Here is a 172,861-nt window from a genome sequence, read left to right as displayed (position 1 = left end):
TAATGACGTTAAGCTTTCATTGACGGCGCTTTATGACTTAGACGGGTGCAGTATGTTTCGTCCTGGTTTTAAGTATATATATGGTAATCACTGGATTTTTGATATTTACGGAGTGATCCTGGGAGGAGAAGAAACAAGGCCAAGCAGGTATGGGTCCTTAGATTGGGCTAATGAAGTCTTCGGCAGAATAACTTATCAATTCTGAACATAAAAGGAGGATGATTTGCTATGAAAATTTATAAAACAGTTAATTTGGCAATAGTATTAATTGCCTTTATTTTTACACTTCTCTTACCAGGGGCACTTATAGGAGCAGATATACCATCCATAAAGGATGTGGTCGAAGGAAAGGCTGCACTTCCCACAATTGAGGATCTGACCGGCGGAAAGGTGAAGATCGGTGATCTGATTGACAAGAACAATGTGGATTTGGTCAAGGAATATATTACTGCGGCTATGTATGTAAATGTAAAAAGGGGAATGGTTCTGAAAATGGGAACCCAACTGTCGCCTGATAAATTGTATCCAAAAGCCTTCAAGGAGGCAACTGAAAGGAACCGGGGCAAGGCTGTAATGAATAATAATGGAGCAGTTTACTATGAAAAGATAGGTACTCCATGGCCGGGTGGTATCCCCTTTGCCTGGGCAAAGAACGGTTTGGAGGCAATGGGTAATTATCAATACGGACGTGTATGGGATTCGTATATTCATCGTCCGGTTCATATGTGGTATATAAATTCCAAAGGAGAGGTTTATAAGTCAGTCGGACAGGAGCATATGTATGTGAGGTGTAGCGGTAGAACAATAGAACCACCATTGGGGACAATTCCGGGTTATGAGAATATCTTGATCAAAAGGATTACGGTAGCAACTTATCCCAGGGAGATTGCAGGGTTGGGGCAGTTTACCGTGAGGTATTATGACTCTGCGAAGGATTATGACACGGGATTTGCCTATCTTCCTGCCTTCAAAAGGACAATGCGGACAAGCGCCACCACCTGGCAGGATAACATAGCAGGGGCAGATCTGATCTATGGTGATGGCGATGGCTTCCAGGAGCCATATTCAGATTGGGACCTTAAGCTTATAGGTAAAAAGTATTTACTGGTATCAGAATCCACTACTAACAACACGTACGATAATAATGGCAAGCCGAGGATACCAACGTACGATGAAAAAAGAAAGCCCGCTGATGGAATACAGTTTGATGTGGGTAAAAAATTTGCCCGGATAGGTTGGGTCATAATGCCGGTGGACGTTGTAGAGGCTATTCCGAGGTTCAAACATGTTTATGGAAAGAGGGTAGTATATATTCCGATCTGGCCTTATATTTTTAGTGGAGGCGGAATTGCGGCAACGGATATATATGATCGACAGATGAAACTATGGAAAGGACTATTCCATATATACGGACGTCTGGAATATATAAATGGTGATCAACAAAAGCCGGTGACACCATACACCTCTACCTGGTATTATGACCTCCAGGCAGATCATACGACCCAGATGTGGATGCCATGTGCAAAACTATTCGTGGGCTTCAGTCCTGAAGATATCAACTTGACAACCTTACTCAAGAAAGGAAGGTGAGCACTCTGTTCTTAATGAAGATAAGGTGATAGACACTCAGGCTATGGTTAATAAGCTCGGGAAAAAGGGCGAGATCGCATAAGCCATATATTCTCGCCCTCCAATTTGCAGGAGGTGAAAGTGAAGCCGGTTCGAGATTACGATGAACTGAAGGATATGTATATAGGGGATGGTCAGTGGGCTCATAGAGGCTGGGTGGATATCTTTGAATACAATGCCAGGAGGTGGCCGGATGAGGAGGCATTTGTTGATGCCAGAATGAGGGTGTCCTGGGCAAAGATTAAGCAAATAACAGATAGGCTTGCTCTTGGCCTCATTGAGATAGGCTTAAACAGGGATGACGTGGTTATTGGGCAATTGCCAAACTGTATTGAGAATATAGCTCTATGGGTCGCTTGTGAGAAGGCTGGACTGGTGCATCTCTACTCTATGCCTACTAACAGGGAAGCTGAGATAGCTCATTTTATCGAATTCACGAATGCAGTTGCTGCGGTAACCTGCTTTGAGTTTCGACATTTTAACCACTACAAGATGTTTAACGAATTTCGTGCCAGTGGCAAATTCCCCAAGTTTGAGCACATCTTCCTCATAAGCGGTTATGGGCTTGAGAAATTGCCTGAAGACGTAATTTCTGTGGAGGAGATAATAAATACACCCATAGAGGAGAAATATACCCCGGCTTACCTCTATAAAACCAGGGGCGACCCCTTTGAGGTATGGCAGATGGTATCAACGACCGGTACTACAGGCATGCCCAAGATTGGTATGCTCTCCCCGAACTGTAACATATCCACCGGACTGGAGTTCGTAAACCACTGGAGACTGACAAGAGATGATATAGGAATCACCGCTGCATTTTGCTTCTCCGGCCCTTCGGAAGGGGTAATACACGCACTGGTTACTGTTGCAGGTAAAATCATCTTGGTTGACTGGGGGGATCCGGAGGAAGTTCTCAAAGCCATAGAGAGGGAGAGGGGAACATATTATGGTGGTTTTCCTCTCCATTCCATACAGATGGCAAGGCATCACGCTTTTGATAAATATAATCTGAGTTCCCTGCGTTTCGTCGGTCATGCCGGTGCTCCCTTCCCTGCTGGATTATTGGAGGAAGTAGAGGATAGGTTTGGCGTACCTCTAATAACTTATTATGGTGTAAACGAGATCCAGGGGATACTCGGCAGTGATGTGGATATCCCAAGAGAAAAGAGATTTGGCTCTGTTGGCAGGGGCGGACGTAGGGTTCATCCTAAAATAGTTGATGATGAAGGCAATGAATTGCCACGAGGTGAGGTTGGAAAGCTCATTATCAGTGGTGGTGGTGTTGGCGCCGGCTACTACAACGATCCGGAGAAAACGAAACAGGCTTTTGGCGGCACACTGGGCAAGGGGGGCTGGTTCGATACAGAAGATCTTGCGCGAATGGATGAGGATGGAGATATCTGGCTCGCCGGACGTACCAGGGATATGATATTGCGCGCTGGTCAGAACATCTTCCCTGCTGAAATCGAAGGGATGCTTAACGCTCATCCAAAAGTGTCAAATGTGTGCATTGTTTCAATGCCTAGCTCTGATTATGGAGAGAAGGCTTGCGCTTATATCATCCTCAAGAAAGGAGAAACTACTTTCACCTTTCTTGAAATGGTTTCATTTCTCACTGAGAGAAAGCTTGCCAAATATAAGCTGCCGGAGCGGCTTGAGATAGTAGAATCTTTTCCAATGTTAGGTGATAAGATACATAAGATGGCTCTGGGTAAGGATATAGCCAATAAGCTTTTGACTGAAGGCTTAATTACTCAGTCTATGATTGATAAGTTCATAGAACAGGGTAAGATATTATAAAGGTTTAAACAGTGATGAAAATTGTTGATTTTCACTATCATCCGGTCAGTCCGATCTTTGACTTTTTGCCCCAGCCTATGGGATTGTTGAAAAAAAGGAACCCTGCATGGGCCAAACGATTTGCAAGCATCCCCACCGCCAGCGATATACTATCATTTCTTGATGAGGAAGAAATAGACTATGCGGTATTGCTTGCGGAAAGAATCCCAACTGTGACAGGGATAGTGTCTAACGAATTTGTGGCTTCACTGTGCAAGGGAGAACCCAGACTGGTTCCCTTTTGCAGTATAAATCCAGTTCTTGATGTTCATATGGATGTGATGCTGGAAAAACTTGTTAAAGAAGGCTTTAAAGGATTAAAGCTATGGCCAAGCTATCAGCATTTTTACCCGAATCATCAAAATATATATCCCCTATATTCTTCAGCACAGAGATTGGGAATTCCGATACTATATCATATAGGAACTTCTGTTTTCAAGGGGGTTAAGCTGAAGTATTGCGACCCTATTTATTTGGATGAAGTAGCTGTAGACTTCCCGGAGCTCAATATTGTTATGGCCCATGCGGGAAGGGGCTTTTGGTATGATAAGGCATTTACGCTGGCTTCTTTACATAAAAACATATATCTTGAAATATCCGGATTACCTCCTGCTAAACTCCTTGAATATTTTCCACGGATAGGGAGAATCGGACCTAAAATAATTTTCGGATCGGATTATCCAGATATAACATCCATTAAAAAGAATGTCGACCACATAAAGACCCTGCCCCTTGACCCATCAGTTATTGAAGGGATACTTGGTTTAAATGCCAACAAACTGCTCAAGGTGTTTTAATCTCTTTATGAATGCAGGCTAAAATAAGTAAAAACTTCTGACAAGACCATGCTTTTTCGAGGAGAAAGCAAATGGATAATATACTGGCGCAGCTGAGCAAGCAGGAACTACCATCTTGAACACAATTTTGGCCATGGGGATAAATACCTATCTTATAATTTGCTGCTTTTCAATTTTCTTACTTTCTTCACGCACCAGATCATGGAACTATCAGATCCTGGTTATCAAAAGTTTCGGGCCAAGTTCACTTCCTGGAAAGAATACTGGAATCAATTGCGCTGCACAATAAGGATTCTTATATTTCCTTCATTTGAAAGCCTGCTGGAATTTATTATTGACCCTGACAAATGTATCCAATCCTTATATGTATTGTTGAACTTAATGACTTTTGTTAATAACTTTTCCGTCTCTATCACAATGTTTCAGCAAACTTTTCTATATTCCTCAATCCGATAACCAAAAATTACATTCACCAAGATTTGTTGCGTATTGCCGAACGAAATTGACAAAAATAGTCATATTTGGTAACTTAATCAATTATTTTAATAGTCTCTTTTTATCAAATGGTGTTTTGTCGTAAATTCCACGTTATGCTATTAGGAGACTATTTTTTTATCTACACGATAATAAATTATTTTTATACTATGTGTGGAAGTATTTTCTTCTTCTCTTTTACTATATAACGCTATAAGGTTTTTAGGTTTTGCCGATTTTGAATGTAAACAATTGATTCGGACTCAAAAATACTGCAACTGCACCATCTGCTGCATTGCCCAACTTGTCAGTGTAGCAGATGAAACGTTGACCGGCTTGCAGGAACAGCAAAGTTAAAATAAACCGGAGATTTAGATATTCATAAGAAAAGAAACTACTTCAGACATTGAGGCAATTACCCAGGTTACAATAGCTGCCTTCAGTACCCTCCCAATAAGCAATCATACTGAGGCAATATATAATCAAGGCATTACGCGCCGCAGGAGCACTTACTTTGTCGCTTGTGGCGGAAATTGAAGTGTGTATTGCCTATCAATGCTAATTAAAGCGGTTTGCCTGATTAATATAAAAGTCCCCGTTACTTGCAACGGGGACTTTTAATTTCCTATCGGTTTTTGTGATTTATAGAATGGAAATTTCCATAAATCATTTGAATATATTTTTTAAAACATTATTGAGTTCTTTTCCCACTTTCCCGTCAAGCTTTTTTTGAACCTGTTCTTGTACAACCTTTGATGCGGCATTTCCAAGCAGGCGGTTAAGGCTGTTTCCGTCTGCCGCGATTTGTGGAGATGTTACATCACCTTTGATGGTGCAGGGAATTTCCAGTTGCTGATCATTATTTAAAAGGTATTTTAATGTCTTGTCTTTTTGGAAACGCTCGGATGCGGATTTAGTAAGAAGTACTGCCGTATTCAAATCAAGGGATTTATCAAGGCCAATGGAGCCTTTACCGGATAGTATAAAATCATTTGCGGATATTTTCATGGTATCAAGTGCGATTTTTCCTGCCTCGATACTAAATTTTCCTGCAAGGTCTTTAAATGCAGTTTCGTTTAAGCTTTTTTGTTTTTCCGGTGCGATGGCTTGTGCCACCATGTTTAATCCTTTAAATTTTAGAAGACTTTCGGATACGGCATCCAATATATTTACATTGGCGAGTTTCCCGTTGGTAATGTCGGCAGAACCTTTTCCTGCAAGACTTTTTGAAATTATATTCCAGTCTGCTCCTTTTCCCTGAATGCTGAAATTGCTGTTGATGTTTCCAAAAAGAGTATCTTGCATACTGGTAAATTGATTCAGGACTTTATTCACATTGATGTTTTTTGTAGCAAGATCCATATCCCATTTCGGAGATTGCATATCGCTGAGATTTACTTTTGCGTTTGCTTTTATGTTACCATCGAAGCTGTCAAAACTTATATTTTTTAATGTGGCAACCGCGTTTTCGTATTGGATTTCAGCTGAAACATTTTCAAAATCTGATTTATTGTATTTGCATTTTTTAATGGAAATCTTTCCAAGCGCTTTTAAATCCGGGGCTTTTTGCTTTTCGGGTGTTATTGCTATTGTTTTTGATTCGGCCGCTTTTGATTCGCCCGTTTTAGGTTCCTTTTTTTTAGATTTTTGTTTTTCTTTCGCGGATGCGGGCATCAGTGTGTCAATATCGAGATAATTAGAAGCAAGGTTGAATGTAATGTCCGGTTTCATAATGTTTCGTATGGTTGCATTAAGGCTTAGATCAGAAGGCCCGATACGAAGCGATGTATTTTGTATCTTAACGGCATTATCAGCTATATTTACAGCTACCTGAATGCTTTCAAACTTTTTCCCGAGTTCGGCGGATGTGGCGCTTCCGTTTTTCAGGGTTAAACCGGCGGTTACACCGGTAAGATTTTTGAGTTTATCGATTTTTCCTTTGAAACGGACATCGGAAAGCGCCAGGTCTCCTTCGAGTTTATAAGCTTTTAATGAGGGCAGAATCGGAGCCAGCGCATCCAGCGGGGTAGGGGCCATCTTTAAGGTTCCATTAATAGACGGATCGGCAAAATTGGAAATATCGGCTAAGCCGGTAAGTATTATTTTATTTAAGATTAATTCAAGATTGTCAACTTTTAGAATATCTTTTTTATAAAGACCGTTTATATTGAGTGATAGAGGTATTCCCGCTTCCTTTTGGAATAGATTCCCAAACGCAATTTTTCCTTTTGTTGCATCCACGCCGGCTTTAAAGCTTAAATCTTCAGCCAAGCTTTTTGACAGAATATTGGCCTCGATTTTCCATGAGCCGTCCATTAAGAGCTGTGGAGCTGATTCTTTTTTGGTTTTGTCTGCCAGTATTAAGTCCAGCTTGTCCCAGTCAATGCCGAGGCGGCATTGAAGATTATCGCTCAAACGTCCTTTTAAATCCATTTTGACATCAACAGCGCCGGATTTGATATTAAGCCCTTTAACATATTGCATAAGATGGGATAGATTGACATCATCAACAGATAAAGTCAGATCAACGGGAATATTTTCAGGTACCGGCTTTTGGCCGATGGGGCCAATATTACCCGAAAGCAAAACATGTCCTGCCTTTGGACTTGCATAAACATCTGTTTCAAAATCAATGTTGATTTTTTCAGATAATGAAACCGCTTTCATTGTAAGGTTGAATTTATCCAAAGCAATTTCTTTGGCAGTTTTAGTATTGTAAGCGTCAATAAATTTAAAATTTCCATTTGTTATAGAAATTTTGGATACGAAAATATTTTCAAGAGCCGCTTTCGGGTTTTCTGTTTCGTCTTTTTTTTGCGGCTTTGAAGGAGGAGCTTTTTCAGGCGGTTTCGTTGGGGTCATATCGGAAAAATTAAATTTGCCTTTTGCATCTCTTTCAATCAGTATTGAAGGAGTATTGATTGATACGGAAGAAATCAGAAACTTTTTTTTAAGTAGTGGCAGAACTTGTACCGTGGCTTTTAAACTGTCGATACTGACAAAGTCTTGCTGTTTAAAATCCGGGCTGTTGGAGATTTTGACATTTCTGATTTCTGCTCCCACACCGGTAAGTATCGTTAATTTAACATCACCAATAACAACTTTCCGGTTTAACTGTTTTTCGATGGTTGGAATTTGTTTTGCCACAATAGCGTTAATATCAATCACAAACGGCAGAATAATAATGACACAGAGAATAAGAGCCAGAATGATTCCTATGGTAATAAGGGCTTTTTTCATATGGGTATCTCCAATAATAAATTGATGATAAATTTAAAAGGCTTAATTAAATTATCATACTTTTATTTTCCCTGTTTACAAGCTAAATCTGCTTTAGCTTAATTTTCTTGTTAAGATTCTTCCCATCATCAACGAATAAATGAAATAGTAAATGGGAGGCGTGGAATCACTCATAGTACAGCATTAAGACTGGCTAAGGCTTTTGGAATGTCGGCAGACTTTTGGATGTATGTTCAGTTTTTTTATTGAATTAATTGATGCAAAGTGTTAACAAAACCTATGTATTTTTGCTCATTATATAAATTGCGTTATTTTAACATTTTCTGGAATTAATAATCTGATATAATTTTTCTACACGCTCTTAAGGATTTAATATGACCGGATACTAAAAAGCCCCGATCTTCATACAATTGAAGCACGGGGCTTTTGTTTTTTTAATATTTAAAACTATCAAAACTACTAAATATTTAATAAATAGCTTACAGATAAAGGAGAAGTTATGAGCGCAAGTCAATCAGATTTATCAAACTCTCAATATGGATACGACATGGTGCTGGCTGTTACCGAGGCATCTGTAAATGCTGCTATGGAACAGTGGTTATCCGGTTATTCCGGAACCCCTTTTACGCAAGCATATGTTTATGATCAGGAAAATCAAATACCTGTATTGACTGACTATGATGAACTAGTGAACACAGTTGGGTTTGATCCTTTTACAATACCGGATGGTACTGCTACTACAGATCGAAGAATTACAGCTTTAACTGATTTATATTTTTTATTTGCTTTTCAAATTGAAACAGGTATTCCGGATTTTCCTGTTGCCGACATTCCTCCAGTCATAAACATGGACCAGCAAGGATCGAACGTAACTTATAATATGGTGTGCAAACAATTTAAGATTATTGCTGTAGAGCCCGCTGTATATGGACCCTCAATATGGTTGAATAAATCCCAGGACGATAGCACAACACCCTGGTGTTTTAGCTTTACCGTCGATCTTAATTTGCAAAGCGATGACATTAATAACCATTTTAGCAAGTTACCTGAAGAGACCCAGGAGGAAATTAAAAATCTTGGAATAGATCTGTTCAGCGTGCAACAATTATTTTTAGATTTAAATACTGCCGGGTTAAGTAATATACCAACTATATCGGGTATAGACCCGACAAGCCAGACTTATGTGTATATGACGACAGTCTTTATTAATACTTATATTGCAGGTTTGAGCGAAGACGGAGGCATAATGTTAGGGCTTAGTGTAATTTCAAGCCAGCCATTTCCTGATAATGCTTCACTTATCCCAACCGATCTGAATTTTGAAATATCGTCTTATAAAAGCAGCGATGGCAATGGTACATCAGATTATGACGCCTATACTCTTAATTACCTGGTGATGTCTAATGGTGATTCAATGCCGGCGCCGGTGCAATTCACATGGAACTGGATCGATATCGGAGATATTACCCAGTACGCGGGTGTTATGGCGATAAACAGAACGACTTTTGTAAATTTTTTAATCAAATTATTATCATCATCTTTAAGTTCTATTTCAAAAAAGCCTCATGTGCATTTTCATGTAAACCTTACGGAAGCATATTTTGAATGGGGATATGAAAGTGATGATTCGGATTTTAGTTTTGATATCGTTCCGGATGGTGGAACGCATATACTAACCTATCAATATTATAAGTCTGATGAAAGCAAAGATACTTTTGGTAATTGGGGAGAGTTCAAGGTTGAATATACTGCGCAATCAGATGTGTATATTGAAGGAACGTCTATCACGATTGAAACCGACATACATGCCCATTGTTATTTAAATGTTGATGGTGGCACAGCCAGCGGCAATTGGGCCAGTTTCACATCGCAAACAGTATATACAATTGGTGTTGATAGCAATGGGACAATTACGGTGTCAGAATCTGATCCCGTTATCACTGATAACTCAGAAAAACCGGATCCTGACAAGTGGTTAAAACTTATAACTTTAGACCAAATTAACGATGTTGTTGATAAAATTAAAGACACTTACAAAGAATGGATAGGAGATTTTTTGAGAAATGATGCACAAAAAATTTGTGATATGCTCAATGGTTCAAACACATGGGTGTTTCCCGGAGGCAGTACTTTCACATTTTCGAATGCCGCTTTTTCTGAAAACCAGGATTTAGTAGCAAATGTTCTTTACATAGACCCTTCAGACGCTGATAAAAGATGAGTCTTAACTAAGCGAACAAATATCAATTATATATAATGATAGGTGGATAAAATGGGAACAAATTTAAATGTTACATATTCTTCAGAGCTAATGCAAAACTATTTACAAGCAGAAGTCGTATCGCCCCAGAAAAATTTTGAAGCTCTGCAAACTGGTGACGGACTTACTTTGCTGTTTGCAATTGGAACGGATGATGTATTTTATCTAATAGAGCAAAAATCCGCTCACAAGATCGGCTGGGAAAAGATTGACCTTAGCAGCCTTCTTTCTCCCGATTATGGGAATAGCGCAATTATAGCTAAAAACTTTGCGGTGGCTCAGAATGTCAGTACAGGAAATATTGATATTTCTCTTGCAATCACCGTTGATGGTCAGGACTACTTATACTTGTCATTGAACAATGAAAATAATTGTGGGGCAATTACACAAGAAACAATTAATTGGGTGATTATGCCTTATGACGACCAAGAGCATAGCGGTATCGAACTTGATATCGAAGATTTATATATATCCGAAACCTCTGATCAGGAATATGTGGTTGCTGATATTTCTCAATCAACCTTCGATCCAGGTAATAATTATATTTTGCGTTATTATATTGATCCAAATAAAACTAACGGATATATCTGGAACGCGATGGTAGTTGGAGCTGACCTTGATCCTCCCGCAATAAGCTGCCTGGGAAGGAAGGGCGGTGATTCGGTCGATGGGATGTATACGCTTGGAAGTAATAATGGAGAAACCGAACTTACCTATATTCAGTTGTATAACCCATTTGGCGGAGCTCCATTTACAACCCCATTGGTTGCTCCTCAAAGCGCTACAGCGATAAGTACGGTTGATGCCGGAAACAGCCTGACTGATTTATACTTGGCTGCGGACAAAACCCTATACTATTATGATGCAAACAAACAATCAAAGGATTATGCAGGAGAGCTGATCTTTCAAAATGAGCTTTTTGACGGAGTCTCAAAATTATGCTCATGCGCTACTGATGATCAAATTATAGTATGGGGGCTCAATCGTGATAATCAAATATTTTATACAAAATGTGATAAAAGCCGGATAACGGATCAAACTGCCTGGAGCACACCAGTCCCGATCCTTGATGAAGTAGACCAGTTTTCACCCTATATTAATAACAAAGATGACTCTATTGAATTTTTTGCTGCTGCCGGAAATATTCTGACTAAGGCCGTCCAATCGCCACAAACCACCATTTGGAAATCTCAAAGCATAAATTTACAAGCCCCTGCAAATGCCGAATCAACAAAGATCAGCTCCTATACAACAAGAATACAGCTTACTGATGATAATAATAAACCGATCAGGGATCATTTGTTAAATATTAGTACTAGTGCAAGAATATCATTCTATATAAATAATTTATATTATGTATTGGATACCGATCCAATACCTGTAAGAACCGACAATATGGGGAGTATCCTCATTGTCGAAACTGTTGACGATCTTCCGGGCACTAAAATTATTGTTTCGGACGACAACACAGATCCTATAACGATTAATCCAATGGATAATCCCATGAACCAGGTTGCTGCTCTGAATACTGCATCTTTAGTAAAAGCAACAGTAATAACAAATCCTGATGGAAGCACCGAACCGCTTATTGACCAGAACACATCGGACAAGGATTTCTCTCAGGTAGCCACATATAATGTACAATTAGGAGATGCATATTCAGATATAGCTAAAGCAAATATTGATATTGGTTTATCATCGACTAGCTCAGTCCGTCCTCTTGCTACATATGGGGCAGCTAGTTCCATCAGTGCTGACGCAGGCAATTTATTCAAATGGCTGGAAACCGGAATTGAACACGAAATTGATTTAGTAAAAGATGAAACCAGTGGATTATTAAATATTGTTTTGACCATAGCAGATGAAGTATATTCAGCAGTGCTTGATTGTGAAGAAAAAGTTATCGGAGCGGTTAGATGGATTTACAATTCAGTTAAAACAGCTGTTGATGATCTGATAAAGTATCTTGAATTTTTGTTTGAATGGCAGGATATTATTCGCACAAAAAATGTTTTAAAAAACTTGTCAGTACTATACCTTCAAAATGCAATAGATCAAATTAAGGACTTACAAGATGATTTTGACAATGAAATAAAAAAACTGGTCCAGACCATCAATGGTTGGGCTTGCATCAATGACTGGTCCGGATTAGGAGCTGCTGCAACAGCGCCTGCCAACAGCAGTTCGAATCCATCACGTGGACTTAGTGCCCCTGGGACATTATTATCCAACCATTTTCAAAATAATTCAGGGAATATAAAACAGCAAAACCCTCCGCCCGATCCTGATCCTGACCAGTCATTAGTTTCACAATTATTTGATGCAATGAAAAGTGAAGAGACAACATTGGATAATGTCATTGATCAATTTCGGGACCTGGCATTAGAGTACGAAAAATTAAACCTGGAAGTAATTCTTGAAAAAATTACAGCAATCATGGCCGATGGCGTGCTTGAAAGCGCTCAAAATGTTATGGATGTTTTTTTCGATATTATAGTTGATCTTTCCAGTGAATGTTTAGCTGCATTGGATACACCCATAACCATACCTATACTTGGTGATATTCTTGATGAAATTGGTATTTCTTCATTTTCAATTTTAGATCTGTTGTGTTTGATAACTGCTGTACCGGTAACATTAGAATATAAATTGCTAAATGACACTATGCCTTTTGAGGATGACAAGTATACTGATTTTCTGATCAGTGCTTCAACTTTTCAGGATGTAATTGATGCATTTAAAGGCATCGGATCGATAACTATACCGGATAGTGTTGCCAAAACCGTTTTTATAATCGGACATATTTCTTCCGGATTTTTTACTTTAATGTCCTCTATTGTTTCATCTCTTGAGGCGGTTGAAGAGGATGAAGACAACCCCTTTTCAACACCTTCCGGAATAATAGGCATGTTAAACTCCGTTATGCTCGGCATAACTGATACTCTTGTACCAAAAGACCCTGTTAAAAATGAAGTGGTTGGCTGGATCGATAACATAACAACTTTTGCAAATATACTTTCTGCGTTAATTTTTTCAGGTCCTGCGCAGAAAAAATTCGGAGCATCTTCCGGAATATTAAATAATTTAAAGGCTGATGATGGAAGAGCGACAAGTTCAATTGTGGATACAATTCTGCTCATTCCTGCTTTATGTTGCACATGTTGGCATTTATATGAATTAACGGAAGTTGACAATGATACTGCCTGGACAGAAGCAATTATAGAAGAAACATCTAATCTTACATCAGCAATTGCCACAACGAGTTACGCTGTTGCTGTAAATATTGCCGACCCCAGTGTGAAAGAGGTATGTATTGCAGTGATGGCTATATCAGATGTTGCTACTGCCGGCCTGCAAACAGCAGAAGCCATAGTAGAGGCTGAAGATAATTAAAGAGATAAGGAAAGAGAAATAATGTTAGATTTTAAGGTCATATTTTTTTTATTGAGTTAATTAATATAAAGTGTTAGTGAAACCTATGTGTTGTTGCTCATTTAATAAATTGCGTTATTTTAATATTTTCTGGAACTAATAATCCGATATCTCATTTTCTTATTTTTCTATCTCTAAAATGAGACCTTTGAAAAATGTTTGATTTTGCTCAAGTTCAAGAAAGGCGAAAATTTCAACCACAGGAATACATCGAGTATTTCGAGGAGTTGAATTTGAGCCTGCCGAAGGCACGATTAGTGAAGCTTTAGCGCTAATCGGGTAAAAGGGAGCGTTTATCTAAGGTCTTAAAAGGATTTAACATGACTGGATACAATCAAGCCCCGATCTTCAGACAATTGAAGCACGGGGCTTTTGTTTTTTTATTTTCGCAGTAACCATGAAAGGTAAAAGTAATTTCTTCCTAAGAAAGATATTTGTTAAAGTTTGAAATTATGCATTCATAAAAACTAACAAACGAGATTAATCACTTCGATGAATTTAAAAACAATATGAACTCCCACAAAAAATACATAATCATTTGTGCTGTATTCATGGCTACAATAGTCATGTTTATAGATACAAAAGGTCTATATTTGATCTACAAAAGCCAATCCACCAAAATAAGCAAGCTAACAGTCAAAAAAGATGGAAAAGTATCATCCATTAACTTCTATATAGATGAGCCAACTCAAGATATAAACAAAACGATAGAGCCTATTCCAATAGATAATGTCTACAAAATGCTCTATAAAACAGATACGGGTGAGTATCGACAAAAAGTCAATGATGCATCATGGACTGAAGCATGGTTATTCGAGCCATACAATAAAAATAGTAAGAAGATTAATAAAACTCATAACCTCATATTTGTTATCTTTGCTTACTTTCAGCAATATGCAATAATCATTATAGCTTTTTGTGCACTTTTTCATATTTGGGCACATCTTCTTTACTTCGTATTATTCAAAAAACTTCCAGTATCAAAAAGGCTAAAACTAACCATTCGACTTGATCCATATTCCGCACTTCATGAATTCGGTCTTGAAAGGTGGAACCAAGCATTGAATATGATTTATTGGGCACTCTGCCCAGCATTAGTAATCCCAATAATTTCAAAATCGGCTCAGAGCGACATTAATATTTATGATATTGGGCAGTTAATGATTCGGTGGCTAGTTCCATTGCTTTTTTTATCTCCTATGCTGTTCACTCTAATTGCCAGACAAACAAAGGCCATGGAATTATGGGATACTGTTAGAAATGAAAAGAATGAAGAGAATATAGAAAGATATCATAAACAACTTTTGTGGCCTCTTGATAAAAATTGGGCATCTAAGTTGGGGATTATTATTTCGTTTATTTTACTAAGTTATCTTATCGGTGACATTCTTAAAGAACTTGGTGCAGATAAGTTGGTTAAACTGTAACCATTGTTTCAACCCTGACAGCAAAGCATTGGCGGAACGAGGTGTTTCATATCCGATATTAGCAGAATTGCTCCAGGTTATACTTGCTTAAGACTCAAAATATAATATGCGCCAAATAATATACATATCTTTACTATCCTGCTTACTATGCGGATGTTCCATTCCAATTAATGGCCAAAACGGTACAACTCACCACCTTATTGTTGGATTAGGAGTCGTAACAGTAAAGCAGCCCAACGAAAACAATGGTGTTTTAGTCACCAAGACAGAATCAATCGGAGCACAAATTTCAGACCAACCAACCATACATTTTGCGATTGGCTATTCAAAATCTAATGTTGTTTCCATTCCCGAAACCACAAATAATATAGTTTTAGAAATATCTCAAAAGACTTTAGGACCTATCAATATAGTTATTAACCCAACAATTACAGGAGAAACTATAAATGAAAAATCAAAGCAATAGACATAATAACAGCATATTATTCCTAAAATTATTTACTAGTATTGGACTTATTACATTAGGCGTATCTGGATGTACTAGTGGCAGTTCAATAATTGCATCAACTGGCACAGTTATTGGTGTCGAAATATCTCAAAATCCGGCCACCCAGAATCCGACAGCTTCATTAGGCTATAAGCGTGCAGAATTGGCTTATGTACCAACTAATCGTGCAACATCAAACAAAACTGTTAGAACAGAAAACTCTGATGGTACAATAACAACTACTACCAAAGAGGGAATTCCGGATTTAAAAGATGGAGCTCGAGATTCCGCCAATGTTATTATGGAACTAAAATACTTTGGAATTTTCAGCTGGGGTGATGAATCAGGAATATATCAAAGATTAGCTGTTGGAGATAAAGCCGTTTCAGAACCTGGGGCCGCCTTATTGTTCAGTAAAGATTCTTCCGGCAAAGTTGACCAAAATATAGCAAAGTCTGTAGCACGAGCAGAGACCTTAAACGCTGTTGAAGACTACAAAATATCAAAAATATCAGAATATGTTTCTGATGGATCTGGATCCATAAACAACTCAACCCTAAGTGCACTCCTTTTAAAGGCAAAAACTAAATTTCCCACAATTGTTACAACCACTGTCGAGATAACTATCAACAAATGTAAGAAAAATTCTGATCTAACAGAGCTATTATCAGAAGACTTGAATTCAGCTATTAACCCTCTATATATTTCTCTTCCTGCTAATAATTTATAAACATTAAAGGAGTAAAGCAATGGATCACAACAAGATAAAAATAATTGCTACATCGGCCGAACAGTCTGATGTTACCAAAGCGCAGTTAAAACTGAGAGGCTATACCGTTAGCTCAAAGACCTGCTCTAAAGGTATTTTAGATGGCAGCAACCTGACAGGAGGCCATTTGGATATTTTTGAAAATGGCGAAAAAGGTATTACAATACTCATTGCAACTAAATAATTAAGCCTAACAAATGCTTTCACAACCGTCTGGACTATTGCGAGGTTTTTCTAAATGTTTTGTCCAACAAAAGGCCGTTCTTTTTCAAAGTATAGTACTATCAGTAGCCCGGCGGCGAGAAGTAAAATGTTGGATAAAATACTATCTCATCATGCGTATAATAAATTACAAAGAAACAATTGAAGCTCCGGTATCCCGTGTTTTTGACTGGTTTATGAATCTTGATGAAAACTACATCAAGTGGTACCCGGATTCGCATAAGGATTTTAAGTGGTTATCACCAAAGCCGATTATTAAAGGTTCTGTCTTCAAATTAGAAGAAGAGTTTGATGGGCATGTCCATCAAATGATCATGAAAATAACAGAGTTTCAAAAAGATAAACGGCTGTCATTTGCTTCAGAGCATACATTAACTTTCGGAAAGGAAAAAATTTATGTGTACAACAATGATAATTACAAAGGGAGCCACAACAGATGGCTCGATGATTGTGACTCATTCTGATGATGACGAGCTGGGAGATCAAAGAATTATCTCAGTCCCTGCCAATGACACGCCTTATAAACCAAATGAACGCAGGGATATCTTTGCGGAACATTATAAATATCCCAGGATCAATACCAAAAACAGAGGACCAAACTATTATAGGCCGGGTTTTGATCTTACTCAACCTATCGGAACAATCCCGCAGGTAGAAAATACTTATGCCTATTTTGACGGTAATTACGGAATAATGAATGAACATAATCTTATGATAGGAGAATGCACAAACGGCGCTTATTATCAGCCTGATTATGTTACTGCAGACGATGCAAAGAAATACAATAAGCATATACGCCTGTTTTACAGTTCCGAATTGTCCCGTGTAGCCCTGGAACGCTGTACCGGCGCAAGAGAAGCTATTAAATTAATGGGAAGCCTTATTGAAGAATATGGTTTTTATTCCACGGGTGAAACCCTGCTTGTAGCCGATGAGAAGGAAGCCTGGGTTTTTGAGATGTGTGCACTGCCGGATGAAGAATATCATTCAGCCTGGGTTGCACAGCGGGTGCCGGACGGTGAAGTCTTTGTGGCGGCCAATGAATTTCGGATTCGTAATATCATAGAAGATGATCCTGATAATTTTATGTATTCTCAATTATTAAAACCCGGACTTCAAAAAACAGGATGGTGGAAACCGGGAGACGGAGAACTTGATTGGCTAAAAGCAGTCAGCCCCGGAGAATATAATCATCCCTATTATTCGTTAAGAAGGGTCTGGCGGGTATTGGACAGGGTAAATCCCGATCTTTGCCTAAGCCCATGGGTAGAAGACGGATATACTACAGACTATCCGTTTTCGATTAAACCACAGAGAAAACTTTCACTATCCGATATATTCTCTTTATACAGAGACCATTATGAAGGAACACAATTTGACCTGACCAAAGGAGTTGCCGCCGGACCGTATAATGATCCTCACCGGTTTGTGGGTACATATGACGGCAAACAAAACAATATCACCGAAGATAAAAAATTTTATGGAGCCTGGGAACGTTCCATTTCCGTCTTTTATCAGGGATACACCTATGTTAATCAGATCAGACCAAATGCCTCGGAAGCACTCAAAGGAATTGTCTGGTTTGGGCCTGATGTTTCCTACACAACCTGTTTTGCTCCACTGCCTGTTCAGGTAAATAACATTCCGGAGATTTATCAAAAAGGAGATCCGCAAATTTTTTCAAGAGATTCTGCATGGTGGGTATTTAACTTTGTTGCCGGCTGGTCGCGGCTTAACTTTAAACGGATTACATCAAACGATATTATCCCCCTTCAAAAAGAGCTGGAACAAAAAGAATTTACCAAGATCAGTAAATGGGATGAAAAAATCAAAAACAAAACAGCAGATGAAGCAAAAATAATATTAATAGCTCTTAGTAAAAGAAATGCCAAAAAAGTATTCAGCCAATGGTGGAAAATGGCGGATATGCTGGTGGCAAAATATTCCGACGGTTATATGAATCTTCCTGAACTCGAGACTCCAATTAATATCGGGTATTCATCTGAATGGCTTAATGTGACTAACTACAAAGATGGTCCGGATTCTTATGATATGAAGTAATTGCAAAGGAGATAATTGTGAAAAAAATAGATAAATCTTCATGGCCTGTTTTGTTTGTGACCGATCAGATCAATCAAAAAAACGATGAAAGCGCATGGTTAAAAGAACTCCAGGAACAGTTAACAAGGGAGCAGGATTGCTCCTATATACTCTCAACATCCTTTGGCGATGCTCATGATATCGTTTTTTCCAGAGAAGATCTGGGCGCTATCGTTCTTGATTACAATCTTGCTGATGCAGGCCGGCTTCACAGAAAAAATTATTGCAAGGGTATAGCGGGTAATAATGTTTTACTGTCCGGTATTTTAATTGATTTTATACGGACCAGAAATCAGTCAATTCCAATACTTTTATTGGTTAACAGAGGTTCAATCGAAGAGATTCCGGAAAGCATATTGGCCGGTATAAATGGCACAATATGGAAATTGACGGATACGGTAGAGTTTTTATCAGGAAGAATTGAGAGGCATGTGACGGAATATATTAAATCAGTACTGCCGTCTTTTTTTGGTACCATGATAGAATATGTAAATGAATATAAATATGCATGGCATACACCGGGACATATGGGAGGACAAGGATTTCTACGAAGTCCATCGGGTACGGCCTTTCATAAATTTTTCGGCGAAGATGTTTTAAGAGCCGATCTTTCCATATCCGTGCCGGAGTTGGGATCTTTGCTTGATCACAGTGGAGTAACCGGAGAGGCCGAGCAGTTTTCCGCAAAAGTATTTGGAGCGGATAAATGCTATTATGTGCTAAACGGAACATCAACGGCCAACCAGATCATATGGAGAAGTCAGATATCACCGGGGCAAGCGTCACTTGTTGACAGAAACTGCCACAAATCATTGAACTACGCCATGATTATCACAGAAGCAAAACCCGAATATATGTGTCCTGTCAGAAACGGCATGGGCATTATCGGGCCCGTTGACTTTACCAAAATTAAGCCAAAAGAGTATAACATGTCTGCTCTTACAAACTCAACCTACGACGGAGTTTGTTATAATATTGAATATGTAATGAAAAAACTTAATCAGGTAAAAGTCCATCATTTTGATGAAGCATGGTATGCCTACGCAAAATTTCATCCCCTTTATCAAAATCATTACGGTATGGCACTTGCGCCGAATGACCGACTTGTTTTTTGTTCCCAGTCCACTCATAAATTATTGACAGCCTTCTCCCAGGCTTCCATGATCCATGTCAGGTTGACGGAAGATATCCTCAAATCACCTGAAAAAACGGAGATGTTTCAAACTCTGTTTAATGAGTCCTATATGATGCACGGATCAACTTCGCCTCAGTATAATATGGTAGCTTCACTGGAAGTGGCTTCCAAAATGATGCATGACAACGGCCCTGTACTTTTTAATGACATCATTACGGAAGCAATAGAGTTAAGGAAAAAAACAGCCCAAATACAAAAGGATTATTTGGTTAATAATGATTGGTTTTTTGGAATGTGGCAGCCTGATACAATTTGCGAAACTCCGCTGGAAGAATTAATATCAAATCAGGATTACTGGGTCATCAAGCATGGTGATGCCTGGCATGGTTTTGATGTAGCGGAAGATTATGTAATGCTTGATCCAATCAAACTGACTTTTACCTGCCCTGGGATTGATGTAAACGGCAATTATCAGAAAATGGGTATTCCTGCATCCATTGTAACAAATTATTTAATCGATAAGGGCATTGTCTGTGAAAAAAGTGATTACTACTCCTTTTTGCTTTTAAATTCTCCAGGTACAACCAGAGGAAAACAGGGAACGCTGGTAGCGGAACTATTAAAGTTTAAAGAACTTTATGACTTAAATATTTTACTGGGTCAGGTTTTCCCGGAATTGGTCAAACAATATCCTGATAAATATAAAAATATCGGGCTTAAAGACCATTGTCAGATGATGCATGAATATATCCAAAAAAATAATATTCTCAAATTAATGGATGACGCCTTTAAAAACATACCTTTGCAAAAAATGGTTCCTTCCGATGCCTACCGGCAGGTAGTTTGCAACAAGGTAGAGTTTGTTGAGTTGAGAAATATACAACCTGAACAATCAAGGATACAGGGCGTTATGGTAGTTCCCTATCCTCCGGGTATACCTGTAATCATGGGCGGTGAAGTCTATGATTCTGATTCAGACCCGATACTCAGCTACTTATTGGCAAGGCAGGATTTTGAAAATACTTTCCCAGGCTATGAGAGTGATATCCACGGTATAGAAAGGACCGAAGTTGATTTGGAAGGAAAAACTTATTTTAAAACACTGTTAATTAAGGAGTAATCATATAAGAAAAGGAAATAGTATGGCAAAGAATAGAATCATGGTATTAAGCGATATCCATATTGGAATAGATGCGAAAAGCAACTGGTATCAGAGCAAGATTCACCAGGATATGCTGATCGCATCACTTCAATGGGCCCAAAACCCCGCAAATAATGTCAAGGAGCTGGTATTACTGGGGGATCTTGTCGATTTATGGACATACCCTCCCGAAATAATTCCGCCTTCGTTTGAAGTTGTTACTCTTCCAAATGGTGTAAACAAGGCGATTTTCGGATTATACGGTGAACTGGCTAAAACGGTTAATGCTCTGGGTAAAAATAATGTAGTATATGTAAACGGGAACCACGACATGGCCGTTACCGCCGATCAGATTTGCAGTGCAATAAGCCCGGATGTAAAGGTAATGCCGATCAACCTACAGTACTATATGCCTGAGTTGGGACCAAGACCCATTTTTATGACTCATGGACACATCTATTCGCTTTTATGCGCCAGTGACTATATAAATCCGCCTGCAAACTGGAAAAACCTGCCGTTAAGCTATTTCATAACCAGAATGTCGGCGCTGCTTTCAAACATAGAGTGTAAAAAGCTGAATGTAGAAAATGCCGCCTATCTTAAAGGGCTTGGTAATCCGCTTGGTTTCGATGTCGATGAGATGCTCTCAAACCTTTTTAAAATGTGGAAGGCCGGTACTCCATTTAATTTACCGGATATGGTTATAAATGCTTTACAGCCTGATCCGAAAGACCATGATCCGGTTACCTCATTTGTAATGCCGCGATATAACGGGCAGGATGTTACGGCAACTGCTGCTGATGTGGAAGCCACCTATCCGAAACTGCTTTGCGGTACTATAGAAAAGCCCAGCTCAACCTGGTCTAAGGGCTCTCTGGTAGATTCAAAATATTATGCCCACTTAAATAATATAGACGGAGCATTGATGGGATTTGCCGATACGGATGCGTGCGGTGACCTTACTGCCTGGGCGACAGCGCTTGAAGCTGAACTCTTTTCCGGCAAAGGTGAGCCGATAATTGTAATGGGACATACCCATGCTCCGAAAAATGATGACAGATTACTTTTTTATACTAATTCGGGTTTCAACTGCCCTGCCAGGCCCGATATGGAAGACGGCAAAAAGAAACCTACTTTTTCGGTAATAGAATGGAAAGGAAACGATAAGTATACTATATCGGTACATTCCCTTCTTTCTGATGGAACAGTGATAGAAGATGAAAATCCCAAAAAATGCTGAAAAAGAGACATTATGATATGCCATAAAAAAAGATGGTAAACGAGTCATTGTTTTGTAAATAAAAAGTTGTAACGATAAAGAATGCATATGTGAAATGGTGGTGAAATAGTGACGTTGTCAGGTTCTCCGTTTAACAGGAATCATTCAGGCTATAGTCAATAAGACATTTCAAGAAAGGAGTTTATCATGAAGAGGAAATTAACATTGATAATTACCTTGTTTGTATTTTTCGTGGCAACATCGCTCCAGGCCGAGATCAAACGGGTCAAATTCAACCTGGGAAACCAATACCTGGTGGTAGAGGCTCTCGATGATGATCTGATCCACTTCGAACTGTCAGCAGTGGGTTCCGCACCGGACTTGACCAAACCGCTGTATGCCTCCCCCATGGTACTCAAAACAGACTATTCTGGGCCTGCGTCTTTCAGTTCTGCCGGAAACGGTTTCGAGACCGCTGATATCAAGGTAGAGGTGGACACGCAAAATCTCTGTGTTTCTATGTGGGACAAAATCGGGAATCGTTTCCTGACCACGGTTTGCCCGGCCGACCTTGATAATGACTGGAAAGGTATAAATATCATCAAAGGCCAAATGCTGAATGTATACGGTCTTGGTCAGCAATTTAAAAAGCTGGGCTCAGCTGATGGTGACTGGCTACAGCATAAGGTTAGGGAAGAGCAACCCGCGGGTCAGGCCCAGAGCCATGGCAATGGTTTCATGCCTTTTGGCCCGGCAGGAATGGTGGGCAATGTGCAGTTGCCTGTCATGTATGCATTGGGAGACAATAATCTTAACTATGTTTTGTTTCTTGACAATGTCTACAAACAGCGCTGGGATTTTACCGGCGACCCTTGGCAGGTGAGGATGTGGGGTGATCAGATCCGTTTCTATGTAATGACCGGCCCAGATCTTCCCGATCTTCGAAAAGACTACATAGAACTTGTGGGCACACCGCCGGTTCCGCCGCGCAAAGCATTTGGTCTTTGGGTATCGGAATTCGGCTATAAGGATTGGACGCAGATTGATACTCTTTTAAACGGCCTGCGCAGTAACAACTTTCCGGTGGACGGTTTTGTCTTAGATCTGCAATGGTTCGGCGGAGTGGTTAAGGACAGCCCGGACAGCATGATGGGCAAATTGGATTGGGACCGGGACAGTGGAGACGGCAATGGGTATTACTTTCCCGATCCAGACACCAAAATCGCCTCTTACAAAAACGACAATATCGGTTTTGTAACCATCGAGGAGTCATACGTCAACCAGAATACAGATACTTATAGCCAGATGAAAACAGCAGGAAGTCTTTTTGCCTATCAGAAGAAAACCGGACAGTGCGATCCGGAAAACCAGGAACCCGTAATTTTGACAGACTGGTTCGGTAAGGCCGCAATGATAGACTGGTCCAATCCTGATGCAGGCCGGTGGTTACATGAAAACAAGCGCTTTCCTGATATGGTGAGCAAGGGGATTGCTGGTCATTGGACCGATTTGGGGGAACCGGAGAAATATGATCCGAATGCCTGCTATCATGGCGTTGAGATCACTGCGGCCGGTCCCAAAAACCAACACGGTGATATTCACAACCTGTACGCCTTTTTATGGAACAAGTCGATTTACGACGGTTTTGCCGAGAAGAATTCAGTGATAAACCGCAGACCGTTTGTTGTCACGCGCTCCGGAGCTTCGGGTTCCGGGCGCTTCGGTGCGGCAATGTGGTCAGGCGATATTGGCTCAAATCTTGATTTGCTTGCGTCGCATTTAAACAGCCAGCTTCATATGTCATTTTCAGGGATCGATTATTACGGCTCGGATATAGGCGGTTTCCGCCGTGAAGGGATGCCTTATAATAAAGATCATTCCGGAAACCTCCAGTACCAGTATGAACTATATACCCAATGGTTTGCAAACGGTTCATGGTTCGATGTGCCGGTCAGACCCCATACGGATAACAGTTTCCAAACCAGTAAACGCTACGAGACCTCCCCCGACCTTGTAGGTGATATGCAATCCAATCGCGAAAATATCCGTCAGCGTTATGAACTTACGCCTTACTATTACTCGCTGGCCTACAGAGCGTATCTTTATGGAGAACCACTTATCCCGCCGCTTGTATATTACTATCAAAACGATCCGAATGTGCGTACCCTCGGCCATGAAAAGCTCATTGGAAAGGATCTGCTGGTGGGGGTGGTGGCAAATCACGGCGAACATAAACGCAACATCTATCTGCCAAAAGGTACATGGGTGAATTACCATACCCGCGAATGGTTCAATAGTCATGGCGAATGGGTGAGTGATTTCCCTGTATATATAGGGGGCGTATTCCGGTTACCCGTATTTGCCAGGTCAGGAGCTATACTGCCCATTATGTATGTTGATGATCAGACGAAAGATGTGTTCGGTCATCGTAAAAAGGGATCATCACATAATGAATTGATCGTGCAGGTTTATGCAGATGCTACTCCCAGCACATTTACCCTCTATGAAGATGATGGTGAAACGGTCCGATTTACACAGGATAAGCGCCCGGTTTACAGCACCCGAACCACGAAGGTTTCCCAGCAGAAAATTGTTGAGAGCGTATTCGTTGTGATCGAAAATGCTATAGGAAGTTATACCGGGGCAGTGAGAAGCCGCAACAACATCGTACAACTGGTGGTAGATAATGCTCTGGCAGAAGGCGTAAAGCTTAATGGCAAGGCTCTTCCCAGGCGAACATCAATGGCGGATTTCAACAAGAGGGCAAGTGGTTGGTTCAATGCAGGGCGAAATCTGGTTTCCATGAAATCCGGTGTTATTGATGTAGCCAGAAAAAAGGCTTTTTTGATTGCCCTAAAACCCATAACTCCGATTACGTCGGTAAATTTTGTATGTGAAAATGGCTGGACGGCACCGGGAGAAAATATTTATGCCTTCGGAAATGATCCGTTGATAGGTAATTGGGACCCGGCCAAAGGGGTTTTACTCAGTCCAAACATTTATTATGAGTATATTTATAATCCGCCTCCGAACCACAACGGTCCCGGGCCAAATACTCCGAAATGGACCGGTCTTGTAAGCGGGTTTCCGGCCGGGAAAACCCTGGAATGGAAATGTGTAAAGAGGCTCAAGTCAGGTCAGTGGCAATATATGCCCGGAAACAATAAATCCGTAAACTTACCGGAATCGGGTTTTGCAGGAACAAGTGCCGGGGCGTTTTGATTTATCCGAAAGCCGGCAGAAGCCCTTTTTGCCTTAACTCCTGAACCATTTTTAAACAATCTTCTTCATTAGTAAAAGGGCCTGCCATAACTCTGAACCATGTTTTGCCGGGTGATACTGTTATAGGTATAATTTCAATTTCTTTATCAGTAATATTGATCAACCTCTTGTAATTTACAGCTTTTTGCCGGGTTAAAAAAGTTCCAAGATGAGCCTTGATGCTTCCATCAGATGATTTTTTAATCAGATTTGATTCTGTAATTTCGGGCATACGAATTTTACTATTTAAGAAAATCAGATCAGGATTGGGGATTTCCGAGTTGAAAGCTATGACAATATCCATCAGTGTCGTGTTTGCCAGATTATAATTGTTTAAAATTAAGAGGTAAAGAGTATCTCCTTCATTAATAGTAACAATTTTTTCATATCGTAACCCGTTTGTCTCCGGTACATTGGGCGGATCTATCAGATCAGCGGTATCAGCTGTATTAGCAGTATCAGCTGTATCAGAATTATCAGATATATCAGAAGTATTTTGTTCCGGTTGATTTTCCATTAAAGGTATAACCGGTAATGGTTCAGGTACTAAAACCTCCCAGATAACTGTGGCATCGCTTATTACTTCTTTTGTAACGGGGGCTTTTATTTCAACTTTTTTGGGAACTTTTTTACTTACAGTGGTTGGTTTGAAATAAGTTAATGGTTTAGAGATTTCAGGGATGTTGTTCAGATGTTTATTGCCCAGAAATACTGCAACCATTATGCATCCGATAGCAAGGCAAAAATAAAGAGATCTTTTAAGACATACTTTCCGTTTTGCGAATGTGAAGAGTGGCTTTTGTTTATGCCCGGTTACAGCGTCTTTTATTTGTTTATCTTCTAAAAGATAGCCTTTATTGCGTATCTTTCTTATCGTTTTAGCTAAGATTGGTTTTTCGGAGTATTCAAATCCTTTAAATAAGGCATTGTGGCAGAGAAGATTAACTTTTATAGGGATGCCATCTGAATGACTGCAAATTAAAGCAAGTGCTTTTGGTGAAAATATATCGCTACTATCACATCCTGCATGCAGTAATCGATGATTAATATATTTTATCGATTCCGCAGGGCTTAAGCGATTGATACGACCTATAGTGCCGATCCTTTGTTTTAGCTGCCTTAACCCTCTGGTATTAAGTTTGGTTTCGAGTTTTGGCCTGCCCACAAAAATTATTTGTAAAAGCTTTGAGGAGCTGGTTTCCAGATTGGAGGTCAATCGCAGTTCTTCCAATACATCACCGGAAATGTTTTGAGCTTCATCGATAATAAGAATCAGATTTTTTCCCAGAGCCAGATTTTGTATTAAATAATCATTTAACTCAAAAAGCATAGCAGCTTTATTTATTCTTTTAGGCGACAGCTTCAGTTTGATCAGTAGTTCCTTTAATATTTGTTCGTAGGAAAGATTCCCATCCGAAAAATAGACTACATTTTCATTATTATCCAAACTCTTGATCAGGTGGTTTACCAGAATGGTTTTGCCGGCGCCTTCTTCACCTATAAGCAGCATGAATCCTTTACGTTCCTTGACTACGTAAAGCAAAGAGGCTAAAGCTTCCTTATGACTTTCTGAAGGAAAGAAGGATTTTGGATCCGGCGAGATATCGAACGGATTTTCTGAAAGGCCGTAATATTGAATGTAGTCATTCATTCTTACTACCTCATGCATTGTTTTTTTATATTGGCAGATTATTTTGCTTTACTACATTGCGGATTCAATTTCTTCCGCAGTCATAATGGCTGCATCAAGGGGATTTTTTGCATCCCTTACAGGTCTTCCGATTACAAGATAATCGGAGCCGTTTTTAATTGCATCGGCAGGTGTTGTAATACGCTTCTGGTCGTCTTTTTCCGATAAACTCCATGCAGGTCTTATACCGGGTGTTACGGCGATAAATTCTTTACCGAATGATTTTTTTATCATCATAACTTCAAGCCCGGAGCAGACTACCCCTTTACATCCTGCATCTTTTGCCATCTTAGCTTTTTTAAAAACAAGTTTTGAAATATCGGCATAGTATTGTTTTTCAAAACCGGCATCCCGGATGTCCTTGGAAGATATACTGGTTAATAAGGTTACGCCAAGAATAGACACTTTACCTTTGCAGCCTGCTACAGCGGCTTTTAGCATTTCATTTGATTCGGCACAATGAACAGTAGTTAAATCAACATCAAGATCGGCAATGCTTTTAGTAGAGCGTCTTACTGTTTCGGGTATATCATGCAGCTTAAGATCCAGAAAAATACCTGCGGTACTTATATCTTTAATCATTTTCACTACATCAGGTCCTGACCTTATGAAAAGTTCAAGCCCTATTTTAAACATTCCGACATGATTGGAAAGAAGTTTTACATAATGTTTTGCATCTTTTGCCGATGGGACATCGAGAGGAAATATAATGTAATCTTTTGCGCTCTTCAAATTCAGGCCTCTATCATATTGTTACCGGTCTTCGTATTGTTGTTTTATCCATTTTTTGTATTCACCGCTTTTGATCCTTGCCACCCAATTTGTATTATCAATATACCATTTTATGGTTTTTTCAATTCCTGATTCAAATGTTTCTGATGGTACCCATTCAAGCTCATTTTTAAGCTTTGTAAAATCTATTGCGTACCTTAGATCATGCCCCGGTCTGTCTTTTACAAAAGTTATCAAATTCTTTCTTGGTGTTGTATTTTCTAAAGGAATCAATTTATCCACAAGTTCGCAGATGATATTTACTACATCAATATTTCGTTTTTCACAGTCTCCGCCTATATTATATGTATCTCCTCTGCGCCCGTTTTTCATTATCGTCCATATAGCTTTGCAATGATCTATTACATAAAGCCAGTCCCGGATATTAACACCTTGGCCATACACCGGAAGCGGTTCATTTCCAACGGCATTTAAAATTATAAGCGGGATAAGCTTTTCGGGAAATTGATACGGCCCGTAATTATTTGAGCAATTGGATATCGTAACAGGAATCCCGTAGGTTATGGAATAAGCTCTTACAAGGTGGTCTGAGGAAGCTTTGGAAGCGGAATAGGGACTGCTGGGATTATATGGTGTTGTTTCAGTGAAGTATCCTGATTCACCGAGTGAACCAAAGACTTCGTCGGTACTTACATGATGAAAGAGTTCAAGCTTGTCTTTAAATTGCCTTGCAAGCTCCAAAAGGCAAAAAGTACCTTCTATGTTTGTGCGGATAAAATCTCCCGGTTTTGTTATTGATCTGTCAACATGTGATTCTGCGGCAAAATGACATATTGTATCAATATCATATGTCTTAAAAAGACCGGTCAGCTCCGAAAGATCGCAGATATCAGTTTTGGAAAAGAAATAGCGATCAGGAAAAGCTTCTTTGATGCCCGATAGATTTTCCATGTTTCCGGCATATGTAAGCTTGTCTACGTTTACAATACGCCCGTCAAATCCGGTTTCCGATAAAATATATCGTATGAAATTCGATCCGATAAATCCGCATCCGCCTGTAACAAGTATATTTTTCATGTAATCTCCTGCTTTCAAACCCGATAGATAACCTTAAATCTTACATACACTAAATTATGTTTTATATGCAACAGTAAAGAAAAATGTTGAATTAATTGAGTATAAAATGGTATGTAAAAAGTCTGGAAAAAGGCATGAATTATAATAACATTTGTTATATGTAAATAATAATTTAAGGAGAAATAAAGCTTATAACCGGAAACTACGATATGGAATTAAATGAAAAACAGCTAAACCTCTTAAAAATGCTTCCCGGCATAGACTATATTCTTGAACTTTCAAAAACGGAACCTGCCTTTAATGACATGTCAAGATCGGTTCTTCTTTTATCTATAAGAAAAGTTGTGGGAGAATTAAGAAAGGATATTTTAGATGTTAAAAAGCTTCCCGCCGAAACAGATCTGAGCGATTCGCTTATTATGGAAAAAATAAAATTTGCCGTAAATAAGGCAATGACGCCTAATCTTACGCAGGTTATCAATGCAACCGGTGTGGTTATTCATACAAACCTTGGCCGTTCTATCCTTGCAGACGATATCATAAAAAATCTTGGCTTGATTGCAGGAAATTATTCGAACCTTGAATTTGATCTTAATAAAGGTGAGCGCGGTACCAGATACGCAAGTGTTGAAGAAATTTTATGTGAATTAAGCGGCGCAGAAGCTGCTATGGCTGTCAACAATAATGCCGCAGCAGTCTTGTTATGCCTTGAAACAATTGCCAGAAGTAAAACAGTAATAGTATCAAGAGGGGAGCTTGTTGAGATTGGCGGATCGTTTCGGATACCTGATATTATTGCAAAAAGCGGAGCTATATTAAAGGAAGTCGGCACTACGAACAGAACCCGTTCTCAGGATTATGAAAAAGCAATTGAAAGTGATACAGGGCTGTTGCTTAAAGTTCATACCAGTAATTTCAGTGTGGTAGGTTTTACTGAAAGTGCTGATTTGAAGGAGCTTATTTTATTGGGCTCAAAATATAATATTCCTGTTATGGAAGATTTGGGCAGCGGTACTTTTATCGATTTTTCAATGTACGGCCTTACCAAAGAACCGACTGTCCAGGAATCGGTATCGGCAGGAGCAGACATTGTAACTTTTAGCGGTGATAAATTGTTAGGCGGCCCCCAGGCAGGAATCATAGTCGGCAAGAAAGATATCATTGATGTTATTAAGAAGAATCCTTTAACAAGAGCGCTTCGCATTGATAAACTGACGCTTGCTGCTCTTGAAAGCACTCTTAGATTATATAGAGATCCTGAAAAAGCAGTAAAGCTTATTCCAACGCTTTCTATGTTGACAACTCCAATTAATCTAATAAAAAAACGTGCTGCAAAACTTGTTAAACTTTTTTCCGGTATTAATAATTTGGCCCTTTCAATTAAACCTGTTGATATGGATTCCAAAGCAGGCGGAGGATCTTTGCCGCTTGTTAATCTTCCCTCAAAATGTATTGCCATAAAAATTGTCGGTATGTCGGTAAATTCTATTGAGAAAAATATGCGTAATAATACACCGCCAATAATAGGAAGAATTGAGGATGATAATTTTATTATAGATCTAAGAACCGTTAAGGAAGATGAGTTGGTTATTATTAAAGATGCTGTTACCGCAATTTTAAACAGGAATTAATAATGAAAAAAACTGACATCAGTAATAAAGACGATTTATTTCAACACCGAAGCAGTTCAAATGAGTTTTTACTTTCAAAAGCTGATTTAAAACCTTCTCTAAAATCTATACACACGGCTGAGATAAAGGAAAAAGATGATGAAAAAGATATTTTAAATAATCTTTTCCCAGGGATGCAAAGCGGAGAAAATTTTTTGGAGTATGCCATGAAACAGCTTGCTCCATATCTTGCTTTTGGTGCCATGATAATTCGTATTGATGATGTTAAAGAGCCGGATCAAAAGCAAAAAACGGTGGATACGGATAAGGTGCTTTCAGATATAGCCGGAGAAATTAATGAAATTTGTAAAGCTGAAAACGGGTTTTGGGGGCGTTTGTCACGTTTTGAGTTTGCATGCTATTTCCCCGATGTAAAAGCTTCAGAATGCTTAAACTATGCTGTTAAATTCAAAACAAATATTGAAAAATCGGGAACAAATTCGGTGACAACCGGAATTGCAGCTTATCCTGCTTTTATATACAGGAAAAACGACATAATCATAAATGCCAAAAAGGCTCTTGCACATGCAGATTTTTTCGGCCCGGGCAGCATAGTAGCATTTGACGCTGTTAGCCTGAATATAAGCGGAGACAAGCTTTATCAGGATGGAGATATTGACGGAGCTATAAAAGAGTTTAAGACAGCTCTTTTGTTTGATCCTGATAATGTTAATGTTCATAACAGCCTTGGAGTATGTTACGGAGTCCTTGGAGATTTTGTAAAAGCCATTAAGGAGTTTAAGGAAGCGGTCAGATTTGCACCGAAAGAGATAATGCCTCTTTATAATTTAGGCCTTGTTTATCAGTTGGTAGGCAAAAGAGAAAAAGCTTTAAAATATTTTCTTAAGGCTGGTGATCTTGGAGAAGAGTTGTTCGAAATTGATTTTCAGACAGGAAAGCTTTTGCTTGAATTGGGTAAAACCGAAGAAGGGAACAAATGTCTGGAAAAAGCCTCAAACTTAAAGCCGGAATCAAGCGTTGCACTATTTTATCTTGGAGAAAGTTTTGTTGCAACAGGTATGATGGATGAAGCCGAGGATGCTTATAAAAAAGCAATAAAAATTAATCCTGATGATGCGGCTTCTTTGTCTTCTCTTGGCTGGTTATATGAAATGGAAAATAAAAACAGTGATGTTTCTTTTGCTTTTTGCAGTCAGAGTGTTGAGATAGAACCGGATAACGGCCTGTTCAGGCAAAGACTGGGAAGGCTTTATCAAAAGAAGAATCTTGTCAAAGAAGCATTGTCCGAGTTTGTAAAGGCTGAACAGCTTGGCTGTGAATCACGGATGTATATTAAAAGTATAAAAAAAAGTAAGTCAGCAACTATTTCCTGAAGTTTATAATTTGAGGATTCAAGGATTCAAGGATTCAAGGGGTCGAGGGTTCAAGTTAAATACCACTTATATTTAAAGCTTGAACCCTCGAATCCTTGACCCCTTGGCCCCTTTTGACTAAAAACAATTTGAACAAAGTCTTTGCCTTAACTAGTTGTTTATTATCCTAATCATAGAGCAGGACAAAAAATCATGAAAAACATAATTGAAAATATAGTAGAAGAGAGCATAGAACTTAAAAGAACATTTATAAAAAATAATCTGGATCTTATAATCAATGGGGCCGGGAAAATATCGGATTGCATTGTATCAGGTCATAAAGTTTTAATATTTGGAAACGGAGGCAGCGCAGCAGATGCACAGCACATTGCGGCTGAATTTGTAAACCGGTTTAAAATCGAACGGCCACCCTTAGCTGCTATTTCTCTTTCAACCGATACTTCCATACTGACCAGCATAGGAAATGATTATAGTTTCGATGATATCTTTTCAAAGCAGATTCTTGCGCTTGGCAAACAATATGATATTGCCATAGGAATAAGCACAAGCGGCAATTCGAAAAACATTATAAAGGCGGTAGAAGCAGCAAAAAGAATCGGTTTATATACCATTGTGTTTACAGGCCGTGGCGGTAAACTCGCTTCTTTGGCGGATATGGTATTTGCTGTGGAGTCGGATATAACAGCCAGAATTCAGGAAGTTCATATACTGCTTGGGCATATTTTTTGCGAGCTTGTTGACAGAAACCTGTATCCTGAACAATTTATAAATAAAGGGTAGATATGGCGCATTCTTTTAAACCTATAAATACTGACAAACTTAAAACTTATTCGATATCAGGCAGAAAGAGTAAGGTTTCTGTAAATGATTTTGCATCAACTTGGCAAACAGGAGATTCTTTAAAGGGTTTTTTAGATACTCTTCCTGATATACTTGCAGTACAAGATCTTAAGTTTGTTATATCTTCAATAGCAAAAGCTTTTCTTAATCAAAAAACCGTTTTTTTGGGTATGGGTGCGCATGTTATCAAGGTCGGCTTGAATCCGATAATAATTGATCTTGTGCAAAAAAAAATTGTAAATGCTATCGCCATGAACGGAGCAGGTATTATTCATGATTTTGAAATTGCCTTAAACGGAGGAACTTCTGAAGATGTTGAAGCTTCAATAGGAGACGGCTCCTTTGGCATGGCGCAAGAAACCGGAGAATTTTTAAGCAATGCAATAAAGATGGCGCAAAAAGAGTCTCTGGGTTTAGGTGAAGCAGTTGGTAAAGCTATTGTTGAAAACGATCTTCCTTTTAAAGATAAGAGTTTGCTTGCAGCAGGTTTTTTATCGGGTATTCCGGTTACAGTTCATGTTGCAATAGGCACGGATATAATTCATATGCATCCCGGTTTTGATGCGGGTGCAGCGGGGAGTGCGTCCTACAGGGATTTTATGACTTTTGCATCTGTTGTATCGACACTTAATGAAGGCGTATATCTTAATGTAGGATCTTCTGTTATTCTGCCTGAAGTATTTCTTAAAGCTACAACTCTGGTTCGCAATCTTGGCCATAATCTTGAAAACTTTACTACTGTAAATATGGATTTTATAAAACAATACCGCCCCATGACAAATGTTGTAAACAGGCCAACTGCCAAGGGAGGAAAAGGCATAAGCCTTACCGGTCATCATGAAATCATGCTGCCGCTTATCGCAGCAGGTATAATAGAAAAGATAGCTTCAAACAAATGAATATCAAACAATTCCGCTTTTCATCCGACAATCTTGCTTATCTTGTTTATAACAACAAAACTGCTGTTGCCATAGACGGAGGTGCTGTTGATGCAATACTTTCGTTTGCAGAGCAAAACGCATTATGCCTTAAGTTTGTTGTAAATACTCATGCGCATCCTGACCATACCGTAGGCTTGAGATCACTTCTTGATCGTTCAGGTGCTTTGTATATTGATAATGATACGCTTATTGAAAACGGATATATTGAGTTGGAAGACGAAAAATTAAATATAATCCATACTCCCGGACATACCAATGATTCAGTATCTTTTCATGCTGATGATTTTCTTGTTACCGGAGACACCTTGTTTAACGGAACTATAGGCAATTGCTTTACAGGCGATAATTTATTGTTTTTGAATTCAATAAAAAAGCTGATGGCTTTACCAAAAAAAACTGTAATATATGCAGGTCATGATTACTATGAATATGCCATGGAGTTTGCAAGAGTTATTGAACCGGAAAATGGTGATATTAATGTTTTTTTGAAAAAATATAATCCTCTTCATGTTGCCTCAACTCTTGAAGATGAATTCAAGGCTAATCCATATTTGAGATTTGATAATCCTCAATTGATATCTGTTTTAAAAGAAAAAGGTTTTGCTGTTTCAACGGAAGAAGAACGATGGGAAGCTCTTATGAGTTTTGAATAGATTAAAATTGCTATCGGCTGAAGCCTATAGCAGGATTCAAGGATTCGAGGGGTCAAGGGTTCAAGTGAAAATACACTTGCATCTAAGCCTTAAACTCTTGAACCTTTGAACCCCGGAACCCTTTTAGCTAAAATAATATGGATATAAAGAATTACATAAAAACAGAGGCAGAAAAACTTTTTAATGGTGCAAAATCAAGCCATGACTGGGAACATACTTTAAGAGTATGCAGTTTGTGCGAGCGTATAGGTCCTGCTGAAAATGCTGATATGCAAGTATTGATAGCCGCCGCTCTTTTACATGATATTGGAAGATCCGAACAGGATGCAAGTTTAGGAGCAGTATGCCATGCCGAAAAGGGAGCCCAGATGGCATTGCCGATTATAAAAGAGATTTCTATTTCCCAAAGCCGCAAAGAAAATATTATCCATTGTATAAGATCTCATCGTTTCAGGGGAAATTTCATGCCCGAAACCGCCGAGGCTAAAGTGTTGTTTGATGCTGATAAAATTGATGCAATAGGAGCTGTGGGAGTTGCAAGAGCTTTTTTATTTGCAGGAGAAGTTGGAGCCAGACTTTATAATCCGGATATTAAGATTGAGGATACAAAGCCATATACAAAAGAAGACACCGGGTACAGGGAATATAAAGTAAAGCTTTGCAGGATAAAAGAAAGAATATTAACCCGTGAAGGCAAAAAAATCGCAGATGAACGCCATGCTTTCATGGAAGAGTTTTTTAAACGTTTTACGGAAGAATATGATGGAAAGAGGTAGATCTTATGAGTATTAATAAAGTAGATAAAACAGATGACCTGGTCAAAATAAATAATGTACTTGTAAGTGTTTCGGATAAAAATAATCTTGAGACATTTATTCCAAAGCTTGTTGAAATAAATCCTGAAATAAATATTTTTTCTACGGGAGGCACTTTTGCTAAACTGAAAGAAATCCTTGGGGAAAAAGCAACATGTCTTACACAGGTTTCCGATTATACCGGCCAGCCCGAAACACAGGGAGGTCTTGTCAAGACTTTGGATTTTAAAATATATCTTGGGATTCTTACAGAAACTTATAATGAAGCACATAAGGCAGATCTTAAAAGAACAAACGGCGTTCCTATAGATATGGTTGTAGTTAATCTTTACCCTTTTAAAGAAACAATATCAAAGCAGGGCGTTACGGTAGAAGATGCCCGCGGAAACATAGATATCGGAGGACCTTGTATGATAAGGGCTTCTGCCAAGAACTATCTTAGAGTAGCTTCGGTAGTTGATCCCAAAGACTATGTGAGTATAATAACCGAACTGAAAGAAAACAGTAATACAATATCCTTAAAAAGCCGTTTTGAGCTTGCCAAAAAAGCATTTGCTCATACAGCAGAATATGACAAAACAATTGCTGAGTTTCTTTCAGGAAAGACATATGAAGAAATGAGCGGATGCTATAGACTATAGAGCCTATTTAAAATATTAAGGGGGGCACAAATGCCGCAAGATCTGAAAAAAATGTATAAAACCATAATGGATGACCATTTTCCGCCTGCAATGGAAATAAGCTTTATCGATGGCGATAAAAGACAAACTCTGTTTTATGATAAGGTTTCATGGACTATAGATAATATAAGAAAAGGCTTAAGGTATGGTGAGAATCCGGGCCAGGAGGCTGCTCTTTACAAACTTGTAAACGGCAATCTTGTTTTGGGAGAAACCGCTACAATACTTTCCGGAAAATATCTTGTTTCAGATGCCGAACTTCTTCAATCCGGCAAACATCCCGGCAAAACAAACTTAACCGATGCCGACAATGCTTTAAATATTTTAAGATATTTTGTTGATCAGCCGGCTGCCGTAATAGTTAAGCACAATAATCCATGTGGTGTTGCTTTATCCGATAACTTGGTTGATGCATATGTAAAAGCAAACATAGCAGACAGGATCGCGGCTTTTGGTGGTTGCATTGCCTTAAACCGCCCGGTTGATATTGCTACGGCAGAAGCAATCAGCATGCAATATGCTGAGGTAGTTGTAGCTCCTGAGTTTGAAGAAGGTGTTATGGGTATTTTTGCAAAAAAGAAAAACCTAAGAGTGATAAAGATAAAAAATATAGAAAAACTTCATAATTTTGTTGGTGAAAGATTTGTTGAATTTAAAAGTCTTATTGACGGAGGTATTGTAGCCCAGTGGTCTTTTGTGCCAGAGGCGCGTTCAAAGAAAGATCTGCGCCTTGCCGAATGTACTTATAAGGGTGAAAACTACAAAATCAACAGGGAGCCTACCGATAAAGAATACGAGGATATGCTGTTCGGCTGGTTGGTTGAATCAGGCGTTACTTCAAATTCCGTTATTTATGTAAAAGACAGAGTTACTGTCGGGATAGGTACAGGTGAGCAGGATAGAGTAGGGGTTGCAGAGATTGCTAGAGATAAGGCATACAGAAAGCTTGCCGACAGATATTGCTTTGAACAATACGGGGTTTCTTATAATGATTTTAATGATAAGGATAAAAAAACGGAAATTGATCAAAGAGTTGCAAATGAAAAAGGTGGTTTGACAGGAGCCGCTATGGTAAGTGATGCTTTTTTCCCTTTCAGAGACGGAGTTGATATTGGATTAAGGGAAGGAATTTCCTGCGTTATCCAGCCTGGTGGTTCCGAAAACGACTATCAATCCATAGATGCATGCAATGAAGCCGGAGTTGCCATGGTTTATACGGGGCAAAGAAGTTTTAAACACTAAGGGCTTCGTTTAAATCCAATCAAAATAAGACTGGCATATTGATTTATTCCATGTTAATTTATGGCCTTGTTAAAGCAGGAAAGATATATATTGAAAATATTTCAATATATTACTGTAAAGAAAGGTTAGTGTGCTAAATTGAAAACAAAGAAAATCAATTTAAAAATTATTTTAATAGTTTGTTTCGGCCTGGTTTTAATTCCGGCTATGTGGGTTTTAGTTTTCAATATGGAAGGTGAAAGCCCGGCAATAAAATTTGATAGTCCGGCTCAAATAACCTCCTTAGGTGCTTTAAAAGATATTACAGTTTCTTTTTCAGACCAGAAAAGAGGATTGCGTAAAATTAAAATGGAGATTGTAAAAGACGGTAAAGAAACTGTTTTAACTGAAAAAGAATATGCTAAGGCATCTTTTTTCGGGGCAGGTCAAAATAAAGATACTGTAAGTATTACAATCGAGCCTGTAAAGCTTGGACTTAAAGACGGTAAAGCTTTAATGCGAACAAGTGCCTGGGACTATTCATGGCGCAGATGGTGGAACGGAAATATAACCGTTATTGAGAATGAAATTAATATTGATACCAAACGGCCCGAAATAGATGTTTTGGGCGGAACGCAATATATAAATCAGGGTGGGGCAGGTGTCGAAATTTACAGATTATCCGAACCATGCCAAAAAAGCGGGGTTTATGCCGGAGGTAGTTTCTTTCCCGGCTATAGCGGGTTTTTTAAGGATAAAGATATTTATATCTGTTTTTATGCACTTGAACATGACAAAGGGCCGGGCACTGAAATATACGCTTTAGCAGTTGACGAGGCAGGAAACAGCGCAAAAAGAGGTTTTAATGTAAATATCAAGGCGCGAAAATTTAATAAAGATTCAATCCAAATTACTGATTCATTCCTTAATGCGGTTGTACCCCAATTTGATGTGAATGTTGACCAGAATTCAGAAAACCCTCTTTTGGATAAGTATATCAAAATAAACCGTGAGTTAAGAATTGAAAACCATAACAAATTAAAAGAACTTATAAAAAATTCTGATAAGGAAATTTATTGGAAAGGTGCTTTTATAAGTTTTCCAAATGCTGCAAACAAGGCTTCTTATGCCGACAATAGAAGTTATATTTATAATGGCAAGCGTATAGATAGTCAGATCCATCTTGGAATTGATCTGGCCTCACTTTCACGCGCGCCGGTTCCTGCTGCAAATAATGGCAAAATTAAATATGTAGGAGATTTCGGAATTTACGGGAAAATGATTCTTATTGATCATGGTTTCGGCCTTTATAGTTTATACGGCCATCTGAGCAGTGCCGATGTTACCGTAGGCCAGATTGTAGAAAAAAATTATACAATCGGACATTCCGGGAAAACCGGTCTTGCCGGTGGAGACCACCTGCATTTCAGCATGCTTGTAAATGATGTATTTGTAAATCCGATAGAGTGGCTTGATGCTTCCTGGATAAGAAATAACATATCCGGCAAAATTAGTGATGCCAAATCAATTATAGGCACCAATTAGGAAAAAAATGATGAAGGAGTATAAAGTAAATAAAAGCTATAAAGAGATCAATGAGAAAATTAAATCCGGAAAAGTTGTTGTAGTTACGGCCGGGGAAATGATCGATATAGTAAAAAACGATGGGCCGGTTAAAGCTGCAAAGCATGTGGATGTTGTTACTACCGGAACTTTTGCTCCCATGTGTTCTTCAGGTGCTTTCATAAATTTCGGACATTCGGTACCGACAACAAAAGCTTCAAAAGTATGGTTAAACAATGTTCCGGCATATGCCGGGATTGCAGCAGTTGATTGTTATATAGGAGCTACAGAGCCCTGTGAGGATGATCCTTTAAACAAGGTTTATCCCGGTGAATTTAATTATGGCGGCGGACATGTTATCCAGGATCTGGTTGCAGGAAAAAAAGTGTTTCTAAAAGCTACAGGATATGGCACTTCATGCTATCCGGGCCGATTGATTGAAAAAGAAATTTCACTTGCATCTCTTCCAGGTGCAACTCTTTGCAATCCCAGAAACGGTTATCAGAATTATAATTGTGCAATCAATCTGACCAAAAAAACAATTTATACTTATATGGGCACATTAAAACCACGGGGTGCAAATGCAACTTATTGTTGTGCCGGGGAACTAAGCCCTCTTATGAATGACCCTTATTATAAAACAATAGGTCTTGGCACAAGAATATTTTTGGGTGGTGCAACAGGATATGTTACCTGGCAGGGAACTCAGCATAAGCCTTCAGCCAGTAGAAATGAAAAAGGGATTCCGGTTACTCCCGCCGGTACACTTTGGGTAATGGGTGATTTGAAAAACATGACTCCTAAATGGCTTGTTGGTGTAAGCATACAAGGATATGGATGTTCTCTTGCGGTAGGCTTAGGTATTCCCATCCCTATATTAAATGAAGACATTGCATCTTACACCGGTATATCCGATGAAGAGATATTTACTCAGATTGTTGATTATGGAAATGATTACCCGAACGGAGTTTCAAAAAGCTATGGGCAGGTCAGCTATGCACAGCTAAAAAGCGGGTTTATAAATTATGGCAGTGAAAAAATTCCTGCAACCCCGCTTTCAAGCCTTGTTAAGGCCAGAGAAATTACAGAGATACTAAAAGAATGGATTCTGAAGGGAAAGTTTTTTCTGGGGGAACCCCAGTTTACTTTACCTGATAGCTGATAACTTTACTGATATAAACGGATAAGATTTGTTCTTTTAATCCCATGCCTGATACCATAAGAGCTTTTATAGCGTTTGAGCTTCCGGAAAACATTTTATCTTTCATAAAAAATATTCAGAAAGATTTAAAGCAATTTGGTTTTCCTGTAAGATGGGTTAAACCTGATAACATTCATCTTACGCTTCACTTTTTTGGAAATATAGATAAGTCCGATATGGAGCATATTAAGGTTGCTGTGGGTGATTGTGTTAAGAGTTTTTCTCATATAAATCTTTCTGTAAAAGGAATCGGTGTATTTCCGTCAATTACTCGTCCAAGAGTAATTTGGGCTGGTATCTCAGGCGAAATACCGCTATTATTAAGTTTGCACAATACTCTTGAACAAAAATTAAAGCAATTTGGTTTTAAAATAGAAGAAAGGCCGTTTCAAGCGCATCTGACAATGGGGCGCTTTAAAGGTAAAGTTAACAACGGGAAGTTAATTGAAGCAATAAGAAAATATCAAAACTTTGATCCGGAAGTTTTTACAGCTAAAGAGATTGTTCTGTTTAAAAGCGATCTTAAACCACAAGGGGCTGTATATACCGAACTTTTAAATGTGCCTTTGGTTGAAAGGGGAAATTATGAGCAATGCAAGCAATGCAATGGATAAGGAAAAAGCGATTGATGCTGCAATAGGACAGATTGAACGCCAGTTTGGAAAAGGGTCGGTCATGAAGCTTGGCAGCAGACCTGTTGTTAATATTCCTGTAATACCCACGGGTTCTCTTTCACTTGATAGAGCGCTTGGTGTGGGCGGGCTTCCGAGAGGAAGAGTTATAGAAGTATTCGGTCCGGAATCATCGGGCAAGACGACTCTTGCTTTAAGTTGTGTTGCCGAGGCCCAAAAACAAGGAGGGGTGGCCGCATATATTGATGCCGAACATGCCCTTGATACTGCTTACGCAAAAGTAATAGGTGTCAACTGCGATGAGCTTCTCATAGCTCAACCTGATACAGGTGAGCAGGGCCTTGAAATTGCGGATATGCTGGTAAGAAGCGGAGCTATAGATATTATTGTAATCGATTCGGTTGCAGCGTTAGTCCCCAGAGCTGAAATTGAAGGCGATATGGGTGACTCCCATATGGGGCTTCAGGCAAGACTCATGTCCCAGGCATTGAGAAAACTGACCGGAATAATCGGCAAGACAATGACTTCCGTTGTTTTTATCAATCAGATAAGGATGAAGATAGGTGTTGTATTCGGAAATCCTGAAACTACCACAGGAGGCAATGCCCTTAAATTCTATTCTTCCGTAAGGCTTGATATACGTCGAACTGCATCTATCAAAGACGGGCAGGAGGTTATGGGAAACAGGACGAGAGTTCGTGTTGTCAAAAACAAGATGGCTCCGCCTTTTCGGGAAGCCGAATTTGATATCATGTATAACGAAGGGATATCTAAAACAGGCGATATCATTGATATTGGTGTGGATTTGGGAGTAGTTGACAAAAGTGGCGCATGGTACTCATATAATGGAGAAAGAATAGGGCAGGGCCGCGAAAATGTAAAAAATTTCTTAAAGGAAAACCCGGATATTTTTAAGAATATGCAATCAAAGGTAAGAGAAGCTGCCGGTATTGTGCCGGCAAAAGAAGAAGTAAAGGTGGAAGAGTAAGTATTTATATGGAGTTATTAATGACAGGCAGCGATATTCGCAGACAGTTTCTAGAGTTTTTTAAAAAGCATGATCATCAGATAGTAAGAAGTTCATCACTTGTTCCGGTGGAAGATCCTACTTTACTATTTACAAATGCAGGAATGGTTCCATTTAAGCGGACTTTTCTTGGAGAAGAGAAAAGAAGCTACGTAAAGGCGGCAAGCTCCCAGAAATGCGTGCGTGCCGGCGGAAAGCATAATGATCTTGAAAATGTAGGTTATACGGCAAGACACCATACTTTTTTTGAAATGCTTGGAAATTTTTCCTTTGGTGATTATTTTAAAGAAAAGGCTATTGAATTAGCCTGGGATCTTCTTATAAACGGCTATAATCTCCCGGCAGAAAAACTATGGGTTTCGGTTTATCTTGATGATGATGAAGCATATAATATCTGGAATAAGAATATCGGTGTTTCGGAAGATAAAATTGTAAGATTGGATGATAAAGATAATTTCTGGTCAATGGGAGATACCGGTCCCTGCGGTCCATGTTCTGAAATACTTATTGACAGGGGGGAAAAATATAGCTGCGGGAAGCCTGATTGCAGAGTAGGTTGTGAATGTGATCGTTATCTTGAAATATGGAATCTTGTTTTCATGCAGTATGAAAGGGATGCTTCCGGGAAATTAACTTCTCTGCCCAAACCCAGCATTGATACGGGAATGGGGCTTGAACGAATTGCAGCAGTAGTGCAAAATGTCCCTACAAACTATGACACGGATCTTATTCTTCCTATCATAAAGAAAACCGAAGAATTATCACAAAAGAAGTTCGGAAGTTCTTCTGTGTCGGATGTTGCTATGAAGGTTATAGCCGATCACAGCCGGGCCACGGCTTTTCTTATATGCGACGGAGTCCTTCCGTCTAATGAGGGAAGAGGATATGTACTTCGAAGGATAATGAGAAGGGCCATACGCTACGGGCGTAACATCGGCCTGGTAAAACCTTTTTTACATGATACTTCTAATGTTGTTATTGAAAATATGAAAGAGGCCTATTCTGAGTTTGGTGGAGCAGAGGCATTTATTGCAAACGTTATAAAAAATGAGGAAGCAAGGTTTTCGGAAACACTTGATAATGGATTAAGACTTTTAAATGATACACTTTCGGAAATCAAAGCAAAGGGTTTAAATACTATTTCCGGAGATATCATATTTAAGCTTTATGATACCTATGGTTTTCCACCTGATATTGTAAAAGATGTTGTAAGAGATGTTGTAAGGGATGAAAAACTTTTTCTTGATATGGACGGTTTTAATGCGGCCATGAATAGCCAGAAAGAAAAATCAAGATCGGTTGCAAGTTTTACCGGGATAACAGAAGCATATAAAAATCTTTCGGCAAACCGGCTTATCCCTAAGTTTTTAGGCTATGATAAACAAACATGTGATTCCAAAGTTCTTCTAATAGTTGAAGATGGAAAGGAAATATCTGAAGCTGTTTCCGGCAAAAATATAGAAATTGTTACCGAAGAAACTCCTTTTTATGGTGAATCGGGCGGTCAGGCCGGAGATTCTGGCTTAATATCCTCAAATAATCTTGAGATTGAAGTTGCAGATACGATAAAAGATCCGGCCGGAATAATTATTCATAAAGGTAAAATACTTTCCGGCAGCGTTTCAAAAGGCCAAACCGTTACTCTGACCGTTGATAATAACAGGCGAAATGCTACAGCGCTTAATCATACTGCAACACATATTCTCCATAGCATATTAAAGCAGATTTTAGGTGATCATGTAAAACAGGCCGGGTCATTTGTATCTTCCGAAAGACTTCGTTTTGATTTTACCCATTTTTCACAGGTTGATTCTGATACGCTTGATAAAATTGAAATGCTTGTAAATGAAAGAATCAGGGAAAACGCACTGACTTGCATAGAAGAGATGGATGCGGAAAAAGCCTTTAAAACAGGAGCTACCGCTCTGTTCGAAGAAAAATACGGTGATGTTGTAAGGGTAATTTCTCTTGGAGAATTCAGCAAGGAGCTTTGCGGCGGAACACATACTGATAAAACCGGAAATATCGGTCTATTTAAAATTATAACTGAATCAAGCGTTGCATCAGGAGTAAGGCGTATCGAAGCCTTAACCGGCGAAGCCGCCTTAACTTATGTTCAGCACAGCATTAAGACTTTGCATGAAACAGCCCGTATTGTTAAAGAAAAACCTGAAGCATTGCCACAAAAAGTAGAAAAAATGCTTTCCCAGCAAAAAGCTTATGAAAAGGAGCTTGAAAAAACAAAAGCAAAAATCGCCTCCCGTGCAACCGATGAAATCGATACTGAAATTAAATCAATAAACGGGGTAAGTGTTCTTGTTAAAAAAGTATCCGCAGAAAATCCTGCTGTATTAAGAGATCTTGCCGACAAATTCAGGGATAAAATAAAATCCGGTATAGTTGTTCTCGGAAGCGCAGCAGACTCCAAAGTATTTCTTATAGTTGTTGTTACCAAAGATCTTGTAAAAAAATATCATGCCGGAAATATAGTAAAACAGGTTTCGCCTGTAGTCGGAGGCGGCGGAGGCGGAAGACCCGATATGGCCCAGGCCGGAGGAAGTATTCCGGAAAAACTGGATGAAGCTCTGGCCGGAGCTTATGATGTTATCGGTGCAATTGGATAAGATGGTTTGTAAAGTTGGTAAGTACTTCTGACCCGAGGTTAGTCAATTTCCCAGTGTTTTTCATGCTTTTAAAAAAACCATATTGTAAAAAACAAAACCATGATATATTTGGATTGATTAATGGGCAATGACCCATTATTATAAATAGTTAAGATGATGACATCGTTTGACCTGTAACAAGGAGTATGAATATGAAAAAACGTATTTCAATTGATTCCAAAATCTGTCACGGGCAAGCATGTATCAAGGGTACAAGAATTCCTGTTCATCAAATAATTCGCATGCTGGCAAATGGGGATAAAATAGATGACCTTCTCGAAGATTATCCGTCATTAAAAAGGGATGATATATATGCTTGTCTGGATTATGCAGCTTCACTGGCCGAAGAACAAATAACACCTATTGAACACGCTGTATGAGAATATTTGTAGATGAAAATATTCCGTTGGTGACTGTAAGGGAGCTTTGCGAACAGGGTTTTGATGTTATTGATATTCGTGGAACCGAAGATCAGGGAATAACGGATGAAGCTTTATGGAAGAAATCGCAAAAGGGAAAATGTCTTTTAGTTACAACGGATAAAGGTTTTTCAAATTACCGGGAAGAACCGCACCATGGAATTTTGATTATATGCCTTAAACATCCCACACGGGAAAAAATTCACAGAAGTGTTATGCAGGCAATTAAAAGATATGCTGAAAAGGAGTGGCCCGGTCTTATGGTTGTCATTCGAGATGCTGTCCAAAGTACATGGAAGTCTCACAATAGAAAATAAAAGAGCAGGAGCCCTGCTCCGTGAGGAGCTGCGAAAGCCGCTTAGACAGACTCATCCTTCTCTACAAACCGCTTTCTATAAAGAAACCATATAAAGCATCAATTTGCTCTATTATTCCTGAGTAAAAGAAATTAATTATTATTTCAAGAAATTGAAAGGTATTAATGCAAGGAAAATACAACTTCATAAAACTTCAAAAAATAATACTACGGAATTTCTCTTTATATAAAAAGAAAGGAAAGGTATATGAAGTTAATGAAGAAATTAACGAAGGTGTATATTGTCTCGCTGGTGCAAATGGATTGGGTAAAACCACTTTCCTCAATTCAATTAATTTTGGCTTGACAGGAATTGTATTGGAACCTGACAAGGAAGTTTATTCACCTGGCGAAATTATTACCGCTAATAAGCGTTACACCGAAAGATATTTTTTAGGAAGGATAAACAAAAAGGACGAAGAAAAAGCCGAGATAGAAATTCTTTTTAAAATAAACGAAAAATATTTCAGAATAATCAGAGGATTTTTTGAACGTGAAGAACTCCGTCTTTTGGAAATTTTTAGTAAAAATGGTGATAAAAATATCTCACATTTCAAAACTAAAAGTGAAAGTCCCAAAGAACTCAATAAGTATTACCAAAAATTATTAGCATCTGAAATTGGTTTCGCCAATTTTGACTATTTTATTTTTTATCAGCTTTACGTTTTGACTTTCGATGAAAACAGGAGAATGATTTTTTGGGACGACAGAGCTTCTTCCCATGCTTTGGCTATTGCTTTTAATTCTGAACCCGATGATGCAGATAAAATTTTGGACTTAACAAGAAGAATGGAGAAACATGAATCAAATGCAAGAAATTTAAAATGGCAATCTACTCTGGCGAAAAATAAAATTGAAGAACTCATCCAAAAAACAAGAGGCAAAAAAGTATCTGACATTGAGAAACTTGAAAATGAGTTTAGTAAACTTCATAAGGAGTTAGAAAAGATAGAGAGAATATACGGCAATATAGAAATTGAGTATGATACTATGCTGAAAAGGCAAAGCCATCTTAATTCTGAAATAATGCAGTTTAAAAATGAGCATGTACGATTATTTTCTCGTTATTCAAGACCACGTTCACAGTTGCTTGAAAATAGCAATATTCAACTTTCAATTAAAAAACAAGAATGTTGTTTATGTGGCTCTATTGGTACTCACATCGTTGAAAGCATTGAAAGAAGCATTCATAAAGAGAAGTGCCCATTGTGCAACACCACAATAAACGAATCGAACAATGCCGAACAGAATAAACTTTTAAAACTTATTCAAAAGAATGACGAAAAGATATTTTCTAAAAATTCTGAATTAGAAAATCTAATTCTTGAAGTTAATGGGAAAAAAAATGAACTCGACAAAGCTGAAATTGAGTTAAACAAGGCAAAAAAAAAGGTAGAAGATTTTACAGAAGATAATCCGGATATTTCATTCAAAGGAACAGGCAACAAAAACATTGACGCACTTATTGACCAATACAGAAGCCAATATGATTTAGCTGCTAAAGAAGCAAAAAATGAATACGGTAAAAGGGACAAATTGAAACCTGAATACGAAAAGCTTTTAAAAAGAGTTGAAGCATCATACAAAGAAGCTGAAACAGTATTTGTGCCAACTTTCAAGAAACTTGCAAAGAGTTTCATAGGTTTTGATTTGAACATTCAACCCAAACGAAGTAATAAAACAATAAAATTAGTTTTGGAACTTCAGGATACTGCCCGGACAGATTCGTTTCAACTTTCAGAAAGCCAGCGTTTCTTTTTAGATATTGCTTTGCGAATGTCGCTTGCAATCTTTCTTTCGGGAAAAAAGGACGGTGCAACAATGATGGTTGATACGCCGGAAGGTTCACTAGACATTGCTTATGAAAGCAGAGTTGGAAATATGTTTGCTGAATATGTATCTATTTATAATCAAAATTTATTAATGACTGCTAACATAAATGCATCTCAACTATTATTGTCACTTGCAGAAAAGTGTGGAAAAAATAAAATGACATTCAGACAAATGCTGGAATGGACAGACCCTTCGGAAATTCAAAAAGAAGGTGAACATTTATTTAAAAAAGTATACGCTAATATAGAAATTGCCTTAAACAAAAAGAAATAAATTATGACCGACCAAGTAACACCGGAAGCATTTTTTGACAGTTTATCTTTAGCTCACAAACTTGATAATTTTTTAGATGGTTTTAAGCTTGAAGAGATACAGTTATTCTCTTATTTTTCATCATTCCTATATTGTTACTCTGGTAATTCTATAGCAACATGGCCGCATAGATATACCGCCGAAAACGGTTTCCCTTTTTCTGATTCAATTAATACCGCTATTATGCGTCACCTTCAAAATGGGCTATTTGAAAATAAAGGTGAATACTACACAATTTCTGGAAGGGGAACGGATGAATTTAACAAATTCAAAAATCTATTAAATTTCACAAAAAGAGAAGAATTATTAAATGCAGCTTGCACAACTGCCATTCTTATCCCATATACTCAAACCGTAAGGGCGTTATTAAATGAGCCGAACTTGAAAAAGCAAATAGAGTTACAAAATAAGGCATGGCTTGACCAAACGAGTTTTTATCCCCGGTTTAAAGAAATTAGTGAGGCTTTAGGTATTAAAACTCAAGATTTGATAATCCCGGCTGTCACACTGATTAATTCTTTAGAATTAGGGTAACAGTAAATGCAAGATAAAGAAGAAATAATAAGAACTCTCTCAGATCATTATATCGCTAAAGTAATGCGTGCTTTTGGTAATGTTGACCCAGCAAGTAAAGCGCTTGAAGTTGTTGCCAAATCTTTAAACGAGATTTACAGGTACTTTGAACCTAGCTTTTTCAAAGGTGATTTTTTCGTTTGCAAAGATTTAAATGACCAACCATGTTTTGACGAATCAAAGGGGGCACTTCTATATGATAAGAATATACTTTTGAATCGCACTGGTGGCTTATTAATCATTCAAGTTTTTACTGATAGTAGTAAAATGATTATTTGGGAAGATCAAGATCCAGATGAATTATTTAAACAGACCAAAACACTAATCTATCACTTCAATAATAACAAAGAATATTTTTTTGCCAATGGATCAAAAATAGATATCACTATTTATAACAAGGGTAGTAGATTCGCTACTCAGTTCAATGATTTGGTTCAGGCTTTATGCCATTATTCTAAATCTAAAATTCTCAAATCTACTTGTAAACATTTTTCTGATTCGTGGGCAGATACCAAAAGACTTTTCTTTAAAGGAGGGGGTAGCGGGAGCAACATTCCTGAAAAATTTATGCAATTGTCTTTGCATGAATTTCTAAGCACTTTTTTTGCAAGAGGGATTTCAATGGAATCGTCAAGGGAATATAATGTTGTTGGAGATTTAAGTAAACCAAAACCAGTTGATATTAAAATTCAGTGGCGTGAAGCAAACAGAACAGCTCTTATTGAAATAAAATTTATTGGAACAGTTAAAAAAGAAGCTGATGGAGAAATATATACTCATGGTGACCCACGAGCAAATCAGGGAATAGCTCAACTTAAAGAATACTTTGACACTGCATCCTCAGACGCACCAACGACAATTCTGAAATCATATTTAGTCGTTATTGATGGCAGAAGGAATAATTTGACTCCTGACAAAACAACAATAAACACTGCCGATGGTATGTGTTATAAGGATATTGATATTGTTATTAATGAGGATAAAAAATTCCATGAATCAATACTTGGTTTTGAAAAACCAATAAGAATGTTTGCAGAACCAGTGTGCTCATAAATATATTATGCACGAAAAACTAAACGATAATTTTATTCTTAAAAACGGTGGTTATTCAAATTACGAAGATACAACGAATTTACCAAGACATAGGTGGTATTATTACAAAGAGGGCTTTTCACCTACCTTAGTTGAGAAAGCAATTGAGCAAACGGGCGTGGCAAGAGACGATTTAATTATTGATCCGTTTAATGGCAGTGGCACAACAACTTTAACTGCATCGCTTCTTGGACACAAATCAGTAGGAATTGAGGTTAACCCCTTTACTTCATTTCTTTCAGATGCAAAAATCAAGAACGCAGAAATTTCCCAACTGAATAGATTGGAAAACAAATTATTGAAGTCTGTTGAAACAGGAAAACCCTCTCCTCTTTTGGGATTTTCAACCTTTTCTGAGACAGAAAAACTTGACAAATGGCTATTTAATAATGATGTCTTAAATTCTTTTGAAGGTGGTTGGAAACATACATATTCTATTACAGGATCAAATGTTCGCAAGTTGATTCGACTTGCATTAATTTCAGCAGCAATGCAAAATTGTAATGCTAAAAGAGATGGTAAATGCCTTCGCTATCGCGACACTTGGAAAAAAAACAGGTTTGATAAAGAGTCATTTCTTAGGGCATTGATACAAAATCTATCAAACATAAAGTCTGATATTCAAGAGAACCCCATTCACATAAAATCAAAAATTCTCAAAGGTGATTGCAGAAATATCTTGAAGACCTCAAATGAATTAAAGAACTTTAAACTTTGCATTACATCACCACCATATCTTAATACATTTGACTATACAGACATATACAGACCTGAACTGTTCTTAGGTAAGTTTATTAAAAGCAGACAAAAACTGTATGACTTAAGACTTGAAACAGTACGTTCTCATGTTCAGGCAAAGTGGCAGGAACCAATGATTGATGACTTTGGGATACTTTATGAAAAGACAATGATCCACATCAATAAAAATAAAGAAAATCTCATGAGCAAATATATTCCGCTGATGATTCAGGCTTACTTTGAAGACATGTTAAATGTTTTGAATTTATTAAAAGCTAAAGCAACAAAAGATTCTCAGATTTGGTTTGTCGTTTCTAATTCAGCTTATGCAGGGCTTGAATTGCCTGTAGATTTAATTATTGGCGACATTGCTACAAAAGCAGGCTGGTATTTAAAGGAAATTGGTGTTCTAAGATATGTAAAAAAACGTAAAACTAAATATAGTCCCGACATAAAAGAACTCAGAGAAAGCGTAATAATTTTATCTAGTTCTAAATTTTAAATAAGGGGGCAGTAATCATATAGTATTGTGGCTCTTTATGTGTAAGCGTATAATTAACAACAATCATAGAGCAAAGACGATAAGTTTTTTTTGGTCGATTTTCTGGGGCAGCAGCTTTTCATAGTCAGTAGTGGTTTTGGCAAGCGGTAGGTATTTGAATATGTATCGCAAATAACTGTACGGCTCCAATCTGTTTGCTTTTGCTGTTTCTATCAGGCTGAAGAACATTGCACTGGCTTTGGCACCCTCTCGGATGGCCTGAAAACAACCAGTTCTTTGATTGAGAGCATAACTCATAGCTTATCCAAGTAAACCTTTTGGCGGGCATCGATAACTTCTACAAGTTTTCTGCGTACGTGTGACCAGCATCCAACAAGAATTATACCTGTTTTCCGGTCAAGAGCATCATAGCCTGAATACGCATCTGTCTGTACATATCCATTGTAGTTGCCAAGCAAATCGTCCGGGATTTTCCCGCCCCCCCTTTTTTTGGAGGCATCATGGCATAGTCTGAATTGTTTGTGAAGTTAGGGTTAATTAAGCGCTTACGATTGTTTCCACAGTTTCTATCCCTGACTGGTCATTTTAGAAAATACAGCCAGAGCAGAAACGGAATGAAGGCAATGATTCCTTCCATAAGCATACTGTGTCTAGTGTATGGGTATTATTTTCTATAATCTTTGGATAAGGTAAATATATACCGGCATTTGAATGCTATATTTTATTGTGTGAAACTTTCTCTTGATCTCGTTATTATTATATTCACCTAAAAGTGGAGAGAGATAAAGACAGCCGTTGGCAGGACGGTCAGAAATGTTTTCATTTATAAAGTCTTGCATGGAAATTAAATGAGATGCTGGTAGTTGTGACCCTATGATCAAATTTCCGGTAATTTCAATACTGCTGTATTTTCTGTTGATTTCCATCATACGCAAAAAAGCTTTTTTCGAATCATCAGCTTTTACGGGTTTGCCGATTAAATCGAGTGTTGTTTGGTCGAAAGATTCAAAGCCTATATTGATATAAGTGTGAAACGGGGAATCATCCAGTATGCTGAAAATCTTTTCATCAGCGTTAAGTAATGAAAAGATGCTGCCGAACAAATAAAGATAATTATCAAGCATCACGGTGTTCTTTACGAGTTTATAAGATTCGCTTATTGCAAATGCCATAATACTTTCCTTGGCAACCAGAGCATCATGATTGCCGAGAAACACTGAATTATAGTTGATAATATCTTCGCCGTAAAACGCTCTTAATTCATTTATCTGCCGGGCGATATCCGCTTCGCTTCGTATATTGATTTTTTCATTGGATTTGACCGAGCAAAAATCACAGTTGTATATGCATCCGTCTGCGATAATAACAGGGATCACATCGTAATCCGAATGCCTGGTGTCAGGCGGAAGCACAGATATAGGGCTTTTAATGATACTGTGAATATCGGGTTCGGGCAAGCCGGAATTATTATTAATTATTTTATTAAGTAGTAATATATTTTCCGAATAAGCCGGTTCATCGATAATATCCTTTAAATTTCGTACAAAGAATTGGAGGGAGTCAAGGGCATCTATGACATATTGGCTTTCAAATGGCCTGTAGCCGAAAATCGAGTTGGAATTATAATCGGGGCATACTGTATAGTATTCGCCTTCATATGCATAAGCATTGCTATAGCCCATACCTGCAGTATAAAATACCCAGTCATTTCCTTTTGTGCGTTTCAGCCAGTCTTCACGAGACCAATTGCTATGGTGCTTTCCGCTGATTATTTTTGCCTTTCCGTTTAAATCAAAAATATATTCATAATCTTGTGTTCTAATCCTTATATAATTTCCGTAACGGATTGGATGGGTAGCCTTGCAGTATTGATCCAGACCTGACTCTATTGAAACGGAGAAGTTATTTGGCTTTGAAGCACACTTGGCTGGCATAAAAATATATCAGTTTGTTTAAAATTTAAAGTATTTTCGTAAAACACAAAGTTGTAATGCTATCATGATAGATTCTTTTTAACTATCAGTAACTACAGTAAAAGTCAACAAGAACAAAGGGGCAGGACAAGGGTAACCGCATTTGGAAATAATGGTTTTGTGCAAGCATCCTAAACCGTCATACCGGACTTGATAAGCCAGCCCCGGCTGGGGTATCCAGCAATGAAATTGTTAGCGCTTATGCTTCACTACGTGTCACTTCGTGCTCTGCCTTCGAGACTGTATCGTAATTCATTTTTATGTCATTTCGAAGCGAAGTGCGAAATCTTGGTTTATGTAAATTCAGCATTTCAAGATTCCTCACATACGTTAGGAATGGCATTTTTTCTAATTGTGACACAGTCTCTTCGCATGAACTTGTGCAGAAAAGAAAAATGTATTATATATTTGAAAATGATGGAGGGGATAAAATGAAAAAAATAACAATAATATTTGTTTTAATTATATTGTGTGTCTATCCGGTGTTTGCGGATGAAAATGTCTACTCATGGACAGATGATAAAGGCGTCAAACATTTCGGTAACCAAAAACCACATGATGGTATAAAATACGATAAAACCAAAGCCATAAAAAGTTCCACCGAATCCGAAAGAATCCGCCCTGGGTACACAGCTCTGGTAGAAGATGCCAAGAATCTGGTTCGCCAGCATAAGCTTGAGGTCGATCAGGAAAAAATCAGAAGGGCTGAAGAGGAAAAGCAAAAGGCCGAAAAAGAGAAATTAGAGAAAAAAATAGCAGAGCTTTCTGATAAAATTAAAGAAATTGAAAACAGGCCAGTTGTATACTACCCGGTTAAACCCGTCATCGGACGAGGCCATGTGCAAGTCCATAAACAGGGCTATCAACGGAATGCTAATGCTCCAGAAGACAGGCATACTAAACGGCAAAACACAGCGGAGCAAAAAGAACCCAGGAAGTAAAATCGAGCGGGCAGCGTTCCCCGATGTCTGTTCCCTTCAAAGGAGACAGCCTGGGTGAAGACTTATACACTGGTGGTGAAGAATAAAGTGCGGCTCTGGAATCTCTGAGCAGGGAATAGGCAGTACTGGGTTTATACCCATATCGTTTTGCAGTCTCTTCTATTGAATCTCCGTCAATAATAATAGCTCGAATCAACTCATACTGTTTTTGTCTTGGAGAAGCAGGGTTTTTGAAAAAGTCGGTCAGGTCGATTGAGGTATCAATTAGGTTTTTTTTTGTTGTTTAGTCGTCTGTGATTCCAAAGTTAAATAATAATTTTAAAAGCAATAATGGCTCAAATTGCCATTATTTTATAGCTGGAATGGTCGAATATTTAATTGTAAAAATCAATAGCGGATTTTGGGGAAACTCAGATATTGACGGAAGCATATATTCTGTGCATATTAAAGAGCCAGTTTCAAAACGCCCCATTTTGGCCGATCTCAGCGTTGGGCTAAAATTTCAATCCTCGAAATACTATATGTATTCCTGTGGTTGAAATTTTCTCACGCCTTGAGCTTGACCAAACTGAAACGTTTTGAAAGTGGCTCTGAAAAATAAAATATATGCATATGGGAAAATATCCATATTTATAGGGTTCGAATGACTGTTTTAATAATGGCGAGGCAGTTTGTCATTTATTTATTGATAAATGGATGCATGAAATTTCGCTGAAATTACTTCCAAAAACAATATAAAATCCGCTATGAAAGCTCACAATAATAAAAATACCTCTTTGGTTTATTCAACAGAGTTTGGCAAAATGTGTCCTGCCTGCAATAAACCTGTAGCGAATTGTATTTGCCGGAAAAAACAATCCATTCCTAAAAGTGATGGCATAGTAAGGTTAATGAGAGAAACAAAGGGGCGAAAAGGAAAAGGTGTAACCTTGATAACCGGCTTGCCTTTAGATGATGAAAATCTGAAAAATATTGCGAAAGCCCTTAAACAAAAATGCGGTAGCGGGGGCAGTGTAAAGAACGGAGTAATTGAAATTCAGGGAGATCACAGGGATATGCTGGAAAAAGAATTAGGTGCACTTGGCTACAAAGTCAAACTTGCCGGAGGATGACTATGAAAGGAAAAGATATGAAAAAAAACTTCCTTGCTGTTTTTGTTTTGTTTATTTTTTTGTTTGGCTGTGGAACAGTTTTTGCGACCGAACAGCATGAAGAACAAGCGTTAAATTTTGTGGTTATGGGTGATAACCGTCCGGCAAATGAGTTTCGGCCGGAACAACCGTATATATACTACAAGGCGGTTAACAAGGCTGTTGAACTTGATCCTGTACTGATACTTAATACCGGCGATCTTGTTTTGGGTTATGATGCTGACTCAGAAAAAAAGGCAGAGAAAGAATTTGAGGATTTTGAGAAAGTAACTGCGCCGATACGGGAAAAGAATATTCCTTTGTACATTACAATGGGAAACCATTCAGGTTATACTAAACAAGCCAGAAAAGCATTTGTAAAACGATATATAAACAAGGAGACCGGAACGCTTTATTATTCGGTTGATGTAAAGGGTTGTCATTTTATCATATTATGCAGTGAACTTGAGAGTGAAGAGGCCCTGATTACGGGAAAACAACTTGAGTGGCTGAAAGAAGATTTGAAGGGGGCTGAAGGTAAACATATTTTTGTACTGCTGCACAGGCCTTTATATCCGAAGATAAAACATCTGGAGGATTCATTGAACAAATATCCGGAAAAGCGTGATGAACTTGCCGGTCTGCTAAAGCAGTACAATGTTGATATAGTATTTGCCGGGCATGTGCATGTATATAATTTTTCGGTAGTTTCCGGATTGAGCCAGATAATTGCCGGAGGCTCCGGTGCTCCGCTGGCCGGTACTTTAGAAGATGGGGCATTCAGTCACTTTTTTAATGTTATCGTAAACGGAGATGATATTGATTATCGTTTGCTTGTCTTTCAGGATGAAGTTGAGCAGGCCGAACAGCTTTTGAAAGAGGGTAGGGTACAAGGAGCATTAAGCATGGCAGAAAAAGCAATAGAAATTCTTCCTGATCATCCTATGCCGCATATTGTAGCCGCTGTGGGATACAAATCAAACGGGCAGACATTGGAATACAATGCAGAGATTGCAAAACTTCTTTCGATTTTAACAATTGATGAAGAAGTATTGTTCAGGCTTGGAGAATTTTGCTTAAGTGCTAAACAGCTTGATCTTGCAGATTTTTATCTTTCAAATGCTTTGGCTGTGGATAACGGTTCTTTTAAGATATACTATCATTACGCTCAATTGAAAAACGAGCAAAAAAAATATCACGAGGCTCTTGATATGTATAAAAAAGCATTGCCGCTTACTGATAACGATCATCGCATAGATGAAATCAATAAAATAATTAAAGAAATAACACAACTGATATGAAGTAAAAGAGCAGCAAGTTAAATAAAATAATGGAGGTTAACATATGAACGATTTTTCCAAAGCCGATTATTCTTCACTTGACCAGCCGGAGATATTGGCGCTTCTTTTTCATCCAAGGCCGGATTGGGGAGACTCTTTAACATTTTCAAAAGATGTGGAAGATATATTTATTCCTGTTGAAAACGGCATATCTATTGGAGCGAAACTGCACAGCGCTGAAAAATCTGCTCCCGTGATCCTTTATTTTCACGGAAACGGTGAAATCGTTTCAGACTATGATGACTTAGGTCCTGTATATACAAAAATAGGTTTCAACTTTCTTCCTGTGGACTACAGGGGTTACGGTCGCTCAGCAGGAACTCCTACAGTTACAAACATGATGCGCGACTGTCATGTGATATTCGAATACATAATGCAGTGGCTTAAGCAAAAAGACTATTCCGGGCCGATAATTGTTATGGGAAGATCTCTTGGGAGTGCTTCTGCTCTTGAACTTGCCGGACATTATCAAAATGAGATAGACGGTCTTATAATAGAAAGCGGATTTGCCAATGTCCTTCCGCTGTTAAGTCTTATAGGAGTTGATATCCACAGGTTGGGAATCGATGAGAAACACGATCTTCATAATATAGATAATATGCGAAATTTTGCTAAACCGGTACTTATCATACATGCCGAATATGATCATATTATTCCCTTTAGTGCCGGGCAGGCGCTTTTTGATGCAAGCTCTTCACCAAACAAGAAATTTCTTAAAATACCGGATGCAGATCATAATACTATTTTTGCAGTAGGGATGGAGATGTATCTTAAAGAAGTAAAAAGGCTGGCAGACGAAGTTATAAAAAAAAAGGAGTGATAGTATTATGGAATGTAAAGTCGATAAGAATCTCACAACATGTAACTGTAGTTATGAGCCTTGTAAACGAAAAGGCTATTGCTGCGAATGCTTGAAATATCATCTTAAAAGCAGACAACTGCCCGGATGCTGTTTTTCCGCTGATGCGGAAAAAACATATGACAGATCTTTTGAACACTTTGCGCGTTTGGTAAATGAAAAAAAGATATAAAGTATTACATTGCCCAGATGATCACAGAACTGCTGTAAGAGTTTTAAATGGCGTTTTCTTATTTATTATAATCCTATTAATTACTGCCTGCCCTGTTTATTCGGAAGAAGACAAGGCGCAGGAACATATGCTGGAAGAAGTCAGTGTTACTGCTACACGCTTGAAAAGACAAACTCTGGAAATCCCTGCCAGCGTGGAAATTGCCGATGAAAATGAAATAGAAAATACCCGGATGTTCAATATTAAGGAGGTTCTGGAAGGAATGCCAGGAGTACTGATAGAATCTCCGAATCAGGGGTACGACTCCCGGCTAATTATCCGTGGGTCGGGTCTGAAGGCCCGGTACGGTGTCAGGGATATCATGGTGCTTATGGATGGTGTGCCAATAACCGACCCTGACAGTTTTACACGTCTGGATTTCATAGACACACAACTGATCAAGCAGGTCGAGGTGGTCAAAGGCCCGAATTCAACCCTGTGGGGAGCCAATGCGGCAGGCGGTGTGATCAATATCATCACCAAAAGCCCTTTTGAGCGGGAAGGCGGGATTGCTAAACTTGGCGTTGGTGAATCCAATGCCTTTAATGGTCATCTGTCTTTTTCCGGCAATACAGGAGATATGTTCTATTACACTGTCAGTGCCAGCAGGCGTGAAACCGATAACGACTGGCGCAGATGGAATGAGTTTGAGAGCACACAGGGTTCGGTACAGGCATCCCTTATGTTTGAGGACGGATCGACCCTTGAAAATTATTTCGGTTATACGGACGCATCCATTCAATTGCCGGGCAAACTGGATCAGGACATGTTCAAAGAATACTTAAAGACCGGTAAAGCCAGGGAGACCGAAGGGCCTTGGCAGTATTCCGGCCGGTATTCGGAGATCTTTTTCTTTTACTCAAGATGGACCAAGCAGATAGGCAGCGTTGAACTGCAACCGGTTTTTTTTATCAATTCATGGAATCATCGCCATCCTGTGACCGGGAGAATCAACCATGCGGATACTAATACCTACGGCATGGACCTACAGGCCAATCATTCCCATCAACTTGCAGACAGGCCCGGAACCCTGACCTTTGGTGTGACAGGCCGGTTTGATGATCAGGAAACTGATTATTACAAATACGCACAGTATGCCACCGGATTCGGGGGCCGGATTACAGAAGTACTCTCCGATACCCGTGGCGAACTTATTGAAACTCAAGACAGAAAAACGGATCTATACGGTATTTATGCCCAGGAGTCATTTCAACCCACCGACCGGTGTATCATGGATCTGGGCTTACGTTACGATGAGGTGAAATTCGACATTACCGGTTCCAGATCAGAAACCTTTGACTATTCTGCCGGAACTTACATTCTGGCTTCTGATCCGGAAGATATTGATAAATCCTTCAGCGATTTTAGCCCCCGGTTGGGAATTTCCTATAAGCTGATTGAGGGTTTGAACATCTATACTCAGTTTTCCAGGGGCATCCAGACCCCAACCGAGAGCGAGTTGAGCGAGAACCCTGAACTGGATACGGTCAAAATCTATAATTATGAAATAGGCTTAAAGGCGCGTCACCCGCGCTGGTCATTGGATACGGCCTTTTACTTTTCCCCGGTTAAAAATGAAGTTGTTCAGGTAATTGGAACCGGCGGTGAAACGCAGTATGTGAACTCAGGAAAAACGAACAAAAAAGGGTTTGAATTTTCCTGTTACTGGTTTGTCACACCCGCGCTCAAAGTTGGAGGTGCTTATTCTTATACGGATTACACCTTTGATGAATTTTCCGAACCGATCAATGTGAATGGGACGGTAATCAATCTGGACACAAACGGCAACACCTTGCCATTTGTGCCGGAAAATCAATTCTCTTTTTCCGGCTCCTATCGTCATCCGTCCGGTTTTCGATTCAGAATTGAAACCCTTTATTGGGGTTCCTATTATATAGATAATGCCAATTCCGAAAAATACGAAGGCTACGAATTCGTTACCAACGCCATGATTGCCTATGAAATCGGATCAATCGACATAAGTCTTGATGCGCGCAATCTGTTTGATGAATTCTATGCTGTTGAGGTACAAAAAGATACACGGGGTGTTATTCGTTACACACCGGCGTCTCCCCGGACTCTTATGCTCCGCTTAACTTGCAAATTCTAAAGGTTAACAAATGCGATACAAAAAAACCCTGGTGTTTATACTTTCTGCCGGGCTTTCACTTTTTGCCGCCGTTTACCGGTGGGGCGATTCCGGCCATGCCATAGGGCTGATTTCCGAACGGGGAGGAAAAGCCCGGCACCCATCCTACTATACAGGCGGTAAAAAGCGTTATACACAGATTGTTACGGCAAAAATTCTGCCTCCTTATCATGGAGATGCACGGGTGGTTCTGGAAGGGAGTTTGCCCATGAATTATGAACTTTTTTCGGCGGAACCAATTGTGGATATGGGTTTTCGCGATAAACCAAGATTTCAGGATAATATCTTCTATGATCTTAAACCTGGAGATCGCATTTCCCTTTGGCTTGTTATGAGACCTGTATCCGGCAAAAACAAATTAACGGACCCAAACCATAAAACAGTTGGCAAAAAATATTCATTGGCATTCTACGATACCGGGTCCGGTAATTCCCTGTTGCGCGTCCCAATTATCTTTAAGGAAAAGGAAAACACAGATGAAACCGTTTACCCGCACTGAAAAGGGTTTTATGACAAGGTATAGGTTTGCGATTATGCTTCTGTCTCTTTTCTTGTTTTTGCCGCCCTTATCCTTTGTTTTCCAATTTACAGCAGACAGCAATTTTTGCGGCACATGGTGTCCCCGTATGTTTTTTGTCTGGCGCAATGGTATATCAGCAAGTGCCTATTTTGCAGGATATCTGAGAAGTTATATGGGAGTTGCCCTGGTGTTTGGGGTTCTGATATCCACCTTATTTTGGGGGCGTTACTGGTGCAGCCACTTATGCCCGGTGGGCGGGGCTATGGAGTTGGGAAGCCGCCTAGTTCCACGGTTTCTTAAAATCGATTTTTCCAGGATTCCGGCACCGGCCTTCCGGTACGGGTATTTGTCCGTATATTTTTTAGCGGCGGCATTTGGAATCGGCAGTCTTTGCTGTAACTACTGTAATTTTGCCACAATTCCCCGAATGTTTGGTGCGGCCTTTTCCCCTGCGGATCTTGCCTACTTTTTCAGGACGGCAGGAATCATCAATCTTGGTTTAGTGGTTTTACTTGGATTTCTGGCAAAAGGAGGAAGGGGATACTGCAATTTGCTATGCCCCATTGGAGCGCTGGATGCCCTTTCAAACCGGTTTGGCCAACGGTTTGGCAAAAGATTTTTTATATCTGCCGAAAAATGTAATGGCTGCGGCAAATGCAAAGAAGTATGTCCAGTCTGGGCCGTTGAGATCAATGATACGGCACGTATCGACCATCTTTCGTGTATGCCCTGCGGGAACTGCTTAACGGCCTGTCCTCAGGGCGCTATTACCTTTGGAAAGGTGGAGCCAGGATTGTTGAGCCGCGTGCCGGGGGGGCAAACACATAAGCGTTAAGTCAATTAAACTATAGCAATTATATGAAAGTAATTTGAATATCGAATTTAGAACAAGGAATAATGAATGTCGAAGGAAGATAAACGGTATGATATCGAGGATCGTTTTTATTGATGAACTTAATAAACTAACTTAGCGCTTATGTGGGTTACACAGCCGCCCTCCATTTTACAGGATAAACAGATGAACGCGGATAAACATGAATTTAAAGCTTTAACCCGGAAGAAGATCAAGGAAACGTTCCTGTTCGGAGTGCTCGGCGCTTCAAGCGGTTTGGCCGGTCTGGCGGCTTTGTCTAAGTGCAATGGCGGGAATTGCTCATCCTGTTTAGGATGCGGCGGCATAGGTCTGGCTGTTTTGCTTGTTACCGTTGGTTGCAGATGGTTTAAAAAAAAGGAGTGAAAGCGAATGTATAACCTCCGATCTGTTGATAAACAGAAACATCTGGAGGTGGAAATGTGTGCCAATTTTCCAAAGAACCAAAATGGGTAACCTGGCCATTTAGCAAAATATGTTTTACCGCATCGCTTAATCCGGTATTGGCATAAAGGGCTTTTTCTATGGCTGTTTCAATTATCTTGGTGTCATGGTCCTTGTTACAGCATTAATACGGAGATAAAATCTTTAACACCTTTTGTAGCTCCCTGCTTTTTTATGAAAAGTTCTAAAAGCCGTTCCAGACAGTTCGGCCAACTGCTGCGCCATTGCCGGATAGGACGTGCCGAGAAAAAGGCCTGGGGCCTTTGTTGGATCAACTCCAGATAATGGTCCGGCTTAAGGCTCCACTGAAGACGATGAAGGCAAACAGTTTATCGCCCCTTTTCCTGAAGGTGTTACAAAAGCAGTTCAATATGGGATGGGTCTCAAACACATTCTGTCTATATGTCACAGTTTCAGCTTATCCCGTATAACAGAATACTATACTATTTTGCCGATCAGCTGAATATACCGAGTGCAACGCCCATAATTTAATCAGAAAATGGGCGGAGTTTTTCTTGTAACAGGGCTAAATGATTCGATACCTCTGGGTGGAGCTTTCTTTATGGTGTTTATACGTTATTTATTTTATAATAATCCGTTGAAGGGGGTGCTTCATACTAAATCATTCTTTATCCAGTTTAAATATATCATCAAATATATTAAGCAGTTGCAGCGTTTGCTCGCTTATTTTCAGACAGGCATTATTGATACCGTAAAACAGTATGCTAAGCCTGGTTTTTGATTCGTTACAGCAAATTCTTTCCACTTGTTTGTGGTCAATATCTTCAAGAAATTGTTTAAGCGCCACATAATGAGCCGCAATTTCTCGATAGCGAAACGTTTCACGGTTAAGCAGAATACGGGAGGTATCGTCAAGCAGCAACTCAACAAATTTTTGTACCTGTTGAAGTTCTTTTTTCTGTTCAGGCAAGAGACCTGAATGCTGGTTTGAAGTATGCACATGGCATCTAAGTATCATATCGCGCAGACTCTCGGCAATTTCCTGCAATGCGGAGACAACATAGGAATACTTAGCGGCGTTTTCGTTTTTAGCTTCATCTTGCTGCAATAGCCGCAGCGTCTTAAATATGTTAGCCACTATAATATTGGACCATGTCTGAATTTTGCTTGTTCCACTACGCAATTCCTTCAATTGCTTACGATCCTGGGTAAGAATGCCGTCAAAACATAAGGTCAGATTTTTCCGGACTATTTTCAAATAACGCCCGGTATGCTCAAAACAAGTCCGCTCGGCAAAATTGGCATCGGTCACTCTCTTCAAATCCAACAATTCCAGCTCTTCAACCGCTTTTTCCCTGTGGCCATGAATCTTGAAATTTCTGAAGATTATAAGTCCAACCACAGACAATAATAGAACAATAGCTGCCCATTTGTTAGTGTAAGAAAGCACAAAGGCAAAAATTAATGATATAGTAAATGCACTAAAGGCGGTAAAAAACCATCCGCCAATAACGGTCAAAACTCCTGTAACCCGATAGACGGCACTTTCAGAACCCCAGGCCTGATCTGCCAGAGATGCGCCCATGGCGACCATAAACGTAACATAAGTAGTTGAAAGGGGAAGTTTCATGCTGGTTGCCAATGAGACAAGGGCGCTTGCTACTACAAGGTTGACACTTGCACGGAGTAAATCAAATTCAGGAATAGCACCATTATATCCAGCAACGGGCTGAACATTGCTTGCATCAAATCTTTTACTGCACCATAAGCGCATAGATTCCGGGCAAATTTTGTTTGAAGTATTTATTACCCAGATTACCGTTCGCACCATAATGCGGGATAATCGGGATGTATCAAATCTTTCAAGCCCTTCATCCTGCCGGCTTAAGTTAACCATGGTTTTGGTAACTGAACGTGCTTTGCGGGATAACCATAGCGTAAGCACCATAATACCCCCGGCGCCCAGAAGAAAAAAAGTATTGGTATGAATTTGATTTTGCATTGCTGCCATAGGAATGGTTAAGGGATCGGTGCTGGCTTTGGCCAGTGTAAATGCATGATATCCGGCTAAAGGAACGCCGATAAAATTGACAAGGTCATTTGCGGCAAAGGCCATGGCAAGAGCAAAAGTGCCGGCAAGAACAATGAACTTTAGAATATTAAATTTTGTAAATAAAGTTAAAAATTGGGCCAGTAATGCAAAACCTATAAAACCATAACCCAATATATTCCAGGTATGGGTTTTAATCCACACAACCATATCGGGACTCATGAAAGATGCCCCTTTTGCGCCCTTGATTAAGATAAAATATATTATCATCGTAAGGGCAAGACCGCACCATACTCCACCATAGCGGCGCAACCTTTTTTCATAATCAAAGGTAAAAGCCAGTCGTGTAACAAACTGGGCTAACGCTCCACAAATAAATGCTATAAACACAGAAAGCAGTATACCCGATATTATGCTCAATGCCTTTGCTGTATTTATATATTCCAAAAGTGCCATCAAGCTCTGGTCATTGTGTGTGATCTTTACAATAGATACGGCAATGGCCGCTCCAAGCAGCTCGAAAACAATGGAAACTGTTGTGGATGTGGGTAAGCCGAATGTGTTGAAAATATCAAGAAGCAGTATATCGGTTATCATAACAGCAAGGAAAATTGTTATTAACTCAGGCATAATAAAGTATTTGGGATGAAATATCCCTTTTCGGACTACCTCCATCATACCGCCTGAAAAAGTAACACCAGCAAGTATGCCAAGACTTGCCACAATCATAATTATATGCCTGGGAGCCACACGGGAGCCAACTGATGAATTAAGAAAATTAACTGCATCATTGCTGACACCAAAAATTAGATCCATACTTGCCACGGCAAACAATATGCCTACCGCAAATACATAGATTTCCATATAATTATCCGTATAATATTTATAATATATTTTTAATTACAATAGGTTGTATAGTGAAAAATCAATTTGATCAGCTAAAGCAAAAAGAAAATGATCTACAAATCACATTTATAATTTTTTGGGTATTGTTAGGGAAATATTAGAATAAAGTAAAGAATAAAATTTATTTATTGGAAAGAAAAAAACGAGTTTATAAAAGGTTTTTTTAAATATATAAGATAACTTGTAAATATAGAAATCAAATATGACATCATCCCTGAAATTTGAATTAAACTGGCAGAACAATGATATTCTTCATAACGATATTTTTTATGTCGATCTTAAAAAAAATGTGACCTTCTTTGCCGTCGGACGTAAATCATTTTAAAACGATAATTTGTATTATCATTTATTTTTATTCCGGGAGTGAAAATTAAGTAAAAAAACAAATCTAATTTTAACAAAAAGGAGGAGAGTCATGTCAATTTGGCGTAAGTCAACAATTTTAGTATTGGTTGTTCTGTTCTGTAGTGCAAGTATTGTTATTGCCGGGGATCAGGATCGTGATCGTACCAAAGGTCAGGATCGTTTAAAGGACGGCTCCTGTCAGACAGATTTAACAGATAATTATATCGGAAAACTTTATGCTGCCGACAGAACCCGTGATCGTGACAAAGACCAGGATCGTTTAAAGGACGGCTCCTGTCAGACAGATTTAACAGATAATCATATCGGAGAACTCTATGCTGCCGACAGAATCGGTGATCGTACCAAAGACCAGGATCGTTTAATGGATGATTCCTGCCAGGATTTCACAGATCGCAATGCCGGTAATTTGTTTGCTGCCACGAGAACCCAAAATCGTACAAGAAGTCAGGATCGTTTAAGAGACCAGGATCGTTTAAAAGACGGCTCATGCAAGGGATGATTTCATAATACACCAAGAATTTAGGGTGTTGTCTTTTAATTTGACATGCGGGTTCGCAATCTTTTTGGAGCCCGCTTTTTTATTATCAGTACAGCTCGTATTTAACCAGCCTGCCGTCAAGGCCGCCGGCTTTGACCGGTTTTTTCCATGATGCTTCCAGCCCGATGTTTTTGATATACTTTCTATCTCCAAAAAAAATAAAAGCATTCGAGCCTTTGCATTTTTGTTTTAAAAAATCACCAAGATCTTTATAAAATATTTTAAGGTTCTCGTCTTTTCCCATTCGGATGCCGTAAGGTGGATTGGCAACAATGACATGATTCTCAAGGGATGGCAGTTTTCTAAAGTCTGATCTTTCAATGCTTACATTCTTTCCGTAATGAAGCCCCATAAGGTTTGTTTGCGACATGCTGACAGCTTCCGCAGACACATCACTTCCCGCAATCAGTCCTTTCGGCAATTCTATGATGTGACCGTCTGCCTCATTTTTTACCTGCTTCCAGACAGAGTTGTCAAAATCGGGCAAAAATTCAAAACCGAATCGAGTCCTGAAAATACCGGCAGGAATTTTACTATAATGCATGAGCGCTTCACACAAAAGAGTTCCCGAACCGCACATAGGATCATATAAAGGATAAGAACCATCCCATTTACTAAGCCGGATAATTGCGGCAGCCACAGTTTCCTGCATAGGAGCCGAAACGGTTTCTTCTCTGTATCCTCTTCTGTGAAGCGCACTGCCTGAAGTATCGAATCTTATTACTGCTTCATTGTTTCTGATATTAAGGTTAAGCTGGATATCCGGATTACTTACCGACACATTCGGGCGCATGCCGGTTTTTTCTTTGAAATAATCTGCAATTGCATCTTTAAGGCGCAGGGCCGCGTACTTTGAATGTGAAATGGCGCTATTGGATACATTGGCTGATACGGCAAAGGTATTGCCGGAAGATATAAAATCTTCCCAATCTATCTGTTTGGCTTTCTGATATAGCGTATCGGTATCATTACAAGCATATGATATTAAAGGAGCGAGGCAGCGTGAAATAAGCCTTGTCTGATAATTAATTCGATAAAGTATTGATTTATCAGCTTTAAAATAAACTCCGCTGTAATCAGGACTGATATCTTCGGCGCCGAGTTCGGATAGTTCCTCCGCGCCGGCTTCTTTTAAGCCATCGGCTATCTGGGCAAGATAACGGCAATTCTTTTGATACTGATATACCGTTGTTGATTGCCGCTTTTTTCTTCTGATGCATTTGATCCGATTGGCTGGTACCATTTTCACTGCTTTCGTATCATACGAATTTGGATGCAACCTGGTATCAGTTGGGTACGAAAAGAATGATCGAGATATTTCTTGCTCATTTCAAACCTTTTGCAGTATTAGTTGTTATATGTATGGATAAAACATTTCCTTGGCGCATTAAAATACATTGCAAGACTTTAAGTGTAAAATCAACTTAAATTATAGACATAAAGAATCAGGTCTGCAAAATGGATACGGAATATAAAAGCAGAACACAGAAAAAAAATGAAGACCGTGCATTACAGAGTCTTGGCGAACAGTTGGTAGCTCTGCCTTTCAGCCAGATTGAGAAAATGGATCTACCGGAAGAGCTTCTTGCTGCTATTAAATCGGTACGCAAAATAAAAAGCCATGGTGCCCGGCGTAGACAGATTCAGTATATCGGAGTTCTTATGCGGCAAATTGATCCTCAGCCCATCGAGAAAGCCATAGATCGCATTCGGTCTGGCATACATAAGTAACCTGGTATTGGAAGCACACTTCTTCCTCGATAAGTCATCGGAATAGTATTTCCCCGCTATTATTGGATAATTTATCTGCAAGATGCTCCAACAAAAAGATAGTCAGTCTGAAAAACCCTGTGAATAAAGCCGATTTATTAATATATTAAAAAATAATAATAATTTAGCTTGCTATTATATGTAAACATGCTTATTATACAGTATCAATTAAATCCTGTCGCAAATTAGTGAGAGGGTTTCTCTCTGTGGGAATTATCCGTTTTTGAAACGCTATTATCCTTCAGCTTGTAACGTTGAAATTTTTGGAAAGGAGGATAATATTATGACAAACGGAATTGTTAAGTGGTTTAACGACCAAAAAGGTTTTGGATTCATCGAACAGGAAAACGGACCGGATGTATTTGTGCATCATAGCGCAATCAATGCTACCGGTTTTAAGTCTCTCAGTGAAGGTTCGCATGTGACTTTTGACATCGAGCAAGGAGCAAAAGGTCCGGCTGCTGCAAATGTAACCATCGCCTAACCTGTATTTAAGACAATTAAAGGCATCTCCTGTGAATCGGGGGATGCCTTTTTTTTAATGGTTGCTTAACAGCTATAATGCTTTACACTATCATCAATAATATTATTGATTTGGCAAGCGACCGGAAAGGAAATGCCATGGCAAGATCTAATTACAAGTTTCAGAAATATCAGAAAGAAATAGATAAGAAAAAAAAGAAAGAGGAGAAAAAACAGAGCAAGCTGGATAAAAAGATGGTTGAAACCGATCAAGTTGAAGGCGATGAAACTGAACAAGACCTGACTCCTTCTATGGACGACCTGCAAGAATAGTGGCCTATCAGCACTGTTTATCGACAAATTGAGGGGGCTATGAAACGCTCCTGAAAAACTCATTTTTAGTCAAGAACTTCTGCGGATTGATTCCGTTAAAAAAGCCGCATACTTTACCGGTTATTCTCCAATGTTTGTTGAAAAAGGCCGTTGAATACATTAGGCTTTTTACCAATGTTTAATACCTTCAAGAAATCCTTCAATCCCTTTTTTCAGGGGGATGAGGCGTATATTCCCCATCTCAAACGTATGGCAATCCCACGGCATTAAGAAAAACTCAGAATATGAGAAAGATATTTCACTGGATCAGTATAAGAACAAGCATTTGCAATTTTATCTGCGAAAAAGGCACTCAGTTAAAAGAGCTGAACTGTTATATTCATCTATAATATAGGTTCATCCTCCCGCAAAACTATTAAAGGGCAAAACGGAGGATGAACCTATGAGTGATCGCAAAAATTTATCCTATCTCAAATTGATTACTCAGCTTTAAAAATTACCATTCATATCCAAATGTTACTGATGCCTCAGTAGTTGATATGCCATCAGAAAAGGCGTAACTGGCATCATCGTCTCCAACAAAGGCTTGTAACCTTAAGGTGGTATAAAATTGGGATGTAATGCTCCACTTAATTGCAAATCTAGTCATACCGGTTCCACCTTCTCCGTGCTTTCCCGGATTGTATGCCACTAAAATAGCAGGAACCAATTTTGATGCCCACCAGGATGTCCTCATCCGAAACATAAAGACATCTTGCTCTCTTACGTTTCTGCGGTCGTATCTACGTGAGCTGCTATATGTATTTGGTATAAGAGTGTTGCCTTCAAAATGGGAAACTAGATGCTCCTCGCTGAACTTGCTGTCCCACTCATTTATTGTCTTATGCAACCATTCAAATGAAGCTTGCGATAAATCTCTGGAAAGCCATTTCAAACGGAGATCCTTGTCTATCGCAATTAAGGCCTTTGTAACCGGCCTATATTCAAACGTCATTGTCCCTGTTCCTTCTGGATTTAAATGGTATTCAGATCTTGGAAGGTTTATAGGATAAGCAGTATAACGTGAAATTTCTCCTCTGACAATCGCTTCAAAGCGGCCTAGTAGCAATTGATAACTGAAATAACCGCCGTAAACATGCTGTTTATTGTGTGTTAAGATTGCCGTTGGTGTATTATCTTTATTAACTAACAAAATGCCAGGTTCATTGACCACATCCCTGAAATAAACAAGAGAAAGTGTAAGCCTGTCGCTGATATCCGCCCTTACCCTGGCGCCGTATTCATTATTATTGGTGGGCACATCCTCGCGGATATTGAAAATTCCTTTAAAATCGGAAAAAGCTGTTATACTCACATAAGGAGATTCCAGACCAACTTGCGGATTACCGGCTTCACTGTCAAGAGGTCCGAACTGGGTAGGCCTGATATCAGGAATCCATAATAAATCAAAATTGATGCTAGTACTGGCAAAACGCGGCAGATCGTAGTTTATACGTCCCATCCAGAGTGGAGTCTTAACGTCATCAGGCTTTTGAAAAAAAAGATTGTAAGACATATCCGGTGGATTGATAACATCGAGAAGGGTTTCAAGACTGCCCTCACCCCAGGAAACAATTTGTCTTCCAGGTCTGAAAAAGCCGCCGCCATAATCGCCTGTGTAGACAAAATCGATAAATGCTTCTCTTAAATCACTTTCATATTTGATATCATCTTCTCCGTAATCAAACCTCGAAGCCCCCATATTACCTGTGATATCATAATCTTCTGAACGAAGATCAAAGATCGAATCATAAGCTCCCCTGAAGGTCAGGTGAACTTTTCCTACAATAAAAGATCCAAAATTTATATCTGGCTCAATATCAATATCAAATTTTAATGTATTTCTTTGTTGTACTCCATAAGCTTCATCAAAAAAACCATACTGAATACCATCTGCATCACGCAAAACAAAATTGGACTCTATATATCCGTGAAAGCTGGTAGTCATTTTCGCTGTAGCATTTGCAGAGAAAATTGCCAGCATTATCATAATAACAAACATGCATAAGCATGTTTCAAACAAAATTCTTTTCCTCATTTCTTTTCTCCCTATTTTAAGCTTCAATGCAATTAAATTCTTCCCGATTCTGCAAAAAGCAGTATGCATAAAGCATCTTTAACAATATAATTCAAATTAGTTAGAGTTCCTTCATTTTGACAATTGCAAAAAATTACTAATTGTAAAATATTTGCGCCCTAGTTCTGAAGCAGGCATAAAGACAAATGATTCAGGGTCCGCCGATAAGTTGGTAGATGTAGCATGATGTTCTCTCTCATTAATATAAAGAGAAGCATCGCGATCTCCGATGTTATTTATTCCGCTAGGGCATTCACTATAGTGTGTAAAAAACGTAGCCCAGGTAGTAAACTTTCCTGCCGGATCAGATACTTCTTTGTACCAAATTATGAAATTTTCCTGATCAATATAATTTATGTGCAAACCCCAATTATAATAAGGATCTTTTGGCATTTGTTCCACAATCCATACTTTTCTAGGGACATAGGTAATATTTAAAGGCGACCATGATGCACCTTTCCATTTTGTGTCTTCATAACCATATTTGAAGTGACGACCTGTATAAGGAAATGTCCTTGCCATACTTCCATTGGGCATTTCCTGTGCCGGAACTATATCCGGACTAGTAAAAGAAACAAGAATTGTTCTTTCTCCTACATACTTCCATGTCATAGAGCTGTCTTTTCCTGACCACATATGATTTGCGTCCCACCATGAATCGGAACCCATGTAAGGATCTGACCTTGATGTTGAAGAAGCTTTACGTATCCTTCGAATAATAGGCACATAGGAATAATTGCTGTCTTCCTTTTCCCCTAGATATACTATGGCCATTGTATTTGTTCCGCTTACACTCATTGGCTCAAGAACTCTTTGCATATCATAAGTCTTAACGTTGTCGGGATTTTCTATCTGATGAGCGGGTGGCCTGCCGTTTACATAAAGACGTTGATCCAATCCACCCACATAACGTTCTTCACCGGATTTATCAAACCACATAACCCTGATTTGACCTCTTGATCCCATAAGACGATATCTCTGGTAATTGAAGTTTTGTATAATCTTTGCTCCTGCCTTGAGATCTTTTAGATCTATATTAGGAAAAGGAAATCCATATAGATTTATCGGATATTTCCCAGTAGCTTTATCGATTAAAAAACCCTCTGAACTAATGTCGAATTTACCTTCATTCTTTGCGCTTGCAGATAGAAAATCTTCATTATGTTTGAACATAAAATTTAGATTCCCCGGCGTAATAACATAATCACCTCTTTCAACCGCATTATACATAGCAGGAAACAATAGATTTTTATACTGACCACAGTTGGTCTTATCAATCACCTCAGGTAAATCCATAGCAAGAACATGAATAGCACTACTACACAGCAACAGAACGAACAATAAACACAGTGGCAAACCAAAACACTTTGAAAATTTCATTTGTTTCCTTTCCAATTTAACATTTCCCTCCTTTTCATTTATCTTTTCGGTTGTTATATTATAGCTTCATCCAGCGTAAAATAGCCCTTTTAATGATCATATCAAAGTTTATACACTATTTAGAAAGACATGAAACATAAAGAGGACTAATGCATGCCGGACAAAGATATCTCCATAAACATGATTATTAACAAAAATCGCTAATCAATAATTATATGTGTCCTGCTAATTTCCGAAAGGTTATATCTATCGAAGAAAATAATAGCGGGTAAAATACTGTCTTATAATATTAAATATTGTAAGATAGTATTTTAAGAAACAGGAACAGATAAGATCATGTTTCTATTTATACTTATCAACTTATTAATTTGCTAAAATCAATCCCCAGATCCTCCATAACTACCTGGATACCGGCTCTTGCACCGCCAAATACGCCGAATCCGGGATGCGTGCATGATCCAATCATATATATAAACTCCTTTACTTTGAGCCGATTATGAATATAATTCATTTAAATATGAGGTTTTATACGTTTAAAAAAAATCTATATTTTATTATTATATATTTATATCTTATCAAGGCCAGAATATGTCCTAAAAAAGTTTTATGCCTTACAAATCACTTGTTCAGTAAAAAGCAAGCTTCAGGCAATTGCGAAGATTGCAGGCTGCGCTCTCTTAAAATTACTGATTTTTTTAACACTTGGTAAAGGAGTTGTTCTTGATTATTCTATATTTACGAAAGGTTTAAGCATTGCACATCCAATGATGGATAGAAATCTGAAATATTTTTCTAATATAATTTGATATGAAATTAGATGAGCTGGGAAATAAGATTAATAGCTATATATTCCCACAAGCGTTGATATACCCATAAGCGTTGATGCCTTGAGGTGCTATTTATTACAAATGCTTTTCGGGCATATATACTCGATTTGGTCTCTTTTTTATTATATTTGCGAAGGTTTAGAGTATTTAAGGCAGGACATATAAACGTTTTGCTTTCAGGATGAAATACAAACTGCTGTCCTGTTTCATGTGACGTAAATTCAAAAGGATTGAAAAGCAGCATCGACAGGCTGTTACAGAATGCTGATTTTACCCATTTTTGAGTTTGTATCTTATTGATTTTATTGATTCTCAATTTTGAAAAATGTAGTTCTGTAACAACCTGTCGAAGTCTTAAAAACAATGAGAGAGGTTGAAATTAACAAATCTAAAGGATAATAATAATGCAATTAAACGAATATATCTCAGTATCTCCGGAGATGTTTGAGAAAATAGTAATTTCTCTTGTTGTTCTGATTGTTTTTAGCATAGGCAGAATCGTCTTGAATCTTGTTGTAAAAAGAAAATTTACGGATGCAAGGCGGGCATACCATTATCGCCGTTTTATCTTATACACATATACCGTACTATTGGTGCTGATTATAGGACGTATATGGGTAAAAGGAATAGATTCAATAACGACTTTTTTAGGTTTAGCAACAGCCGGTATCGCAATAGCTATGCATGATACCATTGCGAATCTTGCGGGATGGCTATTTATAATCTGGCGTAAACCTTTTTCCGTTGGAGATCGTATTGAAATTGGCGGTGTAGCTGGCGATGTGATTGATATCAGGATTTTTCAGTTCAGCCTGATTGAAATCGGGAACTGGGTAGATGCCGATCAAAGCACAGGCAGAATTATTCATATTCCAAACAGTAAAGCATTAAGAGAACCTTTGGCTAATTACCAAATTGGGTTTGAACATATCTGGAATGAAATTCCTGTACTTATAACTTTTGAAAGTAATTGGAAAAAGGCGAAGGAAATACTAAATAATATTGTCTTAGACAAAACCATGCACCTTTCCAAAGGCGCACAGGACCAGATACGAAACGCTGCAAAAAAGTATTTTATATTTTATGACAAGCTTACCCCTATAGTATACACATCAGTCAAAGACAGCGGTGTTTTACTGACTCTTCGTTATCTTGTTAAACCTCGTGAAAGAAGAATAACAGAGCAACAGATATGGGAAGCAATTCTGGATGCTTTCGGAAAAGATAAAGAAATTGATCTGGCATATCCTACTACCAGGTTTTATAGTGATAATAGTGAGTGCCAAAAAGGGATCAAGGGGTCAAGGATGCAAGGGTTCGAGTGAAAGGCTTAAAATATAATGAATAATCCTATCAGTTATGTTTTAACGTTTGTAAAATTAATAAACAACCACTTGAACCCTCGAATCCTGGTACCCTTTTTAATTTACTGTACGTGTGATAGATTAAAATGCGTCCGTTATAAAAAAGTATCAACTAAATGCATCCCTCACATTTCTTTCAATTGCCTGAAAAAACTCAGGGCTTAATGCATATGCTACTACCTCAAATTTCCATATGGTTTCGTCAGAGTTTTCCTTAAGATTAATTTGCGGCTCTTTTTTAATACTTGCACCTGATGAAAGCATAATAGCATTTTTTATCATGTTTTTTGCTTCTTCTATCGAAGCTTTCTTTTTTATTTCAATATCAAACCGGTGCAAAGTTGTCTTGTCCCGTGGCTGAATCTTATAATGGATAGCAGAACTTATTTTGCTGTAGGGAATTTTGGCAACAGCTCCGTCTTCACATGATAAAATTAAATTCAGATAATCGGCTTTAACAATTACACCCTCAATTTCATTTAGCATGATATGCTGGCCCGGCTGATAATTATCGCCCAGCTTGAGCACAAAACCTGCGATAAAGTCTTTTGCCATAAACCAGCCAAGCCAGATTACTATAACGGCAGTTACACTTATTACAGCCAAGAAATAATAATCACTGTCTTTTAATGTTATATGAAGACCCCAAAATCCGAAAACACTCCATATCAGTATTTCAGCAATCTGGAAAAATTGTTTTGTCCGGTTCTTTTGGATCTTGGGTATAATTGTTTTGTTTATAATTTTTAATGCAAAGGAAAGTAATATCCCAAGCATAATAACTATCAGTAATGATAATCCCGAAAACTCAATATTTAAGAACTCATTCATAAGAGATCCATTTCTTCTAAACAATTAGTAATTAAAGGTTGGATATAAGGACTAATTTGCATGACCCCCGGACGTATTTCCTTTATAATCCCGCTTCTCTTAAGGGCTTGAACCATGAGATCTGTTTTTTCTTCGTCACCGCCAAGAAGCTGTTTAAGCCGGATATCACTAAGATGTTTGTGCAGCATAAATTGCTGAAGAGTAATCAACCAGTCCATATTCAATTTTTTCAGAGCCTGATTGTTGGCAGCAATTGGAGTTCTGATATCTATGGTAAGCGGATTTACCTTCACAATATTACTGATCCAGTAATGTATGGCCTGACCTACGTTGCCATTTGAAATATCGAAATATTTATTAAATAATCCGGCAAGACGAAAATTTGAAATGGAATCTTCATTTAGCCTGCCCAGTTGAAATTTTAAGCCTGTGGAACGATGTCGAAGCAGTATCGCCTCCTGCAGCTCTTCAGAATCAAACGGCTGGCATTCAATCGCGCTGATAAAAGCATTTTCAATCGGTTTTAGCCTGTTAATAAATTTAAAACTGTGCCTCCCTGTATTTACTATAAAAAAGCATTTATCACCATATTTGTATATCAGATTCATCATTTCTTCTATTACGGCAAATCCTTTACTGCTGCGTTCCCACCAAAGTTCCATGTCATGAAAGATAATAGCACTGTTTTGTTCAAGATTATTGAACGCCTTTTCATAATCACCGTTTTGTTTCAGCATGTCTGTTAAGCGATTTTTAAATTCATTCGGATCTATACTTCCACCATCAGGTGGAAATACATTAAAGATTTTGTTGCGTTCAAAATACTTGCCAGTTATAGATCTGCAAAGAGTCGATTTGCCGGAGTGCCTGTCTCCTATAATAAGCAATGCTCCATTGTATCCCTGGCGATATAAATCGATAGCTTTTTTTGCACAATCCATTTCATATTTTCTATCAATTATAAATTCTTTGCCGATTATCTGGTTGCCCAAAAATAATTGTTTGTAATAAAAAGGCAGTATACGGTTTATTTCATTATCCGGTGTCAGCAATTTTACCATTGCAAGCAGGTGGCCTGTTTCGGTCTGATAAGTTGCGGAAACTCTGCTTATTTTTTTTGCAAACAAAATCCCTTCGCTTTTTTGGTAGATAAGCCTGACCACAAGATCTTTGCTCTGTGTTTTCAGCCATTCGGATATTTTTACTGCTTGTGTAAATATTTTGCGGCTTTCTCTTGTGCGGATAGTTTGCTTTAATTCTCCGGCAGTTTTTGATATTAGATAAGGACTCATTTTTTCAAATGTTGCGCCAAGCAGGCGTTTAAATTCTGCCTGGAGATTTTGCTGAAGTTTTTCAATATTGTTTTTTTCAGCGCTTATCCTGTCAAGGCCGCTTTTTACAATAACTGACAAATCGGGAACTTCCTTTTCATTGGAATCGGCATTGTTGGCATCAGATAAAAGCGAGAGATTATGATTTGTAAATCTGACTACATCCTGAGCTATATCGTTTGTTTTTTTAAGACTGCCGGAAAGCTCGGATATATGTTGCCGAAGCGGATCAATAAGTTCCGTTTCGATCAGGAAACCTGCATAGCGAAGTAAATTGATATTTAACATTAAGACATCACAGAACTGTTCCTGCTCAATTTTTTCACATGATTCTTCCGTCATTAGTTCAATGGTATCAGGCAATTCTTCTTCCGCTGCTTGTATATCTTTAAGCAGTTCATTAAATAAGGATTCCGGATTAATTATTCCCTGTAAAAAAACTGGCCAGTTTATATCCTCTTTTTCTTCTGAATTAATCGATTTCAAGTCTGTCTCTAATTTATATAGCCTGCTTGAAAAATTATTTCCTATACTTAATTTTATTCCATTGATGAATCGATCAAGAATAGTATTTATGCGGTTTTGAAAATTTTTAATGGTTAAATCTTCAATCAATGAATTCACGATTAATCTTTGATGATTAAACCATGTATCGGGAATTTCCTGCAATTGTATATCAGATAACCGTATTTTATTAAGTTGTTTATTTTTCTTTTTTATGATGCGGTTTACATTAGCACTTTCCAGATCAATAGACATCATCTGCATAATCTGATAAAGGTTTTGTCGCAGCTCATCCGATGAGTTCCGGTAGTCTTTCTGACAATTATCGAGAACCGATTGTAATTTCACTTTTATTTTTGTTATTTCCTGATCAAATATTGTTTCATCTATACTATCTTTTTCAAGTTCCAGCCCAATATTAATAAGACTGTCTGATACGAAAATAAATAATTTTTGTAAATCCGATATCAGGTTGTAGTTTTGCAATCCAAAAGCCTGTAGATGCTTATAAACTACATCCTGTTCAATTTGTTTTATTAAGGTATTAGCAAATAACCGCATCCGGATTTTACGCCGGATTGCCATATCCCCACTTTTTATCTTAATTTTTTCCCAAATTGAAGTCCTGTTTGCAATTTCATGAGTTTGGGCAGACTCAATAAATATATTTAATTCGGATGGGCTATCGTTATGTATTTTTTGTAATTCCACAAGGAGCGCCTGAAGGCCTGCTGACAAACTATCTTTTTGCTCTAACAGTGTAGTATCCTGAAAACTCTGAACAATCCGGTTTGAGTTAAAGAGATAGTTACTGAATGTATGCGACAAAGCTTTTTTGATAGATAGCACTTCAAAATGACTTTTATCGGGAAAAGCTTCTTTAAGTTCATTGATGTTTCTTTCAATCAGCTTTTCGATTTCTTTTAACAATAAAAGGTTTTCAGCATGGATGATTTTTACTGAACCCTGTTGATATCTGGCAAATGCTTCTTCTGTTTTTGTATTAATATCAGCCATACTGTCTGCAAGCACTTTATTCTTAGGCAAAACAAGCGATGGCGGAATATAATCATAACCAATATTATTGTCTGGCATAATTCTGGTTTGTTTAATTTCCTTCGCCCTTTCAAGCCCGGTATGAATAGGTTTAAAAAAGGAAGATGCTTGAATTAATAAGACTGTGCCCAATGTTTTAAGGATATTATCCGTATCCGATATGTACTGGGCAACGTTTTCCTTTTCTACATCTGTTAATCCTAGTATTACAAGATCCGAATCCTGAGACTCTTGGGCAATAATTTCATTAACGGAACTTCGATCGATGTTGTTGTTGATTATTTTTATACCGGCTTCAATTCTGTATTCTTCAATTACATTATTTATGTTTCTGTATATTATATCGTTTAATGTAGAATCTTCATTTATAATAAAAATTCTGGCATTTGTGTCTTCCCATTCTTCGGTCATTTTCAAAAACTTTATCAATGTCAGCCCTAAAGACACCGAATTGCTGCCGCCGCCCCACCATAGATCTATTGTTTTATGAGAACCAAACCCTTTTTCAAAATGGTAGTCGAGCAGAAAAATATTATAATCAAGATTTTTGAAACTTTTTATCACCTGGGCAAATTTTTCGGGTTGCTTACTAGTTCGCGCCCAGCCGAGCATAACCGAATTAGGCTCGATACCGGAAAAGCCATATACTTTAGTTATGGTTTCCATTCCTTCATAAATATCGTTTACTTCCATATGCCTTGTAAAGATACCGGAAAATTCGAAATCATTTTCATTAAGCGTTTGCTGAACTTTGGGGATAATATGACTGACATTCTTGTTTTCGACCAAATTAAAATTAGAAATAATTCCGCGCTTATGTACAAGCCAGCGGCCAAATTCCAGCAAATGGGGGCGAGCTACTGTCCCACCGCTGAAAAGAACAATATTAGGGCGCCAGTTTCTCTGTTGTTTAACAGTACGATCAAGATGGTTTAGTCCGTATCTTAATATGGAAGACCAGACACCTTCCCATGTATCGCCTGAATCCAGTGTCAGTTCTTTTTTCTTAAGAAAAAGAAATATGGAACTCATAATAATAACCGCACCTATCAGAGCTATAAAATCCAGTTCAAGCATTAAGATAAAACATACTACTGCTCCGATAATGCTTACCCAGGCCGGGATTTTAAAGGAAGGCAGAAAATCCGTACTTGCCCATTTTTCTATGGCACAGCTTAAATTTAAAAAGCCGTATGTGGTGATAAAAAACATTGACACTACTCTTGCTATCAGATTCAACTCCCCTATAAGAATGCCTGCTTCCGCTATTATAAAAGACAGTATAAGGGCATTTCGCGGTTCATTTGTCTTACCGTAGCCTTTGGCAAAAATACGGGGTGTAATTCCGTCTGATGATGTTGCCTGTAGAATACGGGGCGCTCCTAATATACTGCCTATAGCAGAAGATAATGTTGCTCCCCAAATGCCGGCTACAAGCAGAGGTGAATAAAATGATAATTCAAGTAAAATATTCGGATTGTTCACCAACTGGTCGGAATTAATCCGGAAAGAAAAAAATGCTGCAAGACCAATATAAACAAGCAAACCTAAGGCAATGGCGCTTATTGTTCCAATGGGAATAGATTTTTTTGGATCTTTAAGGTCTCCTGACATTGATACCCCAGCCTCAAAGCCTGTTACAGCCGGGAAATAAATAGCAAACAGCATGATAAGTGGAACAGAAGTTGTCACTGGATTAATAAGAGGTTTTGCCGGTGCAAAATCGCCTTTTCCGAAAAGAATGGTAAGAAGGGACAAGACAATCGTAGTCATAATAATATATTGCGTTTTTATTGCCAGAGAAGTACTGATCATAACCAAAGTGCCTACAAGGATAATAGCTATAGTTCCGGTAAACCGGATTGTATCTTTTGTAATCGGCAGACCCCAAAACCCTAAAAAACTTTCGGAAAAGCCTATTAAATACAAACTAATGCTTAATGACATTCCAAAAAAAAGTGCAATACCAAGCGTTCCGCCGATAGAGAGACCTATACTTCGGGAAATTATATAGTAGGTTCCGCCGGCCTTTACTTTTTTATCGGTTGCTATGGATGAAACACTGAGACCTGTGCATATGGAAACAATATGTGCCACCAGTATAATGCCAAGCGTAAGAACAAATCCGGCCTGTCCTACAATCCAGGGCAGGCGCATATACATTATAACGCCAAGAATAGTTAAGATTGAAGGCGTGAATACTCCACCGAAAGTTCCGAGTTTTTTATCCTGTGCCATATTTTACTTACTCATTTCTGATAATTTTTTGGTTAATTATATGGGTAACATAACATACTTTAATAAATTTCACTATCATGCCAAACAACTCTTAGATATTATTGATCTTAGTCTATTCGGTTATTTCCTGTATCTGATAATTAACCATACAGCTAAGCTCATAACAAGCAAAGCAAATACATTCAACGTATATGTAAACAACATATTTCCTGAAAAATAAGGCCAGACCCGTTCTATGGCATATTTTTCTATCTTGTCTTCAATATCAACTGATGCATTCACAGGAAGAATCCACTCAGACTCCTCATCCTTGTCAATAGTGATTACAATGGCATGATTAAATTGCTTATGTTTATCCTCATGCAGATGTGCTCCACCGCCACCGGTTATGATATAATTTGTTTGCCCGGTATTTATTCGCGCATAGCCGTGGTAGTCACCCGCCAATACATAATCAATTCTCTTTTTTTTAAAAAGTGAGATCAATTCATCACTTTTATCAAACATTTTAGAAGAAAAGACGCTGCTGACCGGAGGAGGGATATGCATAAAAACAAATCGTTTCTTAAATTTTAAAATATGTTCTTCCGGCATTTTATTAAGAAAATCTATACTTTCCTGACTGGGATAGGTTTCTCCAAGAATGCGAAGAAAAATAAAAAGACAGTGCTGGTATTCAAAGCTAAAAATACTGGGCCCGTAGTCATGCTCAAAACGCATAATCGGAAAGCTTTTCTCATTAACATCGTGATTTCCCGGCACGTAAAAAACGGGAAAAGGCATAGAAAATTCCTCCGCACATTCCGCCCGGAAATACCGGTGATCATCTTCTGTTGCATTGTCAGCACAGTCACCCAGTAAAACTGCAAAATCTATTGGAAGAACCCGCAGCTTTTCCGCCAGTCGTTCAAAGGTACCAACACTTCTTGTATCTCCTATCACCGCAAATGAAAAAGACTTTTTGTCAGGTTGGTTTTCCAAACTCTCCCGATTTTTAATAAAATTGCCGAAGTTGGAAGGAAGTGGTGCATCTGAACCTTGCCGGGCAGATATGACATAGAGTTCAAAAGCAAAAAATCCTGCAATTATAAAAAAAGTTACCATTGCAACAATACTTAAAGCGCCTAATCTTTTTCGTGTTTGTTTTTTATTTTTCATGTTTTTAATTATGCCTCGTATCGATTATATATCCATTTCACAATTATCATCTATTATAAAAACAAACATTATGAAGATTCAATGAATATACTTTTTATATAAATAACAGGCTCTCTCCAAAGCTTAGCATTTACAGTTTATCATTATGGCATTTCAGGCATCCTGTAAATTTAGGATGAGGACTTGCCGGAGCTTCATTGGCATTATCTGGATGATGGCAGGACAAACATTGGCTGTCGCCAATGACACCCTCGTGTATATCAGGAAAATTTTGAATGGATTTTCCATGTATTCCCATATATGCACATCCCGTAATAGCAAGAATAAGTATGAGACATATTTTTTTCATTATGTTGATCCTTTAAAAATATAATTATACGCCGCTGCAAATCAGCTTTTTCAATAACTTAACTCACCGTCTTTTAGTTCAAAAACCAGATCGGCCATTGATAATAATTCAGGATCATGTGTTGAAAATACTACCGTGCTTTTCTGCATACGGCTAAGATCCCGTATCAGAGATAAAACTGATTTTCCTGTGGCAGTATCAAGACTTGCAGTAGGTTCATCTGCAAAAAGCATTTCAGGTTTATGGGAAAGTGCTCTTGCTACAGCAACCCTTAAGGTCTCTCCGCCGGAAAGCTCGGAAGGCAAAGCATTTTGCGCATCTTTCATCCCTATAATAGATAATAGTTCCGAAACTCTTAATTTAATCCTGGCAGATGTTTCATTATTTAAATGAAGTGGAAAAGAGATGTTTTCAGATACGGTTAGATAAGAAAGAAGATTTCCCTGCTGAAAAACAAATCCGGTTTTTGTTCGTAATAATTTTGACAACTGCTTAGCAGTTAGTGCTTTTAAATCAATGCCGGAACATACAACTTTACCGCTGTCAGGGCTTTCCAGACCGCAACAACAATTTAAAAGAGTGGTTTTACCTGATCCTGATTTTCCCTTTAATGCGATAATCTCACCTTTTTCAACATGAAAGCTGATATCTTTTAACACATTAACCTGCCTTCTTCCTGTATCAAATGCTTTCATAAATTAATTTTCCTTCAAAGCTTCTACAACATTCATTCTCGATGCTCTGAATGCCGGAAGTATTCCACCGACAAATCCCATTATAATAGAAAATAAAAGCGACTTATATATAATTTCAAATGTAATCGTAAAATTAAATGAAAGTTCTGAAAATGTCTGAAAATTAGTTGTTGAAACAGTTATAAACTGCATAAAAGAACCTAAAATAAGTCCTACAATTCCGCCTATCAAACCAAGAAGTAAAGACTCCATGAGAAAAGCCAGAAGAATAGTTCCCCGGTTAAATCCAAGAGCACGAAGGGTTCCTATTTCACCGGTTCGGTTTGCAACAGCCGAATACATTGTTATCATTGCTCCTACTATCGCACCGATTGAAAACACGAGAGTAAGTGTTTCTCCTAAAACCCTTAAAAATTGGGCCATCATTTCCGATTGTTCTTTATAATACTGGGTTTCGCGTTTTGCTTCAACTGTGAGTCTTGGATCATTTTCAATATTATTTTTAAATGTCGCAAATTCGGAAGATTTTCTTAATCTAAAGAGAACCGATGAATAAACTGGCCTTCTGAAAGCCGGCATAAACTGCTCAACATCTCCCCATATTTCCGAACTATAACCCGTATTGCCCGCATCAAATATACCTACCACTCTCCATGACCGCATGCCAAAAGAAAGAGGTTGCCCAATCCCGATATCTTTAAAACCCTTTACTATACTCGTTCCAACAGCTATTTCCGAAGTGCCGGGTCTTGGCATACGGCCTGAGATAAGTTTTACCTGTGGCCGCAAAATTAAAGAATTTTCCGAAATTCCTCTTATAGTAACATTCGCCGCGGTATTGGACTCTTTCTTCTCAAGGGTAATAAGAACAACCAGTTCTTTTGCAAGAAGAGCACGTCCTTTATTTCCTATCGCAATTTGAGGGCTGGTTTCAACAATTGAAGCCTGCTGTCTTTCTATTCCGCTTTGCACTTCGGAAACAGCGGATCTGCGGATAACTACAACATTGTCATATGTTCCCGTATCAACGAGTGTTTTTTCCAAACCTTCGGCAAGCATTACTATCGAAGCAAAAACAAAAACAACAAGAGACATCCCGGCAGCCGTAAGAAATGTGGTAAGTTTTCTTGCCAGCAAGTTTCTAAAACTATAAAAAAACAAAAGCCCCATTATTTTTTTATCCTATTCTTCCTAACCCGCTTGCAATGGGAACAGTTACCGCCTGTTTGATCGGAAAAACCGCAGCTACAATTCCCACAATAATACTTGCAATAATATCAAGATAAATAGTTTCTTTTGAAATATTGAAAATAGGAAAAAAATCTCCCACAGCACCTACAAAGGCATCAGCCGCAGGAAATGTCACGATAATGCCCATAAGACCTCCAAGAGATGTTATAAGCAATGATTCTCCTAAAATAAGCCCTGTGATATAAAAACCCCCGAAGCCAAGAGTTTTCAAAACCGCATATTCATTCATGCGTTCACGCACGGACATAGCCATAGTATTTGCGACAACAACCATTATAATTACGATAACAACCATGGTAACAAGCTCTATTACAGTAAGAATTGTCTGGGTAAGAGACACAAAACTCATCTGAAAGGCCTTTTCCGTTTCCGTCAGTGTTTCAGCATAGGAATTTTTAAACATTTTATCTATCGCCCGCGCGGTTGTTGCTGCTATATCAGGAGATCTTACTCCTATCATATAAAAGCCAACCTGGTCAGCTCTTCGTGGCACAAATTTTTTAACGGTTTCATTCAAATATTCCCAGTGAAAGAAAAACTGGCTTTCATCTATATTTTTATGGCTTCCCTTATATATGGCCTTTACAACAAATTCCCAGTTTCCCGGATAAATTGTTCCTTTTAATACTACGGTATCTCCAAGTTTCCAGCCGAATCTTTTGGCAAGTTTTTCACCAACAACACAACCTTTTCTTTCTCGCAAATATGAGCTTTTCTGGTCTGGAGGTATCACAAATTCGGGGTAAAGATCTAAATAGTTCTTTGATTCAACAGTGAAGTTTGCGAAAAAATTCTTTTCATTTATATAATAAGCTCCAAACCAGCTTCCGGCAGCTACTAGTTTTACTCCATCCACATTACGTATTTTCTCTTTGTAGGAAATAGGCAGAGGGAAAATTAAAGAAATAGAATTACGGGTTACAAGACGGGTAGCCGAAGATGCATCAACTCCTGCATACCAGGCGCTGATAACAGTTCTTAGCAAACCGAAGGCAAGAATCGCAACACAAATGCCGCAGATTGTAAGAAAGGTTCTGAGTTTGTGTCTAAACGCATTCCTGAAAAGAAGTTTGAGGAGCATCTGCAAGAATACCTTTATCAAGATACATTATGCTGCCGGCTTTTTTCGCAGCTCTTGGATCATGTGTTACCATTACAATAGTCTTTCCAATTGAATTGCTCAAATTTTCCATAAGATTGAGTACCTCCTGGGCAGACACTCTATCCAGATCACCGGTTGGTTCATCTGCTACAAGAATAGCCGGATCGGTAACAACCGCTCTTGCTATAGCAACCCGCTGCTGCTGTCCACCTGATAACTGACCCGGATAATGATCCATCCTGTCTTCAAGCCCAACCAGCTTTAAAGCCGTATGTACATGCTCTTTTCTCTCTTTTTTGGAAAGTCTGGTTAGAATCAGAGGCAACTCAACATTTTCAAAAGCAGTCAGCACCGGAATAAGATTGTAAAACTGGAAAATAAAACCTACATTATCGGCTCTCCACTTTGCAAGTTCGGTTTCTGCCAGCAATGAAATATCGATGCCCTGTATTATAATGCTTCCGCTGTCCGGCTTATCCAGTCCTGCTATCAGATTTAAAAGAGTACTTTTACCGGAACCTGAAGGTCCCATTAAAGCAAGAAAATCATTCTCATTAATATCAAGAGTTAAATTTTCTAAAACCATTATCGACTGATTACCGCGCCGATATGATTTTGTAAGATTTTTAATTTCTATAATAGGCGCCAACTGTTAAATCTACTCCTCAAGGACTTTAACTTTTGTGTCTGCCCTTACTTTGTCAAGCGGTTCGGTTATTAAAAATTCTCCGATCTTAAGACCTTCTAATACTTCCACCATGTTTTCGAGTTTCTTTCCGGTTCTGATTTCTTTTTTAACCGCTTTTTTGTTTACCACAGTAAATACAAACGAATTGCCTTTATCTTTTATTACAGTATTTGCCGGAATAGCCATAATGGCATTTTGTTCATCCGGTAAGATTTCACGAGATAGAAAGGCCACTTTTGCACTCATTTCAGGAAGTACTCTTGTGTCTTTATCGGAAAATGCCACCTTGACCATAACAGAAGCCTTTGTTCTGTCTGCTGTCGGAACAACCATGTGAACCTTGCCCATAAAACGTTCATCCTGTATGGCATCAAGCCTAATTTCACAGGGCTGACCATTTTTAACAGTGTTAATATTGGTTTCCGAAACATCTACTTCAACCTGAAGAGAATCCATATCCGCAATATTAACAACAGCCGCCTTTGCATCCGCTGCAGCACCAATTGGAGTTACAATATCACCAAGATCTGCGTTTTTTGTAAGAACCACCGCATCAAACGGCGCACGCATATTGGCGTATTCAAGCGCAACTTCGGCTTCTCTTAATGCCGCCTCACTTGCCTTTATCGCAGCCTTTTGAGCTGATACAGCGGCCTTCGCTCTTTTAAATCTTGCATTTGCAATATCATACTCGGCTTTTGATACACCATTGATATCTGCCAGCTTTGATATACGACCATAATGTAAAGAAGCATCATCAAGTTCCGCCATTGTCTGCTCAAGCAAAGCCTTGGAAGCATTTACATTGGCAATAGCTCTGTTTTTTGCAGCTATAGTATCATCATTTTCAAGCCGTGCTACTATTTCTCCTTTTTTAACCTTATCACCTTCTTCAACACCCAAATATACAAGGCGTCCGGTAATTTTAGAAGAAATAGCCGCTTTTCTTTGGGCTACAACATACCCGCTTGCATTTAAAAGAGTATAGGTCTGGGACGGATATATGTTCATTACTTTAAGACCACGGACTGAAAGAGCCGGAGTTAAATACCCATTTTTATAAAGAACCGCGATTGCAAATAATATCAATATTGCTATCAGCAAAATATAATATTTTTTCTTTTTCCCGGACCCTGAAATTCTTTCGTCTTTTTCTATACGAAGTTTGGAAATATCTCCATCAGGCATTGATGTATCCTCTTAAGTTGTAATTGTTTTTTTAACCTCTCGGATGATATTTGCTGTGTATTTTCCTTAAATGATCCCGTACTACATGAGTATATATCTGAGTTGTCGAAATATCAACATGCCCCAGCATTAACTGAACCGACCTTAAATCAGCGCCGCCTTCTAAAAGATGGGTTGCGAAAGAATGCCTTATACTATGGGGCGTTATTGTTTTTGTTACTTTTGCAAGAATTGAATATCGCTTGATTATTTTCCAGAAGCCCTGACGGGTCAAAGGTTTTCCGCCTCTACCTACAAATAAAAAGTGACTCGCACTGTTTTTTAAAAGTTGCGGTCTTGCAGTATTAATATATTCACTTACTTTATCTTTTGCATAAATCCCAATAGGAACGATTCTTTCTTTTGAACCTTTACCAAACACTCTAACAAAGCATGCATCCATATTTACATCAAAAAGCTTAAGACTTATAAGTTCCGAAACCCTGAGGCCTGCGGCATACAAAAGCTCAATCATGGCGCAATCTCTTAATCCTGCCGGTTTACTGACATCAGGAACAGATAAAAGACATTTAATCTCATCCTGGGTCAAAACATTCGGAAGATAGAAGCCACTTTTGGGAAGATCAATAACACTAGTAGGATCACTGGATATGTACTTTTCCCGTACAAGAAATTTATAAAACCCCCTTAGGGTCACAAGATGTCTTGCCCTTGATCTTGCCTTAAGTCCTTCATCTCTTAATGCGATAATATGCTTAAGAATTGTCGGCGTGTCAGCCTCCGATATATCTCTGATACCCTGTTTGCCTAAAAAAGTAATATACACCGCTATATCACTTCCATAAGATTCAATAGTTTTCTTTGAAAGCCCTTTTTCGACAACAAGGTAATTAAGATATTGATCAACAAGGGAATCTATAGAAGGCATCCGCATTAACCTTATTTGTAAGAAATTATTTCCTCTAGTTTGTTTAGCACCTCTGCTCCTTTGTCTCTTACAACTACCATATTTTCAAGTCTTATACCACCCCAGCCGGTAATATATATTCCGGGTTCGACAGTAAACACCATCTGAGGCTCAATAACAGTGCTACTCAAAGATCCGACTCGTGGGCTCTCATGCACCGAAAGACCTGTGCCATGGCCAAGGCCATGTGTAAATTTTCCGCTAAATTCTGTGCCGTCAATATGGCTTCGGGCGATTTTGTCAACAGATTTTGAATCTGCACCTGGAGCTATTGCATTCACTGCAAGAAGCTGGGCATCAAGCACGGTTTTATACGCCTTTATAAAATAGTCATCCGGCTTTCCGATAACAATAGTTCTTGAAATATCGGAAAAATAACCTTCAAGTTCTGCACCCCAGTCAAAAAGAATAGGTTCATTTTCCTTAAATGCCCTATCTGAAGGAATTGCATGAGGAAGTGCGCTGTTTGGCCCTGATGCAACAATAGTTGGAAATGACAAGCCATCCGCTCCGGCCTCATGCATGGCTTTTTCAATAAGCCAGGCAGCCTCTTTTTCCGTAACCCCGGGCCTGATTGAATCCTGAATCCTGACAAAAGCCGTTTCTGCTATCAGCAGAGCTTTTTGTATCAGCTCAATCTCTTTTTCATCTTTTATTTCACGCAAAGTCTCAACAATATTTTCGGTTTCCACCAGTTTGACTTCAAGACCACTTGATTTTATCTCTTCGGATATTTTTCTGTAATCAAGATATGACAGCCTGACACTTTCAAATCCAAGCCTTTTCGTACCAAGTTTTTTCAGAATCGCAGGTATTTGTTTGGCCAGCCCTTCTTTATAGCAAACAATTTCATAAAGATTTCCCGCTTCCCTGATAGCCTGCTCTTCATAACGGGAATCGGTGGCAAGAATAAGACCCGCCTTTGAAATAAACAAAACTCCGGAAGATTCATCAAACTGGGAGTCATGGCCTTGAAATCCGCTTAAATACCTGCGGTTTTCACCTACCATTACCATGAGGGTATCGAGGTTTTTTTCGGATATGATTTCTTTTATTCGAAGGATTCTGTTTAAAATAATGCTTTTCAACTAACTCTCCTTTTTATATAATCACACTTTCATAAAATTGACTCCGGGCAAATCAATCTGACCGTTGGAAAATATGTTCGGTATCGATTTATATCCCGTGTAATCAGATCCAGGGAAAGCACAGCTGCCTGTGCACCTATATAAAAATCCGGTAAAGGTGATTTCTTGAATCCTTTCACCGCCCTGTATTTGAGATAAGCTTTACCCGCAAGAAATAAAGCTTCTTTCGGAATTTCCAACATCTGAAATCCGCCTTTATGGAGAGCAGACTCCAATTCCTCTATCTTTTCAAAACCGACTGATACTTCAGCATAGACTATCGAATTAATATAAAAAGCTGAGTGAGCACTATAATTTGCCAATGTAGATTCAGACCAATCAGCCCAATCGGGATCATCAAGAAAAATATCTAAAATCACATTTGAATCAACAAGAAGGCCCTTCATCTATCTGCTCTCGTTAAAGCCATAATTTCGTCAGTCGTCATTTTAACAGTTGCAACGCCACGTAATTTTGTAAATTTTCGGGTTACTGTTTCTCCCCCTTTTCGTTTCACTAAAAAAATGCGGCCATCTCCCTCGACAAAATCTACTTCTGTTGCCGGGGTTATTCCCAATTTTTCGCGAATGTGCTGGGGAATTGTAACTTGACCTTTTGTAGTTACTCTCATAATTCAACCTCCAAAGATAGGTATTACTGGTAATAGTATTACATTGCATAGGCAAAGTCAATTTCAAATACAACATCGAAATCTCAAATCCTGCAGTTTGATCAATTTGTATGCATCTTTCAAATATATACTTGCTAAGCTGTTTATTTTAATATCAAATAAATTGCACACAACTTGTATGGGATTTTTGGCTAAAATATGATAAAAAGCTAAACATCATATTACAGTGCAATAAAAACACAGCCGGAGCATTTAAGCTTGCAACAAATGAAACAAACAAATTTAATAATTAACAAAACCGAATTCAGGGTTAAAAAAGCAATGCGGGTGGACAGACCGGTTCTTTACCGCGAAATATCAAAACTGAAAAACGCTGTTTCCAAAAACTTTGCAGGGCAAAAAATTGAAAAGCTGCTTTCTGATATCACCAAAAAGCTTGATGCTTCCATTCATGAACAAGTATTAAGAAGAAACAATATCCCAAAATTTGATTTTGATTCCGATCTTCCCATAACAGCCAAAAAAGATGAAATCATAGATTCTATTGTTAAAAACCAGGTTGTTATTATTTCGGGTGAAACCGGATCAGGCAAAACCACACAATTACCGAAATTCTGTCTTGCCGCAGGACGGGGGATTTTTGGTAAAATTGGCTGTACTCAGCCGAGAAGAATTGCCGCTATTACCGTTTGTGCACGTATTGCACAGGAACTCGGAGAGGAAACCGGAAAGTCCGTCGGCTACAAAATCCGTTTTGACGATAAAACACATAAAGACTCATACATAAAAATAATGACCGACGGCATTTTGCTGGCGGAAGCCAATAATGATCCGTATCTTAATGAATATGACACCATAATTGTTGACGAAGCACATGAAAGAAGTCTTAACATTGACTTTATACTTGGAGTGCTGAAAACTCTTTTAATAAAAAGAAAAGACTTAAAACTGATTATAACTTCTGCAACAATTGATACCGATAAATTTTCAAAAGCTTTTGATAATGCACCTGTAATTGAAGTTTCAGGCAGAATGTTTCCTGTTGATGTACGCTATCTTCCTGTAGATTTTGAACCTGAAAAAGATGAAGACAAAAGCTATGCAGATCTTGCAATAGAAGCTGTTGATAAAATAGTAAAAGAAAATCCATACGGCGATATACTTATTTTTATGCCCACAGAACTGGATATCCGGGAAGCAACCGAAATCCTTGAAGGAAGAAAATACAGATCCGTTGAGATAATACCCCTTTTTGCAAGGCTTCCGGCTTCAGAGCAAAAAAAGGTTTTTTTGCCTCTATCTGCAAGAAAGATTATCATATCAACCAATATCGCTGAAACATCTATTACTATCCCTGGCATAAAATATGTGATAGATACAGGTCTTGCACGTATTCCGCATTATACCCCAAGATCTCGCTCAACCGCTATGCCAGTAGTTTCCGTTTCAAAAAGCAGCGCAGACCAGCGAAAAGGCAGGTGCGGAAGAGTAGAAAACGGCATCTGTGTGCGTCTTTATTCTAAAGAAAATTATGAAGCCCGCTCTCTTTATACGCTGCCCGAAATTTTAAGGTCAAATCTTGCCGAAGTTGTATTGAGAATGATTGCTTTAAAACTGGGTGAAGTATCTTCCTTTCCTTTTATAGACAGGCCTTCGCCAAAAAGCATCAAGGATGGATATGACATTCTTCTGGAACTGGGAGCGATAAAACAGGAGCCTGGCAATAAAGCGCTTTATTGCCTAACTCCAACCGGCAAACTTATGGCAGCCCTTCCGGTTGACCCCAGGCTTTCCAGAATGCTTATTGAAGCACCGAACAGAGGATGTCTTGAAGAAATGACAGTGATCGCCTCAGCCATAAGCTCTCAGGACCCAAGGCAAAGACCTGCCGATAAAACAGAGGAAGCAGACAGAGCGCACAAGATTTTCTCAGACCCGCTTTCAGACTTTATAACTCTTCTTAACATATGGAATAAATATAACGAAGCATCTGGTACTACTTCCGGAGCAAGAAAATTCTGCAAAGCAAACTTTCTATCTTTTAAAAGGATGAAAGAGTGGCGCGACATATATACACAGATAACAAATATACTTATTGAAACCGGTATGAAAAGCCGGAAAACAGAAAGTGTGAAAGCTTTAAGCGGTGCAAATAAATCAGACAGCAAATTCAGCCCGCTTTATACTGCCATCCACAAATCGATACTAAGCGGTTTTTTATCAAATATTGCCGTAAAAAAAGAAAAGAATAGTTTTAGTGCAACAAGAGATAAATCCGTTATGATATTTCCCGGCTCAGGATTATTCAAAAACCCGCCCACTTGGATAGTATCTGCCGAAATGGTTGAAACATCGCGATTTTTTGCAAGAACTGCTGCAACCATAGAAAGCGCCTGGATAGAAGAAATCGGAAAAGAGCAGTGCAAATACTCCTATTATGGAGCACACTGGGATAGAAAACGCGGAGAAGTTGTGGCCATTGAAAAAGCAAGTTTATACGGACTTGCAATCGTTGCCGGACGATCCGTATCTTACGGAAAAATAAATCCGGAAGAAGCATCGGATATTTTTATAAGATGCGCCCTTGTTGAAGAAGATATCGACACCTTTTTGCCTTTCATGGAACATAATAAAAAAGTAAAAGAAGAAGTTCTGGATATGGAAAACAGGTTAAGAAAAAGAGATGTTTTCGCAGGCAATGAAACCATATTTGAATTTTACAAAAAACAGCTTCCTGGAATCTGTGAGATTCGCACACTTTCCAGGCACATAAAAAGCTTTGGTAACGATAAACATCTTCGGATGAAAAAAGAAGATTTATTGCGTTATTTGCCGGATGAAGAGAATCTGTCTCTTTATCCGGATAGTATAAACTTAGGCAAAAAACCCTTTATATGTCTTTATAATTTTGATCCGGGCAAAACGGATGACGGCATAACCGTCAAGATTCCGGTTTCATCATCATCATCCGTTTTACCGGAAAAAGCAGACTGGCTTGTACCCGGACTATTGCAGGAAAAGATAACTGCGCTTATAAAAGGACTTCCAAAAGAATACAGAAAAAAATTACTCCCTCTTTCTAAAATAGTTGATACCATCATAGAAAAAATGCCAAGGGGAAAAGCTGCGCTTGCAACCGAGCTTTCAAACTTTATTTTCCGTAATTTCGAAGTCGATATTCCTGCAAGCGCATGGTCATACGATTCTTTGCCTGAGCATCTTAAAATGCGCTTTTCAATAATTGATGCCAAGGGAAAAGAGATCTTTGCCGGAAAAGATAAAAATATTTTATTAAAAGATTATTCAAAGCCGCTTGATAACAGAATGCTTGCATCAGTTAAAAGAAAGTATGAAAAGACAGGTATTTTAAAATGGGATTTTGGAGACATTGCAAAGCAGCTTGTAATAAAGGAAGATGAAAACACCAGCAGGATTTATTTTCCGGCTCTTGATATAGATGAAGGTTGCGTTAATCTTAGAATTTATGAATCTGAAAAAACGGCTCAGTTATCACATAAACAAGGAACTATCGCTCTTTTTTTAATAACTTTTGACAAAGATATAAAGCATGTAAAAAAACAGATCTCTATTCCTTCTGAACTTCATAAATATACAGTTTTTTTCGGGGGAGTAAAAAGTTTTGATAAAATGCTTTTTAATGGCATAATAAATGATCTTTTTGATAAAGAAATACGAACCGGAGATATTTTCAACACCCATTCACAGTATGTTCTTAAGAATATATTTTCTTATGGCCAGGAAAAAATTAAACAAATTTCTCCGGTAATAGAAGCATTTCATGAGACCAGATCAATTTTACAGGATCTATGCAAAAGATGTCGTCTTAATAATAACAAGGAAGCTTTTTTAATGATAGACAGACTTGAAAATGAAGTTGTCCGGCTGGTGCCGAATAATTTCATCCAATTATATGAGCCAGAGCGGCTTTTGCATCTTTCCAGGTATCTTAAAGCCACATCAATAAGGGCACAAAGAGCTATGATTGATCCTGAAAAAGACATTATAAAGTCAAATGAACTTGAAACACATACACTTTCTCTTGATAAACTTCTTAAAAACATCTCCCCTTTTATATCGGAGGAAAAGAGAAAAGCCATGGAAGAATACTTCTGGCTGATTGAAGAATATAAGGTATCTCTTTTTGCCCAGGAGTTAAAAACACCAATCCCGATCTCTTCTAAAAGACTGGATAAAAAGCTTAAAGAAATCGAGCGCCTAATATAATATAATGATATGATAAATGACATAACAGATAAAAAAATCTCTATTATCGTAATCTGCGGCCCAACAGGCATAGGTAAAACAGCAGCAGGCATCAAAACAGCAGAAATTTTCGGCGGCGAAATCATAAGCGCCGATTCAATGCAGGTTTATAGATATTTAGATATTGGAACAGCAAAACCAACAAAAGATGAAACCCTGCGTGTGTTTCACCATATGATAGATATCATAGATCCTGATGAAGATTTCAGTGCTGCAAAATTCGCCTCAATGGGAATCGAAATAATAAACAGCCTCGAAGAAGAAAACAAGGTTCCGTTTATAGTTGGTGGAACCGGGCTTTACATAAAAGCTCTGGTTCACGGTCTTTTTGACATCAAACCTGCGGCAGACAGCGATTTTAAGATTCATCTTAAAAAACAGGCCAAAGAAAACGGAACTCAATTTTTATATAATCAACTTAAAAAACTTGATCCTAAAGCAGCAGATAAAATTCACCCGAATGATACATTCAGGATAATAAGGGCACTGGAAGTTTTTGAGTCAACAGGTATAAGTATTTTAGAACATCAAAAAAAGCATGGCTTTTCTGAAAATCGGTTTAATGTTTTAAAGATCGGGCTTAATATGGAAAGAGAAGCTCTTTACAGGCGAATAGAAAAAAGAGTGGACTTAATGATTGAGGCCGGTTTTGAAGATGAAGTAAGACGGCTTCTTGATATGAATTATTCGGCAGATCTTAAATCAATGCAATCTATAGGATACCGGCATATGATAGATTATATTTCAGGAAGCATTACTTTAGATGAAGCAATACGCACGCTGAAGCAAGACACCAGAAGATTTGCAAAACGCCAGCTGACTTGGTTTAACGCCGATCCTGACATTATATGGATGAAACCGGATCAGGTTGGAGATATTAAAATACTTGCAGAAAATTTCCTTAAAAAAGGAGATAGCCTTGGATAAACAATCATTAGAAAAAAACGCATCCAGCTTTCTTGTTGAAAACATAAACCTGTTACCTAAAGGCCGTGTTCTTGACATAGCCATGGGTGAAGGAAGAAATTCTATTTATCTTGCGAGTCTGGGTTTTAAGGTTCAAGGAATAGACATATCAGAAGAAGCTATAAAAATTGCCGAAAAAAATGCCAGGCAATCAGGGGTGGATATCAGCACACATGTTGTTGATCTTGAAAAAGATACTTATATCACCGAAGACAGTTATGATGTTATTATCTGCTTTAACTATCTTCAAAGATCGTTAATTCCTAAAATCAAGGCGGGTTTATGCACAGGCGGGTTTGTAGTATATGAAACTTTTATAATAGACCAGATTCAGTTCGGAAAACCGCATAATCCCGATTTTCTTTTAAAGCATAATGAATTGCTTGATATGTTCCGCGATTTCAGGTGTCTTAGGTATCATGAGGGAATTGTGGAAAACCAAAAAGCTGTTGCCGGAATAATTGCGCAAAAGATATAAATTAAAATGGCTTCATTAATTACACATTTGCTTGTAGGAAAACACGTGTTTTCGCAGATACGGCAGATCGAACACAGCACCGCAAATTACAGCGCTTTTTTGCTCGGCTGTTTGCTGGTCGATGTAAACCGTTTTAGTATTATCGACAAATCTCAGACTCATTTTGTAAAGCGTAAAAAAGAAAACAGCAAAAAGTATTTTAATTACAGTTGTGAAAATTTCTTAAGCCGTATCGACAAAGAGTTGCTGCGACCATGGGAAACTTTATCAAAAGAAGAACAACTTTTTATAGCCGGATATCTGTGCCATCTGGCAGCAGATGAAATCTGGAAAGAATTCGGGTGGCAACAAGTAAGAACTCTTAAAATGTCGGCCCTGGCGGATTTTCCTGTAACCGGCACGGTTATGCTTACTGCTTATGATATGCTGTGTAAAAAAGAATTTACAGACTTTGACTCCGTAACCCAGGCTTTAAATCAAGTTTCGATTCCTGATGTTCTTGTAAATATCTCGCATGATTCTTTAATAAATATGTGGGAAATTATCCGATCTCACATAATGGATGGAAGCACACCCGATTCCTATATTCAAATGCTTGCCTTATCAGGTAAAACAAAATCCGAATTGAAGAAAACTCGCAAAGAGCATGATTTATACTTGGAAAATGCCATAACTATTATTCGCAAAGCAGGCGGTGTTAATAAATATATTCAGGCTGGCACAAAGCGGGCAATGGATGTTCTTCCACAATTAATTCAGCCTGATACACTACTGAAAAATTAAGAATATGGAAAGCAAATCTTGACGCATATATTGAATTCCTATACACTTATGGCAATATAATATATCTTTTACACGGCCCGGATTTTGATGCGCCGTTTATTCATAGCTATTTTCGGGTATAGGAGGCATATCCGCCATGTATTTCGATTTTGGACTTATTTCGGCTAATAATGGTTGGGCAATGGCGATAACCGGTGCAATCATAGTAATTCTCGGATTGTCAATTTTATCTTTTATAATATCTCAATTACACAAGGTTATCATGCTCTTCGAGAAAAAACAATTTGGGACCGGGCAGCAAAAAAAAATGTCTTTGCCTGCAAATCAGTTTGATGCAAACATGGGTTTGCAAACAGATCTGGAGGCAACTGCAAAAATATATAAGGTTATTTCAAAAGACTTAGGAAGCATGTTCGAATTATCCAAACTCTATCAGCTTACACAAAGGGAGCAAATGCCACATCCGCATATTACCATTCGATCGCTAAGAGAAGCAGGATTTCTTGTACCTTTGGATGATGGAATCTTTACCTGGAAAAATAACTAAATGACAGGTTCTTTTACTACATATACCGAGGATATTTGATTTAATGGAACTGGCTCTTGGCTTTTTGAAAAATACCGGTTTTGCAATGGTCGATTATAGATATATTATTATGATAGCAGTAGGTATTCTATTCTGCTATCTATCTATCGCCAAGAAGTATGAACCTTTTTTACTGTTGCCCATCGGCTTTGGTATTATTGTTGGCAATATTCCTTTTTTCAAAGGATTCGGCCTTGGTATTTACGAAGATAACAGTGTACTGCACTATCTTTATTTTGGTGTAACAACAGGATTATATCCTGCCATTGTGTTTCTTGGCCTTGGTGCAATGACCGATTTTTCTTCGTTATTGGCAAGACCCAAACTGATGCTATTGGGCGCTGCCGCCCAAATGGGTATTTACTTCACATTGCTTAGCGCACTGGCTTTAGGCTTTACACCCAATGAGGCTGCCTCGGTAGCAATCATAGGCGGGGCAGACGGCCCAACCTCTATCTTTCTGACAGCTAAACTGGCGCCGGATTTGATCGGCCCCATTGCCATTGCCGCATATTCTTATATGGCAATGATACCAATAATACAACCACCTATCATGCGGTTGCTAACCACTAAAAAGGAACGATTGATCCGCATGCCTGATAACAAACGACAAGTTACTCGCAAGGAACTGCTCTTTTTTCCTATTATTGGTGTTTTACTCTGCTGCTTCTTGGCACCGGCATCCATTCCTCTTCTCGGTCCTTTTTTCTTTGGTAATCTTATGAAAGTTTCCGGTGTCGTAGATCGGTTGGCCAAAACAGCAAGCTCTACTATTATAGACACTGCCACTATCTTTCTTGGTTTTACCGTTGGTGCAAGTACTCAAGCCGATGTTTTTGTCACACCCAAAGCACTGGGAATTTTTATTCTTGGTTTAATTGCCTTTTCCATAGCCACTGCTTCCGGTGTTTTATTTGCGAAGATAATGAATATCTTTCTTAAAGAGAAGATAAATCCTTTGTTGGGTGCCGCAGGCGTTTCTGCTGTGCCGGGATCGGCACGTGAAGTACATATGGTGGCTCAAAAAGAGGACCCTGGTAATTATCTGCTTATGCATGCTATGGCGTGCAATGCTTCCGGTGTAATCGGTTCAGCCATCTGTGCAGGTATTCTTTGGAGCTTTATGATGACTTAATTTGATTATGAGTGCGAATTGTAGAAAATTGACAAGAGACTTTAAGGACGCCCCCTTGAATACAATAAATGTTTATGCAGCCTAAAAAATCATTTGCTTTAGTTAATTATACTATATGCAATCCAAAAATATGTAACCCGGACGAAGGGTGTTGTGCCGCTGTACCGGCATGCACACACAAAGTGATTAAACAGATTGATGGTGTTTTCGAACAACCCATGATATTTCAGGATATGTGTATGGGATGCTGGGATTGCATTGAAGCCTGCCCCTTGGGTGCTGTTTTTATTAAACATGTTACCTGAGCCAGTTTCAAAACTTTTCAGTTAGGAGGGAAGGTATGAAAAAAGGATTCGGACGCAAGATACTTATAGCTTTTTTCGTTGTGATAGTATTTGTTTTTTTAGTGTGGGCAGTATTTGCCGATCTGTTTGTGGAATATATGGTAGAAGCAAAGGGTACTGAGGCTGCGGGAGCAAAAGTCGAGTTAAAAAATGCTGATCTGTCTCTTTTCCCATTGGGTTTAACCCTTAACGGGCTACAGGTTACAAATCCTTATGAGCCAATGAAAAATGCTGTTGAGATTGGGCGTATTTCAGCAAATGTCGACACTACTTGGTTGTTTCGCAAAAAAGTTATTATAGATGAATTGAACATAGATAATGTTCGCTTTGATACAAAGCGTACAAAATCCGGCGCTACAAAAAAACAGGTTAAAGTTGCTAAAAAAGAAGAAAAAGAGTTGGCCCCAGGTTTTCCTGCGCTTAAAATGCCTGATATCAATGAGGTGCTTGCAAAAGAGAATCTGAAAACGCTTGAGCTGGCGAAAGAGATAAAGTCGGATATTGAAAACAGTAAAGGCTTATGGGAGAAAAAAATAGCAGCTATTGCCGGAAAGGAAAAGATAGAAGAATATAAAAAGCGCATCGAAGCTCTAAAAAAAATGAAAGACACAAAAGATATCGGAAGCATCCTTGGTGCTACAGGAGAAGCTCGGTCTATTTATAAGGACATACATGAAGAAATTAAGGTGCTGAAAAAATCACAAAATGAGCTAAACTCCACTCTTTCAAATTTTAAGTCGAAGATTTCAGCATTAGAAAAAGCTCCCCAGGAAGATATTCGCAGGCTTTCGGAAAAATATGGATTGTCAGCTTCAGGCTTGTCAAATATCAGCCGTTATTTTATAGGCCCTGAAATTCAACAATGGGTTGACAGGGGGCTTTACTGGAAGCAAAGGCTTGAGCCGTTTATTAATAAAAAAGACGGCGATAAAAAAGAAAAGACAAAAGAAGTTAAACCACCGGCAGAAAAAGAAACTATGCCTGATTTTCTTATACGCCTTTCAAATGTTTCCGTAAATCTTCCAATGGGAGAATTTTCCGGTAAAATAAAAGACATTTCTTCCGATCAGAAAATACTTGGTCGTCCTATTACTTTTGATTTTGCCGGAGATAAACTTTCAGGTGTTAATTCAGTAAAACTTGACGGATCAGTAAACCGTATTAAACCCGATTTTCCTTCAGATAAATTTAATTTAAAGCTTAAGAACTATAAAATAAAAGCAGCAAGCATTTCCAAAAGTTCATCATTGCCGCTTACTTTTGAAAAAGGCAATGCGGACATGGATCTTGAAGCAATATTAAAAAAGGGTATTATTGATGCAGCAGTAAAACTTAACCTAAACGATGTTAATATGTTATCAGGTGATGTGTCCTCCGGCTACGCAAAAGCCGTTTCAAGCGCTTTAAAAGGAGTATCAAAAATAGATATTAAAGCCGATATTACAGGCCCTGTGGATAACTATAAAATTAATATATCTTCAAACCTTGACGGATTGCTTAAAAACGCCATAGGCTCGGCAGTAAAAGAACAAGCTGCATTATTTCAAAACAAACTTCGTGCAGGTATATCGGATAAAGTAAAAGGTCCGGTTCAGGAGGCAAAGGGAAGTCTTGCAGGATTTGAAGGGCTGGAAAGCGAGATTGAAAACAGGTTGTCCCAGTTGACCGGAATGCAGGCAGGAAGCGCTGAGAAAAATACCGGTATCGGCGGTTTTAAACTTCCATTATTTTAACCGGCGGTTCATTGCAGCAATTGTTATAAATTAAGGCTAATTGAAAATCACTGTATAAACTTGTGTTTTGCCCCTGCCTGTGGGGAATGCAGGGGCAAAACACGATAGAGCTTAAGTCTCCCTGATGATCTTAACCCTTGTACTGCTGAAATCAGGAATACCTCCCACCAGATCTACCATAGGAGTCTGATTCATATTTTTGTCCAGAAGGGCAACATCATTAAAATTCAAACCTTTTGTAAATTCCGGGTTTGAAATCAGAAAATTTCCTTTCATAACAGATTTGCCTCCCTGAAAAACTTTATCTCCTTTTTTTACTTCCAAAATACTTCCACCAAACTGGCTATGACCAAAATGAAATGACACTGCAATACAGCCCGGCCGTATCAGAGATGTGGGCTGAACCTTCCCTTGTATGCCTTCAGGATTACTTTCAGAAACCAGTTTTACATTATCTCCCTCCTTGAGTCCCAGTTGCTTACAGTCATTAATATTTATCTCAATATTATTTTCATCCTGGATTTCCATGGCATAATTTGACCAGAGAGATCGTGATTGGGTATGCAGTCTGCTTTTGTAAGTTATGATTGAATACGGATATTGCTTTTCCATCTCATCTAAAATCATTCCCTTGGAATTGCTGGGATTAAGCCAGCCGGGAGAGCCCGAAAATCGTTTGCCAGTAAGGCTGTTTATGCTTTTTGCCAGATTTTCATTGTACAGATGTACTTCACTAATACCTTTTGTGAAAACCTCTTTCTCAAAAACCGCATCATAGGGTTTGAATACACCGCCTCTTGCAAGCATATGACACACGCTGTGCCATTGTTCTTCAGGAAGTATATTTTTATATTTTGCAAGCAGATAAGCCGATTCAACATAAGAGATTTCAGACTGATCGGCTTTTGGGATTTTTGCGTTGTCTGCTATATTTGCAAAAGCTCTTAAATAAAAATCCTCGGCCCGGTTAAGATCATAGCTTTTCCCGTCTTTTCCGTGGATTGCTCCCTGACCGAAACCGGGAAGATTCATATATTTGGCAAGATCAATTAAAAGCGTTTCCGTGCATATAGGTCTGCCGTCAGGCGTTTTGTGGTTTATGGGTTCAATCATGGGGCTTCGTATACCTGTAAAGGACAAACCAGGAGCATGAGGAGTAAGCCAGCCGTAATGTCCTTCGGCAAAGCTTAAATCCGGTATTATATAGTCGGCATATATGTTGGATTCGTTTATAGCAATATCCAAAGAGATATGAAGCGGTACTTTATCCGTATCGGCCAGTGTCTCTTTAAAGCGATAACCTCCCGGTATGGAGTAAACCGGATTAAAAAGATAAGTAAAAAGAACCCGGGCAGGGTAGGGGTATTGCTGATCAATTCCGCTTAAAGCTTCTACACAAAGCCCCCCCTTGGTAAAAGCAAACCAGGGGCGTTTGGCAGGATAGCCTGATCCTGTCGCCCTTTTTTTGCTCTGATACTCGGCGGATTTTTCATATACCGCCTTTTCCCTGGATATAGCCACCCCTTTGTTTTTCACACTGTTTGGAAATGATTTAAGATCGTATATGCCTTTAACCGGGCTTCCGCAACCTCCTCCGCCTTTAAGATAACCACCTTTCATGTTTACACTGCCGACAAGGGCATTTAATGATGCAATAGCATAAGCGGCGTATGTGCCGTTAACATAGTTTCCTGCCCCGTGATACTGGGTCACCGCAGCTCTGGTGCCGTGAGAAGAAAATTCATGGGCAACTCTTTGAATTTGTGTTTTTAAAACACCGGAAAACTTTGCATACTCAGAAAGAGAATGTGCAAAAGCCTCTTCTTTTAATAGACGGTAGGCGGTTTTTACGCGGACGCTGTTTCCAAAATAATCCTTTATTACTCCTTCTGCATCAAGGTTTGCCTGCCGGATGTACTGAGCTGAAGCCGTATTCCGGCTGTTTTCTTCAAACACAACTTTTTCATTGCCTTTAACATCACCAAGCGACGGATCTATATGCTTCATGCGCAAAAAAGCGCTGTCATCCGGATGGGTTGGATCACAGATTACAAGATGACTTGCGTTTGAAAGCACACCAAACCCCCTTTTCTTTACTTCCGTTTCATTAGGAGCGCTTAAATAAAATTTGTTTACCCTGTCATGTTCCATCATGTAACGGATTATGCCCATGGCAAGTGCCCCGTCTTTTCCGGGTTTTACAGGAAGCCAGTCTTTTGCGTGAACCGATGCCCGTGTAGCTCTGGGATCTACGATAGAAAAGGAGAGTTTGCCTCCTGACTGTCTGCGGGCCACTATTGCACCGTAAGTATTGATTCCAGGTTGTAATGCTTCATATATATTGGCCCCAAAAACAAGTATGTAATCGGCGTTTTTTGGATCGGCTTTAAGTTCCACTTCTTTTTCACCGCTTAAGGCAAAATTACCCATGCGAAAGCCCAGACCGCATATGTCCGTATGGCCGATGCGGTTTTTAGATCCCACACTGCTTTTAACAAAACGGTCGATAAACTCTTTTCTTCCGCTTTGAAGCCTGCCTGTAAGAAAAACCAGACCGTTTCTTTTGGGACCTAAGGAAGGATCATCACTTTGTATGGGTTCATCGGAAAGAAGATCCTTTATACCCGGAACCTGCCGGTTTTCTCCTAAATGTGCAAAAAGCCTTCCTCCATCGGAAACTTCACGTATTAAGGTATCCCAGGAAACCGGTTCGAATTTTTTCGATCCTCTTGGGCCAAAGCGTTTAAGCGGGGATAATATTCTATAGGGGTTGTATATATATCCGGGCGTATCAAGCGACTTTCCGCAAACCGGGCTGCTTATTTTCAAAGCATCGGCCAATTGTGTGTCATAAGAAATGGGATCAAACTGCATATTATAAGGATGGTAAGGGTTGCCGGAAATATTGACCAGCTTGCCGTCCTGAATTACTCCGCGAACACCGCAGCGGGCATTACAGGCCAGGCAAACGGAATGAACGGTTTTTGTATTTGGTGATAATCGTGTTTCAGGTGTTTTCTGCAACTCTCTGGGATCAATTGTTTTGGGGCTTTCGGCAATAGCCGTATCACAGGAAAGAACAGCTGTGGCAGCCAGACCCGTTTTGATCAGAGTGCGCCTGCTGATTACTTTTGTGTTGTCATCATTTTTACTGCTCATGATCCTTGCCCCTCCTTTTCCATGCTATGATAGATCACGGATGTCTTGCGTGATTTTTTTGACATTTGCTTTTCAATATGTTTCAGATATTTTCCAAATTCACCTTCAGGCTTGTCAAACCTGCCGAAGATTCGTGCTCCGGGAGAGCAGTTTTCAACACAGGCCGGACTTAATCCCTGCGCAAGCCGGTTTATGCACAAATCGCATTTGTCTGTCTTATCCGAAAAGCGGTTGTCATGAAATCGCGCATCATAAGGGCAGGCATCAATGCATGCCCCGTTTCCGTCACACAGGTTCCAATCGGTTAATACCAAACCGGATTCATGCATAAATGCTGCGCCTGCCTTGCAGGCTTTGACGCATGGCGGGTCGCTGCAGTGAACACACAATGTGGTTTTGAAGCTTATCCGTGCATCAGGCCAGATTCCTGTTTCCGTATCCTTAATCTTTGTGTTAAATTCATTTTGTGCTGTATTATTCTGAAGCTTGCAGGCTACCATGCATGACTGGCAGCCGGTGCAGCGTGTACTGTCTATGATCATGCCCCATCTGGCTCCTGCGGCAGATGGAAAGGAGTAGGCTTTTGTTCCAAACAAGACACCACTTGCTCCCAGGCAAACCATAAGGCCGTTTTTTATAAATGCTCTTCTGTTTTCCATGATAAAGTACTCTCAATATAAGGTAGAATTCGTTGATATCACAGGGTTGGCACATGATAAACGCGTTTGTTATTTGTCGCCAATATATTCCACTTTATAACTGAATCCTGCGGCATCAAAATAATTAAGCATTTTGCCGTCTACCTGGGCTGCCGGATACATGAAATAGCTGATTTTCTGCTCTGCTTTGTAAAGCGAAACGCCTCTTGAATTATTTTCAAGAACTAGTCTGAAAAGATCATCTCCGCCCCAGAAAAACTTGTACCAATCCATAGCATCATTGAGTTCAAGTTTGTGTACCAGTATCATTTTTCTTACATCTGCAGGGTCAACCATTACCCAGCCTGTGCCGGGAAGATAAAATTCAGCCCAGCAATGAAAGCTGCTTGTAACATCTCCATCTTTGGGTAAAGCCAGGCGAAGGCCGTAAACATCTCTTGCCGGAATACCGGCTGCACGGGCTAAAGTTACAAAAACAGCGCTTATATCAGCACATTTTCCCCCGCCTTTACATTGTTCAATGGTTCTGTGGGGTAATCCAAGGCCGCAGCCTTTTACATCAGGATCTCTGAAGGTGTTTTGTACAACCCAGTCGTAAATAGCTTTTGCTTTTTCAAGGGTGCCTTTTTTGCCTTTAATAGTTTTTTGAGCAATTTTTTTCATCTCAGGGTCATTGGCCGGAATTTCATCTGTAGATTCAAGATATTTTAAAACAAGTTCAGGATATTTTTTGCCGGAATCTTTCAGGTTGGCATTTTTCCGGTCTTTTTGGCTGATGTGAAAACTCATAACACACAAGGGTTTGTCTACAGGTTTAGTCCAGGCGGCATATAAATATACAGCTTCGGAAACAGGATCGCGATAGATAGCGGATTCCTGATAATTTCCTGCAATTTTCATGTTGGTGATAGTTTGAAATTCGTCACTCATTGGGTATGGCGCCCACAGTTTTACATCCTTGTTTCCATCCGTAATAGAAGGAGTTATTGTAAAGGTGAGATTTCCCGAAGGAATACCTGCAAAAGCCGGTAATGTAATCAATAAAAAAACAAACAATAATACGGCACAAAATTTTTTCATTTTTTCTCCCTGGATTGTTAAATACTAGATTGTTTAAAATAGCGGTAAGATTATGAGGTTTATTCCTATAAAATTTCTGCTTAAGATAAAGGCGAGCTTATAAGCGGTCAAATATATAATATTGATTCTAAGTACCATATGGATTGAATATATTGATACTGTAAATATGATATCTGATAGCTGTTTGTAATGTTTGCTGTTTTAATGCTTTAATCGTCCTGAGGGAAAATGGATATACATTGTGGATGGTTTCATGAATATTAAAAAAAACTATATTTTTTCTTGACTTATTTATGCCATTCTTGTCATATGTTTCCGTTTAATAATGAAATTTTCATATAGAAAAGCAGGGGTATTTCCAGTTTCTTAATTATGGAAAGCTCCAAACAATAACATAAATGCATATAGCGGAGTGATATATGTCAAAAGTATCTCTTACTATTAATGGTCAAACTGTTGAAACGGAATCCGGGAACACCATATTGCAGGCAGCTGTTCAGGAAGGGATTTTTATTCCAACACTTTGTCACAATCCATTGTTAAAACCTGAAGAAGCCTGCCGGATCTGTGTTGTTGAAGTGGAAGGCGAAAACAAACTTATTGCTTCCTGTTCTACAATGGTTAAAGAAGCAATGGTGGTTCATACGGATTCTCCTCTTGTTTTAGAAACACGCAAAGGACTTTTAACGTTAATGCTGGAGCAGCATTACGGAGATTGTGTGGCGCCATGTCATATGACTTGTCCCGGACATCTGGATATCCAGGGTTATGTTGCTCATATTGAAAGAGGCGATCCTATAGAAGCTCTTCGGCTGGTAAAAGAAAAGACTCCTTTTGCAGCAACACTCGGAAGAGTGTGTCCGCATCCTTGTGAGTTAGAATGCCGCCGCAATCGTGTTGAAAAAGCTATCAACATAAAGGATCTTAAAAGGTATGCGGCCGATTATGCTGCCGAGCGCGGAATCAGGGTAACACCTGCACCACCTCCCGATACAGGTAAAAAGGTAGCCATAATAGGAGGCGGACCGGCAGGCCTTGCCGCAGCTTATTATCTGCGCCTTAAAGGCCACGCTGCTACCATATATGATGCCATGCCCAAGCTTGGCGGTATGCTGAGATACGGTATTCCTGAATATCGTCTTCCAAAGGCTGTGCTTGATCAGGAAATACAGGAAATTTTGGATCTTGGCGTAGCGGTTAATACAAACAGGAAATTCGGAAAAGATTTTACCCTGGCATCGCTTAAAAGCGAAGGTTATGATGCGATATTTTTAGCCATAGGAGCATGGAATTCTTATAAACTTGGAATTCCCGGAGAAGAGATGCGGGGAGTCATGTCCGCCATAGAATTTCTGATTCGAACCGCTTCCGGTGATCCGCCGCCAGTTGGTAAAAAGGTGGTAGTAATCGGCAATGGGAATACAGGTATGGATGCTGCCCGAAGCTGCCTTCGCATGGGAGCAGAAGAAGTTATAATGCTTTATCGGCGGACAAAAGCAGAAATGCCGGCTAACCCGCAGGAAATTCATGATGCTGAAGAAGAAGGCGTAAAGATACATATACTGGCTACTCCGACAAGAATTATTTCCAAAGACGGGGCTTTTTCCGGTGTTGAATATCTTAAAAATGAATTAAAAGCCGCAGACAGCAGTGGACGTCCCAGACCTGTTCCTATTGAAGGTTCTGAAACAATTCTTGAAGCCGATCAGGCTATTATATCCATCGGACAATTTTCGGATGTGCAATTCTTAAAAGAAGATACCGAACTTAAAGAAGCCGCTTTTACGAGAAAAGGGATTCCTGAAACGGATACAAACACCCTTCAGTCATGTATTCCGTATCTGTTTTTAGGCGGAGATCTTTTAAGAGGCCCAAGAACGGTTATTCAGGCAAGTGCTGACGGACGTGAGGCCGCCTTGTCTATTCATAGCTATCTGACTGATGGGGCTGTTATAAAGGACGCAAAACCTTTTAATATAACAAAAGGGAAATTAAAAGTAGTTGACCAGGCCAATTTTGAAGGTATTAGAAGCCGCCCGCGTAATGAAACACCGATTCTTCCGGTTACTCAAAGAGTTAAGAGCTTTGAAGAGGCTGAACTGGTGTTTTCTGAAGAGCAAGCAAAAGAAGAAGCTTCAAGATGTCTTTCCTGCGGCTGCCAGGATGCATTTGAATGCAGGTTAAGAGAATATGCTACGATATACGGGGTAGATCAGGATAACTTGCAGTCATGGAAGAAAAGAAAATATGAAATAATAGATAAACATCCTTTAATAACCGTAGATCCCAACAAATGCATTACCTGCCGCAAGTGTTTGAACGGCTGCTCACAATATCAGGTTCAGTATGCTTTCGATCTGATACAGGATGAGAGCAGAAATGATGGTGGCCCGCCTGTTTTTATTCCGAGTATAAATGATCGCTGCGTTTCCTGCGGCTACTGCCTGGCAAACTGTCCGACCGGAGCATTATCAGAAAAGCATGAGGGACTTTCCGGCCCCTGGAAGCTGGAAACTGTGAGGACTACCTGTCCTTACTGCGGAGTGGGATGCCAGCTTAATCTGGAAAAGATTGGCGACAGGGTTGTAAAGATAAATGGTGCGGATGCGCCACCCAATTACGGCCATTTGTGTGTAAAAGGTAGGTTCGGATTTAATTTCATATATTCCGATGAAAGGCTTAAAGTACCTCTTATAAGGCAGGGTGATCGCCAATATAAGGAAGCCACATGGGATGAAGCATTTGATCTTATAGTAAGCAAATTAAAAGAGACAATCGAAAAACACGGGCCTGATGCAGTTGCAGGTGTAAGTTGCGCCCGGAGCATCAATGAAGATTCTTATCAGATGCAAAAACTCTTTCGCGCGGCGATCGGTACGAACAATATCGATCACTGCGCGCGAACGTGACATGCTCCTACCGTCGCCGGTCTGGCGATTGCTTTTGGTTCAGGTGCAATGACAAATTCTTTTTCCGATTTTGATAAAGCTAAAATGATATTTGTGATCGGCTCAAACATGACCGAAGCCCATCCGGTTGCTGCTGCTGGGGTCAAAAGAGCGGTACAAAAAGGTGCACAATTATATGTTGTTGATCCGCGGCGTACCGATCTGGCGAAGCTGGCGAAAATGCATTTACCGCTGAAAGTCGGAAGTGACATTGCTTTAATAAACGGTATTATGCATGTGCTGATAACCGAAGATTTATATGACAAGGAATATGTCAAATCATGTTGTTTGGGATTTGAAGAACTTAAAGAAAAAGTGATGGAATACCCGCCTGAAAGGGCGGCGGAGATATCCGGAATTGATGCCGATGTTATCAGGAAGTTTGCAAGAAGTATTTCTTCTGCAAAGCCTGCAATGCTTATGTACACTCTTGGAATTACCGAACACACTTGTGGTGTGAACAATGTCTTAAGCTGTGCAAATCTTCAGATGCTTTTAGGAAATGTTGGTTTCGAATGCGGAGGAGTAAATCCTTTAAGAGGCCAGAATAATGTTCAGGGCGCATGCGATATGGGCGCTTTACCGAATGTGTTCCATGGATACCAGAAAGTTGAAAGCCCGGAGGCAAGGGCCAAATTTGAAGAAGCATGGAAAGTGAAAAATCTTCCCGGCAAAAACGGCATGATGATGCCGCATATGATGGATGGTCTTGTTAATGGTAAAATAAAATTCTTCTATGTTTTCGGGGAAAATCTTGCCAACACGGAACCTGATATTCATCATGTGGAACATTGCCTGGAATCAGCCGAATTTATGGTAGTACAGGATATCTTCCATAATGAAACAACCCGGTTTGCCCATGTGATTTTACCGGCTGCTGCCTGGAGCGAAAATGACGGCACATTTACAAACAGCGAACGAAGAGTAAGTCGTGTTCGTACAGTTAAAGAGCCTCCCGGAGAGTCCAAGCCGAACTGGTGGATATTCAAAGAGATTGCAAAAAGGATGGGGCAAAACTGGGAATCAAGCAGTGCGCAGGAGATATGGGACAATGAGGTTTCTGTTTTAGCACCGCAGTTTGGCGGAATAAAATACTCGCGTATAGAAGAAAATGGTCTTCAGTGGCCTGCTCCAACATTAGATCATATGGGAACTGCAACTTTGCATAAAGACGGATGTTTTACCTGCGGGCTTGGAAATTTGATTCCTGTTGACTGGACGCCTCCTGCCGAGGTTTGCGATCAGCAATATCCTTTTGTGTTAAGTACGGGCAGACGTCTTTATCATTATCACACCCGCACACAAACCGGCCATACCAAAGGGCTTAATGAACTTTTGGGAGAAGAAACCGCGGATATTTCTTTTGCGGATGCCGAAAAACTTGGTGTTAAAACAGGTGAGAAGGTCAAAGTTAAATCCAGAAGAGGCGAGGTAATAGTAAAAGCAAAAGTAACGGATCAGGTACCTGCCGGTATGGTATGGATGGCCTTTCACTTCAGGGAGACAAATGCAAACTGGCTTACTAATGCTGCATTTGATCCTGTAAGTTTTACTGCGGAGTACAAAGCCTGCGCAGTGTCAGTTGAGAAAATATAATCATATGTGGTTATACGAAAGTCATTAAAAAAATCCTGTTAGAGGATTTAATTCTCTAACAGGATAAATTTTTGTTTAACTTAAAATACCGGTCTTGGAAGAACTTTCGCTCGTTCGGCAATTTCAGGAACTTTGTGCTCCCATTCGATTGCCATAAGATGAACTCCTGCAACTCCTTTCATCTCTTTAAACTCTTCTATCTGCTCACATGCTATCTTTATGCCTTCATCAGCCTGCATCTTCTTGTCAACACCCTGAAGCCTTTTAATAAGTTCGTCAGGTACATCCATGCCCGGCACATTATTTTTCATATACTTTGCCATACCGACACCTTTCATGGGAGTGACTCCGGCAAGAATATAGACTTTTTCGGTAAGTCCCATATCATTTGCCTGTTTCATGAAGGCTCTGAATTTTTCCATGTTGTATATGCATTGTGTCTGGATAAAATCAACACCGGATTTTATCTTTTTGGCAAGGCGATGCACTCTCCATTCAAATGGGTCGGCAAAGGGATTTGATGCTGCGCCGATAAACATTTTAGGTGGATGTTCCATTTCCGTACCACCTAACATTTTTGCGTCATCACGCATTCCTTTTACCATGCCTATAAGTTGCATTGAATCGATATCGAAAACACCTTTAGACTGGGGGTGGTCACCAAATTTCTGATGATCGCCGGACAGGCAAAGCATGTTTCTAATTCCAAGGGCATATGCTCCAAGAATATCGCTTTGCATGGCAAGTCGGTTACGGTCACGGCATACCATCTGGTAATTAGGCTCAAGCCCTTCCTGAATTGCGATTATGGAAGCAGCCCAACTAGCCATACGCACAACGGCTGTCTGGTTGTCTGTGATATTAACTGAATCAACCATACCTTTTAAGTGTGACGCTTTATGTCTTACTTCATCGGCATCAGTTCCGCGGGGCGGACCAAGCTCACCTGTAAATGCAAAATGCCCCGCCTCCAAGACTTTTTCCAAATTGCTGCCTGATTTCATTTTTATGTTGTCCTATATATTTATTTTATAAATTTTCCGGTTTTTTGTACCCGGGTTGAATCACAGTTCTTGGTATCTGATTCTGCCAATTTGAAGGAGGAGTTATCTCCAGAATACAATCAAGACGATTTTGTGCACTAAGCCTCTCATATATCATATACCAAGCACATGGTTGGTTCTTGTCTATCTCGCAGCTTCCCTGATTTGTCCCGCCGCACGGACCATTGTAAAGGCCTTTTGCGCACATGGTAACAGGGCATATACCGCCTGTAAGGCCTAAGACACAGCTGCTGCATGAACGGCATCTTTCCTCATACCAACCGACATCCTGGTTTACGCCTATAAAAGTAGTATCAACAGCGGGAAAAACCGGTTTATCAGGATATCTTTCGGCAAGAAATTGAATTCCTGCTCCGCATGCCATTGAAACAAGAGCTTCATAATCTTTTACCTTGGAATCAAGAGCTTCAAGATATTCTCTGTCACACTGTCTTTCAACCGTAAATCCGTCTATCTCTATCGGATTATCTTCAAGCTTTCGTGCCATATCAAGCTCTGCATTAAGAACGGAAACTTCTTTTTCACCGCCTGCAAGACATACGGCCACGCAGGTTCCGCAACCAACGTTAAGAACCTTTTTATAATCCTTTATAAAGTTTTTTATTTCATCAAATGGTTTTCTTTGTGCTACTATCATTATTATTACCTCTTAATACCGGAGAATCAATCCATTCCCGGTAACTATAATGCTATAACCCTAATTCAGCAAGATCCGGTCCTAAGTATTCGCGCTCATTTTCACCAAGAATGCCAAGAGAAAGGCATATAATGGTCCATAAATGAACCGTATGATATCCGCCCTCAAAATGCTCCGATAGATCATGAACCTGAGCATGACAATTATGACATGGAGTTATACAATATGTGGCTCCGGTCTTCTTGATTTGCTCATCCTTTAGTTTACCATAAGTACGTCTGGCATCGGGACGTCCTGATTGCAGAAAACCACCACCACCACCACAGCAGTAATTGTTCGACTTGTTAGGAGTCATATCAATAAAGTTTTCTTCTCCTACAACAGATTTTACAACAAACCTTAAATCCTCGGCAACTGGGTCACCAAAGCTTTTTCTAACAAGCTGGCATGGATCCTGAACAGTAAATTTGACTTGAAGCTCTTTGTTCCAATCAGAATTAACCTTAAGCTTTCCTTCCCTGATCCACTGTGCATAATACTGAATGATGCTTTTTATCTCAAAATTATAAGGAATATTGAATTTTGCCAGTCCGGACCGGACTGCAAATAGTTCGTGCCCTCACTCCGTATTGAGCCAGACCTTGCACTTTAAATCATCCACAGCTTTGGCTTTAACCTCGACAATGTGTTTCCAGCTTTCATTTTCTGCCATAAACATGCAATAGTTTTCAGCAGCCCATCCTTTTGAACCGTAAGTCCAGTCCGCACCAACCAGGTGAAGTATTTTCCATAAAGGAACCATCTCGTCCGGTTCCGTTACCGGCTCTCTGGAATTCTGATTTAAAAAGAACTCAGCGCCCACCTTATCCATAGGAGCCTGAAGATTTTCAAAACCCTCCTGGCTTTCTCTTACCTCTTCGGCAACGTCCTCAACTACAAAACGCCAGTCTTCTTCGGTTGCACCCATAGCGCTGCATGTATCGTTTCTTAAGGCCATGTCACATGAACCAAGAATTCCTTTTGGCTTACTCTCTCTGGGCCAGCTGTTCCTGACATTGAAAACAAGCTGTGGGATATTAATTTCCATTGGACATACATAAATACAACGCATGCACATAGTACACATCCATGCCCAATCGCTCTTTAATAACTCTTCATCCATGCCAAGTGCCGCCATGCGCAAAAATTTCCTTGGATCCATGCCCTCAAGCCCTGTCGCAGGACATCCTGATGAACATGCTCCACAGGTAAGACAAAGATTAAGATTACCCCCTTTAGGGAGAATTTCCTTGACTTTGTCTATAAACATACTTTTCTTTTTACCGCCAAGTTTGATTGCTTCTTCCGCCATAGTTTACTCCTTATTTTTGGCTGTTGACCATTTTTTTAATGGGTTAGGCCCAAGCTTCTTTATATGTTCAGTCATCTCTTTTGCATATGCTGCAAAGGTAGGTCCCTCGCCTGAAGAAAGATTATACATCCTTACTCTGTCCCCTTCAAGTCCAACCTCTTCCAAAAGTTTCTGTACGTGCATAACCCGTTCCCTGGCACGTAAATTTCCCTGTTTATAATGGCATGCCCCTTCCAGACAGCCGACAGCATAAGCGCCGTCAGCGCCCATCTGTATAGATCTCATCAAGTGCATGACATCCACTTTTCCGGTACAGGGAACCCGTATGATTTTAATATTTACAGGATAATCCAGCCGCATCGAACCTGCCAGGTCCGCAGCAGAATATCCTCAGTACTCGCAACAAAACGCAATAATAGTTGGTTCAAAGTCAGACATTACATTCCCCCTGCCAGCAAGGCATCAATTTTGCTAGTAATTTGATCATCTTCATAAAAATTAAGCTGAATGGTCTGCCTTGGGCATACGCTTGCGCACACACCGCAACCATGGCAGATGGCGTCATCTATTTCAATAACCTGTTTTTCAGTATTAAAGACCGGTACTTCAAACGGACAAGACCGGACACAGGTAAGGCATTTCACGCAATGTTCCGTATCCACCTGTGCTGTAATTGCCGACAGTTTAATATGAGACTTGGAAAGAAATGTTGTTGCGCGGGATGCAGCAGCCTGGGCCTGAGCAATTGCTTCGGTTATCAGTTTTGGCCCGTGAGCAGTACCGCACAGGAAAATTCCTTCACCCGGCATATCAACAGGTCTCAGCTTAACATGCGCTTCAATAAAAAATCCTTCCGGATTGCGGTTAAACTTCATTATTCCGCAAAGCTCGGTTGTGTCTTCTGCAACCATTCCAGCGCTTAGCGCCAAAAGGTCAGCACGTATTTCAAGATCTTTTTGAAGAATATGGTCTTTTACTTTTACAATCATTCCTTCGGAAGAAGGTTCCACCTGAGGAGGATGATCCTCATCAAACCTGATGAAGATAACTCCCAGATTTCTTGCTTCAGTATAATATTCTTCTAAAAGTCCATATGTGCGGATATCCCTGTAAAGCACATAAACATTGGTTTCGGGATTCAATTTTTTTATCGCCAAGGAGTTTTTAACTGCATTCTGACAGCAAATTCTGGAACAGTTTTCATTTTCTTTGTTTCTGGAACCAACGCATTGGATCATTACAACAGAATCAAGTTCTGCGGCTCCTTTATCTTCCAGGATATCTCCAAGCTGAACCTGTGTTACTACACGTGGATCTTCATTATATGAATATTCAATTGGGATATATTCTTTGGCGCCGGTTGCAACAATAATAATGCCGTGTTCAAGCTTTTGCTTTTCTTCTCCGACAGCTACTTCAGTTGTGAAATTTCCCTTATATCCTGCAAAATCGGTTACACGCGCTTTAGTAATAACTTCAATATTTGGATTTTGCTGAACCTGTTCTATAAGTTCTTTTATATATGTTTTAACATCTTTTCCTTCAATAGTATGGTGAAGTTTGAGGGAAAAGCCGCCCAGCTCAGATTCTTTTTCCAGCAAAAACACCTTGAATCCTTGCTTCCCAAGACCAAGCGCGGCATTCATTCCGGAAATACCACCACCGATAACAAGAGCCTGCTTATTGACTGAAATGACTTTTTCGTTCAATTGCTTCAAAGTAGCAGACCTGGCGATTGCCATCCTGACCAGATCTTTTGCTTTCTGTGTAGCAAGTTCAGGACTCTTGGAATGTATCCATGAATTATGGTTTCGTATATTTGCCATTTCAAACAGATAACGATTCAGGCCACATGCCTCTAAGGTTTCCATAAACATCTGTTCATGAGTTTTTGGACTGCATGATGCTACGACCACCCGGTTAAGCTTATGCTCAATGATCTTTTCCTTGATCTTATCCTGAGTATCCTGAGAGCAGGTGAAAAGGTTGTGATCTGTGAAAACCACATAAGGAAGAGTTCCTGCATATTCGGTAACTTTAGGAACATTGACAACTCCGCCGATATTGATACCGCAGTTGCAGACAAATACTCCGATTCTAGGGGTTTGTTCAGCTACATCCTGTTGATCAGGGATTTCAATAGCTTTAGTTTCAGTGCCACGGGCCTCCACAAGATCACCACCTGCCATACAGGCAGCTGCGCTTGCTTCAGTAACGGAACTTGGAATATCCTTTGGGCCCTGAAATACACCACAGGTATAAACACCGGGACGTGAAGTAATAACCGGTGTAAATGGATCTGTGGTAACAAAATTGTATTTATTCAGCTCAATCCCCAGTTGTTTTGCCAGTACTTTTGATGTTTCGGGAATCTGGAGGCCAACGGACAGAACCACCATGTTGAATATTTCTTCAAGAATTTCTCCCGCTTCATTTACGAATCGTACAGAAAGATCGCCTGTTTCGGGAATTTCCGTAATCGTATGAATCCTTGCTTTAACAAATCTTACGCCATCTTTGTCTTTGGCCCTTAGGTAGTATTTTTCATAATCCTTGCCGAAAGAACGGATATCCATATTGAATACTACACAGTCAAGTTCGCCATGCACATGTTCTTTTGCTATCATGGCTTCCTTGATCGCATACATGCAGCATACGGACGAGCAGTAACCGTTTCCGCATTTATTGGTATCACGGGAGCCGACACACTGCAGCCATGCGATTTTTTTCGGTTCTTCACGGTCAAGCGGACGGCAAAGATGTCCACGATAAGGTCCTGATGCACTCAAGATACGCTCGAATTCTTCACTGGTAACTACATTGGGATACTTACCGTAACCTAAAAAATCCAGTTTGGAAGGGTCATATCCCTGGCTACCGGATGCAAGAATTATTGATCCAACAGTTAGTGTGGATTCACGCTCAACATCGTCGTAGCAGATAGCTTTTGCAACGCACATGTTTTCACACAGGCCGCAGCCGATACAAGTTTCAGTGTCGATGCCAAATGCAAGCGGAACTGCCTGGGGATATTCAATATAGGTTGCTCTGCGTTCATCAAGCCCCTTGTTGTAGCGGTTGACTGCTGTGACAGGACAATGACGGGCGCATTCTCCGCAGCCCGTACATTTAACAGGATCAATATATCGGGGATGATTAACAAGAGTAACTGTAAAATTACCCGGTTCACCTTCAACCGTTTTTATTTCGCTGTTTGTAATTTTATTAACATTAAGATGCCGGCCGACCTCGACCAGTTTAGGTGAGATAACTCACATCGCACAGTCATTGGTCGGGAATGTCTTATCCAGCCGGGCCATCATGCCGCCGACTGTCGGCAACTTATCTACAAGATGCACATAGTAATCTGAATTTGCCAGATCCAGCGATGCCTGCATGCCAGCAATACCGGCGCCAACCACCATAACAGACCCGCTGATTTTACCTTTATCCGTTGCCACGTTATCTCCTTATTATAATACTTTGAATTATAATGCTCCGAAAACCGGAATGCTGCCCTCATGGCCTTTAAATTCGACCATGCTGCTTTTTTCCATGTCTGCCAGAAGATAGGAAATTTCTTTCATCTCCATCCCGATTCTGCTGCTTATCCCTCTGACAGATGTAAACCCGGCAGCTATCGCCTGATGAATCAGACGAATTTTGTATTCTCTATCCAGAACGGAATCCAGAACAGATTCAAATTTTTCTCTTTCCCATTTTCGGCCGTAAACATCGCCCTTGGTGAGCAATTTAACTTCTTTGCCGACCATCCAGCGTATTGTTTCGGATTTTAAAGTTTCTTCCACAGCACCCAGCTCAAGTTCATACATAGCCGGTTCAAATTTACCCTGTTCCTTAATGCTATTTATAGCTGCTGTGGATATATCAACAAATCTCTGAGCTTCAGCAGAGGACAGCCAGGCCAGATGCAACCTGTTTTCCCCGATGCCGGAAAGCTTTAGAAGTTTTTGGGTCATAATAATCTTTTTTTCAGCTTGAATATTACCTTCCAGGTAATGGCAGTCGCCGAAATGTCAGCCGGCCACCAAAATACCGTCAGACCCTTTTTTTAATGCCTGAACAATAAATAGCGGATCTACACGCCCGGAACACATTACACGTACCGTTCTTAAGTTGGAAGGGTGTTGTATTCGTGACACCCCTGCCAGATCAGCTCCGGCATAAGCACACCAGTTGCATAGAAAAGCAACTATTTTAGGTTCAAAATCTGTCATAATTATCACCATAGAAATTGTATAACGTTATTATACGGCAGCATTTACCGCAGCCATTATTTGCTTGTCTCTGAAATGCAACATGTCAATAGCTTTTTGCGGACAGCTTGCCGAACACAAACCACATCCTTTGCACGATGCAGGTATATTTTTTGCCTTTTGTCCTTTACCTTCAGGGTCTTCCATTACAATTCCTCCAAAGGGACAAATTTCAGCGCAAAGACCGCATCCGATACACTTTTCGGCATCAACCTGAGATACCAGAGGAGAAATTGTGATTGTATTCCTTGAAAGAATGGTAACAGCCCGACCGGCTGCGGCATATGCCTGAGAAATGGATTCATCCAGTGGTTTGGGATAGTGAGCTAATCCGCAGATAAAAAGACCTTCTGTCGCAAAATCAACCGGCCTCAATTTTGCGTGTGCTTCCATGAAAAATTTCTCGGCATTAAGCGGCAATTTGTAAACGGACGCCAAAGCATCATTTTCCATAGGTTCAATAGCTGTCGAGAGATTGACTAAATCCGCCTGTATCTGAACGCTTCTTTGCAGGACAGGGTCAAATACAGTAACTTCCAAACCTTTGCCAGCCGCTTTAACCAAAGGTTTTTTGTCTAATTTATAGCGAATAAAAATTATACCTTTCTCTCTGGCCTTTTTATATAATTCTTCTTTTTCTCCATATGTTCTTATATCTCTATACAGGACAAATACATCCTTATCAGGATCTTCTTCCTTTATAGAAACAGCCTGAGAAATAGCTGAAGTACAACAGATCATAGAACAATAAGGTCTGTTTTCATCACGTGATCCGACACATTGAATAAATACTATGCTATTTGCATCTTTCAATTTTTCAGGCTGATGTTCGAGGTCATGCCAGGTAGTAACGGATGGATGCTCCCCGTAAAGGTATTCATCTGTAACCGCCGCTTTTCCGCCTGTTGCAATAATAGTGATACCATGCTTAATTGTATGTTGCGTGTTATTCGCCACTACGTTCGTTTCAAAATTACCGACAAAGCCGGAAGCATCTTTTACTTCTGCATCAAGCAACAGATTGATGTTCGGATGATTTTCCACTTTTTGTATTTTTTCGGAAAGAAATGTCCTGACATCCTGGCCATCCCATGTTTTTGTTAGATTTTGTGCAGAACCTCCTAAAACGTTTGATTTTTCAACCAGAGTTGTAGAAAAACCCTGATCGGCCAAACATAAAGCTGCAGTCATTCCGGCAACACCACCGCCTATTACCAAGCCTGATTTTTCAACATCTACCAATATATCAGGTATAGATTCCAAGAGTGCGGCCTTGGAAACCGCCATTTTTAATAAGTCTTTGGCTTTTTGAGTAGCTTTTTCCTTTTCATTCGAATGAACCCATGTACACTGGTTTCTGATATTGGCCATTTCAAACAAATAAGGGTTAAGCCCTGCGTTGCGAATAGTTTCCTGAAACAATGGTTCATGTGTTTTTGGAGTACATGCTGCAACCACAATCCGGTTTAAGTTATTTTTCTTGATAACTTCTACTATTTTGTCCTGGGTGTCATTGCTGCATGAAAAAAGGTTATCCTCAACATGCGCCACTCCAGGTAATGATTTTGCATATTCGACGATTGCAGGAACATCTGCAACTCCGCCGATGTTGATTCCGCAATTGCATACAAAAACACCTACACGCGGTTGTTGATCCGCTAATGCTATTTCTTCCGGGAAAATCTTGTCTTTTACTAAAGTACCCCGCGAAGATGTAAGGCTAATCCCGGCACCACATGCCGCAGCACTTGCTTCCATAACCGAATGAGGGATATCCTTAGGTCCCTGAAATATTCCGCAGGCATAAACCCCGGGCCTTGATGTCATGACCGGCTCAAAAGGTTTTGTGACGGCAAAATTATTTTTGTTAATATCCACATCAAGTTTTTTTGCAAGCTCCACTGTAGATTCAGACACCTGAAGACCAACCGAAAGAACAACCATGTCAAATATTTCTTCCTGAATCTGGCCAGAATCATCAGCATAACGAAGCTTTAAAGCTTTTTCTTCTCCAACTTCATCAATCGTGTGAATACGGGCATTAATAAATCTTACACCTTGTTCGTCTTTAGCACGGTCATAATATTTTTCGTAATCTTTGCCAAAAGTTCTGATATCAATATTAAATATTGCGCAATCCAGATCGCCATTGGCATGTTCTTTTGAAACCATCGCATCTTTTATGGCATACATGCAGCATACAGACGAGCAGTAACCGTTTCCACATTTGTTGTTATCTCTTGAACCTATACATTGAAGCCATGCAATTTTTTGAGGTTCTTTCTTATCGGACGGTTTGAGTAAATGCCCCATTGTGGGGCCTGATGCGCTAAGTAATCTTTCAAATTCAAGACTGGTTAGTACATTAGGATTGGTCTTATAATGATAGAATTCGTCAAGAGATGAAGGATCGTAAGTATCGGCTCCGGGACATAGTATTACGGAACCAACATCAATTTGTTTTTCTTCAACTTTCTGGCTGTGATCAACAGCACCTGCAAGACAGGCGTCAACACACTGATTACACTCGCAGCAATAACCGCAGTTAAGACATCTTCCTGCTTCAGCGGCTCCGTCTTCTTCATTATAGCCAAGTTCGACTTCCTTAAAATTACCTGCCCGTTTTTCAGCAGAAAGTTCAGGCATTACAGCTCTCGATTTAATGGGCTCGCCTTTAGGCACAGGTCTGTAAACAGGATTTTCATTTGTCACAGCCTCACGGCCTTCGGCCATGTCTTTTCCGTCCAGATACCTCATTATAGAATCGGCTGCTTCTTTTCCGGCTGCAATTGCCCCTATGGCAACCCAAGGACCTGTTTGAACATCACCACCTGCAAAAACACCTGCCCGGCCGGTAGCATAAGTCACGGAATCAGTCTCAACTGTTCCCCATTTAGAAAAGTCTAAACCGGTCACATTTTCAAGTGCGGACAAATCCGGCTTCTGGCCTATCGCAGGTATAAGTTGATCTATCTCAATGTCATATTCACTTCCGGGAACAGGAACAGGTCTTCTTCTTCCTGATGAATCCGGTTCTCCAAGCTCCATACGAATACATCGCAGACCTATAACATTGCCATCTGCAGTCAATATTTCCTGAGGTGCTGCAAGATATGTTATTTCGGTTCCTTCGGTTTCAGCGGCATGAATTTCTTCTTCCCATGCAGGCATTTCACTGCGGGTTCTTCTGTAAATTATATTGACCTTTTCGGCTCCAAGCCTTACGGCGCATCTTGCAACATCTATGGCAACATTACCGCCGCCGATTATCGCAACATTTTTACCGACTTGTGCCTTTCCCGTAAGGTTTACTTCTCTTAAGAAATCAACACCCTGACGGACTCCTTTGGCTTTTTCTCCTGGAACACCAAGATCAAAACCCTTGTGTGCACCGATTGCTATATATACGGATTTATAACCTTTGGCAAAAAGGTCATCTATGGTAAGATCAGAGCCAAGCGGGGTATTTGTTTTAATTTCAACCCCAAGGTTTGTTATTACTTCTATTTCATTATCAAGAACGTCTCTTGGAAGTCTGTGTTCAGGTATGCCAACCCTTAACATGCCACCAGCCTTGGGAAGAGCTTCAAAGATGGTAGAAAGCACTCCGTTTCGCGCAAGTTGGTATGCGGCGGAAAGACCTGCCGGACCTGATCCAATAATAGCAACCTTATCTTCCCTTTTGGGAAGCATTTTGATCTCAACATTTCTTGGATCAAATTTATCCGCGGCAAGTCGTTTGAGGTTGCGTATTGCAACAGGATGATCCACATCACACCTGCGACAGGCGTCTTCGCAACCATGAGGGCATATTCTTCCAAGAACTCCGGGCAAAGGCAGATCCTCCATAATGATCTGAAGGGCCTCTTTATATTTGCTCTGGCCTACCATCTGAACATAACCCTGAACATTAAGACCAGCCGGACATGCAAGCCTGCACGGGGCCTTATCGGTTTTCTGTATGGAGTATGCTCCGGGGATAGCCTGTGCGTATTGCTTATAAATGGCTTTTCTTACAGAAAGGCTTTCATCATATTCATTAGGTAGTGTAACTGGACAGACTTTGGAACAATCTCCGCAGCTCGTACATTTGGAAAGGTCTATATAACGTGGATTTTGTTTTATTTTTGCTTTAAAATTACCAGGATCTCCTTCAAGTCCCAGAAGTTCCGTATTTGTTAAAAGCTCGATGTTAAGATGCCGGCCGACCTCGACCAGTTTAGGTGAGATTACTCACATCGCACAGTCATTTGTCGGAAAGGTCTTGTCAAGCTGCGACATTAGCCCGCCGATGGCAGCGGATTTTTCCACAAGATAAACGTAATAACCGGACTCGGCAAGATCAAGCGCAGACTGCATACCTGTAATACCTGCACCGACAATCATTACCGACCCGCTTTTGTTTCCTTTAACAGCCCCCATTATTTCTCCTTAAAATAAACCATCTGGATATTCCGTTATCATAATAATCTTGAACTTAGCGGAATCAATGCAAAATACATATTATTATAGCGGCTTTGCAAATATATATTAATGCTATTATTTTGCTTTGCCGTCCCAACAAGACTTTTTTAAAGTCCACTTAATTTAAAATTTAAGATGCTTTTGCAAAATGTCAAAAACCGACTATTTCCAAAAGCGGAAAAGCTTAACTTATTTCAACGCTCGGAGTAAATCCAAGCACTTGTATTCTTTCTTCAGGCCCAGCCTTTCTATCCCCGGTCTTATGATGGGCTCCGTAAAAACCCATCTATATATATACAGATATAGAAAGAACTTTTTTGTCAAATAAAAAGTTAGGTGTCAAGGAATTAATAAACTCTATGAAACTTTTTTTGCTTATTTCTATTTTGAATATGCTTTTCGACAAAAATACAAAAAAAATAAACTTTTATTTGCTTTTTTTTCACTCATGGAATTAAATAATAACAAATTTCACTAAACTTGTGAATACGCTTTCTTAAAACATCAATAATAAACTTCCTTTACTCTATAATTTGTTAATAAATTTAACAATGAATTTTATGTGTTAGCAGCTTTGTATTCTATTTATAGTTTTCGTTTAATTATAAGGGAACTAAAAAAATGCTATCTGAAAGAGAAAATGAATATCTTTTGAAAGCTATAAATGCAGTTAAACGAAAAATTCTTGTTATTTCCCCGGACTTTAAAATTCTTGCGATAAACAGCGACTCACTGAAAACATTAAAACATGGCCTTATGGGTAAGCATTGTTATGAGGCTTTTCACGGCCTGGATTCACACTGTGATAATTGCCCGGCTGTAATTGTAAAGAATACAAAAAGCCCGGCCATGATAGATCAGAAAGCTTTGATAGAACAGGATAAAATGTTTTGCCTGTATTCCTATCCTATACTCTCGGAAAAAGAAATCGATGCCCTTGTTATTGTGGATTTTGATTTTCCGGCTCTTGAAGGGCTTGAAGAAAAACTTAAAAGATCAAATGCTTTTTTGCGGAATTTAATACTTAGTTCTGTAGATGGCGTTATTGCTGCGGATATGAAAGGTAAAATTCTTATATTTAATGACGCCGCTGCCAAGATAGGCGGTTTTAATGTTAAAGATGCTCTGGAAAATCTCAATATACGCGACGTATATCCCGGTGATGGGGCAAGAGATGTAATGCAAAAGCTTCGAAGCGATGATTTTGGAGGCAAGGGAAAGCTGAAATCCCATAAAACCGAAGTGGTTGGGAAAAACGGAGACAGAATTCCCATAAGTCTGAATGCCTCCATAATTTATGAGGATGATCGCGAAGTTGCCACAATAGGGTTTTTTCACGATATGCGTGATACAATAAAGATGAGAAAAGAACTGGAAAAAGCTCAGATACAAATTCTTCAGTCGGAAAAAATGGCATCTCTCGGAAAACTGGCGGCAGGTGTGGCTCATCAGTTAAATAACCCTTTAAGCAGCATTACTCTTTTTTCACAGCTTGTTTTGGAAGAATACACTTTGGAAGAAGGAGCTAAAAGTGACATTACGCGTATATTCAAAGAAGCACAAAGATGCCGGGATACGGTTAAAGAACTGCTTGAATTTGCCCGTCAGACCCGTCATGAAATGCGTTCGCATGACGTAAACACGGCTATTTCGCGTACATTGTTTTTGCTGGAGAATCAAACGCTTTTTCATAATATTGAAATTGAAAAAAATCTTTCTCCATCTCTTCCTGAAATATATGGGGATATACAACAGCTCAATCATGTTTTTATGAACATAATATTAAATGCCGCAGATGCAATGGAAGGAAACGGCAAGCTAAAAATAAAGAGCTATAAGCCTCCGGAAAAAGATGTTGTTGTTATAGAAATATCGGATACAGGGCATGGGATACCTGAAAATATTCTGGCTCATATATTTGAACCTTTCTTTACAACCAAAGAAGAAGGCAAAGGTACCGGTCTGGGATTAAGCCTTGCTTACAGTATTTTGGAAAACCACCATGGAAAAATTATTGCAAAGAGTGTTGTTGATAAAGGAACTACTATTATAATCGAGCTTCCGGCAGTAAATCCTGACAAGGGAGAATGCGAAAATTGAAAATCACCCAAGACACAACACATGTTCTTGTTGTTGATGATGAAGAAGGCATAAGAACTGGAGCTGAAAGAATCCTTGTCCGGATGGGTTTAAAGGTTATTACAGCTGAAAGGGGAGATAAAGCGCTTGATATCCTGGATAAACAAAAGGTTTCTATAGTTCTTCTGGATTTAAAAATGCCCGGACTTGACGGAATGCAGGTTTTGGTAAGAATCAAGGAAAAGAATCCTGACATTCTTGTGATAGTAATTACCGGCTATGCTACTGTTGAAACTGCTATAGAAGCTATGAAGCATGGCGCATATGATTTTATCGCGAAACCGTTTGAGCCGGAGCATTTAAGAATAATAGTAAACCGGGCTTTAGAAAAGATCAGATTGACTTTTGAAGCCGAAATTCTTGAGCTTGAAAGAAAAAGAACTTTAGCTGATCTGGGAACGGAAAAAAGCCGCATAAGAACCATAATTGAATCTCTTCCAAACGGAATTGTAGTAACCAATTCAAGTGGGCAGGTTGCGCTTATGAACCCGGCTTTTTTAAGGCATTTGGATATAGACCCGGTTGATAATTCTACTGACGAGCATATAGAACATTATGTTAAAGACGAGGGTTTTTGTTCGCTGGTTATGAAAATTTCACAAGGCTGTTATGGTGATATGGGAAGCATTTTGCCATATGAGTTTTCAACAAGTGACGACAAATTTCTAATGGCAAGGTTAAGACCCGTTTTAGGGGACGAAAATGAATGTCTGGGAGCAGTTATATCGGTAGAAGATATTACGGCATTGAAAGTATTAGACAGACTCAAATCCGAATTTGTTGCAAAAGTATCCCATGAATTAAGATCTCCTCTTTCGACTATACATGAGCAGTTAGCTTCTGTCTTAAATGATATGGCAGGCGGTGAATCTGATGATGAAAGACAGCTTTTGTCCCGCGCCAAGGAAAAAACAAGCGGCCTTATTTCTCTTATAGGTGATCTTCTCGACCTTTCGCGTATTGAAGCAGGTATGGTAAGTAAAGAACTTAACCCGGTGTGTATAAAAACACTGCTTAAGAGTATATTGGATTTTCTTGGTACCAGAGCTAAAACTAAACAACAGTCGCTTGAGCTATGTTTGCCTGAAAGTGACCTGCCTTCCATCAAATCAGACCCGCTGGCTCTTGAAAGCATTTTTGGCAATCTTATTACAAATGCCATAAATTATACTCAGGAAGGAGGGGAAATAAAAGTTGATGCCTGTTTTGATGGAAAAAATCTTGTAATAGAAATAAAAGATAATGGTTTTGGTATCGATCCAACGTATATTGATAAAATTTTTGATAAATTCTTCAGGATAAAAAATGAAAAAACAAGATTTATAACAGGAACCGGCTTAGGGCTTCCTATAGTAAAAGGTCTTTTGACCGATCTTGGCGGATCGATTTGCGTTAAAAGCGTTTTGGACAAAGGAAGTATTTTTACAGTGTCGCTTCCCGTGGGCGAGTATGGTGATCGAGAATCAGGGGGATAAGCGTTAAATCTATATTCGATCTTTTGCAAACCGGCCAGTATAGATATTTGCCATATGGCTGATATTGGTTTTAATATTTTCTATTCTTTGAACAGTCTGATCCAGGAGGAATTCTATGAGTCTTAAAAGCAAGCTGGAAAAGGGGAATTTTGTAATTTTGGCCGAACTTGAACCACCCAAGGGAATTGATGTCTCTTCGATGCTGGCAAACGCTAAAAGAGTTAAAGGAATTGTTGATGCTTTTGTAGTACCAGAAATGAGCAATGCCGTGATGCGTATGAGTTCTCTTGGAGGTGCATTATTACTGAAAGGAAAAGGGTTGGAAACCATTTTTCAGGTAAATTGCAGAGACCGAAACAGACTTGCAATACAAGCTGATCTTCTTGCGGCAGGTGCTTCAGGGATTTCCAACGTTATGGCTGTAACTGGTGAAGAAACACGTTTTGGTGATCATCATGAAGCAAAAGCTGTTTATGATCTGGATTTGATTGAGCTGATACGCACAATCAATTGCCTTAACAATGGCAAAGATATGGCGGGTGTTGAGCTGGCCGGGTCTCCCGAATTTCTTATCGGGTCCACTGTTAATGCAGGAGCAAGCGGTCAGGCTTTAACGCTTGAACTTAAGATAATGAAAAAAAAGATAGAAGCAGGGGCCAATTTTTTTATTACTCCTGCTTTGTTTGAAGTAAAAGGAATTCAACCTTTTTTGGAAAGAGTAGACCTTTCAAAAGTAAAAATAATTCCTACTGTACTTTTACTAAAATCTGCCGGAATGGCTAAATACATAAAACAGCACATGGACAATATAATGATTCCTGATTCTGTAGTAGAACGCATACAAAATGCTCCCGACAGAGTGCGCGAATGTGTGAAAATTGCTTCTGAAACCGTTTCAATGCTCAAAAATGAAGGATTTGCCGGAGCTTTTATTTCAACTCTGGGATGGGAAAATAAACTTTCCGAAATATTGGAATAAAGCAGGAAATCTTTATCTTACTGTTCTAACCGTTCAAGCGGTTAGAACAGTACCTTCAAAAGAATCCTCCTTTTTTATGAGCCGAAAAATAGAATGATATACATAAAGGTAGAAAAATATTACCATAAAAAATCTGTTAATAAGCTATATAATTGTTGAATATAATAAAATAAACAAATTATAAGTTTTGTGTAACTAACTTTTGGTTTTAGAATATTTTATTTTTTAATCTTTCCAGAGTTTCTTGCAATGGTGAAGCTATCCAAAACTTTATAATCACTTGTTGACCGGCCCTCTGGTCCCCAAGATGACAGTAAACATATTGAAAGTATTGTCTTTTTCAAAACACGATTGGGTTGAAAGTTTCTCGAAGTTCGAAATGATGTGTAATATCAGAGGGGTATATTAAATTCCCATAGAAAAGAAGACGTGGCAACGTCCAATTCGATTGTATGCTGAATTAGGCTGAAAGATGGCTGATATTTATGGATATTTGTTATAATTATGCACATGCAACCTTTATGGTTCCATTTTCATACTTTACTCTTTATTCATAAATTGCGGAAGCACTCCATTTTTCAAATACGCTGCAAATTCGCTTGCACAATGGAATTCTATTGAAACCTCAAATAAAATAATATTTGATTTTTACATAAATTGTGTAATATTTAAGGCTAAATTCTATTCAAAAGGAAATTAGCTATGCTTATTGAAATTAGTGTCACAAATTTCAAGTCTATTCAAACAAAGCAAACCCTCAGTTTGATGGCAAGTACTGCTTCTGAGCTGCGGAATCAAAACACCTTTCCCATTTTTGAACAGGACACGCCACGCTTACTTCGTTCTGCCGCCATTTATGGACCAAATGCTTCCGGTAAAACCAACTTCATAGAAGCGATTGAATTCATCAAGGATTTTGTCGTTGAGTCATCCAAGGAGGGACAAGAAGGGAAGCCTGTCGACGTCAAGCCTTTTCTATTTGATTACCACAATCGAAACAAGCCAAGCGAATTTGAGATATTGTTCATGCAGGATGGAATTCGATACCAATATGGTTTTGCTGTTAACCGCACCCATGTCACACATGAGTGGCTAATTGCATATCCAGAAGGACGCCCCCAGCGCTGGTTTGAAAGGGAGTTTAACATTGATGAAAAAAGTTACAGCTGGTATTTTGGAAGCAAGTTTAAGGGACACAAAATCGTGTTGCAGGAGGCAACGCGCACCAATGCCCTTTTTCTTTCTACATCTGTTCAACTTAATAATGACCAGTTGAAGCCCATTTATAATTGGTTCTATCAAGAGCTCCACGTAATCACTAGCGTAGCTGGTCTCCCACCGACATATTCAACCGCTATGTGCAGGACTGATGAAGGCAGGCGGAGAATTCTTAAATTTCTGAATGCTGCTGATCTGAGCATTGCAGACATCAAAGTTGAGATGAAAAAATTCGACTCAACCGCTTTGCCTTCCGACATGCCAGAGCCAATAAAGGATTTAATCAGGAAAGACCTGGATGGCACAGAAATTCCCGATCTTAAATTCTTGCACAGTGTAAAAAATACAGCGGAATTAGTTCCTCTTGATGACGATGACGAATCCGTTGGGACTAGAAAATTGTTTGCCATTTCCGGCCCCTGGCTTGATATACTCGACAATGGACATGTTCTGATTGTAGACGAAATGAATAATAGCATGCACCCCCTGATGGTGCGCTTTCTCATCGGGTTGATCAACAATCCCGAGAGTAACAAGCATAATGCACAGGTGATTTTTTCGACCCACGATACATCTGTGCTCGACAATGATCTGTTCCGTAGAGACCAAATTTGGTTCACGGAAAAGGACAGCGCCAATTCCACTAAGTTGTATCCATTGTCCGATTTCACTCCTAGAAAAGGGGAGGCTTTGGAAAAAGGCTACCTAAAGGGGAGGTATGGGGCGTTGCCTTATATCGGCGAGATGAGGTTTTGATGGGTTCAGACAATCTATTTCACAAACGCAAGCAACGGGGCATTGCATCCTTAAAAAGAAAAAAGGCTAGTAGAGCCCCCTATGATCGCGTGTTGATAGTTTGTGAGGGCTCCAAGACAGAGCCAAACTACTTTAAAGAGATACGGGATGCCTACCGTCTCCATTCCACCAACATCGAGATTTGCGGTGAAGAATGCGGCTCAGATCCCTTAAGTGTTATCAAATACGCCATAAGCAGATTTAAGCAAGATCCAGATTATGACCGTGTTTATTGTGTGATTGATCGTGACAGACATGCTAACTTTGATGACGCCATAGACAAATTACTCCAAAACAGTCGAAGAAAGGGCATCATTTTCTCCCCAATTATTTCCGTCCCCTGTTTCGAGTTCTGGCTACTGCTCCATTTCTACTATACAACCCATCAATTCTCTAGTCCGGTCGGATCATCAGATTGTGCATTGGTAATCTCCGAACTGACCAAAAACGGGCTAATACCCTCTTACAGCAAGGAAGCTCGGGATATCTTCTCCTTGACAAAACATCTGCTTCCTCAGGCCATCAAAAATGCCAAACAATTGCAGCGTTATAACCAAACCACTGGCACAAACAATCCTGCTACCAACATGCATGAACTCATCCAATATTTGATTGCACTAGTTCCACCTTAAACCTTTATTCCAATCAAAATGGGGAAAGGTTCGGGGACGAACCTTGAATTGGAGCAATATTGAAAATCACCATACAGAGCCAACAATCAGTTTCTGCCGATAAAGACGGCAGAACTGCACGTTAATCCCAGATCCATTTGATTGACAGCTGGTCGACATGCACAGGAATACAATTAAAGAAAAAACGAACAGAAGCATAGGGAGAGGATCATTGATCAAAGGTCTCAGAAAGCGGAACGAACAGTAACTGTTTATATTTTGGAGAAAAAAAATGTGGCCCCATGAAATGACATTATTGACATCGTGGTATGGATTGTTAGTTATAACTATTTTTGGATTGGTAGTTCTTGAATACGCTGAATCATTGTTGAGCTATTCGCGTTACCAGTCTTTTATAAAATGGTCCCGTACAGAAATCGTTATTATTTTGTTGATCTGCATGTTCATTACTTTGCTGATTGTGGATATAAGTCATACCCTTGAGATTGTAATTTTCTATGTCTATTTATTTTTATTATTTATTTATCCTTTATTAACCTTAGTTCTTGCAATGATTCAAAAGAATAAAAACTTCTCTCTTAACGGGAAATTGGTTTGCAATGATCTTAAGTTAAAATTGGATGGAGAAAATTTGACGGAGATTGACTCGCTTTTGAAGCTGTTACCAAAATGTGAGGAAATCAACGATGAAGTTATTGTGCAATCTCTTTGTGATGATCGCCCTGAAGTTCGAATGGCCACTGCAACTGTTGCAAAGCAATTAAAAATCGATGAACCTTTGATTTCCTGCATTCAGGGTAAACCCAAAGACTTTAAAAGATTGTCGGATTCAAAGGACAAGAGGGTAGTACCCCATCTAATAAAACGAGCGGAACATTTTTTGAAATGTGCCAAAGAAAAAAAAGGGGGAAATAGAACGAGTTTAATTGTAGATGCCATTACTTGTTTCAATGTCTCGAATATAGAAAAAACAACCGCTGAATACATAGTCAATATTTTTAAAGAATGTGATTACAATGATAGAAAGGTTATTCTTAAAAAGATATTTAAGCTTGATGAAAATGGAGACAAACTTTGCTCTTTGTTATTGAACGCATCAGAAAAAGATGGCAGTGAAAAAGTTGCTGAAACTTTCTGGGCGCTATTAAAGGCAAACCAGCTTAATCGTAATGCCTGGCAAGGGAGTGGGCGTATTTTATGGAATAAATTCAGTAAACTGATTGCAATAGATATATGCGGCAGCAACTCTTCAACAAGAAAACTTGCCGCAACCACCTGTATGAATCTCATTGATGAAGCTATGATTTTAGAGGGTATTGTTGGAGACCTTTCGGATTTTTCTTATCTTGTGAAATTGGGATATCCGCCTTTTTTAAAGCAGCTCATACTTAATGCAACCTCAAATAGTTCTGAAAGCCGCGCCTTGAATTCAATTCATGCTTTTGCCACACAAGTGGAAGAAAATGTGATTCCCGTGCCACTGTTAAAGATTCTTGGTGAAATGGATAACGTCAGCCTACCTGTAAAAGAGTATGAATCAAAACAAATTCCCGTATCAGAAGAACTTCGGGATGCATTAAGACTATTATTTGAACCCAGGATAATAGATGGTTTGTTTAATATTAAAGCTGCCATGCGTGGGTCGATGGTAAAAGTTGCGAAAACGTTCAGAATGGAATCAAAACTCTTGGAAGTTATTCAGGGAAATGATGATGATTTCAAACGAATCGCGTACTTAGATATTCCAGAGTACAATGAAAGACTCATAAAACTTGTCAAATCCGCTGATGATGAAGAACTGTCTATCATATCAATAATTTTGGATGCATGGTCAGAAAATGGGGGTGTGTCAAAAGAGAATTTAAACTACCTTGTTGGAAAGTTATTGAAAATTGCAAAATCTGCTAAAGGCAAAAAACTTCCAATTGTCTTGATGTTAATAGAGATGTGGACAAAAAACGGTTTTCAACCTGAAGCGAATTTAAAAGGTTTGCTTGATTTGATAAAATCAGCATCTGATCCGGTGGCAAATAAAATTATCACCTTTTTAATCGATCAAAAGGATCTCTCGATATTTACCAGTTTTTTGAATTCAGAGGGTAAGATTCAAGAGGTTTATTACCATGATCTGGAAAAATGTTCGAAACATTTTATCCAGGTTTTTGGAAAAGACGCATGGGAATCAATACAAACAGTTAAAATTAAAGAGCAAAAGAAGAGTGGGGTAAGTGCAGCAGGTTCTTCTATCCACCCGCCAGCGTATCCTGAATTGACGGAAGACTATTTTGACTTTGAATTGGTTGATTCAAAGGAGCTTTCAATGACTGGAGCCGGTATCAACGATTTCCAATCTGCTATTTCCAAATTAAATGAATCGAATTATAACCAGGCAGCCGTTTTATTTCGTAGTGCTATACAGAACGGGGTGAATGATCTTTGTGAAAACTATGCAAAGGCTGAACTTGCCAGGATCGCTTTAAAAGAAAACAATTTAATAGATGGAATTCAACTGTTTGCTTCAGTGCTCAAAGATGACCGAGTTCTGTATGAAAGTGCCCAACTTGCAGCCCAGTATTTATTTTTAATATACAAAGAGCTGGGACGTGAATCTGAAGTCTTAAAATTGGAGGGTCTTGCAACGATGACCATGAAGAAATCCAATCAATCCTTCTCTCCTGACGAAGCAAGGCGTGTAAAAAAACTGGTTAATGCCGGTAAAATAAATCAGAAGGCTCAGAAAACAGATTCAATCGTTGAAAAAGCGATTAAGGATTTAATAAAAGAATGTGAATGGCACATTATGAATGCAAACCAATATGAAACCAAGAAAGAGGAATTTAAACGCCGCGAAAACAATATCGTTCGCCCCATCGGTGAAAAACTGCACAAAGAAGGCGGTCTTGCATTAATGAGAAACGTATATCAGCAAGTAGAAAAAGTAATCATAGAAAAACATCAAAAAAGCTGTGATTCCGCCTTGAATATGAAATGGGGCCGAATTGGAGATTGGCGATCATAATGTTGCGTATGTATTCTTAAGCAAATCTTATTCTTCGTTCACGGATTCTCTAATCTTCCAGAACCCGACATACTTCCACATGATTGTATAGGGACGGTGTCCCTCGCATTAATCCGTCTTGGTTGAAATCATTGGTAATTTGGTCAGTGGCTGATAGAGCCCTCAAGCATTATGGAGACAATAATTTTCACATTTTTTATCATGATTTTGATATTCAAATTAAATTCTCGACTTGGAAGAGATCAGTGTCAAACCTTGATTTGTGATTGGGTACTCATATTTACAGATCAAGGCAACCCCATTTTCTCTACTTCCCTTTCCTCAAGTCGGACGTACACAATTAGTGGGCCTCACATTATACTGTTACTGCTTCAAAAGCAACACTCAGAGATTCTGCCTTTTCGTCAAATCGCCTTTCACGCTCAACCATACAAATTGTATTCGGATTTTCCGTTGCTCCTGTCATGAGACCGCCGCAATGTCTTGCCGTCAACCGCATTGTAGACGGTTCGGGGTCGATGGGATGGGAGCAAAAAAGAGAATGGTTGCGGCAAAAGGAGCTGTTCAATCGTTTTTAAATGATTGCTATCAAAAGCGGGACATGGTTTCTATGATAGTTTTCTGAAAAGATCATGCAGAAATAGTTCTTGAACCCACAGCCAGTGTGGAACTTGCTGCACGACGCTTAAAAGAAATTCCTGTAGGCGGTAAAACACCGCTTGGCGCCGGTATCCTTGAGGCATACCGTCTTTTGGAACGGGTTGGCAGGAAACGTCCTGAGATGCGCTTTCTCATTATGCTTATTACGGACGGGCGTTCAAATCAGTCGATAACCTCAATGGCGCCCGATGAGGAAATCGCACGCATGGCTGCATTGTTGAACGGGCAGCCGGGAGTTGATATTATTGTCGTGGATACCGAAGAAAAAGGGCGCTTTACGACAATGGATCGTGCTGCATCCATGGCTGCGCTGCTTGGTGCAAATTACTACACTATTGATGATCTTAAGGCTGAAACACTGATTAATATTGCAATAGCTATATATAATCCAAAAAAGAAATAAAAAAACAAATAATATTGGTGAACTTTATTTAAGTTACATAAAAATTTCCACGGGCTTATTTTGTTGTACAGGTTTAAAATATATGCGCTTAACTTTCGAGTCCCAGATCATGGGCTCTCCTGTGTAAGGATTTCCAAATTCTCCTTTATGAGTATCAAGAAATTGCTGCATATTCTCCGGAGCTATGTTTTCCGTACTTGATAAGACTTTCAGTGTTGCAAGTCTTCTTAATCCCTCAAGGTTATATCCTTTATCTATATACCCTATAAATTTCGAAATGTCTGGTTCAGTTATCGAAGCTAAGATCTCTCCAACAGGGTTATACAGGAAAGAAAATTTGACTTGCTTATCAGTATTGGCAAAACCATTCCTTGCAACCTCAGCAGCAAATTTTTGCGGTGTCATTTCTGACAGTTCAATCTCTTTTTGGTATAAAGAAAAATATCTGTTCCTTGTAGCATTTTGTTTTAAAAGGTTGGTTGGAGGCCATTTTGTTTTAGACCGATGAAGCAAATCCATCCCAAAAATCCAGAAATAAGTTTCACCATGTAATGCTTTTGTCAGTGATGTAGCATTTTGATCAAATGGCCTTAGTATCATCTCAACAGTTTTCTGTTGCTTAAAATTTAAACTATGACGTGAGCAAAGCTCTGCAACAAATCTGATATCTGTGCTTAAAATTGAATAAGAATAAAGTTTTGGTAGCAGGGTTTTTGTGTTTATAGCAATAAAACGCCAAAATTCAGCATCATTTTGAATTGAATTTAATGCGCTGCTCAAATCACCATGTTGAGCAAAGAGCGCTATTTGCATGAGTTTTACTTTATGAATATTTCGAATTGTTGAAAAATCAAGTGCCGGAGTACAAAAACTGTATTCCAATGGCTCTACATACTTATGAAAATTGTATAACTTATCGTACCTCCCAAGCAGTTCCTTGTTATTTTGCAAAAGACTGTCAACTTCGTTATGGTTTGCTAAAACGTAATCCAATATCCCATTGTCTTTTCGTACATAAAACTCAGGCATTCTCACCCGCGAGGAGCGCGTTTTTTTGCGATTGCTCAATCTGTTTGTTGGTCGGGAATTTGGAGCCGGCACTGAACTTGTTCGGGAGATAGTGCTACTCCTCCTGCGCTTTGGTCGCTCCGAAGGAGGGGTGAAGAATACTTTATTCTTGTTTGCGGATGCAAGTTTTTTACAGGTGTTTATATCCCCTTTAATAGCAGCTGTCTTAAGATTACGGAGTATCTCTTCTTCTTTAACGAAAGGCGGTCCTCCGGATGGTGATGTGAAACCAAGTAATGCTATCCATGCATTATCAACCTGTAAAACTTCAGGAACGGGGGCGTTTAAATCCTCCATCATAAGAGAGTCAGGCTTTTCATCATATAGTATAATCCAGGAAAACAGTGCTACATAGAATAGAACTATTGCTATTCCGAACCTCTTTACTCCTGTTCTTGCAATATCGTTGTCATCCTTGTATCCACTGCGGGAATATCCTGAACAGCACTTTTTGATAAATTTAAGAAAGATCGAAAAAACAACTATCAACCAACTGGGTATAATTACAAATAGAATAAATGTAATAAGTACGCTCATTATGCCTTTTGTTTTCGATAATTGATGGGCTGATATTACATTGGAACAATAGTTTCTGATTGCAAAGCACAAGATAATCAGGAAGCATAACTTTAAAAGAAAAATGCATAATGGGGTATAAATAAAAACATCTATACTTACATTTTTATTCATAGTTATAGTTGTAGGAAGATATAGTTTAATAACAAGATCAGTAAGAACTTTTGCCAAGGCTGCCGGAAGAAATGACCACGCAAAAATACGATAAAGATCATCAAATGATGCTTTGCCTCCCAGCTTTTGACCTACCCACAACTCAATTCGTGGATAAATCAACGTGATTATTATGCCCATTAATGGACCAAATAAAGCACCTAACAGTAAAGCAAACGGAACAGAGACAAATGAAGTTCGAAGAAACAGGAATGTCATCATCAGGGCGCCATTGATAGCATTAATTGCTACAGCGGTGAATATAGATTGATTCAGTGATAGCTCTCGCATGGCGCGGGGGCTGAATATGGCAAGAAGATACTTTTTAATGATCATTGTAAATCCTTTCACTGGCGAATTCATTTAATAATCAATCAGGATAGGGGAAGATCAGTGTCAAATCTTGCTTTGTGATTGGATACTCATATTTACAGATCAAGGCAACCCCATTTTCTCTACTTCCCTTTCCCCAAGTCGGGCACACTTTATTGGTGGATCTCATATTATACTGTTACCGCATCAAAAGCAACACTCAGAGGATATTGGAGACACCCTTAAAGATTGATATTACAGCATGTTTACTTTAGGTTTTTTGTAAAGCCATGCTGTGGTAATTTGCAACAGTATGGCTTTATTTGTGCCGTAAAACTCAACATTGATATAACTATCTATAAAATCTGATTAATATTTCGTTATTGTTTTTATAATTTATCGTTACTTACCTATAGTGCCGTAAATTCCATCAGTTCATAAATTTTATGTTTTGGAATTAATTAGCCGGGCTTATCTGCTATTATTATAATATTATCAAATTGTTGTGAAATAATTATGCCTTATGTGGTGAGTTGGCATATGCTTTGCTCTATATATAAACCTAAAAGAAAATAAAAAATTAATTAAATATATATAAAAACCAAAGGAGAAAAAAATGGCAAGTCAAAAAGAGCAAAGAAGCAAAGTGGGATATGGATCTACTTACAGAAAAGGTAATACTAAAGAAACTAATCCAACCGAAATAAAAACCGTTTTGGGAGGACAGACCTGGATGGTAAAACCTGACAAAAGCGCGCATACAACCAATCCCTGTATATGGATGCAGGCCGGCCTTGTGAATTTTAAAGATTGTAATAATTTTTATGATTGTACCACATGCAAATATGATCTTGGCATGAGTAAAAAAGTAGAAAAAGGAAACAGCATCAGCTGGCAGGATGCAATGAGAACAAAGCCTTATTTAAACAGGATTTGCAGGCACAGCCTTACAAACAGGATTGAAAAGAGAGCCTGCGCCTATGATTATAAATGTGCAACATGCGATTTTGACCAGTTTTTTGAAGATGTCTGGACAACCAAAAACAAGGCAATGCCCGGCGAAATCCAACAGGTAAAAGGCTTTGATGTTCCCGTGGGTTATTATTTCCATAACGGCCATACATGGGCAAGAATTGAAAGCGGAGGATTTATCAGAATCGGGCTTGACGATTTTTCTTTAAAATTATTAGGCAAAGCCGATGCGTTTGACCTTCCGCTAATGGGAAAAGAACTTGATCAGGGAGCAGCCGGTTGGGGATTAAGACGCAAAGATAACAAGGCGGATGTTCTTTCTCCGGTTGATGGTGTAATAGTTGAAGTAAATGCCGATGTAAGGGAAAAACCCGAACTTGCAAACCGTGAACCTTATGGAGACGGCTGGCTCTTTATGGTGCGTTCACCGGACATCAAGAAAACGGTTAAACAGCTTATGGATGATACGAATAGTCTCGGATGGATAAGTGAAGAAGTAGTTGCGCTTGAAAGAATGGTGGAAGATGTCGCCGGACCTCTTGCAGCTGATGGCGGCTATTTTATGGAAGATATTTACGGAAATCTTCCGGGTCTTGACTGGAGTAATCTTACAAAAACTTTTCTTAAAACATGATTTTGCAATGAATAGATGTAGGGGGCAGAGCACATGGCGGCATATGAAATGCCGCCCTACGGAATGTGAGATTGTAAGAGATATTGCGATTGGCGCCATACGGTAGATGATGTAGGGCGGGGTTTTACACCCCGCCAAATATTTCATAATTCGAAATTATTTATTCGATAGAGCCACTTTCAAAACGTTTCAGTTTGGTCAAGCTCAAGGCGGGAGAAAATTTCAACCATAGGAATACATTTAGTATTTCGAGGATTGAAATTTGAGCCCAACGCAGAGATCGGCCAAAATGGGGCGTTTTGAAACTGGCTCGATATTCTACATTCAGTTTTTTTTAACAAACCTGATAAAATAAGTCAGCGTTTATATGAATCAGAGAACCTTGTATAGCGAGGGTATAAATGGAATCTCTCCGATTAAATAAAGAAAACAAAAAAAGCTCCCCCTGTGTATGGATGCAGGCCGGAGTTGTTCGCTCAAAGAATTGTAATGCTTTATATAACTGTGCGACCTGCCAATATGATATAACCATGACTGATATGGCAGATACAAACAAAAATATTGCCGGAAAAAGTACTGCCAAAGGTAAAAAGCATAAAAACATTGTACACTGGATGGAAAAGCTGAAAGATTTACCTGTATCAAAAAGACCATGCATACACCATATGAAAGGCCGGATAGATTTCAAGCCCTGCGGGCATGATTATATGTGCGTAAATTGTGAGTTCGACCAGTATTTTTCTGATCAATATACTGTTCATGCAACTGTTAACCCGGTTGAAGTATTAAATGTTCAGGGATTCAAAATTCCTCAGGGCTATTATCTTCATAAAGGACATGCATGGGTCAAGATTGAAGAAGGAAAAACCGTAAGAATAGGACTTGATGATTTTGCACTTAAAGTATTCGGTCCGCTTGAACAAATTGAAGCTCCACTTATTGGAAAACAGCTGATACAGAACAAATCGCAGATTACCATAAAACGCGGCAATCGCTGTGCAACTTTGCTTTCACCTGTTAGTGGAGTGGTAACAGACATCAATCCTAAATTAAGAGAGGATGCAATGCCGGCCGGAAAAAATCCTTATACTGACGGCTGGATTTTAAGAGTTCACTCTGAAAAATTAAAAGATGACATAAAGAACCTTTACATTGCCGATCAATCAAAGGAATTCATGAAAAAAGAAGTAGATGTTCTTTACAAAGCTATCGAAAATTCCGGTCAGCTTTTAAATACCGACGGAGGCTTTCTTGCCGAAAATATTTACGGTAATATACCGCAACTTGGCTGGGAGAAACTAACGCAGCTATTTTTACGGTCTTAATCTTTTAATCTCATCATCTAAAAGTATTTTGCAGTACCTGCACAACTGATCCGATTTCCGGTCAACATCTTTCTCTGTCCGGCAATAATGCATTATACATGAATGATCTTTGCAATGCAGAAGATTGAATGTATGACCAAGTTCATGGATTGCTTCTTTGACAATTCTTTCCGGTAATGAAATACTTTCTCTGATTCCTGAGAGGCAATCTTTAAGCCTGTATATCGATACTATAGAGGTTCTTCCCCCGAGCTGGGCTTCTCCGTATACATGTGTCAGTATAGGAATGAATAGATCTACATCGGTTACGGCAAGAACTTTGAGTGCATACTCAGGTGCACAGCTTTCCAGCTTTCCTAAAATCGATGTAGAATTATGCTGATTCCGGCCCGGATCAAAAGCAAAACCGATATTTTCAAGCAATGGTTTAACCATAGCCTGAAAACCGAATCTATGGCTTATCACCTTTTTAACAGACCCGATTATTTTTGCATCAATATTTCCGATAGGAGAAATGATGATTTTATGTTTGGAATCTATATTCAAGCTTATAGACTAAGGTTTTATTATGTTGTATCGTTTAATCTTGCTGTAAAGTGTTGACCTGTCAATCCCTAATACTTTGGCTGTAGCGGATATATTCCAATCGTTTTCAGAAAGTATTCTGTTAATATGGTTTTTTTCAATTCCTTCAAGGGTGTTCTTGGATGGAATATAAATTCCATCAGGCCGGAAAATAGGCAAATCCTGAGGGATAATGTTTCTTTTTTTTGCGATAACAACCGACCGCTCTATTGCATTTTCAAGCTCTCTTACATTACCCGGCCATTCATAAAGCATCATTTCATCCATTGCATCACGACTTATACGGTCAATTTGCTTGTTTGTTTCCTGTGTAAAACGATGGAGAAAGTGATCGGCCAAAAGCGGAATGTCTTCCTTTCTTTCTCTTAATGAAGGCATTTTAAATGAAACGACATTCAACCGGTAATATAAATCTTCTCTGAATATACCTTTTGCGATAGCTTCCTGAAGGTTTCTGTTTGTGGCGGCAATAATCCTGAAATCCGCTTCTATAGGCTGAGTGCCGCCAACCCTGTAAAATATACGATCTTCAAGCACCCGCAACAGATCGATCTGCATTCGCATGCCGATCTCTCCGATTTCATCCAGAAAGAGTGTTCCTCCATGAGCCATCTCAAGACGGCCTTTTTTTGTAGTTTTAGCATCGGTAAAAGCTCCTTTCTGGTATCCGAATAGTTCACTTTCCATCAGATTCTCAGGTATGGCGCCGCAATTAACCACTACAAAAGGACCCTGGCATCTTGTGCTGTGTGTATGTACGGCCTTTGCTGCAAGACCTTTTCCCGTGCCGGTTTCACCAGTGATAAGCACCGTAGTATTTAAAGGAGCAACATTTTGTATAAGCTCAAATACTTCCTGCATTACACCGGATTGACCTATCAGGCTTTCAAATCTTGTTGTTTCCTTGAATTGTTCTCTAAGATAAAGATTTTCCCTTGCCTGAGCCTGATTTTCCAGTATTTTTTCTATAAGAACACCAAGCTCATGCGGGTCAAAAGGTTTGAGAAGATAATCATATGCTCCTTTTTTCATAGCTTCAATTGCGGTTTGTATGGAGCCATATGCCGTAATCATAACAACGGAAACATCAGGGTCGCTTTCTTTAACTGCTTTTAATACTTCAAGGCCGCTTATTCCTTCCATCTTTATATCTACAAGCAGTATATCAAATCGGGTGTCTTTGATTTTATCAAGAGCTTCTTCCCCGCTTTCCGCTGTTTGGACCTCGTGGCCGTCTCTTTGAAGCCATCCGGCCAATGATTCTCTCATTATCAGCTCGTCATCAACTATAAGAAGCTTTGCTCTGTTCATCAATAAACCTCCGCAGTTTAAGGAAGCAGGATATCAGTGGCTGGGCTTGAAAGAACATGCTCAGCCGATAAGAACGTTAGTCATTAGAACTTTTAAATTAACGTTTTATTGGAAGATCAATTTTAAAAGTGGTTCCTTTACCTTCTTTGGAAACAACATTTATTGAACCCCCATGATCCTGAATAATTCCATAAGCAAGGGAAAGACCAAGCCCAACGCCTTTACCCTGTTTTTTTGTAGTAAAAAAAGGTTCGAATATTTTAGTCAGATTTTCTTTTGTAATGCCTATCCCCGTATCTTTAAATGTAACTAAAATACTACCTTTTTTCGGAAAATGTTTTGTTTCAATCGTTAAAACACCCTCACCATAAGATTCCATAGATTCGACAGCGTTCGATATCAAATTCATCACAACTTGTTGGAGCTGATCTTCCGAACCGATAATATCCGGTAAGTTTGGATCAAGCTTGTTTTTGATTTTTACATTGTTTATCTTAATAAGGTTTGAATTTAAAAAAAGAGTTTGCTCGATAAGTTTATCAAAATTTAATGGCTTTAACTCCATCTTGTTCTGTCTTGAAAATGCAAGAAGATAAGATACAATTCTGCTTGTCCGTCTTGTCTCTTTTTCCATAAGGTTAAGATAACGTACAATCTCATCCATATCTTTAATTTCGGAGGGGTTTTCCTGAATCATGCGTTTTATAAGTATAGTAAGATTAAGAACACCGGCTATGGGATTGTTGATTTCGTGAACTACCGATGCTGAGAGCTTGCCTAAAGAAGCCATTTTATCTTTATGGATTAACTTTTCATGAGTTTCCTTGAGTTGGCTTGTACGTTCCTCGACCATTTTTTCAAGGCGCTTTGTAATCTCTTCCTGCTCTTCCATATGCTTTGTTATATCTCTGCTTATTTGGATAAATTTTACGATCTTTCCGTTTTTTTCCCAGACAGGATATATATTAACCTCAATATGCCGGACTTTATTTTTAAGGTCTATATGTTTTCTTATCTGTTGAACCGGTCTTTTGGTACGTATAACTTCATTCAGCGGGCATATCATCCCATTGCTTGTGCATGCTGAAGGGTTTTTTTGAAGAACTTCGTAACATTTGCGTCCAATAACTTCTTTTCCTGAACAACCTATGCCTTTAAGCAGGGATTCGTTGGCATCGACTATAGTCATATCAGGCGTAATTACAGATATGAAATCCTGGATACCGTTTAAAATGGTTTCCATGGCTTTATTCTGTTCCCTGAGTTTTCGTCCTTCATGATTTATTACCTTCCAGAAAATTTCGAACACTTGATTCGAAAGTATGCGTATTCTGGGAGGTCTTGTTTTTAAAATATCTTCAAGGATTTTCGGATCAGGGTTTAAAATTATTATCAGTTGTATGTTGTATGAGATATCATAAAGCTCATGATAGTCGACAAGTGTAATAAGACCTTTATTATTCGCAAACAACATGCCGGGGCTTTGGGGGTCCGGATCGGCAACGGCAATAATGGGAGTGTTTTGGTCACCTTGCTGTTTAAAATAGAAAGTGGTCTTTTCAAGAATTTGCTTGCATAATTCACTTCCGCCTACAAGAGCGATATTGATAATGGGATGAGATGAATACGGCATCTTGAAGATAATCCTTTTTGTTTTATTTTTATACTTTTTTAGCATGATGCAATATAGGATTCAAGATAAAACAATCCGTTATCGAAGTGATTATTATTGTTAATTTTGCTTGACTGGTTACGGGGTATCTTATATATTTTTATAAAACCGCTCAAAAAAACAATCAGATTCATTTAATGTATTCCAAATTATACAATATCAATAGATAGTAATCAGCTGGTACCGGAGTTTTATACCTTTATTCTTAGATTTAGATAAGGAGCACCGCATGGCTGAACGAATCGTTGGATCTGTTATGGTTGTGGGAGGTGGAATCGCAGGAATGCAGTCCGCTCTCGATCTTGCTAATTCCGGATATTATGTATATCTGCTTGAAAAAACATCCGCCATCGGCGGTCTCATGTCGCAGCTTGACAAGACATTTCCTACAAATGATTGTGCGATGTGAGTAATTTCTCCTAAACTGGTCGAGGTCGGCCGGCATTTGAACATTGAACTTCTGATGAATTCCGAACTCCTTGAACTTAAAGGAGAACAGGGAAGCTTTCAGGCGACAGTAAAACAAAATCCTCGTTTTATAGATCTTTCAAAATGTACAAGTTGCGGCGAATGCACAAAGGTCTGTCCTGTAGTCTTATCCAATGAATATGATGAAAACCTCTCAGTGAATAAAGCCGCTTATAAGCAATACGCGCAGGCTATTCCAGGAGCTTATGCTATCCGGAAAAGCGATAAAGCCCCTTGCCGGCTTGAATGTCCGGCAGGACTTAATGTTCAGGGCTATGTCCAGATGGTTGGTCAGGGTAAATATAAAGAAGCCCTTCAGATAATTATGGAGGATTTGCCTTTACCGGGTGTTCTTGGAAGAATATGTCCTCACGGATGCGAGGACTCCTGCCGCAGGTGTGAAGTGGATCATCCTGTTGCAATACGCAATCTCAAAAGGCTTGCCGCGGATAAATTCGATCCGAGGCAAATCAAGATCAAAACTCTTTCCAAAAGAGATGAAAAAGTCGCTATTATAGGGTCAGGTCCGGCGGGACTTTCTGCTGCATATCACCTTGCCCGTAAAGGTGTGCTTTCCACCATATTCGAAGCACTTCCCAGGGCCGGAGGTATGTTAAGGGTCGGCATACCGGAGCACAGGCTTCCCAGAGATGTTCTTGACAATGAAATAGAGGTAATAACAAATCTTGGCGTTGAAATTAAAACCAATACTCCTCTTGGCCCTGATCTGACTGTAGAAGACCTGTTTTCTGAAGGTTATAAATCCGTTTATATAGCGATCGGCGCGCACAAAGGTTTTGATCTTGGCGTTTCCGGAGAAAAAGCAAAAGGAGTGCGACAGGGTGTCGATTTCTTAAGGGAAGTAAACCTTACCGGAAAATCGGAAGTAGGCAAAAATATTGCTATCATAGGCGGCGGCAATGTCGCCATAGATGTTGCAAGATGCGCCGCAAGGCTTGGAGCCGAAAAGGTCAATATAATATACAGAAGAACCCGCGCCGAAATGCCTGCATGGGAAGAAGAGATTCATGCTGCTGAAACCGAAGGTGCTGAAATAACCTATCTTGCCGCACCTGATAAGGTTTTGACTTCGGAAGGAAGGGCTACAGGATTACGCTGTATCCGCATGGAACTTGGAGAACCGGACAGCAGCGGCAGACGCAGTCCCATACCGATTGAGGGGTCAGAATTTATTTTAGATGCTGATCAAGTAATAATAGCTATTGGTCAAAATGTTGATAAATCAAAACTGCCGATAAAACTTGAAATCGGCAAAAAAGGAACAATAGCAGTTGATGCGGTTACCTTTCAGACAAATTTTCCGAATATATTTGCAGGAGGTGATGCTGTTTCAGGTGCTGCTACGGCTATTAAAGCAATTGCAGCAGGAAAAGAAGCAGCCGAGTCGATTGTAAGATATCTTGATGGAAAAGATATGTCCGAAGGCCGGGAACCAATTACAAACGAAAATCCAATATACAGGCCGGTTCCTGAGAACGAACCCATAAAAACAAGAGCTGAAATGCCGGAGCTTTCCATTGAAAAAAGGGCCGGTAATTTTATGGAAGTTGAGCTTGGCTTTTGTGAAGAAGCAGGAAAAGCTGAAGCCCAAAGGTGTCTTAACTGCGGTTACTGCTGTGAATGCTTCCAGTGCGTAGATGCCTGTCTTGCAGAAGCTGTCGATCACAGCCAGAGTGTTGTTGAAAAACAAATAGAGGTAGGTTCTGTAATACTTTGCCCGGGAACCGATACTTTTGATCCATCATCTCTTGATGAACATTATCATTATAAGACAAGTCCGAATGTGATGACCAGCCTTGAATTTGAAAGAATATTAAGCGCATCGGGCCCAACAATGGGGCATCTTGTAAGGCTGAGTGATAATAAAGAGCCTAAAAAAATCGCATGGCTTCAATGCATAGGTTCAAGAGATAACAATAAATGCGGAAACGGTTATTGTTCTTCCGTATGTTGCATGTATGCAGTCAAAGAAGCAATGATTGCAAAAGAGCATTCACACGGCAACCTTGATTGTGCTGTATTTAATATGGATATGCGCACATTTGGTAAAGATTACGAGAAGTATTACAACAAAGCAAAAGACAAAGACGGAGTCCGTTTTATAAAAGCGCGCGTTCACACTTTGGAGGAGGTTAAAGAAAGTCAAAATCTTAAAATAAAATATGCGGATGAATCGGGCATGATGCAGGAAGAAGAATTTGACATGGTTGTGCTTTCTGTAGGCCTTAAAATCCCGCAATCCACGCTTGATCTTGCAAAACGGCTAAATATAGATGTAGATAAGTACGGTTTTGCCAAAAATAAACCTTTCACACCTGTTGAAACATCAAGACAGGGAGTATATGCCTGCGGAATTTTTCAGGGCCCAAAGGATATTCCAAGTTCAGTGACAGAAGCAAGCGCTGCTGCATGTGCTGCTGGAGGCAGGCTTGATGCGGCAAGAGGCACAAGAACAAAAACAGTCCTTATACCTGATGAAATTGATTTAACCGGAAAAGACCCCAGAGTAGGAGTATTTGTTTGCAATTGCGGTGTAAATATTTCCGGTGTGGTAGATATAAATAATTTGGCTGAATTTGCTTCTACCCTTCCTTATGTGGTTTTTACGGGAAATAATCTTTTTACCTGTTCCCAGGATTCTCAAGACAGGATGAAAGAGATTATAAAAGAGAAAGAGCTTAACAGAGTTGTTGTTGCGGCTTGTACGCCTAAAACCCATGAAGGAATATTCATGGATACCCTTGAAGCTTGTGGTTTGAATAAATATCTATTTGAAATGGCAAATATACGCAATCAGGATTCATGGGCTCATTCCAATGACCCTGTTAAGGCAACCGAAAAGGCAAAAAAACTTGTTAAAATGGCGGTTGCAAGGGCTGCAACACTTAACCCTCTTCATGAAAAGAAAATTCCCGTCAATAAAAGGGCACTTGTTATAGGCGGAGGAGTATCTGGAATGAATGCAGCGCTTGGTCTTGCGGACCAGGGCTTTGAAACGGTCATTATTGAAAAAGAACCTAAGCTTGGTGGCATGGCAAACCGGCTTACTTCAACCATTGAGGGAGAAAAGATAGGAGTTTATCTTTCTGAGCTTATAAAAAAAGTATCAGATCATTCTAAAATACAAGTCTTAACCCAGTCTCTTATAGTCGGGTTCTCCGGGTTTAAAGGGAATTTTACTACAGAAGTTATTGTGGGCCCCGGTATGTATGAAAGAAAAATCGATCATGGGGTTGTAATTCTTGCAACCGGAGCAAATGAGTATATCCCAAAAGAATATTTGTACGGACAAGATCCAAAAGTAATTACTCAGGTAGAACTGGCGCAGAAACTTGAAGAAGAAAATGCTGTCGAAGGAGTTGAAAGTGTTGTTATGATTCAGTGTGTTGGGTCAAGAAATGATGAGAATCCGAATTGCTCCAGAATATGTTGCCAGAGCGCTATAAAAAATGCAATCCACATTAAAGAGCTTGACCCTGATGTCAATGTCTATGTTTTGTACAGAGACATGAGGACATATGGACTTCTGGAAGATTATTATACTGAAGCAAGAAGAAAAGGTGTTTTCTTCTTCCGTTATACTCTTGATGAAATGCCGGAAGTAGAGTCAACTGAAGAAGGTTTGATGGTAACATTTAAGGACCATATTTTAGGAAAACGTCTTATGGTTTCAGCAGATATTCTTGCACTTAGCTCCGGCATGAGGCCCACAGATATCACTGAATTATCTTCCATTGTAAAGCTTGCATTAAATGCAGAAGGTTATCTGTTAGAAGCCCATGTAAAGCTAAAACCCGTAGATATGGCAACCGAAGGAGTTTTTGTGTGCGGAACGGCACACAGTCCTAAATTGCTTTCGGAATCAATTGCTCAGGCTTTGGCCGCTGCTTCCAGAGCAACTACATTCCTTTCTCAGGATCAACTAACACTTTCTGCTGTTACTGCCTATGTGGAAGGTGAAAAATGCGCATCATGTCTGATATGTGTAAGGTCTTGTCCTTATGGTGTTCCAAAAATCAATGCTGATGGAGTGAGCGAAATAGATGTTGCTCTTTGTCATGGTTGTGGTGTGTGTGCAGCCGAATGTCCGGCAAAGGCCATAGAATTGAACTGGTATGAGGATGATCAGATATTAAGCAAGGTTGAAGCCTTGCTGGAAGGAGTTCTATGAATCAGGATTTTGAACCGGTTATCATTGCTTTTTGCTGTAATTACTGAGGCTATACTGCTGCGGACCTGGCAGGTTCCATGAGGTTAACTTATCCTACCAATATTAAAATCATACGTGTTCCATGTACCGGAAAAGTTGATATACTTCATATTATGCGTGCCTTTGAAAAAGGAGCTGATGGAGTATATGCCGTAGGTTGCATGGAAGGTGAATGCCATTACAACAGTGGAAACCTAAGGGCAAGAAAGAGAATTGAACAGGCCCAACAAATCCTTGATAAAATTGGGATAGGAGGAGAAAGGGTTCAGATGAGAAATCTTTCTTCAGCAGAAGGGCCGAGGTTTGCACAGTACGCTATTGAAATAGATGAGCTTATAAGAAAACTTGGTCCGAATCCTATTAAAGTTGCCGCCAAAAACAAAGCAGCTTAAGTTATGAACTATAGTAGATGTCGAAGATAAGTGTACATACCCATCACCACGTTTTTCTCCTTAAGGAGAGAGGAAGAATATCGTTGGCGGCATATAAAATGCTGCCCTACGGAAGATGATGTAGGGCGGGGTTTTAAACCCCGCCTTATTTGCCTACCGGTATAACAAAAGAAGAAAGGAGAGGGCACTAAATATGATTGTAGCTGATAAAAAGCCGATAGAAGAGATCATCGAGGATCTGAAAAATTACAATAAAATATTGATACTGGGCTGCAACGAATGCGTAACGGTTTGTGAGGCCGGCGGCAAAAAAGAAGTAGGAATTCTGGCATCAGCTCTTCGAATGTACTTTCTCAATAAAGGTAAAGAAGTAAAGATTGATGAAATTACTTTAGAGCGTCAATGCGATCATGAGTACCTCGAAGAAATACGTGACAACGTTGATAAATATGAAGCCGTTTTATCTCTTGCTTGCGGGGTTGGTGTTCAGTTTACAGCAGAAAAGTATCAGAGCATACCGGTATATCCCGGAGTTAATACCTGCTTTTTAGGCGTTACTGACAAACGCGGTTTATGGACTGAAAGATGTCAGGCTTGCGGAAAATGCATTCTTTCAAAAACAGCGGGTATCTGTCCTGTTTCAAGATGCGCAAAAAGGCTGTTAAACGGTCCCTGCGGCGGTTCCACAAAGGGCAAGTGCGAAATAAGCAAGGAGCTTGACTGTGCATGGCAGTTGATAGTTGACCGTTTAAAGGTGCTCGGCAAACTTGATGATTTTGAAACTATTATTCCTTTGAAAGACTGGTCTACCGATAGAGCCGGAGGACCCCGTAAAGTGGCAAGGGAGGACGTGCAGTTATGAATTGCAAAACACCCAGCAAACTGGAAAAAATCCTTGCAGCAGGTCATCTTGCCGTTACTTCGGAGTGTGGCCCTCCGCGCGGCAGCAATATAACACATATTGAAAATAAAGCGAATCTTATAAAAGACCATGTGGATGCAATCAACATAACAGATAATCAAACATCGGTTACAAGGCTTTGCAGCCTTGCTGCATGCATAAAATTGAAACTAATGGGGCTTGAACCAATTTTACAGATGGTAACCCGCGACAGAAACAGGATTGCAATGCAAAGCGATATACTGGGAGCCGCTGCCTTTGATATTGTTAATATGCTTTGCCTTTCAGGAGATCACCAGAGTTTCGGGGATTGTGCCCAGGGACAAAATGTGCATGATCTTGATTCAATACAGCTTATTCAAACGGTAAGACATATGCGTGATGAAGGAAAATTTTTAGGAGGTGATAACATAGAGCGTCCGCCAAGCATGTTTGTGGGGGCTGCTGCCAATCCTTTCGCTGATCCTTTTGAGATAAGAGTTCCGCGCCTTGCCAAAAAGATTGCCGCAGGCGTTGAATTTATCCAGACGCAGTGCATTTACAATCTTGATAAATTTGAGCTGTGGATGAAGATGGTTCGTGAAAAAGGACTGCATGAAAAAGTCTATATTTTGGCAGGTGTTACACCTTTAAAGTCCGCTGGAATGGCAAAATATATGAAGAACCGGGTTCCAGGTATGGATGTGCCTGATGAGGTTGTAAAAAGAATGTCCGATACTCCGAAAGAAAGACAGCCGGAAGAAGGAATAAAGATATGTATCGAATCGATCCAGCGGTTAAAGGAGGTTGAAGGTGTAAAAGGTTTTCATGTAATGGCTATTGAATGGGAAGAAAAGGTCCCGGGAATAGTGGAAGGTGCAGGTCTTTATCCAAGACCTGTAATTAGTTGATTATCACTTATTAATATATTATAATTAAGCCAATTAAAAAAATAAGTTTTTGCTATAATATTGAGCGGCAACATGGTATATTTACTGTAACCTACAAAAGGGGGTGTCTATGAACGGTAAGAAGAGAATTCTTTTGGTAGATGATGAGCCTGATTTTTCCATGATTGTAAAAAAGAATCTGGAAAAAGAGGGTTTTGATGTTGAGCTTGCTTACGATGGCGCTGAAGGTCTTGCCAAGGTCAAAGAAAATCCTCCCGATGCAATTGTTCTTGATGTTATGATGCCCGAGGTTGATGGTTATCAGGTATGTTCGGAATTAAAAAGTGACAAGAAGTATTCCGATATTCCTATCGTTCTTTTAACTGCAGTTGCATCGCATGTTACCTCAACACGTTATTCGCATTATGACGGAATGAGCATGGAAGCAGATGATTATATGCCGAAACCGGCATCGGCGGAGCAGATTACGGAAAGCGTGAAAAGACTTCTTAATCTTTAATATATTTTAGAAATAACGAAGATTTATCTTGACAGCTTGATGCAGATACAGTATTTTGTGCGAAATCAGTAAAGATTTGCACAGTATTGCAAATCGGTTTCAAACGAAAGGGTTGTTCCATATTGTCAAAGTGACAGCCTGTAGTGGGGACCTTGATTATATTTTTTGAAAGGAGGAAAACACTATGGCAAATGGAACTGTAAAATGGTTCAATGACCGCAAAGGTTTTGGTTTTATTGAACAAGAAGATGGTAATGATGTATTTGTTCATCATTCAGCTATCAATGCAAGCGGATTTAAATCGCTTTCTGAAGGCGACCGTGTAACATTCGATGTCGTAAACGGACCTAAAGGACCGGGCGCATCAAATGTGACCAAGATATAATTAGTTTATATTTTTAATAAAAAAGCATTCATGCAAATACGCATGAGTGCTTTTTTTATATCTATGCTCTGGTATTAACTACGGATTATTTCTTGAACAATATGCGTAACTCATGCTAATGGTCTTGTAATGATTATTATTCCCCTTTGTATATTAAGAGAAACTGAGCAGCAATAAAGGTAAGAATCTATGAAACCTTCATTTTCAATAGTTGGATGCGGAAGGGTAGGCACTGCACTTGCTAAATTTCTTGCAAAAGCCGGATATGTCCCAACCGGTTTTGCCAGTAAAAGTCTCTCATCAGCCAAAAGAACAGCGGTATTGATCGGCAGTGATAATTTCACAGATATTCTCTGGGAAGTAACAAATAAAGCAGATATAGTATTTATTACTACACCGGATGGTGTTATTGAAGATGTTTGCAAAAATATTGCTGATAATAAAGGCTTTAATACCGATTCTATCGTACTTCATTGCAGCGGGGCTCTTACTTCAAATATACTTTCTTCAGCCAAAACCTGCTGTGGTGCAAGTATAGGATCAGTGCATCCATTACAGAGCTTTGCATCAACAACAGAATATGACATTAATCCTTTTTCAGGCGTTGTAACATCGGTTGAAGGAGATCAAAAAGCAGTTGACGCAGCAAAATTAATTGTCAAAAATTTGGGTTCAGTATGCATTTCCATAAAAACGGATGCGAAAGTTCTCTATCATGCTTCAGCGGTAGTTGCATCAAATTACCTTGTAACATTACTTGACCTTTCTTTAAACTTGATAGCTCAAGCTGGTGTGCCTGCAAAAGAAGCATTTATGGGTTTAAAACCGCTGATACAAGGCACTCTTTCTAATATTGAAAAAATGGGCATAGCAGATGCCTTAACCGGGCCTATTGCAAGAGGCGATATCCAAACAATAGAAAACCACCTTTCCGAAATTGCTTCTAAAATGCCAACCCTTCTTCCTCTTTATAAAATACTAGGTCTAAATACAATTGAGATAGCTAAAGCGAAAAAATCCATTACTGACTCTGCGGCAGAAAAGATGAAAGTGCTTTTTGGTGATTGATCATCTGATTTTTATGAAAAATCTGCCGTAAGTACTTCCGGTTGATTTTAGCATAGTTTGCATTAGCTTTTACTGCTGCGTGTGGCTTTAATTTTTTCCTGAAAGTGATAGGTTAATTTTTTTCGTTTATATAATAGATTTATATCGCAAATCATGATAATAAATTGTTGCATCTAATCTAAAAGATTGGTTAATAAACCCTATACCTTATAACCATGCTGAATTGGAAAATGGGCCGGCCAGCAAGAAACCTATTACACAAAGGCTCGTTTTTCGAAAATTGCGTCAAAATGGGAATTGGAGTACTCAGCATATGAAGTTTCGAGGTATTAGATTAATAAATTAGGAGGAAGATCTATGAATCGATTTAAGATTTTTTACTTATTTATTCTCTTTTCCATTTTCACTGTCTCCGTATATGCACAAGATGTGAAAGAGCACCCTCTGATCAGGCCCTTTCCCGGATCCGCCCTTATCCACAATGGTAAACACATCTACCAGAATTTTGGAGAATACAACTTCCTTGTTAAAGATCCACAGACAGGAAAGAAAAGTAAGAAGACAGTTCAAGGTAAGTACTGGAAGCTCACCTATATCATTCTGGACTCCAAGGGAAAATGGGACGCCAGCCATTCAATTCTGGAGTTCAGGGAAAACTACAAACAGGCTGCACTGGAAAATGGCGGCATGATTCTGTATGAGAATCAGGGATACCTGACCTTCACCCTTCCTGGAGACGACGGCAGTGTAACCTGGTGCGAAGTCCACATCTGGAATAAATCGATGCAGGATCTGCGTATTATCGAACAAGCTGGATTCAAGAAAAGCCTGGCTTTTGGTCCGGTTGAGATGAAAGCTGCTCTGGACGCTGATGGCCGTGTCCAGTTGCATGACATCCTATTCGAACTTGATAAATCCAGTCTTCAGCCTAAGTCCAATAAGCAGCTGGAACATATTGTAACTTTATTAAAGGAAAATCCTGACCTTAGGATAGAAGTCCAGGGTCACACAGACGATCAGGGTTCGGAAGAGTATAATCTAAATCTCTCGCAAGACCGGGCTGAAACCGTAGTCAACTATCTTGGACTTTTTGGAATCGATATCACTCGTCTCACACCCAAGGGATATGGGGAATCCAAACCGATGATGCCCAATACAACCGAGGCAGGAAGAACAAAAAACAGACGTGTGGAATTAGTAAAGCTTTAATCTTAGGGTGTTTCCGGAAAATAGTAAGAAAAGATTCGCAACATTATTTTGAAAAGAAATCAAAATTTTCCATATAATGAATAGTTCCAGCTGATTCTGATTAATCGAGACAGGCGAACTCAAGAGTTACACTCTTTGCACCCGTAACCCTCAATTCTGACAACTCATGACAACTGAGCAGTAGCAGGTGAAATACACAATACATAAGAAGCATTTTATTTAATTAAAGTAATACCGGTTTTATTTTTCTTCAAGAAAGATCGATTCTATTAAATTATCAAATCCGCTTCTGTCTTCATTATTATCATGCAGCACCTTTGATATATCCATGTGCAGCCGATATCCTTCTTTTACAATATGACCGTGAATATTTAACATTTGTATTGCAGGAAGTCCTTGCAGAGTAGAATAAATACAGGCAGTTTATTATTAAAGCGCATTTTTTTATATTGTCTCCTTAATAAGGGTTCAAGGATTAGAGGCTTCAAGGGTTCAAGCGATTTACTACCCCTAATCTTCTTCTTATCAGACAGGATTAACATGATTATTTTCAGTTCGCTCCGGAAGAGCGGACTGAAGCATGCATCCTCTTTGCGGAGGGTGAAATAATACTTTTCCTCGCCGCTGGCTATGACTTATTGTCTGTCCGGCTTCCGGCCGGAAGACAACAATCCTGTACATCCTGTTAATCCTGTCTAAAAACAAAATCAAATTAACTCAGATTTGCTATTTCTCTTTTACTGGCGTAATAGTGTTACATCTTGAATCGGGAATTGTGCAGAAAATATATAATAAACCTGGTAGTATTGGCCAATTGATACCAATGATATCTTTTGCTTCTTCAATACAAATTACTTGATTTTAAATAAATATTGCTGTATAGAAATTTTAAAACGAATAACAAATGTATTTATAGCCGGATAATACTACTCATCTCAATTGTTAATATTACTACATCTCATATCTGATCATATTAAATAACCATCCGGTTAAGGTTAACAGGAGGTGAATTATGGAAAAGTCAGGAGCCAGTTGGGATGATATTCCTTCTTTAGAATTGGAGATGGAAGATTCTTCTAAAGAAGAAAAAAACAGAGATAATCGTCGCCATGGCAGGATTGATTCTAATGTATTGAAGGGCTTGCTGCTCGAAAATATATCTTTTCTTCCTATAAGGATAGCCACATTAAACGGCGTTTACGATGGTAATATAGAAAATCTGAGCCAAAGCGGCATCCGGTTTTCAGTACCTAATTTCATTGAAAAAGGTGAGGCTGTTAAGCTGGGATTTATTATCAATTCTCGTAAGATTACTGTAAAAGGAATTGTCATATGGGTAAATAATTATGAATCAGGTTCAACGGGAGGTTTGGAATTTGTAGATCCTGATCAAAAGGATGTTGATTTTATCGCAAGCTTGATTCATGCAAGCAATTTTAATAAAGCTGTCGAAGTCGAAGAAAGTAAAAAAGAAAACAATGAAGACTTCCCCGAATAAGTTATTTTGAATCACTCTAAATTGTTAAACGATTTAATCAGTTTTTGAGTCTGGGGTTTAGATTAGTTTTTATCGCTGCATATTATATCTTTATAAGCAACCATAGTAGTTCTCACAAATATAAGACCTGCCTTGAATATTGTATTAATAATCTGTTATATCCTTTGCCATAAATTTCGTATGTACTTTGCTGGCTAATAAAAAGACAGGAGTGTTGTTTTGGAACTGATAATCAATGATTTGCAAATTCCCATTGAAAAGGACGGGATTGATGAATATATAAATGCTGTTTCCAAAAAGCTTGAAACAGACAAAAACAATATATCCATCGTAAAAATTCTTAGTAAATCGCTTGATATAAGAAGTAAAGAACAATTCTATTATATAATATCATTTGTTGTAAGTACTGATATCAGCTTTAAAAACGAGCAAAACTTTTCTGTATACACAAAAATAATAAAAGCAAAAAGTAAAATAAATAATATTAAAGACAGGCCTATAATAGTAGGTTTTGGGCCTGCCGGCATTTTTGCTGCTCTTGAACTTATAGATCATGGGATTAAACCTTTAATATTTGAAAGAGGTAAAAAAATTAAAGAGCGTTCCATTGATATTCAAAGGTTTATAAAAGAAAGAGAGATAAATCCTGAATCAAATATCCAGTTTGGCGAAGGTGGGGCTGGGTCATACTCGGACGGAAAGCTTTTTTCCAGAAGAAATAATAATACTAGCTATGTAAATCGGGTGCTAAAGACTTTTATTAAATTTGGTGCTCCTGAAGAAATTGGATATATCAGCAAGCCTCATTTGGGTACTGACGTATTGTGTAAAATAGTGCGTAACATAAGGCTCTATATCCTTGAAAGAGGTGGTGAGATATATTATGGCTCGAAAATGACGGACATCCTGATATCAGAGGGTAAGGCATCGGGCATTATAATAAATGGTGAGAAGGAATATCTTTCTTCAAGTATCTATATTGCTTTGGGACATTCCGCGCGCGATACATTTGAGATGATGCATAATAAAGGTGTTGCTCTTGAGCAAAAGCCGATTTCAGTTGGAGTGAGAATCGAGCATCCTGTTGAAACAATAAATCTTATGCGCTATGGTGATAAATATAAGAATTATAATGCCTTAGGAGCTGCTACATATTCTTTGAATTATACTAATCGAAAAATTAAAAGGGGAGTTTATACTTTCTGCATGTGTCCTGGAGGTGAAGTAATTAATGCTTCATCCAATCAAGGTATGTTGGTTTTAAACGGAATGAGTTACTCAGTCAGGTCATCGGCATTTTCAAATGCAGCACTTGTTGTGACCTGTCATTTAGATGATTATAAATCAGCGAATCCATTGGCCGGTATCAAGTTTCAAAAAGATATTGAGCAAAAAGCCTTTAATGCAGGAGGCCCAAGGTGGGAAGTGCCGGCACAAAACCTGATGGATTTTCTGGGTGATCAAAACTCTTCCTGCTTAAATAAAAACTCGTATAAAATGGGGGCTGTTTCTGCTGATATGAAAGAGATTTTTCCAGAATTTGTGACCAAGGAGCTTTTGGCCGCATTCAATAAATGGAAGGAAGAATATCCGTTGTTTGTGTCAGAGCATGCGATATTGTTAGGTGCGGAAACAAGAACTTCATCTCCTGTTCGGATTAAACGTAATGAAAAGTTTGAATCGGTAAATATACAAAATTTGTATCCTATAGGTGAAGGTTCAGGGTATACGGGTGGGATAACAAGTTCTGCCGCTGATGCCATAAAGGCTGTCGAAACACACCTGCATTTATAAAAAAGCCATCTTTTTTGTTGCTTTTTATGTATAAAAAAGCTTTAAACTGCCATTAATTTTAGAGGTGTTGGTATGATAAGCGTAGAAAATATTTCAAAAAGTTATGGCGGTTATATTCTTTTCGATGGGGCTGGGTTCAAGATAAACCCAAAAGAAAGAGTCGGGCTGGTGGGTAGAAACGGCCATGGAAAAACGACATTATTCAGACTGATAAAAAAAGAAGAACAACCTGATTCCGGAAATATTATTATACCAAAGTCTTATCGTATAGGATGTGTTGAACAGCACATCGAATTTACGGAAGATACAGTGCTCAAAGAGGGCATGAAAGGTCTTTTGGAAGATGAAAAAGATCATTTCTGGAAGGTTGAGAAAATTTTGGCCGGACTTGGCTTTTCTTCAGATGATTTAGAAATCAATCCTCTTGAGCTTTCAGGCGGATTCCAGGTTCGACTTAATCTTGCCAAGTTAATTGTATCCGAACCGGATCTTCTTCTTTTAGATGAGCCCACAAACTATCTTGATATTACTTCCATACGTTGGGTTGAGCGCTTTCTTGTTAACTGGCCCCGTGAACTAATGCTTATAACCCATGACAGAGGGTTTATGGATAAAGTTGTAACCCATGTCGTAGGAATACACAGGAACAAGATAAGGAAAATACCGGGTAACACGGAAAAATATTATACTCAAATAGCTCAGGACGAGGAGATATACGAAAAAACGCGAGTCAATGATGATAAGCGCAAAAAAGAAATCGAGCTGTTTATAAGCCGCTTCAGGGCAAAGGCAAGGCTTGCCAATATGGTGCAATCAAGAGTTAAAACCCTTAACAAGATGGAGAAAAAGGATAAACTTGCAAACATAAAAACACTCGACTTTGCCTTCCGAAGTGCCCCATATCGGGGAAAGCGCATTCTTGAAGCAAGTGATATATGTTTTTCGCATGATCCGCAAACCCCGCTTATCAGGGATTTTTCGATAACCATGGGAGCGCGGGACAGGGTATGTATTATAGGAAAAAACGGCAAGGGTAAAACAACACTTCTTAAAATTCTTGCCGGGGTGCTTGTTCCTCAAAAAGGGCTGGTAGATTACAATCCGGCTGCCATAAAAGGTTTTTTTGAACAGACAAATGTGAGCCATCTAATAGACAGCCGTACAGTAGAAGAAGAAATCCTTTATTCTCATGCTGATATAGATAGGCAGGTTGCAAGAAATATTTGCGGAGTAATGATGTTTCAGGGAGATTCCGCTTTAAAGAAAATAGGTGTTTTATCAGGCGGAGAAAAGAGCAGAGTGCTTGTAGGAAAGCTGCTTGCAACTCCGGTTAATCTTCTTCTTTTAGACGAGCCGACAAACCATTTTGACATGGAATCCTGCGATGCATTACTTGCCGCTATCGATTCTTTTGAAGGTGCAATAATTATGGTAACGCATAATGAAATGTTTCTGCATGCCCTTGCAGAGCGCCTTATTGTATTCCAGGATGAAAATGTGCATGTTTTTGAAGGAAGTTACCAGCGGTTTTTGGAAACAGAAGGATGGAAAGAAGAAAAAATATCAGGTCAAAGTACTTTTATATCTTCTGATATCGCTGAGCCCATATCAAATCAAGGTATGAAGATAAACAAGAAAGAACTCCGCCGTCTTCGCTCCGAAATAGTCACTGAAAAATCAAAAACCTTAAATCCCATAGAACGAAAGATTTCAAAAACAGAAAATGAAATCGAAGCTCTCGAAAAAAAGTTAAACAGCTTGATGGAAGCCATGCAAAAAGCTTCTGAAGACAAAACAGGCAAAAAAATTGCCGAACTGTCAAAATCCATTCATACTTGCCAGACATCCATAGACAGGCTTTTCAATGAACTTGCAGCGCTAACCGATGAATTGGAAGAAAAGAGCGCTGTGTTTGAAGAAAAGCTGAAACAGATAGAACTTCCTGAAGAATAATCAGAGTTCCCCATTACTATACTTATTACTTTTTTGATTTGTCATCTTAAAGTCTGAATAGTTCTGACAGGCCTTTTATAAAAAGATGAATCTATAATTAATTCCTTTTTTAAAAACGGATTCTTTATATTAATTCTGCCATTCCCACTTGAATATGCATATTTTAGTCCGGTGAAATTGAAATCTCTATCAACTTCCCGCACTTCAATTAAAGGAAAGTTATTAATATCATTTTTACTGCAACGATTGCATACAAGATTGCTAATTGATGATTGCCTGCCCGAACGAGCATTAGAGCCTTTGGGCCAGATTTTTCTAATGGGATTAAGGCAGTCATTATCATCATAACCTAAAAGAATATTTAATTCTACTGTTTCTCCTGTGGTCATTTTGTATAAATACCACTTGGAATTTCCTCCTGTTTTATTATTAAAATTAGAATCAGGATTGTTTTCTAAAACACTGTTTTTTAATTCAGTCAAATTGGCAAATTTATGTCTGGGCACTATTTCCCAAAAACCTCTGGCATAAGTTCTGAACTTCTTCTTGTTTTCGTTCTTACTTACTCTGCCAATAACAACATAATAGCCATAATTTTGTAAAGACGTTAAGTCAAAAAATGAAAATCTCACTCTTGATTTATCAGAAGTAGAGAATTCTTTCTTATTGCCATCAATTAATCTATAAGGAATATTATCCCAGAAAGATGGATAGCGCATCGGATATTCCAAATGCCGATCAGTATTGTCACGATCTTTATCTATACTTCCGGAAAAAGCATCTCCAAAATATTTATAATATCCATAGGAAAAACTTTTATAAGTTCCTGCATTATCACTTAGCCAATGTCTTTTTCTTCCTTTCATAAACATTACATGTTCTTTCATATCATTATCATTTTCCCATTGAGGGAGGTTGTTTTTAGTCATCAGCATATGTGGTCTGGAAGCAAAATCATAATGCTTTAGGTATTTAGAATTATCCGAGCTTTGAAAAATATCATATGTAACTTTAAAACGATTATATTTTCCGCCGGAAATATTCATAAAGTCATTCGTAGCAAAATAAAATTCCGGAGCAGATTCTACATTTTTACCGCGAATATAATTATAGCAATGTTCATCAAAATATCTTGGACCCTGGTGTGCTTTGTAATGGTCGGTTGAATAACGGGCCTGCATTCTGGCCCAATAGCCATTGTGTTTATTCAACATGAAATCGTGAATAATATCCGGAATACGATAATCTAATAAAGAAGCCCATAAAGCATGTCCTGATGAATTGGAAAAATTATTAAAAAATGAGTTTTCCCAATTATAGGCTCCACTCAAAATCCCCATCATAAAAATTACTCCATCATTTTCATACAAGCCTAATTTTTTGGCGTAATCACTGTTTCTGCGATGAGGTCCAAATCTTTTGCCTTGAAAAGATTGAAAAGCAAATTTAGTAGACAAATAGTCTAAAGCATTTCCGGCTCCTTTTTTCAGATTAGAATTGTTTGCAAAAGAAAATATGTTTAATAAAGCATGCATGGAAAGTGCCTGGTATGGTCTGCCATTAGTTTCAAAAAATCCATTATGAACAATTCTTCCCGTGGCTTGAAGCAAAAGATCTTCTACTTCTTTATCCTGGTTAATAAAATTATTTCTATTGCCGTATTTTCCGGTTCTTAATCTATTATCATTTCTGGGATTATCTGATACCCATTGGTTAGTTAAATACTGGGAAGAAAAAATCATTAAAATATGGTTTTCCGTTTCCGGGTAAGTGATTCCATGATGTATAACTTTCTTTTTATCAGTTGATTGCCCCATGTAATGGCTCAATCCTTTATCAACAATATTAAAACAGGCTTGATTCGTTAAATACTTGGAATCATTTTTAAATAAGTATAATAAGGAAATCATTTCTTTCATTTTCATATCATAATTACCATCACCATGAGTTGCAGTTCCGGCAATTCCAATTTTTTTAATTGTGGTTGTCCAGGTTTCAACGATTTGAGGGAAATTTGCAGGAGGCATGTATCTGTATAATGGTGCAGCGCCTGGAGATGTAATTTGATTTGAATCATTTTCTTTTAGAGCTATTAAACCGGCAGCTATTCTGCGAAAAGATTTAGTTCCGGCATCATCTTTAAAATTTCCGATACCATTTCTATTTAGATCCCAAAGCCATCTTTCAATAATGGCTTTTTGCCTGGATGAAAACTCATTGATAGCAGCAGTAACATTGCTTGGAAGTGAACGAGCCTGGACATTTTCATTAATCAGGAAAACAGCAAGCAAGATAAGTAATAAACAAAAGCTATAGTTTACATTTTTACAAAATTTCATAATTAATTCCTATAGAGTTGGTTATTTAAATCCTAAGTGATATTGCAGATATTTCAAGCAGCTATAGAGTATTATGGAAAACTTGTCAAATACTATAAGCATCTATGTAAGTTATCAAAGGATAAACTCCAAAATGATATAGGTGTTGGGAGAATAGTAAATAGAGTATACGAGATTATATCTAATGTGGTTGAAATGCAGGGATCAGCAATTGTTCATTTGCCGTATCAACATATCTGAAAATATATTGTAATTATCCACAGGGGCGGGTAGAATTTACTGTCTGATACTGTGAATAGTTAAAAAACTTGTGAGTAAAGTATGAACAATAAGGGTAACAACATATGAAGCGAAAGTATAAAATTAGAAATAAAGTACTTCTCCGAACAATTGGGCTCATAATATTTATATGCTTGCTTCAGGCTTGTAACTCTGAAATCCCGCTTATCAAAGATATGGATGCTTTATTTATGATGCCTGAGCGGATAGATTCAAAAGAAAGAGATAATGTGACCGAAGTTGTGCAGAGGTATTTTCCACCAGGTATGAAATTGTCTGATGCCCTGAAGGATCTTGATGAACAAGGATTTGAAATATATGAGTACCAAAAGAAAGGTTTCCGCAAATGGCCGAATGGTGAATTAAAGCCATATAAGGATAAAAATCATGCGAAAATGGGTGCTACGCCAGGAATAAAAGTTAGTTACTTTGCTAAAAAGGTATACGGCTCTATCTATATTTTGGTAACAAAACATGCAAGAATTACAATTAATTCAAATGATGGAGAGAAAATTAAATATTCCTATGGGCAAATAGTATTACTTGGAATGTAACGCCTGATTATTCTTAAAATTGCCAGGTTATTTTTGTGTAAACTCCGCGCTCAACCTCGGATGGAGAGTGATTATCACGGTCGGTTCCCCATTCACTATGGCTGTAATCAAACAGATTCTGGCCAACAATCGACAGTTCTAAGTTATTTAATATCTTCCATCCAATACGCAGATCTAAAGTTAAATAGCTGCCGACATTAAGGCCTGAAAGATCATCGACGTAACGTGTCCAAAAATCAAGCTCTACATTGTTTGAAATGTCCATTGTTGATCTTAAGGAAAATTGGTGTATGGGACTTTGATCCTCTGCTCCTTCAGATCGTGTATCATTACTTTTGGCATTCGGAGTTAAATCCATACTTAGATACGTATAAGCTCCCTGAAGGCGCCACCAATCCAGGATTCTGTAATCTGAAGCAATTTCTACTCCATAGGTTTTGCCATGCATCAAATTATCTATTGTATTAGGAAGTACAAGGTGTGCCGGTGCGGGGGAACTCTCAAAATAGGGCGTGTCTGTTTCAAAAGTTCTAAGATTTTTGTAATCATTATAAAATAAAGCAATATCAAAACTTAAGTTGTTTTTTGGTTGAGTGCGATATCCAAGTTCATAGGCAATTACTTCTTCATGTTTGAGATCGTCATTACCGAAGACGCTCAATAAGATAGGAGTACTGCCGGGTATAACAACAGGATTGTGACGGCTGTCATGTTCTATGCGATCAGGAGTTCTTACTGCTCTTGATATTGATGCCCACAGTGAATGCTTCGCATAAGCTGTCCATGCTATTTTGGCGCTGGGCTGAAGCTCAAAGCCTGTATAGTCATTGTGCTCAAATTTAGTTCCCAAAGTAAGTATAAGGCAATCTTTTAAAAGTGTGATAGAATCTTGTAAAAAGCCGCTGTATAATTGATTAGTCGATTTTTCCGGATCAAATGAAAAAAAGAAGGTATCACTAAGTTCATCATAGGTTAACCGATATCCCAATCCCCAAACGATTTCATGCATTTGATTTAAAACCAACCGGTTCTGAAAGTCGAAATCAAACGTATCTCTTTTTTCTTTTAATCTTAAATTATTACGGTCTGTACGGTCATAGTATATCTGCATTTGCAAATCGGAATCATTGGCAAAAGAGTGTTGCCAGCGCGCAAGAATATTAGCTCCTGTCATATTGGAATCATCTTCTACAGTTTGGGTGAAAGGGGGATTTAATTGAGGTACTTTGAGAAGCTCTCCCGCTTTTGCGTCATACATATCTCCAAGAAATGTCAGCGTGTTAGAATTCGATAAATTGGAATCTATGCGAAATCCTGCCCGATAGGCATACCAGCCGTCATTGGAAGGATCACCCGCAGAATCAATGGCATCGTCTTTATTAAAGTATTTAGCATAGGCCCTGTAATAGCTTTTATCGGAAAGATTTCCACCGTATCGAATTCCTGTAAATGCACTCTCCTCTGTTCCGATCCCGGCTGTCAATAATTTCCCCTGGGTATCTTTTGCCTTTTTGGTTATGATGTTGATAACACCGTTTACCGCATTAGCTCCCCAAAGGCTTCCTCCAGGGCCACGTATTACTTCGATCCGGTCAATGTCTTCTATTAAGGTATCTTGTATATCCCAATAGACTCCTGAAAATAAGGGGGAATATACTGTACGACCGTCGATGAGAACAAGAAGCTTGGTGGCAAAGCGGCCATTAAAGCCTCTGGCTGTAATAGCCCATTTATTCGTATTGATTCTTGAAACTTGAAGCCCAGGAACCATTCGCAGGATTTCAGGGATATTTGTAGCCCCGGAGCGTCTTATATCTTCTGTTGTAATGGTAAATACTGCGGAAGGAGCTTCGAATAGTTTTTGAGGCTTTTTTGCTACTGAAGTTACTGTGATTTCCACATTCATGAGTTCTTCAAGAGTCAATTCAGTAAGATCAAAACCTGGTTTTTGGGTATATTTGCTGTCGCTTGCCCAGCAATCAGGAGTTATGATTATATGGAGCAAGATCCAAAACAATATTGCCGCAACCGGCATGGTTGCCAAAAAAGTGTGTCGGAGACATTTATTAAGAAAATAATTATTTTTGTTAGTGTTATAAATCACACTATAACTCCACCAACTCCTAAGAAAATCTTTATGTTGCAGGGGCTAAATACAATATTATACCTATCATTATGTTTATATCGGTATATATCACTAAAACTTGAAGAATGGAGGTCTATGATTTTGAGAATTACGATATGTGGTAAAAACAGAGTAGGTTTGATAAAAAGTTCAGAAAGCAAAACATAAAATAATAGCAAAACCTGGGCTATTTAATAATTTGCAAGCGATGCTTTTTGATCCGCCAGTTATCAAATGCCTTAAGGTGATCCAAAAGATCCTGGCACTCCACCCTTAGTAAAGTGACTTTCCAGATGTTAGATGGTACAACGCGATCACTAAACAGATCAAAAATACTTTCTTGCCCATTTTGATCCATTGCCTTCAGTAACTCGGCAAGTGTTTTAGCGGTTGTTAAATAATCCCTGATATCTAAGGTGTTTAGGACAATTTCTTTTGCCAGAGATTTTAGTTTATGGTAAACGCCGGGATTATTATTAATGGCATTTTGGGTTGCCATTAATACATTTTCCCAGCGTTTTTCCAATTCATTAATTGTGAGATTATCTTCCATGGTAAAGTATTGGTCAGGTGTTAAATTTCCTATTATCTACATGGCTGTTTCCGGATGGAATACATTAACTTCTTTCAGATCATCTCCCAGGTATTCCCTCTCGTTTGGCCCAAGTATTCCCAAAGAAAGACAAATTAGAGTCCACAAATGTACAACAGGATAGTTGCCGCCGTAATGTTCACTTAGTTCATGAATCTGGGCATGGCAGTTATGGCATCCCGCTATACAATAGTCCGCTCCTGTGGCCTTAATCTGGTCATCTTTTAGCTTTCCGTACTGAAGACGCTGCTCCTTAAACCCCGATTGCAGGAATCCGCCGCCGCCGCCACAGCAGTAGTTGTTTGATCTGTTAGGCTGCATATCAATAAAATTTTCCTCACCTACAACGGATCTTACCACAAACCTCAGATCCTCAGCAATGGGATCGCCATAGCTCTTTCTTACAATCTGACATGGATCTTGTACAGTAAATTTTATTTTTAAGTCTTTGTTCCAGTCGGAATTAACCTTCAATTTTCCTTCTCTGATCCATTTTGCATAGTATTCATAGATATTTTTGACAACAAAATTATGTTCGAGATTGAATTTATTCAGTCCGGCCCGGACTGAGAAAGTAACGTGGCCTCACTCTGTATTAAGAAAGGTTTTACACCCCAATTTATTGGCCTGATTGACAGTGGTACGTGTAATATGTTCCCAAGCCTCGTCATCTGAAAGAAACATACAGTAGTTTTCACCGGCCCAGCCATGGCTGCCGTATGTCCAGTCTACACCTGCCAGATGTAGTATTTTCCATAAGGGGACCATTTCATCCGGTTCTGTGACCGGTTCTCTCGAATTTTGATTCAAAAAGAATTCTGCCCCTTCTTTATCGATAGGAGCTTGCATATCAGCAAACTCGGGTTGGGCTTCCCGGTATTCTTCCAGCACATCTCCTACAACAAATATAAAGTCTTCCGGGGATGTACCCATGGCGCTGGTGCTTTCATTTCTTAATGCCATATCGCATGAGCCGATAATGCCTTTTGGCCGGTCTTCTCTTGGCCGAAGTTTTCTTGCATTATATATTAATTGAGGAATATCTATTTTCATGGGGCATACATAGACACAACGCTGACACATGGTGCACATCCATGGCCAATTTGATTTTCCAATTTCCTCATCCATACCAAATGCGGCCATGCGCAAAAATTTACGTGGGTCCATGCCATCTAAGCTTGTAGCCGGACATCCTGAAGAACATGCGCCACAGGTTAGGCAAAGGTTTAAATTACCGCCTTCAGGTAAAATTTCCTTAACCTTGTCAATAAATATGGATTCTTTTTTCCTGCCTAACTTTACGACATCATCTGCCATCGATTCCTCCTCCTGTTCCGCTCTTTTATGAGTATCTATACAAAATCAGCGATAATTATAATTTGATAATGTACAATCCATTCTTATAGTTCTTTATAATGGTTAGCATAAACCATGCCGGAGCGTAAGAAATATTAATAATTTAAATATGAAGTAAAATTAAATAGATATTATATATGGATCGGGATAGAAATTTTGATATAATTGCAATATTGCAAATAAGGGAAAGGATGAATTGCAAATCAGCAATGGTATCTATCATATCAGGGTTATCGTTACAGTAATCACCCGATCGGCTGATAGGTAGCCAAAGCCCTAATGGTATCTGGAGTATGTGGGATATAAAGCCAATGCTATAAAAGATTTCTATATATCATTTTTCGGTATTGAGAACTTCTTTTATACATTTTGCGATTTCAACAGTTATGCCGGGCAGAGCGCTTAATTCTTCTATTGCTGCTGCCCGGATTTTTTTTATGCTTCCGAAATGTTTTAAAAGCATTTCTTTTTTCTTTTTACCGATTCCATTTATGTCATCAAGAGCGGAGTGAATTAATTTTTTGCGGATTTGCTTTCTATGAAACGATATTGCAAAACGATGCGCCTCATCTCTTATCCTCTGCAAGAAAAAAAGAAGATCTCTTTCTCTTCCAAAGTTAACAGGATTGGATCTGCCGGGCAGATATATTTTATCTTCTGCTTCGCCTTTGCTTTCATCTTTTTTTGCAATTCCTATAAGTTTAAATTTTCCGGTCAAGTTCATATCGCTTAATATTTTTGACACTATACTAATATGTCCTTTTCCGCCATCTATCATAAGAAGATCGGGATAGATTATTTCATTATTTATACGGAATCTTCTTTTAAGTGCTTCAGCCATATAGGCATAATCATTGTGTTCTTTTACTGTTTTTATGGAATACTTTCTATAAAATGACTTTGCCGGTTTTGCATTTTCAAATGCAACCATGGCTGAAACAGGATTAGTGCCCGAAATATTTGAGTTGTCAAAGCACTCAATTCTTGTTGGTATTTTTTCCATTCCAAGCCGCTTTTGAAGCCGTTCAAGAAGATCGGTTGATGATGTGATTGAAGATATTATTTTTTGAAGCTCATTTTGTGCATTGTAAAGCGCCATTTTTACAATTTCAAAACGCTCTCCTCTTTTGGGTGCATAGATTCTGACTCTATTTCCTTTAAGCTCGCTTAACCATTCTTCAATCAAGGTAGCATCATCCATTTCTGATGATACTATTACTTCTTCAGGAATAGTATTTATCTTTTCGTAATACTGTCTGATAAATCCACCCAGCATTTCCGAATCGGAAATAACGGTTTCTTTAAAGTTAAAGTGCCTTGCATCCTGTAAATAGCCGCTTCTGACAGGCAAAAGGGTAATTACAGAAAGATCGTTGTCTCTTACCGTTGCAAAGACATCTTTGTCCATAAAATCGTTTGTTACTGCTATCTGTTTTTCAAGAGTTTTTTGAATGGAAAACATTTTATCCCGGTATGCTGCCGCAAGTTCATAATCCTGTACCTGTGAAGCTTTTTGCATTTTATCTTTTATATCTTTAATAAGAGCAGGAGTTCTTCCTTTTAAAAAAAGAATTACTTCTTTTACAGCTTCCTGATACATTGACTGATCTATTTCATTACAGCATGGACCAAAACACATTCCTATCTGGAAATTCAAGCATGGACGGGCTCTTTTTTTAAAAGCGCTTGTTGTGCATTTTCTAAGTTTAAAAGTCTTGTGGATAAGCTTTAATGTCCGTCGAACCGCGCCAGCCGAAGAAAAAGGGCCGAAATATATAGCATTGTCGGTTTTGGGTTTTCTGATAACGGTAAGATGCGGATATTTACTTTTTATATCAAGCCGAAGAGACGGATAGCGTTTGTCATCCTTTAAAATCACATTGTAGCGCGGTTTATATTTTTTAATAAGGTTTGATTCAAGAATCAGCGCTTCTTTTTCGGTTCCTGTGATTATTGTATCAAAAGATGCGATTTTTTTTATCAGAACTCCGGTTTTTAAATCCATTTGCTGATGGCGGCTTGAATCGGAAGAAACAAAATATGAAGCAAGCCGTTTTTTTAAATTCAGGGCTTTTCCTACATAAATTATTTCTCCACCGGCATCTTTCATAAGATAAACGCCGGGGCTTGTTGTAACTTCTGATAATTTTTCCGATAAAACATTTGGCATGACTTATCAATACTCAAAAACCATCTTTTTCTTTATCGCCATGATATTATCTCTTAGTTCGGCAGCCTTTTCAAAATCCAGTTCGAAAGCCGCTTTTTTCATTTCTTTTTCAAGGCTGAAAATAATATCATCGATATTATTTGTGGATTCATATTTTGAAATTACTTCCGATACTTTATCTGCACCATATTTATCGGATTCGGATGAATATTGAAACAATGGTGTAATTGCTTTTTCAATGCTTAAAGGTGTTATGCCGTGTTTTTTGTTATATGCTTTCTGGATTTTTCTGCGCCTTTTTGTCTCGCCAATGGCCTGTTTCATTGAATTGGTTATGACTTCGCTATACATTATTATACTGCCGTTTATATTTCTTGCCGCACGTCCGCTTGTCTGTATAAGTGATCTTGCCGAACGAAGAAAACCTTCCTTATCCGCATCCAGTATGGCTACAAGAGAAACTTCCGGAATATCGAGTCCTTCTCTTAACAGGTTTATACCGATAAGGACATCGAATATGCCTTTTCTTAGATCCTGAATTATTTCCATTCTTTCAAGCGTTCCGATATCAGAATGAAGGTAGCTTACTTTTATACCCAGATCCGAATAGTATTCGGTTAAATCTTCAGCCATTCGCTTGGTTAAAGTGGTTATCAGCACTCTTTCATTTTTTTGTATTCTTGCAAGGATTTCTTCAAATAGATCGTCCACCTGGTTTTTTGCGCTTTTTACTTGTATAGGAGGATCTAAAAGCCCTGTAGGTCTTACAATAAGCTCTGCAACCGATCCTTTTGCCTTTTCAAACTCAAAATCAGCCGGTGTTGCCGAAACATATATTACCTGAGAAATTCTCGATTCAAATTCATCAAACCGTAAAGGCCGGTTATCAAGGGCGGATGGAAGCCTGAATCCGAAGTTAACAAGAGTTTCTTTTCTGGATCTGTCGCCTTTATACATTCCATGCAGCTGTGGAACAGTTATATGGCTTTCATCAATAAACAAGAGGTAATCTTTGGGGAAATAATCCAGAAGGGTAGGGGGGGCTTCTCCGGCTGATCTTCCTGTAAGATGCCGTGAGTAGTTTTCTATTCCATTGCAGTATCCGATTTCCTGCATCATTTCTATATCAAAATGGGTTCTTTCTTCTATTCTTTGTGTTTCAATATATTTATTTTCATTTCTAAAAAACTCTATTCTTTCTTTGAGTTCAAACAATATAGTATCAACAGCTCTTTGAAGAGTCATTTTCTGTGTGACATAATGACTGGCCGGAAATATGGCAGTACTATTCAAACTTTTTGTAATTGATCCTTTAAGTGGATCAATTTCTGATATATCTTCAACATCATCACCGAAGAAATTTATACGGATTGCCTTGTCTTCTTCGTATGCAGGAAATATTTCCACTCTGTCGCCTCTTACCCTGAAGCTTCCCCTGAAAAAATCTATATCATTTCTTTCATAGTGCATTTCTATAAGATTTTTTAAAAATTTATCCCTGTCGAGTTCCATATTTTTTTCAATATAAACTCTCATTGAAAGATAATCTTCGGGAGCGCCGAGTCCGAATATGCATGATACACTCGCAACAATTATCACATCTCTTCTGGAGAGAACCGAGCGAGTTGCGGAATGCCTTAATTTATCTATCATGTCATTAATGGACGAGTCTTTCTGGATGAAGGTATCACTGGAAGGAATATATGCCTCAGGCTGGTAGTAGTCGTAATAGCTTACAAAATATTCAACAGCGTTTTCCGGAAAAAGTAATTTAAACTCGCTGTATAACTGGGCTGCAAGAGTTTTGTTAGGCGCAATCACAAGAGTTGGTTTGCCGGTGTTTGCAATAACATTTGCCATTGTAAATGTTTTACCGGAACCTGTTACACCGAGAAGCACCTGGTGCTTTTCCTCTGATTCTACGCCTGCACTCAATAATTTTATTGCTTCGGGCTGATCACCCTTGGGAGTGTATTCCGATATTAATTTGAAACTGTTCATAAGTTTAGGTGTTAAACTTCCATATGCTTCCTTCCGGCCTGTCTTCAACTGTAATATCCATACCGGCCAGTTTATCCCTTATCTGGTCTGCTTTTTGCCAGTCTTTTGCTTTTCTTGCTTCAAAGCGTTCTTTTACCAGGGCATCGATTAAAGACGGATCAACAGCTTTTTTTTCTAGTAGCTTGCTTTTTTTCTTATCAAAATAAATATCAGCAGGTTCGGAAAGTATGCCTATTACTTCAGCCATTTTGCGGGTGTCAGTATAAATTGAAGAGATTATCGTCTTTATTTCATCAGGTATAATCTTGCTGTTTTCATCAAGCAGGCGGTTTACATGACGAATGGCATCAAACATGTATCCTATGCCCTTTGCAGTATTAAAATCGTCATCCATTGCATCACAAAACTTTACCCAGTAATTTTCCAAATAATGGGCGGCATCTTTTTCTTTTATATCTTTAAGTTCTCCAACACGCTTTATCGTGGAGTAGATTTTATCAAGCGCTGCTTCAGATTCTTCCATAGCTTTATCGTTAAAATCTATCGGGCTTCTGTAGTGATTTGATAGAAGAAAGAGGCGGATGGAATCAGGATGAAATGATTTAAGCATATCTTTAATCAAAAGAAAGTTGCCAAGAGATTTTGACATCTTTTCATGGTTTATATTTACAAAACCATTGTGAACCCAGTACTTCGCAAAGGGCTTATCATAAGCGCCTTCCGACTGGGCGATTTCATTTTCATGATGGGGGAAAATAAGATCCTTACCTCCTCCGTGAATATCAAAGGTTTCTCCAAGATAAGCGCTGCTCATTGCAGAACATTCAATATGCCAGCCGGGTCTTCCATTGCCCCACGGGCTTTCCCAGTAAGGTTCTCCCGGTTTTTGAGATTTCCAAAGTGCAAAATCAAATGGATTTATCTTTCTTTCATCAATTTCTACTCTTGCGCCTGCTTCCATATCTTCAAGCTTGCGACCGGAAAGTTTTCCGTAATCTTTAAACTTATCAACTGAATAATATATATCCCCATTTATCCTGTATGCTATCTCTTTTTTCAGCAATATTTCAATTAATGCTATTATATGGTCTATATGTTCAGTTGCTTTAGGTTCTATTGTTGCCCTTTCAATATTTAAGGCATCCATGTCTTCATAAAATTCCTTGATATATCTTTCGGCAACTTCATGAGAATCAATACCAAGCTGAACAGCGCGGTTTATGATCTTGTCATCAACATCGGTAAAGTTTCTTACATAAGTTACCTCAAATCCTGCTACCTTCAGATATTTTGAAATAACATCAAAAACTATTACGGATCTTGCATGACCTATATGACACGAATCATATACTGTAGGGCCGCATACATACATGGTTACCTTGCCCGGCTTAACAGGCACAAAGGGCATTTTCTTTTTTTCTATTGTATTATATATACGAAGGGACATTTTTCTCCAATCAAACAAATAATTTATAACTTTATAAAAACTTAAAAACGACTTATTACGATTCTACCTTCATTAATCAACATTTCATATAGATAAAATATTATTATTAGTCAATCAAAGCAGTACACATAGCCGCAATACCTTCTCCATTTCCAATGACTCCGAGTCCTTCCGTAGTTGTTGCCTTGACATTAACAAGCTTTTTGTCAATACCTGCAGTAAGTGCTATGCCGGCTTCCATATCGGCTTTATAAGGAGATAGTTTAGGCTTTTCGGCAAAAACTGTTAAATCAATATTTATTATAATATACCCTTTACTTTTTAACATAGCACAAGTTTTTGCAAGAAGTTTCAAACTGCATATATCTTTATACTCAGGATCTGAATCAGGAAAATGCATTCCAATATCACCGAGACCGGCAGCTCCTAACAAAGCATCACAAACCGCATGTACCACAACATCAGCATCCGAATGACCAAGCAGTCCTTTTTCAAATGGGATTAATATTCCGCCGAGAATAAGTTTTCGGTGGTGAGCCAGCTTATGAATGTCATAACCAATACCAATACGCATTTAAAATTAACTCCTTAAATAAATTTGGATTTATATGCCAGCACGGCCAAGGCATCATAAATGTTTTTCAACAAATTGTCCACAACGGTATTTATATCATTTCTCAAAAAATAGTGGTGGTCAAATAATAAGGCCGGACAGTATTTCTGCCCGGCCTCAATATTTGACCTTATTTTATTGTGGTTAAATAAGGTTGTTTTGTTTTTTTGTTAAAAAATAGGTTTAAGTTCAACCCGGCGGTTTTTTGTCATTCCTTCTACAGTATCATTGGGTGAAGCAGGAACTAAAGACCCAAATCCTTTGGCTGTGAGTTTTGAACGATTTACCCCTTTCTTTACAAGATATTCTAAAACTGCTTTAGCCCTGTTTTTCGATAGTTTCTGATTAAATGTTTTAGATCCACGATTATCGGTATGTCCCTGGATCTCAAACTTCATACCAGGATTATTTATAATAATGGCTACTACATTATCTAAAATCGGAAAAGATTGGGGCAATATGTTCGATTTCGCCGTATCAAAATATACTCCTTCAAGTACCCAGCATCCTCTGGAATCTACTTTAGCGGCTTTTGGTGTGTTGGGGCATTTATCCGAAGGATCAAATACGCCATCACCATCCGTATCCTGCGGGCATACTTCAGGTGGGCAACCGTTTTCATCAACTTTTACGCCTTTGGGGGTATCGGGGCATTTGTCAAGATAATCATATACTCCGTCACCATCAGTATCCAATGGGCAGCCATCTTCATCAACTTTTACATCTTTGGGGGTATCGGGGCATTTATCCAGATAGTCATATACTCCGTCACCGTCAGTATCTAATGGGCAGCCGTTTTCATCAACTTCAACACCTTTAGGCGTATCGGGGCATTTATCAAGATAATCATATACTCCATCGCCATCGCTATCGGGCGGGCAGCCATCTTTATCAACTCTTACACCTTTGGGAGTATCAGGGCATTTATCCAGATAATCATATACTCCATCACCGTCACTATCTGCTTTAGGCGTTTCTTTTTCTCCACCAAATAAAAACGATAAACCTGCTGTGCATAATAGATTATTTTGTGAATTGCCGAAAGGAAGAACGTGCCTTACATCTCCACGTAGTGCTATATCATCTGTAAGATAATATTTTAAACCTGCTCCGTAATTAGCTAAAAAATCGGTGTCTGTCGTTCCGTTTGTTGGATCAATTGTAATTGCTCCAACGCCAGCTGCAAGATAAGGAACGAGTTTGCCAAAGCTTGTTATATTATACAGACCATCCAATTTATAAAGATAACCACTTACTTCAGTACCATTATCGTTTTTAAGCTCAGAATCAATATAATTAAATGATCCTTCCACAGCCACATTTTTGCTAATGCTGTAACCAAGATTTATACCGGTTGTAATTCCTTCTTCTAGATTCTGATCTCCTTCAAAAAAATAACCGCCGATATTTGGTGTAAGTGTAAATGCACCTTGTCGTTCAGCGGCAATACTTAAAGATGTAAATAGACTTAGCACGGCAAAAATAGTAATACACAGAGTGAAACCCCTTTTCTTCATTATGTTCCTCCTTTTTAGCAATATTATAAGTAACTAACTAAAGTATAATTAAAAGATTAACGCAAATTGTTACTTAATAAATTTATTATAAGAGATAAGTAAATTAATGCAAATAGAATATTGATGGATTTAGTAAATAAAATCCATCAAAGAAAACTATGGCTATAAATCCTATACTGGTGAGATGTAACCGCTCGAACATTTAAGTATGAGCTTTTAACTTAAACGATGAAATCATAGATCTTTCTGACGATCCTATCAGTGAAGAGGAATATTTTTTGAACCCTGTTTGCAGGTCCTGCAAGCGCATAAATTTTATTGCCAGTGGAGTTGATGAAGGAGATTTCCAGGCATTAATCGGCTTTATTTTTTTTCTTCTGAAAAATTCGGTTTTGACAAGAAAATTAATATCACCTTGCACAGGCTGATAATATATATAGCCGTTTTTTATTGATACAGGCATGTTCAAGCCATATTCTTTAAGCAGTAACCACGATTCATAAGGCTTTGGGTAATGATTAAAGTTCTTGTTAAGAAATTTAATTTCATGATTTTTTATGCTTTTTAAACGGAATCCCTCAATGATAACATTTCTTCCGAGTTTATTATCAAATGCTGCCATGCCTCCTTTTTGAGGATTATGGGAGTTGTTATTAACAATTTCCATTAGCATTCTATATCCGTCTTTCCCTTTTTTCAGTGCCAGAGCCAAAGCTTCATGATCAGCTGATTCAATAAGGTATCCTAAATCTTCTACATTATAAGATATTTTATCATCCATTTGCTTTAGCGTTTCTCCAACTTCATCACTTGTAAGATAGCTCCTTTGTCCTTTGTTATTAATGATAAAGATCTGATAATCCATAGTTTGCTGCATGGCCAGCTGGCCATGGTTATGAAGCCGTTTGGGTGAAGTTTCGTCATATATAAACCGGCCATTTACAATATTGATGCCGTGATATGCTTCCTGAACCATAAAGAATATATTATCTTGATCAAAACCAAAAAATTTGTTTTCCATAAATTCATTAATGATTTGATTACTGCTGAGTTCGTTAAGCACTATAAGCATTTTTTGATTTGAAAGTACTTTTTTGGGGTTATGATTATACTTTTTTGCAAGTTTGACAATATCGAATGAAAATTGAAGCATATGTCTTGTCCCGAGGGAAAGTGGCAGAAGTCCTTCAGGATAGCAGCCTGATTGGAGTAAGACTTCTTCTTTAGAAATAGTCACGCCTTTTTCCCTGGAAATTAATTTTGCGATTTTATCAATAGACAGATCTCTTGAAATATTGATCAGATATTTAGTGCCAAGGCCAAGTCTGGTTGCTTCTCCGGCAAAAGCGTGTTCTGAAAATAATTTTCCTTCAAAAATACATTTAAGTGCTCTATCCCTGTCGGCATCTGTCAAGCAATTTTTATCCAGAATACAGACGTCTTTCAATTCTTCAAGGGCATACAGGTTTTCATATACGTTGATATCATTTTCATTTTGCTTGATTTCAGATATCGATCCAAATTGACAAAGATTGTATTTAGCCAGATTAAGACAATATTCGATATAGTCAGTATTATCTTTGAATAAAAATACTTCATCTCTTCTTGCAGGTAATGCCGAATTCATAATAAAAATTCCTTTTCATTTCTTATTGCCTCTTAATGAAGTCCGTTTATCTCAGGCCGCAGTATGCCAAGTTTATGCATCTTTGCTCTTAAAGTGCTTGGGTGGAGGCCCAAAATCATCGCGGCCCCGCCCTTTCCATTGATGCGCCATCTGGTTTCGGAAAGTATTTTAAGAATTTGGGTTCGCACCGTCTCTTCCAGGGTTCTCATGGTAGATGACAATGGGTGGGATGAAATCTCCAGTTTATCCGCCAGTTGCAACGTCGGACCTGGGCACAGGATCACGGCCCGTTCAATGATACTTTCCAGTTCCCGGACGTTCCCGGGCCATGGGTAATCCTGCAGCGCCTTCATCGTCTTCTTCCGGATTGACGTGATCTGTTTCCCCAGTTTCCTTGAGTATCGCTTTGTGAAGGCATGGGCCAAAAGCGGGATGTCTTCTGCTCGCTGCCGTAACGGAGGGACAGTGATAGGGAAGACATTGAGCCGATAGTAAAGGTCCTTCCGAAACCGGCCCTTGCAGACATCTTCCTCAAGGTTTCGATTGGTCGTTGCCACGATGCGCACATCGACTTTGATAGTATGAGACGAGCCCAGGCGCTCAAACTCGTTATGTTGTAACGCCCGGAGCAGCTTGGCCTGCATCTCCAACGGTAGTTCCCCGATCTCATCGAGACAAAGGGTGGAGCCATCGGCGATCTCGAACCGGCCTATCTGCCGGTTATCGGCTCCGGTAAATGCCCCCTTCTCCCTGCCAAACAATTCGCTCTCTATTAAATTGTAAGGCAGGGCGGCACAGTTGACCGTGATCAATGGCCTTTCCTTACGGGAACTCATGTCATGGATGGCGGAAGCGATCAACTCTTTTCCTGTACCTGTTTCCCCGAGAATGAGGATCGTTGTGTTCGCAGGGGCGACCTGCTCCGCTCGATAGAGGACATAACTTAAGCCGTCGCTTTGGCCGATAATATGCTCAAATCGATGTTTCATTTTGTTCTCTTGACGGGAGTAAACATTCTTGGTTTTAAGTTGGTCTTTCGTCATTTTAATTTCAGAGAGTGCTGTCCTGAGCCCGAATGTACACGTCTCTTTTCGGTGTTTTAGTTCGTTATGTTTTTTTTGCAGTGTCTTATCCATCTTCCTGCGCTTTTGTTCCGTAAGATCAGTGACCATGCACACCGAACCGTGTATATCCGTGCGCTGAGGGGTATTTGTGGAAAGTAAGACAGGTATGGAATTTTTATCTCCGGACTGAAAGGCAAGTTTCATCTTACTGTTCTCCTTTTCTCTTTTTCTTGCCGGTAAAGCCGAATTCATAGTGTGAAATTCCTTTCTATTGATATGCTATTAAGAAGTAAGGATTTTTCTCGGGGATTAAATCGTTTGCTTTATCTCCTGTAAACCAACATGAAGCAGGACGTATATCCAGGCTATTAAGACTTTTGCGGAAAACCTCGAGCCCGAAATTGTTGATCTGCTTTAAAGCACTGGTATGTACGAATAGCTTATTAGTATAGCATAACTTACTAATGAAATTTATTAATTCATGTGCTGAATTTCCATCGAAATCGCCGAATAATTTCAGATGAACATTATCACTGTTTCTAAAAACCTGGATTTTAAAATTCGCTGCCATTATATATTCTCCCAATAAACTTTAAATTAAATTGTTGATGGCACAGCAATATCAGCCCCAGCCACATCAGCTGCTTCCACCAGTTTCAGGCCAAATTGTTTAGCTCGGTTTTTCATGTTTTTTATTATTCTCTGTTTATATTGCATCTCATAATGTTCTACTCCTTTATCTACGTATTCAGTCCCATTCTTAAGCATGCTATAAACAAGCCGGGCCAGTTTGTG

General features: G+C 39.0%; 132 protein-coding genes and 2 pseudogenes. 81 read left to right on the top strand and 53 right to left on the bottom strand.

All coding sequences use genetic code 11. The features are described from left to right. The 4 genes from KKC46_01985 to KKC46_01970 form a co-directional block, all read left to right on the top strand. A partial coding sequence (locus KKC46_01985; protein ID MBU1052580.1) for a hypothetical protein occupies positions 1 to 205 on the top strand: 205 nt, incomplete at its 5' end. A gap of 23 nt (positions 206 to 228) precedes the next feature. Beyond that, entirely contained in the window at positions 229 to 1,590 is a 1,362-nt protein-coding gene (locus tag KKC46_01980; protein ID MBU1052579.1) for a DUF1329 domain-containing protein, read from the top strand. Between the two features lie 120 nt (positions 1,591 to 1,710). Next, the gene (locus KKC46_01975; protein ID MBU1052578.1) at positions 1,711 to 3,429 is read left to right on the top strand and encodes an AMP-binding protein; all 1,719 of its coding nucleotides are present in this window, start codon (positions 1,711 to 1,713) and stop codon (positions 3,427 to 3,429) included. 14 nt (positions 3,430 to 3,443) lie between these two features. Next, on the top strand, positions 3,444 to 4,265 hold the full coding sequence (locus tag KKC46_01970) for an amidohydrolase family protein (protein MBU1052577.1): 822 nt from the start codon (positions 3,444 to 3,446) through the stop codon (positions 4,263 to 4,265). Between the two features lie 1,140 nt (positions 4,266 to 5,405). Here KKC46_01970 and KKC46_01965 read toward each other — a convergent pair. Then, positions 5,406 to 7,979: an AsmA family protein gene (locus tag KKC46_01965; GenBank protein MBU1052576.1), complete on the bottom strand. Its 2,574-nt coding sequence runs from the start codon at positions 7,977 to 7,979 to the stop codon at positions 5,406 to 5,408. Positions 7,980 to 8,114: 135 nt separating this feature from the next. On the opposite strand from KKC46_01965, the gene KKC46_01960 reads away from it, so the two are divergent. From KKC46_01960 to KKC46_01905, 12 genes are all read left to right on the top strand, one after another. Beyond that, positions 8,115 to 8,228 (top strand): hypothetical protein, encoded by a 114-nt coding sequence (locus KKC46_01960; protein MBU1052575.1) that lies wholly within the window; start codon positions 8,115 to 8,117, stop codon positions 8,226 to 8,228. A gap of 250 nt (positions 8,229 to 8,478) precedes the next feature. Beyond that, entirely contained in the window at positions 8,479 to 10,200 is a 1,722-nt protein-coding gene (locus tag KKC46_01955; protein MBU1052574.1) for a hypothetical protein, read from the top strand. A 51-nt stretch (positions 10,201 to 10,251) separates the two neighbouring features. Further along, positions 10,252 to 13,632, top strand: coding sequence for a hypothetical protein (locus tag KKC46_01950; GenBank protein MBU1052573.1), 3,381 nt, complete (start codon positions 10,252 to 10,254; stop codon positions 13,630 to 13,632). 605 nt (positions 13,633 to 14,237) lie between these two features. Further along, positions 14,238 to 15,098 (top strand): hypothetical protein, encoded by an 861-nt coding sequence (locus tag KKC46_01945; GenBank protein MBU1052572.1) that lies wholly within the window; start codon positions 14,238 to 14,240, stop codon positions 15,096 to 15,098. A gap of 106 nt (positions 15,099 to 15,204) precedes the next feature. Beyond that, positions 15,205 to 15,564 carry a hypothetical protein gene (locus tag KKC46_01940; GenBank protein ID MBU1052571.1) on the top strand — a complete coding sequence of 120 codons (360 nt, stop codon included), beginning with the start codon at positions 15,205 to 15,207 and terminating at the stop codon, positions 15,562 to 15,564. Next, entirely contained in the window at positions 15,545 to 16,315 is a 771-nt protein-coding gene (locus tag KKC46_01935) for a hypothetical protein (protein MBU1052570.1), read from the top strand. Before KKC46_01940 ends, KKC46_01935 begins: the two co-directional genes overlap by 20 nt. Before the next feature lie 19 nt (positions 16,316 to 16,334). Further along, complete coding sequence (locus KKC46_01930; GenBank protein ID MBU1052569.1) at positions 16,335 to 16,538, top strand: hypothetical protein; 204 nt, start codon at positions 16,335 to 16,337, stop codon at positions 16,536 to 16,538. Positions 16,539 to 16,689: 151 nt separating this feature from the next. Beyond that, positions 16,690 to 17,040: a hypothetical protein gene (locus KKC46_01925; protein MBU1052568.1), complete on the top strand. Its 351-nt coding sequence runs from the start codon at positions 16,690 to 16,692 to the stop codon at positions 17,038 to 17,040. Continuing rightward, positions 16,973 to 18,637 (top strand): C69 family dipeptidase, encoded by a 1,665-nt coding sequence (locus KKC46_01920; protein MBU1052567.1) that lies wholly within the window; start codon positions 16,973 to 16,975, stop codon positions 18,635 to 18,637. The genes KKC46_01925 and KKC46_01920 overlap by 68 nt, the downstream gene beginning before the upstream one ends. Before the next feature lie 17 nt (positions 18,638 to 18,654). Beyond that, positions 18,655 to 20,931, top strand: a complete 2,277-nt coding sequence (locus tag KKC46_01915; GenBank protein MBU1052566.1) for a hypothetical protein — start codon at positions 18,655 to 18,657, stop codon at positions 20,929 to 20,931. Between the two features lie 22 nt (positions 20,932 to 20,953). After that, entirely contained in the window at positions 20,954 to 22,192 is a 1,239-nt protein-coding gene (locus tag KKC46_01910) for a metallophosphoesterase (GenBank protein MBU1052565.1), read from the top strand. 186 nt (positions 22,193 to 22,378) lie between these two features. After that, positions 22,379 to 25,393, top strand: coding sequence for a DUF5110 domain-containing protein (locus KKC46_01905; protein ID MBU1052564.1), 3,015 nt, complete (start codon positions 22,379 to 22,381; stop codon positions 25,391 to 25,393). Between the two features lies 1 nt (position 25,394). Here KKC46_01905 and KKC46_01900 read toward each other — a convergent pair whose 3' ends face one another. From KKC46_01900 to rfbB, 3 genes are read right to left on the bottom strand one after another with little or no spacing between them, the layout of a single operon-like run. Further along, entirely contained in the window at positions 25,395 to 27,083 is a 1,689-nt protein-coding gene (locus KKC46_01900; protein MBU1052563.1) for an AAA family ATPase, read from the bottom strand. A 51-nt stretch (positions 27,084 to 27,134) separates the two neighbouring features. Beyond that, positions 27,135 to 27,860, bottom strand: coding sequence for an orotidine-5'-phosphate decarboxylase (gene pyrF / locus KKC46_01895; GenBank protein ID MBU1052562.1), 726 nt, complete (start codon positions 27,858 to 27,860; stop codon positions 27,135 to 27,137). Positions 27,861 to 27,875: 15 nt separating this feature from the next. Continuing rightward, positions 27,876 to 28,931, bottom strand: coding sequence for a dTDP-glucose 4,6-dehydratase (gene rfbB, locus KKC46_01890; protein MBU1052561.1), 1,056 nt, complete (start codon positions 28,929 to 28,931; stop codon positions 27,876 to 27,878). A gap of 209 nt (positions 28,932 to 29,140) precedes the next feature. On the opposite strand from rfbB, the gene selA reads away from it, so the two are divergent. The 19 genes from selA to KKC46_01795 all read left to right on the top strand — a co-directional run bounded on the left by selA (position 29,141) and on the right by KKC46_01795 (position 49,995). Next, a complete protein-coding gene (gene selA, locus KKC46_01885; GenBank protein MBU1052560.1) occupies positions 29,141 to 30,562 on the top strand; it encodes an L-seryl-tRNA(Sec) selenium transferase in 1,422 nt (473 codons plus the stop codon). Positions 30,563 to 30,564: 2 nt separating this feature from the next. After that, complete coding sequence (locus KKC46_01880; GenBank protein MBU1052559.1) at positions 30,565 to 31,935, top strand: tetratricopeptide repeat protein; 1,371 nt, start codon at positions 30,565 to 30,567, stop codon at positions 31,933 to 31,935. A 192-nt stretch (positions 31,936 to 32,127) separates the two neighbouring features. After that, positions 32,128 to 32,715, top strand: coding sequence for a D-sedoheptulose 7-phosphate isomerase (locus KKC46_01875; protein ID MBU1052558.1), 588 nt, complete (start codon positions 32,128 to 32,130; stop codon positions 32,713 to 32,715). Positions 32,716 to 32,717: 2 nt separating this feature from the next. Next, on the top strand, positions 32,718 to 33,674 hold the full coding sequence (locus KKC46_01870) for a deoxyhypusine synthase family protein (protein MBU1052557.1): 957 nt from the start codon (positions 32,718 to 32,720) through the stop codon (positions 33,672 to 33,674). Then, positions 33,671 to 34,369, top strand: a complete 699-nt coding sequence (locus KKC46_01865; GenBank protein MBU1052556.1) for an MBL fold metallo-hydrolase — start codon at positions 33,671 to 33,673, stop codon at positions 34,367 to 34,369. The genes KKC46_01870 and KKC46_01865 overlap by 4 nt, the downstream gene beginning before the upstream one ends. 137 nt (positions 34,370 to 34,506) lie before the next feature. Beyond that, positions 34,507 to 35,145, top strand: coding sequence for an HD domain-containing protein (locus KKC46_01860; protein MBU1052555.1), 639 nt, complete (start codon positions 34,507 to 34,509; stop codon positions 35,143 to 35,145). A 5-nt stretch (positions 35,146 to 35,150) separates the two neighbouring features. Beyond that, positions 35,151 to 35,825: a hypothetical protein gene (locus tag KKC46_01855; protein MBU1052554.1), complete on the top strand. Its 675-nt coding sequence runs from the start codon at positions 35,151 to 35,153 to the stop codon at positions 35,823 to 35,825. A 30-nt stretch (positions 35,826 to 35,855) separates the two neighbouring features. After that, a complete protein-coding gene (locus KKC46_01850) occupies positions 35,856 to 37,106 on the top strand; it encodes an IMP cyclohydrolase (GenBank protein ID MBU1052553.1) in 1,251 nt (416 codons plus the stop codon). Between the two features lie 138 nt (positions 37,107 to 37,244). Beyond that, positions 37,245 to 38,630, top strand: a complete 1,386-nt coding sequence (locus KKC46_01845; protein ID MBU1052552.1) for a M23 family metallopeptidase — start codon at positions 37,245 to 37,247, stop codon at positions 38,628 to 38,630. Between the two features lie 10 nt (positions 38,631 to 38,640). Beyond that, positions 38,641 to 39,810, top strand: coding sequence for a homocysteine biosynthesis protein (locus KKC46_01840; protein MBU1052551.1), 1,170 nt, complete (start codon positions 38,641 to 38,643; stop codon positions 39,808 to 39,810). Between the two features lie 44 nt (positions 39,811 to 39,854). After that, a complete protein-coding gene (gene thpR, locus KKC46_01835; GenBank protein MBU1052550.1) occupies positions 39,855 to 40,463 on the top strand; it encodes an RNA 2',3'-cyclic phosphodiesterase in 609 nt (202 codons plus the stop codon). Continuing rightward, on the top strand, positions 40,435 to 41,469 hold the full coding sequence (gene recA, locus KKC46_01830) for a recombinase RecA (GenBank protein ID MBU1052549.1): 1,035 nt from the start codon (positions 40,435 to 40,437) through the stop codon (positions 41,467 to 41,469). The genes thpR and recA overlap by 29 nt, the downstream gene beginning before the upstream one ends. A 20-nt stretch (positions 41,470 to 41,489) precedes the next feature. Beyond that, positions 41,490 to 44,132: an alanine--tRNA ligase gene (gene alaS, locus KKC46_01825; GenBank protein ID MBU1052548.1), complete on the top strand. Its 2,643-nt coding sequence runs from the start codon at positions 41,490 to 41,492 to the stop codon at positions 44,130 to 44,132. 185 nt (positions 44,133 to 44,317) lie between these two features. Beyond that, on the top strand, positions 44,318 to 44,551 hold the full coding sequence (locus tag KKC46_01820) for a DUF433 domain-containing protein (GenBank protein ID MBU1052547.1): 234 nt from the start codon (positions 44,318 to 44,320) through the stop codon (positions 44,549 to 44,551). Then, positions 44,548 to 44,907 (top strand): DUF5615 family PIN-like protein, encoded by a 360-nt coding sequence (locus KKC46_01815; protein ID MBU1052546.1) that lies wholly within the window; start codon positions 44,548 to 44,550, stop codon positions 44,905 to 44,907. Before KKC46_01820 ends, KKC46_01815 begins: the two co-directional genes overlap by 4 nt. 164 nt (positions 44,908 to 45,071) lie before the next feature. Next, positions 45,072 to 47,051 (top strand): AAA family ATPase, encoded by a 1,980-nt coding sequence (locus KKC46_01810; GenBank protein MBU1052545.1) that lies wholly within the window; start codon positions 45,072 to 45,074, stop codon positions 47,049 to 47,051. Positions 47,052 to 47,054: 3 nt separating this feature from the next. Then, entirely contained in the window at positions 47,055 to 47,624 is a 570-nt protein-coding gene (locus KKC46_01805) for a hypothetical protein (protein MBU1052544.1), read from the top strand. A gap of 6 nt (positions 47,625 to 47,630) precedes the next feature. After that, positions 47,631 to 48,716, top strand: coding sequence for a hypothetical protein (locus KKC46_01800; protein ID MBU1052543.1), 1,086 nt, complete (start codon positions 47,631 to 47,633; stop codon positions 48,714 to 48,716). A 7-nt stretch (positions 48,717 to 48,723) separates the two neighbouring features. Then, complete coding sequence (locus tag KKC46_01795) at positions 48,724 to 49,995, top strand: site-specific DNA-methyltransferase (GenBank protein MBU1052542.1); 1,272 nt, start codon at positions 48,724 to 48,726, stop codon at positions 49,993 to 49,995. A 63-nt stretch (positions 49,996 to 50,058) separates the two neighbouring features. On the opposite strand, the gene KKC46_01790 is transcribed toward KKC46_01795, so the two are convergent. From KKC46_01790 to KKC46_01780, 3 genes are all read right to left on the bottom strand, one after another. After that, entirely contained in the window at positions 50,059 to 50,292 is a 234-nt protein-coding gene (locus KKC46_01790; GenBank protein MBU1052541.1) for a transposase domain-containing protein, read from the bottom strand. Next, positions 50,289 to 50,465, bottom strand: a complete 177-nt coding sequence (locus KKC46_01785; protein MBU1052540.1) for an IS66 family transposase — start codon at positions 50,463 to 50,465, stop codon at positions 50,289 to 50,291. Before KKC46_01785 ends, KKC46_01790 begins: the two co-directional genes overlap by 4 nt. 201 nt (positions 50,466 to 50,666) lie before the next feature. Continuing rightward, positions 50,667 to 51,929, bottom strand: coding sequence for a radical SAM protein (locus tag KKC46_01780; GenBank protein MBU1052539.1), 1,263 nt, complete (start codon positions 51,927 to 51,929; stop codon positions 50,667 to 50,669). A 470-nt stretch (positions 51,930 to 52,399) separates the two neighbouring features. Between KKC46_01780 and KKC46_01775 the strand changes: the two genes are divergently transcribed. The 9 genes from KKC46_01775 to KKC46_01735 all read left to right on the top strand — a co-directional run bounded on the left by KKC46_01775 (position 52,400) and on the right by KKC46_01735 (position 60,355). Beyond that, positions 52,400 to 52,909 carry a DUF4124 domain-containing protein gene (locus KKC46_01775; protein MBU1052538.1) on the top strand — a complete coding sequence of 170 codons (510 nt, stop codon included), beginning with the start codon at positions 52,400 to 52,402 and terminating at the stop codon, positions 52,907 to 52,909. Positions 52,910 to 53,655: 746 nt separating this feature from the next. Continuing rightward, positions 53,656 to 54,021, top strand: coding sequence for a translation initiation factor Sui1 (locus KKC46_01770; protein MBU1052537.1), 366 nt, complete (start codon positions 53,656 to 53,658; stop codon positions 54,019 to 54,021). A gap of 2 nt (positions 54,022 to 54,023) precedes the next feature. Then, positions 54,024 to 55,340: a metallophosphoesterase gene (locus tag KKC46_01765; GenBank protein ID MBU1052536.1), complete on the top strand. Its 1,317-nt coding sequence runs from the start codon at positions 54,024 to 54,026 to the stop codon at positions 55,338 to 55,340. Between the two features lie 43 nt (positions 55,341 to 55,383). Beyond that, the gene (locus KKC46_01760; GenBank protein ID MBU1052535.1) at positions 55,384 to 56,199 is read left to right on the top strand and encodes an alpha/beta hydrolase; all 816 of its coding nucleotides are present in this window, start codon (positions 55,384 to 55,386) and stop codon (positions 56,197 to 56,199) included. 7 nt (positions 56,200 to 56,206) lie between these two features. Then, positions 56,207 to 56,410: a cytosolic protein gene (locus tag KKC46_01755; protein MBU1052534.1), complete on the top strand. Its 204-nt coding sequence runs from the start codon at positions 56,207 to 56,209 to the stop codon at positions 56,408 to 56,410. Further along, positions 56,394 to 58,559: a TonB-dependent receptor gene (locus tag KKC46_01750; GenBank protein MBU1052533.1), complete on the top strand. Its 2,166-nt coding sequence runs from the start codon at positions 56,394 to 56,396 to the stop codon at positions 58,557 to 58,559. Before KKC46_01755 ends, KKC46_01750 begins: the two co-directional genes overlap by 17 nt. A 10-nt stretch (positions 58,560 to 58,569) precedes the next feature. Beyond that, complete coding sequence (locus KKC46_01745; protein ID MBU1052532.1) at positions 58,570 to 59,097, top strand: hypothetical protein; 528 nt, start codon at positions 58,570 to 58,572, stop codon at positions 59,095 to 59,097. Continuing rightward, a complete protein-coding gene (locus KKC46_01740) occupies positions 59,075 to 59,953 on the top strand; it encodes a 4Fe-4S binding protein (GenBank protein MBU1052531.1) in 879 nt (292 codons plus the stop codon). The genes KKC46_01745 and KKC46_01740 overlap by 23 nt, the downstream gene beginning before the upstream one ends. A gap of 183 nt (positions 59,954 to 60,136) precedes the next feature. After that, entirely contained in the window at positions 60,137 to 60,355 is a 219-nt protein-coding gene (locus tag KKC46_01735) for a hypothetical protein (protein ID MBU1052530.1), read from the top strand. Positions 60,356 to 61,055: 700 nt separating this feature from the next. On the opposite strand, the gene KKC46_01730 is transcribed toward KKC46_01735, so the two are convergent. After that, complete coding sequence (locus KKC46_01730; GenBank protein ID MBU1052529.1) at positions 61,056 to 63,308, bottom strand: inorganic phosphate transporter; 2,253 nt, start codon at positions 63,306 to 63,308, stop codon at positions 61,056 to 61,058. Between the two features lie 457 nt (positions 63,309 to 63,765). On the opposite strand from KKC46_01730, the gene KKC46_01725 reads away from it, so the two are divergent. Beyond that, positions 63,766 to 64,215 (top strand): hypothetical protein, encoded by a 450-nt coding sequence (locus KKC46_01725; protein MBU1052528.1) that lies wholly within the window; start codon positions 63,766 to 63,768, stop codon positions 64,213 to 64,215. Between the two features lie 85 nt (positions 64,216 to 64,300). On the opposite strand, the gene KKC46_01720 is transcribed toward KKC46_01725, so the two are convergent. After that, the gene (locus KKC46_01720) at positions 64,301 to 65,497 is read right to left on the bottom strand and encodes a class I SAM-dependent RNA methyltransferase (GenBank protein ID MBU1052527.1); all 1,197 of its coding nucleotides are present in this window, start codon (positions 65,495 to 65,497) and stop codon (positions 64,301 to 64,303) included. A 215-nt stretch (positions 65,498 to 65,712) separates the two neighbouring features. Between KKC46_01720 and KKC46_01715 the strand changes: the two genes are divergently transcribed. The 3 genes from KKC46_01715 (at position 65,713) to KKC46_01705 (ending at position 66,819) form a co-directional block, all read left to right on the top strand. Further along, positions 65,713 to 65,985: a DUF615 domain-containing protein gene (locus KKC46_01715; protein ID MBU1052526.1), complete on the top strand. Its 273-nt coding sequence runs from the start codon at positions 65,713 to 65,715 to the stop codon at positions 65,983 to 65,985. A 322-nt stretch (positions 65,986 to 66,307) separates the two neighbouring features. Then, a complete protein-coding gene (locus KKC46_01710) occupies positions 66,308 to 66,508 on the top strand; it encodes a cold-shock protein (GenBank protein ID MBU1052525.1) in 201 nt (66 codons plus the stop codon). Between the two features lie 137 nt (positions 66,509 to 66,645). Next, positions 66,646 to 66,819, top strand: a complete 174-nt coding sequence (locus KKC46_01705; GenBank protein MBU1052524.1) for a hypothetical protein — start codon at positions 66,646 to 66,648, stop codon at positions 66,817 to 66,819. A gap of 496 nt (positions 66,820 to 67,315) precedes the next feature. Here KKC46_01705 and KKC46_01700 read toward each other — a convergent pair whose 3' ends face one another. Beyond that, complete coding sequence (locus KKC46_01700; GenBank protein ID MBU1052523.1) at positions 67,316 to 68,896, bottom strand: hypothetical protein; 1,581 nt, start codon at positions 68,894 to 68,896, stop codon at positions 67,316 to 67,318. A gap of 111 nt (positions 68,897 to 69,007) precedes the next feature. Further along, positions 69,008 to 70,315 carry a DUF1329 domain-containing protein gene (locus KKC46_01695; GenBank protein ID MBU1052522.1) on the bottom strand — a complete coding sequence of 436 codons (1,308 nt, stop codon included), beginning with the start codon at positions 70,313 to 70,315 and terminating at the stop codon, positions 69,008 to 69,010. A 1,231-nt stretch (positions 70,316 to 71,546) separates the two neighbouring features. On the opposite strand from KKC46_01695, the gene KKC46_01690 reads away from it, so the two are divergent. Next, a complete protein-coding gene (locus tag KKC46_01690) occupies positions 71,547 to 72,467 on the top strand; it encodes a mechanosensitive ion channel family protein (GenBank protein ID MBU1052521.1) in 921 nt (306 codons plus the stop codon). A gap of 147 nt (positions 72,468 to 72,614) precedes the next feature. On the opposite strand, the gene KKC46_01685 is transcribed toward KKC46_01690, so the two are convergent. From KKC46_01685 to KKC46_01625, 13 genes are all read right to left on the bottom strand, one after another. Then, positions 72,615 to 73,337 (bottom strand): mechanosensitive ion channel family protein, encoded by a 723-nt coding sequence (locus tag KKC46_01685; GenBank protein ID MBU1052520.1) that lies wholly within the window; start codon positions 73,335 to 73,337, stop codon positions 72,615 to 72,617. Continuing rightward, positions 73,334 to 78,466 carry an amino acid permease gene (locus KKC46_01680; GenBank protein MBU1052519.1) on the bottom strand — a complete coding sequence of 1,711 codons (5,133 nt, stop codon included), beginning with the start codon at positions 78,464 to 78,466 and terminating at the stop codon, positions 73,334 to 73,336. Before KKC46_01680 ends, KKC46_01685 begins: the two co-directional genes overlap by 4 nt. A gap of 120 nt (positions 78,467 to 78,586) precedes the next feature. Continuing rightward, complete coding sequence (locus KKC46_01675) at positions 78,587 to 79,624, bottom strand: metallophosphoesterase (GenBank protein ID MBU1052518.1); 1,038 nt, start codon at positions 79,622 to 79,624, stop codon at positions 78,587 to 78,589. Positions 79,625 to 79,754: 130 nt separating this feature from the next. Continuing rightward, the gene (locus KKC46_01670; protein ID MBU1052517.1) at positions 79,755 to 79,973 is read right to left on the bottom strand and encodes a hypothetical protein; all 219 of its coding nucleotides are present in this window, start codon (positions 79,971 to 79,973) and stop codon (positions 79,755 to 79,757) included. Between the two features lie 50 nt (positions 79,974 to 80,023). After that, positions 80,024 to 80,668: an ABC transporter ATP-binding protein gene (locus KKC46_01665; GenBank protein MBU1052516.1), complete on the bottom strand. Its 645-nt coding sequence runs from the start codon at positions 80,666 to 80,668 to the stop codon at positions 80,024 to 80,026. Between the two features lie 3 nt (positions 80,669 to 80,671). Next, positions 80,672 to 81,838 (bottom strand): FtsX-like permease family protein, encoded by a 1,167-nt coding sequence (locus tag KKC46_01660; protein ID MBU1052515.1) that lies wholly within the window; start codon positions 81,836 to 81,838, stop codon positions 80,672 to 80,674. Positions 81,839 to 81,845: 7 nt separating this feature from the next. After that, on the bottom strand, positions 81,846 to 83,000 hold the full coding sequence (locus KKC46_01655; protein ID MBU1052514.1) for an ABC transporter permease: 1,155 nt from the start codon (positions 82,998 to 83,000) through the stop codon (positions 81,846 to 81,848). Continuing rightward, entirely contained in the window at positions 82,966 to 83,607 is a 642-nt protein-coding gene (locus tag KKC46_01650; GenBank protein MBU1052513.1) for an ABC transporter ATP-binding protein, read from the bottom strand. The genes KKC46_01655 and KKC46_01650 overlap by 35 nt, the downstream gene beginning before the upstream one ends. Positions 83,608 to 83,679: 72 nt before the next feature. Beyond that, positions 83,680 to 84,897: an efflux RND transporter periplasmic adaptor subunit gene (locus KKC46_01645; GenBank protein ID MBU1052512.1), complete on the bottom strand. Its 1,218-nt coding sequence runs from the start codon at positions 84,895 to 84,897 to the stop codon at positions 83,680 to 83,682. Positions 84,898 to 84,928: 31 nt separating this feature from the next. Further along, positions 84,929 to 85,825 (bottom strand): site-specific tyrosine recombinase XerD, encoded by an 897-nt coding sequence (xerD, locus tag KKC46_01640; protein ID MBU1052511.1) that lies wholly within the window; start codon positions 85,823 to 85,825, stop codon positions 84,929 to 84,931. An 11-nt stretch (positions 85,826 to 85,836) separates the two neighbouring features. After that, positions 85,837 to 86,952, bottom strand: a complete 1,116-nt coding sequence (locus tag KKC46_01635) for a Xaa-Pro peptidase family protein (protein MBU1052510.1) — start codon at positions 86,950 to 86,952, stop codon at positions 85,837 to 85,839. A 29-nt stretch (positions 86,953 to 86,981) separates the two neighbouring features. Continuing rightward, on the bottom strand, positions 86,982 to 87,398 hold the full coding sequence (locus tag KKC46_01630; GenBank protein MBU1052509.1) for a type II toxin-antitoxin system VapC family toxin: 417 nt from the start codon (positions 87,396 to 87,398) through the stop codon (positions 86,982 to 86,984). Next, entirely contained in the window at positions 87,395 to 87,622 is a 228-nt protein-coding gene (locus KKC46_01625) for an AbrB/MazE/SpoVT family DNA-binding domain-containing protein (protein ID MBU1052508.1), read from the bottom strand. The genes KKC46_01630 and KKC46_01625 overlap by 4 nt, the downstream gene beginning before the upstream one ends. A 267-nt stretch (positions 87,623 to 87,889) precedes the next feature. On the opposite strand from KKC46_01625, the gene hrpA reads away from it, so the two are divergent. The 8 genes from hrpA (at position 87,890) to KKC46_01585 (ending at position 97,931) form a co-directional block, all read left to right on the top strand. Continuing rightward, positions 87,890 to 91,867 carry an ATP-dependent RNA helicase HrpA gene (gene hrpA, locus KKC46_01620; protein ID MBU1052507.1) on the top strand — a complete coding sequence of 1,326 codons (3,978 nt, stop codon included), beginning with the start codon at positions 87,890 to 87,892 and terminating at the stop codon, positions 91,865 to 91,867. Positions 91,868 to 91,876: 9 nt separating this feature from the next. Next, complete coding sequence (gene miaA / locus KKC46_01615) at positions 91,877 to 92,833, top strand: tRNA (adenosine(37)-N6)-dimethylallyltransferase MiaA (protein ID MBU1052506.1); 957 nt, start codon at positions 91,877 to 91,879, stop codon at positions 92,831 to 92,833. Further along, on the top strand, positions 92,826 to 93,350 hold the full coding sequence (locus KKC46_01610; protein MBU1052505.1) for a methyltransferase domain-containing protein: 525 nt from the start codon (positions 92,826 to 92,828) through the stop codon (positions 93,348 to 93,350). Before miaA ends, KKC46_01610 begins: the two co-directional genes overlap by 8 nt. Positions 93,351 to 93,356: 6 nt before the next feature. After that, entirely contained in the window at positions 93,357 to 94,133 is a 777-nt protein-coding gene (locus tag KKC46_01605) for a zinc dependent phospholipase C family protein (GenBank protein MBU1052504.1), read from the top strand. A gap of 136 nt (positions 94,134 to 94,269) precedes the next feature. After that, positions 94,270 to 94,680, top strand: coding sequence for an OadG family protein (locus KKC46_01600; GenBank protein MBU1052503.1), 411 nt, complete (start codon positions 94,270 to 94,272; stop codon positions 94,678 to 94,680). 43 nt (positions 94,681 to 94,723) lie between these two features. Beyond that, complete coding sequence (locus tag KKC46_01595; protein MBU1052502.1) at positions 94,724 to 95,854, top strand: sodium ion-translocating decarboxylase subunit beta; 1,131 nt, start codon at positions 94,724 to 94,726, stop codon at positions 95,852 to 95,854. Positions 95,855 to 95,922: 68 nt separating this feature from the next. Next, complete coding sequence (locus KKC46_01590) at positions 95,923 to 96,159, top strand: 4Fe-4S binding protein (protein MBU1052501.1); 237 nt, start codon at positions 95,923 to 95,925, stop codon at positions 96,157 to 96,159. Positions 96,160 to 96,194: 35 nt separating this feature from the next. Further along, on the top strand, positions 96,195 to 97,931 hold the full coding sequence (locus KKC46_01585) for a TIGR03545 family protein (protein MBU1052500.1): 1,737 nt from the start codon (positions 96,195 to 96,197) through the stop codon (positions 97,929 to 97,931). Positions 97,932 to 98,042: 111 nt separating this feature from the next. On the opposite strand, the gene KKC46_01580 is transcribed toward KKC46_01585, so the two are convergent. From KKC46_01580 to KKC46_01570, 3 genes are all read right to left on the bottom strand, one after another. Continuing rightward, positions 98,043 to 101,090: a molybdopterin-dependent oxidoreductase gene (locus KKC46_01580; GenBank protein MBU1052499.1), complete on the bottom strand. Its 3,048-nt coding sequence runs from the start codon at positions 101,088 to 101,090 to the stop codon at positions 98,043 to 98,045. Beyond that, complete coding sequence (locus tag KKC46_01575; protein MBU1052498.1) at positions 101,087 to 101,749, bottom strand: 4Fe-4S dicluster domain-containing protein; 663 nt, start codon at positions 101,747 to 101,749, stop codon at positions 101,087 to 101,089. Before KKC46_01575 ends, KKC46_01580 begins: the two co-directional genes overlap by 4 nt. A gap of 69 nt (positions 101,750 to 101,818) precedes the next feature. Continuing rightward, on the bottom strand, positions 101,819 to 102,829 hold the full coding sequence (locus KKC46_01570) for a transglutaminase-like domain-containing protein (GenBank protein ID MBU1052497.1): 1,011 nt from the start codon (positions 102,827 to 102,829) through the stop codon (positions 101,819 to 101,821). Positions 102,830 to 103,248: 419 nt separating this feature from the next. On the opposite strand from KKC46_01570, the pseudogene KKC46_01565 reads away from it, so the two are divergent. From KKC46_01565 to fdhF, 3 genes and pseudogenes are all read left to right on the top strand, one after another. Further along, positions 103,249 to 103,482, top strand: a pseudogene (locus tag KKC46_01565) ((2Fe-2S)-binding protein). A 201-nt stretch (positions 103,483 to 103,683) separates the two neighbouring features. Further along, a pseudogene (locus tag KKC46_01560) lies at positions 103,684 to 104,733 on the top strand (FAD-dependent oxidoreductase). Further along, positions 104,713 to 107,373: a formate dehydrogenase subunit alpha gene (gene fdhF, locus KKC46_01555; protein MBU1052496.1), complete on the top strand. Its 2,661-nt coding sequence runs from the start codon at positions 104,713 to 104,715 to the stop codon at positions 107,371 to 107,373. Before KKC46_01560 ends, fdhF begins: the two are co-directional and overlap by 21 nt. An 80-nt stretch (positions 107,374 to 107,453) precedes the next feature. Here fdhF and KKC46_01550 read toward each other — a convergent pair whose 3' ends face one another. From KKC46_01550 to KKC46_01515, 8 genes are all read right to left on the bottom strand, one after another. Further along, positions 107,454 to 108,377, bottom strand: a complete 924-nt coding sequence (locus tag KKC46_01550) for a methylenetetrahydrofolate reductase (GenBank protein ID MBU1052495.1) — start codon at positions 108,375 to 108,377, stop codon at positions 107,454 to 107,456. A gap of 25 nt (positions 108,378 to 108,402) precedes the next feature. Continuing rightward, the gene (locus KKC46_01545; protein ID MBU1052494.1) at positions 108,403 to 109,074 is read right to left on the bottom strand and encodes a methylenetetrahydrofolate reductase C-terminal domain-containing protein; all 672 of its coding nucleotides are present in this window, start codon (positions 109,072 to 109,074) and stop codon (positions 108,403 to 108,405) included. Between the two features lie 52 nt (positions 109,075 to 109,126). Continuing rightward, entirely contained in the window at positions 109,127 to 110,425 is a 1,299-nt protein-coding gene (locus KKC46_01540) for a (Fe-S)-binding protein (protein ID MBU1052493.1), read from the bottom strand. A 3-nt stretch (positions 110,426 to 110,428) separates the two neighbouring features. After that, positions 110,429 to 110,863 carry a hydrogenase iron-sulfur subunit gene (locus KKC46_01535; GenBank protein MBU1052492.1) on the bottom strand — a complete coding sequence of 145 codons (435 nt, stop codon included), beginning with the start codon at positions 110,861 to 110,863 and terminating at the stop codon, positions 110,429 to 110,431. After that, positions 110,863 to 113,850 (bottom strand): FAD-dependent oxidoreductase, encoded by a 2,988-nt coding sequence (locus KKC46_01530; GenBank protein ID MBU1052491.1) that lies wholly within the window; start codon positions 113,848 to 113,850, stop codon positions 110,863 to 110,865. Before KKC46_01530 ends, KKC46_01535 begins: the two co-directional genes overlap by 1 nt. Positions 113,851 to 113,913: 63 nt before the next feature. Next, positions 113,914 to 114,441 carry a hydrogenase iron-sulfur subunit gene (locus tag KKC46_01525; protein ID MBU1052490.1) on the bottom strand — a complete coding sequence of 176 codons (528 nt, stop codon included), beginning with the start codon at positions 114,439 to 114,441 and terminating at the stop codon, positions 113,914 to 113,916. Between the two features lie 21 nt (positions 114,442 to 114,462). Further along, a complete protein-coding gene (locus KKC46_01520; protein MBU1052489.1) occupies positions 114,463 to 114,663 on the bottom strand; it encodes a hydrogenase iron-sulfur subunit in 201 nt (66 codons plus the stop codon). Positions 114,664 to 114,693: 30 nt separating this feature from the next. After that, positions 114,694 to 119,124, bottom strand: a complete 4,431-nt coding sequence (locus KKC46_01515) for an FAD-dependent oxidoreductase (protein MBU1052488.1) — start codon at positions 119,122 to 119,124, stop codon at positions 114,694 to 114,696. A gap of 663 nt (positions 119,125 to 119,787) precedes the next feature. On the opposite strand from KKC46_01515, the gene KKC46_01510 reads away from it, so the two are divergent. From KKC46_01510 to KKC46_01480, 7 genes are all read left to right on the top strand, one after another. Then, positions 119,788 to 121,266: a PAS domain S-box protein gene (locus KKC46_01510; protein ID MBU1052487.1), complete on the top strand. Its 1,479-nt coding sequence runs from the start codon at positions 119,788 to 119,790 to the stop codon at positions 121,264 to 121,266. Next, on the top strand, positions 121,254 to 122,780 hold the full coding sequence (locus KKC46_01505) for a response regulator (GenBank protein ID MBU1052486.1): 1,527 nt from the start codon (positions 121,254 to 121,256) through the stop codon (positions 122,778 to 122,780). Before KKC46_01510 ends, KKC46_01505 begins: the two co-directional genes overlap by 13 nt. A 115-nt stretch (positions 122,781 to 122,895) precedes the next feature. Then, the gene (locus KKC46_01500; GenBank protein MBU1052485.1) at positions 122,896 to 123,759 is read left to right on the top strand and encodes a methylenetetrahydrofolate reductase; all 864 of its coding nucleotides are present in this window, start codon (positions 122,896 to 122,898) and stop codon (positions 123,757 to 123,759) included. Between the two features lie 702 nt (positions 123,760 to 124,461). Next, on the top strand, positions 124,462 to 125,733 hold the full coding sequence (locus KKC46_01495; protein MBU1052484.1) for an AAA family ATPase: 1,272 nt from the start codon (positions 124,462 to 124,464) through the stop codon (positions 125,731 to 125,733). Then, positions 125,733 to 126,404, top strand: coding sequence for an RloB family protein (locus KKC46_01490; GenBank protein ID MBU1052483.1), 672 nt, complete (start codon positions 125,733 to 125,735; stop codon positions 126,402 to 126,404). The genes KKC46_01495 and KKC46_01490 overlap by 1 nt, the downstream gene beginning before the upstream one ends. A gap of 271 nt (positions 126,405 to 126,675) precedes the next feature. Then, positions 126,676 to 129,423 (top strand): hypothetical protein, encoded by a 2,748-nt coding sequence (locus KKC46_01485; GenBank protein ID MBU1052482.1) that lies wholly within the window; start codon positions 126,676 to 126,678, stop codon positions 129,421 to 129,423. A gap of 664 nt (positions 129,424 to 130,087) precedes the next feature. Continuing rightward, positions 130,088 to 130,486, top strand: a complete 399-nt coding sequence (locus tag KKC46_01480; protein MBU1052481.1) for a VWA domain-containing protein — start codon at positions 130,088 to 130,090, stop codon at positions 130,484 to 130,486. A 33-nt stretch (positions 130,487 to 130,519) separates the two neighbouring features. Here KKC46_01480 and KKC46_01475 read toward each other — a convergent pair whose 3' ends face one another. Then, on the bottom strand, positions 130,520 to 132,619 hold the full coding sequence (locus KKC46_01475; protein MBU1052480.1) for a YIP1 family protein: 2,100 nt from the start codon (positions 132,617 to 132,619) through the stop codon (positions 130,520 to 130,522). 592 nt (positions 132,620 to 133,211) lie between these two features. Here KKC46_01475 and KKC46_01470 point away from each other — a divergent pair. Continuing rightward, positions 133,212 to 134,201 (top strand): glycine cleavage system protein H, encoded by a 990-nt coding sequence (locus KKC46_01470; protein ID MBU1052479.1) that lies wholly within the window; start codon positions 133,212 to 133,214, stop codon positions 134,199 to 134,201. Positions 134,202 to 134,602: 401 nt separating this feature from the next. After that, entirely contained in the window at positions 134,603 to 135,526 is a 924-nt protein-coding gene (locus tag KKC46_01465; GenBank protein MBU1052478.1) for a glycine cleavage system protein H, read from the top strand. On the opposite strand, the gene KKC46_01460 is transcribed toward KKC46_01465, so the two are convergent. The 3 genes from KKC46_01460 to KKC46_01450 form a co-directional block, all read right to left on the bottom strand. Continuing rightward, positions 135,515 to 136,072: an archaemetzincin gene (locus KKC46_01460; protein MBU1052477.1), complete on the bottom strand. Its 558-nt coding sequence runs from the start codon at positions 136,070 to 136,072 to the stop codon at positions 135,515 to 135,517. The genes KKC46_01465 and KKC46_01460 overlap by 12 nt on opposite strands. Before the next feature lie 9 nt (positions 136,073 to 136,081). Then, entirely contained in the window at positions 136,082 to 137,422 is a 1,341-nt protein-coding gene (locus KKC46_01455) for a sigma-54 dependent transcriptional regulator (protein MBU1052476.1), read from the bottom strand. 97 nt (positions 137,423 to 137,519) lie between these two features. Then, positions 137,520 to 139,055 (bottom strand): PAS domain-containing protein, encoded by a 1,536-nt coding sequence (locus KKC46_01450; GenBank protein MBU1052475.1) that lies wholly within the window; start codon positions 139,053 to 139,055, stop codon positions 137,520 to 137,522. A gap of 268 nt (positions 139,056 to 139,323) precedes the next feature. Between KKC46_01450 and KKC46_01445 the strand changes: the two genes are divergently transcribed. The 8 genes from KKC46_01445 to KKC46_01410 all read left to right on the top strand — a co-directional run bounded on the left by KKC46_01445 (position 139,324) and on the right by KKC46_01410 (position 149,137). Then, complete coding sequence (locus KKC46_01445) at positions 139,324 to 143,754, top strand: FAD-dependent oxidoreductase (GenBank protein MBU1052474.1); 4,431 nt, start codon at positions 139,324 to 139,326, stop codon at positions 143,752 to 143,754. Continuing rightward, on the top strand, positions 143,751 to 144,185 hold the full coding sequence (locus tag KKC46_01440) for a hydrogenase iron-sulfur subunit (GenBank protein ID MBU1052473.1): 435 nt from the start codon (positions 143,751 to 143,753) through the stop codon (positions 144,183 to 144,185). Before KKC46_01445 ends, KKC46_01440 begins: the two co-directional genes overlap by 4 nt. Positions 144,186 to 144,378: 193 nt before the next feature. Then, complete coding sequence (locus KKC46_01435; GenBank protein MBU1052472.1) at positions 144,379 to 145,047, top strand: methylenetetrahydrofolate reductase C-terminal domain-containing protein; 669 nt, start codon at positions 144,379 to 144,381, stop codon at positions 145,045 to 145,047. Further along, positions 145,044 to 145,976: a methylenetetrahydrofolate reductase gene (locus tag KKC46_01430; GenBank protein MBU1052471.1), complete on the top strand. Its 933-nt coding sequence runs from the start codon at positions 145,044 to 145,046 to the stop codon at positions 145,974 to 145,976. Before KKC46_01435 ends, KKC46_01430 begins: the two co-directional genes overlap by 4 nt. Positions 145,977 to 146,085: 109 nt before the next feature. Next, positions 146,086 to 146,475, top strand: coding sequence for a response regulator (locus KKC46_01425; GenBank protein MBU1052470.1), 390 nt, complete (start codon positions 146,086 to 146,088; stop codon positions 146,473 to 146,475). Positions 146,476 to 146,659: 184 nt separating this feature from the next. Then, positions 146,660 to 146,860: a cold-shock protein gene (locus KKC46_01420; GenBank protein ID MBU1052469.1), complete on the top strand. Its 201-nt coding sequence runs from the start codon at positions 146,660 to 146,662 to the stop codon at positions 146,858 to 146,860. A gap of 189 nt (positions 146,861 to 147,049) precedes the next feature. Continuing rightward, positions 147,050 to 147,928: a DUF2520 domain-containing protein gene (locus KKC46_01415; protein ID MBU1052468.1), complete on the top strand. Its 879-nt coding sequence runs from the start codon at positions 147,050 to 147,052 to the stop codon at positions 147,926 to 147,928. Between the two features lie 357 nt (positions 147,929 to 148,285). Continuing rightward, positions 148,286 to 149,137 (top strand): OmpA family protein, encoded by an 852-nt coding sequence (locus KKC46_01410; protein ID MBU1052467.1) that lies wholly within the window; start codon positions 148,286 to 148,288, stop codon positions 149,135 to 149,137. Between the two features lie 525 nt (positions 149,138 to 149,662). On the opposite strand, the gene KKC46_01405 is transcribed toward KKC46_01410, so the two are convergent. Beyond that, positions 149,663 to 149,818 carry a hypothetical protein gene (locus KKC46_01405; protein ID MBU1052466.1) on the bottom strand — a complete coding sequence of 52 codons (156 nt, stop codon included), beginning with the start codon at positions 149,816 to 149,818 and terminating at the stop codon, positions 149,663 to 149,665. Positions 149,819 to 150,149: 331 nt separating this feature from the next. On the opposite strand from KKC46_01405, the gene KKC46_01400 reads away from it, so the two are divergent. From KKC46_01400 to KKC46_01390, 3 genes are all read left to right on the top strand, one after another. After that, positions 150,150 to 150,635, top strand: a complete 486-nt coding sequence (locus tag KKC46_01400; GenBank protein ID MBU1052465.1) for a PilZ domain-containing protein — start codon at positions 150,150 to 150,152, stop codon at positions 150,633 to 150,635. A 219-nt stretch (positions 150,636 to 150,854) separates the two neighbouring features. After that, positions 150,855 to 152,429, top strand: coding sequence for a dehydrogenase (locus KKC46_01395; GenBank protein MBU1052464.1), 1,575 nt, complete (start codon positions 150,855 to 150,857; stop codon positions 152,427 to 152,429). A gap of 72 nt (positions 152,430 to 152,501) precedes the next feature. Next, entirely contained in the window at positions 152,502 to 154,382 is a 1,881-nt protein-coding gene (locus KKC46_01390; GenBank protein ID MBU1052463.1) for an ATP-binding cassette domain-containing protein, read from the top strand. 41 nt (positions 154,383 to 154,423) lie between these two features. On the opposite strand, the gene KKC46_01385 is transcribed toward KKC46_01390, so the two are convergent. Further along, positions 154,424 to 156,721 carry a hypothetical protein gene (locus KKC46_01385; GenBank protein ID MBU1052462.1) on the bottom strand — a complete coding sequence of 766 codons (2,298 nt, stop codon included), beginning with the start codon at positions 156,719 to 156,721 and terminating at the stop codon, positions 154,424 to 154,426. Positions 156,722 to 157,065: 344 nt separating this feature from the next. Here KKC46_01385 and KKC46_01380 point away from each other — a divergent pair, with 344 nt between their 5' ends. Further along, positions 157,066 to 157,554 (top strand): hypothetical protein, encoded by a 489-nt coding sequence (locus KKC46_01380; protein ID MBU1052461.1) that lies wholly within the window; start codon positions 157,066 to 157,068, stop codon positions 157,552 to 157,554. 13 nt (positions 157,555 to 157,567) lie between these two features. On the opposite strand, the gene KKC46_01375 is transcribed toward KKC46_01380, so the two are convergent. The 12 genes from KKC46_01375 to KKC46_01320 all read right to left on the bottom strand — a co-directional run. Continuing rightward, the gene (locus KKC46_01375; GenBank protein ID MBU1052460.1) at positions 157,568 to 159,658 is read right to left on the bottom strand and encodes a TonB-dependent receptor; all 2,091 of its coding nucleotides are present in this window, start codon (positions 159,656 to 159,658) and stop codon (positions 157,568 to 157,570) included. Between the two features lie 208 nt (positions 159,659 to 159,866). Further along, on the bottom strand, positions 159,867 to 160,232 hold the full coding sequence (locus tag KKC46_01370; protein MBU1052459.1) for a hypothetical protein: 366 nt from the start codon (positions 160,230 to 160,232) through the stop codon (positions 159,867 to 159,869). A gap of 36 nt (positions 160,233 to 160,268) precedes the next feature. Beyond that, on the bottom strand, positions 160,269 to 161,588 hold the full coding sequence (locus KKC46_01365; GenBank protein ID MBU1052458.1) for a (Fe-S)-binding protein: 1,320 nt from the start codon (positions 161,586 to 161,588) through the stop codon (positions 160,269 to 160,271). Positions 161,589 to 161,961: 373 nt separating this feature from the next. Continuing rightward, a complete protein-coding gene (uvrC, locus tag KKC46_01360; protein MBU1052457.1) occupies positions 161,962 to 163,797 on the bottom strand; it encodes an excinuclease ABC subunit UvrC in 1,836 nt (611 codons plus the stop codon). A 6-nt stretch (positions 163,798 to 163,803) separates the two neighbouring features. After that, the gene (gene uvrB, locus KKC46_01355) at positions 163,804 to 165,798 is read right to left on the bottom strand and encodes an excinuclease ABC subunit UvrB (GenBank protein MBU1052456.1); all 1,995 of its coding nucleotides are present in this window, start codon (positions 165,796 to 165,798) and stop codon (positions 163,804 to 163,806) included. 4 nt (positions 165,799 to 165,802) lie between these two features. After that, on the bottom strand, positions 165,803 to 167,245 hold the full coding sequence (gene cysS / locus KKC46_01350) for a cysteine--tRNA ligase (protein ID MBU1052455.1): 1,443 nt from the start codon (positions 167,243 to 167,245) through the stop codon (positions 165,803 to 165,805). A gap of 106 nt (positions 167,246 to 167,351) precedes the next feature. After that, positions 167,352 to 167,819 (bottom strand): 2-C-methyl-D-erythritol 2,4-cyclodiphosphate synthase, encoded by a 468-nt coding sequence (ispF, locus tag KKC46_01345; protein MBU1052454.1) that lies wholly within the window; start codon positions 167,817 to 167,819, stop codon positions 167,352 to 167,354. A 209-nt stretch (positions 167,820 to 168,028) separates the two neighbouring features. Next, positions 168,029 to 169,375, bottom strand: a complete 1,347-nt coding sequence (locus tag KKC46_01340) for an outer membrane beta-barrel domain-containing protein (GenBank protein MBU1052453.1) — start codon at positions 169,373 to 169,375, stop codon at positions 168,029 to 168,031. Between the two features lie 202 nt (positions 169,376 to 169,577). Beyond that, positions 169,578 to 171,002, bottom strand: coding sequence for a hypothetical protein (locus tag KKC46_01335; protein ID MBU1052452.1), 1,425 nt, complete (start codon positions 171,000 to 171,002; stop codon positions 169,578 to 169,580). A gap of 32 nt (positions 171,003 to 171,034) precedes the next feature. Beyond that, entirely contained in the window at positions 171,035 to 172,318 is a 1,284-nt protein-coding gene (locus KKC46_01330; GenBank protein MBU1052451.1) for a sigma-54 dependent transcriptional regulator, read from the bottom strand. 16 nt (positions 172,319 to 172,334) lie between these two features. Continuing rightward, positions 172,335 to 172,637: a hypothetical protein gene (locus KKC46_01325; GenBank protein ID MBU1052450.1), complete on the bottom strand. Its 303-nt coding sequence runs from the start codon at positions 172,635 to 172,637 to the stop codon at positions 172,335 to 172,337. Between the two features lie 26 nt (positions 172,638 to 172,663). Continuing rightward, on the bottom strand, positions 172,664 to 172,861 hold a 198-nt coding region (locus KKC46_01320; GenBank protein MBU1052449.1), incomplete at its 5' end, for a hypothetical protein.

Source organism: Pseudomonadota bacterium (assembly GCA_018817425.1).
Taxonomy (GTDB): Bacteria; Desulfobacterota; Desulfobacteria; order Desulfobacterales; family RPRI01; genus RPRI01.
Note: the sequence above shows the minus strand (reverse complement) of the source record. Positions and strands in the feature narration are given on the sequence as shown.

Excerpts from the sequence above, each read along its gene's own strand:
- KKC46_01680 (MBU1052519.1), bottom strand. The coding sequence starts at position 78,466 with ATGGCACAGGATAAAAAACTCGGAACTTTCGGTGGAGTATTCACGCCT.
- KKC46_01935 (MBU1052570.1), top strand. The coding sequence starts at position 15,545 with ATGAAAAATCAAAGCAATAGACATAATAACAGCATATTATTCCTAAAA.
- KKC46_01340 (MBU1052453.1), bottom strand. The coding sequence starts at position 169,375 with ATGAAGAAAAGGGGTTTCACTCTGTGTATTACTATTTTTGCCGTGCTA.
- KKC46_01795 (MBU1052542.1), top strand. The coding sequence starts at position 48,724 with ATGCACGAAAAACTAAACGATAATTTTATTCTTAAAAACGGTGGTTAT.
- KKC46_01335 (MBU1052452.1), bottom strand. The coding sequence starts at position 171,002 with ATGAATTCGGCATTACCTGCAAGAAGAGATGAAGTATTTTTATTCAAA.
- KKC46_01605 (MBU1052504.1), top strand. The coding sequence starts at position 93,357 with ATGGCTTCATTAATTACACATTTGCTTGTAGGAAAACACGTGTTTTCG.
- KKC46_01705 (MBU1052524.1), top strand. The coding sequence starts at position 66,646 with ATGGCAAGATCTAATTACAAGTTTCAGAAATATCAGAAAGAAATAGAT.
- KKC46_01900 (MBU1052563.1), bottom strand. The coding sequence starts at position 27,083 with ATGAATGACTACATTCAATATTACGGCCTTTCAGAAAATCCGTTCGAT.
- KKC46_01970 (MBU1052577.1), top strand. The coding sequence starts at position 3,444 with ATGAAAATTGTTGATTTTCACTATCATCCGGTCAGTCCGATCTTTGAC.
- KKC46_01405 (MBU1052466.1), bottom strand. The coding sequence starts at position 149,818 with ATGTACAGGATTGTTGTCTTCCGGCCGGAAGCCGGACAGACAATAAGT.
- KKC46_01430 (MBU1052471.1), top strand. The coding sequence starts at position 145,044 with ATGAATTGCAAAACACCCAGCAAACTGGAAAAAATCCTTGCAGCAGGT.
- KKC46_01545 (MBU1052494.1), bottom strand. The coding sequence starts at position 109,074 with ATGATAGTAGCACAAAGAAAACCATTTGATGAAATAAAAAACTTTATA.
- KKC46_01930 (MBU1052569.1), top strand. The coding sequence starts at position 16,335 with ATGGATCACAACAAGATAAAAATAATTGCTACATCGGCCGAACAGTCT.
- KKC46_01400 (MBU1052465.1), top strand. The coding sequence starts at position 150,150 with ATGGAAAAGTCAGGAGCCAGTTGGGATGATATTCCTTCTTTAGAATTG.
- KKC46_01880 (MBU1052559.1), top strand. The coding sequence starts at position 30,565 with ATGAAAAAAACTGACATCAGTAATAAAGACGATTTATTTCAACACCGA.
- KKC46_01775 (MBU1052538.1), top strand. The coding sequence starts at position 52,400 with ATGAAAAAAATAACAATAATATTTGTTTTAATTATATTGTGTGTCTAT.
- KKC46_01750 (MBU1052533.1), top strand. The coding sequence starts at position 56,394 with ATGAAAAAAAGATATAAAGTATTACATTGCCCAGATGATCACAGAACT.
- recA (MBU1052549.1), top strand. The coding sequence starts at position 40,435 with ATGAGCAATGCAAGCAATGCAATGGATAAGGAAAAAGCGATTGATGCT.
- KKC46_01575 (MBU1052498.1), bottom strand. The coding sequence starts at position 101,749 with ATGGAAAACAGAAGAGCATTTATAAAAAACGGCCTTATGGTTTGCCTG.
- KKC46_01710 (MBU1052525.1), top strand. The coding sequence starts at position 66,308 with ATGACAAACGGAATTGTTAAGTGGTTTAACGACCAAAAAGGTTTTGGA.
- KKC46_01670 (MBU1052517.1), bottom strand. The coding sequence starts at position 79,973 with ATGAAAAAAATATGTCTCATACTTATTCTTGCTATTACGGGATGTGCA.
- KKC46_01950 (MBU1052573.1), top strand. The coding sequence starts at position 10,252 with ATGGGAACAAATTTAAATGTTACATATTCTTCAGAGCTAATGCAAAAC.
- KKC46_01625 (MBU1052508.1), bottom strand. The coding sequence starts at position 87,622 with ATGAGAGTAACTACAAAAGGTCAAGTTACAATTCCCCAGCACATTCGC.
- thpR (MBU1052550.1), top strand. The coding sequence starts at position 39,855 with ATGCCTGATACCATAAGAGCTTTTATAGCGTTTGAGCTTCCGGAAAAC.
- KKC46_01755 (MBU1052534.1), top strand. The coding sequence starts at position 56,207 with ATGGAATGTAAAGTCGATAAGAATCTCACAACATGTAACTGTAGTTAT.
- KKC46_01410 (MBU1052467.1), top strand. The coding sequence starts at position 148,286 with ATGAATCGATTTAAGATTTTTTACTTATTTATTCTCTTTTCCATTTTC.
- KKC46_01780 (MBU1052539.1), bottom strand. The coding sequence starts at position 51,929 with ATGCCAGCCAAGTGTGCTTCAAAGCCAAATAACTTCTCCGTTTCAATA.
- KKC46_01720 (MBU1052527.1), bottom strand. The coding sequence starts at position 65,497 with ATGGTACCAGCCAATCGGATCAAATGCATCAGAAGAAAAAAGCGGCAA.
- KKC46_01760 (MBU1052535.1), top strand. The coding sequence starts at position 55,384 with ATGAACGATTTTTCCAAAGCCGATTATTCTTCACTTGACCAGCCGGAG.
- KKC46_01370 (MBU1052459.1), bottom strand. The coding sequence starts at position 160,232 with ATGGAAGATAATCTCACAATTAATGAATTGGAAAAACGCTGGGAAAAT.
- KKC46_01590 (MBU1052501.1), top strand. The coding sequence starts at position 95,923 with ATGTTTATGCAGCCTAAAAAATCATTTGCTTTAGTTAATTATACTATA.
- KKC46_01920 (MBU1052567.1), top strand. The coding sequence starts at position 16,973 with ATGTGTACAACAATGATAATTACAAAGGGAGCCACAACAGATGGCTCG.
- KKC46_01390 (MBU1052463.1), top strand. The coding sequence starts at position 152,502 with ATGATAAGCGTAGAAAATATTTCAAAAAGTTATGGCGGTTATATTCTT.
- KKC46_01855 (MBU1052554.1), top strand. The coding sequence starts at position 35,151 with ATGAGTATTAATAAAGTAGATAAAACAGATGACCTGGTCAAAATAAAT.
- KKC46_01955 (MBU1052574.1), top strand. The coding sequence starts at position 8,479 with ATGAGCGCAAGTCAATCAGATTTATCAAACTCTCAATATGGATACGAC.
- KKC46_01420 (MBU1052469.1), top strand. The coding sequence starts at position 146,660 with ATGGCAAATGGAACTGTAAAATGGTTCAATGACCGCAAAGGTTTTGGT.
- KKC46_01580 (MBU1052499.1), bottom strand. The coding sequence starts at position 101,090 with ATGAGCAGTAAAAATGATGACAACACAAAAGTAATCAGCAGGCGCACT.
- KKC46_01980 (MBU1052579.1), top strand. The coding sequence starts at position 229 with ATGAAAATTTATAAAACAGTTAATTTGGCAATAGTATTAATTGCCTTT.
- KKC46_01645 (MBU1052512.1), bottom strand. The coding sequence starts at position 84,897 with ATGCCTGATGGAGATATTTCCAAACTTCGTATAGAAAAAGACGAAAGA.
- KKC46_01730 (MBU1052529.1), bottom strand. The coding sequence starts at position 63,308 with ATGGAAATCTATGTATTTGCGGTAGGCATATTGTTTGCCGTGGCAAGT.
- KKC46_01745 (MBU1052532.1), top strand. The coding sequence starts at position 58,570 with ATGCGATACAAAAAAACCCTGGTGTTTATACTTTCTGCCGGGCTTTCA.
- alaS (MBU1052548.1), top strand. The coding sequence starts at position 41,490 with ATGACAGGCAGCGATATTCGCAGACAGTTTCTAGAGTTTTTTAAAAAG.
- KKC46_01675 (MBU1052518.1), bottom strand. The coding sequence starts at position 79,624 with ATGAAAAATAAAAAACAAACACGAAAAAGATTAGGCGCTTTAAGTATT.
- uvrC (MBU1052457.1), bottom strand. The coding sequence starts at position 163,797 with ATGCCAAATGTTTTATCGGAAAAATTATCAGAAGTTACAACAAGCCCC.
- KKC46_01770 (MBU1052537.1), top strand. The coding sequence starts at position 53,656 with ATGAAAGCTCACAATAATAAAAATACCTCTTTGGTTTATTCAACAGAG.
- KKC46_01595 (MBU1052502.1), top strand. The coding sequence starts at position 94,724 with ATGGAACTGGCTCTTGGCTTTTTGAAAAATACCGGTTTTGCAATGGTC.
- xerD (MBU1052511.1), bottom strand. The coding sequence starts at position 85,825 with ATGCCTTCTATAGATTCCCTTGTTGATCAATATCTTAATTACCTTGTT.
- KKC46_01840 (MBU1052551.1), top strand. The coding sequence starts at position 38,641 with ATGAAGGAGTATAAAGTAAATAAAAGCTATAAAGAGATCAATGAGAAA.
- miaA (MBU1052506.1), top strand. The coding sequence starts at position 91,877 with ATGATAAATGACATAACAGATAAAAAAATCTCTATTATCGTAATCTGC.
- KKC46_01725 (MBU1052528.1), top strand. The coding sequence starts at position 63,766 with ATGTCAATTTGGCGTAAGTCAACAATTTTAGTATTGGTTGTTCTGTTC.
- KKC46_01490 (MBU1052483.1), top strand. The coding sequence starts at position 125,733 with ATGGGTTCAGACAATCTATTTCACAAACGCAAGCAACGGGGCATTGCA.
- KKC46_01650 (MBU1052513.1), bottom strand. The coding sequence starts at position 83,607 with ATGGTTTTAGAAAATTTAACTCTTGATATTAATGAGAATGATTTTCTT.
- KKC46_01470 (MBU1052479.1), top strand. The coding sequence starts at position 133,212 with ATGGCAAGTCAAAAAGAGCAAAGAAGCAAAGTGGGATATGGATCTACT.
- KKC46_01815 (MBU1052546.1), top strand. The coding sequence starts at position 44,548 with ATGAGAATATTTGTAGATGAAAATATTCCGTTGGTGACTGTAAGGGAG.
- KKC46_01850 (MBU1052553.1), top strand. The coding sequence starts at position 35,856 with ATGCCGCAAGATCTGAAAAAAATGTATAAAACCATAATGGATGACCAT.
- KKC46_01455 (MBU1052476.1), bottom strand. The coding sequence starts at position 137,422 with ATGAACAGAGCAAAGCTTCTTATAGTTGATGACGAGCTGATAATGAGA.
- KKC46_01870 (MBU1052557.1), top strand. The coding sequence starts at position 32,718 with ATGGCGCATTCTTTTAAACCTATAAATACTGACAAACTTAAAACTTAT.
- KKC46_01485 (MBU1052482.1), top strand. The coding sequence starts at position 126,676 with ATGTGGCCCCATGAAATGACATTATTGACATCGTGGTATGGATTGTTA.
- cysS (MBU1052455.1), bottom strand. The coding sequence starts at position 167,245 with ATGTCCCTTCGTATATATAATACAATAGAAAAAAAGAAAATGCCCTTT.
- uvrB (MBU1052456.1), bottom strand. The coding sequence starts at position 165,798 with ATGAACAGTTTCAAATTAATATCGGAATACACTCCCAAGGGTGATCAG.
- KKC46_01550 (MBU1052495.1), bottom strand. The coding sequence starts at position 108,377 with ATGAAATCAGGCAGCAATTTGGAAAAAGTCTTGGAGGCGGGGCATTTT.
- KKC46_01800 (MBU1052543.1), top strand. The coding sequence starts at position 47,631 with ATGCAAGATAAAGAAGAAATAATAAGAACTCTCTCAGATCATTATATC.
- KKC46_01940 (MBU1052571.1), top strand. The coding sequence starts at position 15,205 with ATGCGCCAAATAATATACATATCTTTACTATCCTGCTTACTATGCGGA.
- KKC46_01380 (MBU1052461.1), top strand. The coding sequence starts at position 157,066 with ATGAAGCGAAAGTATAAAATTAGAAATAAAGTACTTCTCCGAACAATT.
- KKC46_01690 (MBU1052521.1), top strand. The coding sequence starts at position 71,547 with ATGCAATTAAACGAATATATCTCAGTATCTCCGGAGATGTTTGAGAAA.
- hrpA (MBU1052507.1), top strand. The coding sequence starts at position 87,890 with ATGAAACAAACAAATTTAATAATTAACAAAACCGAATTCAGGGTTAAA.
- KKC46_01630 (MBU1052509.1), bottom strand. The coding sequence starts at position 87,398 with ATGAAGGGCCTTCTTGTTGATTCAAATGTGATTTTAGATATTTTTCTT.
- KKC46_01715 (MBU1052526.1), top strand. The coding sequence starts at position 65,713 with ATGGATACGGAATATAAAAGCAGAACACAGAAAAAAAATGAAGACCGT.
- KKC46_01875 (MBU1052558.1), top strand. The coding sequence starts at position 32,128 with ATGAAAAACATAATTGAAAATATAGTAGAAGAGAGCATAGAACTTAAA.
- KKC46_01700 (MBU1052523.1), bottom strand. The coding sequence starts at position 68,896 with ATGAGGAAAAGAATTTTGTTTGAAACATGCTTATGCATGTTTGTTATT.
- selA (MBU1052560.1), top strand. The coding sequence starts at position 29,141 with ATGGAATTAAATGAAAAACAGCTAAACCTCTTAAAAATGCTTCCCGGC.
- KKC46_01810 (MBU1052545.1), top strand. The coding sequence starts at position 45,072 with ATGCAAGGAAAATACAACTTCATAAAACTTCAAAAAATAATACTACGG.
- KKC46_01475 (MBU1052480.1), bottom strand. The coding sequence starts at position 132,619 with ATGATCATTAAAAAGTATCTTCTTGCCATATTCAGCCCCCGCGCCATG.
- KKC46_01945 (MBU1052572.1), top strand. The coding sequence starts at position 14,238 with ATGTTTATAGATACAAAAGGTCTATATTTGATCTACAAAAGCCAATCC.
- KKC46_01325 (MBU1052450.1), bottom strand. The coding sequence starts at position 172,637 with ATGGCAGCGAATTTTAAAATCCAGGTTTTTAGAAACAGTGATAATGTT.
- KKC46_01330 (MBU1052451.1), bottom strand. The coding sequence starts at position 172,318 with ATGAATTCGGCTTTACCGGCAAGAAAAAGAGAAAAGGAGAACAGTAAG.
- KKC46_01425 (MBU1052470.1), top strand. The coding sequence starts at position 146,086 with ATGAACGGTAAGAAGAGAATTCTTTTGGTAGATGATGAGCCTGATTTT.
- KKC46_01655 (MBU1052514.1), bottom strand. The coding sequence starts at position 83,000 with ATGCTCCTCAAACTTCTTTTCAGGAATGCGTTTAGACACAAACTCAGA.
- KKC46_01820 (MBU1052547.1), top strand. The coding sequence starts at position 44,318 with ATGAATATGAAAAAACGTATTTCAATTGATTCCAAAATCTGTCACGGG.
- KKC46_01495 (MBU1052484.1), top strand. The coding sequence starts at position 124,462 with ATGCTTATTGAAATTAGTGTCACAAATTTCAAGTCTATTCAAACAAAG.
- KKC46_01695 (MBU1052522.1), bottom strand. The coding sequence starts at position 70,315 with ATGAAATTTTCAAAGTGTTTTGGTTTGCCACTGTGTTTATTGTTCGTT.
- KKC46_01735 (MBU1052530.1), top strand. The coding sequence starts at position 60,137 with ATGAACGCGGATAAACATGAATTTAAAGCTTTAACCCGGAAGAAGATC.
- KKC46_01570 (MBU1052497.1), bottom strand. The coding sequence starts at position 102,829 with ATGAAAAAATTTTGTGCCGTATTATTGTTTGTTTTTTTATTGATTACA.
- KKC46_01600 (MBU1052503.1), top strand. The coding sequence starts at position 94,270 with ATGTATTTCGATTTTGGACTTATTTCGGCTAATAATGGTTGGGCAATG.
- KKC46_01925 (MBU1052568.1), top strand. The coding sequence starts at position 16,690 with ATGCGTATAATAAATTACAAAGAAACAATTGAAGCTCCGGTATCCCGT.
- KKC46_01415 (MBU1052468.1), top strand. The coding sequence starts at position 147,050 with ATGAAACCTTCATTTTCAATAGTTGGATGCGGAAGGGTAGGCACTGCA.
- rfbB (MBU1052561.1), bottom strand. The coding sequence starts at position 28,931 with ATGAAAAATATACTTGTTACAGGCGGATGCGGATTTATCGGATCGAAT.
- KKC46_01665 (MBU1052516.1), bottom strand. The coding sequence starts at position 80,668 with ATGAAAGCATTTGATACAGGAAGAAGGCAGGTTAATGTGTTAAAAGAT.
- KKC46_01660 (MBU1052515.1), bottom strand. The coding sequence starts at position 81,838 with ATGGGGCTTTTGTTTTTTTATAGTTTTAGAAACTTGCTGGCAAGAAAA.
- KKC46_01765 (MBU1052536.1), top strand. The coding sequence starts at position 54,024 with ATGAAAGGAAAAGATATGAAAAAAAACTTCCTTGCTGTTTTTGTTTTG.
- KKC46_01905 (MBU1052564.1), top strand. The coding sequence starts at position 22,379 with ATGAAGAGGAAATTAACATTGATAATTACCTTGTTTGTATTTTTCGTG.
- KKC46_01520 (MBU1052489.1), bottom strand. The coding sequence starts at position 114,663 with ATGACAGATTTTGAACCTAAAATAGTTGCTTTTCTATGCAACTGGTGT.
- KKC46_01510 (MBU1052487.1), top strand. The coding sequence starts at position 119,788 with ATGCTATCTGAAAGAGAAAATGAATATCTTTTGAAAGCTATAAATGCA.
- KKC46_01685 (MBU1052520.1), bottom strand. The coding sequence starts at position 73,337 with ATGAATGAGTTCTTAAATATTGAGTTTTCGGGATTATCATTACTGATA.
- KKC46_01385 (MBU1052462.1), bottom strand. The coding sequence starts at position 156,721 with ATGAAATTTTGTAAAAATGTAAACTATAGCTTTTGTTTATTACTTATC.
- KKC46_01805 (MBU1052544.1), top strand. The coding sequence starts at position 47,055 with ATGACCGACCAAGTAACACCGGAAGCATTTTTTGACAGTTTATCTTTA.
- KKC46_01585 (MBU1052500.1), top strand. The coding sequence starts at position 96,195 with ATGAAAAAAGGATTCGGACGCAAGATACTTATAGCTTTTTTCGTTGTG.
- KKC46_01505 (MBU1052486.1), top strand. The coding sequence starts at position 121,254 with ATGCGAAAATTGAAAATCACCCAAGACACAACACATGTTCTTGTTGTT.
- KKC46_01465 (MBU1052478.1), top strand. The coding sequence starts at position 134,603 with ATGGAATCTCTCCGATTAAATAAAGAAAACAAAAAAAGCTCCCCCTGT.
- KKC46_01860 (MBU1052555.1), top strand. The coding sequence starts at position 34,507 with ATGGATATAAAGAATTACATAAAAACAGAGGCAGAAAAACTTTTTAAT.
- KKC46_01865 (MBU1052556.1), top strand. The coding sequence starts at position 33,671 with ATGAATATCAAACAATTCCGCTTTTCATCCGACAATCTTGCTTATCTT.
- KKC46_01450 (MBU1052475.1), bottom strand. The coding sequence starts at position 139,055 with ATGCCGTATTCATCTCATCCCATTATCAATATCGCTCTTGTAGGCGGA.
- KKC46_01790 (MBU1052541.1), bottom strand. The coding sequence starts at position 50,292 with ATGAGTTATGCTCTCAATCAAAGAACTGGTTGTTTTCAGGCCATCCGA.
- KKC46_01910 (MBU1052565.1), top strand. The coding sequence starts at position 20,954 with ATGGCAAAGAATAGAATCATGGTATTAAGCGATATCCATATTGGAATA.
- KKC46_01965 (MBU1052576.1), bottom strand. The coding sequence starts at position 7,979 with ATGAAAAAAGCCCTTATTACCATAGGAATCATTCTGGCTCTTATTCTC.
- KKC46_01740 (MBU1052531.1), top strand. The coding sequence starts at position 59,075 with ATGAAACCGTTTACCCGCACTGAAAAGGGTTTTATGACAAGGTATAGG.
- KKC46_01500 (MBU1052485.1), top strand. The coding sequence starts at position 122,896 with ATGAGTCTTAAAAGCAAGCTGGAAAAGGGGAATTTTGTAATTTTGGCC.
- KKC46_01435 (MBU1052472.1), top strand. The coding sequence starts at position 144,379 with ATGATTGTAGCTGATAAAAAGCCGATAGAAGAGATCATCGAGGATCTG.
- ispF (MBU1052454.1), bottom strand. The coding sequence starts at position 167,819 with ATGCGTATTGGTATTGGTTATGACATTCATAAGCTGGCTCACCACCGA.